The organism is Salinisphaera sp. RV14, from assembly GCF_052044135.1.
In the GTDB taxonomy this organism is placed as follows: Bacteria; Pseudomonadota; Gammaproteobacteria; order Nevskiales; family Salinisphaeraceae; genus Salinisphaera.
This window is the reverse complement of sequence record NZ_JBQDYF010000007.1, coordinates 1-182,799: the sequence shown is the minus strand read 5'-3', so window position 1 is coordinate 182,799 and position 182,799 is coordinate 1. Positions and strand designations below refer to the sequence as shown.

The 182,799-nt window shown below is 65.2% G+C and carries 162 protein-coding genes, 5 tRNA genes, 1 other RNA gene and 1 pseudogene; 112 read left to right on the top strand and 57 right to left on the bottom strand.

The window, feature by feature from the left end:
- The 4 genes from ACS8Y6_RS09820 to dacB all read right to left on the bottom strand — a co-directional run.
- Positions 1-1,724, bottom strand: a 1,724-nt coding sequence (locus ACS8Y6_RS09820; protein ID WP_440855466.1) for a diguanylate cyclase domain-containing protein, incomplete at its 3' end; no start/stop codon positions are given.
- A gap of 9 nt (positions 1,725-1,733) precedes the next feature.
- Positions 1,734-3,149: an ATPase domain-containing protein gene (locus tag ACS8Y6_RS09815; protein ID WP_440855465.1), complete on the bottom strand. Its 1,416-nt coding sequence runs from the start codon at positions 3,147-3,149 to the stop codon at positions 1,734-1,736.
- Between the two features lie 264 nt (positions 3,150-3,413).
- Positions 3,414-3,500, bottom strand: a tRNA-Leu gene (locus tag ACS8Y6_RS09810).
- Between the two features lie 61 nt (positions 3,501-3,561).
- On the bottom strand, positions 3,562-5,058 hold the full coding sequence (gene dacB / locus ACS8Y6_RS09805) for a D-alanyl-D-alanine carboxypeptidase/D-alanyl-D-alanine endopeptidase (protein WP_440855464.1): 1,497 nt from the start codon (positions 5,056-5,058) through the stop codon (positions 3,562-3,564).
- A 199-nt stretch (positions 5,059-5,257) separates the two neighbouring features.
- Here dacB and tgt point away from each other — a divergent pair, with 199 nt between their 5' ends.
- From tgt to secF, 4 genes are all read left to right on the top strand, one after another.
- Positions 5,258-6,397 (top strand): tRNA guanosine(34) transglycosylase Tgt, encoded by a 1,140-nt coding sequence (tgt, locus tag ACS8Y6_RS09800; protein ID WP_440855463.1) that lies wholly within the window; start codon positions 5,258-5,260, stop codon positions 6,395-6,397.
- Between the two features lie 108 nt (positions 6,398-6,505).
- A complete protein-coding gene (yajC, locus tag ACS8Y6_RS09795) occupies positions 6,506-6,835 on the top strand; it encodes a preprotein translocase subunit YajC (RefSeq protein ID WP_109995016.1) in 330 nt (109 codons plus the stop codon).
- A gap of 45 nt (positions 6,836-6,880) precedes the next feature.
- Positions 6,881-8,734, top strand: coding sequence for a protein translocase subunit SecD (secD, locus tag ACS8Y6_RS09790; RefSeq protein ID WP_440855462.1), 1,854 nt, complete (start codon positions 6,881-6,883; stop codon positions 8,732-8,734).
- Between the two features lie 10 nt (positions 8,735-8,744).
- The gene (gene secF, locus ACS8Y6_RS09785; RefSeq protein ID WP_440850262.1) at positions 8,745-9,689 is read left to right on the top strand and encodes a protein translocase subunit SecF; all 945 of its coding nucleotides are present in this window, start codon (positions 8,745-8,747) and stop codon (positions 9,687-9,689) included.
- Between the two features lie 65 nt (positions 9,690-9,754).
- Here secF and ACS8Y6_RS09780 read toward each other — a convergent pair whose 3' ends face one another.
- Together ACS8Y6_RS09780 and ACS8Y6_RS09775 are read right to left on the bottom strand one after the other, a co-directional pair.
- Entirely contained in the window at positions 9,755-10,120 is a 366-nt protein-coding gene (locus ACS8Y6_RS09780) for a hypothetical protein (RefSeq protein ID WP_440855461.1), read from the bottom strand.
- Between the two features lie 276 nt (positions 10,121-10,396).
- A complete protein-coding gene (locus tag ACS8Y6_RS09775) occupies positions 10,397-11,191 on the bottom strand; it encodes an inositol monophosphatase family protein (protein WP_109995012.1) in 795 nt (264 codons plus the stop codon).
- A gap of 69 nt (positions 11,192-11,260) precedes the next feature.
- Here ACS8Y6_RS09775 and ACS8Y6_RS09770 point away from each other — a divergent pair, with 69 nt between their 5' ends.
- The 13 genes from ACS8Y6_RS09770 (at position 11,261) to der (ending at position 23,345) form a co-directional block, all read left to right on the top strand.
- The gene (locus tag ACS8Y6_RS09770) at positions 11,261-12,046 is read left to right on the top strand and encodes an RNA methyltransferase (RefSeq protein WP_440850265.1); all 786 of its coding nucleotides are present in this window, start codon (positions 11,261-11,263) and stop codon (positions 12,044-12,046) included.
- A 147-nt stretch (positions 12,047-12,193) separates the two neighbouring features.
- Positions 12,194-12,925: a serine O-acetyltransferase gene (cysE, locus tag ACS8Y6_RS09765; RefSeq protein ID WP_440850266.1), complete on the top strand. Its 732-nt coding sequence runs from the start codon at positions 12,194-12,196 to the stop codon at positions 12,923-12,925.
- A gap of 1 nt (position 12,926) precedes the next feature.
- Positions 12,927-14,093 carry a cysteine desulfurase family protein gene (locus ACS8Y6_RS09760; protein WP_440855460.1) on the top strand — a complete coding sequence of 389 codons (1,167 nt, stop codon included), beginning with the start codon at positions 12,927-12,929 and terminating at the stop codon, positions 14,091-14,093.
- Positions 14,094-14,098: 5 nt separating this feature from the next.
- Positions 14,099-14,467: an iron-sulfur cluster assembly scaffold protein gene (locus ACS8Y6_RS09755; RefSeq protein ID WP_440855459.1), complete on the top strand. Its 369-nt coding sequence runs from the start codon at positions 14,099-14,101 to the stop codon at positions 14,465-14,467.
- Between the two features lie 4 nt (positions 14,468-14,471).
- Entirely contained in the window at positions 14,472-14,819 is a 348-nt protein-coding gene (locus tag ACS8Y6_RS09750) for a HesB/IscA family protein (protein ID WP_440850269.1), read from the top strand.
- A 171-nt stretch (positions 14,820-14,990) separates the two neighbouring features.
- The gene (gene ndk, locus ACS8Y6_RS09745) at positions 14,991-15,416 is read left to right on the top strand and encodes a nucleoside-diphosphate kinase (RefSeq protein WP_440850270.1); all 426 of its coding nucleotides are present in this window, start codon (positions 14,991-14,993) and stop codon (positions 15,414-15,416) included.
- A 40-nt stretch (positions 15,417-15,456) separates the two neighbouring features.
- The gene (gene rlmN / locus ACS8Y6_RS09740) at positions 15,457-16,644 is read left to right on the top strand and encodes a 23S rRNA (adenine(2503)-C(2))-methyltransferase RlmN (RefSeq protein ID WP_440850271.1); all 1,188 of its coding nucleotides are present in this window, start codon (positions 15,457-15,459) and stop codon (positions 16,642-16,644) included.
- The gene (pilW, locus tag ACS8Y6_RS09735; RefSeq protein WP_440850272.1) at positions 16,641-17,396 is read left to right on the top strand and encodes a type IV pilus biogenesis/stability protein PilW; all 756 of its coding nucleotides are present in this window, start codon (positions 16,641-16,643) and stop codon (positions 17,394-17,396) included. The genes rlmN and pilW overlap by 4 nt, the downstream gene beginning before the upstream one ends.
- Positions 17,393-18,619 (top strand): helix-turn-helix domain-containing protein, encoded by a 1,227-nt coding sequence (locus ACS8Y6_RS09730; RefSeq protein WP_440850273.1) that lies wholly within the window; start codon positions 17,393-17,395, stop codon positions 18,617-18,619. The genes pilW and ACS8Y6_RS09730 overlap by 4 nt, the downstream gene beginning before the upstream one ends.
- Before the next feature lie 196 nt (positions 18,620-18,815).
- On the top strand, positions 18,816-20,099 hold the full coding sequence (hisS, locus tag ACS8Y6_RS09725; protein WP_440850274.1) for a histidine--tRNA ligase: 1,284 nt from the start codon (positions 18,816-18,818) through the stop codon (positions 20,097-20,099).
- Positions 20,100-20,136: 37 nt separating this feature from the next.
- Positions 20,137-20,811 carry a YfgM family protein gene (locus ACS8Y6_RS09720; protein ID WP_440850275.1) on the top strand — a complete coding sequence of 225 codons (675 nt, stop codon included), beginning with the start codon at positions 20,137-20,139 and terminating at the stop codon, positions 20,809-20,811.
- Positions 20,808-21,980 (top strand): outer membrane protein assembly factor BamB, encoded by a 1,173-nt coding sequence (bamB, locus tag ACS8Y6_RS09715; RefSeq protein ID WP_440850276.1) that lies wholly within the window; start codon positions 20,808-20,810, stop codon positions 21,978-21,980. The genes ACS8Y6_RS09720 and bamB overlap by 4 nt, the downstream gene beginning before the upstream one ends.
- A gap of 3 nt (positions 21,981-21,983) precedes the next feature.
- The gene (gene der / locus ACS8Y6_RS09710; protein WP_440850277.1) at positions 21,984-23,345 is read left to right on the top strand and encodes a ribosome biogenesis GTPase Der; all 1,362 of its coding nucleotides are present in this window, start codon (positions 21,984-21,986) and stop codon (positions 23,343-23,345) included.
- Between the two features lie 146 nt (positions 23,346-23,491).
- On the opposite strand, the gene ACS8Y6_RS09705 is transcribed toward der, so the two are convergent.
- Both ACS8Y6_RS09705 and xseA read right to left on the bottom strand, forming a co-directional pair.
- Positions 23,492-24,619 carry an SH3 domain-containing protein gene (locus ACS8Y6_RS09705; protein WP_440850278.1) on the bottom strand — a complete coding sequence of 376 codons (1,128 nt, stop codon included), beginning with the start codon at positions 24,617-24,619 and terminating at the stop codon, positions 23,492-23,494.
- Positions 24,620-24,677: 58 nt separating this feature from the next.
- Positions 24,678-26,057, bottom strand: coding sequence for an exodeoxyribonuclease VII large subunit (xseA, locus tag ACS8Y6_RS09700; RefSeq protein WP_440855458.1), 1,380 nt, complete (start codon positions 26,055-26,057; stop codon positions 24,678-24,680).
- Between the two features lie 177 nt (positions 26,058-26,234).
- Here xseA and guaB point away from each other — a divergent pair, with 177 nt between their 5' ends.
- The 4 genes from guaB (at position 26,235) to ACS8Y6_RS09680 (ending at position 30,673) form a co-directional block, all read left to right on the top strand.
- Positions 26,235-27,701, top strand: a complete 1,467-nt coding sequence (gene guaB / locus ACS8Y6_RS09695) for an IMP dehydrogenase (protein WP_440850314.1) — start codon at positions 26,235-26,237, stop codon at positions 27,699-27,701.
- Between the two features lie 545 nt (positions 27,702-28,246).
- A complete protein-coding gene (guaA, locus tag ACS8Y6_RS09690) occupies positions 28,247-29,824 on the top strand; it encodes a glutamine-hydrolyzing GMP synthase (protein ID WP_440855457.1) in 1,578 nt (525 codons plus the stop codon).
- A 53-nt stretch (positions 29,825-29,877) separates the two neighbouring features.
- Entirely contained in the window at positions 29,878-30,135 is a 258-nt protein-coding gene (locus ACS8Y6_RS09685; RefSeq protein WP_440850282.1) for a hypothetical protein, read from the top strand.
- 16 nt (positions 30,136-30,151) lie between these two features.
- On the top strand, positions 30,152-30,673 hold the full coding sequence (locus ACS8Y6_RS09680) for a helix-turn-helix transcriptional regulator (RefSeq protein ID WP_440850315.1): 522 nt from the start codon (positions 30,152-30,154) through the stop codon (positions 30,671-30,673).
- 410 nt (positions 30,674-31,083) lie between these two features.
- Here the strand turns inward: ACS8Y6_RS09680 and ACS8Y6_RS09675 are convergent, their stop codons facing one another.
- From ACS8Y6_RS09675 to ACS8Y6_RS09660, 4 genes are all read right to left on the bottom strand, one after another.
- A complete protein-coding gene (locus tag ACS8Y6_RS09675; RefSeq protein WP_440855456.1) occupies positions 31,084-32,160 on the bottom strand; it encodes an SGNH/GDSL hydrolase family protein in 1,077 nt (358 codons plus the stop codon).
- Between the two features lie 693 nt (positions 32,161-32,853).
- Positions 32,854-34,242, bottom strand: a complete 1,389-nt coding sequence (locus ACS8Y6_RS09670) for an O-antigen ligase family protein (protein WP_440850285.1) — start codon at positions 34,240-34,242, stop codon at positions 32,854-32,856.
- Positions 34,239-35,492 (bottom strand): glycosyltransferase, encoded by a 1,254-nt coding sequence (locus ACS8Y6_RS09665; protein ID WP_440850286.1) that lies wholly within the window; start codon positions 35,490-35,492, stop codon positions 34,239-34,241. The genes ACS8Y6_RS09670 and ACS8Y6_RS09665 overlap by 4 nt, the downstream gene beginning before the upstream one ends.
- A gap of 823 nt (positions 35,493-36,315) precedes the next feature.
- Positions 36,316-38,529 (bottom strand): EAL domain-containing protein, encoded by a 2,214-nt coding sequence (locus ACS8Y6_RS09660; protein WP_440850287.1) that lies wholly within the window; start codon positions 38,527-38,529, stop codon positions 36,316-36,318.
- 319 nt (positions 38,530-38,848) lie between these two features.
- Here ACS8Y6_RS09660 and ACS8Y6_RS09655 point away from each other — a divergent pair, with 319 nt between their 5' ends.
- Positions 38,849-39,394, top strand: a complete 546-nt coding sequence (locus ACS8Y6_RS09655; protein WP_440850288.1) for a hypothetical protein — start codon at positions 38,849-38,851, stop codon at positions 39,392-39,394.
- A 221-nt stretch (positions 39,395-39,615) separates the two neighbouring features.
- On the opposite strand, the gene ACS8Y6_RS09650 is transcribed toward ACS8Y6_RS09655, so the two are convergent.
- Positions 39,616-41,304 carry a methyl-accepting chemotaxis protein gene (locus ACS8Y6_RS09650; protein ID WP_440850289.1) on the bottom strand — a complete coding sequence of 563 codons (1,689 nt, stop codon included), beginning with the start codon at positions 41,302-41,304 and terminating at the stop codon, positions 39,616-39,618.
- A 513-nt stretch (positions 41,305-41,817) separates the two neighbouring features.
- Complete coding sequence (locus ACS8Y6_RS09645) at positions 41,818-42,573, bottom strand: SDR family oxidoreductase (RefSeq protein ID WP_440855455.1); 756 nt, start codon at positions 42,571-42,573, stop codon at positions 41,818-41,820.
- 100 nt (positions 42,574-42,673) lie between these two features.
- On the opposite strand from ACS8Y6_RS09645, the gene ACS8Y6_RS09640 reads away from it, so the two are divergent.
- Positions 42,674-43,570 (top strand): AraC family transcriptional regulator, encoded by an 897-nt coding sequence (locus tag ACS8Y6_RS09640; protein WP_440850291.1) that lies wholly within the window; start codon positions 42,674-42,676, stop codon positions 43,568-43,570.
- Positions 43,571-44,085: 515 nt separating this feature from the next.
- Here the strand turns inward: ACS8Y6_RS09640 and ACS8Y6_RS09635 are convergent.
- Positions 44,086-45,693 carry a winged helix-turn-helix domain-containing protein gene (locus ACS8Y6_RS09635; protein WP_440855454.1) on the bottom strand — a complete coding sequence of 536 codons (1,608 nt, stop codon included), beginning with the start codon at positions 45,691-45,693 and terminating at the stop codon, positions 44,086-44,088.
- Positions 45,694-46,145: 452 nt separating this feature from the next.
- Here ACS8Y6_RS09635 and ACS8Y6_RS09630 point away from each other — a divergent pair, with 452 nt between their 5' ends.
- The gene (locus tag ACS8Y6_RS09630) at positions 46,146-46,595 is read left to right on the top strand and encodes a hypothetical protein (protein ID WP_440855453.1); all 450 of its coding nucleotides are present in this window, start codon (positions 46,146-46,148) and stop codon (positions 46,593-46,595) included.
- Positions 46,596-46,897: 302 nt separating this feature from the next.
- Here the strand turns inward: ACS8Y6_RS09630 and rsgA are convergent, their stop codons facing one another.
- Positions 46,898-48,007, bottom strand: a complete 1,110-nt coding sequence (gene rsgA / locus ACS8Y6_RS09625; RefSeq protein WP_440855452.1) for a ribosome small subunit-dependent GTPase A — start codon at positions 48,005-48,007, stop codon at positions 46,898-46,900.
- Positions 48,008-48,199: 192 nt separating this feature from the next.
- Entirely contained in the window at positions 48,200-49,150 is a 951-nt protein-coding gene (locus ACS8Y6_RS09620; RefSeq protein WP_440850295.1) for a LysR substrate-binding domain-containing protein, read from the bottom strand.
- Positions 49,151-49,260: 110 nt separating this feature from the next.
- Between ACS8Y6_RS09620 and ACS8Y6_RS09615 the strand changes: the two genes are divergently transcribed.
- The 5 genes from ACS8Y6_RS09615 (at position 49,261) to ACS8Y6_RS09595 (ending at position 53,605) form a co-directional block, all read left to right on the top strand.
- Positions 49,261-50,049, top strand: a complete 789-nt coding sequence (locus tag ACS8Y6_RS09615) for an alpha/beta fold hydrolase (RefSeq protein WP_440855451.1) — start codon at positions 49,261-49,263, stop codon at positions 50,047-50,049.
- 491 nt (positions 50,050-50,540) lie between these two features.
- On the top strand, positions 50,541-51,515 hold the full coding sequence (locus tag ACS8Y6_RS09610; protein WP_440855469.1) for a DUF72 domain-containing protein: 975 nt from the start codon (positions 50,541-50,543) through the stop codon (positions 51,513-51,515).
- Positions 51,516-51,605: 90 nt separating this feature from the next.
- A complete protein-coding gene (locus ACS8Y6_RS09605; RefSeq protein ID WP_440850298.1) occupies positions 51,606-51,908 on the top strand; it encodes a DUF3144 domain-containing protein in 303 nt (100 codons plus the stop codon).
- 442 nt (positions 51,909-52,350) lie between these two features.
- Positions 52,351-53,223, top strand: coding sequence for a mechanosensitive ion channel family protein (locus ACS8Y6_RS09600; protein WP_440855450.1), 873 nt, complete (start codon positions 52,351-52,353; stop codon positions 53,221-53,223).
- Positions 53,224-53,287: 64 nt separating this feature from the next.
- Entirely contained in the window at positions 53,288-53,605 is a 318-nt protein-coding gene (locus ACS8Y6_RS09595; RefSeq protein ID WP_440850300.1) for a DUF1244 domain-containing protein, read from the top strand.
- Positions 53,606-53,759: 154 nt separating this feature from the next.
- Here the strand turns inward: ACS8Y6_RS09595 and ACS8Y6_RS09590 are convergent, their stop codons facing one another.
- The 3 genes from ACS8Y6_RS09590 to ACS8Y6_RS09580 all read right to left on the bottom strand — a co-directional run bounded on the left by ACS8Y6_RS09590 (position 53,760) and on the right by ACS8Y6_RS09580 (position 57,066).
- Positions 53,760-55,220, bottom strand: a complete 1,461-nt coding sequence (locus tag ACS8Y6_RS09590; protein ID WP_440850301.1) for a sensor domain-containing diguanylate cyclase — start codon at positions 55,218-55,220, stop codon at positions 53,760-53,762.
- 306 nt (positions 55,221-55,526) lie between these two features.
- A complete protein-coding gene (locus ACS8Y6_RS09585) occupies positions 55,527-56,495 on the bottom strand; it encodes a rhodanese-like domain-containing protein (RefSeq protein WP_440850302.1) in 969 nt (322 codons plus the stop codon).
- A 484-nt stretch (positions 56,496-56,979) separates the two neighbouring features.
- Positions 56,980-57,066 (bottom strand) — tRNA-Leu (locus tag ACS8Y6_RS09580).
- 118 nt (positions 57,067-57,184) lie between these two features.
- Here ACS8Y6_RS09580 and rnr point away from each other — a divergent pair.
- From rnr to alr, 8 genes are all read left to right on the top strand, one after another.
- Complete coding sequence (gene rnr, locus ACS8Y6_RS09575) at positions 57,185-59,455, top strand: ribonuclease R (RefSeq protein ID WP_440850303.1); 2,271 nt, start codon at positions 57,185-57,187, stop codon at positions 59,453-59,455.
- A gap of 45 nt (positions 59,456-59,500) precedes the next feature.
- Positions 59,501-60,241 (top strand): OmpA family protein, encoded by a 741-nt coding sequence (locus tag ACS8Y6_RS09570; RefSeq protein ID WP_440850304.1) that lies wholly within the window; start codon positions 59,501-59,503, stop codon positions 60,239-60,241.
- Between the two features lie 72 nt (positions 60,242-60,313).
- Positions 60,314-61,060, top strand: a complete 747-nt coding sequence (gene rlmB, locus ACS8Y6_RS09565; RefSeq protein ID WP_440850305.1) for a 23S rRNA (guanosine(2251)-2'-O)-methyltransferase RlmB — start codon at positions 60,314-60,316, stop codon at positions 61,058-61,060.
- Between the two features lie 119 nt (positions 61,061-61,179).
- Positions 61,180-61,551 (top strand): 30S ribosomal protein S6, encoded by a 372-nt coding sequence (gene rpsF / locus ACS8Y6_RS09560; RefSeq protein WP_109994937.1) that lies wholly within the window; start codon positions 61,180-61,182, stop codon positions 61,549-61,551.
- A gap of 12 nt (positions 61,552-61,563) precedes the next feature.
- On the top strand, positions 61,564-61,794 hold the full coding sequence (rpsR, locus tag ACS8Y6_RS09555; RefSeq protein WP_006914321.1) for a 30S ribosomal protein S18: 231 nt from the start codon (positions 61,564-61,566) through the stop codon (positions 61,792-61,794).
- 12 nt (positions 61,795-61,806) lie between these two features.
- Positions 61,807-62,412 (top strand): 50S ribosomal protein L9, encoded by a 606-nt coding sequence (gene rplI, locus ACS8Y6_RS09550; RefSeq protein ID WP_440855449.1) that lies wholly within the window; start codon positions 61,807-61,809, stop codon positions 62,410-62,412.
- Between the two features lie 111 nt (positions 62,413-62,523).
- Positions 62,524-63,879: a replicative DNA helicase gene (dnaB, locus tag ACS8Y6_RS09545; RefSeq protein WP_440850307.1), complete on the top strand. Its 1,356-nt coding sequence runs from the start codon at positions 62,524-62,526 to the stop codon at positions 63,877-63,879.
- A 61-nt stretch (positions 63,880-63,940) separates the two neighbouring features.
- The gene (alr, locus tag ACS8Y6_RS09540) at positions 63,941-65,005 is read left to right on the top strand and encodes an alanine racemase (RefSeq protein WP_440855448.1); all 1,065 of its coding nucleotides are present in this window, start codon (positions 63,941-63,943) and stop codon (positions 65,003-65,005) included.
- Here the strand turns inward: alr and ACS8Y6_RS09535 are convergent, their stop codons facing one another.
- The gene (locus tag ACS8Y6_RS09535; RefSeq protein WP_440850309.1) at positions 65,006-65,947 is read right to left on the bottom strand and encodes an alpha/beta hydrolase; all 942 of its coding nucleotides are present in this window, start codon (positions 65,945-65,947) and stop codon (positions 65,006-65,008) included.
- 114 nt (positions 65,948-66,061) lie between these two features.
- Between ACS8Y6_RS09535 and radA the strand changes: the two genes are divergently transcribed.
- Positions 66,062-67,435, top strand: coding sequence for a DNA repair protein RadA (gene radA, locus ACS8Y6_RS09530; RefSeq protein WP_440850310.1), 1,374 nt, complete (start codon positions 66,062-66,064; stop codon positions 67,433-67,435).
- Positions 67,436-67,885: 450 nt separating this feature from the next.
- Here radA and ACS8Y6_RS09525 read toward each other — a convergent pair whose 3' ends face one another.
- Both ACS8Y6_RS09525 and ACS8Y6_RS09520 read right to left on the bottom strand, forming a co-directional pair.
- Positions 67,886-69,193, bottom strand: a complete 1,308-nt coding sequence (locus ACS8Y6_RS09525; RefSeq protein WP_440850311.1) for an HlyC/CorC family transporter — start codon at positions 69,191-69,193, stop codon at positions 67,886-67,888.
- A gap of 52 nt (positions 69,194-69,245) precedes the next feature.
- Positions 69,246-70,052: a cytochrome C assembly family protein gene (locus ACS8Y6_RS09520; RefSeq protein WP_440850312.1), complete on the bottom strand. Its 807-nt coding sequence runs from the start codon at positions 70,050-70,052 to the stop codon at positions 69,246-69,248.
- A gap of 274 nt (positions 70,053-70,326) precedes the next feature.
- Here ACS8Y6_RS09520 and ffh point away from each other — a divergent pair, with 274 nt between their 5' ends.
- From ffh to rplS, 5 genes and pseudogenes are all read left to right on the top strand, one after another.
- Positions 70,327-71,712 carry a signal recognition particle protein gene (ffh, locus tag ACS8Y6_RS09515; RefSeq protein WP_440855447.1) on the top strand — a complete coding sequence of 462 codons (1,386 nt, stop codon included), beginning with the start codon at positions 70,327-70,329 and terminating at the stop codon, positions 71,710-71,712.
- A gap of 125 nt (positions 71,713-71,837) precedes the next feature.
- Positions 71,838-72,074 (top strand): annotated as a pseudogene (gene rpsP / locus ACS8Y6_RS09510) (30S ribosomal protein S16); the annotation flags it as partial.
- Positions 72,075-72,242: 168 nt separating this feature from the next.
- Positions 72,243-72,773 (top strand): ribosome maturation factor RimM, encoded by a 531-nt coding sequence (gene rimM / locus ACS8Y6_RS09505; RefSeq protein WP_440850376.1) that lies wholly within the window; start codon positions 72,243-72,245, stop codon positions 72,771-72,773.
- A 108-nt stretch (positions 72,774-72,881) separates the two neighbouring features.
- The gene (trmD, locus tag ACS8Y6_RS09500) at positions 72,882-73,643 is read left to right on the top strand and encodes a tRNA (guanosine(37)-N1)-methyltransferase TrmD (protein WP_440855468.1); all 762 of its coding nucleotides are present in this window, start codon (positions 72,882-72,884) and stop codon (positions 73,641-73,643) included.
- A gap of 113 nt (positions 73,644-73,756) precedes the next feature.
- Entirely contained in the window at positions 73,757-74,104 is a 348-nt protein-coding gene (gene rplS / locus ACS8Y6_RS09495) for a 50S ribosomal protein L19 (RefSeq protein WP_109994928.1), read from the top strand.
- A gap of 109 nt (positions 74,105-74,213) precedes the next feature.
- Here the strand turns inward: rplS and ACS8Y6_RS09490 are convergent, their stop codons facing one another.
- Both ACS8Y6_RS09490 and trxB read right to left on the bottom strand, forming a co-directional pair.
- Positions 74,214-74,759 (bottom strand): C40 family peptidase, encoded by a 546-nt coding sequence (locus ACS8Y6_RS09490; RefSeq protein ID WP_440855446.1) that lies wholly within the window; start codon positions 74,757-74,759, stop codon positions 74,214-74,216.
- Between the two features lie 72 nt (positions 74,760-74,831).
- On the bottom strand, positions 74,832-75,848 hold the full coding sequence (gene trxB, locus ACS8Y6_RS09485) for a thioredoxin-disulfide reductase (protein ID WP_440850374.1): 1,017 nt from the start codon (positions 75,846-75,848) through the stop codon (positions 74,832-74,834).
- 161 nt (positions 75,849-76,009) lie between these two features.
- Between trxB and sppA the strand changes: the two genes are divergently transcribed.
- Together sppA and ACS8Y6_RS09475 are read left to right on the top strand one after the other, a co-directional pair.
- A complete protein-coding gene (sppA, locus tag ACS8Y6_RS09480) occupies positions 76,010-77,875 on the top strand; it encodes a signal peptide peptidase SppA (protein ID WP_440850373.1) in 1,866 nt (621 codons plus the stop codon).
- 3 nt (positions 77,876-77,878) lie between these two features.
- Complete coding sequence (locus tag ACS8Y6_RS09475; protein WP_440850372.1) at positions 77,879-78,844, top strand: glutathione S-transferase family protein; 966 nt, start codon at positions 77,879-77,881, stop codon at positions 78,842-78,844.
- A gap of 18 nt (positions 78,845-78,862) precedes the next feature.
- Here ACS8Y6_RS09475 and ACS8Y6_RS09470 read toward each other — a convergent pair whose 3' ends face one another.
- The gene (locus ACS8Y6_RS09470; RefSeq protein ID WP_440850371.1) at positions 78,863-79,666 is read right to left on the bottom strand and encodes a glycerophosphodiester phosphodiesterase; all 804 of its coding nucleotides are present in this window, start codon (positions 79,664-79,666) and stop codon (positions 78,863-78,865) included.
- Positions 79,667-79,778: 112 nt separating this feature from the next.
- On the opposite strand from ACS8Y6_RS09470, the gene metC reads away from it, so the two are divergent.
- Positions 79,779-80,948, top strand: coding sequence for a cystathionine beta-lyase (metC, locus tag ACS8Y6_RS09465; RefSeq protein WP_440855445.1), 1,170 nt, complete (start codon positions 79,779-79,781; stop codon positions 80,946-80,948).
- Between the two features lie 80 nt (positions 80,949-81,028).
- On the opposite strand, the gene ACS8Y6_RS09460 is transcribed toward metC, so the two are convergent.
- Together ACS8Y6_RS09460 and egtC are read right to left on the bottom strand one after the other, a co-directional pair.
- A complete protein-coding gene (locus tag ACS8Y6_RS09460) occupies positions 81,029-82,159 on the bottom strand; it encodes an SUMF1/EgtB/PvdO family nonheme iron enzyme (protein WP_440850369.1) in 1,131 nt (376 codons plus the stop codon).
- Positions 82,160-82,180: 21 nt separating this feature from the next.
- Entirely contained in the window at positions 82,181-82,918 is a 738-nt protein-coding gene (gene egtC / locus ACS8Y6_RS09455) for an ergothioneine biosynthesis protein EgtC (protein WP_440850368.1), read from the bottom strand.
- 67 nt (positions 82,919-82,985) lie between these two features.
- Between egtC and egtD the strand changes: the two genes are divergently transcribed.
- The gene (egtD, locus tag ACS8Y6_RS09450; RefSeq protein ID WP_440850367.1) at positions 82,986-83,984 is read left to right on the top strand and encodes an L-histidine N(alpha)-methyltransferase; all 999 of its coding nucleotides are present in this window, start codon (positions 82,986-82,988) and stop codon (positions 83,982-83,984) included.
- Between the two features lie 61 nt (positions 83,985-84,045).
- Here egtD and argF read toward each other — a convergent pair whose 3' ends face one another.
- Both argF and ACS8Y6_RS09440 read right to left on the bottom strand, forming a co-directional pair.
- Positions 84,046-84,945, bottom strand: a complete 900-nt coding sequence (gene argF / locus ACS8Y6_RS09445) for an ornithine carbamoyltransferase (protein ID WP_440850366.1) — start codon at positions 84,943-84,945, stop codon at positions 84,046-84,048.
- A 162-nt stretch (positions 84,946-85,107) separates the two neighbouring features.
- Positions 85,108-85,716 carry a superoxide dismutase gene (locus ACS8Y6_RS09440; protein ID WP_440850365.1) on the bottom strand — a complete coding sequence of 203 codons (609 nt, stop codon included), beginning with the start codon at positions 85,714-85,716 and terminating at the stop codon, positions 85,108-85,110.
- Between the two features lie 259 nt (positions 85,717-85,975).
- Between ACS8Y6_RS09440 and grxD the strand changes: the two genes are divergently transcribed.
- From grxD to ACS8Y6_RS09425, 3 genes are all read left to right on the top strand, one after another.
- Positions 85,976-86,317, top strand: a complete 342-nt coding sequence (gene grxD / locus ACS8Y6_RS09435; protein ID WP_199678848.1) for a Grx4 family monothiol glutaredoxin — start codon at positions 85,976-85,978, stop codon at positions 86,315-86,317.
- A 126-nt stretch (positions 86,318-86,443) separates the two neighbouring features.
- Positions 86,444-87,211: a competence/damage-inducible protein A gene (locus tag ACS8Y6_RS09430; protein WP_440850364.1), complete on the top strand. Its 768-nt coding sequence runs from the start codon at positions 86,444-86,446 to the stop codon at positions 87,209-87,211.
- Positions 87,212-87,306: 95 nt separating this feature from the next.
- A complete protein-coding gene (locus ACS8Y6_RS09425; protein WP_440855444.1) occupies positions 87,307-88,941 on the top strand; it encodes a putative bifunctional diguanylate cyclase/phosphodiesterase in 1,635 nt (544 codons plus the stop codon).
- 261 nt (positions 88,942-89,202) lie between these two features.
- Here the strand turns inward: ACS8Y6_RS09425 and ACS8Y6_RS09420 are convergent, their stop codons facing one another.
- Genes ACS8Y6_RS09420 through ppsA form a run of 3 tightly spaced genes read right to left on the bottom strand, consistent with a single transcriptional unit; the run spans position 89,203 to position 93,388 of the window.
- Positions 89,203-90,189 carry an MBL fold metallo-hydrolase gene (locus tag ACS8Y6_RS09420; protein ID WP_440850362.1) on the bottom strand — a complete coding sequence of 329 codons (987 nt, stop codon included), beginning with the start codon at positions 90,187-90,189 and terminating at the stop codon, positions 89,203-89,205.
- Positions 90,186-91,001: a sulfurtransferase gene (locus ACS8Y6_RS09415; protein ID WP_440850361.1), complete on the bottom strand. Its 816-nt coding sequence runs from the start codon at positions 90,999-91,001 to the stop codon at positions 90,186-90,188. The genes ACS8Y6_RS09420 and ACS8Y6_RS09415 overlap by 4 nt, the downstream gene beginning before the upstream one ends.
- A gap of 17 nt (positions 91,002-91,018) precedes the next feature.
- On the bottom strand, positions 91,019-93,388 hold the full coding sequence (ppsA, locus tag ACS8Y6_RS09410; protein ID WP_440850360.1) for a phosphoenolpyruvate synthase: 2,370 nt from the start codon (positions 93,386-93,388) through the stop codon (positions 91,019-91,021).
- 165 nt (positions 93,389-93,553) lie between these two features.
- Here ppsA and ppsR point away from each other — a divergent pair, with 165 nt between their 5' ends.
- Together ppsR and ACS8Y6_RS09400 are read left to right on the top strand one after the other, a co-directional pair.
- Positions 93,554-94,390 (top strand): posphoenolpyruvate synthetase regulatory kinase/phosphorylase PpsR, encoded by an 837-nt coding sequence (gene ppsR / locus ACS8Y6_RS09405; protein ID WP_440850359.1) that lies wholly within the window; start codon positions 93,554-93,556, stop codon positions 94,388-94,390.
- A 58-nt stretch (positions 94,391-94,448) separates the two neighbouring features.
- Positions 94,449-94,922, top strand: a complete 474-nt coding sequence (locus tag ACS8Y6_RS09400; protein WP_440855443.1) for a DUF1249 domain-containing protein — start codon at positions 94,449-94,451, stop codon at positions 94,920-94,922.
- A gap of 45 nt (positions 94,923-94,967) precedes the next feature.
- Here the strand turns inward: ACS8Y6_RS09400 and ACS8Y6_RS09395 are convergent, their stop codons facing one another.
- Positions 94,968-96,701, bottom strand: coding sequence for a potassium/proton antiporter (locus ACS8Y6_RS09395; RefSeq protein ID WP_440855442.1), 1,734 nt, complete (start codon positions 96,699-96,701; stop codon positions 94,968-94,970).
- Between the two features lie 167 nt (positions 96,702-96,868).
- On the opposite strand from ACS8Y6_RS09395, the gene ACS8Y6_RS09390 reads away from it, so the two are divergent.
- Positions 96,869-97,699 (top strand): sulfite exporter TauE/SafE family protein, encoded by an 831-nt coding sequence (locus ACS8Y6_RS09390; RefSeq protein WP_440850356.1) that lies wholly within the window; start codon positions 96,869-96,871, stop codon positions 97,697-97,699.
- Between the two features lie 125 nt (positions 97,700-97,824).
- On the opposite strand, the gene ssrA is transcribed toward ACS8Y6_RS09390, so the two are convergent.
- Positions 97,825-98,183, bottom strand: a transfer-messenger RNA (tmRNA) gene (ssrA, locus tag ACS8Y6_RS09385).
- A 59-nt stretch (positions 98,184-98,242) separates the two neighbouring features.
- Positions 98,243-98,722, bottom strand: coding sequence for an SsrA-binding protein SmpB (gene smpB / locus ACS8Y6_RS09380; protein ID WP_440850355.1), 480 nt, complete (start codon positions 98,720-98,722; stop codon positions 98,243-98,245).
- Between the two features lie 37 nt (positions 98,723-98,759).
- Here smpB and ACS8Y6_RS09375 point away from each other — a divergent pair, with 37 nt between their 5' ends.
- Positions 98,760-100,154, top strand: coding sequence for a sodium-dependent transporter (locus tag ACS8Y6_RS09375; protein ID WP_440850354.1), 1,395 nt, complete (start codon positions 98,760-98,762; stop codon positions 100,152-100,154).
- A gap of 20 nt (positions 100,155-100,174) precedes the next feature.
- The gene (locus tag ACS8Y6_RS09370; RefSeq protein WP_440850353.1) at positions 100,175-100,483 is read left to right on the top strand and encodes an RnfH family protein; all 309 of its coding nucleotides are present in this window, start codon (positions 100,175-100,177) and stop codon (positions 100,481-100,483) included.
- Here ACS8Y6_RS09370 and ACS8Y6_RS09365 read toward each other — a convergent pair.
- The 3 genes from ACS8Y6_RS09365 to ACS8Y6_RS09355 form a co-directional block, all read right to left on the bottom strand.
- Positions 100,480-101,025: an outer membrane protein assembly factor BamE gene (locus tag ACS8Y6_RS09365; protein WP_440850352.1), complete on the bottom strand. Its 546-nt coding sequence runs from the start codon at positions 101,023-101,025 to the stop codon at positions 100,480-100,482. The two genes, ACS8Y6_RS09370 and ACS8Y6_RS09365, sit on opposite strands and share 4 nt — an antisense overlap.
- 399 nt (positions 101,026-101,424) lie before the next feature.
- Positions 101,425-103,107 carry a DNA repair protein RecN gene (gene recN, locus ACS8Y6_RS09360; protein ID WP_440850351.1) on the bottom strand — a complete coding sequence of 561 codons (1,683 nt, stop codon included), beginning with the start codon at positions 103,105-103,107 and terminating at the stop codon, positions 101,425-101,427.
- Between the two features lie 67 nt (positions 103,108-103,174).
- Positions 103,175-104,137: an NAD(+)/NADH kinase gene (locus tag ACS8Y6_RS09355; RefSeq protein ID WP_440850350.1), complete on the bottom strand. Its 963-nt coding sequence runs from the start codon at positions 104,135-104,137 to the stop codon at positions 103,175-103,177.
- A gap of 161 nt (positions 104,138-104,298) precedes the next feature.
- Here ACS8Y6_RS09355 and grpE point away from each other — a divergent pair, with 161 nt between their 5' ends.
- The 10 genes from grpE (at position 104,299) to ACS8Y6_RS09305 (ending at position 116,630) form a co-directional block, all read left to right on the top strand.
- Positions 104,299-104,925 carry a nucleotide exchange factor GrpE gene (gene grpE, locus ACS8Y6_RS09350; protein ID WP_440850349.1) on the top strand — a complete coding sequence of 209 codons (627 nt, stop codon included), beginning with the start codon at positions 104,299-104,301 and terminating at the stop codon, positions 104,923-104,925.
- Positions 104,926-105,039: 114 nt separating this feature from the next.
- Entirely contained in the window at positions 105,040-106,995 is a 1,956-nt protein-coding gene (dnaK, locus tag ACS8Y6_RS09345; protein ID WP_440850348.1) for a molecular chaperone DnaK, read from the top strand.
- Positions 106,996-107,143: 148 nt separating this feature from the next.
- Positions 107,144-108,280 (top strand): molecular chaperone DnaJ, encoded by a 1,137-nt coding sequence (dnaJ, locus tag ACS8Y6_RS09340; protein WP_440850347.1) that lies wholly within the window; start codon positions 107,144-107,146, stop codon positions 108,278-108,280.
- 25 nt (positions 108,281-108,305) lie between these two features.
- Entirely contained in the window at positions 108,306-109,121 is an 816-nt protein-coding gene (dapB, locus tag ACS8Y6_RS09335) for a 4-hydroxy-tetrahydrodipicolinate reductase (RefSeq protein ID WP_440850346.1), read from the top strand.
- Between the two features lie 268 nt (positions 109,122-109,389).
- Entirely contained in the window at positions 109,390-110,526 is a 1,137-nt protein-coding gene (gene carA / locus ACS8Y6_RS09330; RefSeq protein ID WP_440850345.1) for a glutamine-hydrolyzing carbamoyl-phosphate synthase small subunit, read from the top strand.
- Positions 110,527-110,533: 7 nt separating this feature from the next.
- Positions 110,534-110,905: a GxxExxY protein gene (locus ACS8Y6_RS09325; protein WP_440855467.1), complete on the top strand. Its 372-nt coding sequence runs from the start codon at positions 110,534-110,536 to the stop codon at positions 110,903-110,905.
- A gap of 50 nt (positions 110,906-110,955) precedes the next feature.
- Positions 110,956-114,183, top strand: a complete 3,228-nt coding sequence (carB, locus tag ACS8Y6_RS09320) for a carbamoyl-phosphate synthase large subunit (protein WP_440855441.1) — start codon at positions 110,956-110,958, stop codon at positions 114,181-114,183.
- A gap of 68 nt (positions 114,184-114,251) precedes the next feature.
- Entirely contained in the window at positions 114,252-114,836 is a 585-nt protein-coding gene (gene ectA / locus ACS8Y6_RS09315) for a diaminobutyrate acetyltransferase (RefSeq protein ID WP_440850378.1), read from the top strand.
- 42 nt (positions 114,837-114,878) lie between these two features.
- Positions 114,879-116,156, top strand: coding sequence for a diaminobutyrate--2-oxoglutarate transaminase (ectB, locus tag ACS8Y6_RS09310; protein ID WP_440850342.1), 1,278 nt, complete (start codon positions 114,879-114,881; stop codon positions 116,154-116,156).
- 84 nt (positions 116,157-116,240) lie between these two features.
- Complete coding sequence (locus tag ACS8Y6_RS09305) at positions 116,241-116,630, top strand: ectoine synthase (protein WP_440850341.1); 390 nt, start codon at positions 116,241-116,243, stop codon at positions 116,628-116,630.
- Between the two features lie 111 nt (positions 116,631-116,741).
- Here the strand turns inward: ACS8Y6_RS09305 and ACS8Y6_RS09300 are convergent, their stop codons facing one another.
- Positions 116,742-117,053, bottom strand: a complete 312-nt coding sequence (locus ACS8Y6_RS09300; RefSeq protein ID WP_440850340.1) for a hypothetical protein — start codon at positions 117,051-117,053, stop codon at positions 116,742-116,744.
- A 77-nt stretch (positions 117,054-117,130) separates the two neighbouring features.
- Between ACS8Y6_RS09300 and ACS8Y6_RS09295 the strand changes: the two genes are divergently transcribed.
- Positions 117,131-117,874, top strand: coding sequence for an epoxyqueuosine reductase QueH (locus ACS8Y6_RS09295; RefSeq protein WP_440850339.1), 744 nt, complete (start codon positions 117,131-117,133; stop codon positions 117,872-117,874).
- 216 nt (positions 117,875-118,090) lie between these two features.
- Here the strand turns inward: ACS8Y6_RS09295 and ACS8Y6_RS09290 are convergent, their stop codons facing one another.
- Positions 118,091-119,455, bottom strand: coding sequence for a glutamate--cysteine ligase (locus ACS8Y6_RS09290; protein ID WP_440850338.1), 1,365 nt, complete (start codon positions 119,453-119,455; stop codon positions 118,091-118,093).
- Positions 119,456-119,614: 159 nt separating this feature from the next.
- Here ACS8Y6_RS09290 and ubiA point away from each other — a divergent pair, with 159 nt between their 5' ends.
- The 3 genes from ubiA (at position 119,615) to greA (ending at position 122,595) form a co-directional block, all read left to right on the top strand.
- Positions 119,615-120,490 (top strand): 4-hydroxybenzoate octaprenyltransferase, encoded by an 876-nt coding sequence (gene ubiA, locus ACS8Y6_RS09285; RefSeq protein ID WP_440850337.1) that lies wholly within the window; start codon positions 119,615-119,617, stop codon positions 120,488-120,490.
- A 132-nt stretch (positions 120,491-120,622) separates the two neighbouring features.
- Positions 120,623-121,981, top strand: a complete 1,359-nt coding sequence (locus ACS8Y6_RS09280) for an adenosylmethionine--8-amino-7-oxononanoate transaminase (protein ID WP_440850336.1) — start codon at positions 120,623-120,625, stop codon at positions 121,979-121,981.
- A 131-nt stretch (positions 121,982-122,112) separates the two neighbouring features.
- Positions 122,113-122,595, top strand: a complete 483-nt coding sequence (greA, locus tag ACS8Y6_RS09275) for a transcription elongation factor GreA (RefSeq protein WP_440850335.1) — start codon at positions 122,113-122,115, stop codon at positions 122,593-122,595.
- 21 nt (positions 122,596-122,616) lie between these two features.
- Here the strand turns inward: greA and ACS8Y6_RS09270 are convergent, their stop codons facing one another.
- A complete protein-coding gene (locus ACS8Y6_RS09270; protein ID WP_440850334.1) occupies positions 122,617-122,907 on the bottom strand; it encodes a YhbY family RNA-binding protein in 291 nt (96 codons plus the stop codon).
- 39 nt (positions 122,908-122,946) lie between these two features.
- Here ACS8Y6_RS09270 and ACS8Y6_RS09265 point away from each other — a divergent pair, with 39 nt between their 5' ends.
- From ACS8Y6_RS09265 to pnp, 15 genes are all read left to right on the top strand, one after another.
- Entirely contained in the window at positions 122,947-123,567 is a 621-nt protein-coding gene (locus ACS8Y6_RS09265) for an RlmE family RNA methyltransferase (protein ID WP_440850333.1), read from the top strand.
- 122 nt (positions 123,568-123,689) lie between these two features.
- Positions 123,690-125,654: an ATP-dependent zinc metalloprotease FtsH gene (ftsH, locus tag ACS8Y6_RS09260; protein ID WP_440850332.1), complete on the top strand. Its 1,965-nt coding sequence runs from the start codon at positions 123,690-123,692 to the stop codon at positions 125,652-125,654.
- Between the two features lie 59 nt (positions 125,655-125,713).
- On the top strand, positions 125,714-126,574 hold the full coding sequence (folP, locus tag ACS8Y6_RS09255) for a dihydropteroate synthase (RefSeq protein ID WP_440855440.1): 861 nt from the start codon (positions 125,714-125,716) through the stop codon (positions 126,572-126,574).
- A 43-nt stretch (positions 126,575-126,617) separates the two neighbouring features.
- Positions 126,618-128,000 carry a phosphoglucosamine mutase gene (gene glmM / locus ACS8Y6_RS09250; protein WP_440855439.1) on the top strand — a complete coding sequence of 461 codons (1,383 nt, stop codon included), beginning with the start codon at positions 126,618-126,620 and terminating at the stop codon, positions 127,998-128,000.
- Positions 128,001-128,035: 35 nt separating this feature from the next.
- The gene (gene tpiA / locus ACS8Y6_RS09245) at positions 128,036-128,791 is read left to right on the top strand and encodes a triose-phosphate isomerase (RefSeq protein WP_440855438.1); all 756 of its coding nucleotides are present in this window, start codon (positions 128,036-128,038) and stop codon (positions 128,789-128,791) included.
- Between the two features lie 21 nt (positions 128,792-128,812).
- A complete protein-coding gene (secG, locus tag ACS8Y6_RS09240; protein WP_440850328.1) occupies positions 128,813-129,253 on the top strand; it encodes a preprotein translocase subunit SecG in 441 nt (146 codons plus the stop codon).
- Positions 129,254-129,269: 16 nt separating this feature from the next.
- Positions 129,270-129,354: transfer RNA gene (locus ACS8Y6_RS09235), tRNA-Leu, on the top strand.
- A gap of 763 nt (positions 129,355-130,117) precedes the next feature.
- Positions 130,118-130,194 (top strand) — tRNA-Met (locus tag ACS8Y6_RS09230).
- A 72-nt stretch (positions 130,195-130,266) separates the two neighbouring features.
- Positions 130,267-130,728, top strand: a complete 462-nt coding sequence (gene rimP, locus ACS8Y6_RS09225) for a ribosome maturation factor RimP (protein WP_109994880.1) — start codon at positions 130,267-130,269, stop codon at positions 130,726-130,728.
- Positions 130,729-130,792: 64 nt separating this feature from the next.
- Positions 130,793-132,319: a transcription termination factor NusA gene (gene nusA, locus ACS8Y6_RS09220; protein WP_440850327.1), complete on the top strand. Its 1,527-nt coding sequence runs from the start codon at positions 130,793-130,795 to the stop codon at positions 132,317-132,319.
- Between the two features lie 66 nt (positions 132,320-132,385).
- Complete coding sequence (gene infB / locus ACS8Y6_RS09215) at positions 132,386-135,088, top strand: translation initiation factor IF-2 (protein ID WP_440850326.1); 2,703 nt, start codon at positions 132,386-132,388, stop codon at positions 135,086-135,088.
- A 7-nt stretch (positions 135,089-135,095) separates the two neighbouring features.
- Positions 135,096-135,521, top strand: a complete 426-nt coding sequence (rbfA, locus tag ACS8Y6_RS09210; protein WP_440855437.1) for a 30S ribosome-binding factor RbfA — start codon at positions 135,096-135,098, stop codon at positions 135,519-135,521.
- On the top strand, positions 135,508-136,431 hold the full coding sequence (gene truB, locus ACS8Y6_RS09205) for a tRNA pseudouridine(55) synthase TruB (RefSeq protein WP_440850324.1): 924 nt from the start codon (positions 135,508-135,510) through the stop codon (positions 136,429-136,431). Before rbfA ends, truB begins: the two co-directional genes overlap by 14 nt.
- Before the next feature lie 226 nt (positions 136,432-136,657).
- Entirely contained in the window at positions 136,658-136,927 is a 270-nt protein-coding gene (rpsO, locus tag ACS8Y6_RS09200; RefSeq protein ID WP_440850323.1) for a 30S ribosomal protein S15, read from the top strand.
- A 97-nt stretch (positions 136,928-137,024) separates the two neighbouring features.
- Positions 137,025-139,148, top strand: coding sequence for a polyribonucleotide nucleotidyltransferase (gene pnp / locus ACS8Y6_RS09195; protein WP_440850322.1), 2,124 nt, complete (start codon positions 137,025-137,027; stop codon positions 139,146-139,148).
- 289 nt (positions 139,149-139,437) lie between these two features.
- Here pnp and phaR read toward each other — a convergent pair whose 3' ends face one another.
- The 3 genes from phaR to cysZ form a co-directional block, all read right to left on the bottom strand.
- On the bottom strand, positions 139,438-139,977 hold the full coding sequence (gene phaR / locus ACS8Y6_RS09190; protein WP_440850321.1) for a polyhydroxyalkanoate synthesis repressor PhaR: 540 nt from the start codon (positions 139,975-139,977) through the stop codon (positions 139,438-139,440).
- A 123-nt stretch (positions 139,978-140,100) separates the two neighbouring features.
- Positions 140,101-140,544 carry an RNA polymerase-binding protein DksA gene (gene dksA, locus ACS8Y6_RS09185; protein WP_440850320.1) on the bottom strand — a complete coding sequence of 148 codons (444 nt, stop codon included), beginning with the start codon at positions 140,542-140,544 and terminating at the stop codon, positions 140,101-140,103.
- Positions 140,545-140,696: 152 nt separating this feature from the next.
- Positions 140,697-141,470, bottom strand: coding sequence for a sulfate transporter CysZ (gene cysZ / locus ACS8Y6_RS09180; RefSeq protein ID WP_440850319.1), 774 nt, complete (start codon positions 141,468-141,470; stop codon positions 140,697-140,699).
- Positions 141,471-141,578: 108 nt separating this feature from the next.
- On the opposite strand from cysZ, the gene ACS8Y6_RS09175 reads away from it, so the two are divergent.
- A complete protein-coding gene (locus ACS8Y6_RS09175) occupies positions 141,579-142,250 on the top strand; it encodes a glycine zipper 2TM domain-containing protein (protein WP_440850318.1) in 672 nt (223 codons plus the stop codon).
- A gap of 46 nt (positions 142,251-142,296) precedes the next feature.
- On the opposite strand, the gene queF is transcribed toward ACS8Y6_RS09175, so the two are convergent.
- Positions 142,297-142,686, bottom strand: coding sequence for a preQ(1) synthase (queF, locus tag ACS8Y6_RS09170; RefSeq protein WP_440850317.1), 390 nt, complete (start codon positions 142,684-142,686; stop codon positions 142,297-142,299).
- A 141-nt stretch (positions 142,687-142,827) separates the two neighbouring features.
- Here queF and smc point away from each other — a divergent pair, with 141 nt between their 5' ends.
- From smc to ACS8Y6_RS09150, 4 genes are all read left to right on the top strand, one after another.
- Positions 142,828-146,340 (top strand): chromosome segregation protein SMC, encoded by a 3,513-nt coding sequence (gene smc / locus ACS8Y6_RS09165; RefSeq protein ID WP_440855436.1) that lies wholly within the window; start codon positions 142,828-142,830, stop codon positions 146,338-146,340.
- Positions 146,341-146,387: 47 nt separating this feature from the next.
- Positions 146,388-147,335, top strand: a complete 948-nt coding sequence (zipA, locus tag ACS8Y6_RS09160) for a cell division protein ZipA (protein WP_440855435.1) — start codon at positions 146,388-146,390, stop codon at positions 147,333-147,335.
- Positions 147,335-149,452 (top strand): NAD-dependent DNA ligase LigA, encoded by a 2,118-nt coding sequence (gene ligA, locus ACS8Y6_RS09155; RefSeq protein ID WP_440851192.1) that lies wholly within the window; start codon positions 147,335-147,337, stop codon positions 149,450-149,452. The genes zipA and ligA overlap by 1 nt, the downstream gene beginning before the upstream one ends.
- A 70-nt stretch (positions 149,453-149,522) precedes the next feature.
- Positions 149,523-149,924 carry a hypothetical protein gene (locus ACS8Y6_RS09150; RefSeq protein ID WP_440851193.1) on the top strand — a complete coding sequence of 134 codons (402 nt, stop codon included), beginning with the start codon at positions 149,523-149,525 and terminating at the stop codon, positions 149,922-149,924.
- Here ACS8Y6_RS09150 and ACS8Y6_RS09145 read toward each other — a convergent pair.
- The 4 genes from ACS8Y6_RS09145 to ACS8Y6_RS09130 are packed head-to-tail and all read right to left on the bottom strand — an operon-like array spanning position 149,914 to position 151,192.
- Positions 149,914-150,129, bottom strand: a complete 216-nt coding sequence (locus ACS8Y6_RS09145) for a hypothetical protein (RefSeq protein ID WP_440851225.1) — start codon at positions 150,127-150,129, stop codon at positions 149,914-149,916. The two genes, ACS8Y6_RS09150 and ACS8Y6_RS09145, sit on opposite strands and share 11 nt — an antisense overlap.
- On the bottom strand, positions 150,078-150,557 hold the full coding sequence (locus ACS8Y6_RS09140) for a TonB-dependent receptor plug domain-containing protein (RefSeq protein ID WP_440855434.1): 480 nt from the start codon (positions 150,555-150,557) through the stop codon (positions 150,078-150,080). Before ACS8Y6_RS09140 ends, ACS8Y6_RS09145 begins: the two co-directional genes overlap by 52 nt.
- Before the next feature lie 59 nt (positions 150,558-150,616).
- Entirely contained in the window at positions 150,617-150,883 is a 267-nt protein-coding gene (locus ACS8Y6_RS09135; RefSeq protein WP_440851194.1) for a BolA family protein, read from the bottom strand.
- 9 nt (positions 150,884-150,892) lie between these two features.
- Positions 150,893-151,192, bottom strand: a complete 300-nt coding sequence (locus ACS8Y6_RS09130; RefSeq protein WP_440851195.1) for a YciI family protein — start codon at positions 151,190-151,192, stop codon at positions 150,893-150,895.
- Positions 151,193-151,292: 100 nt separating this feature from the next.
- Here ACS8Y6_RS09130 and ACS8Y6_RS09125 point away from each other — a divergent pair, with 100 nt between their 5' ends.
- The 7 genes from ACS8Y6_RS09125 to ACS8Y6_RS09095 all read left to right on the top strand — a co-directional run bounded on the left by ACS8Y6_RS09125 (position 151,293) and on the right by ACS8Y6_RS09095 (position 157,312).
- Entirely contained in the window at positions 151,293-151,931 is a 639-nt protein-coding gene (locus ACS8Y6_RS09125) for an L-threonylcarbamoyladenylate synthase (RefSeq protein WP_440855433.1), read from the top strand.
- 78 nt (positions 151,932-152,009) lie between these two features.
- Complete coding sequence (gene trpS / locus ACS8Y6_RS09120; RefSeq protein ID WP_440855432.1) at positions 152,010-153,026, top strand: tryptophan--tRNA ligase; 1,017 nt, start codon at positions 152,010-152,012, stop codon at positions 153,024-153,026.
- 15 nt (positions 153,027-153,041) lie between these two features.
- The gene (locus ACS8Y6_RS09115) at positions 153,042-153,857 is read left to right on the top strand and encodes a segregation and condensation protein A (RefSeq protein ID WP_440855431.1); all 816 of its coding nucleotides are present in this window, start codon (positions 153,042-153,044) and stop codon (positions 153,855-153,857) included.
- Positions 153,854-154,549 carry an SMC-Scp complex subunit ScpB gene (gene scpB, locus ACS8Y6_RS09110; RefSeq protein ID WP_440851199.1) on the top strand — a complete coding sequence of 232 codons (696 nt, stop codon included), beginning with the start codon at positions 153,854-153,856 and terminating at the stop codon, positions 154,547-154,549. The genes ACS8Y6_RS09115 and scpB overlap by 4 nt, the downstream gene beginning before the upstream one ends.
- Positions 154,550-154,626: 77 nt before the next feature.
- Positions 154,627-155,406 (top strand): ferredoxin--NADP reductase, encoded by a 780-nt coding sequence (locus tag ACS8Y6_RS09105; protein WP_440851200.1) that lies wholly within the window; start codon positions 154,627-154,629, stop codon positions 155,404-155,406.
- A 20-nt stretch (positions 155,407-155,426) separates the two neighbouring features.
- The gene (locus ACS8Y6_RS09100) at positions 155,427-156,170 is read left to right on the top strand and encodes a pseudouridine synthase (RefSeq protein ID WP_440851201.1); all 744 of its coding nucleotides are present in this window, start codon (positions 155,427-155,429) and stop codon (positions 156,168-156,170) included.
- A 401-nt stretch (positions 156,171-156,571) separates the two neighbouring features.
- Positions 156,572-157,312: an endonuclease III domain-containing protein gene (locus tag ACS8Y6_RS09095; RefSeq protein ID WP_440851202.1), complete on the top strand. Its 741-nt coding sequence runs from the start codon at positions 156,572-156,574 to the stop codon at positions 157,310-157,312.
- A gap of 3 nt (positions 157,313-157,315) precedes the next feature.
- Here the strand turns inward: ACS8Y6_RS09095 and ACS8Y6_RS09090 are convergent, their stop codons facing one another.
- Genes ACS8Y6_RS09090 through ACS8Y6_RS09080 form a run of 3 tightly spaced genes read right to left on the bottom strand, consistent with a single transcriptional unit; the run spans position 157,316 to position 160,039 of the window.
- Positions 157,316-157,996 carry an HAD family hydrolase gene (locus ACS8Y6_RS09090; protein WP_440851203.1) on the bottom strand — a complete coding sequence of 227 codons (681 nt, stop codon included), beginning with the start codon at positions 157,994-157,996 and terminating at the stop codon, positions 157,316-157,318.
- Positions 157,993-158,703, bottom strand: coding sequence for a bifunctional 2-polyprenyl-6-hydroxyphenol methylase/3-demethylubiquinol 3-O-methyltransferase UbiG (gene ubiG, locus ACS8Y6_RS09085; protein WP_440851204.1), 711 nt, complete (start codon positions 158,701-158,703; stop codon positions 157,993-157,995). The genes ACS8Y6_RS09090 and ubiG overlap by 4 nt, the downstream gene beginning before the upstream one ends.
- Positions 158,693-160,039 carry a TRZ/ATZ family hydrolase gene (locus ACS8Y6_RS09080; RefSeq protein WP_440851224.1) on the bottom strand — a complete coding sequence of 449 codons (1,347 nt, stop codon included), beginning with the start codon at positions 160,037-160,039 and terminating at the stop codon, positions 158,693-158,695. Before ACS8Y6_RS09080 ends, ubiG begins: the two co-directional genes overlap by 11 nt.
- Positions 160,040-160,280: 241 nt before the next feature.
- Between ACS8Y6_RS09080 and gyrA the strand changes: the two genes are divergently transcribed.
- The 11 genes from gyrA to ACS8Y6_RS09025 all read left to right on the top strand — a co-directional run bounded on the left by gyrA (position 160,281) and on the right by ACS8Y6_RS09025 (position 173,804).
- Positions 160,281-162,890: a DNA gyrase subunit A gene (gyrA, locus tag ACS8Y6_RS09075; protein ID WP_440851205.1), complete on the top strand. Its 2,610-nt coding sequence runs from the start codon at positions 160,281-160,283 to the stop codon at positions 162,888-162,890.
- 44 nt (positions 162,891-162,934) lie between these two features.
- Complete coding sequence (gene serC, locus ACS8Y6_RS09070) at positions 162,935-164,017, top strand: 3-phosphoserine/phosphohydroxythreonine transaminase (RefSeq protein ID WP_440851206.1); 1,083 nt, start codon at positions 162,935-162,937, stop codon at positions 164,015-164,017.
- Between the two features lie 139 nt (positions 164,018-164,156).
- A complete protein-coding gene (locus ACS8Y6_RS09065; RefSeq protein WP_440851207.1) occupies positions 164,157-165,350 on the top strand; it encodes a phosphoglycerate dehydrogenase in 1,194 nt (397 codons plus the stop codon).
- 337 nt (positions 165,351-165,687) lie between these two features.
- The gene (gene pheA, locus ACS8Y6_RS09060; RefSeq protein ID WP_440851208.1) at positions 165,688-166,791 is read left to right on the top strand and encodes a prephenate dehydratase; all 1,104 of its coding nucleotides are present in this window, start codon (positions 165,688-165,690) and stop codon (positions 166,789-166,791) included.
- A 27-nt stretch (positions 166,792-166,818) separates the two neighbouring features.
- Complete coding sequence (hisC, locus tag ACS8Y6_RS09055) at positions 166,819-167,940, top strand: histidinol-phosphate transaminase (RefSeq protein ID WP_440851209.1); 1,122 nt, start codon at positions 166,819-166,821, stop codon at positions 167,938-167,940.
- Positions 167,937-168,845 (top strand): prephenate dehydrogenase, encoded by a 909-nt coding sequence (locus ACS8Y6_RS09050; RefSeq protein ID WP_440855430.1) that lies wholly within the window; start codon positions 167,937-167,939, stop codon positions 168,843-168,845. The genes hisC and ACS8Y6_RS09050 overlap by 4 nt, the downstream gene beginning before the upstream one ends.
- Positions 168,842-170,167, top strand: a complete 1,326-nt coding sequence (gene aroA / locus ACS8Y6_RS09045) for a 3-phosphoshikimate 1-carboxyvinyltransferase (protein WP_440851211.1) — start codon at positions 168,842-168,844, stop codon at positions 170,165-170,167. The genes ACS8Y6_RS09050 and aroA overlap by 4 nt, the downstream gene beginning before the upstream one ends.
- Positions 170,164-170,862, top strand: a complete 699-nt coding sequence (gene cmk, locus ACS8Y6_RS09040; RefSeq protein WP_440855429.1) for a (d)CMP kinase — start codon at positions 170,164-170,166, stop codon at positions 170,860-170,862. The genes aroA and cmk overlap by 4 nt, the downstream gene beginning before the upstream one ends.
- Positions 170,863-170,973: 111 nt before the next feature.
- Positions 170,974-172,653, top strand: a complete 1,680-nt coding sequence (gene rpsA, locus ACS8Y6_RS09035; protein ID WP_440851213.1) for a 30S ribosomal protein S1 — start codon at positions 170,974-170,976, stop codon at positions 172,651-172,653.
- A gap of 175 nt (positions 172,654-172,828) precedes the next feature.
- A complete protein-coding gene (locus tag ACS8Y6_RS09030) occupies positions 172,829-173,116 on the top strand; it encodes an integration host factor subunit beta (RefSeq protein WP_440851214.1) in 288 nt (95 codons plus the stop codon).
- 397 nt (positions 173,117-173,513) lie between these two features.
- The gene (locus ACS8Y6_RS09025) at positions 173,514-173,804 is read left to right on the top strand and encodes a lipopolysaccharide assembly protein LapA domain-containing protein (protein ID WP_440851215.1); all 291 of its coding nucleotides are present in this window, start codon (positions 173,514-173,516) and stop codon (positions 173,802-173,804) included.
- A gap of 317 nt (positions 173,805-174,121) precedes the next feature.
- Here the strand turns inward: ACS8Y6_RS09025 and ACS8Y6_RS09020 are convergent, their stop codons facing one another.
- Positions 174,122-175,627: a M48 family metalloprotease gene (locus ACS8Y6_RS09020; protein WP_440851216.1), complete on the bottom strand. Its 1,506-nt coding sequence runs from the start codon at positions 175,625-175,627 to the stop codon at positions 174,122-174,124.
- 292 nt (positions 175,628-175,919) lie between these two features.
- On the opposite strand from ACS8Y6_RS09020, the gene ACS8Y6_RS09015 reads away from it, so the two are divergent.
- Complete coding sequence (locus ACS8Y6_RS09015) at positions 175,920-177,008, top strand: AI-2E family transporter (protein WP_440851217.1); 1,089 nt, start codon at positions 175,920-175,922, stop codon at positions 177,006-177,008.
- 62 nt (positions 177,009-177,070) lie between these two features.
- Here ACS8Y6_RS09015 and ACS8Y6_RS09010 read toward each other — a convergent pair whose 3' ends face one another.
- From ACS8Y6_RS09010 to ACS8Y6_RS09000, 3 genes are read right to left on the bottom strand one after another with little or no spacing between them, the layout of a single operon-like run.
- Positions 177,071-178,489 carry a PhoH family protein gene (locus tag ACS8Y6_RS09010; protein WP_440851218.1) on the bottom strand — a complete coding sequence of 473 codons (1,419 nt, stop codon included), beginning with the start codon at positions 178,487-178,489 and terminating at the stop codon, positions 177,071-177,073.
- 37 nt (positions 178,490-178,526) lie between these two features.
- A complete protein-coding gene (locus ACS8Y6_RS09005; protein ID WP_440851219.1) occupies positions 178,527-179,012 on the bottom strand; it encodes a peroxiredoxin in 486 nt (161 codons plus the stop codon).
- Positions 179,013-179,052: 40 nt separating this feature from the next.
- On the bottom strand, positions 179,053-179,592 hold the full coding sequence (locus ACS8Y6_RS09000; protein ID WP_440851220.1) for a glycine cleavage system protein R: 540 nt from the start codon (positions 179,590-179,592) through the stop codon (positions 179,053-179,055).
- Between the two features lie 103 nt (positions 179,593-179,695).
- Here ACS8Y6_RS09000 and dapA point away from each other — a divergent pair, with 103 nt between their 5' ends.
- The 4 genes from dapA to ACS8Y6_RS08980 all read left to right on the top strand — a co-directional run bounded on the left by dapA (position 179,696) and on the right by ACS8Y6_RS08980 (position 182,720).
- The gene (dapA, locus tag ACS8Y6_RS08995) at positions 179,696-180,586 is read left to right on the top strand and encodes a 4-hydroxy-tetrahydrodipicolinate synthase (protein WP_440851221.1); all 891 of its coding nucleotides are present in this window, start codon (positions 179,696-179,698) and stop codon (positions 180,584-180,586) included.
- A gap of 465 nt (positions 180,587-181,051) precedes the next feature.
- The gene (locus ACS8Y6_RS08990) at positions 181,052-181,369 is read left to right on the top strand and encodes a YjbH domain-containing protein (RefSeq protein ID WP_440851222.1); all 318 of its coding nucleotides are present in this window, start codon (positions 181,052-181,054) and stop codon (positions 181,367-181,369) included.
- A 205-nt stretch (positions 181,370-181,574) separates the two neighbouring features.
- Complete coding sequence (locus tag ACS8Y6_RS08985; RefSeq protein ID WP_440855428.1) at positions 181,575-181,901, top strand: hypothetical protein; 327 nt, start codon at positions 181,575-181,577, stop codon at positions 181,899-181,901.
- A gap of 653 nt (positions 181,902-182,554) precedes the next feature.
- A tRNA-Ser gene (locus ACS8Y6_RS08980) sits at positions 182,555-182,720 on the top strand.
- Positions 182,721-182,799: the final 79 nt, after the last annotated feature.

The window sequence follows — 182,799 nt, the reverse complement described above, 5'->3', positions numbered from 1 at the left end:
CCTTCGCTATCCTGCCAGCGCAGCAGGGCCTCCACGCCCACGACCCGTCCGGTCGTGGTCTCCCACAGCGGCTGATAGTGCAGGCTGAATTCTTCGTGCTCCAACGCATGGTGCAAGCGCGCTTCGAGCGTGAAACGCCGCTGGCGCCTCTGCGCCGTCTCCGGGGAATAGAAGGCGATACCGTTGCCGGCCTGTTTGGCCTGGTACATTGCGGTGTCGGCCTGGCTGATCACCGATTCGGGGTCCGCGCTGTAGTAGGGGAACAGGCTGATGCCGATACTCGCACCGATACGGTGGTTGAATCCCTCGATATCGAAAGGACGACGCAGAATCCGGATGATGCGTGTTGCCAGCGTCTCCGCGGCTTCGGCCAGGCGTCGCACGCTCTGTTCAGGGTCCTCGGCGGCAAGCGCACGCCGTGGGTTGTCCATCATGATCGCAATGAACTCATCGCCACCCTGGCGCGTCACCCAGTCCCTCTGACGCAGGGTGCCCTGAATACGCTGACTGACGCTGCGCAGCATGTGATCGCCCGCCACATGCCCCAGCGCATCGTTGACCAGCTTGAAATCGTTGATATCGATGAACAGCACGGCCGCCGCCTTCGGTTTGCCCCCTTGGGCGATTCGCGCCGTGTGATCCTGGTGGAACTGTTGCAGCAGAAAACGCCGGTTGGGCAGCCCCGTGAGCGGATCGTGATAGGCGAGCTGGCGAATCTCATCCGCCTGACGCTCGCGCTCACGCTGCATCTGCAACTTGTCCAGCCCGAACGTGAGGTTCGCGGCCAGACGTTCGAGCAGTTTGCGTACCTCGCCTTCGAAATCGCCGCTGTGCGCCGAGAACACGCTCAACACACCCGGCGGCCCCGCGCTCGGCTTGAGCGGCAGCGCGATCATGGCGCCCAGGCCCCAGGCCCTGATTTCTTCGCGCCAGGGTTCAACGCTGGCGTCCAGGGCGAGGTCGGCGGCGATCTGAGTTTCACCCGTGGTAATGGCACGCCCGGAGGGTCCCTGTCCCCGAGCGGGGGCGCCTACCTCCACTCGAGTGCTTCGGGCAAACTCGGCGGCAGGGCCGGCGATGGCGACTTTTCGGATGTTGCCGGCGCTTTGCGAGCCGGTTTCATCCTCCAGAAAACCGACCCAGGCCAGGGAATATCCCTCGAACTGAGCGATCATGCGGCAGATCGCACCGAGCAATCCCTCCTCGGTGGTCTTGCGCAGCATGATCTCGTTGCAGGCGTGCAGCGTACGCAGCGCTCGGCTCAGTCCGCTGAGCTCCCGACGCGTCGCGTCGTGGGCGAGGTACTGGCGCTGGGAAAGCGCCCGCAGGTGCAGCAGATTGGAAATACGCGCACGCAGTTCAGGACCGGTCGTCGGAAGACGCAGAATATCCTCTATCGAAGATCCCAGCTCTGCCGGTAGCGGTCCCGTCGCGCCTTTATTCTGTGACGCGAGTACCAGCACCGGGAGCACGACCAGCCCGGCTTCTTCGCGTCGCCGCATGATCGGCTCGCGCAGACGCCGAAACGATAACGCATCGACGATGAGCAGATCCAGCCTGACGGAATCCAGCCCGTCGTCCTGCTGCAGGCGGATCAGGGTCAGGCCATCGTCCGGTGCCAGCAGCCGCGCAAGCAGCCGGTAATCGCCATCCGAGCGGATGGCCACGCCGACCCGTGCCCCGGTGTCTTCCGTCGCTGACGCTACGCCAGAGTCTGGTGTCATCCGCAGACCCTACGCGTTGTCCAGCAACTCAGGCATGCCGCTGATGATGCCGCGCATCCCTTTGATGGGGGCGCCCACGCTGAGGCCGTTACGGGTGATGTTGAAATGGCGCAGCGTCTTCTCGAAATCGCCGGTACGCTTCTTGAGGGTGCCGATGGTCTTGCGCAACTCGCCGTCAAGCTCCATGTAGCGCAGCATGAGCACGGCGTCCGCCAGATAGCTGATACCGTATTCACTCACGCGGACCTCGCCGCCGGCTATGGCGCTGATCTCGTTGATCAGCAGCACGGTGACGCCCATATTCGAAAGATACCGGCAAAGCGCATGGATATGCGGCGTGATGTCCCGGCCGCGTACGGACTGACGATAGCCCGAGAGGCTGTCGAGCATGACCATTCGGACGCCGCGTTCTTCCACCTCGCGCTGGACGCTGCAGGCGAATTCCTCGGGCATGTACCGCAACGGCTCGATCTCTCGAACCGCGAGCGTACCGGTGTCGATCATCTGGCTTATCGGGATGCCGATCTGCTCGCAACGATGGCTGAGGGTGCCGACCCGCTCCTCGAAGGTGAAGATGACCGAGCGCTCCCCCCGGCGCGCTGCCTCGCCCATCACATGGGCCCCGAGCGATGTCTTGCCGACACCCGATGGCCCGGAGACCAGGGTGACGGTGCCCCGTTGCAATCCGCCCCCGGTCAGCGCATCGAGTTCGGCCAGCCCGAAAGGAATCGTCTCGGCGACAAACGTCTGCTGGTGGTCCTCGGGAACCAGGCGCGGATAGACCTGCATCCCGTGGCTATCGAGGCGCACGGCATGCCGGCCTTCGGCAAAACCCGCGCCGCGGCGCTTGACGATATGCAGTGCTCGCCCGTCCGGGCCCTGCTCGAGCTTCAGGATGCCGTCCCCCAGGTATTGCAGGTCGTCATCCGCCGCCGAGCCCTGTTCAGCCGTGAAAACGACGGTCGCACCGGCAGCCGTGAGGTATTGCAGCAACGCCATGACCTGCTTACGGAACTGGAAGGCATCGGGCACGAGGTGGCGGAACTGGCTCAGAGCATCAATGAATATGCGCTGCGGCAGGCCATCCGGGCAGACCGAATCGATGCGCTCGCGCAGGTCCGGGGCCTCGGCCTCCCAGGGTTCCAGCAATTTGTAACTGGCGTGGTCGCCGTCGGCATGTCCTGGCGTAAGATCGAGCAGCGTGATCGTGGACAGATCCAGGCCGATGCTTTCGGCGTCGGCGCGGATGTCGTCCGCCGCCTCGCCAAGACTGACCAATAGTGCCGGTTCGCCCTGGATCGCAGTCAGGAAATGCAGTCCCAGTGTGGTCTTGCCGCTGCCAGGCCCGCCGGCAACCAGATAAGCGCGACGGGGCACAAAACCACCGTGGAGCACGGCGTCCAGGCCCGCCACGCCGCTCGACACGGGTTGTTTATCCCGACGCGATTTTGGTCCTTTTTGAACGATTTCCGGTCCCGGTTTCACGAAGGCGACTCAGGAATGATAAGCCATGGCAGCGCACCGCAGCGACTTGCCGGTGCGAACATGCACGCCGATCAATCGATCAGCGCCTGGATTCGGGTCGCAACCCGCGCAACGCCTTGTCTGCCTGCTTGCAGTCGATGTGCCGGCTACAGCGCCACACCATGAAGATTACGATTGTGGGCAGAGGACAGCGCTTTTGAATCGTGGTGCCCGGGGCGAGACTCGAACTCGCACTTTGTTTCCAAAATCGGATTTTGAATCCGACGCGTCTACCAGTTCCGCCACCCGGGCGCAGCGAGTGCGGAGTATACCTGCGAGCGGCGGTGCGAGGAAAGCGTGTCGCCCGGGCGCCTCAATGTCGAGCCAGGATGCCTTCCAGATCGTCCTGGTAGGCCATCACGGTCTGGCGATAGGTCAGGTGCGGGTCGGATCTGGTCCCGTTGATCACGATGCCGTATGCCGCGAATCCGCCATCGGCGAGGCGAAAATAGCCGGCCAGGGCGCGCACGGTGACCGGGTCGCTGAGCGTGCCGGTCTTGGCGACCAGTCGCGTCTCGAAGTCGGCATTGCCGCGTTTGAGTGTTTTCGACGGGGCCGAGGCCGGCACCGGCAGGCTGCCGTAGAACGCGGGGAACAGGGCGTTCTGGTGGAACATGTAAGCGAGCAGGGAGACGAGGTCGCGGGCGGAGACACGGTTGCCCAGCGACAGCCCGCTGCCGCTGTCGAAGATCGCGTGACCGGCCGCGGCCTTGGGGTAGACGAATGCGTTGGCGCGCGCCGACAGGGCTTCGAGCGCCTGCGACGCGCGCGGCAGCGACAACGGGCGGCTCTGACCACTGTTCGCGGCGACGTCGAGCGTCAATGTGTCGGCCATGTAATTGTTCGAATACGCCATCATCGGAATCAGCTGCTCGGCCAGCGATGCGCTTTGCACCCGCGCCAGCGTGGTGCCGTCCGCGTTGACATTGCCGCTGCGGGTGGTGACCGTGCCGGCGACAGGGATGCCCGCGTTGGCCAGCATCGCAGACAACACCCTCGCCGTTTCTGCTGCGGCGCCGGTTACCGCGCGCTGGAAGTCGTAGGGGCCGTGCCCGGTCGCCAGTGTGCCGCGGATGTGCAGCGTGGAGCGGTGGCCGTCGTAGGTGCGCCAGGCCATCAGGCCGGTCTTGGCGCCGGCGGCGACCGTCTTGACCTGATTGTCGATACGGTAGCCCGGCAGATCTTCGGGGTGCAGCACGGCGCGGGTTGGCGCGCCGGCGGTGTTGCCCGGGTAGACCGTCGCCATGACGGTGCCGAAGTTCACGCCGGCCGACGACAGCGGGGCGCTATAGGCGTGCGAGGCGCGTTCGTGGGCGTCGCAGCGGTCCTGGGTCAGGCACGGTACCTTCCCCCAAAGGCCCTGGTCGATCACGAGATTGCCGCTGACCTTGTCCACGCCGCGGGCCTTGAGCCGCATCACCAGTTCGTGCAGACGCCGGTTGTCCAGCGACGGGTCGCCGCCGCCGACGAACACGAGATCGCCGTTGAGCGTGCCATGACTGATGGCCCCGTGACTGGCGAAGCGCGAGGTGAAGCGATGGGCCGGGCCGAACTGCTGCAATGCCGCCGAGGCTGAAAACAATTTGCTGACCGAGGCCGGGCGCAGCCGTTCGTCGGGGTTCAGCGCAGCGATCGGCTGCATGTCGCGTAGACGGACCACGAACGCGCTGACTCGGGCATGCTGCGCCAGCGCACGGAGATCGGGCAGGGCGGCACGGCCGGCGCCGGCCGCGGTCGCGATGGAACTCCACAGCAGGACAGTCGCGAACAGGGTCGCGGCGAGGCCGGATGAGCGAGCGATGGGCGGCATGGAACGACCTGTTCTGCGATGGCGATGGCGGCGGTGGCGGCCCAGTCTAGACACAGCATTGTGCCCGGCTCAATCGAAGATGCGATCACCGGGGCCCGGCATTGAATCACGTCAACCGCGATGCGACGGCGTCCGCATCAGCCGCGCCGGTCGACGCGCCGGTCGACGCGCCGGGCGCGCGTGTCTAAACTGCGCCGCCATGATCTACGAAGCTCTGGGCCGGGACGGCGATGCGCGCCGCGGCCGCCTGCATCTGCCGCACGGCACGGTCGAAACACCGGCCTTCATGCCGGTCGGGACCTATGGCACCGTCAAGGGCATGACGCCCGAGGAGCTGACGGCGCTTGGCGCCGAGATCGTGCTCGGCAATACCTATCACCTGATGCTGCGCCCCGGTACCGAGATCGTCGGCGCGCATGGCGGCCTGCATCGCTTCATGCACTGGGAGCGGCCGATCCTGACCGATTCCGGCGGCTTCCAGGTCTGGTCGCTGGCCGAGATGCGTAAACTGGGCGAGGACGGCGTGGCATTCCGGTCGCCGCTCGACGGCTCGCGCCAGTATCTTTCCCCGGAGCGTTCGATCGAGGTCCAGCATGCGCTGAACGCCGATATCGTCATGTGCCTGGATGAATGCACCGACTATCCGGTGCCCAAGGCCGACGCCGCCCAGTCGATGCAGCTGTCGATGCGTTGGGCCGCGCGCTGTCGTGAAGCGCACGGCGAGTCCGGCAACAAGCTGTTCGGCATCAACCAGGGCAGTGTATTCGCGGATCTACGCGCCGAATCCATGGCCGCGCTGGTGGATATCGGCTTCGACGGCTATGCCATCGGCGGCGTTTCGGTGGGCGAAGGCTGGGACGACAAGGCTGCGGTGCTGGAAGGCGTGCTGCCGAAAACACCGGCCGATGCGCCGCGCTATCTGATGGGGGTTGGCACGCCGGCCGATCTGGTCGCGTCCGTGGCCTATGGCATCGACATGTTCGATTGCGTCATGCCCACGCGCAACGCGCGCAACGGCTACCTGTTCACCCACGAGGGTGTGCTCAAGATCAAGAACGCCGTGTACAAGCACGATACGGCGCCGCTGGATGCGGCCTGTGACTGTTATACCTGCCGGCACTACAGCCGGGCCTATCTGCATCACCTGTTCCGCTGTGGCGAGATTCTGGCGTCGCGTTTGAACACCTGGCACAACCTGGCTTACTACCAAAGATTGATGCAGCGGATCCGCGCGGCGATCGAGGCGGGCGACTACGCGGCCTTCATGCGCGATTTCTTCACCGGGGCGGAAGGCCACGGAACACCACAGGCCGCCCATGGCGGATATGGTGGCGGCTGACACCGTGCATCGGCGGCCCGGGTAGTCGGGCGGCAACAAACCCTATGGCATACTGTGCGGCTTGTTTGCGGCGCAGTCCGCGTAACCTGAGGACGAGGGCTTTTTATTATGGATTTTCTGATTCCCGTTGCACACGCCGCGGGCGGTGGTGCCGAAGGCGGCAGCGCCATCTATTCGATCGGCATGATCGTGGTTTTCTTCGCGATCATGTTCTTCCTGGTGATCCGTCCGCAGATGAAGCGGCAGAAGGAACACAAGAAGCTGATCGAGAGTCTGTCGAAAGGCAGCGAGATCGTCACCGCCGGCGGCGTGGCCGGCCGCATTCGCGAGGTCGGCGAGAATTTCCTGGTCGTGGAAGTGGCCAAGGATGTGGAGATCCGCGTTCAGAAGTCGTCCGTCACCAGCGTGGTGCCCAAGGGCACGATGGATTCGCTGTAAGTTCGCTCGGCGAGCGACCTGCGTTTTGCGATTGATCGGGGCCTTATGAACCGTTATCCGCTGTGGAAATATTTTCTGCTCGTCGTCGTGCTGGTCGTCGGCGTACTGTATGCGTTGCCCAACCTGTTCGGCGAACAGCCGGCGGTGCAGGTCTCCAAGGCCAACGGCAATGCCGCGACCCGGCAGCTCGAGAGCCGCGTCAAGAGCATTCTGTCCAACGCGGACATGGCAGCCCAGACCGTCACGCTCAACGACGGCCGCCTGCTGGCGCGTTACGGCGGTACCGACGCCCAGCTCAAGGCGGCCGGTGTCCTCAAGCGCAAGCTGGGCGATAACTACACAGTGGCGCTCAATCTGGCGCCCTCCACGCCGGCCTGGCTGCGGGCGATCAAGGCCCGGCCCATGTCGCTGGGCCTGGATTTGCGCGGGGGCGTGCACTTCCTGCTCCAGGTCGATATGGATACGGTGTTCAAGAACACCTACGATCGCTATGCCCGCGATGTGCCGCACTACCTGCGCAACCATTCGATCCGCTACCAGCGCGCCTACCGCGACGGTGACTCGGTCAAGCTCGTGTTTCCCGGCGCCGCGGCCATGCACCAGGCCAAGAACGCGTTGCCGAGCCAGTTCAACAACCTGCAGTTCAAGCAGGCGCCGAACGCGGACAACACGCTGGTCGCGACGCTCACCGACAGCCGCGCCCAGCATATCCGCAACTTCGCGCTCGAGCAGAACCTCACCACGCTGCGCAACCGCGTCAACGAACTCGGTGTGTCCCAGCCGCTGGTGCAGCGCCAGGGGCAGGACCGCATCGTGGTCGAGCTGCCGGGCGTGCAGGACACGGCCCAGGCCAAGCGTCTGCTCGGCAAGACCGCGACACTGCAGTATCGCCTGGTGGATCAGAAGCATGATGCGCAGCAGGCCGCCAAAACGGGCAATATTCCGTCCGGCGATCAGCTGTACCACACCAAAAACGGTCAGCCGATCCTGCTCAAGGATGACGTCATCGCATCGGGCGACCAGATCGTCGATGCCTCGGCCGGCTTCGATCAGAAAACCAACCAGCCGGCCGTTTTCGTGACACTCGACGGCCAGGCGGCCAGCAAGATGTTCAACGTGACCTCATCGCACGTCGGTGATCCGATGGCGGTGCTCTACACCGAGACTCGCCTGGAGACGCATTACAAGAACGGCAAGAGGGTCACCACCCAGCACAAGGATCAGCGGGTGATCAGTGTGGCCAACATCCAGAGTGCGTTCGGCAAGCGCTTCCAGACCACGGGACTGCAGCGGGGCGAGGCACACGATCTCGCGCTGTTGCTGCGTGCCGGCGCCCTGGCCGCACCGGTGAATATCGTATCCGAGCGCACCATCGGCCCGAGCCTGGGCGCCGACAATATTGCCGAGGGTGAACGCGCGGTGGTGGTCGGTTTTCTGGTGGTGGTCGCCTTCATGGCGATCTACTACGGCATATTCGGTTTGATTGCGGATCTGGCGCTGTTCATGAATCTGGTGCTGGTGATAGCCGCGCTGTCGATCATGCAGGCCACGCTCACGCTGCCGGGCATTGCCGGTATCGTGCTGACGATCGGCATGGCGGTGGACGCCAACGTGCTGATCTTCGAGCGCATACGCGAAGAGCTGGATGCGGGCAACACGCCGCAGTCGGCGATCAAGAGCGGCTATGACAAAGCCTTCAGTTCGATCTTCGATGCCAATATCACGACGCTGATCGCGGCCCTCATGCTGTTCGGCTTCGGTACCGGCCCGGTCAAGGGCTTCGCGGTGACGCTCAGCCTGGGCATCGTGACTTCGATGTTCACTGCCATTATCGGTACGCGCGCGATCGTCAATCTGACGTACGGCCGCCGCAAGCGGCTCAAAAAGCTCTCGATCTAGGACCCGTGCTATGCGTCTGATCAAGTCCAACACCTCGATCGATTTCATCGGCAAGGGCCGATATGCGGTGATCGTGTCCGCGATCGTGCTGCTGGTGTCCTGTGTATCGCTGGGCGTCGGTAAGTTGTCGTTCGGTATCGATTTCACCGGCGGTGTCGTCGTGCACGTGCAATACCCGCACGAGGTCAGCCTGAACAAGGTGCGCAGTGCGCTCAGCGCGGCCGGGTACGCGCAGCCCACGGTTCAGCACTTCGGCAGCGCCGAGACCGCGCTGATTCGTCTGCCGGCCTCGGCCGGGCAGAAGAAGGCGGCCTCGGTCGGCGGCAAGGTGATGGATGCGCTCAAATCCGGGCCGCCGGGCGCGCAGCTGCAATCGGTGGAGTTCGTCGGCCCGCAGGTCGGTAGCGAGCTGGTCAACAAGGGCGCGCTGGCGCTGCTCTACACCGTGATCGCGATTCTCATCTATGTGATCTTCCGCTTTCACTGGAAACTCGCCACCGGCGCCGTGGCCGCGCTGGTGCACGATATCGTCGTCACGCTCGGCGTGTTTTCGCTCACGCACATGGATTTCGATCTGACCGTGCTGGCCGCGCTGCTGGCCGTGCTCGGCTACTCGCTCAACGATACCATCGTGGTCTACGACCGCATCCGCGAGAACTTCCGCCGCATGCGCAAGGCCACGCCGAAGGAAGTCGCCAATGCCGCCATCAACCAGACGCTGGCGCGTACGCTGATGACCTCCGGCACCACGCTGATGACGCTGCTGGCGCTGTTCTTCCTCGGCGGCCCGGTCATCCACGGCTTCGCTGCGGCGCTGTTGGTGGGTATCATCACCGGCACCTACTCGTCGATTTTCGTGGCCAGCGCGCTGGCGCTGTACTTCAAGCTCAATGCCCAGGACCTGTTCCCGCCCAAGGAAGAGGACGCAGCGAAGGCCGCCAAGGTTACGCGCTGATCGGTACGCCGCCCGGCGGACGGCGCGCGGGCACCCAGGAGGGGCCGTCATCGACGGCCCAGCGGCTATCTCCATGTGGCGTGGATGTACGCCGGCATGTCGGCATCAATGGCCGGGTCGCCGTGGCGGATGCCATCGGGGCAGGACTCGGCCCGGCGCTGGGCGCGCCCGGTCGTGTCGGCGCCCGCGGTGGCGGCGATATAGGCCGGCGTCATATGCATGCCGGCGGAAATGCCGGCCCAGATCCCGATGTTCTCGTCGCGAACATCACGTTGCTCGACGACCTGAACGGCTTCGTCGCCGGCCAGTCGATCGAGCGAAGCGTAGTTGGGGCGGCCTTCGAGCAGGCCGGCGCCGACCGGAATCAGCGCCCTGGTGCACACCGACAGCAGCGGCGCACGCGCGGGATGCGCGCGCACCAACGCCAGCATGGCCGGGCACGAGCAATGCATCGAACGCGGCGTCGCCCGGCAGCAGCCGGAGGCCCTTGGCGCAGCGGATGCCGTCCGTGCGCTGGCCGACCAGCATGCGTTCGCTCGGCCCTGCGCCGGGTTGGCCCGAACGCCGATCAGTTCCCGGCGGCCGAGCCGGTCAAGCCCTTCATGGGTCGTCAAAGACGAGAAATCCGAATCGCATGCCGGTCGCGCCGTGCTGAATGACGCGGGCCGCATCCGGACGGGCGCGGGCTGGGCCAGGACGTGCCGCGATCAGCGCCCGCCGCGCGGGGTTTTCACGATCTTGTCGAGCATCTGCGGGTAGAGCTTGGGGTTGGTCGCGAGGATATTGCCGGTCTCCAGCGGATCAGCGTCGTTGTCGTGCGCATCGGATGCGATGCCGCCGGCGGCGCGGACCATGAGCATGCCGGCGGCCAGATCCCAGGCCGACAGCCCGATTTCCCAGTAGCCGTCGAGCCGGCCGGCCGCCACATAGGCCAGGTCGAGCGCGGCGGACCCGGAGTGCCGCATGTGCCCGCAGGCCGACAGCATGCGGTTGTACAGCGGCAGATAAGTCGTGATATCGCCCTGACGGCGGTAGGCGAAACCGGTGGACAGCATCGATTCACGCAGGCGTACCGTGTTCGACACGCGCATCCGGTGGCCGTCGACGCTCGCCCCCTTGCCACGCTCGGCGATGAACAGCTCGTCCTTGACCGGGTCGTAGATCACGCCGTGCTCGACCACGCCGTTGACGCGACAGCCGATCGACACGCAGAAATGCGGAATGCCGCGCATGAAGTTCATGGTGCCGTCGATCGGGTCGATCACCCAGACCGTGTCCGAGTCGCCGGTCTCGCCCGATTCCTCGGCCAGAAACGCATGCCCCGGGTAGTTGCGCCGGATGGTGTCGATGATTGTGGCTTCGGCGCGCTGGTCGGCCTCGGTCACGAAATCGTTCTCGGCTTTCCGGGTCACCTGGCCGGTATCGCCGCGGCGGTAGTAGGACAGGATGACGTCACCGGCACGCCGCGCGGCGGTGACTGCGATATTGGTCAGGGGTTGCATGAAGCGGGCGCCTAAAAAGAAGCTAGCGTAACATTAGCGCTCTGTTTTTCCCCGCTGCCACGTCCCTTGATGAGCGATTCCGCGCCCCAGAACCCGAGGCCCGACGCGGCCGTGCTATCCCGCCTGCGCATCGTACTCGTGGGCGCGCAGCATCCCGGCAATATCGGTGCGGCAGCACGCGCAATGAAGGTTATGGGCTTGTCGGACCTGGCTCTGGTCGCGCCCGAGCGTTATCCGGACCCCGAGGCCACCGCGCGCGCCTCCGGGGCCGACGATGTGCTGGCTGGTGCGCATCGGCACGACACGCTGGATCAGGCGCTGGCGGATTGTGTGCTGACCATCGGCACGAGCGCTCGCAGTCGTCGAACCCAGTGGCCGTTGATCGATGCACGCGCCGCGGCCGTGCGCGCGGTCGCGGCCACCGCCAACGGGCCGGTGGCGCTGGTATTCGGGCGTGAACGCTCCGGACTGAACAACGCCGAACTGGATCGTTGCCAGCTGCATCTTCAGGTGCCGACCAATCCCGAGTACAGCTCGCTCAATCTGGCGGCGGCGGTGCAGGTCGTGGCTTATGAGTTGCGTGTGGCCAGCGGTCACGGCATCGCCGCGGGCGAGGTGCACGTGCCGGTTCCGGCCGCCGATATGGAAGGCCTGTTCCAGCACTGGCACGATGTGCTGGTCGCTGCGGGGTTTCTCGATCCGAGCGAGCCGCGCATCCTCATGCGGCGGCTGCGGCGGCTGTTCAATCGCGCCGCGCCGGATCGCATCGAGACCAACATCCTGCGCGGCGCGCTGCGCGCGCTGGATCCGCGTCGTCTGCCCAACCGCAAGCCGGGCGCGGGCGACGATCGATAGCGCGTGCCGCCCACTGGACGTGGGCGCTACACTTGATCCTGGCGTTTTCGGCCCGAAATAGTCGTCTACGTTTGGTCCATGCGCGCCATGGCGCGCCGGCGACAGGCCGCGCGCCCCTATCCGCGGCGCCACGTTTGGGGTTAGCCGATGTTTGCTCGCTTTAAGGAAGATCTGGATACGGTATTCGAGCGCGACCCGGCGGCCCGCAGCGTATGGGAAGTCATCTTCACCTATCCCGGGCTGCATGCGATCTGGTGGCATCGCGTTGCCCACTGGTGCTGGAACCACGGCATGAAATGGATCGCACGATTCATTTCGCATCTGTCGCGCTGGGTCACGGGCATCGAGATTCATCCCGGTGCCGTGATCGGGCGTCGGTTTTTCATCGACCATGGCTTCGGTGTCACGATCGGCGAGACCACCATCATTGGCGACGATTGCACGATCTATCAGGGCGTGACCCTGGGGGGCACCAGCTGGAGCCCGGGCAAGCGTCATCCGACGCTCGAGAACGATGTGGTCGTCGGCGCCGGTGCCAAGGTGCTCGGGCCGTTCACGGTGGGCCAGGGCGCACGTATCGGGTCGAACGCTGTCGTGGTCAAGGAAGTCCCGCCCGGCTGCACCGCCGTGGGCGTGCCGGCCAAGCTGGTCAAGTGCAAGGACGGCACGCCCGAGGACCGGCGCAAGGAAACCGCGGATCGGATCGGTTTCTCGATGTATGGCGTGACCCAGGACATGCCCGATCCGGTCGCGCGCGGCATCGACGCCATGCTCGATCACATCGATGCGCTGGAGCGGCGGCAGGACGAGTTGGAACAACTCACCCGGCGGCTCGGCGCGCGTCTTGACGAAAAGCACCCGGAAACCGATCACGTCTGATATGCGCGCCGCGATCTATCTCGACCATGCGGCCACCGCGCCGCTGGCGCCGGGCGTGGCCGAGGCCATGCACGAGGCGCTGGTGGACGCCGCCGGCAATCCGTCGTCGCCGCACCCGCCGGGACGGCGCGCCCGGGCGCGGGTGGACGCCGCCGGCGAGACGCTGGCCGCGCTGATCGGCGCCGAACCGCGCGAGATCGTCTGGACCTCCGGTGCGACCGAATCGTCGAATCTGGCGCTGCGCGGCGTGGCCGAGTTCGTGGGCGACGGTGCGCGCATCGTTTCCGTCGTGACCGAGCACCCGGCCACCCGCGACACGCTCGGTGTGCTTGCGAAAAAAGGGGTGACGGTCGACTGGCTGCCGGTCGACGAGGGCGGCGCGATCGACGCGGGCGAGCTGGCGGCCGCCCTGGCGCAGGGCCCGGATCTGGTTTCGGTCATGCACGTCAACAACGAAACCGGCGTGATCCACGATATTCCGGCGATCGCCGAGCAATGCGCGGCAGCCGGCGTCGCCCTGCATGTGGACGCGGCGCAAAGCCTGGCGCGGCTCGCGATCGACGTGAGGCGGACGCCGATCGCGCTGATGTCGTTGTCGGCGCACAAGATCGGCGGCCCGAAGGGCGTCGGCGCGCTGTATATCCGTCGGCGCGTGCCGCGCATCGGGCTTGTGCCCCAGGTCATCGGCGGCGGACAGCAGCGCGGCCTGCGCGCCGGCACGCTGCCCACGCACCAGATTGCCGGTTTTGGCGCGGCGGCGGCACATGCGGCACGGCACGGCGTGGCGGCACAGCCGGCATGGGCGCGCCTGCGCGACGCATTGTGGGACGCCATCGTGCCCGTCGGCGGCCTGTATCGCAACGGGCGCCCGGAACACACCGCGGCGCCGTTTCTGAGCGTGAGCGTGAGCGGCGTGCACGGCGCGGCGCTGGTGGCGGGGCTCAACGAAGGTGAGCCCGAGCTTGCGGTATCGGCCGGCGCGGCCTGCAGTGCGGCCAAGGGCGAGTCCTCGCATGTGGCCCGTGCCATGGGCCGCTCGCCCCGCGAAGCGGCCGCGACCATTCGTTTTTCCCTGGGCCCCGGGGTGGATGACGCGGCCATTGCGGCGGCGGGGCAGCGGTTCACGGACGAAGTGACGCGGCTGCGTGCGCTGGCCGCGGCGGTTTGAATCGCATGCTGGCCAGCGAAACGATCATGGCACGTTTTCTGCGCCCGGCCCGGGCCGTCGCGCCGGAAACAGCCGCGGGCTGGCCGGCCAGCGGCGCCGCCGAAACGCCCGGCGAGGACGCGCGTTGCCGCGTGTTCCTGGCGCGCGACGACGCCGCCCGGCTGCGCGCGGCGTTCGCGGCGTTCGGCCCGCCGGTGGTCGTGGCCTGTGCCGACTGGGTCTGTGAACAGGTGACTGGCCAGACGGCCGAATTTGCGCGTATTCTTACATTGGCCGATGTCGAGAAGGCGTTGGCTCTGACGCCGACACAGCGATACGCTGGGTTGGTGGCGATCGACGCGTTGGCCAACGCGATGATCAATCTGGGACGATAGCGTTATGAGCGAAACAACACTGCAAACCGAAGGTCTGGTGCTGACCGAAGCCGCCGCGGCGCGGATCCGGTATCAGCTTGAAAAACGCGGACATGGTCTGGGTCTGCGCCTGGGTGTCCGCAAGTCCGGCTGCAGCGGTTACATGTACACCATGGACTATGCCGACGAGATCGACGACGACGACGATGTTTTCGAGGGCCATGGGGCGCGTGTGGTGGTGGCCCGCAAGCATATGCAGGTACTCGCGGGCACGATCGTCGATTTCCGTTCCGAAGGCCTGAACCGCATGTTCCGGTTCGACAATCCGCGGGCCAGGAACGCCTGCGGCTGTGGCGAGTCGTTCATGGTGTAGTGGCCGGGCGGGCGCCGGGCGTTCGCGCGGTCCGGCGTTCGCCATCGATTCGATTCGTTCGATACCCTGACAGGGCACGCGTGTCCGCGATACAATGCGAGGTTATCCGCGCGCACATGCATCATGCGTGCGGCGTATATCATCCATCGTATTGTTTCAGTAGGAGAATCCATGGCCGTCGAGCGCACCCTGTCGATCATCAAACCCGACGCAGTCGCCAAGAACGTGATCGGTGAGATTTATCGCCGTTTCGAGAATGCCGATCTCAAGATCATCGGCGCCCGCATGATGCAGCTGTCGCGGGAAGATGCCGAGCAGTTCTACGCCGTGCATTCCGAGCGCCCGTTTTTCAACGCGCTGGTCGAGTTCATGATCTCCGGCCCGGTCATGGTCCAGGTTCTGGAAGGCGAGAACGCCATCGCCAGGAACCGCGACCTGATGGGCGCGACCAACCCGAAGGAAGCCGAGGCCGGCACCATCCGCGGCGATTTCGCCGATTCCATCGACGCCAACGCCGTACACGGCTCGGACGGCCAGGACACCGCCGCGACCGAGATCGATTTCTTCTTCGGCCAGGGCGGCCTCTGCCCGCGCTAGGCGCAGGCGCCGAACCGAAGCCTATCCGGACCGATTCGCCATGACGAATGCCGACAGCGACAACCTGACCCCGACCCGAACCAGCGCGACCGCCAGCGGTACGCGTGTCAATCTGTTCGGCCTCGACCGGGAGGCCATGTCGGCGTTTTTCAAGCAGCATGGTGAATCGGCATTTCGGGCAAAGCAGGTCATGCAGTGGATCTATGCCCGCGGCGTGACCGATTTCGCGGCCATGACCGACCTGTCCAAGAAACTGCGGGAACGCCTGCCAGAGATCGCGGAGATCCGGCCGCCGGCCCGTATTCGCGAACAGGCCAGCCGCGACGGTACGCGCAAGTGGCTGCTCGCGGTCACCGAGGACATGGATCCGGATAACGCCATCGAGGCGGTCTATATTCCCGAGGCCGATCGCGCGACGCTGTGCATCTCGTCGCAGATCGGCTGCGCGCTGGACTGTTCCTTCTGCGCTACCGGCAAGCAGGGGCTGAACCGGAATCTGACCACGGCCGAAATCGTCGGTCAGGTCTGGATGGCCGAACATGACCTGCGTGCCCAGGGCAAGGTGCACGGCGAACGCGCGCTGTCGAACATCGTCTTCATGGGCATGGGCGAGCCGCTGGCCAACTACCGCGCGGTGGTGCCGGCGATCCGTATCCTGCTCGACGACTACGGCTTCGGCCTGTCCAAGCGGCGGGTGACGGTGTCGACCTCCGGCATGGTGCCGTTCATGGACCGGCTGCGTGCCGAGGTGGACGTGGCTCTGGCGGTATCGCTGCATGCGCCGACCGATGCGCTACGCGACGAGTTGGTGCCGATCAACCGCAAGTATCCGCTCGACGAGCTGATGGCGGCCTGCGATCGCTACGTCGAGGGCAAGGAGCGCCGGGCCCACGTGGTCTATGAATACGTGCTGCTGGCCGGCGTCAACGACCAGCCCGAGCATGCCCGCAATCTGGTCCGGCTGCTCGGTAACCGGCAGGCCAAGGTCAACCTCATTCCCTTCAATCCATTCGACGGTTCGGGCTACGAGCGCCCGCCCGAGGCGAGCATCCGCGCCTTCCAGGATGCGCTGCATGCCCGGGGGCTGCGCACCACCGTGCGGCGAACGCGCGGCGACGATATCGACGCCGCCTGCGGGCAGCTCGTCGGCCGCGTGCGCAGCAAGCAGAAACGGCATTTCCGCGACGTGCCGATTCGTGTCGAATCCCGGCCGGCTCCGCGCGTATGAGCCGACGTCTGGTTGCGCTGGTCGCTCCGGTTGTGCTGGCGGCGCTGCTGTCGGCGGCCGGTTGTGCGACGGACGGCGGCGTCAATCGCCAGGACGCGGCCGCGGCGAATGCCAACGTGGGTGCCAACTTTTTGCACAAGGGGCAGAACGACCGCGCTCGACAGGCCTTTCAAAAGGCACTGCAATACGACGCCGATAACTTCACCGCCAATTGGGGCATGGCGGTCGTGAGCGAGCGGCTCGACGAGCCGGCTCGGGCGAAACGGTATTTCAAGAAGACGCTGTCGATAAGGCCGGCGGCCGAGGTTTACAACAGCTACGCTGCCTTTCTCTGTGAGCAAGGCAAGACCGATCAGGGCCTGGCTAATTTCAAGCGCGCACTGAATGCCGGGAGTTCGGGCGATCGCGCTGACAGCCTGGCCAACGCCGGCCTGTGCCTGTACCGGGCGAAGCGCACGAAACAGGCTGCCCAATATTTCCGTCGCGCACTCAAGGCCGATCCGAAACAGGCGACAGCCCTGACGCATCTGGCCTCAATCGAATACCATGCGCAGAATTACTTGAGCGCGCGCGCGTTCATCGAACGCGCCGACGCTGCGACCAAGCTCGATGCCGCCCAGCTGTTGCTGGCCGCGCGTATCGAACTGGCGCTGCACGACCGGTCCGCCGCGGCGGCCTATCTCAAGCGCCACAATGCGAACAAGCCGACGGCAAGCCGATCGCTGAGCCAACTGGAGTCATCGCGTCAATGAACGCAACGCACGACGATCAATTCGATGAACCAAAAGAGCCGGGCCTGGCCCCGCGCGCCGAGGACGAAGCGGCGTCGCCGGGCCTGACGCGCAACAAGTCCGAGGGCCTCACCCCGGGCGAAATTCTGCGTGAGGGGCGTCTCGCACACGATTACACCGTCGCGGATCTCTGTGCGCAGACCCGGCTCAGCCGCCACACGATCGATGCGCTCGAGGAGAACGATTTCCAGGCGTTGTCGCAGCCGGTGTTCGCGCGCGGCTACTATCGCCAGTGCGCCAAGGTCCTCGATCTGAACGTCGATCGGCTGATGGCGGCCTATACGGCGCTGGTGGGCGAGGCAGCGCCGAAGCCGCGGCTCGATCACCGCTCGGTTGGCGCCGGCATTATTCCGCAGGATGTGACCCCGGGTGGCGGCTTCCGCTTCCGGGGGCTGTTGATTCTTGCGCTCATCGTTGTGGCCGTGGTCGCGGCGGTCGTGTTCGTGCTGCCGTCCACTGGCGTGCCGGGCGCGATCACCGGCAACAGCAGCAGTGGCAATGCCGTTCAGCCCAGTCAGCCCAATCAAAGCGCGAAATCCTTCGAGTTCAATTCATCCAGTTCATCGAACAGCACTGGCGGCAGCGGCGCGCCCAGCAGCGAACCCACGACCAGCAGCCCCAGTGTCAGCAGTGCCGGCACCAGTAGAACCAACAGTACGGGTGGGGGTAGCAGCAGTAACGCCAGCAAAGCCGGCGGCGGCACGAACAGTCAAGGCGCCGTTGCGACAGGGGCCGACAACAGCATCACGCCCAGCGTGGTTGGCGGTAACAGCGGCTCGTCGCGTACCGGCAAGCAGCCCGGCGGGCGCAACGTCAATCAGTCGCTTGGCCTCACCACCACGCCGAGCCCGGCGGGTGATAATTCAACCGCGTCGGGCGCCGAGCCAGCGCAGCAGAACGCGCCACCGGCCGTGCCGCCCAACCGTCTCGTGCTCAAGTTCAGCAAGCGGTCGTGGGTGCGCGTGACCGATGCCAACGGTGATCGCATGGCATCGGGCATCTTCCAGTCCGGTGATACCAAGGAATTCAACGGCACACCGCCGTACAAGATCACGCTCGGCTATGCGCCCGGGGTGAAAGTGACCATCGGTGGGCAGCCGGTGGACGTCGCCGGACATACCAGCGGGGGCGGTATCGCGCACCTGACGGTCAACGCGGCGAGCAGCGGCAACGGCAACGGCTAGTGTGGCCTCACGTCGATTCGCGCGATGGATTTCGCGCGGTTTTGTCCTGTCGGGCGACGCGCGTCGATCGTGCCTTTCCGCGAATAAGGCCAATGGCCGCAACGGGGCATGGCGACCAAAAGCGCCGGAACAGGGTGATGAATAGGCGTCACGGGACACAGGCGCCCGGGCTGTACAGTCACGATAGAAGGGTTCGATGAGTCAGCGTATTCAATCGATCCGCGGCATGCAGGATGTGCTGCCCGCGGAAAACGCGTTGTGGCACACGCTGGAACGCACGGCGGCCGATGTGTTCGCGGCCTACGGCTACGAACAGATCCGGTTGCCGATCATGGAACGGACCGGTCTGTTCGAGCGGGGCGTCGGTGAAGTAACCGACATCGTCGAGAAGGAGCTCTATACCTTCGACGACCGCGGTGGCGAATCCATGTCGCTGCGGCCGGAGGGCACGGCGGGCGCGGTGCGCGCCGGGATCCAGCACGGTCTGCTGCATAATGCCACGCAGCGCCTGTGGTACGTCGGGCCGATGTTTCGCTACGAGCGGCCGCAGAAGGGGCGCCAGCGCCAGTTCCATCAGTTCGGTGTAGAGGCCTTCGGTCAGGCCGGGCCGGATGTGGATATCGAGCAGATCGCGATGTCGTCGCGACTTTTCAGTCGTCTTGGCATCACCGGCCTGCGGCTCGAGATCAATACGCTCGGCACCCCGGCCGAGCGGGCGACGTATCGCGATGCGCTGCATGCGTATTTCAGCGCCCATCACGAAACGCTCGATGCCGACAGCAAGCGCCGCCTGGACCGGAACCCGCTGCGTATTCTCGACAGCAAGAACCCGGAGATGGCCGCGCTCATCGCGGCCGCACCGGCGTTGACCGATTATCTCGGCCCGGAATCGGCCGCGCATTTCCAGGGACTGTGCGACGGCATCGCTGCGCTCGGCATCGACTACAGCATCAATCCGCGTCTGGTCCGCGGCCTGGATTACTACACGCGCACCGTGTTCGAGTGGCTCACCGATGATCTCGGCGCCCAGAACGCCGTGTGCTCGGGTGGTCGTTTCGATGGTCTGGTGGCCCAGCTCGGCGGTTCGGATACGCCGGCGACCGGTTTTGCCATGGGCGTCGAACGCGTGGTCGCGTTGATGGAGGCGCAGGGCGTTGCACTCGACGATGTGGCGCCGCAGGCCTATCTGGTCCACACCGGCGACGCGGCCAGCGCGCGGGTGCCGGCGTTGGCCGAACGCCTGCGCGATGCGCTGCCCGAGTTGCGACTGCGCGTGCATGCAGGGGGCGGCAGCTTCAAGTCGCAGTTCAAGAAGGCGGACAAGAGCGGGGCCCGTCTGGCGCTGGTGTTCGGTGACGACGAGGCTGCCAACGATACACTCCAGATCAAACCGCTGACCGACGACCGGGAACAGGAAACAGTGGGGCTCGCCGAGGCGCCGGCACGTATCGCCGCGCTGCTGGCCGATGCGCGCGGCTGACGCGACAGTCGACGGAACGAAACGACAAAGGACGGGAATGGCGGACTACGACGACAACGAAGAGCTGGCGAGCCTGACGCGCTGGTGGTCCAGGAACGGGACGGCCGCGATCATCGGTGTGCTCATCGGGCTGCTTGCGATTGGTGGCTGGTACGCCTGGGGCTGGTACAGCAATCGTCAGGATGCCCATGCGGCCGACATGTACGCCCAGGTCCAGCACGGCATCAGCACCGACAATGTCACCGCTGGCGTCGACAATCTCGTGTCGACGCTCGAGAGCGATTACAGCGGCACGCCCTATGCCGGCGCCGCGGCCCTGGCCATGGCCGCCTACCAGGTCCATCAGGACAAGCTCGACAAGGCCGCCGCCCAGCTCGACTGGGCGATGAAAAATGCCAAGGGCGAGGGCATCCGCCAGATCGCCGCGGTGCGCAAGGCGCGCGTGCTCTGGGCCGAGAACAAGCCCGATGCGGCGCTCAAGTTATTGAAACAGGATCATCCGGCATCGTTTGATTCGCTCTATGCCGAGCTGGCCGGCGATATCCATGCAGCGCAGGGCGATCGCAAGGCGGCGCATGCGGCCTACAAGAAGGCGCTGGCGAAGCTGCCGCCCGATGCGTCGCGGCACATGCTCGAGCAGAAACTCCATCAGAATGCACCGGCGTCGGCCGCCGGTGACACGCCGACCGATTCGAAGAAGTCCGACTCATGAACAATTATCGACGCAAGCTCGCCTGCCTGACGCCGCTGCTGATCGCGGTCACGGTCGGCCTGACCGCCTGTGGCGGCGGTGCCACCATCAACCAGCCGAAACCGCTCACCAAACTGCCGAACCCGGCCTTCCGGATGCAGGTGCTCTGGCATGCCAACGGCGGCAGCGGCGCCGGCAAGGACGAAGGCGGCTTCGTGCCCGCGGTGGCGAACGGTCGGGTGTATGTAGCGAACAGCAACGGCGAAGTCGTGGCGCTGAAGCTGGCCAACGGGCACCGCGTGTGGCATGTCGATACCCATGAACACCTCATTTCCGGTCCGTCCGTGGTTGACGGCACGTTGCTGGTCGGCACCCGCAACGGCGAGGTTATCGCGCTGTCCGCCGATGACGGCAGCAAGGACTGGAGCGCCGATCTGTCGAGCGAGGTGATCGCGGCCCCGGCCGGCACCGCCAATCTGGTGGTTGCGCGTACGGTCGACGGGCATGTCGCCGCGCTGGACATGGCCACCGGCGACCGGCTCTGGACCATCGAGGGCAGCGTACCGAACCTGACCATGCGCGGCACGGCCTCGCCGGTCATTCAGGGCAACACGGTCTACGTCGGCATGGACAGCGGCAAGGTCCAGGCGCTGGATCTGGCCACCGGTGAACAGCGTTGGGAGCAGACCGTGGCGCTGCCGGAAGGCCGCTCGGAACTCGACCGTATCGTCGACGTCGACGCCAATCCGTTGATCGACGGCAACAGTGTCTACGCGATCAGCGCGGGCGACGCGCTGGTGTCCATGAATATTCATGGTGGCGGGATTCGCTGGAAGCACAAGATCGCCTCGGAAAACAATCTGGCGGTCGACGGCAGCAACGTCTATGCCACCGACATGAACAGCGTGGTCTGGGCCGTGTCGCAGGCCAACGGCGAATCGGTGTGGAAGCAGGACGCGCTCAAATACCGCAAGCTCTCGGCACCGGCCGTCGTCGATGGGCATGTACTGGTCGGCGACTATGCGGGCTATCTGCACTGGCTGTCGCCGAACGACGGGTCCGTCGAGGGGCGCGGCCGCCCGTTTGACCAGGCGATCCGCGCGCAGCCGGTCGTGGTCGGAGACCGGGCGATCGTGCTCGGCGCCGACGGCGAGGTCGCCGCCGTGCGCTTTGCCTCCAGCGGTAGTTGATCCGTGGCGGACAGCGGGGCCGTTCTTCCGGTCATCGCACTGGTCGGCCGGCCGAACGTCGGCAAGTCGACCCTGTTCAATCGGCTGACGCGATCCCGGGATGCCCTGGTGGCGGACCAGCCCGGGGTCACGCGGGACCGGCAGTACGGCTATGCCACGCATGCCGGCCGGCGCTTCATCGTGGTCGATACCGGCGGCATCGGCCAGGATGACGAGGATATCGACACGCGAGCGCTGGCCCAGACCGATGCGGCGCTGGCGGAGGCCGATGCGGTGCTACTGGTGGTGGATTGCCGCCAGGGGCTGATGGCCGGCGATCGGGCGATCGCCGAGCGCCTGCGGCGCAACGGCCAGCAGGTCATCGTGGTGGTGAACAAGAGCGAAGGCCAGGCCAACGTCACGGCCAACGCCGAATTCCATGCGCTGGGGCTGGGCGAGCCGTGGGCGATCTCGGCCGAGCATGGCGATCGGGTCAATCTGCTGCTGGAACGGGTGTTCGCCGATCTGCCCGAGCCGCGTGCTGCGGTGCGCGCCCACCGCCCCGATGCCATCCGCATCGCGCTGCTGGGCCGGCCGAATGCCGGCAAGTCCACACTGGTCAACCGGCTGGTGGGCGACGAGCGCATGCTCACGCAGGACGCGCCGGGGACCACGCGCGACGCCGTGGCCAGCGAATTCTTTTTCGACGACAAGCCGTATGTCATCGTCGACACGGCGGGTGTGCGGCGTCGTTCGAAGGTCGACGACGGCATCGAGAAGCTGAGTGTGATCAAGGCCATGCAGGCGGCCGAACAGGCCCAGGTCGTGGTGCTCATGCTGGATGCGCGGGCCGGGCTGTCGACCCAGGATATCCGCCTGCTCAATCTGGCGATCGAGCGTGGCCGGGCGGCCGTAATCGTGCTCAACAAGTGGGACGGCCTGTCGCCGGATGAGCGTGCGAAACTGCATGCGAAGGTCGTTGAGCGCATGGGCGCGTTCGACTATCTGCCCTTGTTGTTCGTTTCCGCCTTGCACGGCTCCGGGCTGCGCGATCTGCTCGATGCCGTACAGGCCTCGTACCGGGCAGCCTTCGCCGAACTGTCAACGCCGCAGGTCTCACGCGCGCTGGAAGACGCCGTGGCGGCCCACGCGCCGCCGGCCGTCCACGGGCGCCGTATCAAGCTGCGCTTCGCCCATCAGGGCGGGCGCAATCCGCCCAAGATCGTGATCCACGGCAACCAGACGCAGCGGCTGTCGGCCGAATACAAGCGTTATCTGGTGCGCCGCTTCCGGGCGCACTTCAACCTGTTCGGCACGCCGATACAACTGGTGTTCAAGAACAGCGACAACCCCTACGTCGACAAGCCGCGCGCGCAACGCCGCTAGGCGCCGCGGCCTGCGAGCCGCGATGCCCGGCGTGTTCGTTGTCGCGTTGACGCAGCACCCGCGCGGGTCGAGCCGGCGGACGCTACCGGGACGGGTGGCAGGCGGGGGCATTCATGTGCTGGCCGCCGCCGCGCCCGTCCGGCATGTCAATGCTTGAGCAAGAAGTTGGCTACCCAGCCTTTGCGGCCGTCGCCGAACCGCACATAACGCCAGCCATGATCCTTTTTCAATATCGCGACCGGGTCGCCCTGCCGCGCCTGCAACAGCACCTTGGAGTGTGTGCTCGGCCGGCTGCGAATATTGACCACCTTGCCCGCGATCCTGGCCTGCGGGGCTCCTGAGGCCGCCTGCTGAGCGGTCGTCGAACTGGCGGATCCGGCGCCCGCCGCCGTATTCTTCGCCGCGCTCGTGCTGTTCGATGCGGCGGTCGCGGAGGTCTTGCCGGCGGCGTTGCTGCCGTGATCCGCGCGGCTGTTGGTGCTGCCCGCCGAAGCGCTCGCGCACTGGCCAAACACGCTCTTGAACCAGCCGCACTGGCTGGCGTGCGCGCTGCCCGCGGTACCGCCGGTATGGATGTTGGAATATTCCGACGCCGTGCGGGTGTTATAGGGCTCGGTATGGCCGTCGGCGAACACCAGGTGTGGCGACATCTTTTGCGGTTTGACCTTGAGCGGGCCCTCGGCGATACGGGTGCTCTGGGCCTTCGGCATGGTGGTGGGCTTCTTGCCATCGATCGTGAACTGCCAGACTTCCACCTGCAGGGTATCGCCCTTGCGCTTCCAGCCGACCACCAGGCCGTTGTCGTTGTAGGTGTAGTACAGACGGCGGATCTGCATCCAGATCATCGCGTCGTCCATGTTTTCGAAGTTGCGATAGCCCTCTTCATAACGCAGCTTGGAGATGCCATGGGCGGGCTTCCAGACCTTGGGTGTGCCGTCGAAGTACAGCCCCTTGGCCGACTCACCGGCGAAGCGTTTTTGGCGTGGCTTGGCGATCACCCCGCGTCGCAGGCCGTCCCAGTCGAACACACGGCGCAGGCCGGGACCGGCCTCGATCTTGATATGGCCTTCGGCGGTGTCGGCCACCACCTGCGTGCCCGGCTTGAGTACGGCCTTGTTGACGCTTGGCACGTCGCCGGCGGGCTTGGGAATTGGCGGCGGCTGCGGTGTGGACAGCTTTGGGCCCGTCGCGCAGCCGGTGGCCGCCAGCGCGCCGATCAGCGCGGTCGCGGCGAATGTCAGGCGCAGGCAGGCATGGTGCGGCGTACTCGTCATAACGATGTCGGGACCCCTTGGGTTTCAGCGTAACGGCCGGATGCGATGCGCCGGCCGTTCAATCGCGGTTGTTGTGTTCCTTCAGGCCGGCCCGCTCATGGCGGGCGCGAACCTCGCAGTCCAGTCGCCCCCGTGCCAGATCGATCGCGACGGTTTCGCCTACGGCCACGGTCGAAGCGTCGCGCAGAACATCGCCCTGCGCGTCGCGAGCTATAGCATAACCACGTTCCAGCGTCTGTAGGGGACTGACACTATGCAGTGCCCGCACCGCCGAACCGAGCCGGCGCTGCGCGGTCTCGAGCCGACGGATACCCGTGCGCTCAAGACGTTGCGACAGGCCGTCGAGCGCGTGTTCGGCCTGTGTCAGGCGGCGGGCCGGCGTGGCCCGGTGCAAGCGGTCTGCGACTAATTGCAGATGTCGTCGATGCGCGCTCATTTGCCCCTGCGCGATGCGCGCAAGCCGCAACTCCGCCTCGTCCAGCCGCTGGGCCGCCGTTTCCAGCCGTCGGCGTGGGCGCTGGCGCGCCAGGCGCTGTTCCAGACCGGCCAGGCGTTGGCGCGCCTCGGCCAGCCGCGCGTTGATGCGCTGCTGCAGCCGCGCGCTGGCTTGTGGCAGCTGCGCCGCGCGCGCGGCCATGTCCGGGCACACCAGCTCGGCCGCCGCCGAGGGCGTCGCCGCACGCACATCGGCGGCGAGATCGGCGATGGTCACATCCACCTCGTGGCCCACGCCCGAGACCACCGGAATCGGGCAGGCCACGATCGCGCGGGCGACGGTTTCATCGTTGAACGCCCAAAGATCCTCCAGCGAGCCGCCGCCGCGTACGAGCAGGATTACGTCGCAATCCGCCCGTTGCCCGGCGCGGCCCAAGGCCGCCACGATCGCGGGCGGCGCGGCCTCGCCCTGAACCGGCACCGGATAGACGCGCAGCGCGCCGAGCGGATAACGCCGCGACACCACCGACAGCACGTCGCGAATCGCCGCGCCCGTGGCCGAGGTAATCACGCCGATGCGGGCGGGGGCGCCGGGCAGGGCGCGTTTGCGCTCGACCGCGAACAGGCCCTCGGCGTCCAGTCGCGCACGCAGCGCTTCGAAGGCGCGTTGCAGCGTGCCGGCGCCGGCATCCTCGGCGTGCTCGACGATCAACTGGTAGTCGCCGCGTGCGGCATACAAGCTCACGCGCGCGCGAACGCGAATCTGCACGCCGTTGTCGAGCGCCACGCGCAGCAGCCGTGCCTTGTTGCGGAACAGCGCACAGCGCACCTGCGCCTCGCCGTCCTTGAGCGAAAAGTACACATGCCCCGAGCGCGGCCGCGCCAGGTTGGAGATCTCGCCCTCGACCCAAAGCAGGCCGAAACTCTGCTCCAGCAGGTCGCGGGCCGCGCGGTTGAGTTCGCTGACGGTGAATACGATGGGGCCGGAATCGGCTGCGGTCATGTGCGGTTTGGCCTGTCTGAATGCGCGGTACGTCGGGATGAGTGCGGGCGCGGATAGTCGCCGCGGCAATCGCCTAGTGAACCAAGGCGCGCGAGCTTGTATAATCCGCGGTCTTTGCGGCGGCCACAACGCGCATCCGGCGCAAACAGGCCGCTCACCGCTGGCGAGCCTATGACCCTGAGAATCAGTGAGCAAGCGCTGACGTTCGACGACGTCCTGCTGCAACCCGCGTATTCCGACGTGCTGCCGCGTCAGGTCGATCTGTCGACCCGGCTCACGCGCGGCATCACCCTCAACATTCCGCTGGTCTCCGCCGCCATGGACACGGTCACCGAGGCCGGGCTGGCGATCGCACTGGCGCAGGAGGGGGGCATCGGCATCATCCACAAGTCGATGTCGGGCGAGAAACAGGCGCAGCACGTGCGCACGGTCAAGAAATATGAATCCGGCGTTATTTCCGACCCGATCACCGTCGGTCCGAACGCCACCATCCGCGAAGTGCTGGATCTCACGCGCGCGCAAGGCATCTCGGGCGTGCCGGTGGTCGATAACGGCGCACCGGTGGGCATTGTCACCAGCCGCGATCTGCGTTTCGAGACCCGTTTCGATGCGCCGGTTACGTCGGTGATGACGCCGCGCGAGAAGCTGATTACGGTGCACGAGGGCGCCGATCGCGAGGAAATTCTCGGCCTGTTTCATGCCCATCGCATCGAAAAGGTGCTGGTGGTCAACGGTGACTTCGCGCTGCGCGGCATGATCACCGTCAAGGACATTCAGAAGTCCAGCGATTTCCCCAATGCCTGCAAGGACGCCGCCGGCAGCCTGCGTGTGGGCGCGGCCGTCGGCCCGGGCCCGGATGCCTTCGAGCGCGTACAGGCGCTGGTCAACGCCGGTGTGGACGTGGTCGTGGTCGATACCGCGCATGGCCATTCCTCCGGGGTGCTCGATACCGTCCGCGAACTCAAGACACGCTTTCCCGAGCTGCAGCTCATCGGCGGCAACGTCGGCACGGCCGAGGGCGCGCGGGCGCTGGTCGATGCCGGCGTGGACGCAGTCAAGGTCGGTATCGGCCCGGGCTCTATCTGTACCACCCGCATCGTGGCCGGCATCGGCGTGCCGCAAATCTCGGCCGTGGCCAACGTGGTTGCCGAACTGTCGAGCACCGACGTGCCGGTAATCGCCGACGGCGGCATCCGCTTCTCGGGCGATGTGGCCAAAGCGCTCGTCGCCGGCGCTGATGCGGTGATGATCGGCGGCATGTTCGCCGGCACCGAAGAGGCGCCCGGCGAAATCGAGCTCTACCAGGGCCGTTCGTTCAAGGCCTACCGCGGCATGGGCTCGCTGGGCGCGATGAGCGGCAGCCAGGGCAGCGCCGACCGCTACTTCCAGGACCCCTCCGAGGAAATCCAGAAGCTCGTGCCGGAAGGCATCGAAGGCCGCGTGCCCTACAAGGGCCCGCTCGGCGGCATTGTGCACCAGCTCATCGGCGGCCTGCGCGCGGCCATGGGTTACACCGGCTGCCACAACATCGCCGAAATGCGCACCAAGCCCACGTTCGTGCAAATCACCTCCGCCGGCATGAAGGAATCGCACGTCCATGACGTGAACATCACCAAGGAAGCGCCGAACTACCGCGTCGACTAAAGCGTGCTCGGTGTTGTTTGAATGCGAAAAGCGCAGGTCTGGTTGGTCTGCGCTTTTCTTGTTTGGGAGAAGCGTATTTGTTTATCCGCAGATTGCGCAGATGACACAGATTTTAAGACAGAAAAAAATTGACCAATTGAATGAGGGCGTAGAGGACATAGCGGCCGGTGATAGCCGCAATATCAGATCGTTGCGTAGGTCGGATTAGGTGCTTGCACCGTAATCCGACAGCTGGGCGAAGGCATTGTTTTCACGATTGACAGACCGAATAAAGGTTTGTCTACACCCTCAACGGGTTTTTGGATCAAGTGTGTCGGAGCCCTCGATGCCAGCAGCGCCCCAATTTCACAACGCCAAGAAAGCCCAACCGCCATCTGCGTGAATCTGCGTAGATCTGCGGACAAATGTCTTAACAGAACAAACCGCCAAACCAGACAGCGCCCGCAGCCATCTACAACACGAAAGCCTAACCGCCAAAATCTGCGCCATCTGCGAAATCTGCGGATAGCCGGCCTTAAAGAACCAACACCGAGCTTGGAACGAAGATGACCCAGGATATCCACGCCGAGAAAATTCTCATTCTCGACTTCGGCAGTCAGTACACCCAGCTCATCGCGCGGCGCGTGCGCGAGGCCAATGTCTACTGCGAGATCTACGCCTGGGACGTGGCCGACCACTACGTCCGCGATTTCGCGCCCAACGGCATCATCCTCTCTGGTGGGCCGGAATCGGTCACGGTGGACGAGGGCCCGCGCGCGCCGGATGCCGTCTGGGAACTCGGCGTGCCGGTGCTCGGCATCTGCTACGGCATGCAGACCATGGCCGCCCAGCTCGGCGGCGAAGTGGAAACTTCCAGCCACAAGGAATTCGGCTACGCCCAGGTCCGCGCCCGCGGCCACTCCAAGCTGTTCCACGACATCGAAGACCACGTCAACGAAGAAGGCCACGGCCTGCTCGACGTCTGGATGAGCCACGGCGACCGCGTCAAGGAACTGCCGGAAGGCTTCAAGCGCATCGCCAACACCGACGGCGCGCCGCTGGCCGGCATGGCCGATGAAGAGCGTGGCTACTACGGCATCCAGTTCCACCCGGAAGTCACCCATACGCCGCAGGGCAAGCGCATCCTCTCGCGCTTCGTGCACGACATCTGCGGCTGCGGCGCGCTCTGGACGAGCAAACACATCATTGAAGACCTGATAGAGCGCATCCGCGAACAAGTCGGCGACCAGCGCGTGCTGCTCGGCCTGTCCGGCGGGGTGGATAGTTCAGTGACGGCCGCTCTCATCCATGAAGCGATCGGCGAAAACCTAATCTGCGTATTCGTCGATAACGGCCTGCTGCGCCTCAATGAAGGCGACGAAGTCATGGCCACCTTCGCCGAGCACAAGGGCCTGAACGTCATCCGCGCCGATGCCGAAGACGAATTCCTCGCCAAGCTCGAAGGTGTGGCCGACCCGGAGGCCAAGCGCAAGATCATCGGCAACACCTTCATCGAAGTCTTCGACGCCCACGCCGCCGAACTCACCAATATCGACTGGCTCGCCCAGGGCACCATCTACCCGGACGTCATCGAATCCGCGGGTTCGGCCACCGGCAAGGCCCACGTCATCAAGAGCCACCACAACGTCGGCGGCCTGCCGGAAGACATGAAGCTCGGCCTCGTCGAGCCGCTACGTGAACTGTTCAAGGACGAAGTCCGCGAACTCGGCCTGGCCCTCGGCCTGCCGCGCGACATGCTCATGCGCCACCCGTTCCCCGGTCCGGGCCTGGGCGTGCGCATTCTCAGCGAAGTGAAGAAGGAATACGCCGACAAACTCCGCGCCGCCGACGCCATCTTCATCCAGGAACTGCGCGACTCCGGCTGGTACGACAAAGTCAGCCAGGCCTTCGCCGTCTATCTGCCGGTCTCCAGCGTCGGGGTCACCGGCGACGGCCGCCGCTACGAACACGTCATCGCACTTAGAGCGGTCGAGACCATCGACTTCATGACCGCCAAGTGGGCGGAGCTGCCGTATGAACTGCTCGGACGCGTGTCGACCCGGATCGTGAATGAAGTGGACGGGATTTCCCGGGTGGTCTACGACGTGACCGGGAAGCCGCCGGGGACGATTGAGTGGGAGTAGGGTAGTTGTCAGTTGACAACTAGCTTAGTTAAGAGAACAATCGATCTCGACGCATGGCGCGCGACTTCAAGCATCCAAGCAAGGCCATTGAGCAGGCCATAGCGCATGCCGAAAGCTACGGTTGGCGGGTCGAAAAAAGCCGCGGTCATGCGTGGGGCCGATTGTTCTGCCCGCACAACGATGCCGAGTGTCGCTGCGGCGAGTTCTGTATCACGAGCATCTGGAGTACGCCGAAAAATCCCGAAGCCCACGCCCGCCAGATTCGCCGCGTCGTCGATAAATGCACCGGCGGATCGGGCGAGTCGAACTGATTCGGTGGAGATCGCCATGGAATACATCTTCACGCTGAAATACCGCCTGCACGATTACGACGGCAACGATCAGGCGCTTCTCGATCGCTTGTTCGAGGCGGGCTGTGATGATGCGTTGCCCGGTATCGGGCAGACCGGCCGGCTCGCCCTGGAATTCTCTCGCGAAGCCGAAAGCGGTCAGCAAGCCCTGGAAAGCGCGATCGCTGACGTGCGACGCGCGCTCGATCATGCCGAGTTGATAGAAGTGCTGCCGGATTACGTCGGGCTCACCGATATCGCCGATCACGTCGGGATGTCGCGGCAGAACCTGCGAAAGATCGCTGTGAATCACGCCGCGACCTTTCCGGCCGCTGTCCATGAAGGCAATCCGTCGCTCTGGCATTTGGCGGATGTCTTACGCTGGCTCCACGAGCAGGGCTATGCGGTGGATGCGTCGACGCTTGAGATCAGCGCCGTGGCGCGGGAGTTCAATATCGCGATGCAGGCGCGGCGTTTGCCGGCTGATCGGTCAGGTGAGCTTGAGGCTTTGATGGCCTGAGTGCCGCTGGCGGCTGATTAAGGACTGTAAACGGGGATGGAAATCGTGGTCTGTCCCGATTTTGTCCCACGATTTTGTCCCCCGAGCAGATCACCGGTGGCAACAGTGCCGAGGCGCTGCTGGCGCGCATCCAGGAAGCGCGCGCCGCGCAGGCGCCGAAAAACGCACAAGGGAAAAGACCAAGGCATGACCCAAGCAGACGCGACCCGGCCCACGGCCCGGCAGTGGCTCCGCTACTGGCGCAACTCACTGGCGGATGCCGAGAGTGGCCGCGGAGCATTGACCAAAAAGGTGTTGGGGCAGACCGACTATCTCGACAGAACGGTCTACCGCGATGGCCGCCTGCCGTTGGATCACCCGGTTCTCCAGCAGCTGTTGGAAGCGCGAACGCGACATGACCGCCTTCCTCCTCAGCTCACGACTGTCGCTCGGCGCCGGCAAAGCAGCAGCATGCCGATCACTCCGGCGAGAAGCAGTGTGGCGCTGTTGGGTTCGGCGACCGCCCGCGCAGACAGCGCGGCAGCGGCCGCATCGGCGATGATCTGGTGTGCTGCCGCGGTCGGGTGCAGTCCGTCCCAGAACAGGTACTGGCTGGGGTCGCTACATACGCTACCTGGAGCCGCCGAGGTGAAATTGCCGGTCCAGCACGGGTCGGTCACATTGGTGAAGTCATAGGCCGCCGGATCGGCGACGGCTTGGTCCAACGCGCTGAAGGTGTCGACCTGGGTCAGCGCGAAGCCATCAGCCTGCGCGAGGGCATTCAGCGCCTGGGACAGGCTGGCGTTGAAGTCGGCCGTTAAAGATCGGATCAGCGCCAGCTTTGCCGCGTCATTACCGGTGGCCGCAATGGCGTTCGGCGTTTTGCTCAGGTCTGGTACGTTCAGCGCGAGCAGATTCTGCATGCCGTCACCGGCCAGGTCGTTGACGAAGTTGCTGATGTTGGCGATCGCCTGACTGATATCTGTATTGATCTGCAACGGCTGGATAGGGCCGCTGAGTGCGCTGGACATCAGCGCATCGAGATCGTTGGCGCCGATCCAAAGGGTGTAAAGTGCGCCCGTTTTGGCGTTGGCGCCGTTGTGGGTCACGCTATCGAATGTGGTCCGTTGTGCAGGCAGGTCGGTCAGCAGATTTGCGGGATAGTTCGGGTTGGATGAGTTGTAAGGGTTAGCGTTGGTCGGCCCGGTTTGCGCACCGCCGAAGGCGAAGTCGTTGCCGCCGGTAATGCTTGGCGTAACCGCTCCGAGACCGAGCGACGCCGCGAGATCCTGCACCCATACATTACCGTTGGTGAAGCGTCCGTTCGAATAGGGCGGGGAGATCGGCTCGGACCCAGCGGTCACGGTATACACGTTGCCGGCGTCGGAGAGGCTGTCGCCGAACACATAGAGGCCGGTGTAGCCCGGACCGACGGTGCTGCCGCCAGTCAGAACGGTCGCGGCGGCCGAGGCCGCGCCCAGATAACCAACAAACACCAGCGCAGACATTGCGCTCCGGACGACAGTAAGCATGACCTGGCCTCTTCGAGACGGGATAGCGCTTACATGAAGCAATCCGTGGGCCATATTTTTTTGCCTGAAAAAACAAAGGCCTGCACTAAGTGGCAAAGTTTGTCGTGTATTGAGTGGAAGAAAAGCCGACACATGGCGAACAGTGCTACACGGCTGCACTTGCGAGGCATATTGCTCGGAACGTCACTCTGTGACATCCGTTCCACTCTCGGCGGAGACGCCCGTTATTAACCCGGCATCAAAACAGCTGACTTGATCAGCTGTTTTCAACGCCTTCAAAAATAAAAGCCGGCGCCTATCCGTCTTTTATTTTCAAAGGCTTCGCGGCCAATGGCCGCGGCGAGCACGCGGTCGCATGCTCGCGCTATTAATCCGAAAAATCATCTGTTTTTGTGCCGGGTTAATAGTGCATGATCACTTCTGTAATGTGGTCAGGGCCGGAAAGGTGACAGGCCACCCGATATCCTGTCGCTGGATTTGTTCGCGCAAACGACGAAAGGAGAAAACGAATGGCCTGTCACACACAGCATAGCGAAGCCGAGTCAGCCGCCCAACTGATCGCCGAACGCGGGCTGGGCGCCAACTGATGCCCGAGATTCCTGCGAGCGCGTCCGGGTAGGGCGCCGCTCATTGGGTGTTCGACCCACGCGCTCCGCCTCTTGCCATGCGCTAATCCGGAGCGGTCGCGGTGTGAGATCGGTCGGGCGGCGGCGCGTGCTGCGGTTTCAGACTTTTCAGCGTATAGCCGTACATCAATCCCATAAGCAGGATGCTGTAGAAGGCATAAGGTTTATGCGTGAGACGGAAATCCGTTACGTTGGTTAGCGCCGCGAGCAGGCCGGAAGAGATCAGGAACAGGCCAATATCTAAGGGCACATCGCCGCGCCGCCAGGCACGCCATAGGCCGCGGATCAGGAAAAACGCCAGCAATCCGGCCAAACCGAAACCAACGACGCCGAATCGGACCAGTGTTTCCAGATAACCGTCATGCAGATGATCATAATAGCGGTGGGCCGCGTCAGGCGTTCGCGGCGCGTCGGGCCGCATGGTCGTGGCCTCGAAACCGGGACCCCACCCCCACACCGGGTGTTCCAGCCAGATTCGGCTGCCGAACCGATAGATCCGCACGCGTTGCCCGAGCGAGGTTTTGGGGACTTTATTGATTTTTAAACTGGATATGGCCCGAACTGTTTCGCTGGTCTTGTGAAAGCGAGCGACGATCGGCCCCCGATTCGCCATGGCCAGCGCGACCACGCCGATCAAGATGGCCACGGCCATGCCCAGGCCGCGCCGGCGCTGCGCCGGATCCGCAGTCCGCCAGAGCTTGATCAACCCCATGCCGGGCAGAATGATAACCAGCGACAGCAGCACTGCCCGCGACTGGGTCAAAAACAGCATTTCGCCCATGATCGAGGCCAGGGCCAACCAAGCTATTGTCCGTGGCCACCTGTACCGACCCGGCCACATCACCCGCCCGGCAAAGGCCAGCCAACCGATCAACAGGGTGCCGAGATAAAGTGCAGACGAGAGGAATGGCAGGCCCCAGTGCGCTCGGCCGCTGTCCAGCCAGGCCTGCGCGATGGCCGGCCAGTTGGACCGAAGTGCCATACCCAGCAGCGAACCCACCATAGCCACGGCCAGCACCCGTCGTATACGTCGGCTGTCGCCGCGACTATACAGGGCCACCAGCGGGAACAGCGGTAAAAGCATCCAGTCCGTCAAACTGTGGTAGTTGGCGTCTGCCATTGCCGGCTGTTGCCAGGCGCCCACCACCGCTCGGAGCACGACATAAAAGCTCAAGACGAGCGTGGCCCACGCCACATCGCTGCCTGCCAGCGTCGCTCGAAACCGCCGCCAGCCGGCAATCGCGGCGAGCAGCATCAATAACAGACCCACCAGCGCCGTCGTCTTGTTCGCAATCTGGAAAAAGGCGAGCAGATATAATCCGAATACACCGACCATCTCTGGGACACGTTGGCCAAGTGTCTCGGCAGGCGCAGGCGGCAGCACTGATTTCCCGGATACGGCAGCGTCCGGATGGTTGCGAAACCAGCTCATTGTATTTTCCGCTCTACGACGTCTGCTGGCGGCGATCGGCGATCGTAGCGAGGCCACAGTCCGCAGATCAGTGTCTCGTACCGATCCACCGATTTCTCCACCGAAAAATCGGCCGCGCGCTTTTCCATCAGAGCCTTGTCCGGGGGCGAATCCAGTGTCTGTTCGATCGCGGCACTCAGGCCGGCAATATCATCAACGGCAACCAGCCGACCGTAGCGGCCATGGCCGAGCACCTCCGCCGGTCCGCTCGGGCAATCCGTGGCCACCACCGGGCAACCGCTGGCCAGCGCTTCGATCAATGCATAAGGCAATCCTTCTAATCGCGAGGCCGAAACGAGCATTGCGCTACGGGCCATGAAGGCGGCCGGGTGATCCACCCAGCCCATGAAAGCGATATCGTCGGCCAGCCCGGCCTGCGCGGCCCGGGCCTCAAGATGAGAGCGCTCGGCCCCATCGCCGAGAATCGCCAGCCGCACGGTTCGTCGCCGACGCACGCACGCGAAGGCATCGATGAGCACATCGAAGCCCTTCTGCGGGTGCAGCCGGCCGACAGCCACGATAACCGGCGTGTCGGCCTCGCCGAACCAGGGATGGTCGACCGGGCGGCGCATGCCGTCCAGCAAGGTCGAATCGACCACGGGATTATGGATGGTCTGAACCGCATGCATTGGCAGGTCGACGGCCTTTTCGAATGACCGGGCCAAGGCCGCGGAAACCGCGACGCGCGCGTCTGCACGCGCATGAATCCTTCCCACCATACGGGCCGTAACCGATCGCCTGGCCGCACGCGAGCCATCGCCCGGGCAAGGACGGTGCCAACTGTCCGAATGTTCCACGGTGACGATGCGGGTATGCGTGCTTGCGAGCGCCCGGGCACGGACAGCGGACACGGCGCATTGCCACAGATTCGCGATCAGTACGTCCGGCTGCCGCTGCTGCAGATATCGCGTCAGGCTGGCTACCGAGCGTATCTGGCGCGTCGCGCCTTTTCCCTCCAGACAGGCCCGGGCCAGCCACCCGGCGTCCCTCGGAAAGGCACGCAATGCATCGACCAACCCCCGGGCCGACGAGGACTTGGTCAATGGAAAAGTATGGACCCCGTGCGGCACAAGCGCGAGCCGACTCGGATCGAGGCGGGCCACGACCATATCGACCGTGTAGCCACGGGCAACCAGTGCGGTTGCCAACACCCGTGTGAACGACCAGACGCCGCCAGCATCAATATTAGCGCTGTATAAGGCAATTCGCATGCCGGAATATCTCGTTTTCTTGTCGCTCTAAAAATGTCGGCCAGCCGATACCGGGCCGATCCCGAATAAGCTTGCGCAACGTCTGCCCCATGGCCGCTGCGGTTGCCGGCTTCCGGCCCGATAAGCCCGGACGCCTGACGGGCACCAGAACGCGGCCCGTCCATGCGTGGAATTGTGCACGCCAGGCCCCGTTTAGCCCGAACGTTGTACCAATCTGCGCGGCAGCGACAAAAATTCGAGTAGCTGAGTCCGCGCCCAGCCTTTATCCATGGTTCCGCGTTAGTTCGACAGCAGTGCGCAGGCGCGATTGCAACAGGCGGCGTATCCGGCTGGCGCGTAACGGCCGCCGACCAGCCGGCGGCGAAGTATACGTGATGGCTAACGATTCGACGACGGACGAGACACGTGGGTTCGGGGCTGCGCACGGCCCTGCGGCGCGGCGCTCGCCACTTGTTGCGACCGGTTGTTGCGACCGGCGGGGGAAGCCGAGTTGCAAGCTTTTGCAGAAGGCGATGCCGATCATCGGTTGCCGGATGGCCGGCGCACCGCAGTGCGCAACGGCTGCCACCCCGCGCATGATCCGTAGCAAGATCGGCGCGGCGCGCCGGGCCAGGACCCCGGATCGCTCAGGCGCCGTCCCGCGGGGTCACTCGGCTCGGGGCTGTTGCCGCCGTATCGCCGCCACTGCACGTGCTCGATCGAGGTGCGGCGGCCCGGCTCTGGGGGCCAAAGGCATTTCGATCGGTGACTTCAGCGAAGCGCCGGCGACCTTGGCCGCAAGATCACCTCGTCGCCTGACGGATATTCGAGTCCGGCAGCCGGCTCAGGCCAGCAGACCCGAGAGCGGCTCGGGCCGGTGAAGGCCAAAGCCCTGCATGAAATCCACATCGAGTGTCCGCAGCTGGGCTGCAATGGCGTCGTTTTCGACAAATTCCGCGATCGTTTGGATCGAGCGTCGGCGTGCGACGAGCACCATGGCTTCGACCACTTCGCGATTGCGGACGTTGGTATCCAGCGTGCGGATGAAGCTGCCGTCGATTTTCAGGTAGTCGAAGTCGAACCGGTTGAGATAGTCGAAGGTGGCCAGGCCGGTACCGAAGTCGTCGAGCGAGATCGCAAACCCGGCCGTTTTCAATTCCTCCAGGATCGTCAGCGCGACATCCCAATCAAGGATTGCTTCGGTTTCGGTGACTTCGAAACAGAACAACGACGCGGGCAAGCCGCTACGCTCGAGTTCATTCCGGACATAAGCGCTGGTTTCCGAATGACTCAGGCTCGATCCGGATAGATTGATACTGAATTGATCGTAACGGGTCGCCCGATCGGCCCGCGCGGCGATGTCCGTGAACGCCTGGCGGATGACCCAGCGATCAAGCGGCACCATGTAATCGAATCGGTTCGCCACCGGCATGAACTGGCCGGGTGAAATCCAGCCGCCGTCAGGTCCGACCATGCGTAGCAGGAGTTCGATCTTATGGCGCGCGCCGCAGTTGCCGATCGGCCGGATCTGCTGCCCGAACAGCTGGAATCGATCGTTTTCAAGGGCCCGCTTGAGCTGCTCCAGCTGCCTGAGTTCGGCCCGCTGGTCGGCCAGCTGCGCCTGGTAGTGGGCGTCGAAATGAACCGTCTGCACCGACGTGCGCGTCATGTCCGTGGCCGTGTGACGGCTGGCCGTGATCACATCCTCGATGGCGTCGCTGTTGGCAAAGGGCAGCCCTCCGATTGTGACGTCGACCTGATATTCCCAGTCTTCGGAGCGGAAGATTCTGCCCTTGATCGCGGCCGCAACCCGGCGCACCCGCGAGTCCACCGCGTGGATATCCGTATAGGCGATCACGGCGGTATAGATTCCCTGGTCCAGGCGCGCCAGCGCAGCCCACTCGGCCACCGGGATCAGGGCATCGCGCAGCATCGCCAGTGTCCAACGCTCGCAGGCATCGACCAGCGCCACCGGCAACAACTCGCGGGAATAAACAAAATCCCGCAGGCACAGGGTCAGGCACATGTAATGGTGAGTGTCGGCGATATCGGTGCGGCGGACATAATCCACCAGCCCGGCGCGGTTGAGTTCACCGGTCAGCGCGTCATGGTGATTGGCGTTGCGCAGCGACGCGATGAGCCCGGTGCGTTCGATGGTCGTCGCCATGACAAGCTGGGTCATGATGGCCAGCACGCCGGCGAATGAAAGCCCTTCGCCCAGCGCATTCCATGCCTGGTGGCTGGTTGTCCAGGTGCCAAGATATACCCCCAGCAGGGTGCAGATCACCGCGATCGGCAGGGCCAGCAGCGCGCTGCGCACATAGCCGGTGAGCGCCATCGCGATCAGCAGCGGGAAGAACAGGTAATCCAGGCCGCGGGCATAGTTGTAGCGGTTGAGTATCGCGAACGCCAGGCTGGCCAGCAGCACCAGGCCGAACAGCAGCGCGAACAGCGCCGCCCATGGGTCGATGTTCAGCCGCTCCGGCGTTCGGCACCAGTCGAAAAAACGCTGCATCGGTGGCGCAAACAGAATTACGCCGATCGCCTCGGGTAACCACTGAAACAGCCATACGCCGAGATAGGGTTGTTGGCCGAAATAGCCGAGCTGATGATAGGCAAAAGCCAGCGCGGCGGCCGCGGGCAGCAGCGCCAGCACCGCGACGTATCCGTAGAAACGCAAGGCGCCAGCGAGAGAGGATAGAAAATCGCGCTCGCGGACATGGCGCCGGTGCAGTTCGGTCATGGCAAACAATTCGAAGCCCTGTTCGGCCATGAACAACAGACAGATCGATGGCGCGTAACCGTGCGTGGTAAACCAGGCCCCGACCACCAGCGGATAGGCTATCAACCAACGCCGGCCAAAGACCCAGGCAGCGGCCAGCGCGATACCCAGCGGCGGCCAGACTGCGGACGTATTGGCCGAGCTCGGTACGCTCAGAAAGCGGCTCAGGTCGGCGCTGATCCATATCAGGATCGCCGGCAGGAGAAAAAATACCCATGGGCGAACCCGCACTTGCAGGTTGATGAGGCTCGTGTCGACGAGAGCGGATAAGCGCATTCGCGAGTGCACCATGCGTGCCGGATATCGGTGCGAACCGCAAAAGCGGCGGCCAGCATCCCTGTGTTTGATTCCTGGGCGGTTGATCGCGTCTCGGCCCGCGCGAATTGTATCGCAAGCAATGTTCAAGAAACGGGCCTATCTGGCTGTCAATTGAGACGGGGCCGGCCCGCAGCGTGTATGAAAACGGGTCTCCCGGCCGGACGCTTGTTGAGGCTGCCCATCGGCAACGGGAATGGACAAGCGGGCAGGGCGGTATCGGGCGCATGTGCCGGTATCGGCATGCGCTACAATTTTCTTTTTAATCGCGGGTGGTTGTATGTCATTTTTGCGACGTTTTCTGATCGGTGTCAGCGTTGTGGTGGCCAGTGCGGCGATGCCGGCCCTGGCGGCGTGCCAGCCCGATGCGGCCGGCTATGATTTTCCCGCGCAGCGGATGGATAGCGCATTGCAACAGTTCGCGCACACCAGCGGGTGTCCGGTGCGGGTCGATCTGGGCCGGTACGGCCACCTGAAAACGTCGGCGCTGAAAGGCCGGTACACGCCAATCGACGCACTCGTGCGGCTGGTGCGCGGCACCGGGCTGGAGGTGCACGTCGACAACGGGAGCTATGCCGTCAACCGAGCCGATCGTGCAGCCCTCGAGGCCCGGATCGCCGCCACGCGCAGCGCCATCTCGACCGCCCGGCACGGCGGCATCATCGGCAAGGCGCGGGCGGCCGGTTTCAATCAGCAGCTCGATAGCGTCTGGCACAACGCGCAGTCCCTGATTCGTCGGCAGGGCTTTCTGAGTGCGGCCGAAAAGGCGAGCTTCGATCGCCTGATCGTCTACATCAGTGGCCAGCTCGTAGCCGCGGGCTCGTGATCTGGGCGCGCCAGCTGTGCGCCTGCATCGCATCAATCATGCGCTTTGTTCTTCGACCTTGCCCTGCGGCGTCATGGAGATCGGCTGCACAGGCGGTGCCCGCCTGCAGCCACGGCTGATGCCGGGCGCATCACGACTGATCATGCGCACAAGGCGCCGGCGGGGTGCCCCCAAGATATAAACCCGCCGTCCGCGCCGTATTACGATGGCTGGCCTGCCGTTTATACCGGCAGGCTTTTAACCGCCGGCGCCGGCACGGAGTTATCGCGCGTGGCTGCTGTGGCATGCGGCGCCGATCCCTGCACCGGCGTCTGCGCCGGGGCCGCCGCATCCGGCGCGCGCGCTGCGTCATCCGCTTCGGCCGCGTGCAGCTTGAAGAAGGCGACCCGGGTCTTGAGCGCTTGTGCCTGTTCTTCCAGCGAGCGACTCGCCGCCGCCGATTCCTCGACCAGCGAAGCGTTTTGCTGGGTGACGCCGTCCATCTGCGAGATGGCAAGGTTGACTTGTTCGATCCCGCTCGATTGCTCCTGGCTCGCGGTCGCGATCTCGGCAACGATATGACTCACCTTGTGAATACTGGCCACGATGTCTTCCAGCACTTGGCCGGAGCGTTCGACCTGTTCGGAACCGCCAGCCACTTTCTGCGTGCTGTCTTCAACCAGGGTTTTGATGTCCTTGGCCGCCTGGGCGCTGCGACTGGCAAGTGTGCGGACCTCGGACGCGACCACGGCAAAGCCGCGGCCCTGTTCGCCGGCCCGGGCGGCCTCGACCGAGGCGTTGAGCGCCAGCAGATTGGTCTGGAAGGCGATTTCGTCGATCAGGCCGACAATTTCGCTGATCTTCCGGCTGGATTCTTCGATATCGTGCATGGATTGCACGGCGTTCGCCGCAACCTTCTGGCCGTCCCCGGCCTGATGGCTCACGTCCCGGGCGAGCTGATCGGCCTGGGCGGCGTTATCGGCGTTCTGCTTGACCGTCGAGGTCATCTGTTCCATTGAAGCGGCGGTCTGTTCGAGGCTGGCCGCCTGTTCCTGCGTGCGATTGCTCAGTTCGTCGTTGCCGGCCGCGATCTCGCCCGTGCCCATGGCCACCGCATCGGCGCTGGTGTGCACGTCTTCGACCACATCGCGCAGGCGTTCCCGCATGGCTTCGATACCGTCGATCATGGCGCCGAACTCGTCCCGGTACGGGTTGTGCATGCGCGTGCCCAGATAGCCCTGTGCGATCGCGGAGACGAAACCGCGGGCAGCGCCCAGCGGGCGCAGGATCATGCGGCCCAGCAGAAGCGCGGTCAGCAGCACCGCGACCAGTACGAACGCGGTGACGCCGATACCGAAATAGCGTGCCTGCACCGCGGACCGGTGGGCGCGACCGTAGACCTGCGAGGCCGTGGCCATCTGACTACTGCGCAGTTGATGCAGGTTTTTCTGCAGGCTGTCGAGTGTTTTGCCGAGCTTGCTCGAATACAGCACCGACGCGCCGATGGCGTTGTTGTTATTGGCCAACGACACGAATTTCTTCATCTGCGCGTCGGCGGTCTGGTACGTCGCATTGGCGGCCTTCGCGATCCGGGCCTGGTCCGGCGAGGCGACCAGCGCCGGATAGTAGGCTGTCCACGCCTTATCCAGCCGGTCGTGGATTGCGGTCATCTGGTGGGCCAATTGTTCGATGCTGCCCGCGGCTACGGAGCGCAGCTGCGCCTTGTGGTCCTGATCCAGTTCCTTGAGCAGGTCAGTGGCGTCGGTGATTGCACTCACGCCCTGGAAATTCTTCGCATAGATATTGTCGAGACTGGTGCTCAAGCTCTGGACCGACCAAATCGACACCGCGCCAAGTACCGCGACCAGCACGAATGTCAGGCCGAATCCCAAGCCGAGCTTGGCTTTTATGCTTTTTCTAATATCCAACACGGCAGGTTACCTGTAATGAATTGAATTGCCCCGGCCGATTGCACCGACCCTCCTCCCGAACACTGCCCGGCGCCAAGGCACCGGGCAAGGCACGATCGACCGGATAAAACCGTCCCACAGCCGATTATCGGCATCGGCTTTACGATCTTTAAGATATTTCGGGATGGCAGCGCCGCGCTCCGTTCGGCCGCCGCGTGGGGTTCCGGTATTTGGGGATATCCCGATGTCGGGCCCCGGGGGCGGGCGCGCGGTAAAAGACGGGGGCCGTGCCGCACATCCTGAATTCCGGGCGCCGGCGTTGCCGAGAATCCCATTCATGCCGTGGCGGGCAACGCTGTAATGCGCGCTCGCGACCAACCGATGTGCACGACCGACCATGGATGAGGGCGGCCTGCGAACGCGATAGTGCGCCAGGGCCGCATGCCGCGACGGTCATGCGGCCGCATGGGAGGCGGGCGAGGCCCGCGCAACACGGCCGACTGCGCGGGCCGTGCCTGAATCGAACTGTCTTCGTTAGGGGGCTGAGATACCTGTCTCCCGGGCCAATTCGACGGCATCTCTGCCTGCGGGTATACGCGACGGGGCGGCCGCGTCGGTCGCCGCTCGCCATACCGCCTCGGCTACATCCGCGGCATGGGTTAGCGGGCCGCTGGCGTCGGTTATTTCGGCGACCGCTCGCTGGATCAGGTCGGCGTAGTCGGGGCTGTCCAGCCCCTGGCGATGAGCGTTCTCGCCGAAGCGCGTCTCGGGCGAGCGGCCGGGGAGCACGGTTCGGACCGCGATGCCGAACGGTGCCAGTTCGATGGCCATGCAGGCCGTGAACGCATTCACGGCCGCCTTGCTGGCCGTATACAGGGACAGCAGCGGCAGCGCCTTGAGGGTCACGGTCGAGGTGACGTTGACGATAGTGCCGGCACCCCGCGCGCGGAACTGCGGCAGCAGGGCCTGGCACATCGCCATGGCGCCGATGGTGTTGGTTTCGAACAACGCCCGCGCCAGGGCCGGCTCGGTCAACTCGAACGGCGCGGCCGCGCCCACGCCGGCGTTGTTGACCAGCACGTCGATCGCACCGGCGGCCTCGACGGCCGCGGCTACGCTGGCTGGATCGGTGACGTCGAGCGCGAGAACCTGCAGGCGCGGGGATGTCGGCAGCACCTCGGCGCGCGGCGTGCGCATGGTGGCGATGACGTGCCAGTCGCGGTCGAGAAAATAACGCGCGGTTTCGAGGCCGAAACCGGACGAGCAACCGGTGATCAGAACCGTCTTCATGAGAACTCCTGCAAGTCAAACGCTGAGTGGCTCACGATAGGCGCGACCGTCCGCACTCGCTACAATCCAGAATCCGAATTTCATTCGCGAGCGTCCGGTCTTGATCGATCCCCTGGCCGAGGTGGTATCGCTGCTGCAGCCCAGCATGCGGTTTTCCAAGTTGATCGTAGGCGCCGGACCGTGGCGCGTGCATCGCAGCGATCCGGGCGATCTGTTCTATTGCGTTGTGCTGGAAGGCGAATGTCTGGCTTCGCCCGACAGCGGGGCGCCGATTCATCTCATGGCCGGCGATTTCCTCCTGGCGCCATCGGCGCGCGACATCGTCGCGTCCAGCCAGCCGCCGCCGCTACTCGATGGCACGAACTCGCCGGTGGCGCTCGACGAAGGGATATTCCGGCTTGGCGCGGCGGATGCGGCACCCGATCTGCGCCTGCTGCTCGGCCATTGCGATTTTGAATCGCCGGATGCGGCACTACTGGTTTCGTTGTTGCCGCAACGCGTGCACGTGCGTGGGCAGCGGCGGCTCGCGATGCTGGTCAAGCTCGTGGGCGAGGAGTCGCGCGCCGATCGGCCGGCGCGCGCCATGGTGCTGTCGCGGCTGCTCGAAGTGCTGCTGATCGAAGCCCTGCGCGGCACAGGCGAAACGGCCGCTGCGCCGGGTCTGGCGGTCGGGCTCGCGGATGCTCGCCTGGCCGGCGCGATACGTGCCATGCACGCCGAACCCAGACGCGCCTGGACGGTCGCCGAGCTGGCCAGTCAGGCCGCGCTGTCGCGTTCGGCGTTTTTCGAGCGCTTTCGTCGGACGGTGGGGCTTGCTCCGATGGCGTATCTGCTGGCGTGGCGCATGGCGCTCGCCCGGCAGATGCTGGGCAGCAACAATAGCCGCATCGCCCAGGTTGCCGAGCGCGTGGGCTACAGCTCGGCCAGCACCTTCAGCGTCGCCTTTACGCGCCATGTCGGCATATCGCCCGCACGGTACGCGCGCGACAACCAATGAATTCAGGACGGCATCGCCATCGATGCGCGGCCGCGTTTCGACGGTCGTCGCGAAGCCTTGGAAAATAAAGGAGGGACAGGTGCCGGCTTTTATTTTTGAAGGCGTTGAAAACAGCTGATGAAGTCAGCGGTTTTGGTGCCGGATTAATAATCAGCCCGCTGCGTGTCGCAGCTAATCAGGGACCGGTTCGGAACAAGGGTTGCGGCGTGATGGCGGTGGATTGGTATATCGTTCCGGAAGCTTTTCGATTGGGCGACCGGGGTGCGAGAAGGTCGGTATCGAGTTGACGGACTGGTTTTCCGCCCATTCGGTCGGGCCGTGGTCGCGAATATTGGCTGCCTGCGACTGCGAACCATCCAGCGGACCGTGGGATAGGTCGGACTCCAGCGCTTCGGCTTGGTGTGAGCAGCCGCGGCTAACGTCCTCATCGGGATGGTGCCACGCACCGTGGCGGCCCGGGCCATGAGTTGCCGCGGCTGCCGGCGGCCGTGTCAATACAAACGATTGCAACGGGCTCAAGGTGTTCCGGGGCCGGGCGGGCCAGCCAGCGATGTGTCGTCGCGAATGTCCGCAGGGACGATGTCGCTGCCAAAGCGTGGGACAAGGAGTGCCACCGGACGGCGCATGACATGCCGGCGGTGAGCCGGGTCGCGGAAGTGACGCGCGGTGACATAGTGCATGAAGCGTAGTGAAGCCCGGGCGCGGTCTCGATCCATCGCCGCCATGGTGGCCTCGATCTGTGGACTCAAGTCGATGCGCGCGGTGGGTGCGAGGAACAGCCCCAGCTCGTCGCGGGTGGCCGGTTTCACGCTGTACAGCTCGTCGACCACTGCGGCACCGCCCGGGTCCAGCGCCATCGCGGCCTGGCTCTTGAGAACCAGCAGATAGATATGAAAGCTGGTGCCGTGATCGCTCAGTTCCAGGGCCTGATCATAGAACTGCAGCGCGCGGTCGAGTTCGCCCTCCCACATCTGCAGTTGCGCCCATACCGTGAAGCCGGCCGCGAGCGCGGCCGTGGTTTCGAGCGCATGGGCGGCGATCGACAGTGCCTGTTCGCGGTTGTTCTTATCCGCAAAGTAAAGCAGCTTGGCCGCGGTGAAGGTGTGGCTGGCGTCGGCCGCTAAATGGGGCAGGGCCTGGTTGACCAGGCTCTGGATCTCGGCGTCGTTTTCGTCGCGTTCGTCGGCCGTCATCAACAGGTCGACACCGGCCAGGACGTACCGGCTGTGCAGCGTCGTCGCCAGCGCAATCCGTGCGGCGTGGTCCGCCGGGTTCTCGCGCAGCCGTCGCCGCAGTCGCCGGGCGGCGTCTTCCCAGGTTTCGCAGCCGACCGCCATGACCCGCGAGGCGGCATGCAGGCTGACCGGTAATGGCCCCAATGCCGAACAGGCAGGCCCTGGCCCGCCGACCTGCAGACTGGCCCATATCGCGCCGGTGATCCGTATGGCCAGTTGCGCCGCGCGGGCTTCGATGGCTTCGATACCGCTCCAATCGGGCGTGATCGTCAGACGATCGGCTGCGATCGGCACCGGCGTGCCGAACGACCGCAGGCGGTACACGCAGTCCAGCCCCCGTGCGGTGGTTTTCACGAAGCTCAGGTCGACAGCGAAACGTGGCGGGTCGCCGCTGAATTGTTCGCCACTCGGGCAGTCCGCATCCAGGACTACGGCGCGCTCATCCGGGGTCAGTCGGTCAAGGCGGTGGGCGAGTGCTACCGCGAAGGCCCAGCCCCGGTCGTTCAGGTTTTCGGCGAACTTCAGCCCATGCACCGGGCCGACAACGATGAATGCGCCGGCGGCAGGGCGTTCGGCCGGCGCCGACGGGCCGATCCATACGTAGCCTTCGCCGTACCGGGTGGCGATATACAGTGGGTCGCGCGCCGAGTCGGCGAGTTTTTTCCGCAGGCAGTGGACGATGAAATCGACACTACGGTCGGTAGCCTCGCACTCCAGGCCGGAGATTGCATCGAGCAGGGTATCGCGAGCCAGCACCGAACCCGGTCGGGAAAAAAATACCCCGAGCAGCGCCCGTTCGGCGCGCGTGAACCGGACTTCATCGCCATCCCAGCGGTGGGTCGCGCGATCGAGCGCTGGCTCGAAATGCCATAGGTCTGGATGATTCATTTCCCGGCCCCGACTTACTGGCTAAATATATCGGTCGCGCTGCCTGATATCGGTTGCAGCCGGTATACGGGCTTGCATCCGAACAAGACTTTATTCACGAGGAGGCGAAAATTTAACCAATTGCCGTTACCATAGCGGCTGACGCTGAAAACGACCAATATCCGGTGAGCGGCGGTGAGTTGGCGTGGCGCGCGTGGCCGCATCACACGGGAATGGCGCTGGCCGCCGGCCGAGCCACATGTGACCGTGCCGTTAAGCGGGTGGCAGCGTGGCGTGGCGTGTTATGGCAATGGGCGCTAATAATTGGCCAACATTGTTGATCTAGTCTGCCATTGTGCGCCTGCGGGCACCGATGCCGGTGCCGCTGGAAATATCGCCGCGACGCGGGATAACCGCAAATGGTGGATACGCCGGAACAGGTCCGTTATCGCGGTGCAACTCGAGGGACCGTCGTGACAATCGAAAATACAGAGCACCCAGGCGATCGTGAATGCCTCGGGCAGACCGAGGGTGAACGTCGGGCGAGCGAACTCATCCAGCGTGAACTGGCCTGTTGTTGTGTCGATTTCGCCCTGCTGCAGCGTAACGGACGGCTGAGCACGCAAAGCCCGCTCGCGCGCGCCATCGAGATGTTGCGGCCGAGTCATGGGTTGATGGCGCGGCGCCGTGCTGTCGGGCTGATGAATCGCTATGCCCGACAGGCGGTTGCTGCCGGACATGCAGACCGCGCGGCCGACGAGGTCCTGTTCTGTCTCGACTGCGCCTGGACCGGCGATTATCGGGAAACGGCCGACGGCGATTGTCCCGAGTGCCGGGAGGATGGCTTCCCGGGCCGGCTGCGCGCCGGCGATGGCAATCCGCTGGAATTCCTTGCGGGCGTTTGTGCCGGCGCCGCGCGCTGAACGTGGAAGTTATCGTGCCGTGCGCGGCCATGGCGCTCACGTTGGCACAAGCGCGGTTTTCGCCGCTCATGCCGCAGAAGCGGGCGGGCCCGGGTGACCCGCTCTGGCAATGAATGGATTGGTCGGGGAATAGCGTCGGCGTGTGTCTTCAAAAACGTGCCATCGGTGACATCCGCGGCTCGATCAGCCGGACTGCAGCGGCATGCATCCTGTCCGGGGCCCCTGTCTACAGATCCTGAAGCCGCGAAAAGCCCGTGGCCGCGCAACGCATTCGAAGCGGTTTCCGGAGGCGCCGACCGCGATCAACGTCGCCGGGGGGCGGATTTGGGCCGTCGTTTCGCGGGCCTGGACTGGCTCTTGGCTTGGGTGCTGGCCTGGCGCGATTGCCGGTCGGCGGCGCCGGTGATCTCGCCGTGCAGCTTTAGATAGTTTTCCAGGCGGGCCGGGTCGATGGTGCCGACGACCACTGCCGCACGCAGGGCGCAGCCGGGTTCCTGCTGGTGCTGGCAATTTCGGAACCGGCACTGCTCGGCCAGTGCGTTCAGGTCGGCGAAGCTGGTTTCGGCGAGGTCTTCGTCGCCGGTCGGCTTGAGTTCACGCATCCCCGGCGTGTCGATCAGGCAGCCGCCCGAAGGCAGGGCGATCAACGCGCGGTGCGTCGTGGTATGGCGACCCCGGGCATCACGCGCCCGGACCGTGCCGGTCTTCATGTATTCGCGTTCGAGCAACGTGTTGGTCAGCGTGGACTTGCCGGCGCCGGAACTGCCCACGACCACGGCCGTTTGTCCCGGCGTAAGCCAACGCTGCAATACGGCCACGCTGTCGCGTTGTCTGGCGTTGACGGCATAAACGGGCACGCCCTGGGCGTCGAGTTCGCGGGCCAACGCGCGTGCCCGTGTGGTGTTCGCACCGTCCACGCCGTCCTGGGTATCGGCCTTGGTCAGCACGACAACCGGCTGTGCGCCGCCGCGTACCAACAACAGGTAACGCTCGATACGGCGCGGGTTGAAGTCGCCGTCCAGACCGCAGACGATGAATACCGTATCGATATTGGCGGCAATCACCTGCTGACCATAATGCTCACCGGCCGCCGCGCGCTTGATCGTACTGCGGCGCGGCAGCAGCGCCACGGCTTTTGCATGGTGTTCGGCTTCGCCGTCGATCAGCAGCCAATCGCCCACCGCGGGGCGTGCGTCCGGCGCCAGGCGCGGCCGCTGCCACTCGGGCAGCGATTCGACACGGAACCCGCGACCGCTGTGCTCGGCAACGATGTAGCCGGAGCGATGCTGCTCGATCACGCGCGCCGGACGGCTTCCGGGATGCGCGGCGATGACGGGCTTCCAGTCGCCGGATGGCGGCCAGCCTTCGAATGGCCAGCCAATGGCCCGGAGCGCGGTGAAATTGAAGCTCAAACGGCGCAATGGGTGCGATTTATGGGGCTAGTCTACCGCGCGCGGCCAGGTTCGACAGGGCTGTGGGCAGGCACGGCATAACGTGGCTCTTGGCATGTTCATATCATGCCGATACGCCGCGCCATGCGGCGTTGTGGTCGTTCGCCGTCTTGCCAGAGCCGGTGCATTGCCGCTTCGGGTCCGACACGAAATTCAGTGGTGTGCCACGGTGCGAGCCGGTGTTGCCGGGCACGAGCCCGCGCGAACGCGACCGTCCGGCGGATCGCGCAGACAGGCCACCAGATGATCGATCAGGGCGCGCATTCGCGCCGGTTGGTGGTGGCGATGGGTGTAGACGATCTGCAGGTCGAGATCGGCCATGCGATGGTCGTCCAGCAACGGCACAAGCCGGCCGGCATCGAACGATGCGTCGAGGGCGAACCTCGGTGCGTACACCACGCCGAGGCCATCGGCGGCGGCCTCCACCAGATGGCCGATGTCGTCCGAGCGCATCAGCGTCGGGCCGTCGATCGGGTACGCTCGATCGTCGCTGTCACGAACCATCCAGTCGCCGGGCGAACGGGCTTCCGAAAATACAAGCCGCGGTAATCGGCGGATTTGCGCCAGGTCGTGGCGCTCGTGCGCGGCGAGCAATCCGGGCGCACAACCCAGCCCCATGCGAATGGGGCCGATATGGCGCGCATGCAAGGCTGAGTCTGGCAGCTGCCCGATGCGCACGGCGAGGTCCAGCCGGCCATCGACGAGATCGGCATAGCGCTCGTCCGTGTGCAGGTCGAGGGTGATCTGCGGATGGCGGCGGCAGAACGCGGCCAGTATCGGCGCCAGTCTGATGGTGCCGAAGACACGCGGCAGGCCGAGCCGGATGTCCCCGGCAAGCTCGCTGTGGCCGCCGCGGGCCTGGGCATTCGCTGCGGCCAGGGTGTCGACGATCTGTTTGGATGCCGCCAGGTAGCGTCGGCCGGCCTCGGTTAGCGACAGTGCGCGCGTGCTGCGATGCAGCAGTCGCGTCTCAAGTCTGGATTCGAGCACGCTGAGATACTTGCCGGCCATGGCCGGCGACAGGCCCAGCGCTCTGCCGGCCGCCGCGATGCTGCCGTGTTCGACGGCGGCAATGAAGACTTCGATTTGTCGCAATCGGTCCATGCATAGCAGTCGATCGTTTGACGATCGACGGTGTTTCTTGTGGGTCTCATTCTATCGTGCCGCGATTGTCTGCAGGCTGGCGACTTCACCAATACCCGGGAGGGGATGCCATGATGATCCAAACCAACAGTGCCGTTCTGCACGTTACTGACCAGGGTGATGGGCCTCGCACGCTCGTATTTCTTCACTATTGGGGCGGTTCCGGCCGCACCTGGACCGAGGTGGCGAGCGCGCTCGCCGGCCGTTACCGTTGTCTCTCGCCCGACTTGCCCGGCTGGGGCCGTTCCGGGCCGTCGCGCTACGGCTATCGGGTGGCGCATCTGGCGACCGCGGTCGGCGAGATGATCACCGCGCTTGCGCTCGACGATGTGGTACTGGTGGGCCATTCCATGGGCGGCAAGGTCGCGCAGTACCTCGCCGGCCAGCGCCCGGCCTGGTTGTCGGCACTGGTGCTGGTGGCGCCGTCCCCCGCGCTGCCCATGACGGTGCCGGAATCCGGGCGTCTCGCCATGCAATCGGCCTATGACACGCCTGCGAGCGTCGAGCGAACGCTCGATCAGGTGCTGACCGCGACGGCACTCGAGGGGGCGATGCGCGAGCGCGCTATCGCCGACTGCCTGGCCGGTCAGCCCGACGCCAGGGCCGCGTGGCCTGCCGTCGCGATGCTCGAGGATATCACTGCGACGACACGACGTATCGATGTACCCACACTGGTTGTCGCCGGTGAGTGCGACCTTGTGGACCCCGCGGCCGTTCTGGCCGATCGGCTGGTGCCGTTTCTGCCGGAGCCTGAGGTGCATGAACTGCCTGCCGTCGGCCATCTGCTCCCGCTGGAGGCGCCGACGGAAGTCGCCGGGCATATCGAGCGATGGCTGGATGCGCGTCGAGTCGCGGTTTAGGTTGCGTTGGTACGGCCGATAACAGCCCAATGGATCGGGTCGACGTGGCGCGTGTCGCGCGCGCAGGGCCTGCATTGGTGCGAAACGTGCCTATTCGATCGCAGGGATTGCGGGAGGTCACGAGCATGGCTCGACATCGCAGGGGGCGGAGCGCGGCATGGCAAGGTTGCCAGTTGCGGGAAGCCAGGCGTGCGCTGGAAGAGCGCCGGCAAAGACTGCGCGAGGCGGCGCAGGTGTTGGGCCCGGCGTCGCTCAAGTCACCGGAGCGCATGTAAGCGCCCGTTGCAACAGGCCGGAGCGGGCCGCGTATTCGAAAATGCCGGCAACGAGCGTGCTCCCGGGCATGTATTTCCAGCCCGGCCACGCGAAAGCGCTGCACCTCGTTTGCCGCATGCGACAGAATGGCTCGATCCGCTTGCCCCGATGGTTGACCGATGGTGGCCGAATCCCAAGGCGCCGCGCCGCGAAGTGGCGGGTTGTTCGACGACGACATGGCGCTCGAACCGGGCGTGCAGCCCGCCGCGCCGGATGCCGCCACCCGGGCACTGGCGGCCGAATTGCCGTCACGGCTGCGGCTGGGTACGTCGTCCTGGCATTTCCCGGGCTGGGCCGGCCGGGTCTGGGACCGGCTGTACACGGCGAAGCAGTTGTCGCAGGCGGGGCTGGCCGCTTATGCGCAGCATCCGTTGTTTCGGACCGTGAGCCTCGATCGTGGCTTCTACCGTCCGTTGACCGTCGCGCAGTACGCCGCGTATGCCGAACAGGTTCCGGATACGTTTCGTTTCGTGGTCAAGGCACCGGCGCGGGTTACGGATGCGTTGATCCGCGCGTCCGGCGGCAAGGGCCGGGCGGCCAATCCGGATTTTCTGGATGCCGATGTGGCCTGGCGCACGTATGTTGCGCCCGCAAGTCGCGGGCTCGGCGACAAGCTGGGCGCGCTGGTGTTCCAGATCAGCCCGCTGCCGGGGCGCTGGCTCGGCGGGATCGAGCGCCTCATCGACCGGCTGGACGGCATGTTGCGACTCGCCGGAACGGCTTCGAACGACGCGCCGGCTGTGGTTGTCGCGGTGGAGGTGCGCAACCCGGAATGGTTGCGGCCGGCGTTTGTCGAGGTGCTCAAGAGCACGGGGGCGACGTATTGCCTGGGCCTGCATCCGAAGATGCCCCCGATCGCGACACAGTTGCCGATCCTGCGGGCGTTGTGGCCGGGCCCGCTGGTGTGCCGCTGGAACCTGAATCTCAAGCACGGCGCATTCGGCTATGAGAAGGCGCGCAACGACTACGCGCCGTTCGACGCGCTGGTCGACCCGGATACCGACACGCGCGCCGCGCTCGCACGCGTGATCGCCGGCACGGTCGGCGCGGGGCAGCCCGCCTATGTGACGATCAACAACAAGGCCGAAGGCAGTGCGCCGCTGACGGTGCGGGCGCTCGCCGAAGCCGTGCGGGCAGCGTCACGGTCGTGACCGGGTCGGCCTTGCGCCGCCCGGCCTGGGATCGTGAGCGACGAATTCGATATCCTGCGCGCTCTATAACCGATTCAACGGGATGACCGCATGAGTGGACAGAGCCTTTCGCCGGCGTTTCGCGCGCGCGCCGACGCCGTGATCGACTTGCTGAACCGGCAGGCCAACGAAGCGCCCACCGGCCAGGTGAGCGCCTCGGTGATGTACGCCACGGCGCGCTTCAATGCCTTTCAGGTGGCGGCGACGTCGGAAGATGCCGAGCAGATGAAGGCGGAACGCGAGAATGCCGTGAACTACTTCACCTCGCAGTACCGCAAGATGTTCGAAGACCATTTCGACGAGTGCCTCGCGCATTTCGATCGCTATACCGGCGGCGGCTCGCAGACGAGTTGAGGCGTTGCTGTCGACGGACTGCGGCCCGCGGCAGAACGATCACAGCCGGCTGACCGCCGGTGGCATGCCGGTCGGGCCGGATCGGGATGATCTGGCCAGGCGCGACCGGCAGGGCAGGACGCCGCCGGCGTCCGTGGCTGAATGCGGGCACGCGGGCCGGTGTTGTCCGATGTGCACGAAAATATCGGCTACGATAGCGAGCCGGCGATGGTCAGCGCGATGAGGCCGGCCGGTGCTGTTCGTCGCAGATAGGCTCGGGTTCGCGATCCAGGCGGCCGGCCCCGTGCAGGCGCTCAACCAGGCGCCGGCCGCCTTCGAGCATCTTGATGTCGTATACGGTGGACGCGTTTACGCGGGCGATCGGACGCGCTCGTGCGGTCGGCGCGTCGGCCTGAAAGGCGTTTTGTTGTATCCGCAGTGTCCGCCGGGGTGATACGAAACCATGCTCATTGCTTATCTTGCGGGTAGCACGCGCACGCTGATCGCCGTGTCCGTGATTCTACTGCTCACCGTACTCGTGACCGGCATCGTGCGGTTTCTGGCCACGCGGGCGATTCGCCACGCTAGCCAGCACGACCACTACGATCCGACCAGCCTGCTGTTCGCCAAGCGCATCGTATCCGGCGGGCTGTACGTGGTGGGTATCGGCTGTGCGCTGGCCCAGATTCCGAAGTTGGAGGTGCTGGGCCATTCGATGCTGGCCGGCGCCGGCGTACTCACCCTGGTGGCGGGCCTGGCATCGCAGCAGGTTTTGAGCAACATCATGAGCGGTGTGCTGATCGTGATATTCAAGCCGTTCCGGTTGCACGATCGCATCACGGTGAACGGCATGACCGGTACCGTTGAGGACATGAACCTGCGCCAGATCGTCCTTTGCGACCCGGAAAACAATCGTATCGTGATCCCTAATGCCGTCGTGAGCGGCAATGCGCTGGTGAATTCGCATCATACTGATCCCCGGGTATGCACGCCGATCGAGATCGGCATCGGCTACGCCAGCGACATTGATACCGCGCTGGCGATCATGATTGCCGAGGTGGCGGGCCATCGATTGCATATCGATGCCCGCACGCCGGCGCAGGTCCAGGCCGGTGAGCCGCTGGTGGTCGCCCGCGTGACCGCACTCGGCGATTCAGCAGTCATGCTCAAGGTCTGGCCTTGGGCGAACGACCCGGCTACGGGCTTCGTGATGCGCTGCGATCTGTTGAAAAGCATCAAGCAGCGCTTCGATGCCGAAGGGGTGGAAATACCATTTCCGCAGCGTACGATCAGCTATCGCGAGCCGCCCGCGCCGGCCGCTTCGCGCTCGATATAGTGTCGCGGCGGCGCCGGACGGCGCCCGCACGCGCATGCCTTCAGCCAACCGATGAGGTGTTTTCGTGGACGAACAGACCCGTATTGAAGTCGAGGCCGCGGCGTTCCGCGATCTGATCGCGCATCTGGGCCAGCGAACCGACGTGCAGAATATCGATCTGATGAATCTGGCCGGCTTCTGCCGCAACTGTCTGGCGAAATGGTATCGCGCCGAAGCCGAGCGACGGGGCGTGGCCATGGACTACGAGCAGGCGCGCGAACGGGTCTACGGCATGCCCTACACCGAGTGGAAGGACCGCTACCAGCTTGAGGCGAGCGCCGAACAGAAGGCGCGGTTCGAGTCGAGCGCTTCGCGTCACGCCGATACCCGCGGCGGCCGGTAGGCGCGTGCCGGGCCACGACCGGCCGGCCTGCTCGGCGATCGCTTTATCGCCCCGGCGTGCGTACTGGCCTGCTCATCATGCGCCTGTCGAACCGGCGGTTGCGCGCGATGCCGGCGCCGTGCGCGCACGCGGGTCGCGTTGATCGCGGTATCGGTCACGAAGCGGTCGGCCCGCCGTTGCCCCGACGCGCCTTTTTTTCCCGATACATTAATCGATCGGCCCGGGCCACGAGATCGGCGACCGATTCCTGGCGATCCTGCTGGACGGCAATGCCGATGCTGGGGCCGGGATAGTCGATATCGATGCCATTGAGGCGAAACTGCCCGGCCAGCCGCGCCGCCAGCCGTTGCCGCATGGGCTCGGCGTCGTCCGCGGCATCGAGATGCGCAAGCACCACAAACTCGTCACCGCCGTAACGGGCACAGGTCTCATCGGTGCGCGTGGCCTCGGCAAGACGTCGTCCGAAATCGATCAGGAAGCGATCGCCCATGTCGTGCCCGTGCCGATCATTGAGTGCCTTGAACCCGTCGAGGTCGATGAACACCACGCAGGCATGCCCGCCGCGCCGACGCACCACGGCATCGAGCCGATCCGAGTCGCGCTCCAGACAGCGGCGATTCGGCAGGCCGGTCAGGGGGTCGCAAAGGCTTTGTCGCTCGAGTGCCTCGTAGGCGCGCCGCAAATGGGTATCCAGATGCTCGCGCGTGGCGAGCAGCGACAGATGCAGTGTGAGGCCCTGCATGGCCTGGCGCATGGTGTGATCATCGAACACGGTGTCGCGCATGCGGATCAACAGCCCGCCACGAAAATCGCCTTCATACAGCGCGCTGGCCAACCCGACACTGTCGCAGTCCGGGCCGATGAACGTCTCGGTGTCACAGGCCGCCCAGTTCCAGGTGCCGCGGCGCCACCAGCCCGCGCCGTCGGTGGTGTGATCCCCGTGGCAGCACCGTCGCGCCCAGTCGCACATGGCTTCGGCCGTCGGCGCCGCGACATCGGCCGGGATGATGACGTCGATCTCGGCGCCCGGCTCGAGCGCCCGCAAACGCACCGCGCTCTGGTGCAGGGCGGGCTCGAGTATGCGGGCGCGCGAACAGATGTGGCCAATGTCCGACAGGGCAGCGAACAGGGTCGCGGTACGTTCGGCCGCGCGGGCACGGCTCCATTCCAATGCGGCGGCGCGTTCGCGCCCGATCTGGTCGGCCAGCAGCCGTGCGAACATTGTCATCACATCGAGAACCTGTGCCGGCACCTCGTGCGACTCGGCGCTGATCCCGCAGAGTGTGCCGAGTACGTCGTCGCCGAGACGCACCGGCGTGCTGACATAGGTCTTGATGCCGAGTTCGCGCGCCGCGGCAGAATCGGGCCAGCGCCGCGGCACGTTGGTTTCCAGGCGAATGCCCTCGTCCAGGGCGCGGCGACACAGCGTATCCCGCCAGGGCAGATTGAACCCCTCGGTGACCCGGTTTTGACCGTGGTTGTGGGCGAAGCGGATCCGTTGTCGCTGCTGCGCCCAGTCGATTTCGGTGAGATAGACCGAGTCCAGGCCGCTGATGCGTTGCAGCAGATCGAGCAACGGGCGACAGAGTGCTTCCAGACTGTCCGACCCGGTCATCGGGGGGTCCAAGCGTTCGGCCGTCGACTGGACCGATCGTCGTAAGGCAGTGGGTCGCCCGGCCATTTCCAATCCTTTTCTGTGCGTATATTCCCGTCGGACCGGTTGCCGTTTCACGCCGTCGGTGCGGCGCGCGTGAAGTGACAACAATATGATTGTAAACGGTGCCCGGCCTGGCGGCGGCAACGATCAAGCCGTAGGAGCCTGACGCTTGCGGTGTTTTTTCGCCGTGTGTGGAAGCGCACGACGCCCGGGCGGACGGGCTTCAGCGCGGCAACGTGGCGCCGCGAGAGCCGGCCACAGGCGCTAATGCGCGGGGTCGGGCTGCACGGCGCAGGCGCGAACGGGCTCGGTGGTACCGACGCTTTCCTGCCAGGCCTCGAACCCGCCCAGCAAGGCGTAGGTATTGTGATAGCCGGCGGCCTGCAGCCTGAGTGCGACCAGGGCCGCCGATACTTCGTTGGGACAGGCGCAGAACACCACGATCGGGGTGTCGGCGTCGGTGTTGCCCGGCATGGACCGCCCGACCGGCGCATCCAGTGGAATCGGGATGGCGCCGGGAATGGAGTGCGCCACCACGCTGGGCTCGCGCACATCCACGATCCGCAGCTGCGGCGTGTCGGCCTGCATCGCCCGCAACTCATCGATATTCACGCGCGGGATCAGACGGCTTTGTTGCAGGAACCGGTGCCGTCGCCACACCTTCCACCCAATGAATACAAACAGCGCCGCGGCGATGATGAAAGCCCCCTGGATCACATAGGTCTCAAGCCATGCCAGGGTCGCCAGGATGGCGCGCTGGAAGATGATGCCCAGCACGAGCCCGGAGCTCACCCAGACCGCGGAGCCGATGCCGTCGAACAACAGGAACGTCAGATACCGGGTGCGCGTTGCCCCGGCCATGAGTGTGCACAAGGCCCCCAGCCCGGGCACGATCTTGGCCACGATCAGCAGCTTCGGCCCGACGCGCAGGTAAAGATTGCGGTTTTTTCGGATGCAGGTATCCGGCTCGAGCGACACGCGGCATACCTGCGCCATTGACCAGTGCCCGTAACGACGGCCGACGCCGTACCAGAGGCTGTCGGCCAGCTCACAGGCGATCATGGCGACCAGCCAGACCACCGCCAGATAGCCGGCATCGCCGAACGTCGGTGACGCCAGCGATCCGGCCACGAGCAACGCCGGGTAGGAAGGCACCGGCACGCCCATCTGCTCGGCGAACACATTCACAAACAGCAACGCCAGCGCGCCCTGGGTCGGATCGCCGTGGTTCATGACAAGGTTCCGGTCGGCCGGGTGATCATCGGCACGGCGTCCGCAGGAGTGATAGCGCTGAAGTGCGTGCAAACCGGCCCGATTCAAGGGCCGGCTTGCCCGCCGGCCGCGGCATGGGCGAGCGCGCGTTCGGGTCGGTGGCGGCGCCACACTGCCGGCGCCGGATTCAGAAGGCCGTACTCGACGATCAAGGGGGGCATGGGCGCGTGCACGTTGTCGTTGGCCGGCAACGCCGGAAATCGAGATCGGTCTTGGCGTACGTGCACCCCCGGGCAACATCGGGCGGCGATGGGGCGGGTTGCGGGGCGGAAGCTACGAGCCGTGGGCAGGCGCAAGCGATCCGCGCGGCGCGATCTGCCGGGCAGGCTATCGCTACCGTTATCGGCCGCCGCCGACCGCGACACGCAAGGCGCGCCCGAGACGTCGGCCGTAAACGCCAGGCAAAAGAAAAGCCGCTGAAAAATCAGCGGCTTGATCTTGTGTCTGGTGCCGAGGAGAGGACTTGAACCTCCACGAGCGTTAGCTCACTAGCACCTGAAGCTAGCGCGTCTACCAATTCCGCCACCTCGGCTGAGGAGCGCGTAATTTAGGCGCCGTGTCGGGGTTTGTCAATAACGATTTCTGCGGTTGGGCCTTTGCGGTATCGTGGGCGCTTATGGAGATATATTTTGAGTGAAAAGAAACGCCCCGTGAACGATTGGCGCGACCGCGATCCGCAGTTCTCGGCCGAGCAGGGCAGCTACGCCCAGCCCGTGCCCAGCCGACAGCTCGTACTGGATGACCTGGCCACGGAAGGCCGGCCGATGACGCGTGCCGAGCTCACCGACTACTACGCCCTGGTCGGTGATGCCGCCGAGGCATTCGATCACCGTCTGCGCGCCATGCTGCGCGACGGCCAGCTGCTGGAAAACCGCCGCGGCGCGCTCGGGCCGATCGACAAGATGGACCTGGTGCGGGGCCGCGTTCAGGGGCATCGCGATGGCTTCGGCTTTCTCATCCCCGACGATGCCGAAGGCGACGACGTGTTCCTGAGCCCCCGCCAGATGCGTCAGGTGATGCATGGCGACCGTGCCGTGGTGCATGTGACCGGGCGGGACGCGCGCGGCCGGCGCGAAGGCCGGGTCGCCGAGGTGCTCGAACGGGCGAACGACACCGTCATCGGGCGATTCGTCGAAGACAATGGCATGTATCACGTGGTGCCGGACAATGCGCGCATCGGCCACGAAATTCGCGTGCCGGCCAAGGCCCGTGGGGACGCGCAGAACGAGCAGATCGTGACCGTGCGTATCACGCAGCCGCCGTCCAAGCGCGGCCAGCCGGTGGGTGAAGTGGTCGAGGTGCTGGGCGATCGCATGGCGCCGGGCATGGAGATCGACATTGCCATCCGGTCGCACGGGATTCCCCATGAATGGCCGTCGGAAGCGCTCGAACAGGCGCGTGCCTGCGGCGACCAAGTGGCCGAGGCGGACAAGAAGGGGCGTGTCGACCTGCGCGATCAGCCGTTCGTGACGATCGATGGCGCCGATGCACGCGATTTCGACGATGCGGTCTACGCCCGCAAGACCCAGCGCGGCTTCAAGCTCTGGGTCGCGATCGCGGACGTCTCGCATTATGTCGACAAGGATTCGGCGCTTGATGCCGAAGCCCAGCGCCGGGCGACCTCCGTGTATTTCCCGGATCATGTCGTGCCGATGCTGCCCGAGGCGCTGTCCAACGGGTTGTGTTCGCTGAATCCGGAGGTGGACCGGCTGGCCGTGGTGTGCGAGATGCGGCTGGATCGCGCCGGCCAGCTGAAGTCGTCGAAATTCTATTCGGCGGTGATCCGATCCCACGCGCGCCTGCTGTACGAACAGGTCGCCGATTGGCTGGACAACCCGGAGAACCTGCCGTCGCGTTATCGGGATTTGAAGAAGCCGCTGAACGATCTGCACGGGCTTTACGAGTCGATGTTGCAGCAGCGGCGCGAACGGGGGGCGATCGAGTTCGAGACCCAGGCCACGCGCATCATCTTCAACGAAGATCGCAAGATCGCGCGCATCGTGCCGGCCGAGCGCAATGTCGCGCACCGTATTATCGAGGAGTGCATGATCGCGGCCAACGTGGCCACGGCAACCTATCTCACGAAGAAGAAGATGCCGCTGCCGTATCGTGTACACGCCGGCCCGGCGGCCGGCGCGCTCGACGATCTGCGCTCGTTTCTGGCCGAACGCGGCCTGGCGTTGCCGGGCGGCAATGACCCGGATGCTGCGGATTACGCCCGCCTGCTCGAACAGGTGCAGGGCCGTCCGGACAGGCACCTCATCCAGACGGTGATGCTGCGCAGTCTGCAGCGCGCGGTTTATTCGCCGCACAACGACGGCCACTTCGGGCTGGCGCTCGAATACTATGCGCACTTCACGTCGCCGATTCGGCGCTATCCGGATCTGCTGGTTCATCGTGCGATCAAGCACCTGGAAAAGCGCGGCACGCCGAAGAACTTCGATTACGATCTGGCGGCCATGGAGCGGCTGGGCCAGATCTGTTCCGAGGCCGAGCAGCGCGCGGACGATGCAACCCGCGATGTCGACGATTGGCTCAAGTGCGAATACATGCGCGATTCGCTTGGCCAGACATTCGACGGCACCGTGACCGGCGTCACCGGTTTCGGCCTGTTCGTCGAACTCGACGGCATTTCCGCCACCGGCCTGGTGCATGTATCGTCGTTATCGAGCGACTTCTATCATTTCGATGCCCAGTCGCGCTGCCTGCGCGGCGAACGCTCGGGGCGGGTCTATCGCCTGGCCGACAAGATGAAGGTCAAGGTCGCCCGCGTCGACCTGGACGAGCGCAAGATCGATTTCGAACCGGTCGACCGCGATGACGACCAGCCCGCGGGCGGTCGCAGCCGCAAGAAATCGCCGCGCGGTGGAAACGGCGGGGCTAAATCGCGGTCGAACAAGCGTCGACCGAAACGCTCCTGATCGTTGGGCCGCCGCTTCCTGTCAATTTGTATTGGAAATACCGTCATGTCGCGCCACAAGAGTTCTATTGTCATTGCCCTGGCCGTTGCCGCGGCGCTGGGTCTGAGTGCCTGTGCCAACAATCCGAATCGCCGTGCCGAGATCGGCGGCGGTATCGGTGCCGTCGCGGGTGGCTTGCTCGGGTCCCAGCTCGGTGACAGTTCGGGTACGAATGCGGCGATCGGCGCCGCGTTGGGCGCATTGGCGGGCGGCGGCATCGGCCATTACATGGATAAGCAGCAGCAGGAACTGAACAAGAAGCTGGCCGCTCAGAGGGCGCGCAACGAGCTCAATATCCAACGGTTGAACCAGGACACGCTCAAGATCGGCGTGGCCAGCGATGCATCGTTCGCCGTCGACAGCGCCACCCTGAATCCGAACGCACAGAACACCTTCAACAGCATTGCCAGTGTGCTCAAGAACTATAAAAAGACCGCGATCCATGTGGTCGGGTTCACCGACAGCACCGGTAGCAAGCAGCACAACCTCAAGCTGTCCAAGGAACGTGCCGATGCGGTCGCACAGTTTCTGGAAAGCCGCGGCGTGAACTCGCAGCGCGTACTGACCTGGGCGCGCGGCGAGTCCGAGCCGGTGGCATCGAATGCCACAGCCGCGGGCCGGGCCAAGAATCGACGCGTGGCGATCGTGATCAAGCCGATCGTCAAGGGCAACGAAAAGGCCGCCTTCAGCGCGCCGCCGGATCTTGGCAATCCCAGGTATGAAAACACCGGCAATGGCAACGGCTGATTCGGCCGGGCAGGGTATCGCACAGCCCGGCGCTGCCGGGCTTTTTTAATGGATGCAGGCGAGACTGGACCGATGAGCGAGCAGCCCACGGACAACGAATGGATTGGCGGCTTTCACGCCGTGGTCTCGGCTCTGGAATCCGGCCGGCCGATACGCCGGCTGTGGCTTGCCGAAGGCCGGCGCAGCGGTCGCGCCGAAGAACTGGCAGCGCGCGCCGTCGCTCTCGATGTTCCGGTCGACACCGCGCCCATGTCACGGCTGGACGGATGGTTGCCGGACGTACGCCACCAGGGCTGCGTGGCCGAGGTGGCACCGCCGCGCGAATATCGGGAATCCGAGCTGCCGGGCTTGCTGCGTGGCGCGGGCAATCCCTGGGTTCTGGCACTCGACCAGGTTCAGGACCCGCACAACCTCGGGGCCTGTCTGCGCAGCGCGGCCGCGGCCGGTGTGACCGCGGTGATTGCACCACGCAAACGGGCGGCGGGGCTCACGGCGTCCGTACGCAAGGTGGCGGCCGGGGCCGCCGAGCGGGTGCCGTTCGTGCCGGTCACGAATTTGTCGCGGGCGCTCAAGCGGCTGCAGGACGAGGGCTTTTGGGTGGTGGGTCTCGATGGTACGGCGGATACATCGCTCTACGAAGCCGATTTGCCGAGCCCGGTGGTGTGGGTGGCCGGCGGCGAAGCCAAGGGTATTCGCGAGCTGACTGCTAGACACTGCGACCTTCTCGTTGCCATCCCCATGGCGGCCGGTATGGAAAGCCTGAACGTGTCGGTGGCCACCGGGGTTGCGTTGTTCGAGACCGTACGCCGGCGTCGTTAGCGGCGGTTGACATTGCATGTGCCCGGGCAAGCGACTACAATCGCGCGCCTCGCGGCCGACGGGTCGCGATTCCTTGCTCCACGGCGACCGCCGGGGGCTTTCAACCGAAAGGACACATCATGCGACATTATGAAATCGTGTTCCTGGTCCACCCGGACCAGAGCGAACAGGTGCCGGCCATGGTGGAGAAGTACCGCGGCGTCGTCGAAAACGACGGCGGCAAGGTGCATCGCCACGAGGACTGGGGCCGCCGCCAGCTGGCCTATCCGATCACCAAGATCCACAAGGCGCACTACGTGCTGCTGAACGTGGAATGCTCGCAGTCCGCGCGCGAGGAACTGGAAGACCTGTTCCGGTTCAACGACGCCGTGCTGCGTCATCTTGTCATCGCCCGTCACAAGGCCGACGTCGATCCGTCCCCCTTGGCCAAGAACGCCGAGAAGTCGGACGATCGCAAGTCCGAGGACCGCAAGGCCCCGGCCGCCAGCTAAAGGAGCACACCCATGGCCCGTTTTTTCCGCCGTCGCCGTTTCTGCAAGTTCACTGCTGAAGGTGTCGAGGAGATCGATTACAAGGACATCGAGACCCTCAAGCAGTACGTCACCGAAACCGGCAAGATCGTACCCAGCCGTATCACCGGCACCGCGGCGCGTTATCAGCGTCAGTTGTCGACCGCGGTCAAGCGTGCGCGATTCCTCGCGCTGCTGCCGTATACCGACCGTCATTCGTCGTAAGGAGGCGCTCAAGTGGACGTCATTCTGCTACAGAAAATCCGCAATCTGGGCGACCTCGGCGACACCGTCTCGGTGCGTGCCGGCTACGGCCGCAACTATCTCTTCCCGCGGGGCATGGCCCTGCCGGCGACCGGGAACAACCTGGCCGTGTTCGAAGAGCGTCGGGCCGAGTTGCAGGCAGCCTCGCAGGAGCGCGAGGATCGCGCCAAGCTGCGGGCCAATCAGTTGCGCAACAAGAGCTTCACCATCGCCATGCGCGCCAGTGATGAAGGCAAGCTGTTCGGCTCGGTCGGCCCGCAGGAGATTGCGCATGTCGTCGCCGAGGAAGGCCACGAGCTGGATCCGCGCGAGGTCACGCTGACCGAGGGCACCATCCGTCAGGTCGGCTACTACAATGCCGAGCTGACGCTGCACGCCGAAGTGGTCTGCGAAATCGAGATCGTGGTCGCGCAGCAGACCGATATGGGCATCAACATGCCCACGCGCATCAGCGAGAACACCGAAGAAGACGCTACGGCCGAAGAGGTCGAGGGCGAGCGCGTCGAGGATGCCGGCGAGCCGGCCGATGCCTCGGCCAGCGAGGCCGATGCGCCGATCGGAGAGCGCGAAGAGCCGTAAATCAACGGTTCTGCCGATCGCGATGAACGCCGCCTTCGGGCGGCGTTTTTTTTTGGCTCGCGGCTTGCGTAAACTGCGCGAGCCGCCCGTACCCACGAACGCCACGCGCCCATGGCCGAAGCCAAGCTGCCCCCGCATTCCATCGAAGCCGAACAATCGGTGATCGGCGGTTTGCTGCTGTCCGAAAAAGCCTGGGACGACATCGCCGGGACGATCAGCGAAAACGATTTCTATCGCGAGGATCACCGACTCCTGTACCGCGGCCTGGCGGATCTGGCCGACACCAACCAGCCGCGCGACCTGGTCACGCTGACCGAATGGCTGCGTAACAACGGCCTGCTCGACAAGGCCGGCGGCGCGACCTATATCGGTAATCTCGCGGCGGATATTCCCAGCGCGGCGAACATCAAGGCCTATGCCGAGATCGTGCGCGAGCGCTCGGTCATGCGCCAGCTCATCCGCGCGGGCGACACCATCACCTCGACCGCGTTCGAGCCGGCCGGCCAGACCGCCGAGGAAGTGCTGGGCGTCGCCGAGCAGGAAATCTTCAAGATCGCCGAACAGGGTCGCAAGGGCAGCGAAGGCCCGCAGGGGCTCAATTCGCTGCTGACCAAGGCGGTCAATCGCATCGAGGAGCTGGTGGCTCACGAGGGCTCGTTCTCGGGGGTGCCGACCGGGCTGATCGAATTCGACAAGATGACCAACGGGCTGCAGGCTGCGGACCTGCTGATCCTGGCCGGGCGCCCGTCCATGGGCAAGACGTCGCTGGCGATGAACATCGTCGAGAACATCGCCATCAAGGAGAAGGTGCCGGTTGCGGTGTTCTCGCTGGAAATGCCGGCGGAACAGCTTGTGATCCGCATGATCTCGTCCTGGGGCCGGGTGGATCAGACCCGGCTGCGTTCCGGCCGGTTGACCGAGGACGACTGGCCCAAGATCACGTCCGCCATCGGCATCATGAACGAGAACGCCCGCCTGTTCATCGATGATTCCGCCGGACTGTCGCCGTCCGAGATGCGCGCCCGCGCGCGTCGCCTGAAACGTGAGCACGATATCGGTCTGGTCGTGGTCGATTATCTGCAGCTCATGCAGGTGCCGGGCACCAAGGAAAACCGCACCAACGAGATTTCCGAAATCTCTCGACAGCTCAAGGCCATGGCCAAGGAGCTCAATGTGCCGGTGATCGCGTTGTCACAGCTCAACCGCCAGGTCGAGCAGCGCGACAACAAGCGCCCGCGCATGTCCGACCTGCGCGAATCCGGCGGCATCGAGCAGGACGCGGACGTCATCATGTTCGTGTACCGCGACGAGGTCTATAACGAGAACACCGAGGACAAGGGCGTGGCCGAGATCATCATCGGCAAGCAGCGCAACGGCCCGCTCGGCACGGCACGCACGGCCTTCCTGTCGCATCTCACGCGGTTCGAGAACCTGCAGGAACATTACGACGACGACTTCATGGACTAGCGATGTCTTATTCGCCTTTCATACCGCGTTCGCCGGTGTCGCGCCGATCGGGGGGCGGCTGATGCGGGCGCTGGCGACCATCGATCGCGCCGCGCTGGCGCATAACCTGGAACGCGTGCGCGCGCTGGCGCCGGACCGCGCGGTGTACGCCGCGGTCAAGGCCGATGGCTACGGTCATGGCGCGACGACGGTTGCGAACGCGCTCGCGGCGGCCGACGGCTTCGCGGTGTCGAGCCTGGACGAGGCGATGCAACTGCGCTGGAGCGGGATCACCCAGCCGATCATGACGTTATCGCAGCCGCTGGATGTCGATGCCTGCGCGCTCGCGGCCGCACACGACGTGCGGCCCGTGGTCTTCGATCGCACGCATCTGACGGCGTTGGCCGATTATGTCGGCCCGGTATTGTCGGTCTGGATCAAGCTGGACTCCGGCATGCACCGGCTCGGCTTCGCCCCCGGCGAGGCGGCGGCAGTCGCCGCGCACCTGCGGGCGTTGCGCCATGTGCGTTGCGTGGGCTGGCTGACCCACCTCGGCTGTGCCGATGACCCGTCGAACCCGATGACCGAGCGCCAGCTTGCGGCGTTCGCCCACGGCACGGCCGAACTCGACGGCCAGCGTTCGATTGCCAATTCCGCTGGTGTGCTGGCCTGGCCGGCCGCGCATGCCGACGTCGTGCGCCCGGGCATCATGCTGTACGGCAGCTCGCCCATGGTCGATGCCACGGCCGCCGATCACGACCTGCGGCCGGCCATGCATCTGACCGCGCCGATCATCAGCCGGCGCCGCGTGGTGGCGGGTGAGCCGATCGGCTACGGTGCCACCTGGCGAGCGCCGGAGGACATGGACGTCGGGGTGATCGGTATCGGCTACGGCGATGGCTATCCGCGCCATGCCCCGTCCGGCACGCCCGTGCTCGTGCGCGGGCTGCGGGCGGCGCTGGTCGGCCGGGTGTCGATGGACATGATCACGGTCGACCTGCGCGCGGTGCCCGAGGCCGGCGTGGGCGAGCGCGTCACGCTCTGGGGCCCGGGGCTGCCTGCGGACGAGGTCGCGGCGGCCGCCGGCACCATTGCCTACGAATTGTTTTGCCGGCTGACCGCGCGTGTGAGCGTCGAGATCGTCTGATCAGGCATCGGTGGCCGGGGCTTCGCGGCGGCGCGCTGCCAGCGCGCGCCGGAAGAATGCCAGCTGGTCGCTGCTGGACTGGCGAAAGCCGGCGCCGCGATAGATATCGAAATGGCCGATGCGATAGTGGCGCTCGATGATGTGGTCGCCGCCGCGGGCCGCGGCCGCGGTGGCGGCGGCGGGCGGTGCCACCGTGTCCTGGTCACAGATCTGGATCAGCGTGGGGCAACGCAAACGGCCGACCTTGCGGCCGGGCCGATACAGCGCCAGCGTGAGCAGCGTGCGGGCACTCATTTCATTGCGCCAGTCCGCCGGGGCAATCGCCCGGTAACCCTCGTAGGCATCCTCGGTGGCCATGGCCGCCAGCCCGCCCGCGCGCGCCACCAGTGGAATCCGGTAAGGCTCGGCGCCGGCGAGATTGGCCAGGCTGTCGCGCAGGCCCGCCACGATCAGGCGCAGCATGTGCCGCAGGCCATGGCGGCGCAGCACGTTAAAAACCGCAGCGCGGCCGTCCATCATCGGGCCCTGGGCGCTGATGGCGGCAACCCGTTTGTCGGCGGCGCCCGCCGCGATCACATGGCCGCCGGAGAACGACGTACCCCACAGTGCAACGCGGTCGGCGTCCACGCCCGCGACTTCGCGCACGGCGGCGATCGCCGCGGCCCAGTCGGCCAGCTGTGCAGAAACCGACAGCAGCTGGCGCGGACGGCCGCCGCTGGCACCGAAATAGCGATAGTCGAAAACGAGCACGGCAAAGCCGGCGTTGGCGAAGGTGGCGGCGTAGGGTTCCAGGCCGGCGTCGCGGGTGCCGCCCAGGCCGTGGGCCATGACGATGGCCGGCACGCCGGCCGGGGCCTCCATCGACTCGTTCTGTGCCGGATAGAACCAGGCCCGGCAGGTTGTGCCGCGGCTGTCGAATTCGAAATCCTCGCGATCCACCATGGTCGAGCGCTGTACTCCCGGTTGTTGTCGCGCCTAGTATGCCCGTTTGCCCACGCTGTGTTGATGCTCGCGCCGGTGCGCGAGCCCGACCGAACCAGCCCCGAGCGACGCCCGATGGCCAAGAGCAAAACTGTTTTCGTTTGCGATCAGTGCGGTTCGACCCAGCCCAAATGGTCCGGCCAGTGTCCGGACTGCGGTGCCTGGAATACGCTCACCGAAAGCGTGCCCGCGGCGCCTTCGAGGCCTGGCGTGGCCGCGCCGCCGGTATCGTTCGGCGATACCACGCCGCAGGTACACAAACTCAACGCGATCAAGCCGCGTGAGACCCCGCGCACGCCGACGGGACTGTCCGAACTCGATCGCGTACTCGGCGGCGGCCTGGTGCCGGGTTCGGTGATTCTGATCGGCGGCGATCCCGGCATCGGCAAGTCCACGCTGCTGCTCCAGGTGCTGGCCCAGCTGTCGGCCGATATCCCGGCCCTCTACGACACCGGCGAGGAGTCCCTCGAGCAGGTCCAATTGCGCGCCCAGCGCCTCGGCGTGGCGGATGCGGATCTGTCGGTGCTGGCCGAGACCTGTGTCGAGCGCGTGCTGGCGCTGGCCAAGCCGCAGGCGCCGCGCCTGTTGGTGATCGATTCGATCCAGACAGTGTTTTCCCAGGCCTTGTCGTCGGCGCCGGGCAGCGTGTCCCAGGTGCGCGAGTCGGCGTCCATGCTGGTGCGTTTCGCCAAGGCCACCGGCACCGCGCTGATCATCGTCGGCCACGTGACCAAGGAAGGCACCATTGCCGGGCCGCGCGTGCTCGAGCACATGGTCGATACCGTGTTGTATTTCGAGGCCGAGGCGTCGTCGCGTTTTCGCGTCATCCGGGCGGTGAAGAATCGCTTTGGTGCGGTCAACGAGCTCGGTGTATTCGCCATGTCCGGCGCCGGCCTGAAGCAGGTGACCAATCCCAGCGCGATCTTCCTGTCGCGCCACGAGACCGCGGTGCCGGGCAGCGCGGTGATGGTCACGCGTGAAGGTTCGCGACCGATGCTGGTCGAGGTGCAGGCGCTGGTGGATGGCTCGCAGCTGCACAATCCGCGCCGCGTGGCGCTCGGTCCCGATTCGCAGCGTCTGGCGATGCTGCTCGCGGTGCTGCATCGTCACGGCGGCATCGCACTGGGCGATCAGGACGTGTTCGTCAACGTGGTCGGCGGCATGCGGGTGACCGAGACGGCGGCGGATCTCGCCGTGGTGCTGGCGGCACTCTCGAGCTTTCGCGACAAGGCGCTCGGCGAAAAGCTGATCATCTTCGGCGAGATCGGCCTGGCCGGCGAGATCCGGCCGGTGCCGGGCGGCGAGGATCGATTGCGTGAAGCCGCCAAACACGGGTTCACGCGCGCGATCGTGCCCAAGGCCAATGCGCCGCGCTCGCGCCGCGTGGGCGAACTCGAGGTGATCCCGGTGGCGCGGCTCGGCGAGGCGATCGAGGCCGTGACTGGCTGAACCTCGCCCGAGCTGCGCATTGTCTCCATTTCGGCCGGAATACCAGGGCGTGTCGTCACGAGAGACGCCGCGAGAGTGCGTTTAAGGCATTTTTCCGCAGATCAACACAGATCTACGCAGATGGGGCGGTGAGCCGCTCGGGCGTATGAGTTCGATCCGTGGCGCAATGAGCGCCTCAAATCCGCCACGCCGGGAAAGTACATCCGCATCGGTGTGAATCAGCGTCGATCTGCGGACGGATTTTGTTCGCTAAGCGAAGCCCGAGAGCAGAACGGTGCCTGCCGCGTCGCAGGCTGAAAGTTGACCTGGCCGACTGCACCGCCACACGGTCGGTGGCGTCCAAGGCGGATGACGCTTCGCTAAGCCGACGGACATGACGCGCCCGTCTTCAAGTTTTGAAACGCGCTCCAAGCCGCTCGTTTGCGAGCCGGCTTGGAGCGCGACTCGGGATCAGGCGTTACCGCCCTCGGTCTCCGTTGCCGGCTTGGTCCGGCGTGGCTTGCGGCGCGGCGGCTGGATGCGCACGGTCTGGATCAGGTTGGCGCTGGTTTCGGTGATCTCGAACACATACTTGCCGATCTTCACGCGGGTGCCGGCGGTGGGGATGGTTTCGGTCTGCTCGGTGATCAGGCCGTTGATCGTGCGCGGCCCGTCGACCGGCAGCTTCCAGCCGAGGGCGCGATTGAGCGCGCGGATCGAAACCGTGCCGTCGACCCGATAGCTGTTCTCGCCGTCCATGGTGACGTTTTTCACACGCGTGAGCGGGTCGGTGGTGAATTCGCCGACGATCTCCTCGAGAATGTCTTCCAGCGTGGCCAGGCCCTGGATATCGCCGTATTCGTCCACGACGAAGCCGATCCGGCGTTTCTGATTCTGGAAATTGAGCAGCTGCTGGTTGAGCGGCGTGCTCTCCGGGATGAAGTAGGGCGCGCTCGCCAGCGAGACCAGCGAATCCTGATCCAGTTCGTCATTCGTGATCAGTGCCAGCAGGCGACGCATGTGCACGATGCCCTTGATTTCGTCGATCGAGCCGTCGAACAGCGGCAGCCGCGTGTGCTGGTTGTGCACCAGCTGTTCCAGGATCTCGGGCCAGGGCTTGCTGATGTCGATGCCAATGATCTCGTTGCGCGGCACCATGATGTCCTCGACGGTGGCATTCTCCATGTCGAGGATCGACAGCAGCATCTTCTGGTGTCGGCGCGGAATCATGGCGCCGGCTTCGGTGACCACGGTGCGCAGCTCTTCCGACGACAGCGAGTGTCCGGCGGCGTCTTCCGGCGAGACGCGCAACAGCCGGAGCACGCCGCGCCCGGCCGAGTTGAACAGATAGACCAGCGGCCAGAGCACCTTGAGCAGCGGCTTGTAGACATAGGCCGCCGGATAGGCGATGCGCTCCGGATACAGCGCCGACAAGGTCTTGGGCGTGACCTCGGAGAACACCAGGACCACGATGGTCAGCGCGATGGTCGACAAGACCACGCCGAAATCACCGTACAGGCGGATGCCGATCACCGTCGCCAGCGACGAGGCGATGATGTTGACCAGGTTGTTGCCGAGCAGAATGAGCCCGATCAGCTTGTCCGGCGCTTCCAGCATTTCGGCCGCGCGCCTGGCGCCGCCATGGCCACTCTTGGCCATGTGTTTCATGCGATAGCGATTGACGGTCATCAGCCCGGTTTCGGAGCCGGAGAAGAATGCCGACAGAACCAGCATCAGGATGAGGATGCCGAATAGCACCCACAGGGGGATTGCGTCCAACAGCTACGGGCTCGTGATCAAATGAAGGGGCCGGGCGGCTCGTACGCGACAGCTACCACCAATGTTCGCCCAGAATCAGCTCGAGCACCAACTTGCTGCCGAAATACGCCAGCACCAGCACCACATAACCGATCATCACGCCGCGTACCGCGACCCGCCCGCGCCAGCCGTAACGCCAGCGCCCGAACAGCAGAATGGCGAACACCAGCCAGGCCGCGACCGACAGCACCGCCTTGTGCGCCAGGTGCTGTTCGAACAGGTGGCTGATGAACAGCGCGCCCGTGGCGATTGCCAGGCTGAGCATGAAAAAGCCCGCGCCGATCAGGCGGAACAGCAGCGTCTCCATCGTCTGCAATGGCGGCAGCGTGGTAAAAAGCCCCGACGGCGGATGCTGGCGCAGCTGGCGATGCTGCAGCGACAGCACCGCCGCCTGTACCGCGCCCAGTGTGAGCAGGCCGTAGGCCAGCATGGACAGCACGATATGGATTTGCAGCGGCCAGCTCAGCGGCTCATGGGCGCCGTTCGGGTCCGGCACGAGCAGGCCGGCGATCGCGCACAGGCCGGCCACCGGATACATCACCAGCCCCAGGGCACCGATCGAGCGCTTGAGCGAGAACAGCCAAAGCAGCAGCGCGGCCTGCCAGGCGAACAATGACAGCGCGGAGCCCACGCCGATGATCATCGCGCCGGTATGCAACGTCATGTGCACCAGCGCGATGACATGCATCACCAGGCCCAGGCCCGCGAGCAGGGTCACGCGCGGGTAAGGCGCGCCCGCCGCATGATGCTGGTAGACGGCGTAGGTCGCGGCGGCATAGGCGGCCGCGGCAAGCAGCACTTCGATGACGACGAATGTCATCGGGGGAGGGGTGAGGGTAATCTCATGCGTCGTATTCTGCCGTATTTCCGGCGCGGGCTGCTGACGTTCGCGGCATCGGGGGCGCAGGCGGGGCCGGTCGGGTGCGGGCGCACCGCGGCGCGTACCCGCGCGCAGCGCCCCTGCCAGCACCACCCGCGGCGGGCTTGCCGGCCCGGTGGCGCGTCTCGCCGCGGCGTCGGATCGCCCGCGGGCTCACGCCAGGCTTCCCACGACCGTTATACTGGTCGCTGTATTACACCGAAGACGCGTTGCCATGTTCGACTCTCTAAGTGATCGCCTCAATCGCAGTCTCAAGACGCTGTCGGGCCGCGGCCGGCTGACCGAGGACAACATCAAGGCCACCCTGCGCGAAGTGCGCATGGCGTTGCTCGAAGCCGATGTCGCGCTGCCGGTGGTCAAGCAGTTCGTCGAGGACATCCGTGCGCGCGCGGTCGGCTCCGAGGTGATGACCAGCCTCACGCCGGGCCAGGCCCTGGTCAAGATCGTGCGCGACGAGCTCACGAATCTGCTCGGCGAAGCCAACGAGTCGCTCAATCTCAAGACCAGGCCGCCAGCGGTCGTGCTCATGGCCGGCCTGCAGGGCTCGGGCAAGACGACGTCGGTGGGCAAGCTGTCGCGCTATCTCAAGCAGCGCGAGAAGAAATCCGTGCTGGTGGTGTCGGCCGACGTGTATCGGCCGGCGGCCATCGACCAGCTCGAACGCGTGGCCTCGGATGTCGGCGTGGATTTCCATCCCAGTTCGTCGAGCGACAAGCCGGTCAAGATCGCGAAATCAGCGCTCGATGCGGCGCGCAAGGGTTTTTACGACGTCCTGATCGTCGATACGGCCGGGCGCCTGGGCATCGACGAAAAGATGATGGCCGAGGTGCGCGCGCTGCACGACACGCTCGACCCGGTCGAGACGCTGTTCGTCGTCGACTCGATGACCGGCCAGGACGCGGCCAACACGGCCAAGGCCTTTGGCGATGCCCTGCCGCTGACCGGCGTGGTGCTGACCAAGGTCGATGGCGACGCCCGCGGTGGCGCGGCCCTGTCGGTGCGCCAGATTACCGGCAAACCGATCAAGTTCCTGGGTACCGGCGAGAAGCTCGACGCACTCGAACCCTTCCACCCTGATCGTATCGCTTCGCGCATCCTCGGCATGGGCGACGTGCTGTCGCTGGTCGAGGAAGCCGAGCAGAAGGTCGATCGCGACAAGGCCGAGAAACTCGCCAGGAAGCTCAAGAAGGGCAAGGGCTTCGATCTCGACGATCTGGCCGATCAGTTGCGCCAGATGCAGGAGATGGGCGGCATCGGCGCTTTGATGGAAAAGATGCCCGGCGGCGCGCAGATGCCCAAGGGCATGGCCGCGGCCGCCGACGAGACCCAGGTCAAGCGCATGCTGGCGATCGTCGACTCCATGACCAAGCAGGAGAAATCCTTTCCGGACGTGATCAAGGCCTCGCGCAAGCGCCGCATCGCGGCCGGCTCCGGCACCCAGGTCCAGGACATCAACCGCCTGCTCAAGCAGCACACGCAGATGCGCAAGATGATGAAGAAAATGAAGGGCGGCGGCATGAAGAAAATGATGCGCGCCATGCAGGGCATGGGCGGTGGCGGCCCCGGTCTGCCGCCGGGCATGGGCGGCATGGGGCGCTGACCCGGTAGTTTTCGGTTGCCGCAGGCTTCCATTTTGCGCGTATTGACGTACAATGCGCGTCCTTCAAACCGCGCGCGGACGAATCCGCCGTGCGCACACGAATTCTCAACGGCGATAAAACGGCTATGGTCAAAATCCGGCTAGCACGCTCGGGCGCGAAGAAGAAGCCCTTCTATCACATCGTGGCCACGCACAAGGCCAACGCACGCGACGGTCGCTACATCGAGCGCCTCGGTTTCTTCAACCCGGTTGCGGTCGGTGGCGAAGTCCCGCTGCGTCTGGATATCGAGCGCATCGAATACTGGAAAGGCCAGGGCGCGCAGCTTTCCGAGCGCGTGACCAATCTGGTCAAGTCCTTCAACCGTCACGGCGAAGGCGAGGCCGCGCCGCGCGTTACGCCGCCCGAGTCCAAGGCCAAGGAAGCCCAGGCGCAGACCGTTCCGGCCGGTGCGACCGGCGACGTGTCGGCCGCGGGTCCGGAAGGCGAAACGGCGTCGCAGGACGGGCAGGCTTCAAGCTAAGTCTTGACCATGGCCGGTACGGCGCCGCATCGCCCTGTCGTACTCGGCCGTGTGAATGGTCTGTTCGGCGTTCGCGGCTGGATCAAGGTTTATTCCTACACCCGCCCGGCCGAGTCGATCCTCGACTACGAGCGTTGGTGGATCGGGCCCGAGGCCGATCGGCGCGGCTACCGGCTGGTCGAGGGGCGGGTGCAGGGCAAGACGCTCGTAGCCCAGCTCGCCGATGCCGACGGTGAAGCGTTGGCCGACCGCGATGCCGCGGTCGAACTGCTCGAGCTCGATATCGCCGTCGATCGTGGTGATATGCCCGATCCCGAACCCGGCGCGTATTACTGGTTCGATCTTGTCGGCCTGAGTGTGGTCACCGTGGACGGTGTTCCGCTCGGGCGCGTGACGGCGATGATGGAAACCGGCGCCAACGATGTGCTGGTGGTCCGCGGTGAGCGCGAGCGCCTGATTCCGCTGGTCGTCGACGAATTCGTCACCGCGGTTGATCTCGATGCCGGGACGATCCGGGTCGATTGGGATCCGGAGTTCTAGCACGCGCCCTGCGAAGGGCGCGGACCCGGCCCTGCTGGGCCTCGACGCCCGCGCCGCCGTGGCCGACTCGAATCCGCGAAGCCCATGCCGCCAGCCGAGTTCCTGCCCATGCGTATCGATGCCATCACGCTGTTTCCCGAATGGCTGCTTGAGATCGAGCGCTACGGTGTGGTCGGGCGCGGGTTGCGCGAAGGTCGTCTTTCGCTGGCGGCCTGGAATCCACGCGACTACACGACCCATCCCACACGGCGCGTCGATGACCGCCCCTACGGCGGGGGGCCGGGCATGGTCATGCAGAGCGCGCCGCTGGTGGCCACGCTCGACGCGGTGGCGCACCGGCGTGGCGACGCGCGGCCGGTGCCGGTGCTGCTCATGTCGCCGCAGGGCGAACGCTTCGATCAGCGCTGGGCGGAACACCTGGCCGAAGGCTCCGGCTTTGTTCTGCTGTGCGGGCGCTATGAAGGCATCGATCAGCGGTTCATCGATCGTTACGTGGATGCGGAAATCTCGGCCGGCGACGTCGTGCTCTCGGGCGGCGAGCTGCCGGCGATGATGATCATCGACGCCGTGGCCCGGCTGGTCGACGGCGTCCTCGGTGACGCGCGTTCGGCGGCCCAGGATTCGTTCGCCGACACCATCCTCGATCATCCGCATTACACCCGGCCGCCCGGCGATGCCGGCGATTCGGTTCCGGACGTGCTGTTATCGGGCGATCATGCGAAAATCGCACGATGGCGAGAGAAGCAGGCTCTCGGCCGGACCTGGCTGCGACGTCCGGACCTGCTCGACGGTATCGAGCTGGACCCGCGCCAGCAGACGCTGTTGGCCGAGTTCATCGGCGAATATGCCGAGCGCACGCCGCGATCATGAAAAACCCCAAATAATTCCGGCCAGGGGTCCCCAAAGCCGCGTTCTTTCCGGTATAATCCGCCGACTTTGAACGCCCACCCACGGCTGACAACCTACGATTTCAGAGGCAGGCCATGAGCAACATCATCGACGAATTGGACGCCGAGCAGCAAAGCGGCAAGAACATCCCGGATTTCTCCGCCGGTGATACCGTGGTTGTCCAGGTGCGCGTGGTCGAAGGCGATCGCGAGCGCCTGCAGGCCTTCGAGGGCGTGGTGATCGCCAAGCGCAACCGTGGCCTGAACTCGGCCTTCACAGTGCGCAAGGTATCGCACGGCGAAGGGGTGGAGCGCGTGTTCCAGACCTTTTCGCCGGGTATCGCCGAGATCAAGGTGCTGCGTCGTGGCGACGTGCGCCGTGCCAAGCTGTACTTCCTGCGCCAGCGCAGCGGCAAGTCGGCGCGTATCCGCGAAAAGCTGTAGCCTCGCCCGCCGTATCCGCGGCCGGTGGAAAAAAAGGCGTCTTTCGAGACGCCTTTTTTCGTTCGATTCCGGTACAAGGATTATCCGCGCCGGAGCGGTCGAGCCACGGCTATGACGAGGTGTTGCGGTTCTTCGGCAGGATGCGCGACACGCCCACCAGGCGCTGTGACCAGTACCGACCGTCCAGCTTGATCCGGCGCACGCCGCCCCCCTGGGCCGATGGGCCGGGCACGGCGATGACGGCCACGTTCGGGTCGACCACCACGCCCACGGTCATGCGCCCGCGTCCGTCCTTGCTGTCGGTGCGGAAGAAGACGAGGTCGCCGGGTTGGGCCTGCGCCAGCGGGATCGGTTGGCCGGCATCGAGCTGATCGGCGAGACTACGCGGCAGTGCCCGCCCGTTCCGGCGGTACGCGTAGTAGGCGAGGCCGCTGTCGTCGAACTGGCTCGGGCCGGCCATGTGCCGGGCGTAGCGGTCGCCGACCTGTGCCAGCGCGACCGCGGCCACGCTGCGGCGTGCGGGCGTGGTCTGTGCAAGCGTCTGCTGGACACTTTCCGATTGCGGGCCCGCGGTGCAGGCCGACAGTGTGGCCGCACAAACCAGCGCCAGGCCGGCGCCCGCACGGGCGCGAGTGAGAGGGCATCGGTATTTCATGACCGCTCATGATGCCGCAAGCGCGGGCCAGCGGCCAGACGCGCCGTAGCGCGCCGGCGGCCCGCGCCCCGATCAGAGTGCGCGATGGGCGACCTGGCTTTCGACATGGGCTTCGCGCGGGGTTTCATCCGCGAGCAGGGCGTCGAGATACTTCTCGGCGTCGAGTGCGGCCATGCAGCCGGTCCCGGCCGAGGTCACCGCCTGACGATAGACGTGATCCATGACATCGCCGGCCGCAAAGACACCGGGCTTGCTGGTGGCCGTGGCATTGCCCTGAGTACCGCTCTGCACCTTGATGTAACCGCCTTCCATATCCAACTGGTCGACAAAGATATCGGTATTGGGCTTATGGCCGATCGCGATGAAGATGCCATCGACCGACAGTTCCTGTGTTGCGCCGGTTTTCGCGTGGCGGAAACGACCGCCGGTCACGCCCATTTCGTCGCCCAGGACTTCGTCGAGTTCGTGGTCCCAGATGATGCTCACGTTGCCGTTGGCGGCCTTGTCGAACAGCTTGTCGGCCAGGATCTTCTCGCCGCGGAACTTGTCGCGCCGGTGCACGATGGTCACGTGCGCGGCCAGATTCGACAGATACAGGGCTTCCTCGAGCGCGGTGTTGCCGCCGCCGACCACGGCCACGTTCTTGTTGCGATAGAAGAAGCCGTCGCAGGTGGCACAGGCCGAGATGCCACGACCCATGAATTGGCTCTCGGATTCGAGGCCGAGATAGCGAGCGGTCGCCCCGGTGGCGATGATCAACGCATCGCAGGTGTAAACACCCGAGTCGCCCGCCAGCCGGTACGGCGGGGCCGACAGATCGGTGGTGTGGATCTGGTCGTGGATCATGCGCGTGTCGAAGCGCTCGGCGTGCTGTTTCATGCGCGCCATCAGACCGGGGCCCTGCAGGCCCTCGACGTCGCCCGGCCAGTTGTCGACATCCGTGGTGGTCATCAACTGTCCGCCCTGCTCGATGCCGGTGATCATGACCGGTTCCAGATTGGCCCGCGCGGCGTAGATGGCGGCCGTGTAGCCGGCCGGGCCGGAGCCCAGGATGATCAGGCGGTGATGCGTGGCATCGGTGTGGCTCATGATGTCAGATCGGATGTCGGGTGAATGCCGCTAAACTGCGGCACGTATCGGGCGGATTCAAGTCGCGCGGCCCGTGTTGGGTCGCTACACTGGCGGCTCGCGACAGGAATACGAACTGGCTTTACGACCGCGCGCATCGCGTCGGTCTCATGGGAGACGCTGTGGCTGGCAAACCGTCTTTTTTCCGGCGCCTGGTCGGGGGACTCTGGCGCACGCTCGCGCTGATCTATTCGCTGATCTTCCTGTTGATTCTCATCGCGATTCCGGTGTCGATCTACCTGGTCCTGCATCACCCGGCGCCGCCGGTGCCGAGCCAGGCGGTGCTCGTGGTCGATCCGGTGGGCAACCTGGTGGAACAGGAAAGCGGGGTCGGCGGTCTGGTGCAGAGCGCCCTGTCGGATCAGGGTAAGCCCTCGGTGGTGCGGCGTCTGATCACTGCGCTCGACCGCGCCCGGCACGATGACCGGATCAAGGAAGTCCTGCTCAAGCTGGACGATCTGGGCGGTGCCGCACCCGGCCAGTTGCAGGATCTGATTGCCGCCATCGATCGCTTCAAGAAGTCGGGCAAGCCGGTGATCGCCTGGTCCGATGCGTACGACGAAACCCAGTACGAGCTGGCCAGTCATGCCGACAGGATCTACGTCGACCCGCTCGGTTACGTGCTGCTGACGGGCTACGGCGCCTATCGGACCTATTACAAGGACGCGCTCGACAAGCTCGGCGTGACCGTCAACGTGTTTCGCGTCGGCAAGTACAAATCCTACGTGGAGCCCTATACGCGCAACGACATGTCGCCGGCCGCCCGGGCCGACAACCGCAAGTGGATGGACTCGCTTTGGGGTACGTACAAAAAGACGGTGACCGCCGATCGCGGCATCACACCCGCGGATATCGATCAATACATCGCCAACTATGCCTCGAATCTCGTGGCCAACCACGGCAATGCCGCGGCGCTGGCCCGCAAGGCCGGTCTGGTGGATGCGATCAGTACGCTGCACGATTTGCATAAACCGTTGATCGCCAAGGTGGGGCGGGACCCGGCCAGCGGCAGTTTCAATCAGGTGAACCAGGACGATTACCTGGCCGATACCCACGGCCATACGAGCGCGAACGAGTCCAGGCTGGCCGTGGTCACGGTCTCCGGCGATATCGTCAATGGCCAAAGCGTGCCCGGTTCGGCGGGCGGTGAGACCATATCGCGGCTGATCGACACCGCGCGCCGCGACGACCACGTGGCCGGCCTTGTGCTGCGGGTCAATTCGCCGGGCGGTTCGGTGACCGCAGCCGAGCGGATACGGCGCTCGGTAGTGGCGTTCCGTCAGGCTGGCAAGCCGGTGGTGGTGTCCATGGCGGGCATGGCGGCCTCGGGCGGCTACTGGATTTCGATGAATGCCAACCAGATCTGGGCCGAGCCGTCTACGATCACGGGTTCGATCGGTATCTTCGCGATCGTGCCGACGTTCTCCAAGCCACTGAACAAGCTTGGCATTCATACCGACGGCGTGGGCACAACCAGGCTGGCCGGTGCGATGCGGCTGGACAAACCGTTGTCCGAGCCGGTCAAAACGATACTCCAGGCCGGCGTCGAGCGCGGCTACCACCAGTTCATCGGCCACGTGGCGCAGGCACGCGACATGTCGACCGATGCCGTCGACAAGATCGCCCAGGGGCGCGTGTGGAGCGGGGCCGGCGCCAAGCGGATCGGCCTGGTCGATAAACTGGGCGATGTCACCCAGGCGGAGGCGGCCGCGGCGAAGCTCGCCGGACTTAACCCGGCGCATTACAAGCTTCAGTCCATGCAGCCGCCGACGGACTGGCGCGCCGCCGTGCAGCAGTTGCTGAGCAGCCACATCACCGCATCGTTGCTGCCGTCGTGGCTGGCCGCGCCGGCCCATACCGATGCCGTGAATTTCCTGCGCAGCCTGAGCGACCCGCATGGCCTGTATGCGCGCTGCTTCTGCCGGATACAATCCGCCGATACACTCAATGGCGCCGCCAGGGCGCGCAATGCTTTGAAGGCACGTTAGTCTATGGGATTGCTCATCGATGGCCACTGGCACGACCAGTGGTATGACACCGATTCGAACGCCGGCCGTTTCGTTCGCGAGTCCGCCGGCTTTCGCAACTGGATCGATTCGAACGAGAACAGCGCTTTCACGCCGCAGGCCGGGCGGTATCACCTGTACGTGTCCCTGGCCTGCCCGTGGGCACACCGGGCCTTGATACTGCGCCGGCTGAAAGGCCTCGAGAAGGTGATCGGCCTATCGATCGTCGATCCCTACATGGGTGAATACGGCTGGCAGTTCTCGGATGTAGCGGGCGCCATTCCGGATCCGCTTTACGGACTCGATTACCTGCACCAGCTTTACCAGAAGGCCGCGCCCGACTATACCGGGCGCGTGACCACGCCCACGCTCTGGGATACGGTGCACGAGACCATCGTGTCGAACGAATCGGCCGATATCGTGCGCATGTTCAATTCGGCCTTCGACGCGCTGGCCGAGCACCCGGATCGCGACTACTATCCCGAAGCGCTGCGGGCCGAGATCGACGCGGTCAACGAACGGGTCTATCACGACGTCAACAACGGTGTGTACAAGGCCGGGTTCGCGACCACGCAGGCTGCGTACGAACAGGCGTTTGACGCGGTCTTCGAGACGCTGGACTGGCTCGACACGCGTCTGGGCGGACAGCGCTATCTGGTGGGCGGGCAAGTAACCGAGGCCGACTGGCGCCTGTTCGTCACGCTCGTGCGTTTCGATGCCGTCTACTACAGTCATTTCAAGTGCAACCGTCAGCGGATCGCGGACTATCCGCATCTGGCCGGCTATCTGCGCGAGTTGTACCAGGTTCCGGGCGTCGCGGACACCGTGAACATGCAGCACATCAAACAGCACTACTACCGCAGCCATCCGGGTATCAATCCGACAGGTATCGTCCCGGTGGGCCCGGCGCTGGATTTCGAGGCACCGCCCGAGCGTGGCCATCTGCCCTAGGGGCCTGGGGCCCCGGGATCACATCCGGCGGCTACGGGCCCGCGCCTGTTCCAGCATACTCTGGAGCGTCACGGGCTGGTTGGTGAATATCCAGGGGATGCCACGGCCGATTTCGCGTTCGAGCAGGCCGCGCCGGCTGACGAAGCCGCTGCCGATCAGGCGGTCGTGTCGTTGGCTGTCACGAATGTCGGTGCGTCGAATGAACAGATACGGACCGGCGATCCCGCCGCAGTCGTGCCGGCGGCTCCAGGCGCGAATCGCCCGCCAGTTGCTTTTGGCCACCGGTACGCGTGCATTGGCCGGCAGCTCCGCCACCGCGTCGAACAGGGCGGGGTCGAGCGCGAGGACGTGATAATCGTCGCCGGCCGTGAGTCCGGCAAGGTGTTCGCGCATTCGGGTTTCGGCCCGGGTCGAGCCGCGCGTCTTCAATTCGATCATCAGATGGGTCCGATCGCCATAGCGCTCGACGATCTCGGCAAGATGCGGCAGCTCGGGGGCACAAGCGCGCAGCGCGGGCCAGGTGAGTACGTCGATGCGCTCGGGACGCCCGAATACACGCGACAGATCGGCATCATGCACGACCACGGGTTCGTCGTCGGCGGTATAGCGGACATCGAACTCGATCGCACCGACGCCGGCCTGCACCGCGAGATCGAAGGCAGCGAGCGTATTTTCCTTGATGTGCACGCCGTCACGCGCCCCGCGATGGGCGACGATCATGCTGCGTTCGAGCTGCGCGCGCGCCGGACGACGGCGCGGCCAGGCCGCCAGGACGGCCTCGATCAGCCAGAGGAGGTAATGTTCGACGAAATGCTGCAACACGGTCTGTACGAACGGATCGACGCGCGATTATAACGGCTTGCCGCCGGATGCAGCGTGGCCAGGCGCGCTCGTTATGCCTATCCTCAGTGGTTGGTACATCGACAGGCGACTCATGAAACAAGCCACGCGTCTCGTTCACGCCGGGCGTCGGCCCGCCGCGCACTACGGCATGGTCAACACGCCCGTTTATCACGCATCCACGGTGTTGTTCGACAACCTGGCCGCGTTCGATGCCTCGCAGGCCGACCCGTTCGCGGGTGTGCACTATGGCCGACTGGGTACGCCCACGCAGTTCGCGTTCGAACAGGCCGTGGCCGAGCTCGAGGGGGCGCACGGCGCCGTGAGCACATGCTCCGGCCTGGCGGCGATCGCGACCGCGCTGCTTTCGGTGGTGGCGGCCGGCGATCATCTGCTCGTGGCCGATAACGTCTATGGTCCGACGCGCAAGCTTTGCGACGGCCTGCTCGCCCGGCTCGGCATCGAAACCGAGTACGTGGATCCGTTGATTTCGGCCGAAGCGCTGGCCGCATGCTTTCGCGACAACACGCGCGCGCTGTTTGTCGAAGCGCCCGGTTCGCTGACCTTCGAGATTTCGGACGTACCGGCGCTCGCGGCCGTGGCGCGCGCGCGGGGTGCCTGCGTGATTGCCGACAATACCTGGGGCACGCCGATTTATTTCGATGCCTTCGCCCACGGTATCGACCTGTCGGTGCACGCGGCGACGAAATACATCGTCGGTCACTCGGATGCCATGCTCGGCGTCGTGAATTGCCGCGATGCCGAGTATTACCGGGCGGTGCGGCATACCTCCATCGCGCTCGGCTACTGTGCCGGCCCGGACGATGTCTATCTCGGCGCGCGCGGGCTGCGCACACTCGGCCAGCGTTTGCCGGTCCACGAAGCCAACGGTCTGGCGCTGGCGAACTGGCTCGCCGAGCAGCCGGCGGTGGCCCGCGTGCTGCATCCGGCCCGGGCCGATCATCCGCAGCACCACCTCTGGCAACGCGATTTCACCGGTGCCTGCGGGCTGTTCGCGATCGAGCTGATACCGGCGGACCGTCAGCGGCTGGCCGCGCTCATCGACGGGCTGGCTTATTACGGTCTGGGGGCATCCTGGGGCGGTTACGAAAGCCTTGTGTTGCCGGTGACGCCGGCCGCCTCGCGCACGGCCACGCACTGGCAGGCGCCGGGCCCGCTGCTGCGCATCCACGCCGGGCTCGAGGACATCGCCGATCTCATCGACGATATGGCAGCGGGGCTGGCGCGTTACACCGCCGCCTGAGCGGGCGCGGCAGGCCAAGGCGGCCGGCGCGCGGCGATCACTCGGCCGTGGTGCCCAGGCGCGGCGGCACGTGGCGGTTGTCACCAGGCCAGACGCAGCCCGGCAAAGATATGGCGGTGCGTCGGCGGGTAGAAGTTGCGGAAACCGGGCCGCCTGATATCGGCCTCGGTATGAACACTCGCGCCACGCGTGACGTAATGATGGCGGTCGAACCAGGGTTTGGAATAACCGTCGTAGGGAAACGCCCTGAAGCCGGGATACGGCTTGAATGCGCTGTCGCACCATTCCCAGACCTGGCCGGTCGCATCGAGCGGTACCGTGCGCGCGGCGGCTTCCCACTCGTGCTCGGCGGGCAGGCGGGCGCCGGCATGGCGTGCGAATGCCCGCGCTTCGTACCAGCCGATGCCGTGTACCGGCGCGTCGCCGATGGGCTGGCTCCCATCGTGTCCGGCAATGCGCCAGCCGTCGTCCGCGGCGCGCCAGTGCTGGGGATGATCGATGCCCGCGGTGCAGCGCCAGCGCCACCCGTCGTCGTCCCAGAGCTCGTGGCGATCGTAGCCGCCGTCCTGCATGAAGCCCAGCCACTCGGCGTTGCTTACCGGGCGGCTGGCGATGTCGAAAGCCGCGATCTCGCGTTCGTGGACCGGTTTTTCGTTGTCGTAGGCGGCGACGCCGGGCGTGCCCAGGCGGAGTCGTTGTGCGGGCACCGGCACACGCCGGTCGCGTGCCGGTGCCGCGGTCCGCAGCGTCGCCGTGTCCAGGCCCGCTTCGAGATCGAGCTGGGCGGCGGCCAGGCGCATGGTTTCCAGGTGCTGGGCGTAGTGCTGGCGCAGAAAGGCCTGCAGATAGCCCTGTTGTAACAATTCATGGCCGGACTCGGCGGCGCGTTGCCAGTAATGGTCGTTCACGATGGTGACTTCATCGGTCCATTCGCGCATGGCGCGCGGTCCGGGCAGGCGTGCCCCCCGTGTGTGCTTGGCGCATTCCTCGGGGAAATACAGCCCGCACCAAGGCGTGGTGATCGAACGATCCCCGAATATATGCTCGGCCAACCAGTAATTCTCCGCGAAAAACACATGGCCCACGTGCCACAGCAGCGGGCTGAGGTCGGGGTGAGGCTGGCGCCGCAGCGTCGCCTCGTCGCGGCCCTCCAGCATGGCCTGCGATGCGCGCCGCAGTGCGGCCAGACGCGAGCAGGGTTGCGCAGTCATGATGCGAGTCCGTTCAGCAAGTCAGGGCCCGAGCGTAACAACGTGTTCCGGAACGACAGCTTGCCAGCCGGCATCGTCGTCGAAAGCTTCGGAGGCGATCACGCTGCCACCGTGCCATGCGCGATGGACATACAGCGATGGCGCGGCGGTGTTGAATGCGCTGCGTACGGCGACGATCTCCCGGCCGTCGGTTAAAATCATGTTGAGAAGCGCTTTCAGTTCCCCGTGCCCGTCCAGCCATTCGTGAACCCGGCGCAACGCCTGTGCCAGGCGCTCGGCCAGCGCCCCGTTCTGCTGGCGTACCAGGGCAAACAGGTATTCTGAATCGGTGTTCCCATTGATGGTCTGTTCAATGGCCGGCGCGAGTTCCGCGCGCACCCGCGCGCGCAGAGTGGCGGCGAAGTTCTGGATATAGCCGTTGTGGGCGAACAGGAGGCCGTCGCCGGCAAAGGGCTGGGTATTGGCGTGATCGGTGCCGAGGCCCGGCGTGGCGCTTCTGACGTTGCCCACCCATGCCCCCCGGCGCAGACTGCGCGCCAGTGCATCGACGTTGCCATCGGCCCAGATCGGCAACGTATGCCGGTAGACCGCGGGCTGGCCGTCATCGGCATACCAACCGACCCCCCAGCCGTCGGCATTGACGGTGGCGCTGGCCATCTCGCGTGCGTCCCACGACTGACGCGCCAGGCTATGCGGCGTGGCGTCGAGGAATTGGCGCAGCGAACAGGGCGGGCCGAGATAGGCGGCGATTCGGCACATGGCAGCGGCAACGGTGGATGGGTCGACCCATGATAACCTCGAAGCCTGCCATTACATCGCCTGTTTCATGAGTCGAGATGTTCTGTCCACGCGGCTGGTCCATCACCGCGTGGCGCCCCTGCGTCGCATGCCCGGTCTGGCCGAGGATGCCCGGGCAGGGTTGATGGAGCGGCCGCGCTGGCTGCCGCCGAAGTATTTCTACGACGCGCGCGGTTCGCAGCTGTTCGAGGCGATCTGCGACACCCCCGAGTATTACCCGACGCGCGCCGAAGCCGCGTTGCTCGCGGCCGAGTCCCGGCGCGTGATCGAGCGCATGCGGCCGGCGCATATCATCGAGCTCGGCAGTGGCAGCGCGCGCAAGACGCGATGCCTGCTCGCCGCGTGCGATGCGCTGGGCGTGCACCCGTGTTACTGGCCGTTCGAGGTCAGCACGCAGATCATGATCGACTCGGCCGAGCAGTTGATCGGGGACTATGAATGGCTGCATGTCGAGGCCATGAGCGGCGATTACACCGCCGGGCTGGCCCACCTGCCGTTACCGGCCGATGCGGCGCGGCGTCTGTTCGTGTTTCTCGGCGGAACCCTCGGCAACTTCGAGCCGGCCCAGGCGGATGCGTTCCTGGCCGAGATCGTCGCGCTGATGGGCCCGGGTGACGCGCTGCTGATCGGCCTGGATCGGGTCAAGGACGTCGCCGTGCTCGAGGCGGCGTACGACGATGCCGCCGGTTACACGGCCGCGTTCAACAAGAACGTGCTCAACGTCCTCAACCGGACGCTGGGCGGTGATATATCGCTGGATCTCTATCGGCACCAGGCCGTGTTCAACCGGCCGTTGTCGCGGATCGAGATGCGGCTGATCGCCGAACGGCCGCACCGGGTGCATCTGCAGGCGCTCGGCCGGCGCTTCGACATGGCTGCCGGGGAGTCGATTCTCACTGAAATCAGCCGCAAGTTCTCGCGCGACGACATCGCGTCCCTGCTGGCGCGTGCCGGGCTGCGCGAGGCGGAACACTTCGAGTACGGCGCGGGCGATTACTCGCTGGTGCTGGCGGTGCCCGGCGCCTGATCCGGCGCCGCCAGGCGGCCCGGCGCGGGCCTCGAGATGTCCCGGCCGGGCGGCGTGCGCGTTACGCGACGTCGAGCAATTTGAGCAGCAGTGCCGTCTGGGCATGCAGGCGGTTTTCTGCCTCGTCCCAGACCACGCTGGCGGGCCCGTCGATTACTTCGGCGCTGACTTCCTCACCGCGGTGAGCCGGCAGGCAATGCATGAACAGGGCATCATCCGCGGCCCAGCTCATGAGCGCGCGATTGACCTGATAGTTGGCGAAGTCCGCGAGGCGGGTTTCGCGATCGTCCTCATCGCCCATGCTGGCCCAGACATCCGTGACCACGAGATTGGCGCCGTCCACCGCTTCCTGGGCCTGTTCGCACACGGTTACCGCCGCGCCCGCGTCACGCAGCATGAGTGCGTCCGGACGATAGCCTTCGGGGGCCGCGATGCGCAGCGAGAAACCCATCAGGCGGGCGGCGTTGATATACGAGTGGCACATGTTGTTGCCATCGCCGATCCAGGCCACCTTCGCGCCGCGGATCGAGCCGCGATGCTCGACGTAGGTCTGCAGGTCGGCCAGCAATTGACAGGGATGCAGGCGATCGGTCAGGCCGTTGATCACCGGGGCCTTGGAATAGGCGGCGAACTGTTCCAGCACCGCATGTGAGTGGTTGCGGATCATGATGGCGTCGCACATGCCCGACAGCACGCGTGCGGTGTCCTCCACCGGTTCGCCGCGCCCGATCTGGGTATCGCCCGGCGACAGGAAGATGGCGTGGCCGCCGAGCCGTGTCATGGCCGCCTCGAACGAAACGCGGGTGCGGGTGGAGGCCTTTTCGAACACCATCGCCAGACTCTTGCCGATCAGCGGGCGGTCGGACGGCGCGCGGCGCTTGCGCTCGATGGCGCGTTCGATCAGATCTTCGATACCGGCAGTGCCCAGATCGTCCAGGCTGAGGAAATGTCGCGAACTCATGAATGAATGGGGATCGTGGATGAATGGAAAGCCAAAGCATCATGCACGCCGCGCGGGCGCGCGCGCCCTGATACTTTCGGCGGGCAGACGCGCAATCCTCCAATAAAAAGGACCCCGCCGCAATGCGACGGGGCCCCGAGTCGGGCTTGGCGCCGAGCGTGCTTAGCTGGCCGCCTCGAACTTCTTGGCGATGCCGTCCCAGTCGACGACGTTCCACCAGGCTTCCACGTACTCCGGCTTGCGGTTCTGGTACTTCAGGTAGAAGGCATGCTCCCACACGTCCAGACCCATGATCGGCTTACCGGATTCCGCAACCACGTCCATGATCGGGTTGTCCTGGTTGGGCGTCGGCACGATCTTGAGCTGATCGCCGCCGGCCGGGACCAGCCACACGAAGCCGGAACCGAACAGTCCGGTCGCCTCGCCGGTGAACTTCTCCTTGAAGTCATCGAACGAACCGAAGCTCTTGTCGATCGCCTCGGCCAGTTTGCCGGTTGGCTTGCCGCCGCCGTTGGGCGACATCGTTTCCCAGAAGATGATGTGGTTGAGATAACCACCGCCCTGGTTGCGTACGGCGGCACCGTGCTGGCCCGCGTTGGCCAGGATCGTCTCCAGATCCTGGTCCGCCAGCGGCGTGCCATCGATGGCTTTCTGGAACTTGGTCAGATAAGCATTGTGGTGCTTGTCGTGATGGATCTCCATGGTGCGCCCGTCGATGTAGGGCTCGAGCGCATCATAATCGTAGGGCAGATCGGGCAGTTCAAATGCCATGACGGTGTCCTTGTTGTCATGAATGAATCAACGTCACTCCCTTATATAAGGATTACGCCTTGTATTTCAAAGGCGGCGCGCGCCCCGGGCGCGCACACGCCGACCGTACGGGCGATCGGGCCGCAGGCCGGGTCTCGGTTGCGCCCTCGGCGCGGTACGCGGCGCGCGCCGCGGATCGGGGTCGCACGGTCTTGATCGGAAGCCGTTTACACCCCAGTTATAATGCATTCACATCTAACCCGACATCGAGGTAGGGCCAATGAGCGCGAAAGCTATGGAAGTCATCAAGCAGGAAGTCGAGGGCAACCCGATCGTGCTTTACATGAAGGGGACGCCGGACTTTCCGCAATGTGGCTTCTCGGCGCGCAGCGCCGAGGCAATCAAGGCCTGCGGCGTGCCGTTCAAGGCCGTCAACGTATTCGACGACGAACAGATCTATCGCCAGGGCGTGAAGGTGTACTCGAACTGGCCGACGATCCCGCAGCTGTTCGTCAACGGCGAACTGGTCGGCGGTTCGGATATCGTGATGGACCTGTTCCAGTCCGGCGAACTGAAGCCGATGCTGGAAAAAGCCGCGACCCAGGAATCGGCCGGCGGTTGATCCGCAGCCTTCCACGCCGCCGCCGCCGGGCTTCGACGCCCGGCGGCGGCGGCGATTCGGTGTGCACAGGGCGAGCGCTCGGTCGGGCTGATGAGCCGTTGACGCCGCTCACGACGAGGACGGTTCATGACGACGGGCGCGGATAACCCTCATATCGGCATTATTCTGATCGGCGACGAGTTGCTCTCGGGCAAGCGCCAGGACAAGCACATGCCCGCCGTCATCGAGATGCTGCACGAGCGCGGGCTCGAACTGGCCTGGGCGCGCCTGGTGGGCGACGATGCGACGCTTCTCGAGCGTACGCTGGCCGAGACCATGGGCGCCGACGATATCGTTTTCAGCTTTGGCGGCATCGGCGCCACGCCCGACGACCGTACCCGGCAGTGCGCCGCGCGTGCGGCCGGTCGCGCGCTCGAAATCAACGCGGCGGGCCGCGACATACTCGAGACAAGGTTCGGTAACGAGGCCTACCCGAACCGTATCCACATGGTCGAATGGCCAGCCGGGTCCGAAGTGATTCCGAACCCGATCAACCAGGTGCCCGGCTTCAGCCTGGGCGATCATCATTTCGTGCCCGGTTTTCCGCGCATGGCGTGGCCGATGGTGGCCTGGGTGCTGGATACGCATTACGCCCATCTGCACGATGCCGAGCGCGATGTTGAATATCTGGTCGAAGTGTTCGATACGCCCGAAAGCGCGCTGATCGATCTTATGCAGGCGGTGATGGATGCGCATCCGGCGGTTCGTGTGGCCTGTCTGCCCGCCGCCGACGGCCGGCGCCGGATCGAATTCGGCGTTCGCGGCCGGCCGGCACCGGCCGCCGCGGCGTTCGATGCCCTGGTTGCGGCATTGAATGAATCGGCTATTCCAACGGGCGCCTGTACCTCGCGCTAGGGTTTAGGTAGTCTTGCCCGGAAGCTAGATCTTTGAGCTCGCAGTAAAAACGATGAACGCGACAGGGGGTCGTCGCTGCGGGCAAAGGGGGGGACTTGGACGGTAGCCGTCGCCTGCGCCTGTTGAGCCTGTCGCGCGTTTTGCGCAGCCGGGTTACGCGCACGGCTTATTATGGGTTGGCGATCGCCGTCATCGCCATCCTCGTTGCCACCGTGGCCAACGCCTTCATACAGGAGGGCGGGGCCACGATCGGCAAGCTCTGGAACGCCCAGCTGAACAATCCGACGTTGTGGTTACTGGACGCCATGCCGTTCGTGTTCCTGCTGTGGGGCCAGTATGTCGGGCTGGTGGTATCGACCGAAGCCAGTGCCATGGTGCTCGACGAGACCGAGACCCTGCGCGGCGACAATGCGGCACTCGCGGCCGAGGCGCAGCGCTCGCAGCGCATCGATTCGCTCACCGGGCTGATTAATCGCAGCCACTTCGTCGACAGCCTTCAAGCCGGTATCGAGTCGGCCTATCTGAATGCGACACGGGTCGGCGTGATCGTGCTCGACCTGGACGGCTTCTCCGAGATCAATGAACACTACGGACAGGCAAACGGCGACCGCGTACTGATCGCGGTGGCCCGTCGTCTGGAGCGGGTGGTGCCGGAATCCGCGACACTGAGCCGGCTGAACGCCGATCGATTCGGCGTGGCGATCATGGCGCTGGCGTCGCTGTGCGAGCTCGAGCGGGTGGCCGAGCGAATCAGGGATGCCATCATCCCGCCGTGTCCGCTCGACGGCATGTCGCTGCAACTCGCGGCGAGCGCGGGCGGCGCGTACTACCCCGATAATGCCATCGACGCCTATGGTTTGATCGACGCGGCCAGCCAGACGATGTATGAAGTCAAATCGCGCGGCGGTGACTTCAGCATGGCCTGTTCGACACGCAGGGTGGACGGTGTGGCCATGCATTCGTTGTCGGCGGAACTGCGCCGCGCGATTGACGACGACGAACTGGTTCTGTATCTCCAGCCGCTGGTGGACGCTTCGACGTCCGAAGTCTATGGCGCCGAGGCGCTTGTCCGATGGCAACATCCGCGCCGCGGCCTGATCATGCCGGGCGATTTCATTCCGCGCGCCGAACGCAGCGGATTGATAAATGACCTCACGCTCTGGGTGTTGCGCCGCGCGGTCAAGTATGCCGGGGTGTTGCGCCGGGATGGTCGCGATCTGCGCATCTCGATCAACGTATCGGCACGCTCGATTCTACGGCCGGATTTCGCCGACACCCTGGAAATGTTGCTGGCGGTCCAGGGGCTGCCCGGGGCGGCGCTGACGCTCGAACTGACCGAGGATACGCTCATGGCCGACCAGGCCCGGACGCTGGAGGTCATGACGCGATTGGCGGGTGGCGGCGTACAGGTATCGATCGACGATTTCGGCACGGGCTATTCGCAGCTGTCCTATCTCAAGCGCCTGCCGGTCGCGGAGATCAAGATCGATCGCTCGTTCGTGCAGGACATGCTCGAGTCGGATACGGATCTGTCGATCGTGTCGGCCACCATCGGACTGGCGCATGCCCTGAATCTGCGGGCCGTGGGCGAGGGCGTGGAGTCGGCCGGCCAGCTCGATCGCCTGCAAGAACTGGGCTGCGACCTCACCCAGGGTTTTTACATCGGGCGGCCCATGCCCCTGGAACAGTTCCAGCAGTGGCTGAGCGACTGGGACCATAAACACGCTTGACGAGGTGCAAGGCTCGCACGCGGACCGACCCGCGATTGCTCGCGCAGCTGAAGCCGCAGCGCCTTGATGCTGCGGGTGGTTGGCGCTGATTTGCGTGCATTGGCGGACAAATGCCCCGGCTCATTCCGGCCGCTGCGTGGGCGACATCATCAACAAGATACTTGCATAGCGGCGAGCGGTGCCATGGGGCGGCGCTCGTGGCGCCGGCGTTTCGTGACGCGCGGCCGGCGGGGTCGCGCGTCGCCCCAGCGGAACCGGCGCTCAGCCGAGTTCGAACACCTGGCCGAATTGCGGCGCGACGAAGGCATCGTCGTCGACGCCGTGGCGCTGCCGCGCCGCCGCCAGGTCGTGAGCCGGTTGCTCACGGCCTTCGTCGGTGAGCTTGAACGTCGCAAAATGAATACCCATGGAGCGTCGGGCCGCGAGGTCGCGATGGGCTTGCACGGCATCGTCGGGATTCATGTGCTGGCGGCGCATCAAATCGCGCGGCTCATAGGCGCCGATCGGCAACAAGGCCAGATCGGGTATGCCCAGACGCTCGCGGATCCAGCGGAAATGCGGACCGTATCCGGTATCGCCCGCGAAATACAGGCGTCGTTCCGGGGTCTCGATCCAGAAGCCCGCCCACAGGCTGCGGTTGCGGTCGAACAGCCCCCGGCGCGACCAGTGCTGAGCCGGTACCGCGGTGATCGACAGAGCCTCGGCGGTCGGTCGCGCGCTGTGCCACCAATCCAGCGTCACGATCCGGCGGCTGCCCCGGCGGGCGAACCATGCATCGAGGCCGAGGCCGGCGACGAAAACCGGATCATCCCGACGAACCAGGGCGGCGATGGTGGCGCGGTCCAGGTGGTCGTAATGGGCATGGCTGATCAGCACCAGATCGATCGGCGGCAGATGCTGCCAGTCGATGGCCGGCGGCGTATGGCGACGCACGCCGATACCCGGTAGCGGGCCGACGCGCGCGGCATACACCGGATCGGTGATCAGGTTCAGGCCATCGATCTGGATGAGCACGCAGGCATGCCCGATCCAGGTCACACGCGGCGCATGTGAGCGCCGCGGCGGTATGTTCGGATTGTCTTTGTTCGCCGCATCGGGCGCGGCCGGCGGCCAGCCGGGGCCGCGTGGCCGCAACAGCCAGCGCCACAGGCCGAAGCGACTGGTCTGGCCGTGATCGTGCCAGGGGTTGGAGAAGCGTCGCCCGTCGAAGTTCGCGCCCGGGCGGGGCGGTCCGAACGATGCACTCAAGAGCCGCTGTCCACCGGCGTATCCATCGCGTTGCCCCAGTCCGACCACGCGCCCGGATAGCCGCGCACGCGCGTGTAGCCGAGGGCCTTGAGCACCAGATAGGCGTACGACGAACGCACGTGGGTCTGGCAGTAGGTGGTCACCTCGTTCGATGCGTCGATATCGCGATCGGCAAGCATACGACGGACCTCGGCCAGATCCCGTAGTTGCCCGTGCTCGTTCTTCAGCCGGTTCCAGTCGAGATTCACCGCGCCGGGGATGTGGCCGCCGCGGGCGCTGCGGACGTCGTCACCGACAAACTCGGCTTCGCTGCGGACATCGAGAAAACGCACGTCGGCGGCATCGAGATGCTGACGGATCCACGCCCTGTCGGCGATGGCCTGCGTGCGGCGTGCAATACGGAAGTCGCCGGCCCCGGCCGCAGGCGCGCCGGACTCGAGCGCAAACGAGGCCGCCTGCCAGGCGGCCAGGCCGCCGTCCAGAAGGCTGAATGCGTCGTGGCCGGCCACGTCGAGCGTGTAGAGCAGACGCGCGGCCTGGCCGTCGCCGGCGCGGTCGTAGGCCACGATATGCGCGTCGTGACGCAGACCGGCCGCCGACAGCGTTCGCCCCAGCGTGTGGTCGTCGGGAATCAGGCCGCCGGTGTCCCCGTCACGGGCCATGATATCGGCCATCGCGATCAACCGGGCGCCCGGGATATGCGCGCGGGCGAAATCCTCGGGCGTATCGACGGCAACAATCTGCACGTCGGCGTCGTCCATCGCCGCGTGCAGCGCCGCGGGTTTGACGAACAGGTCCAGCTTGGCGGCCATGATGCTCCGTTCTCCGGTTAGACGTTTTCCCCGGCCAGGAACAGCCAGGTCGAGACCACGGTATCGGGATTGAGCGACATGCTTTCAATCCCCTGGTCGAGCAGCCAGCGCGCCAGGTCAGGGTAGTCCGATGGGCCCTGGCCGCAGATGCCGACGTATTTGTTATTGCGTTTGCAGGCGGTGATCGCTTTTTCCAGCATGATCTTGACCGCCGGGTCGCGCTCGTCGAACAGATGCGAGATCAGGCCCGAGTCGCGATCCAGGCCGAGCGAGAGCTGGGTCATGTCGTTCGAGCCGATCGAAAAGCCGTCGAAGTATTCCAGGAACTCGTCGGCCAAGACGGCGTTGGACGGCAACTCACACATCATGATGATCTTGAGACCGTTCTCGCCGCGCTTGAAGCCGTGTGATTCGAGCAGCTCGGACACGCCCTTGGCCTCGCCCAGTGTACGCACGAACGGGATCATCATCTGGACGTTGGTCAGCCCCATGTCGCCGCGCACCCGTTTCATGGCTTCCAGCTCCAGCTCGAAGCAGGGCTTGAAGTCCTCGGCCAGATAGCGCGATGCGCCGCGCCAGCCGATCATCGGGTTTTCTTCCTCGGGCTCGTAGGCGTCGCCGCCGATGAGGTTGGCGTATTCGTTGGACTTGAAGTCCGACAGGCGCACGATCACCGGCTTGGGATGGAAGGCCGCCGCGATGGTCGAAATACCTTCGACCAGACGATCGATGTAGAAGTTGACCGGGTCTTTATAACCGGCGATATGGGCGTCGATGGTCGCCTTGAGTTCATCGGGCTGCTGATCGTACTCGAGCAGCGCACGCGGATGGATGCCGATCTGACGGTTGATGATGAATTCGAGCCGTGCGAGACCCACGCCTTCGTTCGGGATCGAGGCGAAATCGAATGCCCGCTCCGGATTGCCGACGTTCATCATGATCTTGGTGCCGATCTCGGGCATCCGGTCGAGCGAGACTTCGTCGACGTTGAAGTCGATGGCGCCTTGGTAGACATAGCCGGTATCGCCTTCGGCACAGGAGACCGTCACGTCGATGCCGTCGGCGAGTTTTTTGGTGGCGTGCCCGGTGCCGACCACGGCGGGAATGCCCAGCTCACGCGCGATGATCGCGGCGTGACAGGTGCGTCCGCCGCGGTTGGTGACGATCGCCGCGGCGCGCTTCATTACCGGCTCCCAGTCGGGGTCGGTCATGTCGGTGACCAGGATGTCGCCGTTCTCGACCTTGTTCATTTCCTTGATGGAGGCGACATTGCGCACCCGCCCGGCACCCACGCGCTGTCCGATCGAGCGGCCGGTGACCAGCACCTCGTGGCCGGCGGCATCGAGGCTGTAGCGCTCCAGCGTCGCGGCATTGCTCTTCACGGTTTCCGGGCGCGCCTGCAGGATATAGAGCTTGCCGGTCTCGCCGTCCTTGCCCCATTCGATGTCCATCGGCCGGCCGTAGTGTTGCTCGATCGTCATGGCCTGCGTGGCGAGCGCTTCGGCGTCCTCATCCGACAGCGAGAAGCGGCGCTGGTCGGCGGTGTCGACGTCGACGAACTCGGTGGTCTTGCCGTGCGTGCGGTCAGCCGTATAGACCATCTTGACCGCCTTGCCGCCCTTTACGCGGCGCAGGATCGCCGGCCGGCCGGCGGTGATGTTGTCCTTGTAGACATAGTATTCGTCCGGGTTGACCGCGCCCTGGACCACGGCTTCGCCCAGGCCCCAGGAACTGGTGATGAACACCACCTTGTCGAAACCGGACTCGGTGTCGATGGTGAACATCACGCCCGAGGCGCCGGTGTCCGAGCGCACCATGCGCTGGATGCCGGCCGACAGTGCCACCTGGCTGTGCTCGAAGCCCTTGTGCACGCGATAGGAGATGGCGCGGTCGTTGAACAGCGACGCGAATACGTCCTTGATCGCGAGCATGATGTTGTCGAGCCCGCGCACATTGAGAAAGGTTTCCTGCTGGCCGGCGAAGGACGCATCCGGCAGGTCCTCGGCGGTGGCCGAACTGCGCACCGCGACCGCCATGTCATCCTGGCCCTCGGCGAGCGTGGCGAACGCATCACGGATGGCGGCTTCGAGCGCGGGCGGGAAGGGGTGGTCGAGCACCCACTGGCGGATCTTCGAGCCGGTCTCGACCAGCGCATCGACGTCGTCCACGTCCAGCGTGTCGAGCGCCTGGTTGATGCGGTCGGCCAGACCATCGTGGGCCAGGAATTCGCGATAGGCCGAGGCCGTGGTGGCGAAGCCGTCCGGCACCGAGACGCCGGCATCCGCCAGATGGCTGATCATCTCGCCCAGGGAGGCGTTCTTGCCGCCCACAGACGCGACGTCGTTCATTCCCAGCTGGCTGAACCAGGCTACATACGAGTTATCCACGCTCGCTCTCCTCCGAAGTGAAATCCACAGACACGATGTAAAAATCTCGGCTGCCGCATTCTACACGCAGGATGAACCGGCGGGCACCGTGCCGGGCGGGGTGGCTGCGGTGCGGGCCGATGAATGCCTCTGGTGGTCGCGGGGATGGTCGGGCACGATGACAGCATGAGTACGACCGATGCCCCACTGCGTTCCATTTTCTTTTTGTCCGATCGAACCGGCATTACGGCCGAGACGCTTGGCGCCACGCTGTTGACGCAGTTCGACGAGAGTCAGTTCAAGCAGTCGACGCTGCCGTTCATCAACTCCGATGAAAAAGCGCGTACCGCACTCGAATACATCGAGCACATGGGACGCACGACCGGCCTCAAGCCCATCGTGTTCTCGACTACCGTGTCGGACAGCGTTCGTCACATACTGCGCAGCGGCGACGTGTTGTTCATGGACCTGTTCGACAGCTTCCTGCCGCCGCTCGAGGCGGAACTGGAGACGAAGTCGAGTCATCTGGAAGGGCGTGCGCACGGCATCGCCGACAAGGATGTCTACGAATCGCGCATCGAGGCCATGAACTACGCCCTGACGCACGACGACGGTGTCGGCGAGCAGGGTTACGACGACGCCCACGTAATCCTGGTCGCGCCATCGCGCTGTGGCAAGACGCCGGTGTGTATCTACCTTGCCATGCAGCACGGCATCTACGCGGCCAACTACCCCCTCGCCGAGGAAGACTTTGAAGGGCGTCGATTGCCGTCAGCGCTGGCGCCGCACAAGGACAAACTCTACGGCCTGTGCATCTCGGCGGATCGTCTGCACCAGATCCGCAGCGCGCGCCGACGCGGCAGTCGGTATGCGGATGTCGGCCAGGTCAGTTACGAATTGCGTCAGGCCGAGCAGCTGTACAAGCGCCACGGCATTCCCTATGCCGACACCACCAACAAGTCGATCGAGGAGATCGCGACGCTCATCATGGAAGACAAACACCTGCGGCGACGGTCGTTCTGATGCCCGGGTGTCGTAATTCGTCAGTTGAAATGGCCGTGGTCTGCCTTATAGTCGCGCAATGATTAAAGTAAAGCGCAACCACTGGCTCGCGGCGGCCACCCCGCGGAGCTTCACCGGCCTCATGGGGCTTTACGAGAGCAATTACCGGCGTTTCGAGCGGCTTGCTCCGGAGCTCGATCTGCCGTTCGAGCACGCCACCTCCCTGGGCGAGGACGCGACGCTGCATCTGCGTGTCATCGAGCGTTGCCGCTACACGACAACGGTTCACCTGACCTACTGGTTTGGTGATGGCGACACGGCGCGCGCCGACCCGGATCTCACGCTGCGCCTGTATCGCGACGCCCAGCTGGCCGAGGCCATCTACTGCGATGCGCGGTCGCGCTATGCCTCGCTGGCAGGTGTGCCCGACATCGACGACGCGGTACTCGACAGCCAGTGGCCGCGCAACCTGCTGCTGAACAAGTGGCTGGCCTATTGTCTGGCCCAGGGCCATAGCTTTGGCGGCGCCAATCGTCCCCGTATGGCGCCTTAGCACCGGCGGGGTGCGGCCCAGCCCTGGCACGATCGGGGCGAGACCCTATCGCTCAACGGATGGATCCGGCGCCAGCTGTAGCCCGACCCGATCGATGGTCCCGGCATCCAGGCGCCGCACGATCAGGCGCAGGGGCCCCAGTTCCACGATGTCGCCCGCCACCGGGCGGCGGCGCAGGCGCTTGCGCATGAGATGGGCCACATCGGTTCGGCGCTCGTCTTCCGAAAGCGGGATGCCGTAGACATCCGCAAGCTCGCCGCTCGATGCGCGGCCCGCCAGCGTGAAGGGGCCGAAGAACCGCCCCGGGACAAGGCCACCGTGGCCCGTATCGCCGCGGAACAGGCGCCCGAGTTCGCTGCAATGGCTCCGGGCGGCCAGCAGATAGAGTTTATCGCCCACCGCGTAGACGAAACCGCGGCGCGGAAAACGTAATCGCGAACCGCGCGTGACCGCGATTACGCGCAGGTGGTCATAGCGCGTCAACGCCTCGCCCGCGGTGTTGGCCAGAATCGAATCCGCCTCGATTCGGAACGCCATGATCTGGAACTGATCGTCACGCTCGCCGTCCAGGTCGAAGGTTTCGGCCGGCAGCGGCGCTTCGGGTACCTGCAGCTTGAGCCAGCGAGCCATGGCGCCGAGCGAGGTGCCTTGGATCAGCAGCGACACGAGGACCACGGCAAAGGTCAGGTCGAACAGGAACTGTCCGCCCTCGAGATTGATCATCAGCGGAAACAGCGACAGCACGATCGGGACCGCACCGCGCAACCCGACCCAGGCAATGAACCCCTGTTCGCGGATGGGGAAATGAAACGGCAGCAGACTCAACCATACGGCGGCCGGGCGGGCGACGAAAATCAGGAACAGGGCGATCAGGAATGCCGGCGCTGCATCGGCCCAGAGCTGGCTCGGGTTTACCAGCAGGCCGAGCACCAGAAACATGCCTGCCTGCGCCAGCCAGGCCAGGCCGTCCATGACCCGGAAGACATGCTCGGTGGCCTCGTTGCGCCGGTTGCCGACCACCACGCCGACCAGATAGATGCCGAGAAAGCCGCTGCCGCCCAGCTGATTAATGGCGGTAAAGGCCATTACACCCCCCGAGGCGATGAGCAGGGCATACAGCCCCTCGACGAGGGGCAATCGCGAAGCCAGCCACGACAACGCATAACCGAGTGCGACGCCGCCGATCGCGCCGATCCCGAATTGTCGGACCAGCTCCACGCCGACGCTGGCGATATCGAACCCCTTGCTCTGGCTGATGGCGCTCATCAGGTAGGTGACCAGGAAGATGGCCATGGGGTCGTTGGTGCCGGACTCGATCTCGAGCGTGGCGCTGACCCGCTGGTTGAGGGTGACGCCGCTGCTGCGCAGCTGCGAGAAGACCGCGGCCGCGTCCGTGCTGGCCACGATCGAGCCCAGTAGCAGCCCGTAGCGCCAGTCGACGTGGAGCACGAGCGCAATGAACGCCCCGGCCAGCGATGCGGAAACCAGGACCCCGATCGTGGCGAGCGACAGCGCCGGGCGCAGGGCGACGCGGAAGGTTTCCAGCGAAGTGCGCAGCCCGCCATCGAGCAGAATGACTGCCAGCGCGAGATTGGCGATAAAGAAAGCCAGCGGGACGCTGTCGAACTGGATATGCCCGATCCCTTCGCTGCCCGCGAGCATGCCGCAGATCAGAAAAATCAACAGCAGGGGCGGGCCGAACCGGGCCAGCGAACTCGCGAGCACGCTAAGGAAAAGAATCAGCCCGAGGAAAAACAGAATGATGTTGATATCGCTCATGCGGCAACAAGGGGGCGTTAGCAGCGACGCATTGTCGCTAAACCCTAACCGATCCCGCGTTTGCGCAGACTGATCCCGGTCGCGGCCGGGGCCGAACGTGGCCGGGCTGCACGGTTGCCAGGCTCGTATTAGAATAAGCAAAGAACCAAATAGAATATGAGGCCGTGATGACGATTTTATGCGGCGTACTGGTCGGACTGGCCCTGGGCCTGACGGGCGGCGGCGGGTCGATATTCGCGGTGCCACTGCTGATCTATGGCCTGGATGTGGCGCCTCGCGATGCGGTCGCCATATCGCTGATCGCCGTAGCGGTCACCGCCGCGTTCGGTGCCATCGAAGGCGGTCTTCGGCGCGTGCTCGAACTGCGCGCCGCGGGGATCTTCGCCGCCGCCGGCGTGGTTTTCGCGCCGGTGGGCGTATGGCTCGGCAATCGGGTACCCGCCGGCGTGACGGTCGTCGCGTTCGCTGGCCTCATGCTCGTCGTGGCGGGGCGCATGATCTTCAACGCCTATCGTGCGCCGGAACAGGCACGCGTGATTCGGGCGCGGGTCGCGCACGATGCCGCCACGGACGCGGCGACGGTCTGCCGCTACAGCGCCGATGGCCGGCTCCGGCTCACGGCACGCTGTAGCGTCGCGCTGCTGGCGTCCGGCGTTCTGGTGGGAGTGTTGTCGGGCTTTTTCGGCGTCGGCGGCGGGTTTCTGATCGTCCCGGCGCTGATGCTCGTCACCGAAATGGGCATCCACCGCGCGGTCTCGACGTCGCTGCTCGTGATTGCGCTTGTGGGCCTGTCGGGTGTGATCTCCGCGGTCGTGGCCGGGCGCCATATCCAGCCCGTGCTGACCGGCCTGTTCATACTGGGCGGCATCATGGGCATGGGGGCCGGCCGAACGCTGGCGCAATACCTGGCCGGCCGAACGCTGCAGTTCGTGTTCGCCCTGGGCATGATCGCAATCGCTGTCATGATGCTGCTGGAGCGACTCGGCATGTTGTCGTAGGCGCCAGCCGCCCGGGCCACGCCGGCTACGGGCGAAAAAAAAGCCTGCCACGGTGGTGAACCGCGGCAGGCTTGGCCTGGTCGAGTCACGGATACGCTGTCGGCGTATTTTCGTGCTCCATCTATTGGTGGAGGCGGCGGGAATCGAACCCGCGTCCGCGGATTCTCAACCCTCGGGTCTACATGCTTATTTCGTCTTTGATTGTCGGCATGAGCTACCCGACGAAAAGGGACAACTCACGCGTATCTTCGTTTACTCTTAACGGGTTGGCCCGAAGCGGGGCCTTGCCGCGAGTCTGTGAGAGTCGATACCCGGGGCCGGAAGCACAGACACTTGCCGGGCGGGCACCAGCGGGCTTTAAGCCGCTAGAGCGTAGTTGTCGTCGTTCGCAACTAGCTAATGTTGCAACCGGATTAACGAGGAAGATTGCAACCTCGGCATGCACCTCGGGTTTTGACATCCGCGTCGAAGCCATGTCGCCCCCGAAAAAGCGTCCTTATTGTAACAGCCTTCAACATGAGGCTGTGGCTTTGATTTTCAAGATCAGCCGTCAGTGCGCATGATCTGGGCCTTGCGCCGCTGCCAGTCCTGGGTTTTCTTGGTCTGGCGTTTGTCGTACTTGGCCTTGCCCTTGGCCAGCGCGATCTCCAGTTTCGCCTTGCCACGGCGCCAGTACATCGCGAGTGGGACGACGGTATAACCTTTCTGTTCGGTCGCGCCCACCAAGGTCGCCAGCTCACGCTCATGCAGCAGCAGTTTGCGTGTTCGGGTGGCGTCCGCGACCACGTGGGTCGAGGCCGATTCCAGTGGCTGTATATGGCTGCCCAACAGGAACGCCTCCCGGTCCTTGATCAGGACGTAGGCTTCCGCGATCCGGCCCTTGCCCGCGCGCAGTGATTTGACTTCCCAGCCTTCGAGAACCAGCCCGGCCTCCAGGCGGTCTTCGATGAAAAAATCGTGACGCGCGCGTCGGTTGAGCGCGATCGTGCTCGATGGCTGTTTCTTGTCCTTGCTCTTGCTCATGGACTTATTATAGCCGCCGAGGCAAGCTTTGCGGGCCATGGCGCTTACTTATCGTCCGCTACCGCAGCTCTGGTCCTCTTCCGCGCGATTCGTGATCGTCTGCACGGCGGCGATCGTGAGCCTCGGCGATTTCTGGCGCCTGCCTTATCTGTTGTCGGCCTATGGCGGTTCGGCGTTCCTGCTGGTGTACCTGCTGGCGCTGGTCCTGATGGGCATGCCGGTGTTCAGCGCGCAGGTGCTGATGGCGCGGGGCGCCCACACCGACGTGCCTGGCGTGGTGGCGCTATGGACGCGTGGTACGCCGCATTCGCGACTGTGGACGGTCGGCGCATACGCCACGCTATTGGGCGCCCTGCTGCTGCTGGCCGCCTATGCGGTGATCGCAGGCTGGTCGCTGGCCTACAGCATGCGCGCCGTGTTCGGCGGCCTGGGCGGCGGCACGATGAGCCAGGCGGCGAGCCGGTTCGTGGCGTTCGCGCGCGATGGCGAGCGCGGTCTGGGCTGGCTGTTGCTGTTCGTTCTCCTGCTGGTGGCCACCACGGCGCGCGGCCTGCCACGCGGCACGGAGCCGGTCATGCGCACGCTCGCGGCATGCATGCTCGGTTTGCTCAGCCTGTTGCTCATCGTCGTGATCTGGCACGGGCCGGCGCGTGGGGCGGCCGGGCATCTGTTCAATTTCAATCCCGGTGCGCTCGGTGTGCGGGGCGTTCTTGAGGCGTTGTACCAGGCATTCTTTTCGTTGAGTCTGGGCACGGGGGTAATTGTGGCGCTGGCCTCGCATCTGCCGGCCCGGGCGCCGGCGGTGCGCTTGTCGGCGATGGTGATCATCGCCAGCCAGATCGTGGCACTTGCGTTCGCGGTGGTGCTCGCGAGCCTGGTGCCCGGTATCGGCGATCAATTCTCGGCCGGGGTACAGCGTATATTCGAGGTGTTGCCGGCCAGCGTGCAGCCCGCCTGGACCATGGTGCTGCTGTTCGTTTTGCTGGCCATGATCAGCATGACCACCGGTATCGGTCTGTTCGAGTTGCTGGTGCAGGCGGTTTCCCATCGGGCGCGGGTGCCGCGGGTGCAGGCGTCGGTGTACACGGGGGTGGTAGTCGCCGCGCTCGGGTTGGCCGCGCAGAATGCGTTCGGCGTGCTATCGGGTTGGCGTGTGTTCGGTTACAACCTGTTCGATTGTTTCAGTCTGGTCAGCGCGCGCTGGCTGATTCCGATCACCGGGCTCATGCTCTGTGTACTGGTTGGCCGCGTGCTCGCGCGGCGTCGCCTGGTTCAGGCGTGGCGGCCACAGGGCGAGGCGACGGGACAGGACGCGGTCACGTTCGCGATCTGGCATGGCCTGCTGCGCTACCCGGCGCGCATCGCGCTGATCGCGGTCGTGGCTTATGCGCTGGGCGCCCTGCGCCTGGTCGAATCCATCTGGACTCCCTGATCCGAATGAGGCGGGACGCAATGAAGCAGATCGATGTGGTGTTTGCATTGCCGGGGCGATGCTGGCGCGAATCCGTGTGGATCCAGGCGCACGCGACGGCAGCGCAGGTCGCGAATGCCTCCGGGCTGGACGCGGTCTGTCGGGCCGAAACCGGGCAGCCACCCTCGGCTTGCGGCGTGTACGGTCGCAAAATCGGGGGGGAACAAGTGATCGCGGACGGGCAGCGTCTGGAGCTGTATCGGCCGCTGACGGCCGATCCGCGCGAGCGACGCCGGCGCCGCGCCGGAACGGATGGCGCAACGCCGACGACGGGAAGCCGCGACCGCTAGTTCGGCTTTCCGGGGAGGGCCGGGCCCTTGTGCGGTAGCGGATTCTGCGCGGTCGGCTGGTCTTGGGTCGTTACGGCCGGATTCGCGCCGGACGGGTTGTTGCCGGCGCCCGGGTTCGGCTGGGCACCCGGTGCCGGCGTGCTCTGGCTGCCAGGTGCACTCGTCATGCCGAGCGGCGTGGCCGGCCCGCTTGTGCTGCCGGACTGTTGGCCGCCCTTGAACGCCTGGGCCGTGTATTCCTCGTCGCCCTCGATATCCGACAGCTTGCCGTTGACGAAGTACAGGTCGAGCTTCGACTGGCGCACGTGCGCGTTCGGATTGCGGTAGTAGAAGACATAGTCCCAACGATCGGACTGGAACGGGGATTTGATCAGCGGCGTGCCGAGCACGTAGGCGACCTGCTTCTTGGTCATGCCTTTCTTGAGCTGGGCCACTTGCTTGGCCGTCACGATGTTGCCCTGGACGATCGGGACACGAAAGAACACCGGGAGACTGCAGGCGGAAAGCGCGAGCAGGAGCACCAGCGCAGCGATTAGTTTCATAGAAAGGAACCCTTGATTAAATCGGCCGCGGCTCGCGCTTGCCATCGCAAATTGGACTCGGTGCGTTGCCGGCCCGCAGACCGGGCGGCGAAACGCCCGGGCGAACGGGCGGCCGAGCCGAATAACGCGGCAGGGCGGCAGCCCGCGCCGGGCCGGAGCTTCGCGCGCGCCCGGGCGGCGTTATCCGTCTTTTATTGGCGCTCAGCAAACCGCTCTCCTTCTTCCTTGCCTGCCGCGGGCGGTTTCCGCCGCGCGGCCGCGTCAGATCTGATCAGAGGTTGTGCCCCCATGTCGCGAACCGCATCATACGGCACGGCTTTTTCGCCTGCCAAACGATTGCATTCGCGCCTGAGTCGATTTGGGGATCGATCGATCGTGCGTCTTGCTCCGTCCGGGCGCTCAGTCGGGTGCCGTGCCGGCCCGGGCAATCATGTCGGCCGCATGCGCGCGCGTCTGTTCGGTCAATTCGACGCCGCCCAGCATGCGCGCCAGTTCCTCGATGCGATCGTCGTCATCCAGCGCGGTGATGCGCGTGCTCGTCTGCCGGTTCTTTACCTGCTTGGCGACATGCAGGTGGTGCTGGGCCTGCGCCGCCACCTGGGGCAGGTGTGTCACGCACAGCGCCTGGCCGCTGGCGCCGAGCGCGCGCAGTTGCCGGCCGACGATCTCGGCCACGCCGCCCCCGATGCCGGTATCGACCTCGTCGAACACCAGGGTCGGCACGCGTGTGCGCGCGGCGGCGATCACTTCAATCGCGAGGCTGATGCGGGACAGTTCGCCGCCGGAGGCGACCCGGTCGAGTGGGCGGGCGCTCTGGCCGGGATTGGCCGCGATCAGGAATTCGATGTGGTCGGTCCCGCGGGTCGAGACGCGTTCGCTGGCCCCGGGGCGCACGCGAACGCTGAATTCGCCTTCGGGCATGCCCAGGGAACGAATGATGCCCGTGATGGCGCGGCCCAGCGGTTCGGCGGCGCGCAACCGCGCCTGGCTCAGGGTCCGTGCGGCGGCCGTGTAGGCTTCGAGCTGTTTCTGTTCCGCCGCCTTGAGCTGGGCCCGCTTTTCGTCGGCCCCTTCCAGTTCGGCCAGTTCGCGGCGCAGGCGTTCGGTCAGCGTGGGCAGTTCTTCCGGCGCGACATGATGCTTGCGCGCGATGTCGCGCAGCGTGCCGAGCCGGTTCTCGACTTCGGTGAAGCGCTGCGGGTCGATATCCAGGGCCTCGACATGACGGCGCAGGCTGTCGGCCGCCTCCTGGGCCTGGATCAGCGCATTGCCGACCAGTTCGGCGATGGGCCGGAATCCGGCGTCGATATCGCCAAGCTCGCACAGAAGTCGTTCCGTCGCGCCCAGGCGTTCGGTGGCGGCCCCGTCTTCGGCCTCGTAGAGCAGGGCGAGTGCCCGCTGGCCGTCACCGATCAGGCGTTCGGCGCTGGCCAGCCGCTTGTGTTCGGCTTCCAGTGCTTCGATCTCGCCGGCTTCGAGCCCCAGGGCGTCGAGTTCGTCGACTTGATAACGCAACAGATCGATGCGCGATTCGCCGCGGCCGTCGCGTTGCTCGATGCGTTCGATCGCCGCCCGCGTTGCGCGCAGCTGTCCGGCGGCCTCGGCCGCCGCGCGCAGTGCCTCGGCATGTTCGCCGTATTCGTCCAGGAGGTCGCGCTGTGCATCGCGCTTGAGCAGTGATTGATGCGCGTGCTGGCCATGAATGTCGACCAGGCATTCGCCAAGCGATTTGAGCTCGCGTACCGGCACGGGCGTGCCGTTGATCCAGCCGCGGCTGCGGCCCTCGCGGGCGACCACGCGGCGGATCACGCACTCATCATCGGCATCCAGTTCGTGGTCGGCGAGCCAGACCGCCGCGGCGGGTGCGTCGGCCAGGCTGAAGCGTGCGCTGATATCGGTTCGGTCGGCGCCTTCGCGCACGGCGGCGCCATCCGCGCGATTACCCAGAATAAGACTGAGTGCATCGATCAGGATCGATTTGCCGGCGCCGGTCTCGCCCGAGAGCACCGTCATGCCCGATCCGAATTCGACCGCCAGGCGGTCGATGATGGCGAAGTTCCGGATGGTTATTTCTGCCAGCATCGCTGTGTTCCGATTCGGCGCCGTGATACGGCACGATATGACTGTATGAAAATACAGTTCTACTGTATCAGACCCGATGCGCCTGTTGTCCTCGTCCCCAGTGGAGCTTGTTGCGCAGAATGTTGAAGTAGTCGTAACCGGGCGGGTGAATCAGGTTCAGGTCGTACGGTGCACGGGCGACGACCACGCTGTCGCCCGCGGCCAGGCCCCGGCTCAGTTGGCCGTCGCTGGTATACAGCGCGCCGCCCTCGATCGTCTGCGCGATGTGGATCTCGATTTCGTGATCGGCATCCACGATGAGTGGCCGGTCGGACAGGGTATGCGGACAGATCGGCACGAGGGCGAGCGCATTCAGGCCGGGATGCAGCACCGGGCCGCCACCGGACAGCGCGTAGGCCGTGGAGCCGGTAGGGGTGGCGATGACCATGCCGTCGGCGCGGTGGTGGCTGATGAAATCGCCGTTCATGTAGGTATCGAAATCCAGTACCCGGGCGAACGCCTGGTTGCGCACCACGCACTCGTTGATGGCGGGCATGCCGTCGGCCTCGATCTCCCGGCCGGCCGGCTTGAGCCGCGCGCTGATCATCAGGCGTGCCTCGGCGATGTAGCAACCGGCGAACACGTCGTCGAACGTCGATTTCATGTCGTCCGGCAATACATCGACCATGAAGCCCAGGCGGCCGAGATTGATGCCCAGCAGCGGTACGCCGTGCGCGGCGACCGCACGCCCGGCGTCGAGCAGCGTACCGTCGCCGCCGACCACCACCACCAGATCGCTGGCCGCGCCCAGCTCGGCGCGCGAACAGGCTTCCACGCCGTAGACCGCGGGGTCGTGCGAATCGTCGATCAATACGCGCTTGCCGCGACCGAGAAGATCGGCGGTGAGTGCGTGCAGGGTGCGCATTACGCCGACATCGTCGCGTTTCGCGCAGATGCCGACGGTGGAGAAGAGGGTGCCCATCGAGGCCGAGTCCATGGCCGGGTGATGGGCCCAAGCATTCACAGGTTCGATGACAATTTCAACGCGCATGACCTGAACGCGACGCCGGGACGGGCGCCCGGAAACATTATTCGATGTCTTGAAATACGCACGGCCAGCCCAATTCTTGGCTTCAGTCCGCGCCGCGACCGCGTCATGGGTCCGGCGAAACGCCAATCGATTACCTGCCATATTGAAAGTGGGGATTTGTAATGAGTCAGCACGACGAGCGCCAGACGCCACACGGCGAGCGGGATTCTGCCGCCGCGAACAGGCCGCAGCCGGACATCAAGCAGGTCCAGGACGGGCCCGAGGATCAGGTGGATACGGGTGAGGCGAGCGCCGACGGCATGGCCGAAACCGATGCGCTGAGCGCTGAGCTCGAGCAGGCCCGCGCCGATGCCGAGAAGTACCGCGACCAGGCCGTGCGTGCGGCCGCCGAGCTGGAAAATGTCCGCAAGCGGGCACAGCGCGACGTGGAATCCGCCCGGAAATTCGCGATCGAGAAGTTCGCCACGGAGCTGCTCGGTGTGCGTGACAGCCTGGAACTCGGCCTGAAGGCGGCCGAGGAGAACCAGGGGGATTTCGAAAAGCTCAAGGAAGGCATGGATATGACGTATCGCATGCTGGCTTCGAGCATGGAAAAGGTCGGCATCGAGCCGATCAATCCGGAAGGCGAGACCTTCAATCCAGAGTATCACGAGGCCGTCTCCACCCAGCCGAGCGACGAGTTGGCGCCGAATACGGTGGCCTCGGTGATGCAGAAGGGCTACATGCTCAACGGGCGCGTACTCAGGGCCGCAATGGTCACCGTCGCGAAACCCGCCGGCGAAGGCTAAAAAGCGGCGAGCGCCGCTTGAAAAGCAACGCGGATCGCCCCAAATCGATTGTCAAGCAACGTTTTGAGCCGCTGCCGACGCAGCGCAAATTGAAGAATCAAGAGGGACCAAGACATGGGCAAGATCATCGGTATCGACCTGGGCACCACCAACTCGTGTGTGGCGGTGCTGGAAGGTGACACGCCGAAAGTCATCGAAAACGCCGAAGGTGAGCGCACGACGCCGAGTGTCGTCGCCTTCACCGACGACAACGAGACGCTGGTCGGCCGTCCGGCCAAGCGCCAGGCGGTAACCAATCCGACCAACACGCTGTATGCCATCAAGCGTCTGATCGGTCGTACCTTCGATGATCCGACCACGCAGAAGGACATCGAGTCCGTGTCGTACCAGATCGTCAAGGCCGATAACGGTGACGCCTGGGTCCAGGTGGGCGACAAGAAAATGGCGCCGCCGGAGATCTCGGCCAAGGTGCTGCAGAAGATGAAGGCCACCGCCGAGGATTATCTGGGCGAGACGGTCACCGAAGCCGTGATCACCGTGCCGGCCTACTTCAACGACAGTCAGCGCCAGGCAACCAAGGATGCCGGTCGCATTGCCGGTCTCGACGTCAAGCGCATCATCAACGAACCGACCGCGGCCGCACTGGCCTATGGCCTGGACAAGAAGGGCGGCGACAAGAAGATCGCGGTCTACGATCTGGGCGGCGGTACCTTCGATATCTCGATCATCGAGGTCGCGGAAGTCGACGGCGAACACCAGTTCGAGGTGCACGCCACGAACGGCGACACCTTCCTCGGCGGCGAGGACTTCGACAACAAGATCATCGATCACATCGCCGACGAGTTCCAGAAGGAGCAGGGTGTTGATCTGCGCAAGGACAAGCTGGCCCTGCAGCGGCTCAAGGAAGCGGCCGAGAAGGCCAAGATCGAGTTGTCGTCGACCCAGCAGACCGAGGTCAACCTGCCGTATGTGACGGCCGACCAGTCGGGCCCGAAGCATCTCAACATGAAGATTACGCGGGCCAAGCTGGAGTCCCTGGTCGAGGATCTGGTGGCACGCACGATCGATCCGTGCCGCACCGCGCTCAAGGACGCGGGCATGAAGGCGTCGGACATCGACGACGTGATCCTGGTCGGCGGCCAGACGCGCATGCCGGCGGTGCAGGAAGCGGTCAAGAGCTTCTTCGGCCAGGACGCCCGCAAGGACGTCAACCCGGACGAAGCGGTGGCCGTGGGTGCCGCCATTCAGGGTTCGGTCCTGTCGGGCGACACCAAGGACGTGCTGCTGCTGGACGTGACCCCGCTGTCGCTCGGTATCGAGACGCTCGGCGGCAAGATGACCAAGCTGATCGAGAAGAACACCACCATTCCGACCCGCAAGTCGGAAACCTTCTCGACCGCCGAAGACAATCAGCCGGCCGTGACCGTGCACGTGCTGCAGGGTGAGCGCGAGCAGGCCAGCGCGAACAAGTCGCTGGGCCGCTTCGACCTGAGCGACATTCCGCCAGCGCCGCGCGGCACCCCGCAGATCGAAGTCACCTTCGATATCGACGCCAACGGCATCCTGAATGTCTCGGCCAAGGACAAGGCGACTGGCAAGGAGCAGTCGATCCAGATTCGCGCCTCGTCCGGCCTGTCCGACGACGAGATCGAGAAGATGGTCAAGGATGCCGAGGCGCATGCCGAGGAAGATGCCAAGTTCAACGAACTGATCACCGCGCGCAACCAGGCCGACGGCCTGATCCACGGCATCGAAAAGGCCATGCGTGATCTCGGGGACAAGGTGTCCGAGGACGAGAAGAAGCCGGTCAACGATGCGGTCGCCGAACTGCGCACCGCGCTGGAAGGCGACGACAAGGACGACATCGAGGCCAAGACCCAGAAGCTGTCGGAAGCCTCGGCGCCGATCATGGAAAAGGCCTATAGCCAGGGCGGCGAACAGGGCCAGGAAGGCGCGGCCGAGGGCCATCAGGGCCATCAGGGCCAGTCGGGTCATGCCGAGGATGACGTGGTGGATGCCGACTTCGAGGAAGTCAAGGACGACGACAAGAAGTCGGGCACGAACTCGTAAGACCTGGCGGATGTCGCCACGCGCCGGGGTAGCGGTAGTCGCTGCCCCGGCATTTTTCATTCAATGCAGGTAAAGATGGCTGATTAATCCGCGAGGTCGAAAGCGATGGACGACCGCGCGGTTCAATCAGGGATCTTGGGCAACGATCATGGCAAAACGCGACTATTACGAGGTGTTGGGCGTTTCGAGAAACGCCTCGCAGGACGAGATCAAGAAGGCCTATCGCCGTCTGGCCATGAAGAATCACCCGGACCGTAATCCCGGTGACGAACAGGCCGAAGCGCGCTTCAAGGAGGCCTCCGAGGCCTACGAGGTGTTGTCCGACGATCAGAAAAAAGCCGCCTACGACCAGTTCGGCCATGCCGGGCTCGGGGGCGCGGCCGGCGGTGGCGGCTTCGGCGGCGCCGGTGCCGGCGGCTTCGGCGACATCTTCGGCGATATCTTTTCGGATATCTTCGGCGGTGGCATGGGCGGTGGCCGCCAGCGCGCCACGCGCGGCGCGGATTTGCGCTACGACCTGGATCTCGATCTGGAAACCGCGATCGAGGGCGATACCATCGAGATCCGTATCCCCACGCTGGAGCAGTGTGAAGCCTGTGGCGGCGACGGGGCGGAGCCGGGTTCGCCGGTCGATACCTGCGATACCTGTAATGGCCATGGCCAGGTGCGTATCCAGCAGGGGTTCCTGTCGATCCAGCAGACTTGTCCGGATTGCCAGGGCTCGGGCAAGAAGGTCCGCAACCCATGCCGGAAGTGCAATGGCGACGGCCGCATCCAGTCCTCCAAGACGCTGTCGGTAAAGGTGCCGCCGGGCGTCGACAACGGTGACCGTATTCGCCTGTCGGGCGAAGGCGAGGCCGGCGAAATGGGGGGGCCGGCGGGCGATCTGTACGTGCAGATCAACGTCAAGCCGCACGAGTTCTTCGTGCGCGACGGCAACAACCTGCGCGCCAACGTGCCCGTGGACATGATCACCGCCGCGCTGGGCGGCGAAATCGACGTGCCGACGCTCAAGGGCAAGGTCAGCCTGCGCGTTCCACCCGAGACCCAGTCGGGCAAGACCTTCCGGCTGCGCGGCAAGGGGGTGCAGTCCGTGCGCACGTCCTCGCCGGGCGACCTGCTGGTCAAGGTGAGCGTGGAAACGCCGGTAAACCTCAACAACAAGCAAAAGAAGATGCTCGAGGAGTTCCGGGACTCCCTGCAGGAAAGCGGTCGCAGCCACAGTCCGGCAACCACCGGCTGGCTGGACAAGGCCAAACGTTTCTTTGGTGAGCATCTGAGCTGATCGAATCCCGGGCAGAGGAGGGATTATGAGTACGCGTGTGGCGATCAACGGGGCCGCCGGCCGCATGGGGCGCGAACTGGTCGTGGCCTGTGGCCGGCGCGCCGATCTCGAGCTGGCGGCCACTTTCGGCGCCCCCGGTAGCGATACGCTCGGCGTGGACGCGGGCCGTCTGGCCGGGATCGCGGAGACCGGCGTGGTGCTGACCGATTCCGGCACCATCGCCGACGCGGATTTCGATGTCCTGGTCGATTTCTCTCTTCCCGAACCGTCGATCGAGGCGCTGGCTGTTTGCCGCCGGAAGGGCGCGGCGATGGTGATCGGCACCACCGGCTACTCGCGTGAGCAGCAGCGCGAGATCGATGAAGCCGCCGCTGACATCGCGATCGTCCAGGCGCCGAATTACAGCGCGGGCGTCAATCTGTCGCTGGATCTCGTGCGCCGTGCGGCCGCGGCGCTGGGCGACGATGTCGACATCGAAATCATCGAAGCGCATCACCGGCACAAGGTGGATGCGCCCTCGGGTACGGCGCTCAGGCTGGGTGAAGTCGCCGCCGAGGCCACGGGGCGCAATCTCGACGACTGCGCCGTTTATGCCCGCCACGGCCATACCGGCGCGCGTGATCGCCGGACCATCGGCTTTGCCACCGTGCGCGGCGGCGATATCGTCGGCGAGCACACCGTGATGTTCGCGGGCGAGGGCGAGCGCATCGAAATCACGCACAAGGCCAGTTCGCGCCAGACCTTCGCCGGCGGGGCCATGCGGGCCGCCGCCTGGGCGGCGCGGCAGGCGCCCGGCCACTACGGTATGAACGACGTGCTCGGCCTGACGCAGGACCGGTAACGCACGACCCCGTCATCGGTTGTGGGCGCGGTTCGTGCCTGGCCAGGCGCTGTTGCCCGTATCCGGAAACACGGCGCATCGCCGCAACGCGGCACGACGACGCGCAACGAGCGCGGTGTCCGCGGTGTCGCCCTGCTACCCGGGTGAACTGCAACGCAGCGTCGCATGCAACAGCACCAGGCCCGGTTCAGCGGCTGGAAGCGAAGCCGCTAAATCGCTATACTCTCGCCGCCTTGCGGCCTGTCTCATTCCAGTACTGGAGCCCCCATTGCCCCCGAAAGCCATACTTGCGCTCGAAGACGGAAGTATTTTTCGCGGTCGCGCCATCGGTGCGCGCGGTCGAACGGTCGGTGAGGTGGTGTTCAACACTGCCATGACGGGATATCAGGAAATCCTGACCGACCCCTCCTACCGGCAGCAGATGGTCACACTGACCTATCCGCATATTGGCAATACCGGGACCAATGGCCAGGACATCGAGTCGGCCGGCGTGCAGGCAGCCGGGTTGATCATCCGCGAAGTCCCACGCGCGCCGAGCAACTGGCGCAGCGACGACAGCCTGGTCGGTTACTTGGAAGCTAACGGGATCGTGGGCATCGGCGATGTCGACACACGGCGCCTGACGCGTCTGCTGCGCGAAAAGGGGGCCCAGAACGGCGCCATCGTCGCCGGTGACGATATCGATGAGGACGAGGCCATCGCCGCCGCGCGTGGTTTCCCGGGCCTCAAGGGCGCGGACCTGGCGGCTGCTGCCGGAACGCGCGAATCGTATGTCTGGACCGAGGGCAGCTGGGTCGGCCCCAACGACAGCCATGCGCCGGCCGAACCCCGGTTCGCGGTCGCGGTCTACGATTACGGTGTCAAGTACAACATCCTGCGCCGGCTGGTCGACTGCGGCGCTCGGGTGACGGTGGTGCCGCCCAAAACGGCGGTCCGGGATGTGATCGACCTCGGCGTGGACGGCGTTCTGTTGTCCAATGGCCCGGGCGACCCGGAGCCCTGCGATTACGCCATCGCGACCTGCCGCGAGCTGATCGAGCGCAAGCTGCCGACCTTCGGTATCTGTCTCGGCCACCAGATTCTCGGGCTCGCCGTCGGCGGTCGGAGCTTGAAGATGAAGTTCGGCCATCATGGCGCGAACCATCCGGTGCTGGACGTGGCCACGGGCGAGGTGATGATCACCAGCCAGAACCACGGCTTCGCCATCGACGAGGCCAGTCTGCCGGACAATGCCCGCGTAACCCATCGCTCTCTGTTCGATCATACGCTGCAGGGCATCGAGATCACGGACGCGCCGGTATTCTCATTCCAGGGACACCCGGAAGCCAGCCCCGGCCCGCATGACGTCGGACCGCTGTTCGAGCGTTTCATGAAACTCATGGAAGGCAAAACCGTCCGCAAATGAAGAAAAGATTTCAGAGCGTGTTATTGGTTGCGCGGCTGCGGTGTCGAACGGCTTGGGGGCCGGCTTTCTGGAAGTCGTCTATCACAATGCGCTCGCAATCGAATTAGGGCGCCAGGGTTTGACCTTCGAGTCTCAACAGCCGCTTACCGTGTGGTATCGAGGCTCTGTGGTGGGTGAGTATGTCGCGGATTTTGTCATCAACAACCAGTTGATCGTCGAGATCAAGGCGTTGACGGCACTTCATCGCCAGCATGAGGCGCAGTTGATGAACTATCTCGAAGCCAGCGGTATCAGCGCCGGTCTGCTTTTGAATTTCCGAACCGCGCGGCTCGGTATCAAGCGGATGGTCGCTGGTCATAACGACAGCGCACCCGTCTGATTGATCTATCTTACATTTGCGTTAATTCGCGTTAATTTGCGGACGTTTTCATGCCCAAACGCACAGACCTAAAAAGTATCCTCGTCATCGGCGCCGGCCCGATCGTGATCGGCCAGGCCTGTGAATTCGATTATTCCGGCATGCAGGCCTGCAAGGCGCTCGCCGCCGAGGGCTTTCGCGTCATTCTGGTGAATTCCAATCCGGCCACGATCATGACCGATCCGGAAACGGCGGACGCGGTCTATATCGAGCCGATCACCTGGCAGACGGTGGCCAAGGTGATCGCCAAGGAAAAGCCGGATGCGCTGCTGCCCACGATGGGCGGCCAGACCGCGCTCAATTGTGCGCTGGATCTGTTCTATAACGGCGTGCTCGAAGCGCACGGCGTCGAGATGATCGGCGCGTCGCGCGATGCCATCGACATGGCCGAGGATCGCAACGCCTTCCGCGAGGCGATGACCGAAATCGGTCTCAAGACGCCGGCGTCGAAGACGGTCCATACCATGGCCGAGGGCGAGCAGGTGCAGGCCGGCATTGGTTTCCCGATCATCATGCGGCCTTCGTTCACGCTGGGCGGTACCGGCGGCGGCATTGCCTACAACCGCGAGGAGTTCGAGGATCTGCTCTCGCGTGGTCTGGAGTTGTCGCCCACCAACGAGGTGCTGCTCGAACAGAGTGTGCTGGGCTGGAAGGAATACGAGATGGAAGTGGTCCGCGATCACGCGGACAACTGCATCATCATCTGTGCGATCGAGAACCTGGACGCCATGGGCGTGCATACCGGCGACTCGATCACGGTCGCGCCGGCCCAGACGCTGACCGATCGCGAATACCAGGTGATGCGCGATGCCTCGCTGGCCTGTCTGCGCAAGATCGGCGTCGACACCGGCGGGTCGAACGTCCAGTTCGCGATCGACCCGGCCACCGGCGACATGATCATCATCGAGATGAACCCGCGCGTGTCGCGTTCCTCGGCGCTGGCCTCCAAGGCCACCGGTTTCCCGATCGCCAAGGTCGCGGCCAAGCTGGCGGTCGGCTACACGCTCGATGAGCTGCAGAACGAAATCACGGGCGGCGCCACGCCGGCATCGTTCGAGCCGTCGATCGATTATGTCGTCACCAAGATGCCGCGCTTTACGTTCGAGAAATTCCCGACTGCGGACGACCGCCTGACCACGCAGATGAAGTCGGTCGGCGAAGCGATGGCGATCGGCCGCAATTTCCAGGAATCGCTGCAGAAGGCGATGCGCAGTCTCGAAATCGGCTCCGACGGTTTCGAGCCCAAACTGGCCGATGTCACGACTGAAGCGGCGCAGGACACGCTGCGCAGCGAACTGTCGACACCGCGCGCCGAGCGCCTGTGGTATGTGGCGGACGCCTTCCGCGCCGGCTTCTCGATCGACGAGGTGCATCGACTGACGCATATCGACGTCTGGTTCCTCGACCAGATCGCCGAACTCATCGAGATGGAAGGCGCGCTGGCCCACTCCACCATCGGCGATCTCGACGCCGATACGCTGCGTGCCTACAAGCGCAAGGGCTTTTCCGATCTGCGCCTGGCCACGCTGCTCGGCTGTGACGAATTCGCGGTGCGCCGGGCGCGGCTGACCCACGGCATCGTGCCGGTGTACAAGCGGGTCGATTCCTGCGCCGCGGAATTTCCCACCGCCACCGCCTACCAGTACTCCTCCTACGACGAGGAATGCGAGGCCAATCCCTCGAATCGCGACAAGATCATGGTACTGGGCGGCGGACCGAACCGGATCGGCCAGGGCATCGAGTTCGATTACTGCTGTGTGCATGCCGCGCTCGCCATGCGCGAGGATGGCTACGAGACCATCATGGTCAACTGCAATCCGGAGACGGTCTCGACCGACTACGACACCTCCGACCGCCTGTATTTCGAGCCGCTGACCTTCGAGGACGTCATGTCGATCATCGACGTGGAAAAACCGAAGGGCGTGATCGTGCAGTACGGCGGCCAGACGCCGCTCAAGCTCGCGCGGCGGCTGGAAGCGGCCGGTGCGCCGATCATCGGCACCACGCCGGACTCCATCGACCTGGCCGAGGACCGCGACCGCTTCCTCAACCTGGTCAACAAGCTGGGACTCAAACAGCCGGCCAACCGCAGCGCGCGTTCCGAGGCCGAGGCCATGCGCCTGGCCGAGGAAGTCGGCTTTCCGATGGTCGTGCGGCCGTCCTATGTCCTGGGTGGCCGGGCCATGGAGATCGTCTACGAGCCCGAGGATCTGCAGCAGTACATGTCGGCCGCGGTGAAGGTCTCGCCCGACTCTCCGGTGCTGCTCGATCGTTTCCTCGAGGATGCGATCGAGCTGGACGTGGATGCGATCTGCGATGGCAGCGAGGTCTTCATCGGCGGCATCATGGAACATATCGAGCAGGCTGGCGTGCACTCCGGCGACTCGGCCTGCAGCCTGCCGCCGTACAGCCTGGGCGACGATGTGCTCGACGAGGTCCGGCGTCAGACCGCGGCCCTGGCCAAGGGGTTGTCGGTCGTCGGACTGATGAACGTGCAGTTTGCGATCCGGGCGGGCGAGGTCTATCTGCTGGAGGTCAACCCGCGGGCGTCGCGGACCGTGCCGTTCGTATCCAAGGCCACCGGTATGCCGCTGGCCAAGATCGCAGCGCGTTGCATGGTCGGGCAGACATTGGCCGATCAGAATACGGGAGCCGAACGCAAGCTGCCGCACTTCGCGGTCAAGGAGGCGGTGTTCCCGTTCACCAAGTTCCCGACCGTCGACCCGCTGCTGGGCCCGGAGATGAAGTCGACGGGCGAGGTCATGGGCGTGGGCAAAACGTTCGGCGAAGCGTTCGCCAAGTCGCAGCTCGCCAGCGGCATCGGCCTGCCCGAAGCCCCGGGCGTCGCCCTGATCACGGTACGCGATGCCGACAAGCCGCTGGCGGTCGAGATGGCGCGCGAACTGGTCGCCGCCGGTTTCACGCTCATTGCGACCCGTGGTACGGCGTCGGCGCTGACCGCGGCCGGAATCGAGTGCACGGCGGTGAACAAGGTCAAGGAGGGCCGCCCGCATATCGTCGACATGATCAAGAACGGCGAGATCCAGCTGGTGGTCAACACCACCGAGGGCAAGCGGGCGATCGAGGAGTCGCGTTCGATTCGCATGACGTCGTTGCGTTACAAGGTCTCGTACTTCACGACCATCGCCGGTGGTCAGGCCAGTGCGACCGCGCTGTCCGACGAGCGGGCGCTGGATGTGTATGCGCTGCAGGAGATCCAGGCCCGGGTCACCGCATAGGCCGGGCCGGGAATCCGCCGGGGCTGGCCGCGCAATGGCCGCGGCCAGCAAAAAAACGAGCGGATGGTATAATCAAGGCAAATTCGAACCGAAAAGCAAGAGCCATTTCACAGACTGACTCTTCGACTTCCGATGAAGTCCATTTCCGGCCCCCGAGCAAGCAGGACGGTGCCGGCATTCTGCATCTGGTGCACGAACTCGGTGTGCTGGATGTGAACTCGGCCTATGCCTACATGCTCATTGGCGAGCATCACGCCAGCACGAGCGTCGTTGCCGAAATCGACGGCGAGCTGGCGGGTTTCATCACGGCCTATATCCTCCCCGAAAAACCGGACACCGTGTTCGTCTGGCAGGTCGGCGTTGCCGAAGCCGGCCGCGGCAAGGGGCTGGCAACGCGCATGCTGTTCCAGATCCTCAAGCGCGACGCCTGCGCCGATGTGCACTATCTGGATACCACCATCGGCCCCAGCAACGAGCCGTCGCAGGCCCTGTTTCGCGGGCTGGCGCGCCGTCTGGATACCGAAGTCGCCGAAAGCGAACTGTTCTCGAGCGAGATGTTCGGCGATTTCGAGGCCGACGAGCCCCACGAGCCCGAAATTCTGTTTCGTATCGGCCCATTCGACCGCGACAGCGTCGAACGCGCGTCACACTAGACAAGACCCAGACCCAACGCCCGCATGGGCCAGGAGTTCTCAATGGAAATCATCAACCGTCTCGAATCGGAAGTGCGCGGTTACGTCCGCTCGTTCCCGAAAGTGTTTACCCACGCCAAAGCCAACAGGATGACCACCGAGGATGGCGCCGAGTACCTCGACTTCTTCTCCGGCGCCGGCGCGCTCAACTACGGCCACAACGATGAGGTCATGAAGAAGGCGCTGCTCGACTACATCGCATCCGACGGCGTGACCCACGGCCTGGACATGGCCACGGACGCCAAGCAGAAGTTCCTCGCGACGTTCGAGGACGTGATCATGAAACCGCGGGGCATGGACTACAAGATCCAGTTCCCGGGACCGACCGGCACCAACGCGGTCGAGGCCGCCCTCAAGATTGCGCGCAAGGTGAAAGGGCGCGATCGCGTGCTGTTCTTCACCAACGCCTACCACGGCATGACGCTCGGCGCACTGGCGGTCACCGGCAATGCGGCCAAGCGCGGCGGTGCCGGCGTGGACATGCCGGGCGCGATTCCGCAGCCCTACAGCGGCTATTTCGGCCAGGGCCGCGACACGGCCGAAGACCTCGAGATGTTGCTCACGAACAGCTCCTCGGGGCTGGAGAAGCCGGCGGCCATCATCCTGGAAACGGTCCAGGGCGAAGGCGGCATCAACGTGGCCGACTTCGACTGGCTGAAGAAGATCGAGCGTTTGTGCCGCGAGCACGACATGCTGCTGATCGTCGACGATATCCAGGCGGGCGTGGGGCGCACCGGGCCGTTCTTCTCGTTCGAGCCGGCGGGCATCAGCCCGGACATCATCACGGTGTCGAAGTCGTTGTCGGGTTACGGCCTGCCGCTGGCGATCACCATGATCAAGCCCGAGTACGACATCTGGGCGCCGGGCGAGCACAATGGCACCTTCCGCGGTAACAATCATGCATTCGTCACCGCATCGGCAGCGCTGGAGCACTATTGGCGCGACGACAAGCTGGAAAAATCCGTGCTGCGCATGAGCGATCGCATCAAGGAACGCCTCAATGGCATCCTGGGTGCCAACCCGGCGTTCAAGGCCGAGGTCCGCGGGCGCGGGTTCTTCATCGGCATCGATTGCGCGCAGGCCGAGTTGGCCGACGAGATCGCGGCCGAGTGCTTCAAGAACCACCTTATCTGCGAAACCGCCGGGCCGGACGATAACGTGATCAAGGTCATGCCGCCGCTGATCACCCCGGACGCCGATATCGAGGCCGGTCTGGATATTCTCGAAACCGCGATCAAGACCGTTCTCGACAAGCATGGCCTGTTGCACAGCGCGGCCTGAACCCGGGCGTTCGAATTCGTGCTATCGGCGAGGGCACTTTGCTGTAGCATGAAAGCGTTGCTGTAAACCAACAAAGGAGTCGATATGAAGATCGTCCGCACCGAGGATCTGCGTGGCACCGATCGTGAAGTGGTCAGCCCGGGTGGCTGGACCAGCGTCCGCTGGCTTCTTGCCAGCGACGGCATGGGTTTTTCGTTCCACGAAACCACCTTTCCGCCGGGCCTCGAATTCGACATGTGGTACAAGCACCACTTCGAAGCGGTGTTCTGCTACCAGGGCGAAGGCAGCATCGTGAATCGCGACACCGGCGAAGAGTTCGAGATCAAGCCGGGCACGGTCTACGCGCTTGACAATCACGACCGGCATACGCTCAAGGCCAAGACCGAGATGAAGCTCGTCTGTGCCTTCAACCCGCCGGTCACCGGGCGTGAGATTCACGACGAAGACGGCGCCTACGTGCCGCCGGACGACTGATCCGGTGCGTTCGGCGCTGCATGCGTGACAAAACCCCGGCGGCTTCCGCCGGGGTTTTTTTGGGTTCATCGCGCATTGGCGTGCGTGTTGCCGCCAAGTCGCGCCGCGGGATCAGGCCGTCAATCCACCGATCAGGGCGCCCACGAGAAGCGGAAAACCCTGGATGACGATGACCAGGAACAGGCTGATCGAGGCGAGGGCGCCGATCACCGGCAAGCCGGTCAATGCGGTGCCGGTGGCCATCAGCATCAGGCACAGGACCAGCGCCGGCAGAATCGCCGCCAACAGGCCGCGCCCGGCGTTGCCGGCAGTGCGCCCGCCGACGAATCCGGCGAGCAGTGGACCGGCCAGTGGCAGCCAGAACAACAACAGAGAAATGACCGCCATCCAGATGATGGCCATGACCAGACTGCCTTTCTGCATGCGGCTCCCTCGTGGACGCAGCGTCCGTGAATACGGACAATGGGGATAAGTATGACATCGCAAGACCGGCGCGCGACATGAACTCCTACAGCCTCGACAACTACGAACGCCCGACACTCGTGCCGCCCGAGCCCGGCACCCGGCTGCTCATGCATTCCTGCTGCGCGCCCTGTGCCGGCGAGGTGCTGGCGGCGGTCAAGGCATCGGGCATCGATGTCACGGTGTATTTCTACAATCCGAACATCCATCCCCAGGCCGAGTACGAAATGCGCAAGGCCGAGGACGCGCGCTACTGCGACGAGCTCGGCATTCCGCATATCGACGGCGACTACGATACCGACAACTGGTTCGACCGAATTCGCGGGCTCGAGGACGAGCCGGAGCGCGGGCGTCGCTGCACCGTCTGCTTCGACATGCGTTTCGAGCGCACCGCGCTGTTCGCGGCGGAGAACGGTTATCACATGATTTCGTCGACGCTGGGGATCTCGCGCTGGAAGAACATGGCGCAGATCAACGAAGCCGGCGTACGTGCGACCGCGCGCTATCCGGAGATCCGCTACTGGACGCTCAACTGGCGCAAGAAAGGCGGTGCGGCGCGCATGATCGAGATCGCCAAGCGCGAGGCGTTCTATCAGCAGGAATATTGCGGCTGCGTGTACAGCCTGCGCGATACCAACAAGCACCGGCGTGAAATGGGCCGCGAGCGGATCCAGAAGGGCGTCAAGTTCTACGGGCGCGAGGCGGTCAAGAGTCCGCTGCCGGCCGACAACGGGCGCGGCGAATATCCCTGGCTGCAATCGAAGGTGGCCTCGGACAATTAAGGCGCGGCGCGCTGTACCGCGCCAGCGGAAATTGAACCCGGCGCCGGTCATGGCCGCGGCGCGGCGGCATGGGTCGGCGGCGGTTTCGGCTTCACCGTGCCGCGAACATGCGCGGCCGATTGGGCGCGCAGCGCCCACGGAATGCGGCAACGCGACAGCGGTGTTGTTGTCACCGCCCGATGGCAGGTCGCGATCGGGCTTTCGAGCCCACCGGGCTCAGTAGGCGAATTCCTCGAATACCGGATCGACCGAGTGATTCCAGCGGCCGTTGTACAGCGCCAACAGGTGCTCGGCCGGCGTGACGCCGGTCTCGGCGATCTCCGCCAACTGTTCCAGAAACATCGATTCGTCGCGATCCAGGCTATCCAGTTGCGCGCGCCGGCGCAGGCCGTTTTGCGCGATCTTTATGGTTTCGCGTGCAATGTCGCCCAGCGTGCCGCCCCGAAACGGGGTTTTCAGGCCGTGCGTCGGCGCCTGGTCGCGCAGGTGGTTGCGTTCTTCGCGCGTGAAGTCGGCCACCAGGTTCCAGGCTTCGTCCAGCGCCACACTGTCGTAGCAAAGCCCCGCCCAGAGCGCCGGCAGGGCACACAGGCGACGCCAGGGGCCGCCATCGGCGCCGCGCATTTCCATGAAGCGTTTCAGGCGCACCTCGGGGAAGATGGTGGTCAGGTGATCGTCCCAATCGCCCATGGTCGGGCGCTCGCCCGGCAATGCCGGCAGTTTGCCGGCCAGGAAATCGCGGAACGACTGGCCGGAGGCATCGATGTAGCGCCCGTCGCGATAGACGAAATACATCGGCACGTCGAGCGCGAATTCCTTGTAGCGTTCAAAGCCCATCGCCTCGTCGAACACCCAGTCGAGCATGCCGCAGCGATCCGGATCGGTATCGGTCCAGATATGGCTGCGGTAGGAGACAAAGCCGTTGGGCCGGCCTTCCTTGAACGGGGAATTGGCGAACAGTGCGGTGGCGATGGGCTGCAGCGCGAGCCCGACGCGGAACTTCTTGATCATATCGGCTTCGGAGCCGTAGTCGATGTTCACCTGCACGGTGGCGGTGCGCAGCATCATGTCGATGCCGAGATCGCCTTTCTTGGGCATGTAAGACTTCATGATCTCGTAGCGCGCCTTGGGCATCCACGGGCAATCCGCGCGCGGCCACTTGGGCTGAAAGCCGAGCCCGATCAGGCCGACATTCATTTCCGCGGCGACTTCCTTGACCTGGCGCAGATGGATATGGATTTCGTCGCAGGTCTCGTGGATGGTATACAGCGGCGCACCCGCGAGTTCGAGCTGGCCGCCGGGTTCGAGCGTGATGTGGCACTGGTCGAGCTCGAGCGCGACAATGCGACCGTCCTCGACCATCGGCTGCCAGCCGAAACGCTGGAGTTTGTCCAGGAAAGTCGAGATGCTCTGCTCGCCGTCGAACGGCAGCGGGCGCAGCGTGTCACGATCGAATACGAACTTTTCGTGCTCGGTGCCCAGGCGCCAGCGGCTCGGCGGCTTGCAGGCATCTTCGAAATAGGCGACCAGCTGGCGCTCGTCGGTGATCGGCGCACCGCCGGACTGAGAAGGAGCGGACATGGGTTCTCCCGAGGGCGAGCGCCGCACCCTGGGGAGCGAAGCCGCCGGAATTTTGCGACATGGTAACGTTTCGGGGTTGCGCGAGGGTAGCTGCACCGCGCACGCGCCCCGATAACCGTTTTCATCGACCGGCCCGCGACGGCCGCAAAGGATTTCGTGATGGCCACGACACCCCCGCTCGCCGGCAAGCCCGAGTGCTATCTGCGACTCACGCGCCTGAACAAGCCGATCGGGATTTTCCTGGTGGTGTGGCCGATGCTCTGGGCGTTATGGCTCGCCGCGCGCGGTATGCCGAACCTCTGGGTGTTGTTCGTTTTCGTCTTCGGTGCCGTGCTCATGCGCTCGGCCGGCTGCGTGATGAACGACTATGCCGATCGCCATATTGATGGCCACGTCAAGCGCACCAAGGCGCGTCCGCTCGCCACCGGTGAAGTCGGCGAGAAGGAAGCATTGGTTCTGTTCGCGCTGCTTTGTCTGGCCGCGTTTGCGCTGGTGCTTACGTTGAACGGGCTGACCATCGCCATGGCTTTTGTCGGTTTGGCCCTGGCGGCGTTGTATCCGTTCACCAAGCGTGTCACCCACTGGCCGCAGATGTTTCTGGGCGCGGCGTTCGGCTGGGCGGTACCGATGGCATTCGCGGCCCAGAGCGGGCACGTGCCGGCCGGCGGCTGGGTTCTGTTCATCGCGACGCTCATCTGGGCGCTCATCTACGATACCTATTACGCCATGGTCGACCGGGACGACGATCTCCGGATCGGCGTGAAATCCACGGCTGTCCTCTGGGGCGAGCGCGACCGCGCCATCATCGGCGCGTTTCAGTGTCTGTTCTATGCCCTGCTGGTGGTGGTGGGCCTGATGTTCGCGCTGGGTTTTTTCTACTATCTTGGGCTGGCCGGGGCGGCGACCATGTCGGTGTACCACCAATGGATCACGCGCGCGAGGGATCGGGAATCCTGTTTCAAGGTATTCATGCAGCATAATTTTCTGGGCGGCGTGATCTTCGTCGGCCTGGTTCTGGACCTCGCGCTGTTGTAGAACAGGCCGGGGCTCCGGGTCGATAGCCGCTGCCCGGGATCGGCGATGGCCGGTCACGTCGAACGCCGGGGCACGGGTCGTCAGGTCGGCGACCCCGGCCCGGCGCCGTTCATTCAGTAAAAAGCTTGACTCATGACCAATCAGGAACTGATCGCCCGCGATCTCAACGTACTGTGGCATCCCTGCACACAGATGAAGGACACGCAAAAACTGCCGCCGATTCCGATGCGGCGCGGCGAGGGCGTGTGGCTGGAGGATTTCGACGGCAATCGCTATATCGATGCGGTCAGTTCCTGGTGGGTGAACATATTCGGTCACGCCAATCCGGCGATCAACGACCGGATCAAGACCCAGCTGGATACCCTCGAGCACGTCATGCTGGCCGGGTTCACCCACGAGCCGGCGGTCGAACTCGCCGAGCGCCTGGTGGACATCTCGCCGGAGGGATTGAACAAGGTGTTCTATGCCGACAATGGCTCGGCGGCAGTGGAAGTCGCGCTCAAGATGAGCTTTCACTACTGGCTCAATACCGGCCACGGCGAAAAGACGCGCTTCATCAATCTCGGCAACAGCTACCACGGCGAAACGCTGGGCGCGCTGGCGGTCGGCGATGTCGCTTTGTACAAGAAGACCTACGAGCCGCTGTTGCTCAAGCCGCTGACCGCGCCGTCGCCGGATTGTTTCCATCGTGAGGCGGGCGTGTCCTGGGAAGAGCACAGCCGGCAGATGTTCGTCCACATGGAGGCCTTGCTCGCCAAGCACGCGCACGAGACCTGTGCCGTGATCGTCGAGCCGCTGCTGCAATGTGCCGGGCACATGCGGATGTATCATCCGGTCTATCTGGAGCTGCTGCGCGAGGCCTGCGACCGCTACAACGTGCATCTGATCGCCGACGAGATCGCCACCGGTTTCGGTCGCACCGGCACGCTGTTCGCCTGCGAACAGGCGGGGGCGCACGGCATCACGCCCGATTTCATGTGTCTGTCCAAGGGGATCACGGCGGGCTACCTGCCGATGTCCGTGGCATTGACCACCGATGACGTCTACGCCGCGTTCTACGACGAATACGAAAACCTCACCGCCTTCCTGCATTCGCATTCCTACACCGGCAATCCGCTGGCCTGTGCCGCGGCGCTCGCCACGCTCGACGAATTTGCGGCGCGGGACCAGATCAACGCCAATCGTGTGCTCGCCGAGCGCATGGCCCGTGCGACTGCGCCGCTGGCCGATCATCCGCATGTGGCCGAAGTGCGCCAGACCGGCATGGTGCTGGCCATCGAGATGGTCAAGGACAAGGCCAGTCGCACGCCGTTCGACTGGCGCGAACGACGCGGCCTGTCGGTCTACCGGCACGGACTGACCCGTCAGTCGTTGCTGCGGCCGCTGGGTGACACGATCTATTTCATGCCGCCTTACGTCATCACGCCGGAGCAGATCGATCACCTGGCGGAAGTGGCCGCCGAGGGTATCGATCAAGCTGTCTCGACTTGAATCACGCACGCTGCTAGCCTGTGCGATTGGCGTAATGGCACAGCCTTACGTCCCCAGTTGAGTCGCGAAGCGGTCGCCGTCTCGGGCGACCGTTTTGTTTTCCATGCTATGAATCATGCCGAGGTGGTTTCATGGACCGTACGCCACTGACCGAAAGCGGCGCGCAGGCGCTGCGCCAGGAACTTGAACGCCTGAAGAAGAAAGAGCGTCCGCGCATCGTCGCCGCGATCGAGGAAGCGCGCGCGCACGGCGATCTCAAGGAGAACGCGGAATACCACGCCGCGAAGGAAGAGCAGAGCTTCAACGAGGGCCGGATCGCCGAGGTCGAGGCCAAGCTGGCCTCGGCCCAGATCGTCGACGTGGCCAAGGCCGGCGCCCAGGCCAACGGGCGCATCATCTTCGGCGCCACCGTGGATCTGGCGGATGAGGATTCCGGCGACGAGTTGACGTACCAGATCGTGGGCGAGGACGAGGCCGATATCAAGAAGGGCCTGCTGTCGTTTGCGTCGCCGATCGCACGCGCGCTGATCGGCAAGAGCGAGGGCGACGTCGTGGATGTCGACGTGCCCGGTGGCAAGCGAACGCTCGAGGTGGTCGAGGTGCGCTATCGCTGAGTAAGCCCGAGTGCGGCGGCCTCAGCCGTCGCTTTTTTCCGGATTGGGCCGATACAGCGTCGCGGTCCGGCCGATCTGCTGCACGCAGGCGGCATCGAGTGCGGCGCAGGCTTGTTCGACTTCGGTGTTGAACGAGGCCTTGTCGTCGGCCACGAGCTTGACCTTGACCAGCTCGTGATCGGTCAGGGCCCGATCCATTTCCGCAAGCACGCCCTCGCTCAGGCCGGCTGCCCCCGATTGCACGATCGGTTTGAGGTGGTGGGCCTGTTTCTTCAGCGCCAGGCGGGTCGATTTATCCAGGGCGACGGGCATGGTGTCCAGTGTTCATCAGCAAACCAATAGTATACGGCCATGAGCAAGCGGAGTGACACCAAGCGCTGGTTGGCGGCGCATCGCGCCGACCCCTACGTCAAGGCCGCGCAGTCCGACCATTACCGGTCGCGGGCGGCCTACAAGCTGGCCGAGATCGACGACAAGGACCGATTGCTCGTGCGCGCGCGTTGCGTGGTCGATCTTGGCGCCGCACCGGGCGGTTGGAGTCAGTACGTGCGCCGCCGGAAACCGGAGGCCCGGGTCATCGCGCTCGATCGCCTGCCCATGGACGGCATCGACGGGGTGCGTTTCCTGCAGGTGGATTTCGCCGAGCAGGCGGGGCTCGATGCGCTCATGGCCGAGCTCGATGGCGCGGGCGTGGATCTTGTACTTTCCGATATGGCCCCCAATCTGACAGGTGTGAAGGCAGCAGATCAGGCCGGCGTGATGCAGCTGGCCGAGTTGTCCCTGGCGCTGTGCGACGACGTGCTGCGGCCTGGCGGGGCACTGCTGATCAAGGTTTTTCAGGGCGAGGGCTTCGATGAGCTTCTGGCCGACACGCGAAAGCGCTTTGCCCGGGTCATGACGCGCAAGCCCAAGGCCTCGCGCGATGCGAGCCGCGAAATGTACCTGCTGGGCACCGGCTGGCGAGACGGCTGACGCCGCTTTTCGCTTGCATCGCCTGGTGGGTGGTTTGAGTACATGATGGTTTACACTGTCGGCAGATAGCCGACCGAATAACCAAATACGATCGCCGGCGTCGGTGATCGAGGACGACGATCTTGAACGAACTTGCGAAGAATCTGCTGCTCTGGGTGGTGATCGCGCTCGTGTTGATGAGCGTGTTTTCCAGCTTCGCGCCGTCGGGCTCGACGGGCTCGAGCATGGCGTATTCCGACTTTCTGACGAAGGTCAAGAACGACAATGTATCCCAGGTACACATTGAGGATCACAACATCTCGGGGCAGTTGAGTTCCGGGCAGAAGTTTCATACCTACAGCCCGGAAACCGATAACAAGGCCATGATCGGCACGCTGCTCGATCACAATGTCGAGATCACCGGCGAGCCGCCGAATCAGGGGTCGTTTCTCAAGCAGATACTGATCTCCTGGTTCCCGTTCCTGCTGTTGATCGGTGTCTGGATCTACTTCATGCGCCAGATGCAGGGCGGCGGCAAGGGCGGTGGCGCGATGTCGTTCGGCAAGTCCAAGGCCAAGATGATGGCCGCCGACCAGATCAAGCTGACGTTCGCGGATGTGGCCGGCGTCGAGGAAGCCAAGTCCGAAGTCCAGGAGTTGGTCGAGTTCCTGTCCGACCCATCCAAGTTCCAGCGCGTGGGCGGCAAGATTCCGCGTGGCGTGCTCATGGTGGGGTCGCCGGGTACCGGCAAGACGCTGCTCGCGAAGGCGATCGCCGGCGAGGCCGGGGTGCCGTTCTTCTCGATCTCGGGCTCCGACTTCGTCGAAATGTTCGTCGGCGTGGGTGCATCGCGTGTCCGCGACATGTTCGAGCAGGCCAAGAAACAGGCGCCCTGCATCATCTTCATCGACGAGATCGATGCGGTCGGCCGTCAGCGCGGCGCCGGTCTCGGCGGCGGGCATGACGAGCGCGAGCAGACGCTGAACCAGTTGCTGGTCGAGATGGACGGCTTCGAGGGCAGTGAGGGCGTGATCGTGATCGCCGCCACCAACCGCCCGGACGTGCTCGATCCGGCGCTCCTGCGCCCGGGCCGCTTCGACCGCCAGGTCGTGGTGCCGCTGCCGGACGTGCGCGGTCGCGAGCAGATCCTGAAAGTGCACATGAAGAATGTGCCGGTGCATGAAAACGTCAAGCCGAGCATCCTGGCGCGCGGTTGCCCGGGCTTTTCCGGCGCGGACCTGGCCAACCTCGTCAACGAGGCGGCGCTGTTCGCCGCGCGTGCCAACAAGAATGAGGTCACGCAGGACGACTTCGAGCGTGCCAAGGACAAGATCATGATGGGCGCCGAGCGCAAGTCCATGATCATGAACGAGGACGATAAGCGCATGACGGCCTATCACGAGGCCGGCCATGCGATCATCGGCTTGTCGGTGCCGCAGCATGACCCGGTGCACAAGGTCACCATCGTGCCGCGCGGGCGTGCCCTGGGCGTGACCATGTTCCTGCCCGAGGAAGACCGTTACAGCTACTCGAAGCAGCGGCTCAACAGCCAGATCTGTTCGCTGTACGGTGGTCGTCTGGCCGAAGAGATCATCTATGGCAAGGACATGGTGACGACCGGGGCCTCCAACGACATCGAGCGCGTGACCGAGATCGCCCGCAACATGGTCACCAAGTGGGGGTTGTCCGAGCGCATGGGGCCGATTACCTACAACACGGAGGACAGCGAGCCCTTCCTCGGCAAGGCCGCGGCCCAGGGCGGCGGTATCTCCGACGAGACAGTGCATGCCATCGACGAAGAGATTCGTTCGATCATCGACAGTTGCTACGAGCGTTCGCGGCAGATCCTCGAAGACAACATGGACAAGCTGCACCTCATGGCTGATGCGCTCATGAAATACGAGACCATCGACCGCAAGCAGATCGACGAGATCATGCAAGGCCACGAGCCCGGCCCGCCGGAAAGCTGGACCGATTCCGATCCGTCGGGGCCGGGCAACGGTGGCTCCGGTGCGAGTGTCGGCCACGGCGAGAGCGCCGGCGAGTCGGATACCGGCAAGCGGGGCGGCGACAGCGTGCCCAGCCCGGCGCATAACCGGCAGTCGTAGCCGATCGATCGAGCCGGCGGTTCCGGGTCCGGGGCCGCCGGTTTTTTTATGGGTCGCGTATGAATACAAACGGCAACCAGACGCCGGCCGCTGTACTCGCTGGCGCGAATCGCAACGTGTCACTGGCCGAGCCCGCCGTGATGGGCGTGCTCAACGTCACGCCCGATTCGTTTTCCGATGGCGGGCGTTATGTCACCGTGGAATCCGCGGTCCGGCACGCGCTCGCGATGATCGGGGAGGGCGCGGCCATCATCGATATCGGCGGCGAATCGACCCGCCCCGGCGCCGCGCCGGTATCGCCGGCGGCCGAATGCGATCGCGTGCTGCCGGTGGTCGAGGCGCTCCGCGCGGAAAGCGACGTCTTTATCTCCATGGACACGAGCAGTCCCGAGGTGATTCGGGCCGCGTGCGCGGCGGGGGCCGACATGATCAACGACATCCGTGGCCTGACGCGCCCCGGCGCGCTTGAGGCCGCGGCCGCGGCCGATGCGGCGGTCTGTGTCATGCACATGCAGGGCGAGCCGGAGAGCATGCAGTCCGCGCCGGCTTATACCGACGTCGTGGCTGAAGTGCGCGGTTTCCTGCAGGAGCGCGTCGCCGCCTGTCGTACGGCCGGCCTCGCCCCCGCGCGCATCGTGGTCGACCCGGGCTTCGGCTTCGGCAAGACGCTGGCGCACAACCTGGCGCTCCTGCGCGCCATCGGCGAGCTTCATGTCGCCGGTCGGCCGGTGTTGATGGGCGTGTCGCGCAAATCGATGTTCGCGCAGCTGCTCGAGTGTGACGACATGCCGGCGCGCATCAATGCCAGCCTCGGCGCGGCGTTCTGGGCCACGCTTCAAGGCGTGGGTATCATACGCTGTCACGATGTCCGCCAGACGGCGCAGATGGTGTGTCTCGCTCGCCACTTGAAGCCGGCCTAGCGCGGCGTCGGGCGGCCGCAGCAAGCAACCGGGGAGAACCGAGGTGGGTCGGAAATACTTTGGAACCGATGGAATCCGGGGCGAGGTCGGGCAAGCGCCGATGACGCCGGATTTCGCGTTGCGACTGGGCTGGGCTGCCGGGCGCGTGCTGCTGCGGCGCCTGAACGAGCGCGGCAGCGATGCCGTGCGCGGCGCGCGCCCGTGCGTGGTCATCGGTAAGGACACGCGGCTGTCCGGTTATATGTTCGAATCGGCGCTCGAGGCCGGTTTCGCCTCCGCCGGCGTCGACGTGTTGCTGGTCGGCCCGCTGGCGACGCCCGGCATCGCCTATCTGGCGCGGACGTTTCGCGCGCTGGCTGGCGTGGTGATCAGCGCGTCACACAACCCCTTCGCCGACAACGGCGTGAAGTTTTTCTCGCACCATGGCCAGAAGCTGGACGACGCGCTCGAGCTCGAAATCGAAGCCGAGCTCGAGCAGCCGCTGGCCTGCGTCGCCTCGGGCCATCTGGGCCGCGCGCGACGGGTGGAAAGCGCCTCGGGCCGCTATATCGAGTTCTGCAAATCCACCGCGCGCCTGGCCAATGGCGGCCTGCGCGGCCTGGCGCTCGTGGTCGACTGCGCCAATGGGGCGGCCTACCAGACGGCGCCGGAGGTGTTTCGCGAGCTGGGCGCCACCGTGCATGCGATCGGCAATAACCCGGATGGTCTGAACATCAATCAGGACTGCGGATCCACCCATCCCGATCATATCGTGGAGGCCGTGCAGCGGCTCGGCGCCGATGCCGGTGTCGCCCTCGACGGCGATGGCGACCGCTGCATCATGGTCGACGAGAAGGGCGCCGTCGTCGACGGAGATCAGTTGCTCTACGTGATTGCCGAAGATCGCCAGCGGGCCGGAGAGTTGCGCGGTCCGGTCGTGGGCACGCTCATGAGCAACCTCGGTCTGGCGCTGGCCCTCGAGGCGCGCGGTATCGAGTTCGAGCGCGCCCGCGTCGGCGATCGCTATGTCTTCGAGCGGCTGCTGGCGCGCGGCGGCACGGTGGGCGGGGAGTCCTCCGGCCATTTGATCTGCCTGGATCGATCGACCACCGGGGACGGCACCGTGTCGGCGCTGCAGGTGCTGGCCGCCATGTGTGATCGAAACCAGCCCCTGTCGCAGCTGGTCGCCCCACTGGAGAAGTGTCCGCAGACGCTGATTAATGTGCGTGTCGGGCGCGGTACGGCCGACGCGCTGATGGCCGACGCGTGCGTGATGCGGGCGGTGAGCGACGTCGAGGCTGCACTTGGCGGCGACGGGCGCGTATTATTACGGCCCTCGGGCACCGAGCCGCTGCTGCGGGTGATGGTCGAGGGGCGGGACGGCGAAGCGGTCGCGCGCCATGCCAGGAGCCTGGCCGATGTGGTCGATCAGCGGGCCGCGGTCTGAGGCGGACACACCATTCATCACGCAAGAGGGAATCCATGACACGTCGCAAATTCGTCGCCGGTAATTGGAAGATGAACGGCAGCGCGGCGCAGGTTGACGCCTTTGGCCGTGCCCTGGTCGAGGCTGCGCCGTCGCTCGATTGCCATCTCGCCGTGTGCGTGCCCTTCGTCTACGTGGAACGCCTCGCGCGGACACTCGAGCCGAGCCATGTGGCGGCCGGTGCGCAGGACCTGTCCAGCGAGCTCGAGCCCGGCGCCTTCACCGGCGAAATCCACGGCGCGATGCTGGCCGACTGCGGCGCGCGTTATGTCGTGGTCGGCCACTCCGAGCGACGCGAACTGTTTGGCGAGAGCGACGACGTCGTGGTGGCCAAGGCCGAAGCCGCGGTCGCCGCGGGCCTGACCCCGATCGTGTGTGTGGGCGAATCGCTCGAGCAGCGCGAGGCCGATGCCACGGAAAGCGTGCTCGCGCGCCAGATCGACGCGCTGACCGGGCGCTGCCAGCGCCGCACCCTGGAAGCCATGGTGCTGGCCTACGAACCGATCTGGGCCATCGGCACCGGGCGTTCGGCCTCGCCGGAACAGGCGCAGTCCGTTCATGCGTTTTTACGGTCCCAAATCGCGAACTGGGATGCTACAATAGCCGACTCGCTGCCGATCCTTTACGGCGGCAGCGTAAAACCGGATAATGCGGCGGCGCTTTTCGCGGGCGCAGACGTCGACGGGGCACTCGTCGGCGGGGCGTCGCTCAAAGCGGACTCATTCGTCGACATCGCGCGCGCTATGGTCTAGTGCGCCGAGCGGACTGATTGCATGGTTTATACGATTCTGGTGATCGCGCAGGTTGTGATCGCGCTTGCGCTGATTGCGCTGATTCTGTTGCAGCACGGCAAGGGCGCTGATGCTGGCGCCGCGTTCGGCAGCGGCGCCTCGGGCACCGTGTTCGGTGCCAAGGGTTCGGCCAACTTCATGAGTCGTGCCACCGCGGGTCTGGCCACGCTGTTCATGCTGGCCAGCCTGACCCTGGCCTATCTCGTGAACGGGGCCAGTACCGCGGGCGGCGGTGGCAGCGTGACCGATCAGCTGACGCAGGGCTCGGGCAGCAAGCCAGCCGTGGCCCAGCAGCAGACAGGCAACAAGGCCGGCGGCGGTCAGGCGAACAAGGTCCAGGGCGGTTCGTCCGGATCCGGTTCGGGTAGTGAGGCCGCAGGTGCGAGCAAGAGCAAGAGTAAAGGGCCCAAGATTCCCGATTAGCCCGCGGGACGATTTTGCCGACGTGGTGGAATTGGTAGACACGCTGTCTTGAGGGGGCAGTAGCGAGAGCTGTGCCGGTTCGAGTCCGGCCGTCGGCACCACACCAAGCCGTGTCCTGTTTCAGGGCGCGGCTTTTTTGGTTCATCGCGGCGGATTCATACAGATGGCGGTTCGTTTGGCGCGCCGGTTCGTTGGCACTTGACGTTCTTGAGTCCGCAAAGGGCGCAAATGACGGACTGAGTTCGTGGCCGTCGTGGTCTCGGGGTGTGCAGGGCTACTCTCTTCGTTCCTTAAGGCATTTGTCCGCAGATCAACACCGATTCACGCAGATGGCGGTGGGTCGTTTGCGGCGCTGGTGCGAACGTGGCGCGAACAACTGTATGCGCTTTGTTCACAAGCGAATCATTCGGGTTACGCGCTTCGTTCGACGCCGTCGCCGGTTAGCGCGTCGAATCCGCTAGGTCGCGAAAGTACAACCGCATCGGCGTGAATCGGTGTTGATCTGCGGACATGTTCTTCGGCGAACGAAGCCCGAAAGCATGAAGGTGCCCGGCGCGAAGTCGTGCGCAATCGCGACAGGCCCGAGCGATGCTCCCCGGAAATCGTGGTGGAGAGCGGCGCATAAAACACGACGGGCGTTGCAGTTCCGGGGTATCTGGGCGTTCCGATCGCCCGTCATGCCGGGCTTCGCGATGCCTTTGCAATAAACTCGCAACAAAAGGCTTGCGTCTGTCGGCGTCTATGCTAATCTGCGCCTCGCGTTGACCGATTGGACGGCCAGTCGGGCGGCTTTCAAAGCCTTTCGGAGAAACTTTCCGGCTTGCTTTGCAGTCCGCAACTTGTTATAGTTTCGCGCTCATCGGGTGCGGGGTGGAGCAGTCTGGCAGCTCGTCGGGCTCATAACCCGAAGGTCGCAGGTTCGAATCCTGCCCCCGCTACCACAACTGGTTATCGAAAAGCCCCCGATGCGGGGCTTTTTTGTTGGCGACTCATAATCGCCGAGTCTCAAGATTATGCCGCACCGCCTGCACAAGCTGCTCGAACCTGTCGTGACCGATATGGGCTACGAGTTGTGGCACCTGGAGTCGGTGGGCGCTGGCGCGAACGCGGTGGTGCGGCTGTATATCGATTCGCCCGACGGAATCGGCATTGAAGATTGCGAAGCGGTCAGCCATGAGGTGAGCGCGGCGCTGGACGTGGCCGACGGCGAGGGTGGCGCGAGTTACCAGCTCGAAGTGTCGTCGCCGGGTCTGGACCGGCCGCTCGCCAGCGCGGCGCATTTTCAACGCTTTGTCGGCGAGCGCGCGCGTGTGCAGATGTTTGCGCCGGTGTCGGGTCAGCGGAAGTTCAAGGGTCGAATTCACGCCGTGAAGGGTGAGGTGGTTGAGTTGGCGTGTGATGACGCCACATACGACCTGCCTTTGGGCGATATGGCCAAAGCGCGACTGGAGCCGGTATTCGACAACGACGAGTGAGGCGACGGATCGGGTCTGCAACGGTCCTTCCGGGCCGGCGTAAGCGAAACACTCAGGTGGTGTGATGAATAAAAATGTCCTTTTAGTCGCCGAAGCGGTATCGAACGAGAAAGGCGTCGATCGCGAGATCATCTTCGAGGCGATCGAGGCCGCGCTGGCGTCGGCGACCCGCAAGAAGCATGGCGGGGAGATCGCGGTGCGTGTCGAAGTCGACCGCAAGACCGGCGATTACAAGACGTTTCGTCGCTGGCAGGTGATCGATCCCGGTGCCGAGGGCGAGGACGGCGAGCCGGTGTTCATTGAAGCCCCGGATCGCGAGATCTCACTCGAGACCGCGCGCGAAACGCATCCCGAAGTCGAGGTCGGCGATTTCATCGAGCAACCGATGGAATCGGTCGAGTTCGGCCGTATCGCGGCGCAGGCGGCCAAGCAGGTTATCGTACAGAAAGTGCGCGAGGCCGAGCGGGCCCAGATCGTGGACGCCTACAGGCACCGTGTCGGCGAGTTGATCACGGGGCTGGTCAAGCGCATGGAGCGCGGCGCCGTCATTCTCGACCTGGGCGGTAACGCCGAGGCGATCATTCCGCGTGATCAGATGATTCCGCGCGAGCCGATGCGCCCGGGCGACCGGGTCCGCGGTTATCTGTATGATGTCCGTCCTGAACAGCGTGGGCCGCAGCTGTTCGTGTCCCGCAGCAAGCCGGAGTTTCTCATCGAGTTGTTCAAGCTCGAGGTGCCGGAAGTCGGTCAGGGCCTGATCGAGCTGCGCGGGGCCTCGCGCGATCCGGGGTTGCGTGCCAAAATTGCGGTGCAGGCCAAGGATCGCCGGATCGATCCGGTCGGCGCCTGCGTCGGCATGCGCGGCTCACGGGTGCAAAGCGTGTCCAACGAGCTTGCCGGCGAACGCATTGATATCATCATGTGGAACGAGAATCCGGCACAATTCGTGATCAATGCCATGGCGCCGGCGGATGTCGAATCCATCGTTCTCGACGAGGATTCGGGTAGTATGGATCTGGCGGTGGCCGAGGATTCCCTGGCCAAGGCGATTGGCCGCGGCGGTCAGAATATTCGTCTGGCCTCCGAGCTGACGGGTTGGAAGCTCAACGTCATGACGCTCGAGGACGCGGACGCGAAGAGCGAGGCCGAAGGTGAACAGCTTCAGGTCATGTTTCGCGAACAACTCGATGTCGATGACGAGGTCGCGGTTATCCTCGTTCAGGAAGGTTTTACCTCGACTGAGGAAATCGCCTACGTGCCCGAGGCTGAATTGCTCGAGATCGAGGAATTCGACGAGGATATCGTCGAGGAGTTGCGCAGTCGCGCACGCGATTACCTGTTGTCCAAGGCGATCTCGAGCGCCGAAGGCGGCGACGCGGAATATGAGCCGGATCTGCTCGAAGTCGACGGTGTCGACGAACAGTTCGCGGGCCAGCTGGCGGCAGCCGGCGTGGGCTCGCGCGACGAGCTGGCCGAACTCGGCGCCGACGAGCTCATGGAGCTGGTCGAGATCGACGAGAAGGCCGCCGGCGAGCTGATCATGGCCGCCCGGGCGCACTGGTTTGCCGATGAGCAGGCCAGCGCAGAATAATTAGGGCGATCGAACGGAACGGATGGCCCCGCCGATAGCGCGTGGGCACCACGGAGTAAGTAAAATATGGCGCAAACGACAGTCAAACAGCTGGCATCGGAAGTCGGTATTCCGGTGGAGCGACTTGTCTCGCGCTTGGCCGAGGCGGGCGTATCCGCTTCCACGGCCGACGATCAGATCAGCGACGACGATAAACTCAAGCTGTTGCGTCACTTGCGCTCGGCGGACACAGGCCGCTCGGGCGGAAAGCTCGGTACCAAGCGGTCCGGCGTATCGTCGCGCCGGCGTTCAACGTCGGAGCTCAAGGTCAACACCGGGCGTGGTGGATCGTCGGGCCGTACGGTCAGTGTCGAGGTGCGCAAGCGGCGTACGTTCGCGAACCGCGGCCAGGAAGCCGCGGGCGACGACAAGCCCGAGAACGAGGCGAGCGCGCAGCCGGCGCAGAGCCAGGAGCTCGACCAGGCCGCCGAGCAGGCGCGCGTGGAGGCGGAGGCCGCCGAGCGCGCGCAGCGCGAGGAGCGTGAGCGCAAGGAGGCCGAGGACCGCGCCCGGCGCGAAGAGGAAGAGCGCCAGCGCGCTGAGGCCGAAGCCAAGCGCCAGGCCCAGATCCAGGCGCGAAAGGACGCCGAAGCCCAGGCCAGTCGCGAGGCCATGGAGCGTGAGCGTGCCCGTCTCGGGGTTCGGGTCGACGCCGCGCGCTCGCGTGCACAGGAAAACCTGCGGCGGGCCGCGGAAAGTCATGGCCGCACCGAAGAGGACGTGGCGCGCGAGCGCGAGCGGGCTCGCGGCGCCGAAAGCGGTGCTGGCGCGAGTGCCGCCAAGGCGGCGCCCGCTGGCGGCAACAAGCCGCGCAAGGAGCTGCATGTCGCCGAAGGCAAGCAGGGTCGGCGCAAGGACAAGAAGAAGCGAGGCGGCGGCCGGCGCCAGAAGAACGTCAACGTGGCCACCGAGCATACCTTTGAACGTCCGACAGCCCCGGTCGTGCGCGACATCGAGATCCCCGAAACCATCACCGTGGCCGATCTGGCGCAGAAGATGGCGGTCAAGGGCGGTGAAGTGCTCAAGCGCATGATGCGCCTTGGCGTGATGGCGACCATCAACCAGACGGTTGATCAGGAAACCGCCCATATCATCGTCGAGGAAATGGGCCACAACCCGAAACCCGTGCATTCGGAAACCGCCGAAGAGGCGCTGGCCGAGGAAGTGCGGGCCGAGGAAGAGCAGGTCGAGGGCGTGCCGCGGGCACCGGTGGTGACCATCATGGGCCACGTCGACCACGGCAAGACCTCGCTGCTGGACTACATTCGGCGCACCAAGGTGCAGGCGGGCGAGGCCGGTGGCATTACCCAGCATATCGGCGCCTACCATGTGCAGCACGACAAGGGCGCGATCACGTTCATCGACACCCCGGGCCACGCGGCGTTCACGCGCATGCGTGCACGCGGTGCCGAAATTACCGATATCGCGATTCTGATCGTCGCGGCTGATGACGGCGTCATGCCGCAGACCAGGGAATCGATCCAGCATGCGCGCGCCGCCGGCGTGCCCATCGTGGTCGCCGTGACCAAGATGGATGTCAGTGGCGCCGACATGGACAAGGTCAAGTCGGGCCTGTCGGCCGAGGGCATCATCCCCGAGGACTGGGGCGGCGACGTGCAGGTGGTGCCGGTTTCGTCCAAGACCGGCGAAGGCATCGACGACCTGCTGGACGCGGTGCTGTTGCAGGCCGAGGTTTCCGAGTTCAAGGCGCCGATCGATGTCGCCGCGCGCGGCGTGGTGATCGAATCCAGCCTGGAGAAGGGCCGTGGCCCGGTGGCGACCATTCTGGTCAAGGCCGGCAGGCTCAAGCGCGGCGACAGTATTCTCGCGGGGCCGCATTACGGTCGCGTCCGGGCGATGTTCAACGAGCTCGGCGAGCAGGTGAAGGAGGCCGGCCCGTCGATACCGGTGGAGGTGCTGGGTCTGTCGGGCACCCCGGAAGCCGGCGACGATGCCTTCGTGGTGGCGAACGAGAAGAAGGCGCGCGAAATCGCCGCGCAGCGCGAGGAGCATCAGCGCGAGTCGAAGCTGGCCCAGCAACAGGCGGCACGGCTCGAGGAGGTGTTCTCCGCGATCGGCGACGACGGTCCGACCGAAACCAAGGATCTCAACCTGCTCATCAAGGGCGACGTGCAGGGCAGCGTGGAAGCGCTGGTCGAATCGCTGCGCAAGATCCCGAGCGAAGAGGTCAAGATCCGGATCATTTCGAGTGGTGTCGGCGGTATCAGCGAATCCGACGTCGAACTCGCGCTGGCCTCACAGGCGATCATCATCGGTTTCAACGTGCGTGCCGATAACAAGGCGCGCAAGACGATCGCGGAAGCCGGCGTGGATGTGCGCTACTACAGCGTGATCTACGAGGCGATCCAGGACGTCACCGATGCGGTCAGCGGTCTGCTGGGCACCGAGCTGCGCGAAGAGATCATCGGCCTGGCCGAGGTACGCGACGTGTTCCGCTCCTCCAAGCTCGGCGCGATCGCCGGTTGTGTGGTCGCCGACGGTGCGGTGGTGCGGGGTCAGCCGATCCGCGTGCTGCGCGACAACGTGGTGATCTACGAGGGCGAACTGGAATCGCTGCGGCGCCACAAGGACGCGGTGGATCGTGTGCCCGCCGGCACCGAATGCGGTATCGGCGTGAAGAACTACAACGACATCAAGCCGGGCGATCAGATCGAGGTGTATGAGCGCACTGAGGTTCAGCGCAAGGTCGCCGACACCGAGACGGCCTGAGCCGGCGATGGGACGCGAATTCTCACGTCATCAGCGGGTCGGTGAGGAGCTCAAGCGCGAGCTCGGGGTCCTGATCGCCACACAGGTCAAGGATCCCCGGGTGACGTTCGTAACGATCACGGACGTCGAGGTTTCTCCGGATCTGAAATATGCGAAGGTGTTTGTCAGCAACTTCGACGTGACCGCGCCCGCCGAGAAATCGGCGGAGGCGATCGCGGGGCTGCGGGCCGCCCGGGGTTTTCTCAAAAAGCATCTCGGCCAGCGCCTGCGGTTGCGGGTGATGCCGGATCTGCGCTTCATCGAGGATGCAACCGAGCGGGAAGCGCAGCGTCTGGACCAGATCATATCCGGCGCGGTGCGCGAAGACCGCGACAACGCCGAGTCCACCGCCCGCGAGGACGACACGGCGGGCCCGGATCGTGGCGCGTCGTAACAAGGGCCGCGACATCGACGGTGTGATTCTTCTGGACAAGCCGCTCGGCGTGTCCTCGAATCATGCGCTGCAGCGGGTGCGGCGGGCGTTCGATGCCCGCAAGGCCGGCCATACCGGCAGTCTCGATCCGCTGGCGACCGGTCTGTTGCCCGTGTGTCTTGGCGAGGCGACCAAACTGTCCGCTTATCTGCTGGCGGCCGACAAGCATTACCGGGTGACTGCGCGTATCGGTCGGGAAACCACGACCGGCGATGCCGAAGGCGAGTGGTCGCAAAGCAGCGACGTGGCCACGCCCACGGGCGATGCGCTGGCGTCGATACTGGCCGGGTTCGTCGGCGTCCAGACGCAGGTTCCGCCCATGTATTCGGCGCTGAAAGTCGACGGCAAACCGCTCTACGAATACGCACGCGAAGGCCGTACGATCGAGCGCGAGCCGCGAACGATTACCGTGCACGCGCTCGACCTGGTTACGGCCGGTGCGGACAGCCTGACGCTCGACGTGGCGGTAAGCAGCGGTACCTATGTGCGCACGCTGGTCGAGGATATCGCGCGCGCCTGGGGCGGTTGCGCGCATGTCGCCTCGTTGCGTCGCACTCGGGTCGGGTCGCTGGGCGCCGACGAGCCGATGATCGAACTCGCGTCGATCGAGGCGGCGGCTCGCGACGAGCCCGAACGCCTGCATGCCTGGCTGCGGCCGGTTTCGGCCCTGATTGGCGACTGGCCGGCGGCATCGGTCGATGCCGCGCAGGCTGACGCGATCCTGCATGGTCGAACGGTATACGGCGACTGGCCGGCGCGCGACGGGCTGTTGCGTGTGGTGTCGCCGGCGGGGCACCTCCTGGGCCTGGGCTATTGCCCGGGCGATGGCGCGCTTCGCCCGAAGCGGTTGTTCGCGCGCCCGCAACCATGACAACGGCGAAACGCGCGGAAAATCGCCTTTTTAGCGGTTGTAAGCGCGCGCTTTCGCCGCTAGAATACGTCCTCCACCGAACCCGGCGGTCCCATCAGGCAACTGGCCAACGCACGGGCTTTTCCCAAAGGGTGAGCTGAACGTCGACTCGGCCCCGATTTGGAAAAAGCCAGACTGCAGCACGATCCAGTTGCGCGGGCTCGCCAAGACAACTCCAGGAGTGATTATGGCTCTGTCGACGCAAGAAAAAGCCGACGTTATCGAGAAATACGGCCGCGCAAGCAGCGATACCGGCTCGCCCGAAGTGCAGATCGCGCTGCTGACCACCCGTATCAGCCAGCTCGGCGCGCATTTCGACCAGCACAAGGCGGATCATCATTCGCGGCGCGGCCTGCTCAAGATGGTCAACCGTCGCCGCAAGCTGCTCGATTACGTGAAGCGTCATGACGCCAACCGCTACAAGACGATCATTCAGGATCTTGGTCTGCGTCGCTAAGCGCGCGATCATTTTCGCTTGATCGCCAAAGCGCCCCTCGGGATGCCCGAGCCGGGCGCTTTTTTGTTTCAGAAAGCAAGAAGCCAGGAAGAAATACGTGAGTAAAGTAGAAGTCACCAGCCGGCAAACGTTCCAGTACGGCGAGCACGACGTCACGCTGGAAACCGGTGAAATCGCGCGCCAGGCGGATGGCGCGGTCAAGGTCAGCATGGGCGACACCGTGGTGCTCGTCACCGCGGTCGGGAAAAAGGAAGCCAAGCCCGATGCGAATTTCTTTCCGTTGACCGTCAATTACCAGGAGCGCACCTATGCCGGCGGCAAGATCCCCGGCGGGTTCTTCAAGCGCGAAGGCCGCCCGGGCGAGAAGGAAACGCTGACCTGCCGTCTGATCGATCGCCCGATCCGGCCGCTGTTTCCCAAGGGTTTCCATAATGAAGTCCAGATCATTGCCACGGTGATGTCGGTCGATCCCGAGATCGATCCCGACATTCCTGCCATGATCGGTGCCTCGGCCGCGCTGGCGCTGTCGGGCATGCCGTTCGACGGCCCCATCGGCGGGGCGCGCGTGGGTTATGCCCATGGCGAGTACGTGCTCAATCCGAGCGCGACCCAGGCCAAGGAAAGCGACCTCAACCTCGTCGTCGCCGGTACGTCCGACGCCGTGCTGATGGTGGAATCCGAAGCCAAGCAGCTGTCGGAACAGATCATGTTGGGGGCGGTGCTGTTCGGCCACGAACAGTTGCAGGCCGCGATCCAGGCGATCAGCGCGCTGGCGGCGGAAGCCGCCAAGCCCGCCTGGCACTGGCAGGCGGCCGAGAAGGACGAGTCGCTGGCCGAGGCGGTCGCGCGCATTGCCGGCGAGGACGTCACCGCTGCCTACCAGATCGCCGACAAGCAGGAGCGCCAGACACGCCTCGGCGAGATCAAGGACAAGGTTGTCGAGGAAGTGGCGGCGGCCGAAGGTGAGGCGGGCTACTCGCGTGAAGACGTGAAGGGCGCGCTCGGCGATCTCGAGAAGAAGACCGTGCGTTCGCGGATCCTCGAAGGCGAGCCGCGTATCGACGGGCGTGACACGCGCACCGTGCGCGAGCTGACCATTCGCACCGGCGTGCTGCCCCGGACCCACGGCTCGGCGTTGTTCACCCGCGGCGAAACTCAGGCCCTGGCGGTCGCCACGCTCGGCACGGGTCGTGATGCGCAGCTCATCGACGCGGTCGAAGGCAAGTATGAAGACCCGTTCATGCTGCACTACAACTTTCCCCCGTACTGCGTGGGCGAGACCGGCTTTATGGGCAGCCCCAAGCGGCGCGAGATCGGCCACGGCAAGCTGGCCAAGCGCGGGATCATGGGCGTGTTACCGGATCTCGAGAACGAGTTCCCCTACGTCATGCGCGTGGTCTCGGAAGTCACCGAATCCAATGGCTCGTCCTCCATGGCCTCGGTCTGTGGCACCAGCCTGGCGTTGATGGACGCGGGCGTGCCGATCAAGGCGCCGGTCGCCGGTGTGGCCATGGGCCTGATCAAGGAAGGCGACAAGTTCGCCGTGCTCACGGATATCCTGGGTGACGAGGATCACCTCGGCGACATGGACTTCAAGGTGGCCGGGTCCAAGAACGGCATCACCGCGCTGCAGATGGATATCAAGATCGGCGGCATCACGCGCGAGATCATGGAAGTCGCGCTGGACCAGGCCCGGGAAGGCCGTCTGCACATCCTGGACGTCATGTCCGAGGCGATCGACGCGCCGCGCAAGGAAGTCTCCGAGTGGGCGCCGCGCATCTTCACGATCAAGATCGATTCGGAGAAGATCCGCGACGTGATCGGCAAGGGCGGGGCGACCATCCGCTCGATCACCGAAGAGACCGGCGCGTCCATCGACATCGAGGATGACGGCACGATTCACGTTGCCGCGGTCGACAAATCGGCGGCGGATCTCGCGATCCAGCGTATCGAGGAGATCACCAAGGACATCGAGGCCGGCCAGATCTACGAAGGCAAGGTCGTTCGCATCGTCGACTTCGGCGCCTTCGTCAACCTGGCGCCGGGCCGCGACGGTCTGGTGCATATCTCGCAGATCGCGCCGCATCGTGTGGAGAACGTCACGGACGAGCTGTCCGAAGGCCAGATGGTCAAGGTCAAGGTGCTGGAAGTCGATCGTCAGGGCCGTGTCCGGCTTTCGATGAAGGAACTGGCCGAGCCCGAGGCAAGCGCCGAGGGCTGATCGTTCCGGTTGCTGATCTGGCGGCAACGCGAAAGGCGCCTCCCCGGGGGCGCCTTTTTCATGCGCGCTGATTATCCGCCTGGGCCGGCCCGACCCCGGCGACTGCGGCGCGCGCCGTGCCATGGGATCGTGACCATAAAAAAAGCCCCCTTGGGTAAGGGGGCTAAGTGCGAGAAAGGCCGTTAGGCCTTTCGGAGGAGATACGGTGGTCGCCTTTGCGACCGTGGCCTAAGTATAGTACGACTTTCGTATAAATCAAGCGTCGTCGCCAGAAATTTTCCCGGCCCATTCAATCGGATGGCCGGTTACGCCCGGTGCCGGTCGGCCCGCCCTCTTCGGGGGGGCGTTCGGTTGCCCGCTCTTTCGCCGCTGACGAGTCACGGCGCGCCATGTTGGCGAGAAACTCGCGGCGTACACTGCGCCATAGGGGCAGCTGGTCCTGCGACAACTCGCGCAGGGCTGCGAGCGGGTTGTTGGCCCCCAGCAGACGGCGCAATCGGTCCCGGAACTGCGACTGCTGCTCGTTGAAGAATTCGAGCGACAGCTCGAGATACGAACTCATGGTGCTCTGCATCGAGTCGCCATAGAAGCGAATGATGTTGCGTAACACCTCGGTCCGAAAGATCGGATTGCCGCCTTCTTCCTGCTCGCTGATCACCTGCAGCAGGATGCTGCGGGTGATGTCGTGCCCGCTGCGCTTGTCCACGACCTTGAAGTCTTCGTTGGCGATGACGAGCTGGCGAATGTTCTCGAGCGTGATGTAGCGGCTGACTTCGGTGTCATACAGCCGTCGATTCGGATATTTGTTGATGATCCGCTGGGAGGACATCGGCGTCTCGATTACGACAGGTCGCGGGCGATGTCGTCAGTGTGCCAGACACGGGCAGCCCGACCCGGCCCCGTTGGGGGCCGGTCCCGTGCAACAAGCGCCCGCGGTCGCCTGCAGCGGCCGCTAGCGCCCGAGCTGACGCTCGCGGATCTCGTCGAGGCTTTTGCAGTCGACGCAGAGCGTGGCCGTCGGGCGGGCTTCCAGGCGCCGGATGCCGATCTCGGTGCCGCAGGTTTCGCAGAAACCGTATTCGTCCCGGTCGACCCGGGCGATGCCCTGGTCGATCTTGCGAATCAGCTTGCGCTCACGGTCCCGCGTTCGCAGTTCGAGGCTGAACTCCGACTCCTGGCTCGCGCGGTCGGTTGGGTCGGGGAAATTGGCCGCCTCATCCTTCATGTGATGCATGGTGCGATCGACTTCCTCCATCAGCTCTTTTTTCCACTGAACGAGGATATCGCGGAAGTGTTCGCGCTGCGCTTCATTCATATACTCCTCGTCCTCGGAAGGGACGTAGGGCGTAAACTCTTGAGGCGCGTCGAGTTTTGAGGTGTTTTCCGTAGTCGCCATTGTGTTCTCGGGTCGACAAACAGCGCGTACCTTTAGCAAAAATGATGCCGGTGTGCAATCAAATACCGCTATGGGCATGCATTCGGCCGGACGAATGGCGCCGTCGTGCGCAGCCGCGTGGCCGCCGCACGTCGGCGCTCGGCGCGCATGCGTCAGCCCCGGGCGCGGGTCGGCCGGTCCGCGGGCGTTGGGTCGCCGGTTTCGATATAGAGCAGCGTGGCGCCGATGACCGCAGCCGGCACGACCACCAGATTGGCCAGGGGAATCGCGGTCGCCAGTGTCACCACGCCCCCGAACCCGAGGTGGCGCCAGCCGTGCGCGTACAGGTGCTGCATCTTGTCGTCGAATGCCATGCCGCGATTCGCCATGGCCGGGTCGAGATACTCGAATGCCAGCATGAAGGCGCCGAACACGAACCAGAGCGGCGCGATCGCGAGGTTGGCCACCGGAATGAACAACAGCACCAGGCTCACCAAGCCCAGCAGCGCCGCGCGTGTGGCGTAATAGCGCAGGCGTCGCAATTCGCCGACCAGGCCGTCCCACATCTCGCCGGCGATGCTCAGGCCGCTGTTCGGTTCGTTTCCGGTCCGCAGTTGTTCCACGCGTGCCGAGAGCATGCCGTTGAACGGACTGGCGATGAGGTTGGCGAGCAGTGTGAACAGGTAACAGAAGGCCAGGGTGAACAGCGCCATCGCGAGCCACCAGAGCACGTCCCCGAGCCAGGCCAGCCAGTGCGGCAGGCCGGCCAGCCAGTACGTGAGCCAGTCGTCGATCTGCCAGCCGAACAGGCTGACCAGGGCAACGATCAGGGCGATGTTCACGACGATGGGCCCCACCACATAGCGGCGCAGTCCCGGCGCGCGCAACAGGTTGAAACCGCGCGCCAGATAGCTGGGGCCGATGACCAGTTCGCGGACGGGATTCATCTATCGTTCGCCTGCACGCTCTAGAATAACGTCGTTATTGTAGCCCTTGCGGCGTGGTTCAAATGCCGTATCGGCTGCCCGACGATGTTTCAGACAGCGAGTTACGACATGATCTCACCATCGTTGCTTCGCGCCGCCGCCGTGGCGCTGCTCATCCCGGTGTTGGGGCTGACGGCCTGTTCCAGGAGCAAGCAGGATCAGGCGGACAATGCCCGGGCGCAGTTACAGCAGGCCAACCAGAACCTCGAACAGGCACAGAAAAACCTGGCACAGGCGCAACAGCAGGCAGCCGATGCCAGGGCGTCGGCCAAGAAGAAAGAGGCACAGAAAAAACTCGCCGAGGCCAAACAGGATCGAGCGCGCGCCAGGCAGAAACACAGCGAGGCCAAACAGGCATCTGAGCACAAGACCGCGCAGGCCCGCAGCCATTCCAAGCCGGTATGCAGCGACTGCGGCACGATCAGTTCAATTACACCGATCCAGCGCAATGCGCAGCATGGTAGCGGTGTCGGCGCGGTGGCCGGTGGCGTTGCGGGCGGGGCCATCGGAAGCCAGATCGGCCACGGTGCGGGCAAGACCATTGCCGAGATCGCCGGCGCGCTAGGCGGCGCCTATGCCGGCAACGCCGCCGAGAAGCATATCCGCAAGATCACGGTGTATCGGGTCGACGTCGCCATGGATACTGGTGGCGCCCGCAGCGTGACGCTGGATTCGGTCAACGGCCTCAGCGCCGGCACGCGTGTGCGCGTCGACGGCAACAACCTGGCGCCCTTGCGATAGCGATGCGGTCCGCCGCGACCGTTGTGTTCGGCGCCCGACGCCGGCGTTACGCGAGATCGACCCGCGGCGCCGGTTGCCACCCCTCGGCCCGATGTTCGGCGATCACCGTGGTATCGATGCCGCCACGGACCCAGAACTCGGCGGTCAGACGCATGAAGCGCGGGGCGGTGGCGGCGACGAGGTCCGACAGAATCCGATTGGTTACGGCCTCGTGGAATGCGCCCTCGTCGCGATACGACCAGATATAGAGCTTGAGCGACTTCAGTTCCACGCAGGCCGCCTCCGGCACGTATTCGAGATGGAGCGTGGCGAAGTCGGGCTGGCCGGTCACGGGGCACAGGCAGGTGAACTCCGGAATCCGCATGCGGATCGTGTAATCGCGCTCGGGCTTCGGGTTGTCGAAGGTTTCCAGTGAACGGCTCGGGGAACTAGGCATGGTGCGATGGCATCGTGTCGGATCAACGCGGCGCTAGGTTACACTAGCCGGCTTTGCATGCGTAGCGGCGGGCAGCCGTGTCAGGGGCGACAATGCGCGAAATCCAGGGCATCACGATCGGCGCGACGGGCTGAACACAGCATGCGTCTGACCCAGATCAAGCTCGCCGGTTTCAAGTCGTTCGTCGATCCGACGACGCTGTCGCTGGCCTCGAATCTGACCAGCGTCGTCGGGCCCAACGGTTGCGGCAAGTCGAACGTGATTGACGCCGTACGCTGGGTGACGGGTGAGTCGAGCGCGCGGCAACTGCGGGGCGAGGCGCTGGAAGATGTCATCTTCAATGGCTCGCATGCCCGCAAGCCGGTGGGTCGGGCATCGGTCGAGCTGCGGTTCGACAACAGCGAAGGCAAGCTCGGCGGGCAGTACGGTGCCTTTGGTGAAATATCCATCCGGCGCGAACTGAGCCGCGACGGCGGCTCCAAGTACTTCATCAACAACACGCGGGCGCGTCGGCGCGACGTGGTGGATCTGTTTCTCGGCACCGGCCTGGGTGGCCGCAGCAACTACGCCGTGATCGAGCAGGGCGCGGTCAACCGTCTGATCGAGGCCAGGCCGGAGGACATGCGCCAGGTGCTCGAAGAGGCGGCCGGCATCTCCAGATACAAGGAGCGTCGCCGCGAGACCGAGAACCGTATTCGGCATACGCGCGAGAACCTGGAACGATTGGACGATCTCATCTCCGAGGTGAGCCAGCGCCTGGGCACGCTCAAGCGCCAGGCTGCCAACGCCGAGAAGTACAAGAGCTACAAGGCGGACGAGCGCCGGTTGCGGGCGGAATTGCTGACCCTGCGCTGGCAGGCGCGCGCCGGCGAAGTCGAGGCTGCCGAGGCCACGCTGCGCGCGGCCGAGGATCGACTGCGCGAGGCGATCTCGGCACGCCGCCGGGCCGAAAGCGCGCGCGAGGCGGCCAACAAGGCGCAGCAGCAGGCAATGACCGAAGTACAGAACCGCCAGGCCGCGTTCTACGACGCCCAGGCGAATGTGGGGCGGATCGAACAGGCGCTCGATCATGCGCGCGAAGTCGCGCAGATGCGCCAGCGCGAGCGCCAGGCGCTGGCCGATCGGCGCGATGCCCTGGCGCAACGGCGCGAGGCCGATCACGAGGCCGACCGGACGCTGGCGGCCGAACAGCAGACCCGCCAGGCCGAGCGCGATGCCGCGGCGGCCGACCTGGAGGCGGCGCGCGAGCGCCTGGCGGCGGCCGAGGAAGAGGCCACGCAGGCCGAGACCGCCTGGGATGCGTTCAACGCCGGCGAGCACAACCCGGTGCAGCAACTCGACGCCGAGCGCACGCGCGCACGCTATGCGACCCAACAACGCGACGCGCTGGCCGAGCGCGACGCCGCACGGCGCGGCGAGCGCGACCGCCTGCCGACGATCGATGAGTCGGCGCTCGCGGCGAGCGAACAGGACGTCGCGGCCCGCACGCAACAGCTCGAGGCCGATCGTGAGCAGGCCGCGGCCACGGCCGAAGCCATCGACGCGTTACGCGCCGAAATAGCCGAGCTGGAACAGCAACTGACGACGCACCGCACCGCGCTCGGCGAGCGCCAGGCCGAGCTGGCCTCGGAGCGCAAGATGCAGCAGGCCGTACTGCGCGAAGACGACGAAGCGATCAATGCCTGGCTGGCGGCCTGCGGCCATGGCCAGGCCCAGGGCGTAGCGCGCCGCGTCCGAGTGCGTGACGACTGGCGGGCCGCGGCCGAAGCCGCGCTGGGCGCGCTGCTGCGAGGCTTCACGGTGGAAAGCCTGGCCGGTTCGGCCAGCGCACCGGCGTGGCCCAACGAGCCCGTCACCCTGATCGAATCCGATCGCGAGCCGGCGGTCGCGATGCCCGAGCCGCCGGCCGGTCTGGTCGCGCTGGCCGAGGGCATCGAAGGGCCGGCCGCGATCCGGGCGGCGGCCGCCCATGTTTTCGTGGCCCCGGACCTGTCCCGGGCGCTGGCGGCGCGCGAGCAACTGCGCCCGAATCAGCTGCTGGTCACCCCGGATGGCTGCCGGATCGGTGCCACCAGTCTCACCACGCCGGCCCCGGAATCGGCCGAGCGCGGCGTGTTCGAGCGCGAGCAACGGATCGCCGCGCTCGACGACGAAGTGCGCGATCTCGGCGCGCGCCGTTCCGCCAGCGAGGCCGCACTGGCGGAACGACGCGAGCAGCTCGAGACCCGTCGCGCCCGGGCCAACGAACTGGATGAACGGGTCGGCCAGAGCCAGCGCGCGCTGGAAACGCGGCGCGCCGAGCTGGAAGGCGAGCGCCTGCGGGTCGAGCAGACGCGCCGCCGCGATGCCGAGATCGAAGCGGAGCTGGCCGAGCTGGCCAGCCAGCATGCCGAGGCCGGCGCGCAGGCCGACGCCGCCGCGGCCCGGGTGGCCGAGCTGGAGACCGAGGCCGAGCGTTTCGCCGCCGCCCGCCAGCAGGCGCGCGATACGCTGGCGGCGACGCGTAACGCACGGGACAAGGCGCGCAGCGAGGCGGCCGCCGCCGAGCGTCGTCTGGGCGAACTCGACAGCGCCCGGTCGCAGCTGGCAAGCCGGCGGGAGAACCTGGCCTCGCGATTGGCGGATACCCAAACCGCCCTGGACGATGTCAATGGCCAGCTGGAACGTTTCGATGCCAGTGGCCCCGGCGAACAGGCGGCCAGCGAATACAGCGCCGACGATTTGCATGCAGCACGTGAAATCCAGGCGCGCGCCGAGCGCGAACTGCGTGCGGCACGCGAGTCGTTGACCGCGCGTGAAAACGAGTTGGAACAGAGCGCGCAGGCGGCGATGAACGCCGAGCAGGTCGCCGAGCGTGCGCGCGACGGCCTGCAACAGGCCAAGGTCGACGTCGAAACGGCGGGCGTGCGGCGCCAGGGCGTGGTGGAACAGTTGTCGGAACTGGGCGAGGCGCCGGCCGATATCGCCCGGACGCTGCCCGAGGACGCGACCGTCGACGCCTGGAATGAAGCGATCGAAGCCATCGAACGCCGGATCGCCCGGCTCGGCGCCATCAATCTGGCGGCGATCGAGGAATACGACGAAGTCGCCGCGCGCGAGCAATACCTCGGCGAACAGCACGCGGACCTGTCCGAGGCGTTGTCGACCCTGGAGCAGGCGATCGCCAGGATCGACCGCGAGACGCGCCAGCGCTTCAAGTCCACCTACGATCAGGTCAACAGCCGCTTCTCGGAGATGTTTCCGCAATTGTTCGGCGGCGGCGAGGCCGCGCTCGAACTGACCGACGAGGATTGGCTGACCACCGGCGTGCGCGTGATGGCGCGGCCGCCCGGCAAGCGCAACGCCTCGATCCAGATGTTGTCCGGCGGCGAGAAGGCGCTGACCGCGGTGGCGCTCCTGTTCGCACTGTTCGAGCTCAATCCGGCGCCATTCTGTATGCTCGACGAGATCGACGCGCCGCTCGACGATGCCAACGTCTCGCGTTTTTGTGAACTGGTGCGCAAGATGTCCGCACAGGTGCAGTTCATCGTCATCACGCATAATAAACTGACCATGGAATTGGCCGAACAACTCCACGGCGTGACCATGGCCGAGCCCGGCGTATCCCGGCTGGTCAGCGTCGACATCAATCAGGCGTTGGATCTCGCCGGCTAGCGTCCGCGCCGCCCACGGTCCCTCATCCACTTTCGCTCTCGTCGCCTATGTCTATCGTGCAGTGGCTTGTTCTGATTCTCGTTGTCGTCGTCGTTGCCGGCGTCTACTGGTATATCCGTCGTCAGGGCGGGGGCGATCCCTGGCAGGGCATGGACGACCCCGCGGCCGGGGGCAGCGAGCGCGCACCGGGCGGCGGCGATTCGTATATCGTCGGCGTACGCACGATCAACAAGGAGACGCCGGCCGACCGCAAGGCGGCGGCCGAGGCCGCGCGCGCCCGCGAGACCGAACAGGCGGCCGATCACGAGGCCACGGGCCGTACGCGCGCGGTACGCCAGCCGACGGCGGTGCGGCGCCGGCCGGCCGCGCCCGACGCCAACGGGCAAGCGCCGGCCGACAGCGCGCCGCGCGGTCGAACCACGGTGCGTTCCAGCGAAGCCGAGACGCCGCGCGGCCTGGACCAGCCGGCTGGCGGCGAGGGCGACGCGCCGGGCGCGGACACCGAGATTCCGCCGGCGGCGACCGAGCGTGTCGAAATGGTCGCGCCCGAGCGCACCGAGCAGTCGCAGTTGTTCGTGCTCTACGTCGCGGCCCCCGAGGGGCAGGTGTTCGACGGGCCGAGCATTCACGAAAGCCTGGCGCGGGCCGATCTCAAGTTCGGCCTCAATGACCTGTATCACCGGGTCACCGAAGTTCACGGCGTGACCGAGTCGGTTTTTTGTGTGGCGAACATGCTCAAGCCGGGCACGCTGGATCCGGTCGACCAGGATCAGCTGACCACGCCGGGCCTGACCCTGTTCCTGCTGGTGCCCGCGCCGATCGATGGCCGGCCCGCGATGCGCGACATGATGGAAACCGCGAACCAGCTGGCCACCGACCTCGGCGGGCAGGTGTTCGACGACAACCGCGCCTTGCTCAAGGCGCAGACGGCGCAGTACATACTCGACCAGATCGCCGATATCGATCGTCGGGCTCAGCTCGGTCGCCGGCGCTGATGAGCGAGCCCGTTCCGGCGGCCAAACGCAAGCGCGCCCGGCAGCTCGCCCGGGCGCTGGCCGAGCACAGCCGTGCCTATTACATCGAAGCCGAACCGACCATTTCGGACGCCGAGTACGATCGCCTGTTTCGCGAGCTGGAGGCCCTCGAGGCCGAGTACCCGGCGTTGGTCACGCCCGATTCGCCGACCCAGCGCGTCGGCGCGCCACCGGTGGATGAATTCCAGTCGGTCGAGCATGCGACGCCGATGCTGTCGCTGGCGAACTGCTTCGACGACGAGGAGCTGGCCGAGTTCGATCGGCGTGCCCGCGAAGGGGCCGGCGTGGATGAGCTGGTCTACTGCGCGGAGCCCAAGTTCGACGGCACGGCGCTGAATCTGCGCTTCGAAGCCGGCGTCATGGTGCGTGCCACCACCCGTGGCGACGGCATCACCGGCGAGGATATTACCGCCAACGCCCGCACCATCCGCAATCTGCCGCTGCGCCTGGCCACCGACGAGCCGCCGGCGTTCATCGAGATCCGCGGTGAGGTCGTACTTGCCCGCTCGCGTTTCAACGCGCTCAACGCACGGCTGGAAGCACAGGGCCAGAAAACCTTCGTCAACCCACGCAACGCCGCCGCGGGCAGCCTGCGCCAGCTGGACTCGCGCATCACCGCCACGCGGCCGCTGGCGTTCATGGGCTATGGCATCGGCCGGGTTGATGGCGCCGAACTCACCGACAGTCTCTTCGAGCAGCTGCGGTTGCTGTCGGACTGGGGCTTCACCATCAGCCCGTATGTGGATCGCGTCACCGGATTGCAGGGTTGTCGGGCCTACTACGAAGCCATGGCCGCGCGCCGCGCCGATCTGGACGTCGAGATCGACGGCTGTGTGTTCAAGGTCGACGACGGTCCGAGCCGCGACGAGCTGGGTTTCGTCGCCCGCGCGCCGCGCTGGGCGATCGCGCGCAAGTTCCCGGCCGAGGAAGCCACCACCACACTCAACAGTGTCGAGTTCCAGGTCGGGCGGACCGGTGCGCTCACGCCGGTGGCCAAGCTCGAACCGGTATTCGTGGGCGGTGTGACCGTCTCCAACGCCACCCTGCACAACATGGACGAGATCGAGCGCAAGGATATTCATATCGGCGATCGCGTGGTGGTGCGGCGGGCCGGCGACGTGATACCGGAGATCAAGGCCGTCGCCGCGCGCGGTGACCGGGCCACGGCGATCGAGCTGCCGTCGACCTGTCCGGTCTGTGGTTCGGCGGTCGAGCGAGTCGAGGGCGAGGCCGTGGCGCGTTGTACCGGCGGGCTGGTGTGTGCGGCGCAGCGACGCGAGGCACTCAAGCACTTCGCCTCGCGCAATGCGCTCGATATCGAAGGCCTCGGCGAGCGTCAGATCGAGGCCTTCGTCGCCGAGGGGCTGCTGCATTCGCCGGCCGACATCTTTTCGCTGGCCGAACATCGCGACGCCCTGGTCGAACGCGAAGGCTACGGCGAGAAGTCCGTGGCCAATCTGCTGGCCTCGATCGAGGCGGCCAAGCAGACCACGCTGGAGCGCTTCATCTTCGCCCTCGGTATTCGCGAGGTCGGCCAGACCATGGCGCGCGACCTGGCGCGTCACTTCGGCACGCTGGAGGCGCTGAGAACCGAGGCGAAGCGGTATCACCAGCGTCTGGCCGATGTACAGGCGCAACATCCGGACAACAAGGCCGCCCGCGATCGCGCGATGGTCGCCGAGGGCCTGCAGGCGGTGCCGGGCGTCGGCGCGCGCGTGGCACAGTCGATTGCCGACTTCTTCACCGAGCCGCGCAACATCGCGGTGATCGACGCCCTGATCGAGGCCGGTGTGCACTGGCCGACGGTGGATACCGATGCCGCCGCCCAGCCTCTGGCGGGCCAGACCTTCGTGCTGACCGGCAGCATGGCGTCGCTGACGCGCGACCAGGCCAGCGACCGCCTGGAGGCACTCGGTGCCCGTGTGACCTCCAGCGTGTCGAAAAAAACCGATTACGTGGTGGCCGGCGAGCGCGCCGGCAGCAAGCGCGACAAGGCCGAAAAGCTGGGCGTGACGATTCTCGACGAGGCCGGCCTGCGGGCATTGCTCGACGAACACGAGGACAGCGTAGCCAGATAACGCCAGGCGCTTGCCGCTCATCGCGCAAGATCGTAGTCTATCGCGTCGATTCCAACACAGGATGAGCAGGGTGGCGCGAAGCTGGCTCGAGGTCACAACCGGGGAAGTGCAATCGCGGATGGGCGACAACCAGCGTCTGGCCGAGCGGCGCGAGTCCATGGCCGAACAGGCCTGGTCGGCAATCGACGGTTGGGTGGCCGCGGCATTCCAGGCCGCGGGCGAACGGATCGGCCGGCGCGAGTTTCGCGTTGCCGGCGATAGTGAGTATGCCGTCGCCCGATGCGGGATTTACGCCCCGGGTGCCGTCGAGCATGACCCGCGGGTCGCCTTTCACGAAGCCGAATTCGATGCCTACCAGCCACTGGTGGTGCTGCGACGCAAGGTCAACGGCGCGGGCGCGCCGGTCGAAAGCCGCACCCTGCGGGTCAGTGCGCTGGACGAGGCCACCTTGAACGAATTCCTCAGCGGCTGAGCGTACCGCCGCTCCGCCCACGAAGCCGGGACTTCAAGCCGGCATAGATCGCGCCTCCGGGCGCGGGTTCGAAGTAACGTCGGCCGTAGCTGTTGATGCCGCTGTTGTCGAAATATTTCTCGTCGCACAGATTGTCCAGCCCGGCGTAGACGGTCAGGTGATGCGCCCCGGGCGGTACCGTCTTGCCCGCGCGCGCGTTGACCACGGTATGCGGCGCCAGGCACGCAGTATTGGCATCGTTGGCGTAGATCGAGCCGGCCCAGTGAACGCCGAACGCCGAACGCCGAACGCCGAACGGGCGCCGAAACCGCGTATCGACACGCGCAGATTCTGCACGAAATTGGAGCCGTTGTTGGCGTACACGCCCGGCACACGATTCAGCGCCGCGTTGAGCTGGGTCTTGCGTCGGCCCCGGTCGATCGCGTCGTGGCCGATCACGTCTACGGCAGCCGCGGTCGACAGCAGCTCCTGGCCGAGCCGGAAGGCGTTGACCCGGATCGGGGCGAGCACGCGGGTCGGTGCGTTCGCGGTGTCGTTGCCGGCGCCGACGGGCGTCGCCGCCGGGCCGGTCCGGGCATGCGCGGAGGTACCCGCAACCAGCAGACAACCCGTGGCGAGGAGGCGGATGTTCAAGTGCTTTCTCCCTGCGCGCGCCCGCTCCTCCCCCGGGGCGCGTGATGGTTATGGCGATCTTATTGTTCGGGAGGTAGTGCCCGTATCTGCAGTGCGTGGATATCGGTCTGCATGAGATCGCCCAGCGCGTCATAAACCAGTCGATGACGCTGGATGGGGCTCAACCCGGAGAACCTCGGCGACCGGATCGTGACATGAAAATGCCCCAGCCCGGTTGCCGCGCCCGCGTGGCCGACATGCAGGTGGCTGTCGTCGCGGATGGCGATGTCGTCGGTGTCCAGCCCCGTGGCGAGGGCGGCGCGGATACGATGGATGCGATCACTCATGGAAACGGCTTAAAAGACTTTCTTGTACGGGTAGACCGTGGATTCCAGGTACACGCCTTCGGCGTTGTAGGGATCGACTTTCGCCCATTGGCGGGCCGACTCCAGGCTGTCGAAGGCTGCGATGATGATGCTGCCCTGATAACCCTCGGTGATCTTGCCGTAGGCGTCGGTGCGCGGCAGCGGGCCGGCCGTCAGCAGGCGGCCTTCGGCATCCAGATCGCGCAAGCGCTGGCGATGCTCTTCACCGGCTTTGGCCCGACCGTCGGCGCTCTCGGCCACGTCGAAGGAAACGATAGCAAAGTAATCCATGACAATTGGTTCCCGAAACGGGTATGTGAGGCTCATAGTGTGCCGCATGCAGCCGGGCTCGACTATGGGCGATGCCGCCGGGAGTGGTTACACTGGATGTATGAGCGAACTCGTCCACATCCACGCGCAGACCCCGCAGCCCCGCCGTATCGAAAAGGTCGCCAGTGCGCTGCGTGCCGGCCGGGTGATCGCCTATCCCACGGACTCATCCTACGGCCTGGCATGCGCCATGGGCGATCGCAGCGCGATGGAACGTATCCGGCAGATCCGCGGGCTCGATCGCGATCATTTCTTTACCCTGGTGTGTCGCGATCTGTCGGAGATCGCGCATTACGCCAAGGTGGAGAATCCAAGTTTCCGCCTGCTCAAGTCGGCAACGCCCGGGGCCTATACCTTCGTCCTGAAGGCATCCAAACAGGTGCCGAACTGGCTGGCGCACCCCAGGCGCAAGACGATCGGCATCCGGGTGCCCGGCCATCCGGTCGCGCGTGCGATCGTCGATGCGCTCGGTGAACCCTTCATGACGGTGACCGCGGTCGCCCGCGACGATCGCGCCCTGTCCGAGGCCACCGAGGTACGCGAGGAGTTCGACCGGCAGATCGACCTCGTGGTGGACGGCGGGGCCACCGGCGTCGAACCGACGACCGTGGTCGACCTGACCGAAGACGTGCCCCGGATCCTGCGCCCGGGCAAGGGCAGTGCCGAGGCGATCGGTCTGGACGGGGACGAGACCGCCTGACGCCATGGGCTCGGCGCTTCCGGCGCGGTGCCGTATACTCGCGCGTCCGTCATTCTCGACAGCTGGGAGTAGTAGCTCGTGTCCTCGGCCCATGCCCGACCGGTCGTATTATCCGGTATTCAGCCCTCCGGCGAACTCACGCTGGGCAATTACATTGGCGCGCTCAAGCACTGGGTGAACATGCAGTCGACCCACGATTGCCTGTTCGCGCTGGTCGACATGCACGCGATCACCGTGCGCCAGGACGCGGCCGCGCTGCGTGCTCGCTGCCATGAATTCCTGTGCCTGTATCTGGCCGCCGGCATTGATCCGGACAACGCGACGCTGTTCGTGCAGTCGCACGTGCCGGCGCATGCCCAGCTGGCCTGGCTTTTGAATTGCCATACGTCGATGGGCGAGCTCAACCGCATGACCCAGTTCAAGGACAAGTCGGCCAGGAACGTCGACAACGTCAATGCGGGCCTGTTCGACTATCCGGTGCTCATGGCGGCGGACATCCTGTTGTACCAGGCCGATGCCGTGCCGGTCGGCAACGACCAGAAGCAGCATCTCGAACTGACCCGCAACCTCGCCGAGCGTTTCAATGCGCGCGTGGGTGAGTCCGTGTTCACCGTGCCGGAGCCGTTCATCCCCGAGGTGGGCGCGCGCATCATGAGCCTGGGTGAGCCGAGCGCCAAGATGAGCAAGTCGGACGATGTCGAGGCCAATGTCATCAAGCTGCTCGACCCGCCGAAGAAAGTGGTCAAGAAGATCAAGCGCGCGGTCACCGATTCCGACGGCGAGGTGCGTTTCGACGAGGCGAACAAGCCGGGCGTATCGAATCTGTTGTCGATCTTCTCGACGGTGACCGATCGTCCGATCGCCGACCTGGAGGCCGACTACGCCGATTCCGGCTATGGCGCGCTCAAGGGTGACCTGGCCGAGGCGGTGGTGGCATTCCTCGAGCCGCTGCAGGCGCGCTATGCGGAATTCGCCGCCGACACCGCCGGGCTGGACGCCATCCTGGCGCGCGGCGCCGCGGCCGCCCGGGAACGGGCCCAACCGACGCTCGATGCCGCGTACGCGGCGACCGGCTTCCTGCCGGGCGCGGCCTGAGGCCGTCCGCCGATCTTGACCGCGACCGCCGCCGATTCGGAGCCGACGCCGGATGATGAAGCCATCCGGGTCGCGGGCGAGCGCTACGAGGCGCTGCCCGAGGATCTGTACATCCCGCCGGACGCGCTGCGCGTGTTTCTGGAGACCTTCGAAGGCCCGCTCGATCTGTTGCTGTACCTGATCCGTCGTCAGAACCTGAACATCCTCGATATTCCGGTGTTCACGATCACCCAGCAGTACATGGCCTATATCGAATTGATGGAGGAAATGGCGATCGAACTGGCCGGCGAGTATCTGCTGATGGCCGCGATGCTGGCCGAGATCAAGTCGCGCATGCTGTTGCCGAAGGCCGAGGACGCGGAAGAAGACGAGGGCGAGGACCCGCGATCCGAGCTGATCCGCCGCCTGGCCGAATACGAACAGTTCAAGGCGGCGGCGGAAAGCCTGGACGACTGCCCGCGCGTCGGGCGCGACATCACGCCCGTGCGGCACGAGCCCGTGGCGATGGCCATCGAGCGGCCGGCACCGGAAACCGATCTGCGTGCGCTGCTCGGCGCGCTGCATGATGTCCTGACGCGGGCGGAGCTGTATTCGCGGCATGTGATCGAGCGCGAGCCGTTGTCGGTGCGCGAGCACATGACGCGGATTCTCGAACGGCTGGATTCGGACCGCCCGGTGGCATTCGTCGCACTGGTTTCGTTGCAGGAAGGGCGGCTGGGCGTCGTTGTGTCGTTCCTGGCGATTCTGGAACTGGCGCGCGAGTCGTTGATCGCGATCGAGCAGGCGGCGCCGTATGCGCCGGTATCGCTGCGCCGCCGGGGGGCGGAATGACCGAATCGAAGCCGTCACCCGAGGCCGGCGCCGCCCGGACGAGCGAGCGCCGCGAGGTCTCCGAGCGGCGGGTGCGCTGTATCGAGGCCTTGTTGCTGGCCGCGGATTCGCCGTTGTCGGTCGACCAGCTCGTGCGCCTGCTCGCGGCCACCGATGCGGTGGACCAGGCCGATGTGCGCACTGCGTTGTCGGCGTTGGCCGGGCGCTATGCCGATTCGGCCGCGGATCTGGTCGAGGTGGCCGGCGGCTGGCGCTTCCAGGTGGGGCCGGACTACGGCGCGCTGGTGGCCCGGCTCTGGGCGGAGCGCCCGCCGAAGCTTTCGCGCGCCATGCTCGAGACGCTGGCGATCATCTGCTACCGCCAGCCGCTGGCGCGTTCCGACATCGAAGCGGTGCGCGGGGTGTCGGTGTCGACCGGCATCATCAAGACCCTGTCCGAGTATGAATGGATCAAGGTGGTCGGCCATCGTGAAGTGCCCGGCCGGCCGGCGCTGTATGCCACCACCCCCCGTTTCCTCGACGATTTCGGCGTGAAACGATTGGCGGATCTGCCGAGCCTGCCCGAGCTCAAGGATGTCGACACGCTCGACGCCGCGGTCGCACGCCTGCGCGGAGACGCCGACGAGGGCGATTCGGGCACGCCGGAGGGGGCATCCGACGCGCCGCCCGACGACCGCGCGGACTTGGAATAAGCCGCGCCGGCACCACGTTACCCGCCACACTTGTTTTTGGTTTGATGCCGCGAAAGCGGTTTGATGATGGACATCTCATGGCAGCCCTGAATACCGAACGCGTCACCAGCGTCAAGCACTGGAACGACTCCCTGTTTTCGTTCACCACGACGCGCGATGCATCCTTGCGCTTCGAAAACGGTCAGTTCGTGATGATCGGCCTGCCGACCGAAAGCGGCAAACCGCTGTTGCGCGCCTACAGCATCGTATCGGCCAACTACGAGGAATACCTCGAGTTCTTCTCGATCAAGGTGCCGGATGGGCCGCTGACCTCGCGCCTGCAGCATCTCAAGGTCGACGATGAAGTATTCGTGTCGACCAAGCCGACCGGTACGCTGCTGATTACCGACCTGCATCCGGGGCGCAATCTGTATCTGTTGTCGACCGGCACCGGTCTGGCGCCGTTTTTGTCGGTCGTGCGCGATCCGGAGACCTACGAGCGCTTCGAGCGGGTGATCGTGGTGCACGGGGTGCGCTACATCGAGGATCTGGCCTACGACGAGCTGCTCAAGAACGACCTGCCCAACGACGAGATCCTGGGCGAACTCATCCAGGGTCGGTTGTTGTACTACCCGGTCGTCAGCCGCGAGCCGTTCCGCAACCAGGGGCGGCTGACCACGCTGCTCGACAACGGCCGGATGACCCGCGATCTGGGCCTCGAGCCGCTCGATCCCGAGCGCGACCGCGCCATGATCTGCGGCAGCCCGGGTATGCTGGACGACACCGCGAAGCTGCTCGACGATCGCGGCTTCACGGTATCGCCGCATATCGGCAAACCCGGCGAGTACGTGATTGAACGTGCCTTCGTCGAGAAATAACCGCAGCATCGGATCCAATCATGGCTGATCGCATACAGAAAGTGCTGGCGCACGCCGGCTACGGTTCGCGGCGCGAACTCGAGCGCGCGATCGCCGAGGGCCGCGTCAAGATCAATGAGCGCGTGGCGACGCTCGGCGATACGCTCGCGGCGGGCGATAGTGTGCGACTGGACGGCAGGCCGCTCAATCTGGCGAAGCGCGGCGAGGTCCCGGTTCGTGTTCTCGCCTACAAGAAGCACATCGACCAGGTCGTGACCCGTCGCGATCCGGAAGGGCGGGCCACGGTCTTTCGCAAGCTGCCCAAGCTCGACGCGGGACGCTGGCTCGCCGTCGGCCGGCTCGATGTCAATACCTCGGGCCTGTTGTTGCTTACCACCGACGGCGAATTGAAGCGGCGGCTGGAGCATCCGTCGTACGAAATCGTGCGCACTTACGCCGTTCGTGTGCGCGGCAATGTGGATCAGGCGATGCTCGACCGGCTGGTCGAGGGGGTGCAGCTCGAAGACGGCATCGCGCGCTTCGACTCGATCCGCGAGGGCGACGATGCCCATCGCGCCAACCGTTGGTTCGAGGTCACCGTGCGCCAGGGGCGCAACCGCGTCGTGCGCCGTCTCTGGGACAGCCAGGGCGTGACCGTCTCACGCCTCATGCGTACCGGTTTCGGCCCGATTCCGTTGCCCACCGGGGTCAAGGCCGGCAGCTACCGCGAACTGGATAAAAAGGAAGTCAGCGCGCTGGCCAGGTTGGTCGATCTCAAACGTTAGAGCGTGCTTCTATTGTTGTAAGGCATTTATCCGCAGATCAACGCAGATTGACGCAGATGTTATGTCAGCATTCACCGGCTTCGATACGCGTTCATGGCCGTACATTTTTCGGTACGCCGCGGGGCGGGGACAGAGGAAAATGCGCTAGTCAGCGCCCTGCGGCGTTGCGCAGCTTGGTCTTGGCGTGACCAAGGCTGGCGCCAAGCGCGTTGCGGGAGCACGATTGCGGGCGGCAACGCGACTCTGTCGGATCGTGTGAGTGAGCCCTGGCGGCACGAGCCGATGCCTTTTGGAATGATTGGCGTGCCGGATCGCAATCCGTTCGTCAATGAATGCCAGTCGAGTTCAGCGCATGTGCGCTTTCTTGATCGGCGTGAATCTGCGTTGATCTGCGGATATAAATGTCTTCACAAGAGAAGAAATCGTCGGGCGCGGCCGGTACGATCCCGACCGCCGCCGCCATCGTGGATTTCCACGATCGCCTGGCCGCGGCCTATGGGCCGCAACACTGGTGGCCGACCCAGGACCGGGCCAATCCACGCTTCGAAATCCTGGTCGGCGCTGTGCTCACCCAGCACACGGCCTGGACCAACGTCGAGATCGCCATCGCCGCGCTGCGCGAAGCCGGTGCGCTGACGCCCGAGGCGATCCTGGCGCACGATGAACTGCCGGGCCTGATCCGGCGGGCCGGCCCGCACCGGATCAAGGCCGAGCGGCTGCGCTCGTTGTGTCGCTGGTTCGTGGCACGCGGTGGTTTTGCCGCGATCGAGGTGCTGGATACGGCCACCCTCTGCCGCGAACTACGCGCATTGCACGGCATCGGCCCGGAAACCGCCGACGTGATCGCGCTCTATGCCTTCGACCGGCCACGCTTTATCGCCGATGCGTATGCGTTTCGAATCCTCGAGCGCTACGGGCTGTGGCAGGGGCCGCGGCGCTACGAACGGCTGCGCGCGTCGATCGAGACGGCCGTAGGAGCACGTGCCACCGCCGCGTTCTGCGACGAGTTGCACGCGCTGATCGTGGCCCACGCCAAGCAGCGCTGCCACAAGCGGGCACCGGACTGCGCGCGCTGTGTGCTGGCGCTGACCTGTGCGCACGGCCGCCAACAGGCCGGCGATACGCCGGACCCGGTTCGGTGACAATCAGGCGGCGGCCTGCAGTCGCTGAATCGCCTCCCACAGTTCGGCCGGCGTAGCGACCACGGCATCGGCTTGCCACTGCGCGATATCGTCATCCAGCGGCACATAGCCGTAGCTGGCCGCGATCGTCGGCATGCCGGCCGCGCGTCCGGCCAGGATGTCGCGATCCGAGTCGCCGACGTAGACCGAATGCGACGGCTCGACGCCCATGCGCTCGCAGGCCAGCAGGATCGGCCGCGGATCGGGCTTGGATACGCCCGCCGTGTCGCCGCCGATGACGCACCCGGGGGCCGGGTCGAAGGCGGTGTGTTCGATCAATGGCACCGCCAGCGCCTCGATCTTGTTGGTGACCACGCCCCAGGCCAGATCCGCGGCACCCAGGCGCGCGACCAGCTCGCGGATGCCGTCGTAGGGGTGGCTCTCCTGCGTCATGCGTTGGCGATAGCGCGCGATGAAGCGATCGTAGGCCTCGCGATACCCGGCATCTGCCGGCGTGAGGTCGAAGCCGCGGCCCAGCAGGCCGCGTCCGCCGTAGGAGCAGTAGGGGGCGAGCACGTCTTCCGGCATCGGGTCCAGGCCGTCGGCACGGCGCATGTCGTTGAGCGCGCCGACCAGGTCGGGCGCGGTATGCATCAGCGTCCCGTCCAGATCGAACAGCACACTGCGTTGGCCGGCCGAGATCAAGAGGCGTCCCCGTTGCGGCGTGCGTGCACGAAGTAGTTCACATCCGGCCGCGCGCCGAGGGCCGCGTGGCGGGTCAGCGGGTTGTAACGCATGCCGCTGATGTCGACCACGTCGAGGCCGGCGTGCCGGCAGTACGCCGACAGTTCGGCGGGCCTGATCAGCTTGGCGTATTCATGGGTGCCGCGTGGCAACAGGCCGAGCACATACTCGGCGCCACCGATCGCGAGCGCCCAGGCCTTCGGCGTGCGATTGATGGTGGAGAAGAAGGTATGGCCGCCAGCTGCCGTCAGCCGGGCGCAGTCGTCGACCACATACGCGGGTTCGTCGACGTGCTCGAGCATTTCGTAGGCGACCACGATGTCGAACGCACCGGCGAGTTCGGCCGCGAGATCACGGCTCGAGACCACGCGATAATCGATGTCCAGCCGCGATTGCTCGGCATGGCGCCGCGCCGCTTCCACCGCCTGTTGCGCCAGATCGATCCCGGTGACGCGTGCGCCGCGCGCGGCCATGGCCTCGGCGAGCAGACCGGCACCGCAGCCGACATCGAGCACGCGCTTGCCCGCAAGGCCGCCGGCCCGGTGCTCGATATAGGCCGTGCGCAGCGGGTTGATGTCGTGCAGCGGCCGCATGTGGCCGCTCGGGTCCCACCAGTCGGCGGCCATGGCGTCGAACTTATCCAGTTCGGCTTGCTGATTACTCGGCATGACGATCATTCTCCGGTTGGGCGCGGAATGCGGCCAGTTTATCGGCCCAGGCGTCGGCGCGGTGCATGAGGTCGTCGATATCCAGCGTGGTCAGCTGGCGGTCGCGCATCAGGGCGCGGCCCGCGACCCAGGTGTCGGTGACCTGCTGGCGGTTCGCGCTGTAGACCAGGGCGGCGATGGGGTCGAATACCGGCCGCGTCTCCAGCTCGCCGAGATCGATGGCGGCCAGATCGGCGGCCTTGCCGACCTCGATCGAGCCGGTGCGGTCGGCGATGCCGAGCGCTCTCGCGCCGGCGATCGTGGCCATTTCCAGCACGGCGTCGGCCGAGACGGCGGCGGCATCGTTGCCGGCCACCTTGCCGATCAGCGCGGCGGTGCGCATTTCGCCGATCATGTCGAGATCGTTGTTGGAGGCCGCGCCGTCAGTTCCCAGCGCCACGTTGACGCCGGCATCGCGCAGTTTTTGCACCGGGGCCAGGCCGCTGGCGAGCTTGAGGTTGGATTCCGGCGAATGAATCACGTGCACGCCGGCCGCGGCACAGCGCTCGATCTCGGCCGCGGTGAGCTGAGTCATGTGCACGGCCAGCAGATTCGGCGTGAGCAGGCCGAGCGCATCGAGACGCGCGAGCGGCCGCTGGCCGTGCTCGGCCACGGCGCTGTCGACCTCGAATGCGGTTTCGTGAATGTGCATGTGTACCCGTACGTCCATTTCGTCGGCGTAGGTGCGCATCTTGGCCAGCGGCCCGTCGGACACGGTGTAGGGCGCGTGCGGGGCGAACGGGGTGATGATGCGCTCGTGGTGGCGCCAGGCGTCGTGCACGGCCAGGCCCTTGTCGACATACTCATCCGGCGTGGCCGCCCAGACCGTGGGGAAATCGATCAGGATCATGCCGATGGCCGCACGCATCCCGGCGCGGTCGACATGCTCGGCCACGACATCGGGGAAGAAATACATGTCGTTGAAGCAGGTCGTGCCGCCGCGGATCATTTCCGCCATGGCCAGATCGGTGCCGTCGGCGACGAATACCTTCGACATGAATTCCGATTCCAGCGGCCAGATATGCTGCTGCAGCCAGGGCATCAGCGGGAGATCGTTGGCCACCCCGCGCATCAGATTCATCGCCGCATGCGTGTGGGCATTGATGAAGCCGGGCACCAGCAGATGACGCCCACGCTCGATTACTTCCGCGTCCGGATAGGCGGGCCCGGCCTGCTCGCGTGGCAGGATAGCCGCGATGCGGCCCTGGCTGACCACTACGGCATGATTTTCGAGCCATCGATGCGTGCCATCGACAGGGGCGATCCAGCGGGCGTGAATGATGGTTTCGGACAAGATCTTGCCTCGCTTCGGGCGATGAATGAGCGGCCATTCGGCGGCGCGGGGCGCCGGCGCGCCGATGCTACCGGACGGGCCGCATCCCGGACAGCGTCGCGGCCGGCCAATGGCAATGGCTGTGGTATCATATCGCGCTTCGCGCAGAGGTCTTTCGGGCCCGGTCGACAGGCAGGTTTCGGGAGCTTTCCGATACTGCCGGCCGACCGCGACTGCGCGCCGGATCGCCAACTTGAACTAGCCTATGGCCGACGTCGCAAAAGAGATCCTTTCGATCAACCTGGAAGACGAGATGCGCCAGTCGTATCTCGACTATGCGATGAGCGTGATCGTCGGGCGTGCGCTGCCCGATGTGCGCGACGGCCTCAAGCCGGTGCATCGTCGCGTGCTCTACGCGATGCAGGAGTTGTCCAACGACTGGAACCGGCCGTACAAGAAGTCCGCCCGCGTGGTCGGCGACGTGATCGGTAAATATCATCCGCACGGCGACTCGGCGGTCTACGACACGATCGTTCGCATGGCGCAGGATTTCTCCATGCGTTACGTGCTGGTCGACGGCCAGGGCAACTTCGGCTCGGTCGACGGCGACGCGCCGGCGGCGATGCGCTACACCGAAGTGCGCATGTCGAAGCTCGCCCACGAGCTGCTGGCCGACATCGGCAAGGACACCGTCGATTTCATTCCGAATTACGACGAGTCGGAATCAGAGCCGGCGGTGCTACCGACCCGGCTGCCGAACCTGCTGGTCAACGGCGGCACCGGCATCGCCGTGGGCATGGCGACCAACATCCCGCCGCACAACATCCGCGAGATCATCAACGCCTGCCTGGCGGTGATGGATAACGAAGACGTGACCATCGCCGAGCTGATGGCACACGTCCCGGGCCCGGATTTCCCCACCTCGGGCATCATCAATGGCGCCTCGGGCATTCGCGAGGCCTACGAGACCGGCCGCGGGCGGATCTATACCCGGGCACGGGCGCATTTCGAGGATGTCGACGAACGCGGCAAGCAGGCGATCGTGGTCACCGAGCTGCCGTACCAGGTGAACAAGGCGCGGCTGCTGGAAAAGATCGCCGAGCTGGTCAAGGAAAAACGCGTCGAGGGCATCACCGAGCTGCGCGACGAGTCCGACAAGGACGGCATGCGCATGGTGATCGAGCTGCGCCGCGGGGAAACCCCCGAGGTGGTGCTCAACAATCTGTATCGTCATTCGCAGATGCAGACCGTGTTCGGCATCAACATGGTCGCGCTCGACGACGGCCAGCCGCGCACGCTCAACCTCAAGCAGATGCTGGAAGCCTTCATCCGGCACCGGCGCGAGGTCGTCACCCGGCGCACCCAGTACGAACTGGCCAAGGCGCGTGCGCGGGCGCATGTGCTGGAAGGGCTGACTGTCGCGCTGGCCAATATCGACGAAGTGATCGCCCTGATCCGGGCCTCCTCCGGCCCGGCCGAGGCCCGCGAAGGGTTGATGGGGCGCGAATGGGCGCCCGGACAGGTCAACGCCATGCTCGAGCGCGCCGGTGCCGATGCCTCGCGCCCGATCGATCTGTCGCGCCACTACGGGCTGCAGGACTCCGGCCGCTACCGGCTCACCGAAACCCAGGCCCAGGCGATCCTCGATCTGCGTCTGCATCGGCTGACCGGGCTCGAGCAGGACAAGATCGTCGAGGAGTTCGAGAAGCTGCTCGCCGACATCGCCGATTATCTTGAGATCCTGTCGTCGATGGCGCGCCTGTTCGAGGTCATTCGCGACGAACTGGTCGCCGTACGCGACGAATACGGCGATGAGCGCAAGACCCAGATCCTGGATGATCATCTGGATCTGACCACCGCCGATCTGATCTCGCCCGAGGATGTGGTCGTCACACTGACGCACGAAGGCTATGTCAAGAGCCAGCCGCTGGACGACTATCGCGCCCAGCGCCGCGGCGGCCGCGGCAAGTCGGCGACCAAGACCAAGGACGCCGACTTCATCGAGAAACTGTGGGTAACCCACACCCACGACACGCTGCTGTGCTTTTCGTCGCACGGCAAGGCGTACTGGCTCAAGGTGTACGAGTTGCCCAGTGCCGGCCGCGGCGCGCGCGGCAAGCCGATCGTGAACCTGCTGCCGCTGGAGTCCGGCGAGCGCATTTCCGAAGTGCTGCCGATCAAGGATTTCAGCACCGACGAGAACGTGTTCTTCGCCACCCGCAACGGCACGGTCAAGAAGACCGCGCTGGAGCAGTTCTCGCGGCCGCGCACCAACGGGATTATCGCCATCGATCTGCGCGACGACGACGCCCTGGTCGGCGTCGACCGGACCGGCGGGCAGGATACGGTGATGTTGTTCACCTCGGCCGGCAAGGTCATTCGCTTCGCCGAGGCGGACGTACGCCAGATGGGCCGCAACGCCGCCGGTGTGCGCGGCATCCGCCTGCCCGAGGACGACGAATCCGCGGCCGTGATTGGCCTGATCGTCGTGCGCGACGGCGAGATTCTCACCGTCACCGAACACGGCTACGGCAAGCGCACGCCGGTGGACGACTATCCGCTGCGCGGCCGGGGCGGCCAGGGCGTGCTCGCGCTCAAGCAATCGGACAAGACGGGTGCGGTGGTCGGCGCCACCCAGGTGTCCGAAGACGACGAGATCATGCTCATTTCCAACATGGGGACGCTCATTCGAACGGCGGTCTCCGAGATCTCCGTGCTGGGCCGCAATACCCAGGGCGTACGTATTATTCGAGTGGCCGACGATCAGCGCCTGGTCGGCGTGGATCGCATTGCGGTCGAGGACGCGGACGACGAAGCCGCGCCCGGCGACGGCGACGGCGAGACCGAGGCCCCCGAAGCGCCCGACGAGAATTGATGTCGGCGGGCGCGCCCGCTTTGTTTTCCACGAGGAGTGGTTTCATGTCACGTGTGTATAACTTCAGCGCAGGTCCCGCGACCCTGCCGGTCGAAGTGCTGGAAAAAGCCCAGGCCGAGATGCTCGACTGGAAGGGCACCGGCATGTCCGTGATGGAAATGAGCCATCGCGGCCCGGCCTTCGTATCGATTGCCGAGGATGCGACCGCGCGGCTGCGCCGTCTGCTCGATGTGCCGGATGATTACAGCGTGCTGTTCCTGCAGGGCGGGGCGGCCGGCCAGTTCGCCGGCGTGCCACTGAATCTGATGGGCGAGCAGCATACGGCCGATTACGTCGTCACCGGCAACTGGGGCAAGAAGGCCATCAAGGAAGCCGGCAAGTACGGCGAGGCCAACCTCGCCGCCTCCGGCGAGGCCGACGGGTTCACCTCGATCCCGGCGGTTTCGGGCTGGAACCTGTCCTCGAACGCGGCCTATCTGCATTTCACCCCGAACGAGACCATCCAGGGCGTGGAATTCCAGCAGGTGCCGGACGTCGGTGACGCGCCGCTGGTCGCGGACATGTCGTCGAACTTCCTGTCGCGCCCCGTGGACGTATCCAGATACGGCGTGATCTATGCCGGTGCCCAGAAGAACGCGGGCCCTGCCGGCATCACGATGGTGATCGTGCGCAACGATCTGCTGGAACAGGCGCAGGCATCGTGCCCGATGGTGCTCAACTACAAGCAGCAGCGCGACGCCGATTCCATGCTCAACACGCCGGCCTGCTATGCCTGGTACATCTGCGGCCTGACCTTCGAGTGGCTGGAGAACCAGGGCGGCCTGGAAGCGATCGAGAAGCTCAATATCCGCAAGTCGTCCAAGCTCTACGACTACATCGACACCTCGGACTTCTACTCCAACCCGGTGGACCCGGCCGTGCGTTCGCGCATGAACGTGCCGTTCCTGCTGGCCGACGATACCCTGAACAAGCAGTTCCTGGCCGAAGCCGAGGCGGCCGGTCTGTCGACGCTCAAGGGGCATCGCTCGGTTGGCGGCATGCGCGCATCGATCTATAACGCGATGCCGGAAGCCGGTGTGGATGCCTTGATCGATTTCATGGATACGTTTGCCCGGACCAACGGTTAGCCCGGGACGATGACCCGGGCCGTGCACCGGCCCGGGCGTCGTCGCCGGCACCGCCCGGGATGCCCTCGGTACAGGCCGGCGGCCCCTGACCGCGGCCCTTGGGGCCCCGTTTCCAGGATTGCCTTCAACAAGGATTGTCATGAGCCTGAAGATTCAAACCCTCAACAGCATTTCTGCCCGTGGCCTCGACAAGCTGCCGCGCGAGATCTACGAAGTGGCGTCGGAAATGAGCGAGCCGGATGCCATCATCCTGCGCTCGGCCAACATGCACGACATGGACATTCCGGCCTCCGTACGCGCCATCGGGCGCGCCGGTGCCGGCGTGAACAATATTCCCATCGACCGGATGACCGAGCGCGGCGTGCCCGTGTTCAATGCGCCCGGCGCGAATGCGAATGCGGTCAAGGAACTGGTGCTGTCCGGCATGCTCCTGTCGGCACGCAACATTCTCGGCGCCTGGCGCTATGTCGAGGCGCTCACCTCGACCGGCGAGGATCTCAAGAAAGAGGTTGAAGCCGGCAAGAAGAAGTTCAAGGGCGTCGAGTTGCCGGGACGTACGCTGGGGGTGGTCGGCCTTGGCGCGGTGGGTGTGAACGTCGCCAATGCGGCGCAGGCGCTTGGCATGGATGTCTCCGGTTTCGATCCGGGCATCACCATCAACAATGCCTGGCGCCTGAGTGCCGGCGTGGCCGAGGCCCTGTCGGTGGACGACCTGATGTCCGGCTCGGAATTCGTCAGCCTGCACGTGCCGCTGGTCGAAGGAACGCGCGCGCTGGTCAATGCCGAACGGCTCAAGCTGATGCCCCGGGGCGCGGTGTTGTTGAACTTCTCGCGTGCCGAGATCGTCGATGAAGACGCGGTGCTCGCGTCGCTGGCCGAAGGCCATCTCAAGTACTACGTCTGCGATTTTCCGTCCGAGAAGCTGCGGGCCCACGATCAGGTGATCACGCTGCCGCACCTGGGCGCCTCCACCGACGAGGCCGAGGACAACAGCGCCATCATGATCGCCGACCAGCTGCGTGACTGGCTGGAGGTGGGCAATATCCGTAACTCGGTGAATTTCCCCGAGGCGATCATGCCGCCGACGGCGAACGCGCACCGTATCGTGGTGATCAACAAGAACCAGCCGAACATGGTCGGTCAGATCACCTCCGCGCTGGCACGCCACAACCACAACATTGCCGACCTGCTGAACAAGTCGAAGGGCGAGATCGCCTTGTCGATGGTGGATGTCGATGCCGACGTGGCTCAGGCCGCGCTGGACGAGCTGGCGGATATCTCCGGCGTGCTCTGCGTGCGCTATCTGGGCGCGATCGGTCGCAACGCCGGCTGACCCCGTGCCCGTTGCGGGCCGCGCTCGGCGCGGCCCGCAATCCATGCCAGGGCCCGGTCGGTGATGCGCGCGGATGCCGGCCGCGGTCCGCGGAATAGGCCGGGCCCGGGGTCGGCGCGCTCATCTCCGGGCAAGACGTCGCGCTGCCGGCGAGCGGTCGCAGCGGATTGTGGCAGAATGACCGCCGCCCTCGCGGGCGTGTTCGCCATGGCGCCTTGTTGGTGCCGGCGGATCGATTCTGTTCTTGAAAACCACCCCACTCGGCGTCCCGCGCCGCGGTCGCTGCGAGTCAGGGCCATAACGCGGCGCCGTTCCAAACGTCAACAGGCCCCAGGCCATGAGCACACCATCCGATGACGAGGCGCTCGCCGATGCGCGCGCGAAAATCGACGAACTGGATCAGCGGATCCATGCGCTGATCAACGAGCGCGCGGGCGTCGCGCTCAAGGTCGCCGGGATCAAGCAGGCCGCCGGCCGCACGGATTTCTATCGGCCGGAACGCGAGGCCCAGGTTCTCGAGCGCGTCGCCGCGCGCAACCCGGGGCCGCTCCCGGATGCGGCCGTGGCGCGCATCATGCGCGAGATCATGTCCGCCTGCCTGGCGCTGGAAAAACCGATGACCGTGGCCTATCTCGGGCCCGAGGGCACCTATACCCAGGCCGCCGTCTACAAGCATTTCGGGCATGCGGTGCTGGCGTCGCCGAAACCGGCAATCGGCGATATCTTCCGCGATGTGGAGGCGGGCAATGCCCACTTCGGCGTGGTGCCGGTGGAGAACTCGACCGAAGGCGTGGTCACACACACGCTCGACCAGCTCGTCGGCAGTCGGCTGTCGATCTGCGGCGAAGTGGCGCTGGCGGTGCATCATCATCTGTTGTCGCATGCCGCCGGGCTCGGCGGCATCAAGCGTGTGGTCGCCCATGCCCAGTCCCTGGCGCAATGCCGGAACTGGCTCGATACGCACCTGCCGGGTGTGGTGCGCGAAGCGGTGGCCTCGAATGGCGAGGCCGCGCGGCGCGTGGCCGGGGACCCGGCCGCGGCCGCGATCGCCGCGCGCGCGGCCAGCGATTTCTATGACCTGCCGATCCTGGCCTCGAACATCGAGGACGAGCCCAACAACACCACGCGGTTTTTGGTTCTGGGCACGCAGCATGTGGCCGCGTCCGGCAACGACATGACCTCGATCCTGGTGTCGATCCGCAACCGGCCGGGCATGCTCTATCGCCTGCTCGCGCCGGCCGCCGATGCCGGGGTGGATCTGGCCCGCATCGAGTCGCGTCCGTCGCGCCGCCAAGCCTGGGACTACAACTTCTTCATCGACATCGAAGGCCACGCCGACGATGCGCCGGTCCGCCGCGTGATCGAGTCGATCGAGTCCGAGGCCGTCATGCTCAAGATTCTGGGCTCGTACCCGCGCTCGATCGGGCGCGAGGCCGAGTAGTGTCGATTGTCACGTCGAGATAGCGTCATGCCGAAAACCCTGTCCGAACAGGCCCACGCCGGAATTCACGGGCTGTCCGCCTACGTGCCGGGCAAGCCGATCGAGGACCTCAAGCGCGAGCTGGGTCTGACCTCGATCATCAAGCTCGCCTCCAACGAAAACCCGCTCGGCACCGCGCCGGCCGCACGCGCGGCGTTGGCGAATTTCGAGGGCGATCTGTACCGCTACCCGGACGGCAGCGGTTACGAACTCAAGCATAAAATTGCCGCGCGTCATGGTGTCGAGCCCGACCGCGTTACGCTCGGCAATGGCTCGGATGACATCCTCGAGCTCACCGGACGGGTGTTTCTCGGCCCGGGCAAGAACGCGGTGGTCTCGCAGCATTCGTTCGCGGTCTACCCGATCGTCGCGCGTGCCGTGGGCGCTGACGTGCGCGAAGTGCCGGCGCTGCCCGGCGATGGTGAGATGCCCTACGGGCACGATCTGGACGCCATGCTCGCGGCGATCGACGACAACACCGGCGTGGTGTTCATCGCCAACCCGAACAATCCGACCGGCACCTGGGCCACGCCCGACGCGCTGGCGGCATTTCTCGATCGCGTGCCGCCGGCGACGGTCGTGCTGCTGGATCAGGCCTACATCGAATACCAGACGCAGGCGGCGATGGTCGACGAGGCCGCCTGGCTGGCGCGATACGACAATCTCGTCATCACGCGGACCTTCTCCAAGATCTTCGGCATGGCCGCGCTGCGCTTCGGCTATGGCCTGAGTTCGACCACGGTGGCGGATTTCCTCAATCGTATTCGCCAGCCGTTCAACGTGAACATGCTCGCGCTGCATTGCGCGGCCGCCGCCATCGACGACCACGACTTCATCGCGCGCTCGATTGCGTCCAACACGCAGGAACGCGCGCGTCTGGGCGATGCGTTGGCGGCGCGGGGGCTCGCCTGCCTGCCGAGCCAGGCCAATTTCGTCACCTTCGATACCGGGCGCGAGGCACGCCCGGTTTACCAGGCGCTGCTGCATGAAGGCGTGATCGTGCGGCCGCTGGCCGGCTATGGGCTGCCGAAGCATTTGCGCGTGACCGTAGGGGGCGCCGCCGATAACGACCGCTTCATCGCGGCGCTCGACCGCGTGCTCGGCCTATGACGAACCGTGGCGCCGTGTTGCCCGATATCGACCGTATCGCGATCGTGGGGCTGGGTTTGATCGGCGGTTCCATCGCGCGCGGGCTGCGCGTGGCCGGCTACGCCGGCCATCTTTCCGGCGCCGTGGTTCAGCAGGCGGATGCGGCGCGTGCGGTGGAACTCGATCTGGTGGATGCGTGCCACAGCCGGATCGCGCCGGCCGTCGCCGACGCCGATCTGATCGTCATGGCCACGCCCCCGGGCGCGCTCGACCCGGTGTTGCGCGAGATCGCCGCCGCGCGACCGCCCGAGGCGATCGTCACCGATACCGGCAGCAGCAAGGCCAGCGTGGTGCGGGCGGCACAGCGCCTGTTCGCGCCCGCGGCGCGGGCGCGTTTCGTGCCGGGTCACCCGATTGCGGGCACGGAAAACAGCGGCATCGAGGCGGGCTTCGCCACATTGTTCAACGCCCGGCGCGTGATCCTGACGCCGGACAAACAGACCGGGGCGGCGGCGATCGCCACGGTGGAGGCGATGTGGGCGGCGCTCGGCGCGCGGGTCTCGCACATGACGGTGGCGCACCACGACGAGGTGCTGGCGGCGACCAGCCACGTACCGCATGTGCTGGCCTATACCCTGGTCGATACGCTGGCCGCGATGGCCGAGCGTACCGAAATTTTCGCCTATGCGGCCGGTGGCTTCGCCGATTTCACCCGCATCGCCTCTAGCGATCCGGCGTTGTGGCGCGATATCGTCAGCGCCAATCGCGAGCCGGTTCTGCACACGCTCGACGCCTACATCGAACGGCTCCAGCGGGTACGGGCCGACATCGCCGCCGGCGACGACGGGCGGGTTCATGAAGTTTTCCAGCGCGCGAAAACCGCGCGCGATGGGTTTGCGTCACAGCGGGAGCGCGACGAGCGATGAACGGTAGGACCTTTCACGTACAACCCGGGGGCGCGTTGAGCGGCGAGGTCACGGTGCCCGGCGACAAGTCGATTTCGCACCGGGCGATCATGTTCGCCTCGCTGGCGCGGGGCACCAGCCGTATTTCGGGTTTTCTGGAAAGCGCCGATTGCCTTGCCACCCTGAACGCATTCGGCGCCATGGGGGTGACGCATGGGCTGGAAGGCGCCACGCGTGTGATCGAGGGCATGGGCCTGCACGGCCTGCATGCCCCCGCGGCGGCGCTGGATCTGGGCAATTCCGGTACCTCGATGCGGCTGCTGTCCGGCATCATGGCCGGACAGGCCTTCGATTCCGTGTTGACCGGCGACGCCAGCCTGTCGCGCCGGCCGATGAAGCGCGTCATCGATCCATTGCGCCGGATGGGCGCGAAGATCGCGGGCCGCGACGGCGACCGGGCCCCGCTTTCGATCACCGGCGGCGCCCGGCTCGCCGCGATCGACTACACGCCGCCGGTCGCCAGCGCGCAGATCAAGTCCTGCGTGCTGCTGGCCGGGCTGTATGCCGAGGGCACGACGCGCGTGCACGAACCGGGGGTTTCCCGCGATCATACCGAGCGCATGCTCGACGCATTCGGCGTCGGGATCGCGCGCGACGGCAACACGGTGGCCCTGGCCGGTGGCCAGGCGCTTTCGGCCACCGATGTCGAGGTGCCGGCGGATCTGTCTTCGGCGGCGTTTTTCATGGTCGGGGCGTCGATCGCAAGGGGCGGCGACATCACCCTGCGCGGCGTCGGCATCAATGCGACGCGGCGCGGTGTGATCGATATTCTGCTGGCCATGGGCGCCGATATCACGCTCGAAAACGAGCGCGACCAGGCCGGCGAGCCGGTGGCCGATATCCGGGTGCGCTCGGCCGAACTGCGCGGCATCGACATCGGCGCCGCCGAGGTCGAGCTCGCGATCGATGAATGCCCGGCGATCTTCGTGGCCGCGGCCTGTGCCGCCGGCACCACGCGCGTGACCGGTGCGGCCGAGTTGCGGGTCAAGGAATGCGACCGGATCGCCGTGATGGCGCAAGGGCTGCGCCAACTCGGGGTGGACTGCCACGAAGTCGAGGATGGCCTGACCCTCGTCGGGCGCCCGCAAGGCGACGCCTTCGGCGGCGGCGAGATCGCCAGCCACGAGGATCACCGCATCGCCATGTCGTTCGCGATGGCGGGGCTGCGGGCGTCCGCGCCCATCGTCATCGATGACTGCGACTACGTCGATACCTCTTTTCCCGGCTTCGTCGAGCTCGCGGCACAGACCGGCCTGAACATCCAGACGCGGGCACCATCATGACCGCCGGTGCGCCCGTGATCACGCTCGATGGCCCGGGCGGCGCCGGCAAGGGCACGCTGGCCTCGGAACTGGCGCGCGGCCTCGGGTGGTGGCTGCTCGACAGCGGCGCCCTGTATCGCCTGGTGGGCCTGTCCGCATTGCGCGAAGGGCTCAACCCCGGTGCCGACGCCGACCGGGCGCGCGCGGCCGTCATCGCGCAGGGGCTGGCGGTACACTTTGTGCCCGATACGGGGGCCGGCCAGCGCGTCGAGCTGGCGGGCGCGGATGTCACCGACGCCATCCGGGCCGACGATGTCTCGGAAGCAGCCTCGCGCTGGGCGGCCCTGCCTGCCATCCGCCAGGCGCTGTTGGCGCGCCAGCGCGATTTCGTGGTGCCCCCGGGGCTGGTCGCCGATGGCCGCGACATGGGCACAGTAATCTTCCCGCAGGCGGATTTGAAGCTCTACATCACGGCCTCTGCCCACGAACGCGCCCGCCGCCGTTACGCGCAGTTGTCCGAAAAAGGTGTTGCTGCTAATCTTGAGCGGATATATCGTGAGATTGTGGAGCGCGACCAACGCGACGCGTCGCGGGATGCGGCTCCACTCAAGCCGGCGGCCGATGCCCATGTCATCGACACGACCGGCGAGGATGTGGCCACCTCGTTGGAGAAGATTCACGACCTGGTGGCGGCCAAGGGCTGGCGCGTCGACTGACCTGCCGGCCTCGAACGGGTCCGTTCGTGGTGCAATGCCGCGGGCGGTGTTTTTGTCTTTTCAACAACGGATGGCGTCGATAGTCTGGGCGCCGCAGGATTTTCCCCACTCATGTCTGAAAGTTTCGCCGAACTATTCGAGCAAAGTCTGCAGGGTCGTACCATGCAGCCCGGTTCCCTCATCAACGCCGAGGTGCTGGAAGTAAAGAACGATGTCGTGATCGTCGATGCGGGCCTCAAGTCCGAAGGCGTGATCCCGATCGATGAATTCTACGACGAGAACGGCGAACTGACCGTTGGCGAAGGCGACAAGGTCGAAGTCGCCCTCGAGGCCGTGGAAGACGGCTTCGGCGCCACCCGCCTGTCGAAGGAAAAGGCACAGCGGATCCGTACCTGGGACTTCCTCACCGAAGCCTACGAGAACAGCGAATCGGTTGTCGGCCATATCTCCGGCAAGGTCAAGGGCGGCTACACCGTCGATGTGGGCAACATCCGCGCGTTCCTGCCGGGCTCGCTGGTCGACGTGCGCCCGGTGCGCGATACGACCTACCTCGAAGGCAAGCCGCTCGAGTTCCGCGTCATCAAGCTGGACCGCCTGCGCAACAACGTGGTGGTCTCGCGTCGCGACGTGCTCAAGGAAGAGTACAGCGAAGAGCGCAAGCAGCTGCTCGACACGCTGCAGGAAGGCATCGTGCTCAAGGGCATCGTCAAGAATCTTGTCGACTACGGCGCGTTCGTGGACCTGGGTGGCATCGACGGCCTGCTGCACATCACCGACATGTCCTGGAAGCGGATCAAGGATCCCTCGGACGTGGTCAACGTGGGCGAGGAAATCGAAGTCAAGGTGCTCAAGTTCGATCGAGAGCGCACCCGTGTCTCGCTCGGCCTGAAGCAGCTGGGCGACGATCCGTGGGTGAATATCGCGCGTCGTTATCCCGAGCACACCCGTCTGTTCGGTAACGTCACCAACATCACCGACTACGGCGCCTTCGTCGAGATCGAGGAAGGCGTGGAAGGCCTGGTGCACGTGTCCGAGATGGACTGGACCAACAAGAACGTCAACCCGAACCAGATCGTGTCGGTCGGCGACGAGGTCGAGGTCATGGTGCTCGAGATCGACGAAGAGCGTCGTCGCATCTCGCTCGGTATGAAGCAATGCCAGTCGAACCCGTGGGAAGACTTCGCCGCGCAGCACGCGCGCAACGACGTCGTCACCGGTCAGATCAAGTCGATCACCGACTTCGGCATCTTCGTCGGTCTGCCGGGCAACATCGACGGCCTGGTTCACCTGTCGGACCTGTCCTGGAACGAGCCGGGCGAGGAAGTCGTCCGTGAATACTCCAAGGGCGACGAGGTCGAGGCCGTGGTGCTGGCCATCGATGCCGACCGCGAGCGCATCTCGCTGGGCATCAAGCAGCTGGCCCAGGATCCGATGGGTTCGTTCGTGGCCGACCATCCGAAGGGCAGTATCGTCTCCGGTACCATCGCCTCGGTCGATGCCCGTGGCGCGACCGTCGATCTCGGCAACGATGTGACGGGCTACATCCGGGCGTCGGACATTTCGCGCGAACGGGTCGAGGATGCACGCTCGGTGCTGTCCGAAGGCGAGCCGGTCGAGGCGCGTTTTGTCGGCGTCGATCGCCGCAACCGCTCGATCAGCCTGTCGATCCGGGCCAAGGAAGAAAAGGACGAGCAGCAGGCGATGCGCGATTACGCGGATACCGATGCCTCGACCGGTACGACCAGTCTCGGCGAACTGCTCAAGGAGCAGATGGCCGATCGCGACAACTAAGCGAAAGATAAACACGGGGTGCTTGCGTGCACCCCGTGTTTTACTTAGCCTCTTAACGGTTGTCTGCGGGGCGGCGAATAACGCGTACGCAAACCGCCGGCCGGCAACGAAGTTTTTGGGGCGGGCCGTATATCGGCACGTCATTGGGGGACGGCGTTTCTAGGGAGAGCGCTGGATGACTAAATCCGAGTTGATTGAGCGTCTGGTTGATCGCCAGGCACATATGACCCAGCGTGACGTGGAGCTGGCCGTCAAGCTGCTGCTGGACGACGTGATCGAGGAGCTTGCCGAGGGCGGGCGTGTCGAGATCCGTGGGTTTGGCAGTTTTTCGGTCCATCACCGACCGGCGCGGCGTGGCCGCAACCCCAAGACGGGCGAGGCCGTGGATATTCCGCGCAAGTTCGTGCCGCATTTCAAGCCCGGCAAGGAACTCCGCGAGCGCGTCAACAAGCCGCAATCCTAGCTGCGTTCCGTTCCGTTCGCTGTGTCTGCGGGCGCCTCGGTACGCCCCCGGGGCGTGAGCGTCGGCTGCGAGCGTGGTCAGCGCGGGCGGCGCCGCGGCAATGTCAAATGGGCGAATCGATTCCCATGCGCGCGACTGCCGTGGCCGCGTCACGGCCAGGTGGCGGGTATGGATTGGCTTTGTCCCCGAGGTGGGGCGAAACGGTACCTGCCGTAGCGACTCCGGTTCATCGTAACGGGCGTACGGCGCCCGCCGGCTGCGCTGCGCGATGCTGGCGCTCTTGGCGGGGCAGTCGCGGTCTGCGGATGGCCATTGCGGACTCGCACCAAACGGCAACAGGCCCTAGACTGGGTGGCTGTCTCGGGCCGATGCGCTCGTCGATCCAACGAGGAATGTCATGCTGCGCCTCATCCGTAACCTGATTGTTATCCTGGCGGTTTTCGTCGGTCTGGCCTTCGGGTTCCTCAATTATGGTTCGACGTCCGTCGATCTATTATGGACCCGCACGGCAGCGCCGCTGTCCGTGTTGCTGGGTGGCGCGTTTTTACTGGGGCTGGTTCTCGCCTTGATCCTTTGCGGGGTGCGCATGGCCAAGCTTCGCGCCCGGCTGGCGAGCACCCGCCGCCAGCTCAGGGATGCAGAGGCCGAAATCGCCAACTTGCGCAGCATGCCGATCCACAATACCTGAGGGCCGGAGCGCGCTGCCGGTTTCGCGGCCGGTCGCCGCGACGCGCGGCGACGGGCAGCACCGCGGACCGGCTCGGGACCACGCGCCACGCACCGGGGCCGCGCCCGCGTGAGCCGGCGTGGCGGCCGCCTCGCCAGGCGTCACTGCGGCGAATATCTCAGTTGCATTGTCTTCATGTCGGTCGCGACATGCGGGCGCCGGATGCGGCGTCGTTTCGATGCAGGCGACGGCGCCACCGGCTACGTCGATGGTTGGCGGGCGGTCAGGGTCGAGGCGGGGGGGGCGGCGCCACGGCGACACCGGGGCCGGCGCGCGTATCAGTAGTCGTTGCCTTTCGCGACGCCGCGCCGGCATTTGTCCTTCGACCACGCGCGGTGACAGGCGCGGACCATCTGATCGCGCAGCGCACGCAAACGGGACTTGTCGTAGGCGCTCAATTTTGCGGTCTGCAGCGCGGTCCGGAGTTGATTGATCGCCCGCGGATAATCGTCGAGCATGGCGAAATACCGCGCCTGGCGGTAGTAGGCCTCGCCGAGGTTGTTCTGTTTGCCGGCGCCGCGCGCGAGCAGGCGCTGCGCGGCCGGGTAGGTGTTGAGCACGCTGGTCTGCGACAGCAGATAATTGCGCATCACGGCCGGTTTGCCCTCCTCCTCGAGATTCTGGGCGTAGGCGAGTTTGAGCGGGTCGCTGTGGGGAAATTTCTTGAGCGCGGTGGACAGCACGTTGTCGGCCTCGGCATTGTCACCGGCCTGCTTGAGCGCATCGGCCAGGCCCATGCGCCAGGCCAGGATGTCGGGATGGGCCTTGAGCCCCGCGCGCAGCAGCGCGATGGCGTGCTGGTTCTGGCTCAGGCGGCTGAGCGCGAGCGCGTAACCGTACTTGTCGGCGGCAGCCGGGTGGTCGCTGGTGATTTCGCCCTTGAAGTAATCGCGCATGTCATTCGCGCTTTGCGCCTCGAGCACGCGGGCGCGCGCGCGCATGTAGGGGTATTCCGGGTTGGTGTGGACCCTGACGTTGGGATAATCCGCGGCGCGCGCGTTGGCCTCGGCTATGCGAGTCGAGGTCACGGGGTGGCTGAGTAGGATTTGCGGCAGTTGTTGCCCGTAGAGATCGCTCTGGCGCTGTAGCGTGCCGAAGAAGCGCCCCATGGCATGCGGGTCGTAGCCCGACCGTGCCAGATCGCGGATGCCCACCCGATCGGCTTCATGCTCATCGGCGCGGGTGTAGCTCAGTTGTTGCATGCCGAGGTGTGACATGCCGCCGGTGATCGCGGCAATGGCCGCGTCGCCGCCGCCGCCGGCCGCGGCGCCGGCAACCGCCGCCACAATGGCGGTCGCGAGCGTGGCAATGGTATCGCCGCGGCTTTCCGCCATCTGGCGCGCGATATGGCGTTGCGTGACATGCGCGATTTCGTGCGCCATCACACTGGCGAGCTCGCTCTCCGACTTGGTCGCCGTAATAAGGCCGGCATTCACCCCGATATCGCCGCCGGGCAGCGCAAAGGCGTTGATATCGTCGCTGTCGATGACATAAAAATGAAACTCGTCGGCGGGCCGGTCGGTATGACGCGCCAGGCGCCGGCCGACGCTGTTCACGTAAGCCGACAGCTCGGGATCCTCGATGATCATGTGCTGGCTGCGCAGTTGCGCGATCACCTGGGCCCCGAGGCGTATTCCCTCGCTCGGCGTCATCGCGGTATCGGCGGGCTGGCCGAGATCGGGCAGGTTGTAGTCGCCGTTGTCCGCGGCCGCCGCCGGGCCGGCCGTTGCGATGGCTCCGGCCAGCAGGATCAGGCCAGTGGCAACGGCACTTGAGTTGCGCATGGTGAGCAAGATCGATCAAAGCCCTTGAGTGGTTGGACTCAGCGTAGCGCGTTTGGTTCGGTCGGGTCACCGAACAGCCGGGCGCCGGGCCCGGCCCGCGGGGCGGCTGCAGGCCGGCCCGGCGCGGCCCTCGCGCCCGACTCGCCCGGTTGCTGACGGCGAAATACCACGACGCCCACCCGGTGTCGGCGTGGCACGCGCGGCGTGCAATGCGCCGGTGTGCGTGCATCGTTCATCTTCAGCGCCTACGATAGCCCGCTGATGCCCGCACCCCACAACGAGAACGGCTTCGATGAATGTGTTTCGCGCCTGGTTTGCCCGGCACCTGTCGGACCCCCAGCTGGTTTCGCTTGTTTTCATGCTCCTCGTCGGCCTGGTGCTGGTGTTGTTCGTCGGGCAGCTTGTCGCGCCCGTGCTGGCGGCCCTGGTCCTGGCGTATCTGCTGGATGCGCCGGTCATCTGGCTCGGTCGCCTGCGCGTGCCACGAACCGCCGGCGCGGCCCTGGTATCGGTGGCACTGCTGCTGGGGGTGGTGTGGGTGAGTTTCGCGCTCATGCCGCTGCTCACGCGCCAGGCCGGCCAGATCCTCCAGGAGCTGCCGGATCTCGTGCATAGCGTGCAGGCCTGGATCAGCGGACTGCCGGCGCGCTACCCATCGCTGATCACGCCCGAGCAGATGAATGCGCTGATCGGCAGCGTGTCGATCGATGTCGGGTCGCTGCGCAAGACCGTGCTCAGCCGTTCGCTCATGGTTGGCGCAAGTCTGTTCTATCTTGCGGTCTACCTGGTGCTGGTCCCGCTGATGGTGTTCTTCATACTGCGCGACAAGCATCAGCTGCTCGGCTGGTTCGCCCGGTTCGTGCCGCGCAACGGCGCGCTGCTGAGGCAGGTCTGGACCGATGTCAATATCCAGCTCGGCAATTATGTGCGGGGCAAGGCGGTGGAGATCGTGATCGTCTGGATCGCGGCCTACATCGTGTTCTGGTCGCTCGGGCTGGATTACGCCATGCTGCTTTCGGCGTTGGTGGGTTTTTCCGTGCTGGTGCCCTACGTCGGCGCATTCGGCATGACGGTGCCGGTGGTGCTGGTTGCGTACGCCCAGTGGGGCATGCATGCGCAGACCGTCTGGGTGTTGATTGCCTACACCATTCTGCAGATGCTCGACGGCAATCTGCTGGTCCCGATCCTGTTCTCCGAGGCGGTCAATCTGCATCCCGTGGCCATCATCACGGCGGTGCTGTTCTTCGGCGGCATCTGGGGATTCTGGGGCGTCTTCTTTGCCATTCCCCTGGCGACGCTTGTGCACTCCGTGCTCAAGGCGTGGCCGCAGAACGCGACTGCCGATGAGTCGGGGCGGCCCGGCGCGCGGGGTGCCGATTGATGGCATGCCGCCCCAAGCGCGCCGTTCGCTGACCGCCGGACCGGGCACGCCGGCCCGGCTTGTCAGAGGTGATCGGAGGCGAAATGCGCCAGACGGGAACGCTCGCCCTGGGCGAGGGTGACATGCCCGGCATGGCGCCAATTGCGAAAGCTGTCGACCACGCGGGTGAGCCCCGAACTGCTCTCGGTGAGATATGGCGTATCGATCTGGGCCAGGTTGCCCAGACATACGAACTTGGTGCCCGGTCCGGCGCGGGTGATGAGCGTTTTCATCTGCTTGGGGGTCAGGTTCTGTGCCTCGTCGAGAATCACGAATCGTTCGAGGAAGGTCCGCCCGCGCATGAAGTTGACCGAGCGGATCTTGATGCGGTTGGACAGTAACTCGTTGGTCGCGGCCCGCTCCCATTCGGATGCGCTGCCGCTGTTGCCGGTCAGCACCTCGAGGTTATCCATGAGCGCCCCCATCCAGGGCGTCATCTTTTCTTCTTCGGTGCCGGGCAGGAACCCGATGTCGTCGCCCACGGGAACCGTCACGCGGGTCATGATGATCTCGCGATAGCGTGACTCGTCGAGCGTCTGCGACAACGCCGCCGCCAGCGTGAGCAGGGTCTTGCCGGTGCCGGCCGCCCCCAGCAGGGTGACGATATCGATGTCCGGATCCATGAGCAGGTTCAGGGCGAAGTTCTGTTCGCGGTTGCGTGCATGCACGCCCCAGACGTGGCGTTTGCCCTCGCGAAAATCCTCGGCCAGTTCGAGCAGGGCGGTGCCGCCCTCGATGTCCCGGGTGATCAGCTCGACATCGTTCGGGCGATCGAAATGCAACAATTCGTTGACGTGCCAATCGGGCACATCGTCGCCGCTGACCTGGTAGAAGGTCTGGCCCATGTCCTTCCAAGACTGCATGTCCTCGGCATGCCGCTCCCAGAAGTCGCCCGGCAACGCAGCATGCCCGGTGTAGAGCAGGTCGAGATCCTCGATCACCTTGTCGTTGAAATAGTCCTCGGCCTCGATGCCGATCACCGACGCCTTGATGCGCAGGTTGATGTCCTTGGAAACCAGGACAATCTCCGACTGGCCGAATACCTTGCGCAGGGCCAGGGCGCTCAGGAGGATCGAGTTGTCCGCCTTGCTGCCCGGGAGCATGGTCGGCAGTTCGCCCTCGGGCGGCCGGGTCTCGAAGAACAGGCGGCCGGTGGCCTCCGGCGCATCACGCCCGTTGCCACGCGCCGCGACCGCGGCGGCCCGTTGATCGAGGCTGATGCCGCGCTCGATATCCGCATGCGTCTGCCCGGCGATCAACTCATCCAGAAAGCGGCTCACCTGGCGCACGTTGCGGGCGACTTCCGACACCCCCTTCTTGCCGCCGTCGAGCTCTTCGAGAACGACCATCGGTATGTAGACATCGTGTTCCTGGAAACGGAACAGGGCAGTGGGGTCGTGCATCAGCACATTGGTATCGAGAACGAAAACCCGTCGGGCCATGGCGTGCGTTACCGCGTGGTTGGTGGGACGAGACAGGTTACTGGGCCCCGGGGGCAGGCAATGCGCGCACGGCAGCCAGTACCTCGTCGGCATGATCGGGAACCTTTACGCCGCGCCAGACGTTCCGTACGACACCGGTGCCGTCGATCACGAATGTGCTCCGCTCGATTCCGATATGGGTTCGACCGTACATGTTCTTTTCTTTCAGCACACCATAAGCGTTGCAGACACTTTCGTCCGCGTCGCTGATCAGTTCGAACGGAAAGCCGTGCTTGCTGCGAAAGTTCTCGTGCTTGCGCAGCGAATCGCGGGATACGCCAACGATCTCGGCGCCAGCGGCCTGAAATGCGGTGTACAGGTCGCGAAAGGCCTCGCCTTCCTGCGTGCACCCGGGCGTGTTGTCGCGCGGGTAGAAATACAGCACCAGCGTCCGGCCGGCGAAATCGGCCAGCGAGAGGGTCTTGTCGCCGGTCGCCGGCGCCTTGAAATCGGGTGCCTTGTCTTCGGGCGCGATTGTACTCATGGCGGAAATTCCTTGATAACGATGGGCGGGGCTGCGCGGGCTAGGTCTTGATCGGATCGAGCAGGCCGTCGGCGTGCAGATCGTCACATACATCCATGAAGGCATCGCGCAGCGTCTGCGGATGCTGGGTGACCGGCACGTGCAGCGAAAGATGAACCGTACACATGTCGGCCCCGGTCATACCCGACTGATAGGCCTGTACGCTGGCCTCCTGCACGGCGACGTCCTGTTCGGTGAAAAAGCTCATCAACTCGGCCAGCAGACGTGGCTGCTGCGGGGCCACCACTTCGGCGGCATAGGGCCGGAATTCGCGCGCCAGTTCGGCCGGCTCGGTGTGCTCGAACTGGATGGCCAGGCCCAGGTGCTCGGCCAGGCCGGGCAGGGCGCTTTCCATCTTGCCCATGGCGCTCCAATTGCCGGCGAGCAGGAGCACCGCCGAAAAATGATCACCCAGCGGCGTGATACGGCACTCGATGATTTCGCAGCCACGACGCCCGATCGCGCGAATGAGGTCGTGGGCCAGCTTGTCCCGGCTGGCGCCAAGCACGACGAGCGACAGATACTTCTTTATTTCGGGCATGCGGGTCTCGGTTCGCGAATCGGGACGTTCAAAAGGCGGGTATGTTAGCACCAACAACACGGTTACAATCCCCGCTTCCCACGCGTGAGGAGGCACTGTGGTAATGGATACGCAAGCGCTCGGCGGAAGCATGGTCGCCATCGTGACGCCGATGCATGCCGATGGCAGCGTCGATTGGCAATCGCTCGAACGGCTCATCAACTGGCATATCGAGCAGGGTACCCACGGTATCGTGTCGGTGGGTACGACCGGCGAGTCGGCGACATTGGGGTTTCGCGAGCACGATGAAGTCATCGAGCGCACGGTCGACATCGTCGACAAGCGCATTCCCGTCATCGCCGGTACCGGCGGTAACGCGACCGACGAAGCCATTCGGCTGACACGCCATGCCAAGCGTGTGGGCGCGGACGCCTCGCTGCTGGTTTGCCCGTACTACAACAAGCCGAGCCAGGAAGGGCTCTACCGTCACTTCCATGCCATTGCCATGGCCGTGGATATACCGCAGATCCTCTACAACGTGCCGAGCCGAACCGGCGTCGACATGCTGCCCGAAACCGTGGCGCGGCTCGCCACGATCGACAATATCGTCGCGCTCAAGGAAGCCAAGGGCTCGATCGAGCGTATTCACGAATTGATCGAACACGTCGGCGACGCCATGCAGATCTATTCCGGCGACGACGGCACGGCCATGGAATCGATGCTCGTCGGCGGCAAGGGCAACATCTCGGTGGTGGCGAATGTCGTGCCGAACCTCATGAGCCGCATGTGCACGGCCGCCATCGAGGGCAAGCGTGAAGAAGCCGAGCGTCTGGACGCCGAAATGGCCCCCCTGCATTCGGCTTTGTTCTTCGAGGCGAACCCGATTCCCGTCAAATGGGCGCTTCAGGAAATGGGCTGGATCGAGCCCGGTATCCGGCTGCCGCTGACCCCGCTCGCGGACCATTTTCACGAGGCCGTGCGGGATGCCATCAAACAAGTCGTGGGCGAACATTAATCGGTTATACAACCAGTCGCGATCTACGGTAAACATGGCGGCGGGCACCGGAAAAGGTTCCCTGCCATGATCTGTGCCCGGGTTGAGGAGATTAACTGTTGAAGTCTTTTTCGGTGAGCCGTAGCCATGGAAATGATTTATACAGGGCAATATCCGTCACTACATCGGGGGGGGGTGATACAGAAAAGGTTTTGACCGCGAGCAGCATCGCGATGCTTGCGGCATCACCGATGGCTTTCGCGCAGACCCGTGATACGGGGCCCAGAGCAAGTTCGGCTAGCGCTTCCAACGCATCCGCGTGTTTGAATTCGGGTGGCGTGGCCAGGGAAGGTCAGTCGCAGGCGTTGGCCTATGGGGTCAGGGCCGCGGCTGTTGTGCGTGCCTCGCTCGCAGTCGCGTCCGACGGTAACGATCAAGAATGCGAACGCTACCACCAATGGCACCCACGCTACCCGGTGATTCTGGATGCTCGCGGAGGACTATGGCACGACGATCAATCTATCTAACGTTCGACTCCGGTGTCGCGCTCGGCAGCTACGCGGGGTTTACATCGGCCGGCAACAAGTACCGAGTACAAAGCACGGCGAGAGTGGTTTCAACAACGGTATTTACCTACGGCTCGATATCTTCTGCACCAAGTCCTCGCGCAGTTCTGTTACCGCGCATTACACGCCGCTTGCGCGCGATGGCGGCGCATCGCGCAACCGACAGTACAAGTTGTATTCACTCACCGGCATGCGAGATCTGAATCGCTATTGGGACGGTTTCAAGACGGACAACTAGTACGGGTCTTCGGTTGTATTGAGAGGGCCTGTGCGCGTATTACAGGGCGCCCTGGCGGCGTGCGTGGCACGCGAATGCAACGTCGGGTGGCGCAGATCGCGCTGGCTAGTGCGGTGGATTGGCTTGGTAGGCACGAGTTCCAGGCCGGCGTGCCGTCTGGTACGGGCGCGCTGTGCGACACTGTGGAGCTTTCAAGGAAAGCGCAATGAATAAAATCGAAAAGGTTAAGGCAAGGATTATGGGTCGAAGAGCGATGGTGGGCGGCCTCGTGCTCCTGCTGGCTGCGGTTCTTGGCGGTTGTGCGGGGTCCCCGAACTGCCTCACGACACAGCGTTATGAAAATGCCAAGGTGTTCCCGAAGCTCAAGAGTCCGGCCGGCCTCAAGATCCCCAAGCCCGATCCGGATATGAAAATCCCCTCGGTGCCGAACGGTCCCGTTGCCGCCTACAGCACGGCCCCGCAGGGCACAGACGCCAGCAATCCGCAGTCGCGTTGCCTGACCACGCCGCCGCCGCTCGGCACATCGAGCTAGAACGTCAGTTCGCCGTGCCATATTTCGAGTGTTTTTCGTCGCCGCAAGGCATCAAAAGCGTGGGAGTGGCGCGAGTCATTGCTGTGGTTGCCCCGCGATCCGGCGCAGCCTCCAACGCCGCGGCGCCGATGTCGGATTACGCCTTCGGCTAATCCGACCCACAACAGCCCGAACCACGCGCGTAGGTCGGGTTAGACCCCATGGATTGCATCGCAATCCATGATGCCCTTGGGATAGGCTAAAATCAGCGCCAAAAAAGTCTTTTTGGCACAGATGTTTGCGATGCAATCCATATCAGGCCGCAGGCCGTAAGCCGACACGATCGAAGCCCGCGCGGTAGAAGCGTCGCCCCAAGGGTTGGCCCGGACATCGCCTCCGCCCGGCGCATCCGATCCGCGTCGCCAAGCTGATCGACCCGGCGCGTATGTTGCGATGATGTCGCGCGTTCATCCGCGGTACGCCATGGACGCCGTGTCGACGCCAGAATGATGTCCACTTCGGCGTTTGTCGCCCCGGCCTATGCACGCAAAGGCTGTTCCCGTCCCGGCGGGTCAGGTACAATTCGCACCCGATTTGCGTTTCGTGAGTCACAAGCCGATATTCGGCAGGCGCTCGCTACGGGCGTCTATCGGTTACAATCTGCAGCCGTTTTAGGAGAGGTGTCCGAGCGGTCGAAGGAGCACGCCTGGAAAGCGTGTGTGCGGTAACCCCGTACCGAGGGTTCGACCAGCCGCACAGCGGCTGACGCGAGCAAGCTTGGCTTGTGAGTCCGGAGGATAAAAATCGCCAAAAGCGATTTTTACAATCCCTCCCTCTCCGGTCGCCCGCAAGGGCGACGTATCAGTTACAATCTGCAGCCGTTTTAGGAGAGGTGTCCGAGCGGTCGAAGGAGCACGCC

What these genes read in the sequence shown, in the direction of transcription:
- ACS8Y6_RS09265 (WP_440850333.1), top strand. Translation starts at nt 122,947, where the DNA reads ATGAGCAAGCGGAGTGACACCAAGCGCTGGTTGGCGGCGCATCGCGCC.
- infB (WP_440850326.1), top strand. Translation starts at nt 132,386, where the DNA reads ATGGCGCAAACGACAGTCAAACAGCTGGCATCGGAAGTCGGTATTCCG.
- rpsA (WP_440851213.1), top strand. Translation starts at nt 170,974, where the DNA reads ATGTCTGAAAGTTTCGCCGAACTATTCGAGCAAAGTCTGCAGGGTCGT.
- ACS8Y6_RS09780 (WP_440855461.1), bottom strand. Translation starts at nt 10,120, where the DNA reads ATGCTGGCGTTGGTGCGCGCGCATCCCGCGCGTGCGCCGCTGCTGTCG.
- ubiA (WP_440850337.1), top strand. Translation starts at nt 119,615, where the DNA reads ATGGCCACGACACCCCCGCTCGCCGGCAAGCCCGAGTGCTATCTGCGA.
- ACS8Y6_RS08985 (WP_440855428.1), top strand. Translation starts at nt 181,575, where the DNA reads ATGAATAAAATCGAAAAGGTTAAGGCAAGGATTATGGGTCGAAGAGCG.
- rpsO (WP_440850323.1), top strand. Translation starts at nt 136,658, where the DNA reads ATGGCTCTGTCGACGCAAGAAAAAGCCGACGTTATCGAGAAATACGGC.
- ACS8Y6_RS09605 (WP_440850298.1), top strand. Translation starts at nt 51,606, where the DNA reads ATGAGTGGACAGAGCCTTTCGCCGGCGTTTCGCGCGCGCGCCGACGCC.
- ACS8Y6_RS09365 (WP_440850352.1), bottom strand. Translation starts at nt 101,025, where the DNA reads ATGAAACTAATCGCTGCGCTGGTGCTCCTGCTCGCGCTTTCCGCCTGC.
- ACS8Y6_RS09720 (WP_440850275.1), top strand. Translation starts at nt 20,137, where the DNA reads ATGGCGGACTACGACGACAACGAAGAGCTGGCGAGCCTGACGCGCTGG.
- dapA (WP_440851221.1), top strand. Translation starts at nt 179,696, where the DNA reads ATGGATACGCAAGCGCTCGGCGGAAGCATGGTCGCCATCGTGACGCCG.
- dapB (WP_440850346.1), top strand. Translation starts at nt 108,306, where the DNA reads ATGAGTACGCGTGTGGCGATCAACGGGGCCGCCGGCCGCATGGGGCGC.
- phaR (WP_440850321.1), bottom strand. Translation starts at nt 139,977, where the DNA reads ATGTCCTCCCAGCGGATCATCAACAAATATCCGAATCGACGGCTGTAT.
- ACS8Y6_RS09400 (WP_440855443.1), top strand. Translation starts at nt 94,449, where the DNA reads ATGATTAAAGTAAAGCGCAACCACTGGCTCGCGGCGGCCACCCCGCGG.
- ACS8Y6_RS09620 (WP_440850295.1), bottom strand. Translation starts at nt 49,150, where the DNA reads ATGGACCGATTGCGACAAATCGAAGTCTTCATTGCCGCCGTCGAACAC.
- dacB (WP_440855464.1), bottom strand. Translation starts at nt 5,058, where the DNA reads ATGCCGCCCATCGCTCGCTCATCCGGCCTCGCCGCGACCCTGTTCGCG.
- ACS8Y6_RS09095 (WP_440851202.1), top strand. Translation starts at nt 156,572, where the DNA reads ATGTCTTCACAAGAGAAGAAATCGTCGGGCGCGGCCGGTACGATCCCG.
- ACS8Y6_RS09290 (WP_440850338.1), bottom strand. Translation starts at nt 119,455, where the DNA reads ATGTCCGCTCCTTCTCAGTCCGGCGGTGCGCCGATCACCGACGAGCGC.
- queF (WP_440850317.1), bottom strand. Translation starts at nt 142,686, where the DNA reads ATGCCTAGTTCCCCGAGCCGTTCACTGGAAACCTTCGACAACCCGAAG.
- trxB (WP_440850374.1), bottom strand. Translation starts at nt 75,848, where the DNA reads ATGAGCCACACCGATGCCACGCATCACCGCCTGATCATCCTGGGCTCC.
- ACS8Y6_RS09100 (WP_440851201.1), top strand. Translation starts at nt 155,427, where the DNA reads ATGGCTGATCGCATACAGAAAGTGCTGGCGCACGCCGGCTACGGTTCG.
- ACS8Y6_RS09670 (WP_440850285.1), bottom strand. Translation starts at nt 34,242, where the DNA reads ATGAGCTGGTTTCGCAACCATCCGGACGCTGCCGTATCCGGGAAATCA.
- ACS8Y6_RS09030 (WP_440851214.1), top strand. Translation starts at nt 172,829, where the DNA reads ATGACTAAATCCGAGTTGATTGAGCGTCTGGTTGATCGCCAGGCACAT.
- secD (WP_440855462.1), top strand. Translation starts at nt 6,881, where the DNA reads ATGAACCGTTATCCGCTGTGGAAATATTTTCTGCTCGTCGTCGTGCTG.
- ACS8Y6_RS09370 (WP_440850353.1), top strand. Translation starts at nt 100,175, where the DNA reads ATGAAGCAGATCGATGTGGTGTTTGCATTGCCGGGGCGATGCTGGCGC.
- rplS (WP_109994928.1), top strand. Translation starts at nt 73,757, where the DNA reads ATGAGCAACATCATCGACGAATTGGACGCCGAGCAGCAAAGCGGCAAG.
- nusA (WP_440850327.1), top strand. Translation starts at nt 130,793, where the DNA reads ATGAATAAAAATGTCCTTTTAGTCGCCGAAGCGGTATCGAACGAGAAA.
- ACS8Y6_RS09305 (WP_440850341.1), top strand. Translation starts at nt 116,241, where the DNA reads ATGAAGATCGTCCGCACCGAGGATCTGCGTGGCACCGATCGTGAAGTG.
- carB (WP_440855441.1), top strand. Translation starts at nt 110,956, where the DNA reads ATGCCCAAACGCACAGACCTAAAAAGTATCCTCGTCATCGGCGCCGGC.
- ACS8Y6_RS09440 (WP_440850365.1), bottom strand. Translation starts at nt 85,716, where the DNA reads ATGGCATTTGAACTGCCCGATCTGCCCTACGATTATGATGCGCTCGAG.
- ACS8Y6_RS09135 (WP_440851194.1), bottom strand. Translation starts at nt 150,883, where the DNA reads ATGAGTGATCGCATCCATCGTATCCGCGCCGCCCTCGCCACGGGGCTG.
- ACS8Y6_RS09675 (WP_440855456.1), bottom strand. Translation starts at nt 32,160, where the DNA reads ATGTCTGCGCTGGTGTTTGTTGGTTATCTGGGCGCGGCCTCGGCCGCC.
- ACS8Y6_RS09130 (WP_440851195.1), bottom strand. Translation starts at nt 151,192, where the DNA reads ATGGATTACTTTGCTATCGTTTCCTTCGACGTGGCCGAGAGCGCCGAC.
- ligA (WP_440851192.1), top strand. Translation starts at nt 147,335, where the DNA reads ATGAGCGAGCCCGTTCCGGCGGCCAAACGCAAGCGCGCCCGGCAGCTC.
- rlmB (WP_440850305.1), top strand. Translation starts at nt 60,314, where the DNA reads ATGAGCGAGCAGCCCACGGACAACGAATGGATTGGCGGCTTTCACGCC.
- ACS8Y6_RS09010 (WP_440851218.1), bottom strand. Translation starts at nt 178,489, where the DNA reads ATGGCCCGACGGGTTTTCGTTCTCGATACCAATGTGCTGATGCACGAC.
- ACS8Y6_RS09015 (WP_440851217.1), top strand. Translation starts at nt 175,920, where the DNA reads ATGAATGTGTTTCGCGCCTGGTTTGCCCGGCACCTGTCGGACCCCCAG.
- secG (WP_440850328.1), top strand. Translation starts at nt 128,813, where the DNA reads ATGGTTTATACGATTCTGGTGATCGCGCAGGTTGTGATCGCGCTTGCG.
- ACS8Y6_RS09355 (WP_440850350.1), bottom strand. Translation starts at nt 104,137, where the DNA reads ATGCGCGTTGAAATTGTCATCGAACCTGTGAATGCTTGGGCCCATCAC.
- gyrA (WP_440851205.1), top strand. Translation starts at nt 160,281, where the DNA reads ATGGCCGACGTCGCAAAAGAGATCCTTTCGATCAACCTGGAAGACGAG.
- dnaK (WP_440850348.1), top strand. Translation starts at nt 105,040, where the DNA reads ATGGGCAAGATCATCGGTATCGACCTGGGCACCACCAACTCGTGTGTG.
- ACS8Y6_RS09600 (WP_440855450.1), top strand. Translation starts at nt 52,351, where the DNA reads ATGCTCATTGCTTATCTTGCGGGTAGCACGCGCACGCTGATCGCCGTG.
- ACS8Y6_RS09615 (WP_440855451.1), top strand. Translation starts at nt 49,261, where the DNA reads ATGATGATCCAAACCAACAGTGCCGTTCTGCACGTTACTGACCAGGGT.
- ACS8Y6_RS09535 (WP_440850309.1), bottom strand. Translation starts at nt 65,947, where the DNA reads ATGGTGGATCGCGAGGATTTCGAATTCGACAGCCGCGGCACAACCTGC.
- ACS8Y6_RS09000 (WP_440851220.1), bottom strand. Translation starts at nt 179,592, where the DNA reads ATGCCCGAAATAAAGAAGTATCTGTCGCTCGTCGTGCTTGGCGCCAGC.
- scpB (WP_440851199.1), top strand. Translation starts at nt 153,854, where the DNA reads ATGACCGAATCGAAGCCGTCACCCGAGGCCGGCGCCGCCCGGACGAGC.
- ACS8Y6_RS09730 (WP_440850273.1), top strand. Translation starts at nt 17,393, where the DNA reads ATGAACGCAACGCACGACGATCAATTCGATGAACCAAAAGAGCCGGGC.
- ACS8Y6_RS09050 (WP_440855430.1), top strand. Translation starts at nt 167,937, where the DNA reads ATGACGAACCGTGGCGCCGTGTTGCCCGATATCGACCGTATCGCGATC.
- ACS8Y6_RS09585 (WP_440850302.1), bottom strand. Translation starts at nt 56,495, where the DNA reads ATGAACCACGGCGATCCGACCCAGGGCGCGCTGGCGTTGCTGTTTGTG.
- tpiA (WP_440855438.1), top strand. Translation starts at nt 128,036, where the DNA reads ATGACACGTCGCAAATTCGTCGCCGGTAATTGGAAGATGAACGGCAGC.
- ACS8Y6_RS09520 (WP_440850312.1), bottom strand. Translation starts at nt 70,052, where the DNA reads ATGACATTCGTCGTCATCGAAGTGCTGCTTGCCGCGGCCGCCTATGCC.
- rpsR (WP_006914321.1), top strand. Translation starts at nt 61,564, where the DNA reads ATGGCCCGTTTTTTCCGCCGTCGCCGTTTCTGCAAGTTCACTGCTGAA.
- ACS8Y6_RS09705 (WP_440850278.1), bottom strand. Translation starts at nt 24,619, where the DNA reads ATGACGAGTACGCCGCACCATGCCTGCCTGCGCCTGACATTCGCCGCG.
- alr (WP_440855448.1), top strand. Translation starts at nt 63,941, where the DNA reads ATGCGGGCGCTGGCGACCATCGATCGCGCCGCGCTGGCGCATAACCTG.
- xseA (WP_440855458.1), bottom strand. Translation starts at nt 26,057, where the DNA reads ATGACCGCAGCCGATTCCGGCCCCATCGTATTCACCGTCAGCGAACTC.
- ACS8Y6_RS09490 (WP_440855446.1), bottom strand. Translation starts at nt 74,759, where the DNA reads ATGAAATACCGATGCCCTCTCACTCGCGCCCGTGCGGGCGCCGGCCTG.
- ACS8Y6_RS09660 (WP_440850287.1), bottom strand. Translation starts at nt 38,529, where the DNA reads ATGCGCTTATCCGCTCTCGTCGACACGAGCCTCATCAACCTGCAAGTG.
- ACS8Y6_RS09280 (WP_440850336.1), top strand. Translation starts at nt 120,623, where the DNA reads ATGACCAATCAGGAACTGATCGCCCGCGATCTCAACGTACTGTGGCAT.
- ACS8Y6_RS09270 (WP_440850334.1), bottom strand. Translation starts at nt 122,907, where the DNA reads ATGCCCGTCGCCCTGGATAAATCGACCCGCCTGGCGCTGAAGAAACAG.
- ACS8Y6_RS09775 (WP_109995012.1), bottom strand. Translation starts at nt 11,191, where the DNA reads ATGCAACCCCTGACCAATATCGCAGTCACCGCCGCGCGGCGTGCCGGT.
- ACS8Y6_RS09460 (WP_440850369.1), bottom strand. Translation starts at nt 82,159, where the DNA reads ATGACTGCGCAACCCTGCTCGCGTCTGGCCGCACTGCGGCGCGCATCG.
- ACS8Y6_RS09005 (WP_440851219.1), bottom strand. Translation starts at nt 179,012, where the DNA reads ATGAGTACAATCGCGCCCGAAGACAAGGCACCCGATTTCAAGGCGCCG.
- ACS8Y6_RS09300 (WP_440850340.1), bottom strand. Translation starts at nt 117,053, where the DNA reads ATGCAGAAAGGCAGTCTGGTCATGGCCATCATCTGGATGGCGGTCATT.
- cysE (WP_440850266.1), top strand. Translation starts at nt 12,194, where the DNA reads ATGTTTGCTCGCTTTAAGGAAGATCTGGATACGGTATTCGAGCGCGAC.
- rbfA (WP_440855437.1), top strand. Translation starts at nt 135,096, where the DNA reads ATGGGACGCGAATTCTCACGTCATCAGCGGGTCGGTGAGGAGCTCAAG.
- ndk (WP_440850270.1), top strand. Translation starts at nt 14,991, where the DNA reads ATGGCCGTCGAGCGCACCCTGTCGATCATCAAACCCGACGCAGTCGCC.
- rimP (WP_109994880.1), top strand. Translation starts at nt 130,267, where the DNA reads ATGCCGCACCGCCTGCACAAGCTGCTCGAACCTGTCGTGACCGATATG.
- dnaJ (WP_440850347.1), top strand. Translation starts at nt 107,144, where the DNA reads ATGGCAAAACGCGACTATTACGAGGTGTTGGGCGTTTCGAGAAACGCC.
- greA (WP_440850335.1), top strand. Translation starts at nt 122,113, where the DNA reads ATGGACCGTACGCCACTGACCGAAAGCGGCGCGCAGGCGCTGCGCCAG.
- argF (WP_440850366.1), bottom strand. Translation starts at nt 84,945, where the DNA reads ATGAGTTCGCGACATTTCCTCAGCCTGGACGATCTGGGCACTGCCGGT.
- ACS8Y6_RS09430 (WP_440850364.1), top strand. Translation starts at nt 86,444, where the DNA reads ATGACGACGGGCGCGGATAACCCTCATATCGGCATTATTCTGATCGGC.
- ACS8Y6_RS09665 (WP_440850286.1), bottom strand. Translation starts at nt 35,492, where the DNA reads ATGCGAATTGCCTTATACAGCGCTAATATTGATGCTGGCGGCGTCTGG.
- ACS8Y6_RS09125 (WP_440855433.1), top strand. Translation starts at nt 151,293, where the DNA reads ATGAGCGAACTCGTCCACATCCACGCGCAGACCCCGCAGCCCCGCCGT.
- bamB (WP_440850276.1), top strand. Translation starts at nt 20,808, where the DNA reads ATGAACAATTATCGACGCAAGCTCGCCTGCCTGACGCCGCTGCTGATC.
- metC (WP_440855445.1), top strand. Translation starts at nt 79,779, where the DNA reads ATGAAACAAGCCACGCGTCTCGTTCACGCCGGGCGTCGGCCCGCCGCG.
- ACS8Y6_RS09105 (WP_440851200.1), top strand. Translation starts at nt 154,627, where the DNA reads ATGGCAGCCCTGAATACCGAACGCGTCACCAGCGTCAAGCACTGGAAC.
- grpE (WP_440850349.1), top strand. Translation starts at nt 104,299, where the DNA reads ATGAGTCAGCACGACGAGCGCCAGACGCCACACGGCGAGCGGGATTCT.
- recN (WP_440850351.1), bottom strand. Translation starts at nt 103,107, where the DNA reads ATGCTGGCAGAAATAACCATCCGGAACTTCGCCATCATCGACCGCCTG.
- ubiG (WP_440851204.1), bottom strand. Translation starts at nt 158,703, where the DNA reads ATGCCGAGTAATCAGCAAGCCGAACTGGATAAGTTCGACGCCATGGCC.
- ACS8Y6_RS09680 (WP_440850315.1), top strand. Translation starts at nt 30,152, where the DNA reads ATGGAATACATCTTCACGCTGAAATACCGCCTGCACGATTACGACGGC.
- ACS8Y6_RS08990 (WP_440851222.1), top strand. Translation starts at nt 181,052, where the DNA reads ATGCTCGCGGAGGACTATGGCACGACGATCAATCTATCTAACGTTCGA.
- ACS8Y6_RS09395 (WP_440855442.1), bottom strand. Translation starts at nt 96,701, where the DNA reads ATGAGCGATATCAACATCATTCTGTTTTTCCTCGGGCTGATTCTTTTC.
- ACS8Y6_RS09175 (WP_440850318.1), top strand. Translation starts at nt 141,579, where the DNA reads ATGATCTCACCATCGTTGCTTCGCGCCGCCGCCGTGGCGCTGCTCATC.
- ACS8Y6_RS09295 (WP_440850339.1), top strand. Translation starts at nt 117,131, where the DNA reads ATGAACTCCTACAGCCTCGACAACTACGAACGCCCGACACTCGTGCCG.
- ACS8Y6_RS09590 (WP_440850301.1), bottom strand. Translation starts at nt 55,220, where the DNA reads ATGACCGGGTCGGACAGTCTGGAAGCACTCTGTCGCCCGTTGCTCGAT.
- ffh (WP_440855447.1), top strand. Translation starts at nt 70,327, where the DNA reads ATGTTCGACTCTCTAAGTGATCGCCTCAATCGCAGTCTCAAGACGCTG.
- zipA (WP_440855435.1), top strand. Translation starts at nt 146,388, where the DNA reads ATGTCTATCGTGCAGTGGCTTGTTCTGATTCTCGTTGTCGTCGTCGTT.
- ACS8Y6_RS09685 (WP_440850282.1), top strand. Translation starts at nt 29,878, where the DNA reads ATGGCGCGCGACTTCAAGCATCCAAGCAAGGCCATTGAGCAGGCCATA.
- ACS8Y6_RS09770 (WP_440850265.1), top strand. Translation starts at nt 11,261, where the DNA reads ATGAGCGATTCCGCGCCCCAGAACCCGAGGCCCGACGCGGCCGTGCTA.
- smpB (WP_440850355.1), bottom strand. Translation starts at nt 98,722, where the DNA reads ATGAGCAAGAGCAAGGACAAGAAACAGCCATCGAGCACGATCGCGCTC.
- ACS8Y6_RS09065 (WP_440851207.1), top strand. Translation starts at nt 164,157, where the DNA reads ATGAGCCTGAAGATTCAAACCCTCAACAGCATTTCTGCCCGTGGCCTC.
- ACS8Y6_RS09020 (WP_440851216.1), bottom strand. Translation starts at nt 175,627, where the DNA reads ATGCGCAACTCAAGTGCCGTTGCCACTGGCCTGATCCTGCTGGCCGGA.
- ACS8Y6_RS09755 (WP_440855459.1), top strand. Translation starts at nt 14,099, where the DNA reads ATGCTGGCCAGCGAAACGATCATGGCACGTTTTCTGCGCCCGGCCCGG.
- hisS (WP_440850274.1), top strand. Translation starts at nt 18,816, where the DNA reads ATGAGTCAGCGTATTCAATCGATCCGCGGCATGCAGGATGTGCTGCCC.
- ACS8Y6_RS09750 (WP_440850269.1), top strand. Translation starts at nt 14,472, where the DNA reads ATGAGCGAAACAACACTGCAAACCGAAGGTCTGGTGCTGACCGAAGCC.
- ACS8Y6_RS09475 (WP_440850372.1), top strand. Translation starts at nt 77,879, where the DNA reads ATGGGATTGCTCATCGATGGCCACTGGCACGACCAGTGGTATGACACC.
- rlmN (WP_440850271.1), top strand. Translation starts at nt 15,457, where the DNA reads ATGACGAATGCCGACAGCGACAACCTGACCCCGACCCGAACCAGCGCG.
- secF (WP_440850262.1), top strand. Translation starts at nt 8,745, where the DNA reads ATGCGTCTGATCAAGTCCAACACCTCGATCGATTTCATCGGCAAGGGC.
- cmk (WP_440855429.1), top strand. Translation starts at nt 170,164, where the DNA reads ATGACCGCCGGTGCGCCCGTGATCACGCTCGATGGCCCGGGCGGCGCC.
- grxD (WP_199678848.1), top strand. Translation starts at nt 85,976, where the DNA reads ATGAGCGCGAAAGCTATGGAAGTCATCAAGCAGGAAGTCGAGGGCAAC.
- ACS8Y6_RS09570 (WP_440850304.1), top strand. Translation starts at nt 59,501, where the DNA reads ATGTCGCGCCACAAGAGTTCTATTGTCATTGCCCTGGCCGTTGCCGCG.
- egtC (WP_440850368.1), bottom strand. Translation starts at nt 82,918, where the DNA reads ATGTGCCGAATCGCCGCCTATCTCGGCCCGCCCTGTTCGCTGCGCCAA.
- guaA (WP_440855457.1), top strand. Translation starts at nt 28,247, where the DNA reads ATGACCCAGGATATCCACGCCGAGAAAATTCTCATTCTCGACTTCGGC.
- cysZ (WP_440850319.1), bottom strand. Translation starts at nt 141,470, where the DNA reads ATGAATCCCGTCCGCGAACTGGTCATCGGCCCCAGCTATCTGGCGCGC.
- serC (WP_440851206.1), top strand. Translation starts at nt 162,935, where the DNA reads ATGTCACGTGTGTATAACTTCAGCGCAGGTCCCGCGACCCTGCCGGTC.
- ACS8Y6_RS09390 (WP_440850356.1), top strand. Translation starts at nt 96,869, where the DNA reads ATGACGATTTTATGCGGCGTACTGGTCGGACTGGCCCTGGGCCTGACG.
- pheA (WP_440851208.1), top strand. Translation starts at nt 165,688, where the DNA reads ATGAGCACACCATCCGATGACGAGGCGCTCGCCGATGCGCGCGCGAAA.
- ACS8Y6_RS09635 (WP_440855454.1), bottom strand. Translation starts at nt 45,693, where the DNA reads ATGAATCATCCAGACCTATGGCATTTCGAGCCAGCGCTCGATCGCGCG.
- pilW (WP_440850272.1), top strand. Translation starts at nt 16,641, where the DNA reads ATGAGCCGACGTCTGGTTGCGCTGGTCGCTCCGGTTGTGCTGGCGGCG.
- ACS8Y6_RS09655 (WP_440850288.1), top strand. Translation starts at nt 38,849, where the DNA reads ATGTCATTTTTGCGACGTTTTCTGATCGGTGTCAGCGTTGTGGTGGCC.
- tgt (WP_440855463.1), top strand. Translation starts at nt 5,258, where the DNA reads ATGATCTACGAAGCTCTGGGCCGGGACGGCGATGCGCGCCGCGGCCGC.
- ACS8Y6_RS09610 (WP_440855469.1), top strand. Translation starts at nt 50,541, where the DNA reads ATGGCGCTCGAACCGGGCGTGCAGCCCGCCGCGCCGGATGCCGCCACC.
- ACS8Y6_RS09025 (WP_440851215.1), top strand. Translation starts at nt 173,514, where the DNA reads ATGCTGCGCCTCATCCGTAACCTGATTGTTATCCTGGCGGTTTTCGTC.
- smc (WP_440855436.1), top strand. Translation starts at nt 142,828, where the DNA reads ATGCGTCTGACCCAGATCAAGCTCGCCGGTTTCAAGTCGTTCGTCGAT.
- ACS8Y6_RS09760 (WP_440855460.1), top strand. Translation starts at nt 12,927, where the DNA reads ATGCGCGCCGCGATCTATCTCGACCATGCGGCCACCGCGCCGCTGGCG.
- yajC (WP_109995016.1), top strand. Translation starts at nt 6,506, where the DNA reads ATGGATTTTCTGATTCCCGTTGCACACGCCGCGGGCGGTGGTGCCGAA.
- rpsF (WP_109994937.1), top strand. Translation starts at nt 61,180, where the DNA reads ATGCGACATTATGAAATCGTGTTCCTGGTCCACCCGGACCAGAGCGAA.
- hisC (WP_440851209.1), top strand. Translation starts at nt 166,819, where the DNA reads ATGCCGAAAACCCTGTCCGAACAGGCCCACGCCGGAATTCACGGGCTG.
- rimM (WP_440850376.1), top strand. Translation starts at nt 72,243, where the DNA reads ATGGCCGGTACGGCGCCGCATCGCCCTGTCGTACTCGGCCGTGTGAAT.
- aroA (WP_440851211.1), top strand. Translation starts at nt 168,842, where the DNA reads ATGAACGGTAGGACCTTTCACGTACAACCCGGGGGCGCGTTGAGCGGC.
- dksA (WP_440850320.1), bottom strand. Translation starts at nt 140,544, where the DNA reads ATGGCGACTACGGAAAACACCTCAAAACTCGACGCGCCTCAAGAGTTT.
- dnaB (WP_440850307.1), top strand. Translation starts at nt 62,524, where the DNA reads ATGGCCGAAGCCAAGCTGCCCCCGCATTCCATCGAAGCCGAACAATCG.
- folP (WP_440855440.1), top strand. Translation starts at nt 125,714, where the DNA reads ATGAATACAAACGGCAACCAGACGCCGGCCGCTGTACTCGCTGGCGCG.
- radA (WP_440850310.1), top strand. Translation starts at nt 66,062, where the DNA reads ATGGCCAAGAGCAAAACTGTTTTCGTTTGCGATCAGTGCGGTTCGACC.
- ectB (WP_440850342.1), top strand. Translation starts at nt 114,879, where the DNA reads ATGGAAATCATCAACCGTCTCGAATCGGAAGTGCGCGGTTACGTCCGC.
- ACS8Y6_RS09375 (WP_440850354.1), top strand. Translation starts at nt 98,760, where the DNA reads ATGGCGCTTACTTATCGTCCGCTACCGCAGCTCTGGTCCTCTTCCGCG.
- trmD (WP_440855468.1), top strand. Translation starts at nt 72,882, where the DNA reads ATGCGTATCGATGCCATCACGCTGTTTCCCGAATGGCTGCTTGAGATC.
- egtD (WP_440850367.1), top strand. Translation starts at nt 82,986, where the DNA reads ATGAGTCGAGATGTTCTGTCCACGCGGCTGGTCCATCACCGCGTGGCG.
- ppsR (WP_440850359.1), top strand. Translation starts at nt 93,554, where the DNA reads ATGAGTACGACCGATGCCCCACTGCGTTCCATTTTCTTTTTGTCCGAT.
- ACS8Y6_RS09645 (WP_440855455.1), bottom strand. Translation starts at nt 42,573, where the DNA reads ATGAAGACGGTTCTGATCACCGGTTGCTCGTCCGGTTTCGGCCTCGAA.
- ACS8Y6_RS09415 (WP_440850361.1), bottom strand. Translation starts at nt 91,001, where the DNA reads ATGGCCGCCAAGCTGGACCTGTTCGTCAAACCCGCGGCGCTGCACGCG.